We start from the raw sequence: 230,686 nt of genomic DNA on the forward strand, positions 1-230,686 counted from the left end.
TTCTGAAGCAATTCCACAAACTTCACCTCCAGATTTAAAAGCTCTAATAAAAGCTTCGTCTGCAATTACATCTAATTTTTGTTGTTCTTCTCCTTGAATATTCGTTTCACCTTTGGCTCCCAAAATATCAACAAGTCCAGCTCTATTTACATCGCGATTCACAATTTTTGAAGCAACTGCGATGTCACTTAATAGGTTGGTAAGCTCTCCGGTTGCATAAGCAAAATCCTTTTGACGCTCTAAAACAAAATCATTCAGTGTGGTAATCTTCGACATAATACTTTATTTATTTTGCAAATATCGTGATTTGTAATGACATCTCAACTAAGAATCGTAAAAAGGGTCTTGAAATCATATCAAAGATGTCTAAAATTCGCTTATTTTTGAGACATGGAAATTCTTGAAAAATTCAAACATACTTTCGAACCAAAACTTTTGGAGGAATTTAAAAGTGTCGCTAAAGAAGTATCAGTTAAAGCTGGTGATGTAATTTTAGACTATGGTCAAATTGTAAGAAGCATGCCGATTATCGCTTCAGGAACTGCAAAGGTTTCGCGAATGGATGATCAAGGGAGGGAAATCTTGCTTTATTATGTGAATGCTAAAGAAAGTTGCGCCATGACTTTCACTTGTTGTATGGAGCAATTTCCTAGTGAAATAAAAGCTGTAGCCGAAGATGATGTTGTCATGCTAACTGTTCCTATCGATGTGATGGATGAATGGCTGATGAAATATTCTTCTTGGAAAAGCTTCGTAATGGGAACAATTCGTGATCGTTTTAATGAAATGTTGAATACGATTGATCAAATTGCATTTCAGAAATTAGATGAACGCCTAAAATATTACTTGCAACAAAAAGCAAAACATACAGGATCAAAATTATTGAATTTATCACACGAAGAAATCGCGAGAGATTTGGCGACTTCGAGAGTTGTGATTTCAAGATTATTGAAGAAATTGGAAAACGATGATTTACTCTTATTGTACCGCAATCAGATTAAATTGTTGAATGCTTTTGAAATAGAGGAAAAGTAATTTTTAATGGTTAATTATTATCCGATAGAGATCGGATGGTTAACGCGAGCAGAATTCGTAATTCGTAATTTTATAATTCGTAATTAATTTATGATTAGTGTAGAAAACATATCAAAGTACTTTAATCGAGAAACGATATTGCATGATATTTCATTTTCGTTGGAAAAAGGTGAGATTTTAGGTCTTTTAGGCCCAAATGGAGCTGGAAAAACAACTTTAATGCGAATTATCAACCAAATCATCTCTGCTGACAAAGGCTATGTTTCCTATGGTGGTGATTTGATCAAAGAAAAACATTTAATCAATATCGGTTATCTTCCTGAAGAAAGAGGATTGTATCAATCTATGTCGGTTGAAAAACAAATACTTTTTCTTGGAAAGCTGAGAGGTTTATCTTCAACAGAAGCCAAAGACCAAATGGAATATTGGTTAAAAAGATTCGGGATTCAAGCATGGAGAAAAAAGAGGATTGAGGAACTTTCTAAAGGAATGGCACAAAAAGTTCAATTTATTTGCACCGTTCTTCATGAGCCTGATGTGTTAATTCTCGATGAACCTTTTAGCGGATTTGATCCAATAAATATTGAATTGATTAGAAAAGAATTACTGAATTTCAAAAAGAAAGGAAAGTCGATTATCATTTCTACGCACAACATGAATAATGTAGAAGAAATCTGTGACCGAGCAATTTTAATTAATGAAGGTCACATGGTTTTGCAAGGAACTATTCACGATTTACGTCAACAATTTAAAGAAGACTTATTCAAAATATCTTTCACTGGAAATATGATTTCTTTTGCAAATGCACTTTGGACGGGTTATGAAATTATAGACAAGGAAGTTCACAGTGAAGATTCTTTTACCATTTATTTAAAAATGCGAGAAGGAAATAAAATCAATGATTTACTGAATGCCGTTATTGGCCAAGTAAATATAACTGGCGTTGAAGAAGTTTTACCAAGTATGGAAAATGTTTTTGTAAAATCTATTAACGCTCAAAACGAAGTCCTCAGTGAATAAAATTATTTTAATAGCGCAGAGAGAAATTGCTGAACGTTTCCAAAATCGATCTTTCAAATGGTTGATGTTCCTTGGGCCGTTGGCTGTTTTGGGGTTAGTTTATTTGTTCCTTTCCACAACAACTTCCACAAATAAAGATTGGAAGATTTTGATGATGGATAAAAAGGAAGTTTTTGACGGAAAATTAGCGACCAATCCACCTTCCAATTTAGAATTCGACTTCATCAATGCTTTTATTGATTATGAAGATTTCGCATACCAAGAAAAGTATCAAGATTATGACATTTCTGTTTGGATCAATGAGAAAATTGTAAGTAACAAAAAAGTAATCATCTCCTACAGAGAAAGGCCTCCAGAAAACATTCAACGTCAAATTATTTATTTGGTTGAACGCAGAATGGAAGAAATTATGGTGGATCAATTCACTGAATTATCGGTGAGTAAATTTCGAGAAATCAAGCAATCTTTAAACTTCAGCTTTAAGGATGTTTACGATCCTAAAAACGAGAAATCTACGACAGCAAGTTGGGTTGGATTTAGCTTTGGAACGTTGATTATTCTCTTCGTCTTTATGTTTGGAATGACAATCTTGAGAAGTGTTTCAAGAGAAAAATCCAATAGAATTGTTGAAGTTTTATTGTCAAGTGTAAATCCTAGACAATTACTCACAGGAAAAATATTGGGAGTTGGATTCTCAGCATTAGTCCAGTTTACCGTTTGGGCAGTAATCGTGGGAACAGGATTGTATTTGTTCCGATTGACTTTATTCCCTGATATGTTTAGTGCTGGATTTGTTGCAGATGAAGTGGCAAAAACAGATTTTAGTTATGAATTGGCAAATCAAAGTCCATTTGTAGAATTAATTTACAATCAAATTCAATACATGAACATGCTGATTTTCTTCGGATTGTTCTTTATCGGTGGTTATTTATTCTACGGTTCATTCTTCGCTATGATTGGCTCTTCGATGGGCTCAGAATCGGATGGACAGCAATTTATTATTCCATTGACATTGCTTTTATTCTCAGCGATTTTATCAGGCTATTATGTGGTTTATTATCCATCTACAACGTTAAGCACATGGCTTGGATTCATTCCATTTACCTCGCCAATGGTGATGATGGTAGATTTGTCCAATGGTTTTGCAGATGGAAGCGCATGGAAATTAATTCTATCCATAATTATACTTTTCGGTTCCGCATTTCTAATGATGATTATTGCAGGAAGAATCTATAAAAACGGAATTCTTCGCTTTAATCACAGATTGAAATTAAGAATGTTAATTAAATGGACTAAAAAATAACCAATGAGAGGCGCAGTCATAGATTTAGGAACAAACACCTTTGGACTCATCGTCTTTGAAACGAAAGCAGACAAAACAGAGATTTTAATTACCGACAAATCATTTGTGAATTTAGGTGAAGGTGGAATAAATTCAAATATCCTTACTCCACGAGCAATGGAACGCGCCTACTTTGCAATCGATCATTTCGTTGAAACCTGTCGATCTTTTGGTGTTTATCCAGATAAAATTCATGGATTTGGAACTTCTGCTCTTCGTGACGCAACGAACGCGAAAGAATTCCTTGATAAAATTGAAAAATTACATCAATTAAAAATCAGACTCATCAACGGAAAAAAAGAAGCTGAACTTGTTTACGCAGGTGTGAGCAGCATTCATCCATTTTCGGAAGAATCTTCTTGCATTATGGATATTGGAGGAGGAAGTACAGAATTTACGGTTACAAAATCCGACATAGTTCAAGAACAAAAGAGTTTCAATATTGGAATTTCAAGAATTACACAATTATTTGAACTATCTGACCCATTGACAAAAGATGATATAAATCGAATTGAAATCTTTCTAGAATATCAAACCAAAAGTTACTTCGAAACACTTTCTGTTGATAGTTTAATTGGAGCAGCAGGAAGCTTTGAGACGTTCTTCAGCATGATTAATAAAACGGCATCTTACGACAACAATACAACCCATTTATTACCTTTCGACAAGTTAAAAACCATTTTAGATGAATTAATTCATTCGACCCGAGCAGAAAGAGATGCAAATTATTGGATCATAGATTACAGAAAAGAAATGATCAACGTAGCGGCATTAAAAACCAAATGGGTCTTAGACTTTGTTGGAGCTACAAGTTGTTATTTTTCTCCTTCGGGATTGAAAGAAGGGATTATTGCTACGGCTTTTAAGAAGAAGTGAAAGAATGACGCAAAGTTACGCGGAGGCGCAAAAATACGCAGAGAAAAAGAAGAGTTTTCTTTATGTTGCCTTCGACCGGCTAAGTCAACGATACGAGCGGATCCAATATTAAAAACTTAACCGCAAAGACGGAAAGAAATCGCAAAGTTCGCAAAGGTTTTAATTTTTTAAAGCTACCGCGAGATTACATTAATCTCCGAAACGATGCTTTCGGTAACTAGCTTGTCAAAGGTATGGATTATTCCTTCAAAAACTTTCCATTATACATCCTTCCGCTCTCGCCTTGCAATCAAACAACATAAATTCCTTTATTCAATTTTTCTACATCTATTTGATTGATAGATTGACCATTCTTTTCAATAATCAATTCCCCTAAACAATTATGAGCTAACCCAATTTTTGAATTAGAATTTTCAGTAACAAGGCGCAATTGTTTTGGAAATCCAAGGAGTTGACAATTGTCAATGACTGCTTTCCAAAACATTTGCAACGCAGGTAATGGAATTTCTAAACAAAAATCATCGTATTTCCGCTCCGACTTCCATACCTTCACCCGGTGCAATGAAACTCAAATTCCCTAACTTATCCTCTGCCATTAAAATCATTCCGTTGGAAACTACTCCACGTAATTTTCTTGGCGGTAGATTCATCAAAACAGAAACTTTCTTTCCAACGATTTCTTCTATATCAAACTGTTCTGCAATTCCAGAAACGATTGTTCTTTGGTCTAATCCGGTGTCGACAAGTAATTCCAATAATTTATCGGCTTTCTTTACTTTTTTAGCTGAAAGAATTTTTCCTACGCGAATATCGATTTTCAAAAATTCATCAAATTCGATGTCTTCTTTTTGAGGTGCTGTAGGCTTTTCTTCTTCCTCTGCTTCTGCTTCTTTTGCAGATTCATTGTCTTTTTGTGAAGCTATTAAAATTGCTTTTTCATTCTCCACAAACTCATCATCTATCTTTTGAAAAAGAATTGAAGGTGGATTCGTTTTCGTTCTAGCAGAAAGTAAATTAATTGATCCCGCTTGTGCCCAATTGAAAGTTTCCATGTTGAGGAAGTTTCTCATTTTCGCTGCAGTTGCTGGAATAAATGGATCAAAAAGTATTGCCAAATTCGCTGTAATCTGCAATGCAATGTGTAAAATCGTTTCTACACGCTTTGGATCCGTTTTAACTACTTTCCAAGGTTCAGTTTCCGCTAAGTAACGGTTACCAATTCTTGCCAAGCCCATTACTTCTCCTTGTGCTTCTCTGATTTTATAATTGTATAATAATTCTTCAACCTTCGCTGGAATCTCTTTAATCGCATCAATTACTTTTTGATCTTCTGCTGTTAATTCTCCTAAGGTTGGAACAGCTCCGTCGTAATATTTGTTGTTCAAAACCAATGCACGGTTCACAAAGTTTCCAAGCACATCCGCTAATTCGTTATTTACACGCGATTGGAAATCCAACCAAGTAAATTCACTGTCTTTGCTTTCTGGTGCAATTGATGTCAATGTATATTTCAATTCATCCACTTTTTCAGGATGTCTTTCAAGGTATTCGTGTAACCAAACCGCCCAATTTCTAGAAGTTGAAAACTTAGCACCTTCAAGGTTTAGGAATTCTGACGCTGGAACGTTATCTGGCAATATAAATTCGCCATGTTCTTTTAATAGAATTGGGAAAATAACGGCATGAAAAACGATATTGTCTTTTCCGATAAAGTGAACCAGTTTACGGTCACCTGTCCAGTAGTCTTTCCAATCTTTCCCTACTGACTTCGCCCAATCTTTGGTTGCGGAAATGTATCCAATTGGTGCATCTAGCCAAACATAGAGTACTTTTCCGTCAGCTCCTTCAACTGGAACAGGAATTCCCCAATCCAAATCTCTGGTCATTGCACGTGGATGCAAACCACCATCAATCCAAGACAAACATTGTCCGTTCACTTGGTTTCTCCATTTCTTAGGATCATGTTGTTGAACTCCGTCCAAAGTTCCTTCTTTAATCCATTCTCTCAACCAATCTTCATGGCGCTCCATTGGCAAAAACCAATGAGAAGTTTCTCTTAAAACTGGAGTTTTTCCACTTAAAGTCGAAACAGGATTAATCAAATCTGTTGGACTCAAAGCACTACCACATTTCTCACACTGATCTCCGTATGCTTCAGCATATCCACACTTTGGACATTCACCACTAATGTAGCGATCAGCTAAAAACTGCTCGTGGTCTTGATCGTAATATTGTTCGGTTGTTTTTTGTGTAAAAGCACCTTTCTTATCTAAAACCTTAAAGAAATCTTGTGCTGTTTCTTTATGTGTTTCAGCTGTTGTACGGTGAAAAATATCGAATTTAATGTCGAATTTCTTAAAAGCATTTCCAATGATGTCATGGTATTTATCCACGATCTCTTGAGGTGAAATCCCTTCTTTTTTTGCTCGTAAAGTAATTGCAGCACCGTGTTCATCGCTACCACTAATAAACGCTACATCATGTTCTTTGTGTCTTAAGAATCGCACAAAAATATCAGCAGGTAAATAAACTCCTGCAACGTGTCCAAGATGTAAAGGTCCATTTGCATAAGGTAGTGCGGCTGTTACGGTATATTGCTTTTTCTCCATCGATTCGAATTTTTTCTAAATGCAAAGATAGTTATTCAATTACGAATTGTTTAATTACGAATTACGAATTTTCACTTATCCGCCAATAGTCTAAAAACTTGAGATACGAATGATGTAATGTTGAATTAAAAACGGCTCTCTTAATACAAGGTGAATTTAGAATAAACAAACTTCTTTTAAAAAAAAAGACTCCTCATTCGTTTCCATTTTTGAATTCGTAATTCGTAATTATTTTAATTCGTAATTGTTTAGTCCGTATTTCTTCCCTTTATCCAAAGCTGGAACACCATTAATTAACCATTCTGGTGCTGGTTTTCCTTGTAAATAGTAATCAAAGAACTGACGCATTCGAATACTTAAGTCCATGCGGTTTGCGTTTTTCATTAAATTATGTTCGTCTCCGTTATAATTCAGCATCCAAACTGGTTTGTTCAATCGTTTCATTCCAGTAAACATTTCAATTCCTTGGTACCATGGAACCGCTCCGTCACCGTCATTGTGCATAATTAGTAAAGGTGTTGTGATATTCGGAATTCCAAATAAAGGGGAATTTTCAATATATAATTCTGGCGCTTCCCAAATTGTTTTACCAATTCTACTTTGAGTATGCTCATATTGAAATGCACGGCTGTAGCCACTTCCCCAACGAATTCCTCCGTAGGCAGAGAACATATTACTTACAGGCGCTCCAGCCATTGCGGCAGCATATCTTTCCGTCATTGTAATTAATTGTGCAGTTTGATAACCACCCCAAGACTGACCTTGAAGTCCCATTCTTGTGCTGTCCACATTTGGATACATTTCGAGAACTTTATCCGTTCCACTCATGATGCTATTGTATGCGCCTCTTGCTGGATAACCCGGCTCATATCTAATGTCTGGAATAAATACCAAATATCCTGCAGAAGCATATTCCGTAGCGAAAATAATAGAAGCTGTTGGCCTAGGAATATAGTGGTAGTTCTTTTTATCGCTGTACATTTCATAGAAATAAACCATCAAAGGATAAGATTTTGTTGAATCAAAGTCTTCAGGTTTGTACAATAATCCTTTTAACTTTTCTCCGTTGTAAGATTCCCATTCCATTTGCTCCACTGTTGCCCAGTTGTATTCTGATTGTTGTGGATTCGTTTTAGAAATCTTCTGTGTATTTTCAAATTTAGAATTTGTTAAATACACCTCTGGATAATCTTCAATCGACATTTGACGGAAAATCAACTTGTCTCCATTACTTGCTTTTTCTATTGAAGTAATTTTGTGATCCGTTTCAAACCATTTTACCAAATGTGGACTTAATCTATCATCAACATAAGTATAAATATATTCATTCATTGATTCTTGATCTATACCTATTATATAGGAATCGGATAAATTCATGAATGTACTATCATAATCTAATTGTTTCAAACGATAAATCATGTTTATTGGATTACCTTCTTTCTTTGTAATTGGCGTCAAAACTGATGTCACATAATTATACGTCCAAATATCAAATTCAGAATACAAAACTATTTCATCGTTACTTAAATAACCTGGCGAACCTTCTGGATTGGCCTCGAATGGCATTCCATTAATATCACTTTTCCAATTGATAGGATCTTTGATAAAGCAAGTCATGCAATTTTCAACTTTCGTTTCTACATCTAAGTAATAGTAATTGTTTTCAGCACTATTAAAGTAAGTGAAGCGAGATCCATTTGGATTTAATCCTATACTGTAATCGATATTTGCTTTAATCAATTCGTTTTTTCCAGTTTTCACATTCACTCTGTAGAAATCATCTGGCCAAGGATACCTCCAATTATTAGCATAAGCATATTGCTCATTTGATACACCCATTGCATAATCGCTATTTCCTTGATCCAAAATCCTAACCGATAAAGTATCCGATTCCAATTGTAAAAGGATATTTTCTTTCAGGTGTAAAACAGTTAATAAATTTTCATTTTGATCACGTTTTAATTCATTCAATTGCTGTGGCTGCAAACGATTATTTTTATAATGCCATACATCAAGAACAGCTTTCTCATTGTCTAGCAAAGTATCTTTTTCTTCCTTAATAGGCATAGTTCTTAATCCAAAGAAAAGTTTTGACTCATCTAAAGAGAAATATACTCTTCCTTTGGGCGCTGGCGTAAGACCATCTGGCAAATCAGAACGTCCATCTGTTACCAAAACTTCTGGTAATTCACTGTGTAATGACCATTGATAAACATCATAACTGCGCAGTGCTTTTGAAGTATCGGTTGAAGCCATAAAGACAAATTCATTTCCTCTATCACTGAATCCGTAATTCCCCAACTCTGTAAATTGAGTCGATAACTTTTTTACCTTTTGATTAACAAAATCGTATAATTGAACAGTTGAAAGCTCATCACCTCCTTTTTTAATCACTTTTACAAAAAACAAATGCGTTCCTTGGTCATTAAATTTAAAATCAGTTACATTTTCAATTTTTTTACGTTCACCAGTTTCTGTATTCAACAAGAATAATGTATTTCCTTCTTTGTTTGTTTCAATTTCTTTTTTGCTCCTAAACCAGCGTTTCTTTTTCTTTGGTTTATTCTTTTTGATATCCTTTATAGTATAAGCGAGAATATTTCCTTTTTTTGCGATTGCGTAATCTACAAGATTCGAAACTTTCACTAAACTATCTTTCTTAGTAAAATAAATCCCTAAGGTATCCTTAACCCATTTGTCTTTTTCAATATCATTAAGCTTCATATAACGCAATGTGTCGAAACCTGCATCAATTGAAAACGCAACAATTTTCTCATTATCACTAAAAACTGCGTTTTTCGCCTTAGCTATTTCAACTTTGGTTTTACTCTTTGCTGTATATACAATGAGTTTACCATCTCCACGGTGCGGATTAATTTCATAAGTCACATAACTTCCTAAAGAAGATACATTTTGATTTCTCAGAGAATTCCAGCTATTATATACTGTATGGTCAATGATTTTCTTTTGTGCAAAAACGGTTGTTACACTAACGAATAAGAGAATTAGAGAAATAAATAATTTCTGAATAGAGATCATAAAAATTTAATTTTTGTTAAAATGTAGCTATAAATACATTTTTCGACGAAAATATACATTTTTTAACTTAGTTAAGCCCCATTTCATTATTTAGATTCCTAAAAATTATGTATATTTGTTAAAAATTAAAAGATAATATTATGAAAAAGATTTACGTAATGGCAGCTTTTTTAGGGGCAACGTCATTTGCTTTTAACCAAAAAGCAATGAACAGTCCTTTACCAACAAAAGCACAAAATTCAAAAGCTATAGCTCAAACAGGTAATGTAGAGAAAGCACTTGGAGCGTCTTTATACACTAACGATTTCAGTACAGTTACTGATTGGACAGTGGGGACAGATGAAATCCAAGGTAGCTGGGTTCTTGGTGTTGCGGCTGATTTGCCAAATGCACCTCAGTACTATGCAGCAATTAATTCAACGACTAAAGCAAACGGTTTTGCATTCTTTGAAGGAGTTCAGCATTTATTAAATGATCCAAATCCACCAGTAGCGAATCAAAACGCGTGGGTAGAGATGACGACATCAATTGATTTATCAGGTGAAAGTTTCGTTACTTTTACATTCCAACAACGTTATAGATCATTCAACTCTGACATTACTTATGTTGAAGTAAGTTTAGATGGTGGTGTAACTTGGGAACAAGAAATCGATGTTAATGATGGTGTTATTGAAGCGGGAGCTCCAAACATTTCAGTTGATTTTGCTGTAAACAATTCTTCTACAGTTAAATTTAGATTTAGATGGAACAGTATGTCAGCTAATGCTGGTTATGCTTGGCAAGTTGATGATGTTGAGATTTTCGCATTGTCTGATAACGATGTTGAGATAACTGCAAATTACAAAGGAACGGACGGTATGTATTACCACCAAATTCCTTTAGCTCAAGCTTCTCCTATCGCTTTCGAAGCAGATGTAAAAGGTAAAGGTATTGCAGCACAAACTAACGTTAAACTTCAAGTTTCACAAGTTGGTGGTGCTTATGTAGGAACATCTCAAGCAGTTTCTTTAGACTATGGTATCGCAGATACATTAAAAGTAACTCCACCATTTACTCCAAATGCTATTGGAGCATATGAAATGGAATTTGAATTACTTAATGATGCTACTGATGATATGCCAACTAACAACATGATTGCTAATTATGAATTCGAAGTTGGACAAAATATCTATGCACGTGATAACGGTATCGTAAACAGTCAAGTTGATGGTTTAGGATATTCTACACCTTTAACTGTAGAGCCTGGTGTTTTATATAAAGTTTTTGCTGATGCTGAATTAACAGCTATCAATGTAACTTTTGGTGATGCATTAGACAACGGAATTCAAGTATTCGGTAAAATTTATTTAGCAACTGATGTAATCGGACCTGGTGAAATAGCTGAAACTCTTCCTTATGTTACAACTGCAGCTGATGTTGAAGGAACAGAAGTTACTTTAATATTCGAAACTCCAGTTCAGTTAACTGCTGGTCAAGAATATGTAATTAGTGCTAAAGCTTTTGAAGTGAACTTCTCTGTACTTTGTGCAGGTGAAAGCCCACTAGGAACAGCATTTAAATTTGGTGCTTTAGGAGCAGGTGGAACTGAAGGTTGGTTTGTTCAACCATTCACTCCAATGATCCGCATGAACTTTGATCCTTCATTAGGAGTAGAAAACAATGAGTTATCTAACCTTAATGTTTCTGCAAACTTCCCAAATCCTTTTGCTAACGAAACTACAGTTCAATTTAACTTGAAAGAAGCATCTACTGTTTCTTACAAAGTTATTGACATGACTGGTAAAGTTATGACAGAAGTTTCTGAAGGAAACACTATGGCTGGTGATCACCAAATCACTATCGATGGTACTTCTTTCGCTAACGGAGTTTATTACTTAAACATTACAGCTGGTGAAACATCTGTTACACGTAAAATGATCGTGAACAAATAATCATCAATTGATTACAATATAGAAAAGAGGAGCCAATTGGCTCCTCTTTTTTTTTAACTATAATTTAATAAACATACTAAAACATATTTGAAACTGGTGCGTTATATAGATGTTAGGTTTCATAAGTAGTAGTGTTAAACAAGAGAGAAGGCGCCCGCTTTCTCTCTTGTTGTTTGTACGAGAATTTAAAATATGAATCTAATCATCCCAATTAATCAATTAAGTTTCCAATTCATTAATTTGAATTAGATTCACTATTGCCCGATTGAACTATACTCCAAACTTCTAGAGTGAAGTCTACATACAAACTTGCCTTTCTTTTATTCAATTCTTATTTATTCTTATTGCCCAACAAGCTAATTCGTAATTCTATAAAAAGAGATTCCATTCAATGCGTTTCAAATGTCATGCGCTGCACTGAGCCAACCAATGCGAGCTGTTCAATGATTATGCAGTAAATAGTTCTAGTTGGTTTTACGGGAAAGAGATTGCGTTCTAAATCACAACCACTATTTGGAATATCACTCCCTTCTAGGAAAAGTAAAAAAGGGATTCCTAAATGCTATGTGTTATCGCAATAATGGCTCACTAGGTTTCATTTCTGCTAAATGTAATTCCACAAGAGAATTCATATTTCACATAAAAACCAAAAGCTTACGATATTTACATTTACGAAACCAAACCAATAGTTTCTAAATTCATCTGTAATCAATTTATGAAATAGAGATGAATTACTCAGAGAGAAAAGTTATGGACATTAGAAATTAATAAAATTAAATCAGATCAAAAATATGTTAGTTTAATCATTAACATATTTTGTCACTTTAAAAATACGAAAACAAAAAACGAGGGGTTTATACCATTGTTAGGTTTCATAAGTAGTAGTGTTAAACAAGAGAGAAAACGCCCGTTTTCTCTCTTGTTGTTTATTAGAACTTCTATCATGATAGCTTGTCCAATTAAATAATCAATAGTTCCATTCAAGAGAGTGACTTGAGCTTGAACAATAAAGAATTTTGAAGTATAAATAAGTACAGATTAGACAAAGCAGAGAATAGTATATTCATTAACATATTTTGCCAATTCAAAAATACTAAAACAAAATATAAGAGGTTTATAGCATTGTTAGGTTTCATAAGTAGTAGTGTTAAATAAGAGAGAAAGCGCCCGCTTTCTCTCTTGTTGCTTATTAGAACTTCTATCATGATGGCTTGTCCAATTAAACAATCAATAGTCCTATTCCAGAGGGTACTTTGAACTTGATCGATAAAGAATTTTGGTTCTATATGATTTTGTGTGGGTTGATTTAAAATCCATGGTTTTAATTGAAGCTAAACGATTGTTAATTTGGTTCTACTTTTATTTAAATGGAAACTTTCTATTAAAATACATTTCGCTTAATTTTATAAATTCCTGTTATTTAAGTCTTTATTATTCGAAAACCTCCAACTAGCGGACTAACCAACTGAAATACAGACAACCATATTCTTGTTTGTAAAAATAAAATGGTGACTTGGATAATTACTTTAAAATACAACTCATGTAGGTTACAGTTAAATTCGTAATAGAACTATTAATTTTTCAAAGGATTAAAATTGATTACCCACAGTATTTCATCTAGAGCCAGAATTTTGAAGTATAAATAAGTACAGATTAGACAAAGCAGAGAATAATATATTCATTAACATATTTTGCCAATTCAAAAATACTAAAACAAAAAACAAGGAGTTAATAGCACTGTTAGGTTTCATAAGTAGTAGTGTTAAACAAGAGAGAAAACGCCCGTTTTCTCTCTTGTTGTTTATTGGAATACTTATCTAATAATCATTAACATTTTTTCACGAATTTATTACAACAAAAGAAATGAATTGCAGTTATAAGGAAAGTAGTAGTTAAGTTTCATAAATAGTAGTGATAGTTTTAGAGAGGAGGGAATTAAATTTTCTTCCTCTCTTTTTGTTGATAGAGATTTAAAGACAAAAACGATTCATAAAGCAAATTACAATATCAAATAATCGAAAAATAATTTCATTGAATAGAGATAAAATATATTATAATGAGGGGTGATTATTCTAGAAGCCTACTAATAAGATAAACCGATTGCTATTTCGCTATCGTTAACGTCTATTTTATTTCCAAATGAATTTGAGCTAACAGTAAACTACTCTTCCTCCTGCTTTTTGTTTGGAATAATAATCCAAACAGCTACTAACAAAGCTCCCATTAACAAAAGGTATTTTGCATTAGGAATTCCTAAAGAACTTAATGAGAATCCGAAAATAATCGACAAAACGCTGGTGAGCAATAAAAGCGCAGAACCATTTAGAGTATCAGATTTTAATAATGAAAACAAATGAATCATTACTCCTAAGCTTCCAAAAACAAGTGCAATCAAAGGAAAAAAAGGACTACTGCTAATATCAGTAGCTTCAAAAGCGATTAGTATAAAAGGAAGTAACATTGCGAGCAATGCAACAAAAATTGAATATGTCCCCCATTTTGTCATGTTTCAAAAGTACAGTTTTAATCGAAAACAACATCTCTTCGTGAATTTAGATTCTCAAACTCAAAAAAATCACCCAATAATATAATTCAGTATCTTCTTTTTTGTCTACAGATTAGTTCTTACATTTGAGAAGTTCTTTTAATGAATGCAGTAATACTTATAAAGAAAGGTGGAGGGACAGGCCCTACGAAACCTTGGCAACCTTTTATTCGATTTATGTCGTTTATTTCCGGTGCCAATTCCTTCCCCAATAAATTGGGGATTGATAAGTTGAAAACTGAGTCGATTCTGACTTTTTTCTCCAAATTTCTTTTCTATTACGTAATACAAATACTTTCTATCAACTTTTAATGTTGCATAGTAATTTGTTGTGATCATTAATGAAATTAAAATTGAGAAGATGAAGAAAAGAGATATACGTGAATTAGTGAAGGAAAGAATCTTAGTGCTCGACGGTGCTATGGGAACAATGATTCAACAATACGACTTAGAAGAAGAAGATTTTCGTAAAGGTTGGTTTGAAGACCATGTAAAACCTTTAAAAGGAAACAATGATTTACTTTCATTGACCCGTCCAGAAATCATTAAAGAAATTCACGCTAAGTATTTCGAAGCTGGAGCAGATATTTGTGAAACCAATACATTTTCTGGAACTACAGTCGCTCAGGCAGATTATGATTTAGAAAAAGCGGTTTACGATATCAACTTTCAATCGGCTAAAATAGCCAAAGAAGTTGCAGATGAATTTTCAGCGAGAGAACCCAACAAACCAAGATATGTTGCAGGTGCAATTGGACCAACCAACAGAACATGTTCAATTTCTCCAGATGTAAATGACCCAGCTTTTAGAGCAATAACTTTCGATGAATTGGTTGAAGCATATAGTTTGCAAGTCAAAGCTCTAATTGAAGGAGGAGTTGATCTATTACTTGTCGAAACAATCTTTGATACGCTGAATGCCAAAGCTGCTCTTTATGCAATTGATGTGGTGCAAGAAGAAATGAAAACTGATTTACCGATTATGATTTCTGGAACAATTACAGATGCTTCAGGAAGAACTTTAACCGGTCAAACGACAGAAGCTTTCTTGATTTCAATTTCACATCTTCCAGTATTTAGTGTTGGATTAAATTGTGCTTTGGGTGCAAAAGAATTAAGACAATATCTTAAAATAATGGACGATAAGGCTCCGTTTTATGTTTCAGCTCATCCCAATGCAGGATTACCCAACTCATTCGGAGAATATGAAGAAACTCCGGAAATAATGGGTGAACAAATTGAAGAGTTTTTAAAAGAAGGCTTGGTAAATATAATTGGCGGTTGTTGCGGAACAACTCCAGCTCATATTAGAGTGATTGCCGATTTAGCGAAGAAACACGAAGTGAGAAAAATAAAATCACAGTAAATTTCAGAGCGTCCTCCCCCTTTATCCCTCCCGATTATTTCGGGACAAGCTCTCCAAAGGGGAAAATAAAAAACATCTTTGAAAAACTGATATAATATTTAGAAAATGAACAAAAAGAAAATACTTCCTCCATTAAAATTATCAGGATTAGAACCTTTGATTGTTACTCCAGAATCGAATTTCATCAATGTTGGAGAACGTACAAATATGACGGGTTCTAAAAAATTCTTGCGTTTAATCAAAGAAGATAAATACGAAGAAGCTTTAGAAGTTGCCTTAGACCAAGTGCAAGGCGGAGCACAAATCATCGATGTAAACATGGATGAAGGAATGCTTGACGGAAAGGTTGCTATGGTTCGTTTCTTGAATTTAATCGCTTCTGAACCAGACATTGCAAGAGTTCCTATTATGGTCGATTCTTCGAAATGGGAAATTATTGAAGCAGGTCTTAAATGTGTTCAAGGAAAAGGTGTTGTGAACTCAATTTCTTTAAAGGATGGAGAAGATTTATTTATTGAAAGAGCAAAAATTGTTCGAAGATTAGGTGCAGCTGTAATTGTCATGGCATTTGACGAAACAGGTCAGGCAGATAATTACGAACGCAGAATTGAAATTTGTAAACGTTCGTATGACATTCTAGTGGACAAAGTAAAATTCCCACCGCAAGACATCATTTTCGATCCTAATATTTTCCCTGTTGCAACGGGAATGGAAGAACACCGAAACAATGCCTTAGATTTCTTTAATGCGACAGAATGGATTCGTAAAAACCTTCCTGGAGCAAGTGTTTCTGGTGGAGTTTCTAACGTTTCTTTCTCTTTCCGTGGTAATGATTCTGTGCGAGAAGCAATGCACTCTGCATTCTTGTATCACGCGATTAAGCGAGGAATGAATATGGGAATTGTTAATCCAGCTTTATTGGGAGTTTATGATGATATCGACAAAGATTTATTAGAACGTGTTGAAGATGTTTTGTTGAACAGAAGAGATGATGCTACGGAAAGATTACTTGAATTTGCAGAGAATTTCTCAAGCGAAAGAAAAGAGAGAGTTGTTGACTTGGCTTGGAGAGAGAAACCCGTTCAAGAGAGATTAGCACATGCTTTAGTAAAAGGAATTACAGAATTCATTGATGAAGACACAGAAGAATGTCGCCACAACTATAAACGTCCAATTGAGGTGATTGAAGGCCCTTTAATGGATGGAATGAACATCGTTGGGGATTTGTTCGGAAGTGGTAAAATGTTCTTGCCGCAAGTAGTTAAATCGGCACGTGTAATGAAAAAGGCGGTTGCCTACTTATTGCCTTACATTGAGGACGACAAGCAAGAAGACGATAAACCGAATGGGAAAATCGTGATGGCAACTGTAAAAGGAGATGTTCACGATATTGGGAAAAACATTGTGGGTGTTGTGTTGGGTTGTAATAATTACGATGTTATTGATCTAGGAGTAATGGTTCCTGCCGAGAAAATCATCCAAACAGCAATTGAAGTAAATGCAGATGCAATTGGATTGAGTGGATTGATAACACCTTCCTTAGACGAAATGGTAACTGTTGCCAAAGAAATGGAACGTGCCAATATCAGTATTCCATTATTGATTGGTGGAGCAACAACTTCGCGCGTTCACACAGCGGTTAAAATCGAGCAGTTTTACACAAAAAACCAAACAGTTCATATCTTAGATGCTTCTCGATCTGTTACGGCTGTTGAGAGTTTATTAGGAAATAAACGTGATGTTTTTGTAGCGAATATTAAAGAAGAATACAAAAAACTGCGTGATCACCACGAGAAAAACAATGCAAGGAAAACTTATATATCATTAAAAGAAGCGCGAGAAAATAAATTCCCTATTGAATGGAAACAAAGCGATATCAAGGTTCCAAATCAGCTTGGTGTTTACAACTTTGAAGATTATAGTTTAGAAGAAATATTACAATACACAGACTGGACACCATTCTTCCAAGCATGGGAATTAGCAGGTAGATATCCAGCCATTTTAAAAGACGAAGTTGTTGGTGAAGCTGCAACGAAATTGTTTCAAGAAGCGCAAGAATTACTCAAAACAATCATTGAAGAAAAGTGGTTAACAGCCAAAGGAGTTTATGGATTATTTCCAGCGAACTCTATCAACGATGACGATATTGAGATCTATAAAGACGAAAGCAGAACGGAAGTTTTGTATACGCAACTTTCTATGCGTTCGCAATTAAAGAAATCAAAAAAAGCACATAATATAGCATTAGCGGACTTTATTGCACCAAAAGAAAGCGGAATCAAGGATTATATCGGAGGATTTGTGGTGACCACTGGAATTGGAATTGACGAACACCTCAAGAAATTTAGAGATGATCATGACGACTACAATGCGATTATGTTACAAGCACTAGCTGATCGTTTAGCAGAATCTTTTGCCGAATTATTACATGCGAGAGTAAGAAAAGAATTCTGGGGTTATTCACCAGATGAAGAGTTAGACAACGAATCTTTGATTAGAGAAAAATACAAAGGAATTCGTCCAGCTCCAGGTTATCCTGCGTGTCCAGACCATACAGAAAAGCCAGGTTTGTTCGAAATTTTAAACGCAACAGAACATACCACAATTAAACTGACTGAACACATGGCGATGTATCCAACGGCAGCAGTTGCAGGTTGGTACTTCGGACATCCAGAAGCGAAATACTTTGGAGTTGGAAAAATTACCAAAGAACAAGTTGAAAGCATTGCAGAACGCAAAGGGAAAAGCTTTGAAGAAATGGAAAAATGGCTGGGATCGAATTTGAGTTATTAAGAGTGGGGTTTGGTAAGTTCACAAATTGAAAACTGATTATTTGGCGCTGAATTGACGATTTTGCATATTTGGATGTGTAATATTTAACAATTACTGCACTTCTTAATGTGCAATTAGTGCGAATACTTGCACAACAAGATGTGCAATATGAAAGAATTAAGTAAACAAGTTGTGATTTATGAATTACTATGGCTTTCATACTGAAGATACATGGCACAATATGATTAATAATTATCAATTAAAGAAATAGTTAAAACCTGATTAACACTGGAAAAATCATCAATTCAAAACAGTTGTTTTCGTATTTGACAATTAACACTTGGTAAACACCCCTTACTTTAGTCAGTTTTTCATAGTATTTAACCCTTACTTTACTCTAAAATATTGTTAAATTAACCGTTACTTATAACAACATATTGAGTTAATTAACCCTTACCCGAAATAATTTCCGTATATTTGTACTATAGAATACCTAAAAAAGCACAAGACACTAAATTCAAAAGAATATGTTTTACCGAAGAATGATAAAAGAATTAGAGCGTTGGCGAACAGATAGTTTCCGCAAACCACTTGTTATTCGTGGCGCTCGACAAGTAGGTAAAACAACCTTGGTAGATGAATTTGGGAAACAATTTAAACAATATATCCATCTCAACCTCGAATCTGCACAGGACCGTTCTTTTTTCGAAAACTTTCGCGATATCCATCAATTATTTGCAAAAATTCTTCTACACCATAGAATGAAAAAAGAACTTGTAAATGATACCTTACTTTTCATTGATGAAATTCAAGAGATGCCAGAAGCAGTAAATATCTTGCGTTATTTTAAAGAAGATTTGCCAGAACTAGCAGTAATTTCAGCAGGAAGCATGTTAGAAACTTTACTAGGTAAGAACGTTACCTTTCCAGTGGGAAGAGTAGAATACAAAGTACTGCGTCCCGTTTCATTTGAAGAATATTTAACTGCAATGGGAGAAGAACAATTATTAGAAGAATATGCAAAATTACCAATTGAAAATTACGCCCATTCAAGTTTGCTCGAATCTTTCCACATTTACGCACTAATTGGCGGAATGCCAGAGATAATTCAGCATTATCGAAAAAACAAAGATATAACAGCACTTGGTCCACTATACGATAGTTTGATTCAATCATATATTCAAGATGCAGAGAAATATGCGAAATCAGATCATCAATTACAATTGATTAGATTTTGTATATACCAAACCCTTAAAAAAGCAGGAAGTAGAACATCCCTCACCGGTTTTGGAAATTCGAATTACAGTTCCAAAGAAATTGGAGAAGTACTGCGTGCATTAGAAAAAACGTATTTAATGCATATATTGTATCCAGTAACTGGCACCACATTACCATTGGAACCAGATCAAAAGAAAACACCACGAATTCAATTTCTAGACACTGGTTTAATCAACTATTTTTTAGGATTACAAAAAGACATTATTGGCACACAAGACCTGCACAATGTTTATAAAGGCACATTAATAGAACATTTAACAGGACAAGAATTACTTGCGCAAAAGACCCTCAGTTTAGATAAACTCCATTTTTGGATTCGTCAAAAAAAACAGTCTGATGCTGAAATTGATTTCTTACACGTATATCAAGGAAAAATCATTCCAATTGAGGTGAAATCTGGAGCAAAAGGCACATTAAAATCACTTCAGGTTTTTATGGACAAATCGCCACTTCATTTTGCAATACGACTTTACGCAGGTCAAATTCAATTAGATGAATTAAAAACTCAGAATGGAAAGTCTTTTCATTTATTAAGCCTCCCATATTATCTTACTGGCAAGTTAGACAAATATATAGAATGGCTTTTTGATAAATTAGGAGACATTCCAGAAACTCAATTTATAGTTGAGGAAAAAAAGGAAAGGTACGGCAAGAAAAAAAGTGTAAATAAAACATGGAAAATTGATGAATTGGGTAAAAAACACGTCCAAGTTTTAGTGTCCTGTATGAAATCACCTCAAAAAGGAAGAGTTCTTATTGAAGAGACATTGGGATTGAGCTACCAATCAGTTAATAAACGAAAATACCTTAATTCTTTGCGAGATTTAGAACTATTAGAATTTACCGATAAAGAAAATGAAAAAAGCAAAAAACAACGTTATCAATTAACTGAAAAAGGAAGAAGGTATTTAGAAGAGAAATAGTTAAGCGCTTCAGAATATTTCTTCATAAATATAAATCACAACAAACTAAAGTAAGAGAGTGAAAAAGAGAATGAGAGCGAAGGATGGGATTCGAATTTACACATAGAGCAAACCTCAATCCAACAAAATTTACTTATCTTTCTTTCATGTTTTCAGATAAAACCAGAAAATATCACTTAGCGGATACTCGAGAAGAGTTTTTAAAAAACTTTCCTGAGAGTAAAGAACTGACCAAAACTTTTCCTTTTGGTGAAGTGCTTTTTGTATTGAAAGAAGATGAAATTTATGCGTTTATTAATAATTGTCCGCACCAAGATCAAAAAATGCAAGGCTGCACTATTCATGATGGACGTGTAACTTGTCCAGTTCATAAGTATAAATTTGATGTAGAAACTGGTCGCGGACACGGCCTGTATCTGGACTTTTACCCTCTGGAAGAAGACGAAGATGGCTTTTTCCTTTTGCGTACTTATTTCAGTTGGTTTGGAGAATGATTGAAATCAATTTCTAACTAAACAATTCCTTTAAAACCTCTTCTATTCTTGTACAACCAATAATCTCAATTTTGAAATTCTCTTGCTTGATTCCTTTATTGTCTTTTGAAATTATAATTTTGTCGAAGCCTAATTTTTCTGCTTCTGAAATACGTTGATCAACGCGATTCACCGGTCGAATTTCTCCAGACAAACCAACTTCAGCCGAAAGACACACATTTTTTTCAATTGCCAAGTCAGCATTAGAAGATAATATTGATGCTACAACAGCTAAATCAATTGCTGGGTCGCTCACTTTTATTCCTCCCGCGATATTCAAAAAGACATCTTTTGCTCCAAGTTTAAATCCACATCTTTTTTCCATTACAGCTAAAAGCATATTCAATCTACGTAAGTCAAAACCTGTGGCACTTCTTTGAGGAGTTCCATAAGCTGCTGTACTCACCAAGGCTTGTACTTCAATCAACATCGGTCGCAATCCTTCTAGTGTTGCAGCAATTGCACTTCCTGAAAGCTTATCCTTGTTGTCTGAGATTAAAATTTCTGATGGATTTTCAACTTGACGTAATCCTGTTCCTAACATTTCGTAGATTCCTAACTCGTTTGTCGAACCAAATCTATTTTTGATGCTTCTCAATAATCTATAAACGTGATTTCGATCTCCTTCAAATTGTAAAACAGTATCTACCATGTGCTCCAAAACCTTTGGTCCAGCCAATGATCCTTCTTTTGTAATGTGTCCAATTAAAAATACTGGTGTATCAGTTTGTTTGGCAAAACGCAATAATTGCGCAGTACTTTCTCGAATTTGAGAAATACTTCCCGGAGAACTTTCTATGATATCTGTATGAATTGTTTGGATAGAATCAATCACCAACATGGTCGGTTGCAATTCTTCAGCATGTTTAAAAATACTTTCCAATTGCGTTTCAGTCAACAAATAACAAGTTTCATTCAACTCCCCTATTCTACTGGCGCGCATTTTAATTTGTTGCTCGCTTTCTTCTCCAGAAACGTATAATATTTTATGATTGGTTTCTTGCATTGCTACCTGCAACATCAGAGTTGATTTTCCAATTCCAGGTTCTCCTCCAAAGAGAATCAATGATCCAGGGACCAAACCTCCTCCTAAAACTCGATTCATTTCTAAATCGACCATTTGAATGCGTTGTTGTGGAATATCTTGAATTTCATGAATGGCACGTGGAACGGCAGTACGCTTCGTACTTTTAGAAAAAATAGTGACTTCATTTTTTCCTTTACTGATTACTTCTTCCACAAACGTATTCCACTCATTACAAGATGGACAACGCCCTAACCATTTAGCAGATTCGTGACCACAATTTTGACAGAAATGCGCTGTTTTTACCTTTGCCATGCTATAAATTTTTAGAAAAATACAAGTTATGATTTTACTCTATTTAAAGCGAAACCAACAAGAAATAAAAGTACGGTTTTCTAATGAATTAGTTCATTGAAAATTCAAAATACGTTAATTAATCAACATCATCTATTTCTCTTTCAAATCTAAATTGACCTATTATCAATTTAATTAGAACACTCAATATCACTAGATTTAATTACATAAAAACCAATAATATTTATATTTTTGGTTGAACAAACAAATCAAAAGTTCATGCTAAAAAGAATTTCACTTCTCGTCTTTTTACTTTTTGGATCAATGATTCATTCCCAAACTGAATTTTTCAAAGAATTTGATCAGCACTTATTGAAACTAAATTCCACTCAGCAAATTGACACTATTATTGCCATTCCATTTGAAATAATGAACAGTCAAGGTCAAAAGACTATTGAGAAATATAAACTTGCCCTTAAACTTGCAAAGGAAATAAAGGATGAAAACCGAATAGGCAATGTCTATGCGAAAATGGGGTTAGCCTTTTATTATTCAGGAGATTATGAGACTTCAGTTCTATCTATGACCAAGGCAATTCAAGCTTTCGAAAAAAGCGGAAATCAAGTAGGAATTGGTTCTACCTATGCATCAATGGGTTATCAAATGAAAAGAAGAAACTTGCCTAAAGCGATGGAGTATATGCATCAAGGTATTGAAGTTTTGAAAACCACGGATGACGAAATAGCTTTGTCTGCTGCTTATAATAATATCGGCGTTTTGTATCAGTATAATGATGAAATGGATCGGGCTCTCGAGTATTTCTATTTAGGTTATGAAATTGTAAAAGCAAACAAAGATAGTTTAGGAATTCCTTACAGCTTGAATAATATTGGACAAGCATTTTTCGCAAAAGAAAATTATGAAAAAGCATTAGATTACTATCTAAAAGCTTTTGAAATTCGGAAAATCAAGAATGATCTCAACGGTTTAGCAGAGAATTACGGATTTATTGGCTCAGTATATTTCGAGCAAAATAAAGTTGATAAAGCAATAGAAAACTACCTTGCATCTTTGGCAATAAGTGAGGAAATAAAATACACTTATCTCTGTCAAGTCAATTGTGATCAACTGGCAATTGCTTATGAGAAAATCGGCAATTATCAACAAGCATTATTCTACAGAAATAAACATCAGAATATAAAAGATCAAATAATTGATGAGCAAAACTATTGCACAATTAGAAGTTCAATTTGATACTGAAAAGAAAGAAAAAGATTTAGTGATTGAAACAGCTAATGTGCTGCTAGAAAAAACCAAAGTAAGGCGACGGACTTCTATTTTAATCGGCGTTTTACTGACGGTTGCTTTACTCTTATTTATCGCAATATTGATTTATAGACAGTTAAAAACGAAGCAACAACACCTTCAAAAAGAAAATCAACTGAAAGATATTATTGCCGAAGAAGAAACGAAAAACAAAGTCTATAAAGAAAGAATGCGAATTTCAAGAGATTTACATGACAACATTGGATCGCAATTGACCTTTTTAATTTCTTCTATGGACAATATGAAATACATCGCTAAAGAAGATAAATTAAAATATAAACTCACAGATCTTTCTACTTTTGCACGTGTTACCATTTCTCAATTACGCGATACTATATGGGCCATGAACAAGGATAAATTATCCATAGAAGATATGCAAATACGGATTTTAAGCTTTTTAGAAATAGCCAAAGAAAACACCAAGGATATTGAATTTATTTTTGAGAATCAAGTTGAAAATATTGAATTTATATTCTCACCTGCTGACGGAATAAATTTATTTAGAATCCTACAAGAATCTGTAAATAACGCACTTAAATATGCCTCTCCGACACGTATTGAGATCAACATGAAAGAGGAGCGCAATGTGATAATTTTTACGGTGAAAGACAATGGAGTTGGCTTTGATTTGTCTTCCATAAAACATGGTTTTGGTTTGCAAAATATGAAAACCAGATCTGAGGAAATCAATGCTATTTATGAATTGAAATCTGAAGTAGGAAAAGGCACACAGATTAAAATTGAATTTCTAAAAAATAGGTAATTTGACTTATTACAAACTATATTAGAAACCTCTATATTTACAAAAACTCCTGATTATGATAAGAATAGCAGTTGCAGAAGACAATTCATTTTTAGCCAAAGCCATCACTGAAAAGATTGCTCTTTTTGATGAATTAAAATTGAAATTCATTGCCCAAAATGGAACAGAATTAATTAAAATGCTAGGCGATGATCTCAATGTAGATGTTATTTTAATGGACATTCAAATGCCTCAGATGGATGGAATAGAAGCAACTGAAATTGTTCGTTCAAAATATCCTCAAATTAAAATTGTGATGCTTACGGTTTTTGACGACGATGAAAATATTTACAATGCGATTAAAGCTGGAGCAAATGGCTATTTACTTAAAGATACTGATCCTGAAACGCTTTTTAATGGACTAAAAGAAGTATTAAATGGCGGAGCGTCAATGAATCCATCAATTGCTTTAAAAGCTTTGAACTTATTAAGAAATCCTATTCAAAATCAGTCAGAAAGTGATACGGAAGAAATTATTTTAACGAAGAGAGAAAAAGAAGTATTAGAACAAATTGCCAAAGGATTAAATCACCACCAAATTGCAGAAAACTTAGTAATTAGTTCCTCAACAGTGAGAAAGCATATTGAGAATGTTTACAAAAAAATGCAAGTTCACAATAAAGTTGAAGCCATTCAAAAAGGTTTAAAGAACAATTTGATTTAGTAGATTTTGTTCGTTCGGAACTTCCTTGAATTAAAGAAAAGGTTCTACCTTCGTTTGAATGAAATGAAAAGAGGGAAATAGAAATCATTCAAAAAAGGCCCTGTGATTAGAGTTGATTTACTCAGTTTAATAGTCCAAAATTATGACTTTGGTATTCGTTTATCAATAAGACGTATATTGAAGTAGAATGAAATGCTCTAAAAAAGTCAATCTACTTTAGTAAATAACATTTCAGATAAGACCGTGAAAGAACAAAGTAAAAAAGCCTACAGCTTAAAGCTTATTGCATAAAGCATATAGCCTAATGCTCACCCAAAAACTCACCCAAAGCTTCAATTGCTCTTCCTCTGTGACTGCGTTCATTTTTCTCGGCTAAAGTCATTTCTGCAAAGGTTTTTCCGTAATTTTCTGGTTCGAAAATCGGGTCATAGCCAAAGCCTTTTTCTCCGCTGCGTTCATGTCGAATTTCACCCATTACTTTTCCTTCGAAGAGATATTCTTTTCCATCTAAGATCAATGCAATTGCTGTTCTGAATTGTGCTTTTCTAGATGATTTATCTTCTAACTTATCTAAAACTAAGTCCATGTTTTTCTCACTGTCTCTTTCTGGGCCAGCATAGCGCGCACTGTAAACTCCTGGTTCATTGTTTAACGCTTCAATTTCTAATCCTGTATCATCAGCAAAACAATTCACATTGAATTTTCCATAAACATAGCGTGCTTTCTGCAACGCATTTCCAGCTAAATCGGGTTGATCTTCAGGAATATCATCACCACATCCAATATCTTGCAAAGTTTTTACAATTATATTTGAAGGTAAAAGTCCTTGAATTTCGTAAGCTTTATTCTTATTTTGAGTTGCAAAAACGAGTTCAATTTTTTGTGATGTCATGGTGTTTAATTTTTGGTAAAGATTGATAAACTATATTTATTCAACGCTTTCAATAAAATTCCTTAAAGCCTTATTAAAGTCTTTGGGTTGTTCTGAGGGCAAACCATGTCCCGCCTTTGGAATAATTATCAATTGAGCGCCTAGCTGCTCTTGAAGTTGTTTAGCATCTTCGATTAAGAATACTTCATCGTCTTCTCCCCAAAGAATTAAAACTGGTTTTTCAATTTTTAATTCTTGAAATTGCTTGCGGTTTTCTGGCAGATTATTGAGCATTTTCCTTTGTTCAATTGGATTTTTACTCATGTAAATTCCTAAAGTTTGCTTTCTAATAAATCCTGGAAGTTTTGGCGGTTTTCTAAAAGCAAAATCCAACATTCTTTTTACCTCATCGCTATTTTGAGGAATAAAAGCATCAGAAATGCTATCCACTCCTATTTTATCACAAAATGCCTGGGATTCTGCATCTGTGAAATGTATTCCCGGAGAATCGACAATAGTAAGAGAAGCCAGTTTACCTCCGTTTTTCTGGGCAACACCTAAGCCGATGAAACCTCCATAAGAAATCCCAACCAGATGAATTTTTTCAACTTTAAGGTATTCAATTAAGTCAATAATTGCATCCACTTGAGTTTGTAGTTCTGGAGTAGCTGTACTTTTACTCTTTCCAAACCAAAGAATATCTGGAATTATAACACGGTAATCATCTTCAAAAGCTTTTGCTTGGTCTTTCCAAGAAATCTTCCCGTCCCCTCCAAAACCATGAACCAACAACAAAACGGGAGCATTCTCCCGCTTGTTGTCGTAATAAAATATATTGTGATTACCGAGTTCAACAGTTTGACTTGAAAAATCTTTTCGTTGATACGATTTGTGTACACGTGTATCGTATTTTCTAACGATGTTTTTACAACTTACTAGACTAAATAAACCAAGCAAGAGGACAGCCAAAAATCTAAACATTATAGCGTATGATTTTTATTTATTGCCCCATTTTTTTCATTTCCTCAGTCGTCTTCAAAGTAAATCCTTCTGGAATTTTTGTACTAAAAATCTCATCCGTTTTCTTTAATTTTCCTTTAAATTCAAAAGCAACCATTTTTAGGTTCATTTTTCCCCATGTAGAATACATTTCCAAAGGAGTTCCAGGAATTTCCTCAAAAAGATATTGTCCATCTCTGAAAGTTGGAAGAATTTCCTCCGTATACCAAACTATTGATTCCGCAGCATCACCAGCTGTTAAAATAGCTTTTTTACAAGTATAACCCATGATTTCTTTAGTTTCATCAGTCAAGTCGATTTCTCTATTTTCAAAAGCCAATCGTTCCTCTTCATCCATGTCATTTTTGGTCACCTTCATTGCGATTTTACCCATCATTCCATCCAAAAGAACCAACGAAGTATCTTGCCCCTTTATGCTAACCGCTGTGGTTGTCATCATTTGACCAACATACATATCAGATCTTATTTTTCCATCAACGAAAGTCAAGTCTAATGTGCTTCCTTCCATTTGATCAACATACGCTGAAATAGCTGGATCATCAGAGGAAACATATACATCGTAAGAAATCTTTCCTTTCGTAACTTGCGAAATTGCAGTAAACGATAACATCATTACTGCTAAACCTAAAATTGCTTTAATTTTCATTTGTGTGTTTTTATTGATTAGCGACTAATTGACGCTTGAATTATTAGTTACTGTCCAGACATATTACTGATTTCTTTAAAAGATTTCTCTGTATAACCAGCTGGTACATTAAGATTAAATAAACCTTTTACATCGTTTAAACTTGTTTTCAATTCCACAGCAACAAATTTCATTGTTACATCAGACTGCTCAATTCCATATTCAAGCGCTACTCCTGGAATTCCAAATTTTGAATATTCTCCTAAATAAGCTTTAGAAGTTTTCAAGTTTTCAGTGTACCAAAATGTCATTTCAACATTGTCTTCTTCCATATACATAACTGCTTTCTTACACTTATATCCTAAGATTACTCTTGTTTCGTCAGTGTACTCAATTTTTGAATCATTCTCTTTAGATTTATATTTATCAAAATCTGTTCCTCCAAAAGGTGCTGCTTGTTTTCCAAGCATTCCGTCCATGAGCATGAGTCCTTTCTTCTTTTCGACATCCAGAATAGTGGTTGTTTTCATTAGCCCTCCCATGTTCATTTCTGTCCTAGAAAGAGCGTCTTTAACAAAAACCGTTAGTGATGAACCTTCAATCATTTGCAATTGGGCTTGCATTTCAGGATCATTAGATTTCATAGAAATATCATACTTAATCTTCATTTCCTGAGCGAATGAAAAGTTAAGTAAAAGTAAGAAAGTGATAAAAAGTGCAGTAACTTTCATAATTATGGATTTAATAGAATCAAATTTACGTCTTTAAACTCATTCTTGAGGTTAAAAATTGATTTTTTTGGCTATTAAATGTGATTATTCCTATTTTATTACCTATTTATCTGAAATCTCACTTTTCTACTGAAGTGTTTTTTGAGATTGAAAATTTATAAATTAAACCTAGAGTTAAATCAAAGCTAACGACATTCTTTACGTTTTTAAAATTGATTGGTTTCGAGATCTCTATTTCTGGTTGTCTATCAAATGGATCACCTAAAAATAGCTCCTCGTCATCTATACTCCAAGATGTTTTCTGCGCCTTAAAAGCACGAAAGTATGCTCCTAATCCAAGATTAATACTCAGACTTTTGGAAACCTTAAATTCATTTTCTATCGCAAGTCTTCCTATTAATGGAGAAGAAATATAGTATATTCCTGAGTAAACAGTATAATTTTTACCATATTCATGAACCCTTTTAGTGAAATATTTTGGTCTAGGATGGTAATCTTCATTAACAAATTCCCCTCTGTAATCAGAAGCTATTTCTGTTTGAAAAGACAAAGATATCGATGGGCTATAAAACGTATTTTCATTGAACATTCTATGTTTTAAACCGAATCCTAAAAAGTGAGAAGTCATTGTGTAAGCTGGAATGTACTGACCTGTGTTCGTCATCTTTGAATTTCCATTATAAGAATAATGAATAAGAATTGAAAAGCTCTCATCTGCCTTTGGAAATGTAATTCCAGCTTTTAGGTTCGTCTCCGTAAAATTGTCTGTATGAATGGACTGAGAAACCTCAGCAAATCCTTGAAGATTGTTTTGAGAGAAGGAGGTAAAACACAATATAATTGCTAAAAATGTAATTTGAATCTTTTTCATAATAAAGCTATTTTCGAATCAATAGAAATCAATTATTTACTGCCTTTAAAACCAAATGAATATTTTAATCCAAGCTGTAACTCAAGCATATTAGGACGACTTTCAATTGTAGGGTAATTATTCAAGTCATCGAATACTTTATCAGCATTATTGCTATTCCAAGATTTGGTTCTATATAACATTTTTCTTTTCGTAAATCCAACAGCCACACCTAAGTTTAGGTTTCTGGAAAGTCTGACATCCATACCAACAAGGTATTTACCAAGGAAAGGAGTTGAATCATAAAAATTAGAGCTATAACCTCCATTATAGTTATTATAATTATTATCATAAGCTTTATCGGTGGGGGTTAATTGATAAAGTCTCAAATAACCATCTTTATAATTTGTAGCTATTTCTGTGAACAAATTGATTTCAATAAATGGTCTGAATCTTTTATCTTTATTCATGATGACGTATTTTATAGCACCTCCTAAAAAATGACTTTGAAATTGTATAAAATTATTAGGCCAATCAGCAGTAGACATTATATAACTAGCTTTAATTTCTATACTCCCCCATTGTTTTTCAAATTGTGGTCCTACTGCTAAATTAAAAGAACGATATAGCTGATCTGAATCATCAGTAAAAATCTCTTTGGATATTGACTTATTAATTTCAATTATCATCTTCGTTTGAGATTGAGCAAAACTAGAAATGCTAAATCCAAATAATAAGCTTATGCAAAGTAGTTGTTTCATAAAAGTATTTTTTTCACTATAATATTAAACCGTTAAACCAAATCAAAATTTTTAAACTTTTCATAAAATTTAAACAAACTAAGAAGTCATTCTTTTTCCGACCAGGCACTATTTAATCATGACTTGTAATGTGTCAATTTTTTGATTTAAAAAGTAATACATTTGACCGCCATTTGCTTGAACATCGTATTTCATAGAAACCGCACGAATTACCGCATTACCTCTACCAAGCGATTCTATTTCGTTTTGACTAAAAGTATGATTTGATAAATCAGCAGAAATTACTTTTGACAATTTATTTCTTTGTCCATAAATATCTAAGGCAATAGAATCGGCGGTTGGAGCTGGACTAACATCAAAAATGTAATTCTGTCCATAAAGTGGGGCGGCAGATTGAATTAAACTTCTTTCTGAAAAACCTACTGAAGTAGACAAGTTAAAAGCTGGCCATTGACTCCCTGTAGCTTCCCAAACAATCGTATCAGGAAAGAACTTTGGAAATCCAACGCCCAACCACCCATGACCGTCATAAAAATTGTTTTCATCTTGCTTTAATTTTTCCGTGAATGGAGGTAGATTAATGAAAATCATAAAAACATCGCCCGCTGAGATTAGTTGGTTTTTATTATTACCATAAAAAACGGCTTTCTTATCGCAGTCCCACTTCTCAGTCCACCCACTAGAGTGTAAAAACACTTCATAAAACCCTCTATCAATAGCTGTTAAAGTGGTTGTATTTGGTCCATGATAAGGTATGTAATCGCCTGCTATTGGAGTTTTATAAAAGCAAAAACCTTCAATTTCTTTTTTGGCTGAAGCATCATAGTTCGCTGCATACTCATCCATGCATCCTTGTTTTTTGCAACTAAAAGCAAAACAAGTTGTAATTAAAATAAGAATTAATTTTACTCTTTTTTTCATGATGTTCTAGTTAATAAAAACTTCTTTCGAAGTTCTTTTTTGGTTTAACATGAAATACGTCTTTCCTCCTACACTTTGCTTTTCATACCTCACAGAAACAACACGAAGAACTGAGTTTCCTCTTCCAACAGATTCAATTTCTTGTTGACTAAAAACATAAGAAGATAAGTTTGAAGGAATTACTTTTGTGATGTGTTTTCTTTGTCCAATTATTTCAAGAACTAATGAATCTGCTGAGCTCATTGGTTTTACTTCGAAAGTATAGGCCGTTGATGTACTTGGATCATCAGATATTACATTACTTTTTCCTGAAAAACCACTCGAATTAGTAGTATTAAATAATGGCCAATCATCTCCTGTTCCTTTCCATTCTATAGGATTAGGAAAATAAGATGGAGGTAAAAAAACCTGGTTGGTATGACTTTTTTGATAATAATTATTTAAGTTCTTGTTAAGTGGCATAAAGTATTTATTATAGGGTGTAACCGGTTCTTGCGAATAAACACTCGCCGAAACATTACCAGCTGAAACCAACTTTTCTCCATTTAAAGAAAAACCAGCGTATAAACTAAACATCCATGACGATAACTCAGGTCCGTATTTATTGTATTCATATTTAGTCCCCCTGTCAATAGCAACTAAGGTTGCAGTATTCGCTCCGTAATTTGGAAGATACTCACTAATTTCAGGTGTCTTATAAAGGCAAAATTTGTTGTCTTCTTTTTTGGCAGAAACATCATAATTCAATGCATATTCATCCATACAACCTTGTTTTTTACAACTAAAAGTCATTAAAGAAGTGACGAGTATTAATAAAGTTATTGATTTAATTTTCATCTTTCATAACATTAATTGGTCTTTATTTTATCTCTCATTTTTATATGAAAAATTGTAATTCAAACCTATCCGCAATCCCAACCTATCAACCACAACAGTTTTTAATTCTTGATCATTAATTACTTCATCTAATGTTCTGCCATCAAAATCTTCTATTGCTAAAGTGGTCGATCTCATCTTAAGAATTCTAAAATTATTTTCGATTGAAATATTCAAATGAAGCGATTTATATATTTTTACATCAGCGCCTAAATAGACACTGTTTGCAAATGGTGTAGAATGGTAAAAATTGTTTACCTCACCTAAAGTAGGATAAGATGGATAAGCTCCACGCATATAACCATTTTCAAAGTTTGAAGCTATCTCAGTCAGCAAGTTTGCACCAATAAATAAGGATACTCTTTTCGTTTTGCTTATTCGCTGTTCTACTCCTACACCAAGAAGGTGACTGGCAAATAGATAATTCGAAAATTCCTTGCTATTCACATTTCCAAACAATTGGTAGATTCCATAAGCATTTAAAGTACTTGATTCTAATTCAAATTGCATTCCTATTTGAACATCTGTTTTAGAATAAGCATCCAAGTTTCTAAATATTGATTCTTGCAGATATACTCCTTCGGTTATTCCAACATGGATTGCATTCTTATTTTGGGAAACAGCTAAAAGTGAAAAAAAGGTCAAAAAGATTAAAGATATATGTTTCATAATTTGTGTTTAAACAATTTAAAAACCTAGTAAAGAAAGGTTTAAAACCTGATCCATTTAGAATCTAATTGTAATAGTGTTCTTTAAAACTACAATTTATATTTCTAAATAAAAAGCTTTTTGGGATTATAGTTCGGTGAGTAGAAGGACAATCAATTACGAATAAGAGTAATTAAATTAATAAAAAAAAGCATTTGTACTCCATAGAATTTTACAGTGATACCATCAGAGGTCAAGTTCAAGTTGGAAGCACTGGAAACACTAAACTAATTACCCATTTTTGTTATTTGACCAAGATCCATTTGATGAAATTGTTAAAATCCCAAACCCCAATAATGGTATCTTCACTTTATATTTCAGATCCTAATTTTACAGAACAATTCACTTTACATTGCGATTCCGCTAAGATTTATTTTGATGATACTGCAATAAATCCATTAAAAACTAATAAATTAGACATGAATGACTTTACAGTTAATTTGTACCCCAACCCGGGAAGAGAGGATTTCACAATTTCATTTAGTCAATCAGAAATTGTAAATAATATTACTATCTATTCCTCAGATGGAAAAATAATAACTGAATTACCACCCAAAGGCAATACTTTAAACGTTAAAGTAAACAGTTGGGCAAAAGGAGTGTATTACATTAAATTGAATGGCGATTCTTTAAATTGAATGGCGATTCTTTTTCTAAAACTTTAAAATACTTAAAACAATGAAAAACTTATTCTACATTTTACTCATATTCGTTTCTTTTCCTTTGCATTCACAATGGATTACTATTAAAGGAGAAAACTATCATAATCACTCGGCTTTTAACCATTTTTCCATTGATCCTTACACCAATAACATCTGGTTGGTGAGTCCTTTTCTTGCTTCAGTTTTTGAACCAAATGGAACTGTTATTACCTTTGGAGAAAATGAACTAGGGGACAGAGAACCCGGTGATGAATTTAATTTTGGTTTTACCGAAGGACATACGTTCTTTACAAAAAATATTTATGGCTTGTTTTCGTTTGACAATTATCAAAAACAACTATTATATTCAAGTGTTAGTTTTAATGAAATAACAACTGATAAAGATACTCTTTTTATAACGGGCATAAGTGGTTATGTTTTGAAGTATAGATTAATTTCTGGTATCGAAAATACCAATCTAAACGCAACACAATGTGCTGCTAAAAATGGATTTTTGTACACAAATAGAGGGTCATACTTTTATGTTGATAATAATGGAATTGACAGTCCAATTTGGCAAGATTCTTTCTCGCTGGGGGCGCCAACAGATTTAATGGAATTTGATAATGAAACTGATACGGTGTTTTTAGGTTTTAATAATGGCATTACAAAGTTTTACGATGGAATTGGTTACGACACCATCACCCCAAACAACACTACCAACATGCCTTCACCCAACATTCTAGAAATAGAATTTGACAAAGACAATAATTTATGGGTTGCTTTTGGAGATGTTAATGATGATTTTATTGCGCTTGGAAAATTAGAAAATTCAGATTGGTCAGAGGTTTATACAGCTGCAAATAGTCCAATCAATTTTGATGAGTTTTATGGTTTTGAGTTTGATACTTTAGGAAATATTTGGGTGGCATCTGGCAAAGACTTGCACACATTAGAAAATAGTAATTCGCCTGCTTGGTTGTCAAATATTGAGTATGCGATGGATGAACCTCAGATAAGTGTTTATCCCAATCCTGCGAGTGATGCTTTAAATATTCAGCTTCCTGCATCTGTTCAAAAAGCAGAAGTTTTGATTGGTGATATTAATGGGAAAGTTGTTTTAAAGCAAATATTAAATTCACAGGGAATTAATTCAATAAATATTGAAAAACTAGAAAAAGGAATTTATATTTTAAATGTAATTGCTGAGGATAATCAATGGCAGGAGAAATTTATTAAAAAATAAATTTAATTAGGGATTAGGTAATTACGAATTGAAAAGAGATTGGCTTGATGAGAAGGATCAAACCCCAACCAAAGGAAACACTATAAACGTCAAAGTAAACAGTTGGTCAAAAGGAGTGTATTACATTAAATTGAATGGCGATTCTTTTTCTAAAACTTTAAAATACTTAAAACAATGAAGAATTTACTCTATATATTAATCATAGTAATTTCATTACCTCTCCATTCACAATGGATTACTATTAAAGGAGAAAACTATCATAATCACTCGGCTTTTAACCATTTTTCCATTGATCCTTACACCAATAACATCTGGTTGGTGAGTCCTTTTCTTGCTACAGTTTTTGAACCAGACGGAAATATCATCACATTTGGCGAAAATGAATTGGGAGATAGAGAACCAGGCGATGAACTTAACTTTGGCTTTACCAATGGACATACATTTTTTACAAAAAAACTCTATGGTTTGTATTCATTTGATAATTTTCAAAAGCAATTATTGTATTCAAGTACTAGTTTTAATGAAATAACAAATGATAATGACACTATTTTTGTCACAAGTAGTAATAACTATTTGATTAAATATATAATTGGAACAGGCGTTTTAAATACAAATATCACTTCTAGGCAATGTGCTGCTAAAAATGGTCAACTTTACACCAACAGAGGTCCCTATTTGTTTGTTGAAAACAATACTGATAATCCGTTATCAATTGACCCTTATTATCTTTGGGGCCCAACAGACGTAATGCAGTTTGATAAAGAATCTGATACAGTTTATCTAGGTTTCATTCACGGAATCACAAAATTCTACGATGGAATTGGCTACGACACCATCACCCCGAACAACACCACCAACATGCCATCGCCCAACGTTCTAGAAATAGAATTTGATAAAGACAACAACTTATGGGTGGCTTTTGGAGATGTTAATGATGAATTTATTGCGTTTGGAAAATTAGAAAATTCAGATTGGTCAGAGGTTTATACAGCTGCCAATAGTCCAATTAATTTTGAAGAGTTTTATGGTTTTGAGTTTGATACTTTAGGAAATATTTGGGTGGCATCAGGCAAAGATTTACATACTTTAGATAATATCAATTCTCCTGCTTGGTTGTCTAATCATGAATATGTGATGGATGAGCCTGAGATAAGTTTTTACCCTAATCCAGTAACTGATGTTTTGAATGTTCAGCTTCCAGCATCTGTTCAAAAAGCAGAAGTTTTGATTAGTGATATCAATGGAAAAGTCGTTAAAAACCAAATATTGAACTCACAGGAAATTTATCAATTAGACGTCGGGAAACTAGAAAAAGGGATTTATATTTTGAATGTAGTTGGTGAGGAGCATCGATGGCAGGAGAAATTGGTGAAGGAATAGAATTGAATAATTACGAATGTTTTAATTATGAATTGAAAAGAAATTGCCTTAATGAAATCACTCAAATCCCAACCAATGGAGCAAGTTTAAACGTTAATGTGAATAGCTGGGCAAAAGGTGTGTATTATATCAAAGTAAATGGCTCATCATTTTCTAAAACCTTAAAATATTTAAAACAATGAAAAATTTTCTCTACATATTGGTCATAGTATTTTCTCTTCCCTTGCATTCTCAATGGATTACTGTGCAAGGCGAAAATTATCACAATCATTCAGCTTACGACCAATTCACCATAGACCCTTACACAAATAGTATGTGGTGCGTGAGTCTTTATTTTACATCAGTTTTTGATTCTAATGGTACTTTTACAACTTTTGACGAAAATGAATTAGGAGATAGAGAGGCTGGAGATGAAATTAACTTTGGCTTCACTCAAGGGAATATATTTTTCACGAAAAAGCTTTTTGGCTTGTATTCTTTTAATAATTATCAAAAGCAATTATTGTATCAAAGTAATAGTTTTAATGAAATAACAAATGATATTGATACCCTATTTGTAACAAGTAGTAATGATTATTTATTAAAGTATAGATTAGGATTTGGAGCAGAAAACACAACTCTAAATGCTACACAATGCGCTGCTAAAAACGGTCAGCTTTACACGAATAGAGGCCCATATTTTCATGTTGAAAATAGTATTGATAATTGGTTGGGGAACGACTCATTTTATCTCACTGGCGCAACTGACATCATGGAATTCGACAATGAATCAGACACAATTTATCTAGGTTTCGTTTTTGGTATTTCAAAGTTCCACAACGGAATTGGTTACGACACCATCACCCCAAACAACACCACCAACATGCCTTCTCCTAACGTTCTAGAAATAGAATTCGATAAAAACAACAACTTATGGGTTGCTTTTGGAGATGTTAATGATGATTTTATTGCGCTTGGCAAGTTAGAGAATTCAGATTGGTCAGAGGTTTACACAGCTGCCAATAGTCCAATCAATTTTGATGAGTTTTATGGTTTTGAGTTTGATACTTCAGGTAATATTTGGGTGGCATCTCGCAAAGACTTGCACACTTTAGAAAATAGTAATTCTCCAGCGTGGTTGTCAAATGTTGAGTATGCGATGGATGCTCCGCAAATTAGTGTTTATCCAAATCCAGTAATTGATGTTTTGAATGTTCAGCTTCCTGCATCAGTTCAAAAAGCAGAAGTATTGATTAGTGATATTAATGGGAAAGTTGTTTTAAAGCAAATATTAAATTCACAGGAAATTAATCAATTAGACATTAGGAAATTAGAAAAAGGGATTTATATTTTGAATGTAGTTGGTGAGGAGAATCAATGGCAGGAGAAATTTATTAAAAAATAAATTTAATTACGAAAGGTGAAGCCCTCAGCGCAATGTCGAGAGCTTGTTGAACTGAAGTTAATTTCGAATTGAATAAGGAAAGATAATTATGAATTCACAGTTAAGTGACAAATTGATGAATGAAACCAAAAAAGCACCTAAGCACGTTCAGAAAACGATTGCCTAGGTGCTTAATATTTTATATGACAGCATTTAAAAACGCTATTTACTGAAAAAATGCCCGATAAACATCGTTTCCATTGGCGTACAAGAACAAGGTCATCAAGACTACAAATCCTATCAATTGAGCGTATTCTAAAACCTTTTGTGGTGCTTCTTTTCCTGTGATCATTTCATACAACAGGAACATAATGTGTCCACCATCCAATGCTGGAATTGGGAGGATATTCATAATTGCTAAAACCAAAGAAATGAATGCGGTATTTGCCCAGAAAACTTGCCAGTCCCATGCTGGAGGAAAAAGACTTCCTATCGCACCAAAACCACCAACACTTTGCGCTCCTTTTGCTGTTAAAATCAAGGGTAATTGTGCTAGATAATCGTGCATTGTCCAGCCGGCTTTCTCCATCCCTTTTGTGATTGATTCTCCGAAAGTATAATCTGTATGTGTTGCTTCTAACCATTCAGGTCGATTTGGTTGGAAACCTATAGTTTTATTTGCATCCGTGTAAACATCCAATTCCTTGTATTCACCATTTCTGTATAATCCAACAGTTGCCAAGGTAGAATCGCCTTCTTGTTTAGCTAATTGCGCTTGTAGGTCATGGAAGAAAGGTGTTGCGACTCCATTAATACTTACGATGCTGTCTCCTTTACTTAATCCTTTTTTGAAAGCATCTCTGTTTTGCATTACAGAATCAACAATTGTTGGCATTCTAGCAGTGAAAGCCATTACCGCATCATTTTCCCACATCCAGTCATTGATGTCCTTATCTAAAATAATGATTTTCTTTTCTCCAGAAGGCTTCAGTACTTCTAATTCTCTGTAACCTCGCAAGAAAACTTGCAGATTTACGAGTTGTGCGTTTTCTACAGTTTCTCCATCAACAGCAGTAATGAGATCTCCATCTTCAATTCCTAAATTTAATTCATTGAAATTTTTGTTGACTGCAATTCCATATTTTAGAGAATCATTTGTTAGAGAATCTGTTCCCCAAGCAGAAACAACTAAAATATAAATAAGGAAACCAGCTATTATGTTTACGACAACCCCTGCAACCATTACAATCAATCGTTGCCAGGCAGGTTTTGAACGAAATTCATCGTCTTTTGGAGGCAAAGCCATTTGGTCTTTGTCCATTGATTCATCAACCATTCCTGCAATTTTTACATAACCACCCAATGGAAGCCAACCAATTCCCCATTCTGTATCTCCAATTTTCTTTTTCAATAAAGAAAACCAAGGATCAAAGAATAGATAGAATTTCTCAACGCGAATTTTGAATGCACGAGCGGCCAAATAATGACCAAATTCGTGAATCGTAACAAGAATTGCAAGTGAAAGTAAAAGTTGTGCGGCTTTAATCCAAAAATCCATAATCTGCTTAAAAATTTAAAGTACAAATATGAGGATTAGTAATTGATAATTCACAATTGAAAATGGATAATTAGATCCTCTTAGTGGTTTAATTAACATTTATGGATTTTTTAACTGAATTATAAAAAATACCCCCTTTTTATTTGTTGCATTATAATCAACTTCTACTGCGCTAATCATGATATTTCATAATTATCGAACGATCAACTTTAAGGTTTCTATTTTTCCGTTTTCTTGATTCACTTTCACAAAATAGACTCCTGAGTTAAGTTCTAAATCAATGAATTTTGAATTCACTTCTCCAGGCAATAAAGTGATTTCTTTGACGAATCTTCCCATTGAACTATAAATTGATACAGCTGTATTGCCTTCGGTAGGAATCGCACTTTTCAATTTAAAAATGCCATTTGTTGGATTAGGAACTAGAACAAAAGATTGATCTTGTTTTCTATTCACTGAAATTGGCGCATAATTCGTTGTTCTTCCATCAAAATCAACTTGCGTTAATTGGTAATATGAAATACCTGAATATGGAGTTTCGTCTCTCTCTTTATAATTGGAAATAGTAGATTTTGTACCATTGGCTTTTACTTGAGCGAAATTTTCAAATGATTTTCCTTCTTTACTTTTTGAAAGAAGGAAATAATCAGCATTTAACTCAGAAGCTGTTGTCCAAAGTACATCAACATTTTTTGCATTGGACCTTAAATAAAAATCTGTGAGTTCTACAGGCAGTGGTGTTTGATTAAAATTAATAGAGCCTAAAGTGAACCTATCTTTATCTGAAAATTTGACTCCACTAAAAGTGATTGTTGTTCCGGAAACGGTTCCAGGGATAGGCACAACATCGTTATCAGAAAAGCCGTTTCCATTTCTATCAATTAATAATCTCACATCGGAAGCTGTTAAAGGATCAAAACCAGAAAGGTCAAATATCACATTTACGGTTCCCAAGTCATTGGTTTTGGTCACTGCCCAAACTCTTGACATACGTGATTCGATTATTAAACCATCAACATCTATACTATTATTCGTATCAAGTGAAGATTCGTTGTGTCCCCAAATCATGAAGTCACCATCATTTAAACTTGAAGGAGTATTTATTCGAACCATTGCTGAACCTTGCGCATCATTATGAGAATTTGAAGCATCATCTTGACCTATTCCTGCAACTTCGCCAGCATAAGCAGCTTGAAATTCATATAAGTCAGTGGCAATTGGAATGGCGTATTTAGCTCCTAAATAGTTTTCTACGATTTTTCTTTCTGCAGTGTTTAAAGAACGATTATAGTGAATGACTTCGGCATAATCTCCTCCTAAACGTTTTTGACCACCATTGTTATAGTCTTTATTTAATCCTCCAAGAACCAAAGGCTCTTTTGACGTTGGTAAAATTATTGAACTTTCAGAAGATTGCTTTATGACATTCCCTGCATTTATTATTCTAGATCTATCATTCGTTGCTCTAGCACCATCAAAATCGAATCCCAACATGTAATTAGTATTATTAAAAAAGGCGGTTGGAGATGTACTGAACCTATTATTTTGTCGATCTAAATCGAGATTCAAATAATCAGAAGAAAAGAAGAAAAAAGTATAAGCGTAATCCGAGGAAGTACCCTGATTCGTTCTTTTTCCTAAAACACCTCTTGGAGCTGAGTCTAAATTATCAGGACGAATAACAGTAAGGAAAGTTATTCCACTCGTTCCATCTAAAATGTCATCATCTGCAATAATCATTTGATCTAAAGCTCCATCAAAATAAACAGAGGGTCTCCCATTGATTGAACTACTAGATCTAAACACTGGCTGCTCAGCTATATCAGAGTTTATCGCATGATTATTATTCCCAGAGCGATCGTCCCATCTTTCCACCAAGGTTCCATGGCTCAAATTAATGTCATCCGCCTTAAGCCAAAGTCCATTATTTGAAGAATTTCCTACACCTCCTGGACCAAATTGAGAAAAAAGGACAGTAGGAATTAAAAATAGTATTAAAATAACTGAGTTTCTCATCTTTGTTCTGGGAATTTAATGAGCTCAAAAATAAACATTACTCTCGTCTAAGTCAACATTATTGTAGATAAACTTACGTTTTGTCTCGACGAATGAATTCTTTCGTTAACCATTCTAGCACGATTCGTTTATTTCACCACCAATTTTAAAGACGAGTAAAATTCAATTTCTCCAAACAATTTTATATAGTAAACTCCAGATTCTAAGCCTAAATCGATATACTTAGAATTCACTTCTCCAGGCAATAAAGTGATTTCCTTGACGAATCTTCCCATTGAACTATAAATTGATACAGTTGTACTGCCTTCGGTAGGAATCGCACTTTTCAATTTAAAAATGCCATTTGTTGGATTCGGCACCAATACAAAAGATTGGTCTTGTTGTCTGTTTACTGAGATTGGTCCGTAAACTGTTGTTCTTCCATCAAAATCAACTTGCGTTAATTGGTAATATGAAATACCTGAATATGGAGTTTCGTCTCTCTCCTTATAGTTGGAAATAGTAGATTTTGTGCCATTGGCTTTTACTTGAGCGAAATTTTCAAATGATTTCCCAGATTTACTTTTTGAAAGAAGGTAGTAATCTGCATTTAACTCCGATGCCGTTGTCCAAAGTACATCTACAGTTCTTTCTTTAGATTTCAAATGGAAGTCTGTGAGTTCTACTGGAAGTGGTGTTTGATTAAAATTAATAGAGCCTAAGGTAAATTTATCATTATCATTAAGTTTTACACCTGAAAATGTAATTCTTGGTCCCGATACTGCTCCCACAATTGGAGCCACATCATTGACTACAAAACCATTATTATTTCTGTCGATTAATAAACGAACATCAGTTGGTGTAATTGGAGAAAAACTTGAAAGATCAAAAGTAATGTCAATACTTCCTAATTCTTTAGTTGCGGTAACTGCCCAAACTCTCTCCATACGCGATTGAATAATCGCACCATCAACATCTATGATATTATTAACAGTTTGCGGCTTTTCATTATGTCCCCAGATCAAATAACTTCCATCAACTAAATTTGAAGGATTATTAATTCTAACAATCGCGGATCCTTGCGCATCATTATGAGAATTTGAATCATCATCCTGCCCTATTCCCGCAACTTCTCCTGCGTAATCAGCTTGGTGAGTGTATAAGTCGTTTGCAATGGTTATTCCATATTTAGCACCTAGATAGTTTTCTACGATTTTTCTTTCTGCGGTGTTTAATGCACGGTTATAGTGAATTACCTCAGAGAAATCGCCTCCAAGACGTGTAGTATAATTCCTATTCAATCCTCCCAATACAAGTTCCGCACTACTATTATTTAAAATATCTGAAAATTCATCAGATTGTTTTACAAGGTTCCCAGCATTAAAAATTCTTGATCTTTCACCTTCAATCAAACTTCCATTAAAATCAAATCCTAGCATGTATGCCTTATTGTTTGAATATGCACTCGGACTGGTTGTGAATCGATTATTTTGAGTGTTTATATCAAGGTTTAAAAAATTGCTTTTCCAGAAGAAAAATGTATATGAATAATCTAAATTACCAGTCTGACTATCTCTTTTTCCCAAAATTCCACGAGGGCTTCCATTCAAATTATTTGGTTTAACCACAGTATAATAAGTTATTCCAACAGAGCCATCCAGAATGGGATGATCAGCAATAATCATCTGATCATTGCTCCCATCAAATAGCAAACTTGGTCTTCCATTAATACCATTTATTTGATATTTAGGCTGTTCACTGAGAGTTGCAATTGCATGGTTCCCATTCCCAGAGTCATCACCCCATTTCACAACAGGAGCTCCATCAGCTAAACCTTTAATGGCATCAGCTTTTAGCCACAACCCATTATCAGATGAATTCCCAACACCACCTGGCCCCGTTTGAGAAAAGAGTGCAATTGGAATAAAAAAGGCGAATAAAAAGGATTTAAGGTTCATTTCAGTGATTTTGATTTCTTGGTCAGACAAAAGTAAGCATTAAATACAATTTACCAAATTATTTTGCCTATTCAATTGACACACCAACAATCAAAGCACTGATTTACAACACTAAATACAATACGACTCAGGGAATACCCTTAAAGTTTTGTTTTGAGAACAAAAAGAAACTAGTTTACTACTAATTTCAGTGAAGTACTGTATCCATTTTCTTGATTCACTTTCACAAAATAGACTCCTAATTTAAGATCTAAATCGATGAATTTATTGTTTATATCTTCTGGTATTAAAGTCAATTGGTTCATCAATTTCCCCACCGAACTAAAAATGGTTAAATTGGTATTTCCATCTGTTGAAATTGCGCTTTTCAATTGGAAAGCTCCAGTTGTTGGATTCGGTACCAATACAAAAGATTGCCCTTGTTGCCTATTCACTGAGATTGGCGCATATTCTGTTGCTCTCCCATCAAAATCTACTTGCGTTAATTGGTAATATGAAATACCTGAAAATGGAGTTTCATCTCTCTCCTTATAATTAGAAACAGTTGATTTTGTGCCATTGGCTTTTACTTGAGCGAAATTTTCAAATGATTTTCCTTCTTTACTTTTTGAAAGAAGGTAGTAATCTGCATTTAACTCCGAAGCAGTTGTCCAAAGTACATCTACAGTTCTTTCTTTAGATTTCAAATGGAAGTCTGTGAGTTCTACTGGAAGTGGTGTCTGGGCAAAATTAATTGAGCCTAAAGTAAATTTATCATTGTTTACAAAAGTAACACCTGTAAAAGTAATTGTTGAACCAGAAACAGTTCCTGCTAATGGAGCAACATCATTATCGGCAAAGCCATCACCATCACGGTCTATTAATAGTCTAACATCGGAAGCTATTATAGGATCAAAGTCCGAAAGATCAAATGTTACGTTTACAGTTCCCACATCATTTGTTTTGGTCACTGCCCAAACTCTTGACATACGTGATTCAATTATTGTTTTGTCCACATCTAGGGTGTCATAAACATCAAGTGAAGATTCATTGTGGCCCCAAATCATGAAGTCACCATCACTTAAACTTGAAGGATTATTAATTCTAACAATCGCGGATCCTTGCGCATCATTATGAGAATTTGAACCATCATCTTGTCCTATTCCAGCGACCTCGCCGGCATAAACTGCTTGATGCGTGTATAAATCATTAGCAATGGTTATTCCATATTTAGCACCTAGATAATTTTCTACGATTTTTCTTTCTGCTGTATTTAAGGCTCTGTTATAATGTATCAACTCTGACATATCACCACTATATCTTCTAGGACCACTAGGATTATAATCTAAATTCAATCCTCCTAAAATAAGATCTTGATTACTATTTAATATCGCTGTGGAAGTTTCCTTAACTTCCTTAATCACATTTCCTGCACTCAAAAACCTAGACCTTATTGCTTCGGGTCGACTTCCATCAAAATCAAAGCCTAACATATAATTTGTGTTGTTTGAAAAAGTGATTGGAGATGAACTAATTCGGTCATTCAAATTTTGAACATCAAGCCAAACATATCTACTTGTGTAAAAGAAAAAAGTATAAGCGTAATTTGCGGCATTATTGAAATCGATCCTTTTACCTATAATCGCTCTAGCCTGACCATCCATCTTATTGGGTCTAACAACAGAATAATAAGTAATACCGCTACTACCATCTAAAATATCTGCATCCGCGACAATCATTTGGTCAATATTTCCATCGAAATAAACACTTGGTCTAGAATTTATAGAGCTATTGAGATTAAAAGTAGTTTGTTCAGCAATAACAGGATTTGTTGCATGATTATTATTCCCAGAACGATCATTCCAGTTTACCACTGGAGTCCCATCGCTTAATGTTATGTCATCAGCTTTTAACCAAAGTCCGTTATTGGATGAATTACCCACGCCACCTGGTCCAAATTGAGAAAACAGTAAAGTAGGAAATAAAAATAGTATTGAAACAATTGTGTTTCTTATCATAGTTCTGGTCTTTTAGCGAATTCAAAAATAAAAATTCTCTAAGACCAATCCTACATAATTAAAGCTTAAATGCTATAATTCTTCGACTAACGATTAATTAAAGCATTCCCTCAGTTAAATAGTCATCAAATTAATGGACAAGTAAAAATGATTTTCTCTGTAAAACTTAACATTGTAAGCACCTGGTTGAAGTCTAAATCAATATACTTTTATTTTACTTCTTACTTACGAACTCAAAAGAAAACTGAACCACTATGGACTAAAAGTGCCTTAGAACCATTTGAGAATATAATTCTATAGCTATTGATATATTTAGATAGTAGACTTTTTGTCCTTTTTCTAACATTAAAAATCTAATGTTTGATATAAAAGGTATTAGAAGGCAAAGTGCTTATTTCTAACTATTTTCGAGACCAATAAAATCTATTACTCCTCCTCGAAACCAGAGAAATACACTTGCTTATCATCAACATTTACTCTTAAAAGTCGCATAAACTCTTCTTGCCTATCTTGTGGAATAGTATTGAGTTGAAAATCTAACACTAAGTCATTGTTGTATTCAAAAAAAAGTTGATCTTTTGTAATCGAGATGCGTTTTAAGCCTTTGAAATAAATAGCAACAACCTCTCTATCAACAGAAACAATTGCTTTCTTAGTCATTCCAACACGGTATTTTTTACCTAAAATTCCACGTAAACTATTAATTATTGAATCAACAATGAAAATAACGAAAATCAAAGAGATGAAAACAGCGTCTTTTGAGAATATAATAAAAACTGTTCCTATCAGAAAAAAACCAAGCACCTCAATGCTGTTATTCAAAATAACACGTTGTTTCCGTTCTGAACTAATAGTAGTATTGAACTGAAAACGATCAAGTTGGTTTACAATTTTAATTCCTGACCATTTTCTTGAAGAGCGAGTTGCTCCGAGTAAGAAAATCAAACCTGCTGAAATTCCGAAGACCAGTTCTTTATATTCGAACCGATCTCCGTGAATTTTAAGCCCAAAAATACCAAAGACCTCATTTAACCCAACTGCGAATGCAAAAGGCAGTGTTAACAGTGAGATGATGAAAATCCAAGTATTGTATATTTTATTCATTTGGTATCATTTTAAGCCTTGCTTTAAGTGCTATCAACTTATCTTGCTCTGCTTTAATATTATTCTCAACCTGATCTTTCAGTGCATTTGCACCTTTAGAGTTGGCAAAGAAACCAAGGTTATTCTCAAATTGAATAATCTCTTGTTGAATTGTATTGATGTCGTTGCGAATTGCTTGTTTTTCTTTTTCAAACAATTCCGCAGCATTTCCACTCCCTTGTAAAGTCTTGATGCGCGCTTCGAACATAACCGTTTCTTTCTCTTCACCTTTCATATCAAGAGAATCGTAATGTTTGTCTAGCGCTGCTTTATAAGCTTTAAAAATACCATCTTTTTGTTTACCTGGAACAAATCCAATTGCTGAAAAACGTTCAGAGAAACCGTGTAAAACTTCAATTGCTTCTTTTTTATCTGTTGGAAGTTCGAAAGCCGAAATTTCTACAATCAGTGCTTCTTTGTCTTTTAAGTTGTCTTCAAAAGCTTTGTCTTTCTCGTCGAAATGAGCTTGTTTAGCATCAAAAAATGAATCGCAAGCTGCACGGAATTCTTTCCATAAACTTTGTTCGTTTTTTTGACCAGCGCTCCCTGCATTCTTCCATTGTTTTTGAAGTTCAATAATGGATTTTGTTGTTGGCCCCCAATCCATATTCTCTCTGATTGCATTTACTTTATCAATCAACTTCTTTTTGCCTTCAGCAATTTTATCATACTCTTGTTGAATGTCTTTAAAGAAATCACTTTTTAGAGCAAAGAAATCGTCACATAAACCACGGAATTTCTTCCATACCTCATCGTTTTCTTTCTTAGGACCAAAACCAATAGTTTTCCATTCTTTTTGAAGTTCAAGAACATCTTTCGTTTGGTTAGACCAAGATTTTACAGAATCGCGTTCTAATCCTAGAATAGCCTCAGCTCTTTGGATTAATTCGTTTTTCTTCACGATATTCTCCTGCATTTTCTCACGTCTTTCGTCGTAAAAAGAACGAATTCGGTCATAAATTTTATTTACAGTAGACCAATATTCATTTTTTTGCTCTTCCCAATGCTCTTGTTTGGTTGGACCAACGTCTTCCCATTCATTTTGCAATTGTTTGATTGCAGCTTCCACTTCTTTGATTTTCTCAATCTTGCTCAGCTCTTTTATTTGCTCAATCAGAATTTTCTTCGCTTCATAATTCTTTTTGAAATCATAATCTTTGATCTCTTTATAGATATTCATGTTATAGAAGAACTGCTCTAACAAACGGCTGTATTCTTGTTGAATATCGTTGCGTTTTTCACGAGGAATGTCACCAACTTTTTTCCATTTCTCATTAATTTCTTTGTGAGCAGAAAAAGCAGCACCAATGTTTTCTTCATTCGTGATGACAGTTTGCAATTGTGTAATCAATGCTCTTTTCTTCTTAAGATTTTCATCCTCTTCTAAGCGTTTAGCATCAATAACAGCTTTGCGTTTTTCTTTATATGGAGAAAATATTTCATAAAACTCTTCTTTCAATGCGTTCATCCACTCTTCTTGAGTAAATTCTTCATTTCTATCTTTAGCTTCTAATTCAGCAATTTGAAATTGTCTTGTTGCTTCAATTAAATAGTCTTCGAATTGCCCACGCAGTTCATTTACTTCTCTTCCTGTACTTAAGACATTTTCTTTTTCCGTAAGCACTATAAGCGCTTCAATAAATTCTCTTTTCTCCATAATAGTAGGGTTTAAACAGATTTAACCATGTCAAAATTTGTCAATTGTACAAATTCTTGAATACGGTCTTCTATTTCACTTTTTGATAAATTTTCTAATCTTTCTGTTCCAAATTTCTCTACACAAAAAGATGCCATTGCAGATCCTGCGATAATTCCTCTTTTCATATTTTCAAAAGAAATGTCATCAGTTGAAGCTAAATAACCCATAAATCCACCTGCGAAAGTATCTCCAGCTCCTGTTGGATCGAAAACATCTTCTAATGGTAATGCTGGTGCGAAAAATGCATTTTCACCATGGAACAATAAAGCTCCGTGCTCACCCTTCTTAATGATTAAATATTTTGGTCCCATTTCACGAATTTTCTTCGCTGCCCTAACCAATGAATATTCACCTGAAAGTTGACGTGCTTCTTCGTCGTTGATAATTAAAATATCGATTGCTGCGATTGCTTTTATTAAATCATCCATTGCAATATCCATCCAGAAATTCATGGTATCCATTGCAACTAATTTAGGGCGCTTTTCCATTCTGTTGATTACTTTCAACTGAACATCTGGACTTAAGTTACCTAACATTAAATATTCACATCCTTGGTAAGACGCTGGAATAATTGGATCAAAATGCTCTAAAACATTAAGTTCAGTCACTAAAGTGTCTCTTGAATTCATGTCGTTGTGGTACTTACCTGACCAAAAGAAAGATTTCTCTCCTTTTATAATTTGAAGTCCTTCTAGGTTAACCCCTTTGTTACTTAATTTGTCAAGCATTTCTTGCGGAAAATCTTCTCCAACAACAGAAACGATGTTTTGATTTTTCATAAAATAAGAAGATGAAAAAGCGATATATGTTCCTGCTCCTCCAATTATTTTATCTGTTTTACCAAAAGGTGTTTCAATAGCATCAAACGCGACACTTCCAACTGTTACTAAACTCATAATCTATAATTTTGATGCAAATATATTGTTAAATATACAGATACGCCATTTAGTAGGCTTCTTTCGTCATCTTTTTATACACAAAGTTGAAAGTAATTTTAATTTTAGAGTTTTTCCCATACCTCTAGGGCCAATTTTTTGGCGATTAGAATATTGGTTTCGGTATCCATTTCGGTTTCAATAAAAACAGAAAAGGACAAGGTTCCGAAACGCACACCCAAAGATTTATTTTGGTGGTCATAAAAAGCTTGATCTCCCACGCCATAAACTTCTGTAAGTCTTAAACCGACTTTAGATGTAACTTGGAAATCATCACTTAAATTCTTTAATTTTTCATTTAGTACATCACGGCTTTCTTCACTATTTAAAGCAACACCTCCTTTTTTAACATTCTCATTTGAAGTAACCCAGTATGTTTTTTTGAAATCACTAGCTGCTGAAATAATATCATCGTATGTTCTAAAATTTCCGATTTTAATGTGATTGTTTTTAGATTTCCGATTGGTGTGAAAAGTATTTCCTGCATCATTTACATTTGACTTCTTCCAACTGTATCCACATTGAGCAGTGATATTACTTGATTCATTGTTGAGATCTTGAAATTTCAATTTTGTATTGGACATACCGAAATGACATACAATCATTTGTTTATCAATATAATCACATGGACTTATTGATTTACTGATGCTTTTGGAGAATTGAGAATTATCTGAATTGTTACTTTTATTACATGAAGTAAAGGATAAAACTATGACTGTAATGATTAAAATTAGGTTTTTCATATCTGATTTGACTTAGGATCGCAACAAATATAAGTCAAAAAACTGTAACAGCAATAGAAATTCACATTATAATATATTAACATACAGCTAAATAAGATCTGAAAACTCAAAGGATGAAGCACACCTAGGCATGTTAACATTTCGGAAAAATCAGTAATATTTAACTTTGATGAACGAAATTCACAATTAAAACTCATGATTTTAACAAGCTAGTTCGCAAACAACTCACTAATTCACTAATATCATCAATCCATTTTTAGATAACTGAGTCTTGCAACTGAACCACTATGGACTAAAGTGCCATAGGTTCATTTAAGAATAAAATTCAATATATAGCGCAATATTTAGATATTAGACGTTAGACATTTTTGTCTTTCTTTTAACATCAAAATCTAATGTTGGATATAAAGGTTTTTAGAAGCTAAAGCTAGATGCACTAATCCCGATGGCTTATCGGGAGCATAGTTTTAACTATTTCTGAGACCAAAAAAAACAACATTTTTCTGGAGCCAAAATTATAGATTTAAACAATTGGATTAAGTAACTATTGCTTTAATGCAGTCCAGTGTTAGCTTCAATACCAAACTTTAACATCTCCATAAATCATTCAATTCGAAGCCCTCAAAACTCACTACTAAAAACTCATTACTGCCTTCATGTACCATTATAAAACATTCCACGTTAATAAGTATAGCTGTCCGACAGATGTCTGTCCAAAATTGCTGTTATTTTTGTTTTATGAATTGGAGAAAAGCTTTTAAAATATTCAAATGGGTTGCAGGGATTGTGGTTTCCTTGATGCTCTTGATCAGTGCTTTGCTCTTGGTTTTTAAAGATGATATTAAATCCTACGCGCTAGAAGAAGCGAATAAATACCTCAATAAACGTGTGCATATTGGATTTATTGACGTTGGAATTTGGAAAAGCTTTCCAGATTTAACCCTCTCTTTTGATGATGTTCTAGTTTACAGTAAATTTGATTCAATCCAAACCAGTGACACGGCAATTTTTGCTAAGAAAATTGATTTGAGACTAAATCCTTTGGACTTTTTTGGAAGTAAATTAGATGTTCATAGAATTGATATTGAACAAGCGAAACTCAATTTGAAAATCCTAAAAAATGGAAGCGTCAATTATGATTTTCTAAAACCAAGTGAAGACAACACGGTAACTCCATTTGAATTCAACTTAAAGAAAATCAATCTTAAAACTACAGATTTTACTTACCAAAACGAATCGACAGAACAATTCTATTCAGCTTTTTTTAACACCTTAGAATTTCAAGGTTCATTCAATGAAAAACAATTTATATTAAATGCTCAAACGCAATTTGATATTAAATCAATTCAGTCAAAATCTGTTAGATTAATTGAAAATAAGAAGGCAAAATGCGATATTTCCATTCAAATGGATCAAATTAATGATGTTTTTGAAATTATTTCGGCGGATTTAACTATTAATAAACTCCCTTTCTTGATTAAAGGAAAAGTGAGCAGTAAAACTTTGGACTTTTATATTGGAGCAAAGAATCTTGACTTAGCTGATGTTGCCAAGAATTTCACTTTGGAAGAACTTAATGTTGTAGATGAAATAAATGGTCAAGGAAAAGTGAATTTTGAGTTGTTCATTAAAGGTTCCAATGAAAAAACAGCTTCTCCAGCCATTAATGCCACTTTTGACGTGAAAAACGGAAGTTTAGCTGACCAAGGATTTTCTTTGTCTCAAATTAATCTAGAAGGAAAATATTCGAATGGAGTAATTGATGGAAAAGAACAACTCTCACTTTCAACTTTAGAATTTTATACGTTAAATGAAAAATTCACAGGAAATTTATTAGTTGCTGATTTCGACAAACCTCGCTTAACAGGAAAAGCAGATGGTTTATTAGATTTGAAAGCTATTCACCGTTTATTTGGTCCTTTTTCATTGCAAGAACTCTCTGGAAGTATCGCATTGAAAGGCGATTTTGATTTGAGATTAAACAATCCAAAAACAAATCAAAAAGACATCACCATTTATGATTTAAGAGCAACTTTGGATCTTCAAAATATAAGCGCTCAATTTATTGACGATCAACGAAAATTGAATATTAGCAATGGAGCTATCACCATCAGAAATCAATATGCTGGAATTACAGATTTAGCATTGTCGTTGGACAATTCATCTTTGGTTTTGGATGGTCAATTTAATAATCTAGCAGATTACTTTAAAGGAGCTGGAAATTTGTCTGTCGATGCCAATGTGACTAGCGAAGCTTTAAACTTGGATGATCTTTCAACAACAAACGTTGAAGAAGTAAAAACTAAATCATGGATTTTACCGAATGATATCGATGGGAAAATAATTTTATCGTTGAATAAAGTTCAATACAGTGGACATCAATATACAGACATAAAGGGAAGAATGGATTTTGGGAGACGTCAATTGTCCTTCCCACTTATTGAAGGAATAAGCGCGACTTCTAAAATAAATGGGAACTTAAAAATTACGGAAGAACAACCAATGTATTTAGTGGTTGAAACATCCTTAAGCTCCGATGCTGTAAATTTCAAACCTTTATTTGAAGAGTGGAACAACTTTGATCAAACAGTAATTACTTCGGAAAACATAAGGGGGAGAGCAGCTATTCAACTTAATCTCAAAGGTCCGTTTGACATTTACGAAGAGAAAATATTGAAAGAAGAATTTGATGTAAGCGCTCGCCTTAAAATCACAGATGGAGCTTTAATAAATGTCTTGCCATTCAAAGAAATCACAAAAAGCCTGAAAGCTTCTGGTGGGAAATTAGTTATCGCAAGATCAAAAATAGATGAATTTGAAAAGCGATTATTGAACTTGCAATTTGATTCTTTTGAGAATGAATTTACAGTGAAAAATGGAATAATTACCATTCCAAAAATGACGATTAATTCCAATGCTTTGGATGTTAATCTTTCAGGAACACATTCATTCGACAATGACATTGATTACTCATTTGATTTTAGATTTAGAGAAATAAAAGGATCAGAAAGCTCAGAGTTTGGAGATGTTTTAGATGATGGAACAGGATTTAGAATCTTCTTGAGAATGTTTGGAACCATTGATGAACCAAAATTCTCGTGGGACAAAGAAGCTAAAAAAGTGGTAAAGGAAGAGCAAAGAGAACAAGCCAAAGACGACTTAAAAAGCGCCCTAAAAACAGGTTTTGGTTTCAACAAAAAAGACTCAACAATTCAAGATTTAAAAGCAAAAGATAAGCAAGAAGAAAAGATAATTATGGACTTCGGAAAAGATACAATCCAAGATGAATTCTCTCCTGAAACCAAGAAGAAGAAAAAGAATGCTTTGCAAAGAAAAATTGACGCTTGGAAGAAAGAAAACGAAGAAGAGAAATCTACATTTGAGATTGAATGAATCACGCCCTTTTAGCTCGTGATTCATTCAATTTCAAATGTAGATAATTACGAATTAGGGAAATTACGAATTACGAATTGGTGGGAAATCACAAGTAACTTAGACTAACTAAGTAAAGTTGTGATTGTAATTCGTCAATTAGAAAGTTCTTGTAATACTATTCACGAATGATTCGACTATTTATTAATCATAACCTATTTCCGAAAGTGCTTCGTAATTCGTAATTAATTTAAAATATAAATTAAAGAAAATATGGAAATGAAAACCCACAGTATTGTAGAAAACAAAATCGGTTTTATTCCCGTTTCTTTTAGGTCTTTTATTGTTAGCGTTGTTCCTACCAAAAATAAAGTAATCACCAAAAGTCTTTTAGAAATATCAACTATGGTGAGTGAAACAGTTTCAGGAACAAATCCTGTGCTATTGAGTAACATTGCTCCAATAAACCCAAGAATAAATAGTGGAAACTTGATTTTTTGACCTTTATTTTTGAAGACAAACATTGCAAAAATCGACAGAGGAATAATCCACAAAGTTCTGGCTAGTTTTACGGTTGTTGCTACTTGAAGTGCTTCGTCACCATAAACCAAAGCTGCTCCTACAACCGAACTTGTGTCATGAATGGCAATTGCCGCCCAAATTCCAAATTGATTTTGTGTTAATTCGAAGAAATGTCCGATGGATGGAAATATAAATAGCGCAACGGAATTCAGTAAAAACACAACTCCGATAGCAATACTTATGGTTTTGCTGTTGGCTTTAATTACTGGAGCGACTGCGGCAATTGCGCTTCCTCCACAAATTGCAGTTCCGGAAGTCATTAAGAAACCAAGCTTTTTGTCGATTTTCAATGCTTTAATTAGCAATAAACCGATGGAAACTGTCAGAAATATAGAAAGCATCGTGATCACAAAACCTTCTTTACTTGTTTTGATAGTTTCTGTGAGTGACATTCCAAAACCAAGGCCAATAACTGCAGCTTTCAACAAATAACTGATGGCTTTTTTGGTGAATGTAGGAAAAGGGTTTCCTAAAGTTAAGGTAAAGACAAATCCAAGAATTAAAGCTACTGGACTTGTAATTAGGTTGAATGCTCCTAAAGCTATAATCGCGACATAAGCTGCGATTTGGATGTTTCTTTTCATTGTAAATTTCTTCTTAAATAATTACAAATTAGTAATTGCTAATTGACTAATTCGGAATTGATTATTCTTCTTCTAGATAACCTTCAACAATTGAAACTATTTCTTGTTCTTCTGCCATTTCTAATAATGATCTGTTGATTTCATAAACCAAATCAGACTTAAATGGAAACGCAAATCCATATCCTTGTTTGTAATATTCTGCTTGGGCAATATGGAAATCCTCTTTTTGATTACCTGACAAATAATACAACAACTGAGGTCTATCATAAACAACTGCATCGACCTCTTTACTTTTTAATAGTTCCATTGCTTCCCCCAAAGAATTCACTCCGACTGTTTTCACTTTACTTTCTTTTAAAAATCCTGCGGAAGGTGAGGAAGAAATCGTTGCTGCTTTTTTTCCTGACAACTCTTCAATATTTGAAATTGTAGAAGATCCAAGTGAAGAAAGCGTCAATGTACTGGCAATTCCTGCGACCATGGAAGTAGCGAAAATAATGGAGATTATCATCCAAGAACCAGCTATAATTCTACCCGGCAATGTGATTGGAGCTTTGTCACCGTAACCAACAGTTGTCATGGTCACAATCGCAAGCCACATTCCATTTCCTATTCCGTTTAAAGGGTCTTGGGGAAATTGATCAGGCGATGCCTTTCGTTCTGCAAGCCATAAAAAAGTTCCTACAATAGCTAAAATGAAGACAAAAACGAAAACTGCATAGATTAAGTTTAGGCTAAAAAACGGTTTTATTTTATCCCATAAGTTCAATTTATCTGCACGAGAAACGATGGCTAAACTTGAATTATAAAACGGTTGAGAAAAGCGCAAATATTCCACTCGTTGGGAAGTAATACTAATTGGGCCAACCACCACATCAAGTCCTTCACTATCCAAAGCGTGAATGGCTTCATCAACAGTTTCAAAATATTTATAAGTGTAAATCCAATCCTTTTTATCAGCCAAAGTCTCCCAAATCTCAACTGCTATTCCTTTTTCATCGCTGTCTTCGCCATAAACAAAAGGCGCACTTCCGGCGATACCAACCAACAAAGTATCCACTTCTGGAACATTCTGTAGATCCTGAGCCTTTGAAATTGAAGTGAAAAATAAAAATGATAAAATGGTTAAGAAAGTAAAAAGGTACTTATTAGACATAAAATGATGCTTTTTTTGAATTTAAATGAATAAAACCCTAATATAATCAATTACGAATTAAAAAAAACAACAATTCGTAATTCGTAATTAAACCATTCTTAATTGTATCAATTGTTTATTTTCGCGCTGTGGAAATAATAAATGAAGTAGTTCAAGGGTTAATTGATACATCAGCATTGGAGTGGGCTGGCGTAATTATCGGTACATTTTACTTAATATTCATAGCTAAGAAAAACAGATTTGGTTGGTTTTTCGCGATGGTTAGCACCTCAATTTATATTTATCTTTGTTATCACGCCGGACTTTACATTGAATCTGCATTACAAGTTTTCTATTTTGTAATGGCAATTTATGGTTGGTTCTCATGGAATAAAGTTTCATCCAAAGAAAGATTCATTATTCGCTGGCCATTAAAATATCATTTGATTAATATTCTCGTTAGTTCGATAATTACCGTTTTATTGGGTTACATAATGGTGGTTTTTACCGACCAGAAAAACCCATATTTAGATGCTTTTAGCACCGTTTTTAGTTTGGTAGCGACATTTATGGTGACCCAGCGTGTTTTAGAAAACTGGATTTATTGGATTGTTATTGACGCAGCATTAATCTTCCTTTATAGTGCCCGCGGATTACATCTGACAGGATTCCATTATTTAGTTTATACCATTATTGCTATTTTTGCTTTTTTCTCATGGTATAAATTGTATAAAGCTCAAAAAATTGAAAATCACATTCACAGGACCTGAAAGTTCAGGTAAATCGACAATTTCTAAAGCTGTTGCCAATCATTTTGATGCGCACTGGTTTGCTGAACATGCTAGAGTTTATCTTTTGGAGCGTGACGGAAAATATGATTTCGAAGACATTGAAAAAATTGCAATTGAACAGGATCAAATTAGAATCTCTGATGAAAAAAGTGGAATTAAAATTTACGATACTGACAATACAGTACTCTATATTTGGTCGACTTTCAAATACAAAAAATGTGCTGACAGTATTCAATCCTTAATGGAAAGTCAGCGTTTTGCCCATTATTTCTTGTGTAGCCCGGAAGGTATTCCATGGGAAGAAGATCCCTTGAGAGAAAGTCCAAATCACAGAGAAGAATTATTTGAATTGTATTTGGATGAATTAAAAAAACAGAAGGTTGATTTTACCATCCTTGAAGGAGGCTTTGAAGAACGCAAAGAAAAAGCGATTGAAATTATAGAGGAGATTATGCTTTCGAAAGGTGGGTTTTGTGTTTAGGTTTTGTAAGGAAATCAGCACCGTAAACATTCAGCTACCGCGAGATTTTATTTCGCGACAACAGTTAGTCTTCAACTGATCAAAATCACTTTTTATTTTATGGTTTGACGCACTTATTCCCTATCTTTGCATTATGAAAAAATGGCTTCCTTTTATTATATTATTAGTTGCTTTTATTTTTTTCTTCACCGGAGATGTAGAAGCACAATGTTCACAATGTAAATTACTGGCTGAACAAAGTGGTGACTCAGTTGATGACAGTATTCTTGATAACACAAACGGAAACAACATCAATTCGGCGATTTTATATATCATGGCCTCCCCTTATATTCTGCTGGCTGTTCTTGCGGTTTTATTCCGTAAGAAAATTAAGTTAATGTTTAAGAAGAAATTTGGTTAGACAATTACGAATTGTAAATTACGAATTACGAATTGGGGTGACTAAGAAATTGATGCTGCTTTAATAAAATCTTTGCTCTCAAAAAAGATCCTTCCATCTGTAAAATCAATAATTTTAAAGATGTTCAGGATGACGTTCTTATATAGTGATTAAGTGAAAAAAGTGGGGTTAAAAACACCCCACTAACGACTTGTCATCCTTCGAAAATTGCTTCCAACAACTCGTTGTAAAGCAATTCTTCGGAGAATCTTTTTGGTATTAAAACCCAAATTTAAATTGTCTCTCAAGTAATGATTACATCTTCTATTGTGGTAGAATTAGTTTTGATTATTAATGTTCATCTAAGCATAATGTGCTATTGATTAGAACTAAGTCTTAAGAATTAAAAAAAAATAATCATTACTTAAGCGCTTCTTTATAAGTATCTATTGCGTTTTGCCTCGCTTTTTTATGTTCTACTATTGGTTCAGGATATTTACTGGTTCCGTATTCTGGAATCCATTTTTTGATGTATTTATCTTCTGGATCAAATTTTTCATGCTGACTTGTTGGATTGAAAACCCGGAAATACGGTTGTGCATCTACTCCAGATGAAGCTGCCCATTGCCATCCGCCAACATTGCTAGCCATTTCATAATCAAGGAGTTTTTCTGCGAAATAGGCTTCTCCTAATCGCCAATCGGTCATTAAATGCTTGGTTAAGAAACTCGCAACAACCATTCTTACTCTATTGTGCATAAATCCTGTGGCGTTGAGTTCACGCATTCCTGCATCAACAATCGGATAGCCTGTTTTCCCTTCGCGCCATGCTTCAAAATGCGCTTCATTGTTTTCCCACGGAATATTATCGTATTTTGGTTTAAATGATTTATCTGCTGTTTCTGGAAAGTGTTCTAAAATCATCTGGTAGAAATCTCTCCAAATTAATTCATTGTAATATTTTTCGTTTTTACTTCCTTGTCGGCACAATTCTCTAATGGAAACTGTTCCAAAACGAAGGTGTAAACTCATTCTTGTTGTTCCTCGAATTGAAGGAATATCTCTTGTTTTCTCGTAATCTTTTATGATTTTATCACTTGCTTCTATTGGAGGAAAATCTTGTGTTTGTTCGTCAGAAAAGCCCATTTCTTTCAATGAAATCAATTCCGAAATTTCTTTCGATTGATTCAAATTATTGAAATACTTTTCAGTTGGATAGGACTTCAAATGAAAAGGAGCCAATTCTTTTTTCCATTGATTCATATAAGGCGTAAAAACACGGTAAGGAGTTCCATCCCCTTTCAAAACTTCATTTCTTTCGAAAATCACATGGTCTTTTAAGGTGCGGAAAGAAATGTCTTGAGTTGCTAATAATTTCTCGATTTCCTCATCTCGTAATTTTGCATAAGGTTCGTAATCACGATTTGTAAAAACGGCGTTAACTTTATGCTCTTTAGTTAATTGTTGAAAAACATTTATTGGCTGATCAAAAAAGACCCATAAATCACTTCCTTGCTCATTGTAAGCTTTTTTCAGTGCTTGAATGTGCTGATAAATATATAAAACTCGTTGGTCGCCAGAATTGAGATCTTCAAGAATGTTTTTATCGAATATAAAAATTGGTTGAACATCTTTTTCCTTGCGCAAAGCCGCAAATAATCCAGCGTTATCGTTAGTGCGTAAGTCTCTTCTGTGCCAAAAAATTGTCATACTTTTTTAATTATTAATGGTAAATTATTAATGGTTAACGCGATAGGGGTGGAAATAATGGTTAATGTTTAATTATTAACGAGGTTTCTAATGACAATATTCATAATTCATAATTCATAATTCATAATTATTTCCATAATTATTGTCAAATTTTCTCCAAAGGAAGGTCTGGTTTTGCGTAGCTGTATCTTCCAATTTCGTTAGTAGATAAATAACTATCTAAGCCTGTTCCTCCTACTACTCCTTGGTCGTGTAAGGATAAGAAACCGTCAGATTTGAGAAATTCTTCATTCAATTGAATCAGCTTTACTTTTCCAATTATTAGTTGTGTATTATTGATTGGAATGGGAATCACTTCCACACATTCTAAACCGATTTTCAAAGGAGACTTCGCTACAAATGGGGCATAAAAATCATTAATATATGCTGTTTCTAAAGATGTTTCATCAAATTCACTTTCTTCTCTTTCATATCGAGCTGCAGTTTGATGTGCTTGTTTATGAATTTCCTCTGTGACAGAATTTATAGTGAAATAAGAAGTTTCCTTTATATTTTCAAAAGTATGTCTTTCCACAGATGCTGGACGTTGAATAAAACCCATTAAAGCAGGGTGAGCACCCAAATGAATCACGGAATTAAAAATTGCAAGATTGGTTTGACCTTTTTTATTTTTCGTCCCGATCAAATTCATGCTTTTTATTCCACTCAAACAATTGATTAAATTCGTTCGGTAGCGTTTATCAAGATCATTAATTTCTTCTAAGGTGAAAGTTCTCATATTTAATTACGAATTACGAATGATCAATTACGAATTATATCCAATTCAAAATTATCAATTATCAATTGTCAATTATCAATTACCCCGTGTATTCTACAATATTGTTTTGCGTTTCGTACAATCTAATCGTCAATTCGTATTGTTTCAATCTTGGTTTTAATTTTTCATAAATCACTTTAGCTATATTTTCAGCTGTTGGATTTAGATTTTTGAAAGCAGGAACATCTAAATTTAAATTTCTATGATCAAACTCATCCTCTATTTCTTCTTTGATGATTTTTTTAAGATCAGTAAGGTTAATCACAAATCCGGTATCTGGATCAATATCACCTTTCACCCAAGTTTCCATAACGTAATTGTGACCGTGGAAATTTGGAGAATTACATTTTCCAAAAACTTCATTGTTTTTATCCTCTGACCATTTTGCATTGTGCAAGCGATGGGCTGCATTAAAAGTCGTTCTACGTCCTATTTTAATCATATTCAATTAATTCTTACAATAATAATATTTTGTCCGCTACCCAATGATAGTCTACACATTCCAACCCACGTAATCTGCGACAATTTTTTTAAACCAAACTGTATAATTCTGTGGTGATTTTTCAATATCTAACTTAAGTTCATCGATTCCAATATATTTAAAATCCTCAACCTCTTCAGGGTTTGGTTTTGGCTCTCCATTAAACTTACCCATAAAAAGATGATCTAGTTCATGTTCAATCAATCCATTTTCGAATTCAGTTTTATAAATAAATTGTCCAATATATTCGATTGAAGTTGTGAAACCCATTTCTTCTTGCATTCTTCGCAAAGCTGCGTCCTTTACAGCTTCATTTAATCGTGGATGTGAGCAACAAGCATTCGTCCACAAACCTCCACAATGGTACTTATCGCTGGCTCTTTTATGAATCAGCATTTCATCGTTATCATTGAAAATAATCACAGAAAAAGCACGGTGCAGCCTACCTTCTTGGTGTGCTTGCAGCTTTTCCATCGTTCCAAGAACGTGATCGTTTTCATCAACGAGCACTACATTTTTTGTACCTGTCAACTCCATTATATCATATTGAGTTTATGTCGAACTAAAGAAGAAAAGAACAACATATATTTCTTGTTATTCGGGATTCTTACACGCTCATTTAAGATAGATTCTGCTTTAGTATTTTTGATTTTTACAAACAACTTATAGTAATAAATATACGCCATATAAGTTCCAAATCGAGCTTTTTTCGGTAGTTTTTTAATTCCTTCTAATCCTTTTTGGAAATCTATTTCAATGTCTTTTTCAATTTCCTTTTTGATCTCATCATTGAAATTAGACAAATCTACGCCCGGAAAATATGTTCTGTCTAATTCTTTAAAATCGGCTTGTAGATCTCTCAAGAAATTAATTTTTTGAAATGCTGAACCTAAGCTCATCGCATCTGGCTTTAATCTTTGAAATTCTTTTTCATTTCCATCTAAAAATATTTTCAAACACATTAGCCCAACTACTTCAGCAGAACCTAATATATATTTTTCATATTCTTTTTGACTGTATTCACATTTTTTGAGATCCATTTCCATGCTATCAAGGAAACAATCAATTAAATCTGGGGTAATATTGTAACGGTGAACGGTTTCTTGAAAAGAATTTAAAATTGGATTTAAAGAGATTTTTCTATCAATAGCCAATTTTGTGCTTACTCTAAATTCTTTTAATAATTCACTTTTTTCAAAATCGTGGAAAGAATCTACTATCTCGTCAGCTAACCTAACAAAACCATAAACATTGTAAATTGGCTGTTGAATTTCTTTACTTAAGAATCTAATTCCCATAGAAAAACTAGTGCTATAGGCGCGTGTAGTACGCTTGCTTATATCCTTCGAAAGATTGTCATAGAGTAGTTTCATTTATATTTTGTTAGCGTAAATTCGTTTATTTATTTCTTCAGCAACGACTTTCCCAGAAATTATACTCGGCGGTACACCTGGACCAGGAGTTGTCAACTGTCCTGTATAAAACAAGTTTTTTATATGTTTGTTTATAATTTTCGGTTTAAAAAATGCCGTTTGCTTTAAAGTATTTGCTAAACCGTAGGCATTTCCTTTATATGCATGATAATCTGATTTAAAATCTTTTAAACAATAACTTCTTTTATAAACAATGTGCGATTTAATTTCAGAACCAGTTTTCTCTTCCAGTCGCTTCATTATAATATCAAAATATTCTTCTCTCAATTCTTCTGTGTCCTCTAAATCTGGAGCTATTGGAATCAACAAAAACAAATTCTCTTTTCCCTCTGGAGCTACCGAATCGTCAGTTTTTGAAGGACAACAAGCGTAAAACAAAGGTTGTGATGGCCATTGAGGATCTTTGTAAATTTCCTCAGCATGAATTTTGAAATCTGTATCAAAAAACAAGTTATGATGAAGCAAATTATCGATTTTTTTATCAATACCCAAATAAAACAATAAAGAAGAAGGCGCCATTAAACGTTTGTCCCAATATTCTTCTGAATAATTAGAGCTTCCTGTGGCTAATTGACGATCGGTATGGTGATAATCTGCACCTGAAACAACAATATCGGATTGAATTGTACCGTTGTTTTCAGTATTCACTTCATAAATTAATCCGTCTTTATAGGTAAAGCTTTTTGCTTCGCAGTCAGTGATGATTCTTACACCTTGTGAAATGGCAACTTTTTCAAAAGCTTCAATTATCTTGTACATTCCTCCCATTGGATACCACGTTCCCAATTTAATGTCAGCATAGTTCATCAAAGAATATAGTGCTGGAGTATCTTTCGGCATTGCACCTAAAAACAGAATCGGGAACTCTAGTAATTCGATAATTTTAGGATGAGAAAAATAAGACCTAATATATTTCGAGAACGAAGAAAACAAATGCAATTTAATTGTGCCTTTAACAATGCGCATATCCGCAAACTCCGTAATTTTTAGACTTGGTTTGTGCACCAAATCATTCATCCCAACATCATACTTATAAGCGGCTTCTTTTAAAAATTTATCTAACTTTTTTGATGAACCAGGTTCTAAATCTTCAAACCATTTATAGAATTCATCAATATTTGCTGGAACATCATCCTGTGTATTGTCTTGCCAAAAAACACGGTAACTTGGATCTAACCTTTCCAGTTGATAAAAATCTTTTGTTGTAAATCCGAAAGCATTGTAAAATTGCTCAAAAACATCTGGCATCCAATACCAGCTTGGCCCCATATCAAAGGAGAAACCATCCACACTAAAGCTTCTGGCACGCCCACCTATGGTTGTGTTTTTTTCAATAAGTGTAACATCATGTCCTTCTTTGGCTAAATAACTAGCCGCTGATAAACCTGCTACCCCACTTCCTATCACTGTGACTTTCTTCTTTTCCATTAATTGTTGTAATGCTTATATTCTGGTAGTAAATCCATTAATTTTTTACGTGCAATAAAGATTCTACTTTTAACTGTTCCTAAAGGGATATCCAATTTCTCAGCGATTTCTTTGTACTTATAACCTTTGTAATGCATTTCAAAAGGCTCTTTGTATTCATCACTTAAAGTATCCAATTTCGCATTAACTTCGTTATCTGCAATGTAATTATAAGGAGAATCTCTGTTTTCTGTTGAATTATTCAATAAATATAAATCTGTTGAATTATCAAAGATAGTTTTTGACCTCACTTTTCTTCTGTACTGATTAATAAAAGTGTTTTTCATAATCGTAAAGATCCAAGCTTTGAAATTGGTCTTTGGCTTGTAATAATCTTTGTATCGGATTGCTTTTAACATAGTTTCCTGAGTTAAATCTTTAGCATCCTCAAGATTTTTAGTGTAATTCATCGCAAAAGCCAATAAATAGGACTCCATCGATGTTAGTGTATTATTAAATTCTATTGTAGACATTTTATTTTTGTTTAGAGTTATGTCAATATTGTTAAACAGAACTGTGCCAAAGATACGTCTTTTTTAATAATACGCAATAAAATCAAGAAAAATAGGTCATTAAAATGACTAAAGGAAGAGGTTGTGTATAACTATGGACAAATTAAAATCAATATTGTGTATAATAATCCCTAAAAACGTAGAACATATTACACGATTATAGCTGAAATTAAAAAATTAACAATTTACTTTAAACAATAAGAACATTGGGAAATTAAAGAATCGTACTGATCAAGAATGGTTAATGCTGATTTAGGTTAACAGAACCACTATAGAATAAAAGCGCCAAAGCTTCATTTGAGAATGAAATTCTATAACTAGTGCTCTAATTCATAAATTCCATCGCTCATTTCACTCCTCTTTTTACTTTATACTTCGTTAAAATTTTAAACCGTAGATATACTTCGGCAGGCTCTGCACAGGTGGCCTATGCTTGAAATTTTAGCCTTGTCCAAAGTAAAGATCTAAGCACCATTATTAATGAGTTACAGCATTAGTGTTCGCAAAAAAAACTATATAGGGGAACAATAAAAAAGTGGTATTACACCTTAAAAGCTATTGATGTTGCATTTTAGTTGCCGATCCAATCTTGAATTGGAAAAACTCTTTCAGATTTTGGCAAACCATAACTGTCAATCATTCCTCCGCCCAAGAAAATTGGAAGATTAACTTGCTCCAATAGCTGATCCATATAATCCTTGTAATAAGACTCGCTAATATTTGCAATCATTGAAACAATAAGATTCTTTGGGTTCATGGTAGGTATAGAATTTTTCAAATCACCTATTGGAAGATTTACGCCAAGATACAGAGTACGATAGTTCCTTTTCTTTAATATGTAATTGTAATAAAGTAAACTGATTTCATGAAATTCACCTTCTGGAGTAAATAGAACTGCATCAAACCTTCTTTTTTCAACATTAGGAAGCTTATCCGTTTCAACAATAATTTTTTGGCGAATAATATTAGAAACGAAATGCTCTTGAACGGGACTTATGGTTCCAACAACCCAAAGCACTCCAATTCTATTTAAAAAAGAAACCAGGTAATTTTTATAAACCACTTCCAAACCTTCTTTTTCAATTGTTTTGGTAATTACACGCTCAAAAGTATCGTAATCAATTTCTACCATTGACTGAATCAATAAGCTAACAACCGCACTAAAAGTATGGGTGGTGTCGCATATTTCTCGAACTTGTGTACGTATTTCGCCTTCTGAACATTCTGCAATTTTGGATATTTTCAATCCACTATCATAAAGAATAGCTATGTTTAAAAGCTTCACCAGGTCTTCATCCGAATAGCTTCTGATTTTAGTTTCAGTTCGGGCAGGAGACAATAACCCATAACGCTTTTCCCAAACCCGCAATGTGTGGGCCTTGATCCCTGTTAAGGTTTCTAAATCTTTAATTTTGTATTCTGCCATAAGGGATAAACATCTTGCTAGTGGTTTGGTTCAGTTTTAAGTCTATTTCTGTATTTTTTTATGCATTTAATTGAAATTTTTCCAAAGATAGCTTTTCAAATATAAGGCATCTAAATTATTCTATTTTAGTATTACAGTTTGTAAATATAAAACACCCGTTCCAGAGAAGTGAAATATGATTGACTCCACTTATAGTTGCCAGCAGCCTCAATTTACAACTGAGAAGCTTTCAAATCCATAGCTAGATCTTCTTATTGGTTAACTATCATTACAGACTTTGATTTGAGCGCTAATGAACATTTACTTTTCAGAAAACGAAAAATGGGGATTCCTCCTCCGATTATTTCATAAGGACGAGGAATGACATTCGGTTGATTTTTATAACAATGCCGAGGAATCCATTCAGAGAAGGAGAACGCACTTCTTTTCAATCAATAAAACTTATTCTTATCTGTTTTGATAATGGAAATAGGGATAATAAAAAGGGATCAAAAATATAATTAATCAAGGATACAATTCTCGATACAAAACACTGTGGACTAAAAGCATCATAGGTTCGAATGAGAATAAAATTCTACAACTATCAGAATATTTAGATACTTAATGTTAGACATTAGACAGTTAGACGTTAGACAAAAGACGAAAAGTCTAATGTCTAATATCTATTGTTTGATTTAAACTTTTTAGAAGCTAGAGTTAGATGCACTAATCCCGATGGCTTATCGGGAGCATAGTTTTAACTATTTCTGAGACCAATAAACCTTACAAATTATTCAATTCCTTATATACAGGCGAATTGATTACTTTTTCGATTCCTTCTTTTAATGGTAAAAACTCTCTATCCAATAGGCTTCTAACTTTTTCAGTACTTGGCTGTCTTCTTGTCATATCACCTTCTTTTAGTGGTGGCAAGAAAATGATTTTAGATTTTGAATTGGTTTGTTTGATAACCAATTTCGCTAACTCGAGAATAGTCGTTTCTATGTCATTCCCAACATTAATAACGTCATTAACGAATTTATCATCCTCAAATGCTGTCATACAAGCTGAAACATTATCATCAATATAACAGAAAGTACGTGTTTGAGATCCATCACCATAAATAGTAATGTCTTTATTATTTAACGCTTGTTTTATAAATTTACTCATCACGAAATCTGGACTTTGCTTTGGCCCGAACGTATTAAAGAAACGGAAAACAGTATACTTTAAGCCAAACTCGTGGAAATAAGATCTACAATATGCTTCACCAAGATTCTTTACGATTGCGTAAGGCAATTTAGAATTTAATGGTGTTGTTTGTTCGTGTTGCGGCAACTCTACCGGCTCTCCATAAACCTCAGAAGAAGAAGAAAAGAAAATACGTTTTACTTTAGAGTTTGCACTTAATTTAAAAATATGATTCATTCCATCGATGTCCTCTAACACCTGCAATGGATGATCAGTTGTTCTTTTGACACCAACAACAGCAGCATAATGAAAAACATAATCAAATTGATTGTCATCAAAAATCGCTTTCATTTGATCATAATTATTACAATCTGCTTCTATGAACTGAAAGTTATCAAATTCGCTTGTTGAAATTTTAAGTTTGTGACCTGTTAGAAAATTATCTACAGCTACAACTTTATAATTCGGGTTTTTAACCATCTCACTTGTTAAGCAGCTTGGAATAAAGCCTGCACCACCAGTAACTAGAATATTTATCATATATGTTGGATTCACGAATGATTAAAAGGTATTAAAAGACAAATTTAAAATTTTTATGTAATAAAAGGAGACATATCATAATTAATACTTTTAAATCATGCGATTTTGCGTGATTCGTAGTGTAAATAAAGCGTTTGGTCTATTTTTCGATGATTGAATATGGCTATGGAGTGTATAAAAACGCGAAACCTCTAAATGATCTTTTTGGAAGCAACATGTTTTAAATCTATCTATAGTAATGATATAATACATTCATTGAAAAATAGACTAAACGCCGGGCCCTAAATTACTCCTTAACAAATCGCTCTACAAGAACATTCCCGGAAGTTGTTGAAATTCTTACGAAATAAACACCTTTATTTAAAGTGCTTAAATCTAATTGAGTGGAAATACTTTTTTGAATTGAGGTCAATAAAGATTGTCCAAAAGTATTGTAAACTTCAACTTTATTTATCATTCCATTATCCAATTGAATATTTAATTTATTAGCAGTTGGATTTGGGAAGATTGATGCAAATAACTCCTCCTTTTCAATTGAAGCTGGATTGTTGTAAACTAGATCATAACGCTGATTCTCCAAAACGCCATGCATCAATTCAACCTGACCTTTTGTAAATGAATTTTGACATGTTTCATTTGAATAATCCATGTAGTTTTCAAGCATATCAGGCAAATAAAATCCCTGAATATTGTCTGTACAAGTGTTTGCTGTAGTGTCGCATCCTACAGATTGTTCCAATGCATTTGGCGTGTCATCAATTCCATCTTGGTTTGTACAATCTCCGTCGCCCCAGATATGACGCAATCCTAAGTAGTGTCCAACTTGGTGAGTTAAAGTTCTTCCCAAAACATCATGAGAACCACCACCTAAAAGTAAATCATTAGGATTATTTGAACCAAAAGCCTGGTATTGAATTACGACACCATCACTCATTCCAGCGGTAGCACCACCTGGCCAATTCGGCAGATTCGCAGGTGGTGTTGCATATCCCAACAAAGAAGTAAAACCAAGTATTTCCATGTTCCCAACCCAAATATTCATGTAACGAGTTTGATCATTTCTATGAAAAGCTTGATGAACTCTCACGAATGTTATTTTCTATGATTAAGCAAGGTTGATTTCAGTAGTGAGTGCCGAGTATTGAGTAAAGAGGCGAATTGAACAAGTGAATTGCTAAACTCCAAACTCTCGAAAAAACTAAAACTTGAAAATACCAGTTCATCATTAAAAGCTAACGTCAGCTCAATACTCACTACTCGAGACTGGCTACTGATTATGCTAAACATAATCCGCCATATCCCCTTCTACTTTCCTAAAGTAAAACAAGCCACTCACAAATATCACCAAGATCATAATTATTGAAACGAACATCAATGGTCCAGGAGCATCACCTCCAAACATTGACCAACGGAAACCTTGAACAACTCCAGCCATTGGATTCAAATAATAAAGTGTAGCTGCCCATTCTGGAAGTTGCTTTACGGCAAATTCTGCTGGATAAGCAACAGGAGTGATGTACAAACCAATCTGCACCATAAAAGGAACAATGTGCTGAAAATCTCTATAACGAACTGTTAAAGCACTTAACCAAATACCAACCGCTAAAGCTGCAATCACTCCGATTAAAATAAATACTGGTGCCAACCAAACATTTGCTGATGGTGGAACTTGAAAATAAATCATTAAGACTATCATGATTAATAAAGCCACTCCGAAATCAATGAAACCAACAACTGCTTTGGACAATGGTATAATTAATCGTGGAAAATAAATTTTCTTAATCATATTCTGACTCGCAATTATCGAGCTTCCCGAGTTCGTCATTACATAAGAAAAATAACTCCACACGCTTAATCCCGCAACAGTAAATAGAATATGAGGAACTTCTCCAGTTTCTACTCCAACAAAGCGTCCAAATACCAAAGAAAGAATTAACAGAGTAATTATAGGCTGTAAAATTGCCCAAAGAAAACCAATGGTGGTTTGTGCATAGCGCACTCTAAAATCTCTCCACGCTAAAGTGACAAATAAATCTTTGTATTGGTATAATTCCTTGAAATCTGGAATGATGGATTTCTTGTCGGCGTCTATTATTGTTTTGTGGACTGGTTTGCTCATAGGTGAGTTAAATTTTTAAGCCTTTTATGTATTGGAAGGCAAAAGTAAGCATTTTTAAAGTTTAAAGTTGAGTTCTTCATGAATTGGTTTTTCCTATAAATCATCTTAATAATTCAAATCATCATCAGAGAAAACGAGGCTTACCTTTTCTGGAGGAATTCCCTTGAATGGAAGATAGTAAACTCGTTTATCTACCGCTTTCTTGAAACACTTGAATCTCTTTGATATAATCTCAGAATAAATTTCCTCTAGTCCGAAAAACATAAGTGAATTAAAACCAAAGTGCTTTAATTCATTTAAAGCAGCATTTATCAAAGAGTAAGTTATTTCAGATCTATTATTAACAGTGGTTTGAATATCACTTATAATAAACCTTTTATAGTCTCTCACTTTTTTCAAAACTATACTTCCGACTATTTGATTCTCCTCATAACAACAAATGTGAATTACCTCATTTTCTTTAATATTCGTTCTATTTGCATTTAACTTATTTGAGAACTTATTTTTTAAAAGTTCTTGTGTCCAATCAACAACAAACAAATCCGAGTTCCGTGCTTTATAATCGATCTCAATTCTTGAATAATCATTATTGAAATTAATCATTAATTTTGATTTTAACTTGGACTTATTTGTAGTATTTTTATAAATCAAGTTGAATAATACAGCAATAGGTAACACCACCAACTTAAGAACTCGTCTATTTTTAAAAAGTTCTCTTGAAAAGCTCAAGTAATCCTGAACAATATAATTGTTGCTCTTAAATCGTTTTGTATCTACTTCGACAAAACCCATTTTCTCAAATGAATTAAAAATCTTCGGAACAGGAAATATTGTGAATATTGGTACGTTCTTATTTGTCTCTATAAAATGCTTGACCAGTTTCTTAAAGTTACCAGGGTATTCCTTATTCACAAAAGCGGAAGAAGTTTGAACGCAAAAATAGTTTTTAGACTTATAGCTAGCAGGTAGAGCTAGCGTACCCAAAAAACCAACTATCTTAGATTTACCGTTTAACATCACTGAACCTCTAATTTGTCCGAAATTATTGGTCTTGTTTTGATATTCTAAAATACTAGCAATAACACTATCAGCAGAACTAGCTGATTTAGGCATGAAATCATCAGTGCTCAAAAACTCAATTAACGCTTCGTTATTTTCACCAGTATAACTTTCTATTTTAACCATCTTCTGATCTTATTGTGAAAGTTATTTATTCTAAAAATATTTTTATAATGATTATTAGAATAAATAAGAATTCGGTCTAATACTTTTAATTCTTTTTTGTGCTTGAACTCTGCAATATCGTTATCTACCAATAAAAGATACTTATACCCTGCTTCTTTTGCTAATTCCAAACCTAATTCAGAATACATACCGTTTGGAAATGCAAATACCTCAACTGGTTTATTTAATATCTTTTCTAATTGGGTCTTACTTTCTGAAAGTTCCTGTTTTAAGAATTCAGATTGATTATCTTCAATCTTTAAATTTGGGTGAGATAAACTGTGACTACCAATTAAAATTCCAGCATCAGAAACTTCTTTTAGCTGTTTAGTGTTCATCATTTTAGTTCTGTTTATTTTAGTGGGAGCCTCCTCTTCTAATTTAAAAACTATTAATTCTCTTTTTTCAGTCGTTAAAGATAACAGTTTTTTAAATATTTCTAAAGCAAGCTTTTCAGCATTTTCTATATTAATATTATATTCAAAAGTGTCTTCTCCTATCTGAATTTCAAAACCTTTGCTTTCTTTAGCATAAGCGTCTAAAGTGTCATTCAATTGTTGTGTCCAGATTTGATAATCAGTCTTTATGCAATTAACGACTACATTTAATACCGCAGGAATATTATGCTTTTTTAATAGAGGAAATGCATTATAATAAAAATCTTCAAACCCATCATCAAAAGTCAGAATCAACTGTTTTTTGATTACATTTTCTTTAACATCGCTGGGCAAGCATATTTCGTAGTTTTTAGAGATAAATTTCAGTAGTTTTTCAAAAGTTTTTATTGACATTCCTGGCCATGATGGGAAATGTTCATCTGTGATTTTATGAAGACATAGAATGGTAACTTTTGACATGGTTAATTATTTTTGTTGCAAACATCTAAAATTATCTTTGAAAGCTTCTCAACTTGAAATTTACGTGAATAAATTTCTGTATTTGTAGTTTCACATTTTATTTGCCCTGTGTTTCTAAACTCTTCTGACAAAGATATAAGTGTTTCTAAAAGATGCTTTTGATTTTTAACAATAGTTCCAGAATTTGTTAAGCTTAATATTTCTTCTTGCACTTTGAAGTTTACTTTATTTACATCTTCGTCTTGATAAAGAAAATTGAAGTATTCATCTCCTTTTTCTTCACTAAAGCAAAATAATATCTTACGCTGTAATGCCATGTAGTCAAACATTTTACTACCTACTATACAATAATCATTAAACAATAACATAACATTGTGTTTCGCTAATATTTTAAATAAATCTTGGTTATTTAATTTTGGATAAATATTTACTAATGAATTTAAAGAGGGAAACTCTGAATTAATTAATCTTTGAACTTCTTTTTTCTTATTTATACCATAAAAATTCAATTCAAATGAAAAGTCGTTATATAACAAGACAAAGTCATTAAATTGGCTTAAGACTACTTTCAATGGGTGCCAAGGATATACCGTACCAACAAAAGCAAACTTTAGAACCTCATTGTTCTGTTTTAAGTTCTTTATTGCTTCTTTGTTATCAGGATTATAACCGTTTGATATAATCTCGATATTTTTGTCTAGAATTAGACTTGATATCTTATTGGAATGAAAATCAGAAACAGCAACAATTCTTAAAGCACTTTTTATATATCTTTTCTCAAAAAACTCATTCCATTTTCTAAGGAAAGTGTTTACACTGCGTGATTTGCTTTGAGACCAGGGATCTCTATAATCAGCAATCCACGGAGGATTGTTTTTTTTACTCAGCTTCGATGCATATTTAAACAAGATGTGCGGAGCACCGGTTGCAATTATTAAATCTACATCATTATCTTTCAAATACTCTTTAGCTCCAAAATACAATCCAGATTTAGTACCTACAAAACACAAAAACTGCATCATCTCATAATAAGCAGTAATTGCTTTGCGAATGATTCTAAACTTACCTTCTCCGTATTTTAACAGTAAACGATTTGATAAATTTGGTTTGTAGGGCGTACGAATAACTGTACCATATTCCGTCTCTTCAATAATTGTTTTATCTGATTCTCCTGGTGCAATATAATCTAAATGATTCCCATATTTATTCCCCCACTGACGAGTAACGACCACAGGGTGAATTCCAAATTCATTAAAGTATTTATACCAGGAATATGGACGCAGACCCCCTACAGAGACATAAGGCGGAAAATCATAGGCGAGGATAAGGACTTTTTTCATAATTGGCGTAAATATAGAAAAATGTAAAACTAATGAATTCATTATCTTTCATTAACTTTAAACTCTCAATTGAAACAATGAAAAAAAGATTAGTCTTAATAAGCTCTGGCTTTCCTTATGGGAAAAGCGAAACCTTCCTTGAAAGTGAAATCAAGTATTTGGCTAATGTTTTTGAAGAGATAAATATTCTATGCCCAGAACCAAAGGATACTCATTTGCGAAGCTTACCTTCAAACTGTTCTGTAGCATTTTATTCCAAAGAAATTTCAAATTTAGATAAACTAAAAGCTCTTCTAGGATTATTTTCTTCAACAGTTAGAAAAGAGTTAAATATCATAAAAAACACTTATCAACTTAGACTATCCAAAGGAATTCTCTCTACACTTCTAATTTCAATTTATCAAGCAAAAAAAATAGCGGAAACGTGTCGAAATAAATATTTAAAGGAACAACAAAAAGATAGTGAAACAGTTTTTTACTCCTATTGGTGCGATGATACCGCTTTGGCATTGGCACTTTTAAAACAAGAGTATCCGGAAATTAAATGTGTTTCGAGAACTCATGGGTGGGATGTCTATTTTGGGGTGCATGAACTAAACTATTTACCTTTTAGACATTTTATAGCAGATAATCTCAATTCAATATTTACTATTTCTAATAAAGGGAAAGAGGAGATTAGAGAGACTTGGAAAGTAAAAGATTTAAGCACAATACAAGTCTCGAGATTAGGTGTAGAAAGACAAGAGATACAAACGAACCAGAACTCATCAGTTTTTACTTTGGTAAGTTGCTCTAATGTAATCCCCCTAAAACGTGTGAATCTAATTGCAGAAGCAGTTTTATCATCTCAAGAACCTGTGCATTGGATTCACTTTGGTGATGGAGTAGAATTGAATAAAATTCAAAAGTATTGTGAGGAAAACAAACAAGTTCATCATGACATTTCATTTCGAGGGAGATTAGCTAATGAAGAAGTATTAGACTTTTACAAGACAAATTGGATTGATGCATTTATTAATGTGAGTTCTTCTGAAGGAGTGCCTGTTTCTATAATGGAAACAATGAGTTTTGGAATTCCATGTATTGCAACGGATGTTGGCGGGAATAGTGAAATTGTAAATGATGAAAACGGGGCTTTATTAGATTCTAATCCTAGTTTTAAAGCTATTCAAACGGCATTTAAACAGGTTTTAAACGATAGTAAGAAACGAGAAGCCGCTTATAAGACATGGGAAGAAAAGTATAATGCCGAGAAGAACTATAAAACGTTTGTTGAGAATTTGATGGAAAACTGACACTTCGATTGATGCCTTCGACAGGCTCAGTCAACTGGTTAAATTGGTGAATAGCCTGTCGAAGGCACCGTGTTACTTTGATTCCTCCCAAAACCACCTTTTCAACCAACTTATAAAATAGACTTATAAAAATTAATCAACTCTTCATTTTTTATAGAAACGTCAAATTGTTTTGCATATTCTTGTGCAAATTTAGACATAGCCGTATATTTTTCCTTATCTTGAGCGTATTCGATAATCTTATCGGCAAATTGCACTGCGTTGGATTCATCCAATAAATAGCCGTTTTTATCATTTTCTATAATATCTCGATTACCTTTTCCATCTAAAGTGATAGTAGGTAAACCCGCAGACATAGCTTCTAAAAATACCAACCCGAAAGGTTCATAAGTGGCAGCGTGAACATAAATGTCAGACTCAGCATACCACTTTTCTACATTATGTTGAATTCCTCGAACTTTTATGAATCCCTCTAGTTTCTTAGAAGAAATTTCTTCTTCTACACTTTTACGTAACCCTCCATCACCTATTAAGTTAATCTCAAAATCAATACCCCGTGATATCAATTCTTCAGCAACGTCAATAAAAAAGCGTTGATTTTTTTTCTTTTGATAAGAACCTACATTAATCATTCTTATTTTTCCATGAGAAGAAATTGACTTAGGTTTTTCTATCTTGTATTTATTATAATCAAAGCCGTATTGAATTAATTTCACGTTTCCTCTTTGTCTTCGAGGCAGTATGTTTGTATAATAATCAAAAGTATGGGTTGAATTTGCAATAAAATGCGTTGGTACTTTCTTGTATTTTTTAAAGTACAACCATTGTCGTTCAAAATAGTTTAGTGTCTTTTCCTTACTTGCAAATGTTTGAGCATCTAAACGCTTTAATTGAACCATATTATCATGCCCATGACAAACGTACTTAATTGATGGATCTACATAATAGCTACTCAAGAATTCCCCTAAAAAACGATTTGAATGGATGATGTCGGGTTGAAAGTCGGCTAATAGCTTTTTGTATTTAGGACATTCATTTTTACCTTTAAAACTAAATGATTGATAGTTGAGTTGTTCGACACGAATACGTTGATCAAGCTCTGGAAATAAATTGGCAGGGAACAAAGACCCAATACAGATTTCAAACTCAGGATTATTGATTAGATCATTGCATAAATCAACCAAAAAGCGTTCTGCTCCTCCCTTGGCTAAGTCGGTAATTAAAAATAGTATATTGATTTTTTTCATGTTATTTTAAAAATAAACTTTTACTTCTCAGTCTAGGGAGAATACGGTACATTAATTTGACAAAAATATAATTAATATTTCGGATGTTTTTTCTCCATTTCACTTCATACTTTAGAAAAATCTCTTCTCCAGTTAATTTATACATTACAGCCATCTGTGGCACATGGACATTCTTTTGGTAATAATATCGCACCAATTCTTTATATTGTAAATCGTAGTAAGACCAGTATCCCGAATCAAATTTAGGTAAGTTGTTTTTTAAGGTTTTTACACATAAATCAATGTTCTTTTTCACCTCTTCATCTTGGGTTACACGGTATAAATCATATAAACCAAATAAGGTGTAAATAAAACCATTCAATACATAAGAAGCAGGTTCAGACGGATATTCTTCATACCACAAATCGCCATTTTTATCTATTCTCTTTACACCTCCTTCGGCAACAGGAACTGAAAGAAAATGATAAGCCTTATCTGATAAATGTAAATATTTTTCTTCTCCACTGATTTGATAATAACGAAGAAACAGTGAAATGATTTCTCCTTGTGCCATTGAACAAGCCCATGGTGCTTTAATATGGTATCTTTGGTTGTCGTAATCATGCCACCAAACACAATGCTCTTTTGTAATGACAGCCATTTCTTCAAGTTTTTCAATACATTTTTTTAATGTTTGGAGCAAGGCTTTATTTTCACTTTCTAAATATTGAGCATGAATAATAAATCCGTATTGTGCAATGTTTACTGGAACATAAACTAAGCCATTTGAACCTCCGCACATCGGCACACCATTATCATCAAATTGACCTTTGTAAAAGTTTTGTGTATAATGAATCTCAGCAGGACGCATATCAATATAATAAGCTCCTAAATTTGAATCTAAATTTACTGTTCCCAGTTTTAATTCAATGGTTTTACTTTCTTCTGAATGTTTATTGATTTTACCCATTATAAATCCCTTTAGTATTAATAAAAATCTTGTTCTTTATATTATCAACTGCGTAAAAAACATCTTTCTCCTCCCAAGGCGCTTTTGTTCCATCATGTCTCCATTGACTCGATTTAAAATTCATAAAGTGAATGTACATAAACTCTCTATCATCTCTATTGTTTGTAACACTCCCATTTTTATAATACCATTCTTCTGGTTGATCGCTATTGATGGTGCCGTCTAACCATGGAATAGGAGTAAAAGGAGTGGAATATTGTTCTACAAAATAATAACGCTTCATTTTTTGTATCCGTTTCCAACTAAACAAACTGGCAATCCATGGCATTTTCAACTTCTCGCTCAATTTATCCCAAACAGTCATTGTTAAAGCATTGGTCATTCCGTGTTCATCGATTCCTACAAAGTTAGGATTGTTAACCACTGCTGCCCAATTATAAACTTTATACCCCATGTTTCTAAATTCTTCTTTATTTCTCAACAAGGCACAATGCCCAGCCAAACGAATAGCATGAGAAGAAATTACATCATGATTAGATAAAACCTCTTCAGTATAAAAACTACGTATATCTCCAAAGAGTAAATCTACATCTGTCCAACCAAAAAAGTCATAACCTTTTATGATATCAGCATGGATAATTCCAAAGAATGGTCTTAAATCACAGATCTTATAAGGGTTTGGAATATTGATGGGAACATCTAGTTTTTGTTGAGCGTTATTTACATATTCTTCAAAGGTTGATTTGTGAAAGAAAATGTTTGGAGCTTTACTTACTGTTGTATCACAATCAGTAATAAAATGAAAGTCAATGGTCTTGTTCCGTTCTATGCTGTCGATAAACAGTTCCATCCATTCAGGCCATTTGCCGAAGTAGGGGATTATGAAGGTTATTTTAAGCATGATTTATTAATCCCTATTGTTAATTCTCCTGAATAAAAAAGTGTGAAGTTATTCTTTTTTAAAATTGCCTCAATATCTTCACGACAATGAAACTCATCATGAATTTCAATTGCAAAGACTTTAACTTTATCAAGCCATTTTAATTCATCTTCATTTTGAAAAAGTTCTTTCTCTCCTCCTTCAATATCAATTTTAAAAAGATCTATAGTTTCCCATTTATGGGTCTCAATTAAACTTTCTACTGAAATTGTTTCAAAAAGCTTCTCTGCTTCATTATTAGTTTCTTCTAACCTGAAAGACCAATCTTGTTTATCTCTAAAAGAATAATCTGCTTTTAAATAAGTGTCCTTACTCCAAAGTCCTTTTTGAATACAACTAACATTTTTTTTTAATTCGTTACTATCTATATTATGAGTTAGCCGCTTAAAAGTATTTTTGTTTGGCTCTAACGCTAGGATAGTTGCATCAGGATAAAAGTGAGATAAATAAATACTTGTGTATCCAACATTTGCACCTCCGTCTATAACATTTAACACCTCAATTTTGTGCTTAAGCATCAACTCTCTAACATGTTTATATTCTTCTTCGAGGATGATCTGTTTAAAGACATCTGAATCAGAGGAAGTTTCTTCGATTGAAAAAGAATAGTTCGTTTTTTCTATTGGAAAATCGAATTGAATTAAGCCATTTTTTTTAATAAAAGAGATGTTTTGTGATTTTAGCCATCTTATAAATTCGTAGGAATGTTTAAGTCCTTTGGGAACAGAGTTGATTAATCTAGAGCCAATACTATATTTTATAATTTTAAATTTGTGTTTATAATTAAACACTTGAAATGGTTTTGCTTTCATTTGGTGGAAGAGGTTATATTCAAAAGTCGAAAGATCGTTTCTTGAAGTTATTTACGAATGTATTCAAAATATGTGTTTTAATATGTATTTGATTCATTTCAACAGTTTTCTCTAAAGTTAAAAATGGAGAAAGTAATTTAGTGTATATATTGTTATGCTATTACCTGCGAATTTAATATTTTTAGTGAAGAAGTAAACAATTCCTCTAATTTTAAAGTAAAGATCTCTTATTTTTCTGAATTTTGATAAGTTTAGAGTGAACTAAGTTATTCGAGCGGACTAGGCAACTTTCATTATTTTATCTATTTTTGACTACTTATTCAAAAATCACTTCACTTAAAAATATATACTTTCACCTCATATCAATATTAAAATGGTTAAAAAATATTCAGAAATAAAATTTGAAAAACTTGAAGACGGCTATAAACACAATTTAGACGCGGACTTCGGGTGTTTTGTTTTATGGGAAAGTACTTTTGAATACAGAAGTAGGGTTAGAAATTTATTAAATGAACAATTTGAGATCCTTTTAGAAGTTGAAATAGAATGGAGCGAAAAACATCTTTATCAGAATGCATGTAGATTATACGAAGCTCCTTTTTCCTCTAAGGAAAATTTAGACTCTAATATGGATAGTATAATGGGAAAAATAGGAGGAACCAATTTTATTTTATTTGTAATAAAAGACAATAACCCAATTTATACTTATGCTCAATCAGTCTCTAAAAAAGTAGAGCTTTCTAATCTGAATATTGTAGAAGCAAAATATAAAGTTAGAGGTTGGATAGAGAATGACTTAGGTCTTAAAAATGCTGTTCATTCAACAAATAATATCTATGAGTTTTACTTTCAAGCTCCTCTCCTTTTGAATTATGACTTATTTGAGAGATTAGTTTCAGGAGAACATCTAAAAATTGAAAAGTTAAGTAAAGATTTAGAAGGAGCAAATGGATGGAAGGATTATGACGAGTTTTTTAGAATGTTAAATCTAACAAGTAATTATCTAATTCAAAGAGGCTTTGAAGATCTTTTTAATATTGATAATGACGAAAAGGAATTAGATATACTAACTGATTCCTATCAAAGATTAGCTTCTGTTTTAGGCGCTGAACAAATATGGCTAGAAAAACCCCATAATGGCGTTGTTTCAATTGCGAACAAGGACATTATTCTAGACATTAGATATATTGGTGATTTTTATTACGACACATCTTGGCAGAGAGATATGCTCAATAATAAAGTTTTAAAAAATAAAATATTTATACCAAGAGAGGATGATTATTTCTTTAGTCTATTATATCACTGCAAGGCTCAAAAACCAAATGTGAAGAAAGAATATATTGGAGTCTTAAATGAATTAGCTAAAAAATTAAGATTTGAATGGTTCTATACGGATTTATTGACAAATGATGAAACAATAGGGAAGGCATTGGGCGGTTATTATATAGCTAATGATTACTACTTCTCTAACCCTGTTGATCAAAAAGTTTATAGAAATCTAAACATAATAAAACATCTCCCTAGCAATACACCTTTAGATATTAAAGAAAATAAATCTAATATTCAAGTATTAAAAAGCTTTACAAAGAAGTTTATACCTCAAAAAATAAAAACAGTTATCAAAAAAATGTTTCCTAAGAGGTACGGCGAAATCGCTTAGATTAGATGTTTGAAAATTACTTTAAAGATGAGCTAAACGTGTCATTAAATATTTCCAATGCTTGTTCTTTTGAATAGACTTTTGATAATACTTGAGGCCAATTTTCAACATCTTTACTATTAATTATATTCGTGTTGGTGTTTAAAACAGTTGGAATTGAATCCGTCTCAATAGCGAATAATATAGCTGATCTGTGCCAAGCTCCTTCAAGCGTTACTTTATACTCATTATCTTTTATATAAATTTCAATAAAAGGAAAACCGAATTTCTCAATATATCCATGTTTTAGAATTGATTCATAAATATTTATTATTCGATTATATTCCATTTCAATTAATCTATTAGATGCAGGACCAAATCCTTTCCATCCGTCTTCAGCAATATATGCTTTACCATGGTGTTCTTCAAACTCCTTTTTCATAAAACCTAAATACATATTATACTCTTCATCAGGCGATTGATCAACCCACGGAAATGTGGTGTAAAGGGGAGGTTTAGAAAAATATTCTTTTTGATGCTCATTTAATGATTTTATTTCAAGCTCTAATCTTTCCATTACTGTTTTAGGCTGATAGGTATCAAAATAGTTTTTAAAAAACAAAAAAGATGGTCTTTCTTCTATTTTTAAATCAATGTTCTCATTAGCCCTTATCTCTAACATTTCAATCCAAACTTCCATTATTTTCCTAAGAATAATCTTGTCTTTAGGAATATTCAAAATATAATTTATGTCACGCTGCTTAGACTTAAATTCTAAAACATTTGTTGGGGTTAAAGAGGAACCAGAAAATCTTAAATCTATTTCTATAGGAATTGTAAATAAACTTTCTTTTTTCATTACCGTTAAATGAAAAATATCAAATAATCTTTTTATCAATTTAGTTAAAAAATCCTTCATCGTAAATACTTATATTTCTTGTAATTCGACCATTTTCTCAAATCGTTTCGAGCTTTTTATTAACTCACTAAAACTACCTTCTGCGGCAATTTCTCCTTTTTCCATTAAATATATTTTGTCTGCATTTTTAATGGTAGAAAGTCGATGTGCAATGATAATAATAGTGTATTCTCCTTTAAGAAGGTCAATGTTTTTTTGAATTTCAGTCTCGGTTTCAGAGTCTAAGGCTGAGGTTGCTTCGTCTAAGATGAGGATATCTATATCCTTATACAATTCTCTGGCGATTGAGATGCGTTGTTTTTGTCCACCAGATAGATTGACACCATTATTACCCAAAACCGTTTGTTCCCTTTCAAATAATTCCTCAATATAATTTTTGATAGAAGCTTGTTCAACAGCTTTTTCAAAACGAATAATATTTTCGGGAGTTGGGTCTGCCCAAAAACTAATATTATTAAAAATGGTATCATTGAAAATAATTGGCTCTTGTGCTATATACCCAATCCTCTGTTGATAATCACTTCTCTTCAAACTCGTTATGTCATTATTGTCAATTAATATATTTCCTTCATTGGTATCCAAGAGTCCACAAATGAGATTAACAATTGTCGTTTTTCCACTACCACTCTCTCCAGCAAATGCAATTGTTTTATTCTTTGGTATATTTAAATTAATATTATTAATAACTTGTTTTTCTCCAAAACTAAAATGAATGCTTTTTAAAGATATGTCGCTCCTAAATCTAGGAAAAGGAATAGTACCATCTTTTTCAGCTACGTCATAAAGTTCTTTTTCAAAGGATGAAATGTTTTTCAAAGAGCCGGAATTTCCTAAAAAAGTATTGTAACTTGTTTGGAAATTAAATAACTGAGTTAAAGCTCTATAAAAAAGTATTAAACTTATTAAAATAGTCGCTAATTCCCCATCAAATAAATTTACTTGAATTAAAATAACAGAACAAACTACCAAGATGAGAAGAGGCTCTCTTGAGCCTAATAATTGCGCATTTAATTTGCCCATAATCTTATTGGTGCTTTCAATACTTTTAACTCTATGGATTAATTTTTCAGAATATATATTTATTGTTCCTGTAGCTTTTAAATATTTATAATTATTGATGTACTGAATTATATAGTTTTGATAATAACTATTTTTTTGTGATAAGTCATCCGACTCTTGTTTGGTCTTTTTGTAAATAGCACCAAAAACTAAATTAGTTAGCAAACCTCCTACACAAACCAAAATTGCGAACTTCCAATCAATCATGAATACAAAAATTATATAGACGAGTGCCATCAGTAATTGTTGAATCCCATTAATATAATTCTGATAAGCACTTGACACTCTCGAAGCTTCTAATGTGAAAGTATTTTGAATATGCCCTACATCTGCACTTACAAAATTTTTAAATGGATACAATCCCAATAAACTGATTAGACGAATTCGAATTTTGGAAATAAAAGACTGATTTACGTTTACTTTATAAACTTCTGAAAAATAAACAGATACACCTTTAAAAATAAAAAAAATGAAGAGTATACTTACAGCAACAATTAGATTAAGTTGTATACCAATCGCGCTGAGCCCATCTATGACAATAGACATACCACCAAGGCTTTCACCAGTAATTTCGTTATTATTACTAGTGAGTTCTAGAATAGGTAGAAACATAGTTAACCCAAAAGCGTCTAAAACACCCACCAAAACCCCAAAACCAATAACAATAAAAAGCCTGTATTTTAAGTATTTATAAAAATAAATAAAATTGGTGAAGTGTTTTTTTAAAAGGTTTTTGATTGAATTCATTCTTAAGTAAATAAATTGAGGAACAATATTAATGAATTTTTAAAAAGAATAGGTTCATTTATGGAAATAGTATTGATAATGATTTTATTGTTGAGCTTATGTAATGAAAGTTGTAAATGAAAAACCAATTTTTAAACTACGCACATTTTTTTTCTCAAAACTTATCTTTTTCCCTACTTTAGCCTTAAAAATATTTTGGATTATTATGTTAAACATAAAATATATAATTCTTGCACTTTTACTTTGTTTAATAAATGGAGCTATTCTTGGGCAAGAGCAACCCATATTCCCTAAGAATGATCATGTATTTGAAAATGAGGAAATACAGTTTGAGTGGAACAGTAGTTTAGGAGCGATTGATTATCATATACAAATAGCGGATGATCTAAATTTCACTGCAATTACTACAGATGTTAACAACATAAACTCTCTCTCCTATTTATCCCAAAGCTTAGTAGGTAATAACATCTATTATTGGCGTGTAAAAGCTGATAATGGCAATTGGTCTGCTCCTAGAAGCTTTACAATTGTAGACTATAGTTCTTGGACAGACTTAAAAGTGTGGTTGAAGGCAGACAGCGTAGAGGTAGAGCCTAATAATTATATTTCTGCTTGGTATGATTATTTAGGCAATCATGATTTTACTATGCCCACCGCTTCAAGACAACCCCTAATTAAGGATAATGTAAAAAGATTAAACAGCCATAGTGTTATTGAGTTTCCGAGTGAAGAAAAAGCCTTTTTTAGTTCTTCAGGCTTTGCTTTTTTTTCTGAGGGGGATATTTTTTCTTTATTGAAAATTGATAAGGCAGTACCAATTAACTCATTATATTCAGGTCTATGGTCCTTTGGGAAATCCTTTCAAGAAGATTATTATCCTTTTACTGATGGCCTTATTTATTCTGATTGGGGAAGGACGGAATCATTTGCTATAAACAACAATACCGTTAATCTAGATAGTTTTCATATCTTAAACATCAGCACTGGTACTGATTTTGATTTGCGAATTAATAATAGTTCATTATTCAACTCAAGCAATGGATCTGCGTTATTTAAAAATGGGGTTTCTATAGGGAAGTCTAGAGGAAACTCTTATTTCAATGGTTTAATGGCCGAAGTTTTGATTTTTGACATTGTACTGAATGATTCATTGAGAGAACTAACTCATGAGTATTTACGTTATAAGTTTGCTCCCCCTGTTAATTTAGGGCGGAATATATCTTATTCATTGTGTGACTCAGTTCTATTTGCTGGGGCTCATTTTGATTCTTACCTCTGGTCGGATGGCTCAATAGCTGATAGCTTAATCGTAAATACATCTGGTACATATTGGGTGGAAGTCGAAGATATTTTTGGACTTATTTCTCGAGATACAATTGAAGTACTAACCAAAAAATTTGAATATCCGAATCAGCAAAACTTCTGTTCAGGAGATTCTATAATTTGGCAAACTAATTTAGGATCAAACTACACCTACTCATGGAAAGATGGCTCAACCGCAGATACGCTGATTATAGATTCCCCTGGAAATGTACATGTTTCAGTAACTGACATTTATGGTTGTGTTTTTGAATCAGATACATTAAGTTTTATAATTGATGAATTTGCTTTAAATGCAACTTTAGGCGCAGACACTAATTTATGTTCTGGGAATAATATAGGTTTAACAATAGGCGCTAATGATGCTGTCAACTATATATGGAGTACAGGAGAAAATACTCCAGAAATCGTTATCAACACAACAGGAACATATAGTGTAATTACTGAAAGTTCTATTGGATGTGTTCTTAAAGACACCATCAACGTCACCATCCTCGGCGACGCCCCAACAATAAACACACAGCTCCCAACCACCATCTGCGTAAACGAAACTTTCAATTTCCAAGACCTCTCCACAACAACAGACGGCTCAACAATCATAGGATGGGATTGGGATTTAGGAGACGGGACAACTTCACTACTCAACCAAGGAAACCATTCTTATTCCACAGGAGGAATCTATACCATAGATCTAACAATAGAAACTTCCGTAGGCTGTTTTAACAACCAAACAGCAACAATAGAAGTTAAGGAAAATCCAATTCTTACTTACGCTGCATCGAACCAATGTCAAGATGAAAGCATACAGTTCAACGGAGGACAAATGAGTCCACAAACCATCACCAATTGGGAGTGGAATTTTGATGATCCAACGAGTGGAATTGATAATATTGCCAATGGTCAAAACGTAGCACATACCTATACTGCATACGGAGATTATGATGTTATGCTCATTGGAACCGACATTTTCGGATGTGTTGATACATTGATCCAGACCAAAACAATTGAACCTACTCCAGTTGCAGATTTTACATTTATTGAAGTTTGTGCAGGAAATATAGTGAGCTATCAAAACACTTCAACAGTGGCTACTCCTTCAGTAATTAGCAATAATCAATGGAGCTTTGGTGACGGTACAAATTCGAATCAAGCTAATCCACAAAAACCTTATAGTTCGCATGGTATATATACAGTGGAATTAATTACAACGGCAAATAATGGATGCAGTAATAGTATCAGTAAGGACATTAAAATTCATGCAATACCTCAAGTAGAAAGCACTATCGATCAAGATTGTGCTGGACTTGAAACTTCATTTACAGATGCTTCTTTTGTGCCCGATGGAAGTGTTGCGCAAGTGGAATGGATCTTTAACAATCAAAATCCTCTGAATGGATTTAATGTCACAAAGAATTTTGCAAACAGTGGAATTTATACTTTAGAACAAAAAGTAAGTTCTGGTTTTGGATGTGAGAATTCTAAAATCTCAAGTGTTACGATCAATTCCTATTTAAATGCAGATTTCATTTTTACTCCAAGTGCTTTTATCGCTGAATACCCGATTGCATTTGAAAGTACAAGTTCAGGTGAAAATGAATATTTATGGTCTTTTGGGAATTTCGCTACTACTCAACAAGCAGATACCAGTGTTGTATTTGAGGAAAGTCAAATAGGAACAGAACAAACGGTTGAATTAAGAGTGAAAAATGAATGGGATTGTTTGGACAGTATAAGCGTGAAGTTACCTGTTATGGATCAACGTACAGATTTAGAAATTTCTCAATTATTTAGTCAAGACATCAACGGATTTTTAACGATTGGTGTGCGATTGAAGAATATCGGGAGTACACCAATCTCGGAAGTAGATTTGGTTTTAAATAGTCCAAGCACGGGATTCATCAAAGAAACTTGGTCTGGAATGTTACAAGCCGATGAAGAAGAAATTTATATTTTCTCAGCCAATCCAAGTGCGAAGATTTCAGCGGAAGATACTTTACAGAATTTCTTATGTATTGAAGGAATTATCATTCAACCAGCGCAATTCATGGAAGAAGAAATCAGCAATAACGAGGTTTGTAAAACAATGACGGATAATCAAACGGTAATCGTATTTCCCTATCCAAATCCAGTAAAAGATGAATTAACAATAAAAGTAGTAATGCCGAAAAAAGGTGTGATTGCTTTAAGTGTTTATGATGATAGAGGGAAGTTGATTTATATGATCACTGAAAAGCAAGAGTTAGAGAAAGGATTGAATGAATTTGTGATTGAAACGAGTACTTGGAGCAGTGGAAGGTATAGTATTGTTTTTGAAGGGGAAGGGCAAGTTCCGACGGTTGGGTTTGTTAAGATTTAGATGCGGTAGGCTATAGGCTTTATGCTGTTGGCTTTTATCTACTTTATGGAATGGGGGTTTTCTTTTCAATTTTTACATTTAGAAAGAATGTAAACCCTCACCTCTAATCATCAAAATAAGAAAAAAAAGATCCTTCAATCGGAAAACCATAGATTTTCTCGATTTTCAGGATGACAGATACAGGGAGGGACATTGTCAAAAAAAGGGGTAAAAATAGTGGCGCGTTGCGTCACTATTTTTACCCCTTTTTTTGAACCCATAAACCCACAAACCCAACAACATGTCATCCTGAAGTAAAGCAATAAAAACTTGTTTTTATGCTTTGCGAAGGATCTTTTACGAAGTCTTTTAGTAACTTTAAAACAAAAATAAAAGGTGATGTCAAACTCAGTCAGCTGACGGAGAGATAAAGAAGGAGAACTTTACCAAGAATACTAACATAAAATCAATTCTTAATTACCTTACTCTGTTTCCCCGCAAAATTCAAAATATAAATTCCTTTTTCAACATTCAGATGAATTTGGTTTTGTCCTTTAGTCAACTCACCTTTCCAAACTTGTTTTCCGTTGAGATCATAAATTATGGCAGTTCCGTTATTCTTTACTTCATCAATTATTAAGTGGTCATTAAATGGGTTTGGATAAACAACAAGCTTCTCTAGATCTTGATTTATCGTATTGGCAACATCTGTGATTTTCACTGGAATATAGTTCGTATAGTACAAGTTTTCATTTCGTAAATCGTAATAATTTACAGTGATGCTATCGTCTATAATACTTTGTGGATAACCAACAACACCGAAGCGTTCACCGGGGAACATTTGTAAGGTATCTGTGAAGAAACTATTGACTTCTCTACCATCACTTCCGAAAACTTTCACCTCGAGATTTTCTGGGAAAACAGTTTCTATTCTTCCATATCCGGTATTTGCCAAACGAATTCCAATTGAATCTGCTGTATTTCCGATTATTGATTGATTTTTAAGTTGAATTTCTGAACCTGCCCAGCCATTTACCATTCCATAATCTGCTTCGTATAAATAAAATGGACCAGGTGAAAGAGGATTCAAATTCCAATTTGTATTCATTTCAGAAAGTAAATAATTGTAGTCTTTTGTGTATTTTCCTGCGTTATTGTAAATCTGATTTTCTACTTCAGAATCAATAATGAAGAGTCCATACATTCCCATTGACAAATGCAAAGTTGTTAAAACATGGCAATGATAAATGAACGACCCAGGTTCTTTACAAACAAAAGTATAGGAAAATTCAGCTCCACCTCCATTCACTGGAGCACTTGTATGAGGCACGCCGTCATTGGCTTGATCAACATCTAAACCATGCCAGTGAATGGTATGATCTTCGGGAGAATCATTTTTCAAATTTATAATTACAGTATCGCCAACATCAAACCTTAGCAATGGTCCAGGCAAAAATATTTTATCATTTTGCGATAGTGTATCATCGTATCCATAGCCCCAAAAAATAATATCTTGACCATCGAGGAGTGTTTTCTGTCCATCCATTCTTGAAACAAGTGAAACTTCTTTTACTTGTCCATAAAGTGAAAAGATACAGCATATAAAAGTGACTATTAATGTATATTTCTTCATCATGGATTAATTTTTAACATGGTCATCATCCCCGAAGGATAATTATTATTGAATATTATGGCTACCAAATTATGATTGTGAACTGGATAAGTGCCCGGCTGGTCTGGAACAAGTCGTAAGGTCATTGTTTCGCCTTCATAAATTGGAAAACTGTCTTTTGACCAACCTATTCGATTGGTTTGCATAGAAGCTCCGATTATTGTAATATGATAACCGTGAAAGTGAATATTATGGGTCATATTCCCAGAATTGAGTACAGAAATAATAATCGTATCACCCACATTTCCATAAATAATGGCGTTGCTGGTGTCCATTGGTGCCAAAGGATTTGCGTTAATTGAAAATACATCCGGCCTATAATTAGCAGGAATACTTGTTGCATTTGCCGCTGCAATATCTTGAGATAAACCAGTATTCATTTCCCAAAAATCCCAACTGTAAAGATAATCACCTTGTAAATCGACTCTCAAAATACAAGCGGTTCCCAATAATTCTCCCTCGGTTGTCGAGGACAAAATTGCATGTGTACCCGAAGATAAAACAGGAATATTTACAGTAATTGTATCTTCAGCTCCTATTGTCCAAGTCAAAGATGAGTTTGTGTTTAGATAAAAATCATAAGAAATGGTATCTGTGTTGATCAGTAAAAATGTATTTGTGTTTCCACCAGTCAAATCTAAAACCGCATTATCAAATTGAACAGGACTCAGGCTATCAGAGATTACCCCTTTTTGAAAATTCGTTCCGTTGAAAGTAACATTTACCTTCAGCACATACAAAGTATCGACATTTGCCGCATAAGAAGAAATACTGAATACAATTAAAGAAATGGCAACTAAGAACTTTATTTTCATTGCGTTGAATGAGTTTTGTGTATTTGTAAGTTTATAGATGTGAAATTACGGAAAAAAATTAATTCATAATTATCGGGATTTAGAAAAAAGAAAAATAAGATCCCTCGCAAATTTATAAAAGAAAATTTACTTCAGGATGACGATGGCTGGAGGGAATAGTTCAAAAACGAGGATGAGAAAATAATCACAAATATTTCCACCCTTATCGCGTTAACCAACTTGCCCAACCAATGGCGGATTTATCCTTAAACAATTAAACATTGATTTTAAGGTTTAATTATTAACGGGGTTTGTGCTGTACACCAATTTCAAAGCTCGTTAAACCTTAATAATTAAACATTAAAAAATCTATTTCATCATCCTCTCCGTAACAACTTCATTTTTATTTGCCAATTGTCCACATGCCGCGTCGATATCTTTACCTCTGCTTCGGCGAACATTCACAATTATATTTTTTTCTTCTAGGAAAGCCGCAAAACGATCTACTTTACTAGCATCAGCTTGTTGGAAAATCCCATCATCAATGGTGTTGTATTCAATAATATTCACTTTACACGGAACAATTTTACAGAATTCAGCAAGTTCTTGCGCGTCTTCTAATTCATCATTAAAATCTTTAAAGATGATGTATTCGTAAGTAACACGCGTTCCTGTTTTACCATAAAAATAGCCTATAGCTTCTGCCAATGCCGCAAGATTATTTGTCTCGTTGATGGCCATAATTTTATCTCGCTTTTTATCATTAGCGGCGTGCAAGGAAACAGCAAGGTTGAATTTCACTTCATCATCACCTAATTTCTTGATCATTTTAGCAATTCCTGCCGTTGATACAGTGATTCGCTTTGGAGACATTCCTAAACCATCTTCAGAAGTGATTTTTTCAATGCTGTCCATCATATTTTTATAGTTCAAAAGCGGTTCGCCCATTCCCATATAAACAATATTACTTAAGTTTTGTGAGTATTTTTCTTCAGCAAGATTTTTAAGATGGACTACTTGGTCAACAATTTCACCAGCAGATAAATTCTTTAATAGTTTCAACTTTCCAGTAGCGCAGAACTCACAGGCTAAACTACAACCAACTTGGGATGATATGCATGCGGTCATTCTCGTCTTACTAGGAATCAAAACTCCTTCAACAACTTTTCCTACGCCAACATTAAATGCACATTTAATAGTACGGTCTTTAGAAATCTGTTGTTCGTCCAAAGAAATGTGGTCAATAAAAAACTGGTCTTTTAACTGATCACGTAATTTTACACTCAAATTTGTCATTTCATCGAATGAAGCAGCGTTTTTTTGCCACAACCATTCATAAACCTGTGTTGCACGAAATGATTTCTCACCTAACTCAGTGAATTCTGCCTTTAATTCTGCTTTTGATAAAGCACGTATGTTTTTCTTGTCTTCCATATTTTGAGGTGCAAAGTTCGATGATATTTTTAGAATAGACAAGTAAGGAATGACTTATGTCTAAAATTGGTTGTAGAAACACAGTTTTCAACCCTGAATTGTGATAAAAGTCACTATTTTATCACTGCTTTTCTTTGTATCTTTGCAATATGGGTTGGAACGAAAGTAGAGTTAAAAGTGTGTTAACGAATACCTGTCCTAGTTGTCATAAAGGGAAAGTATTTAAGTACAATACTATATTCAATTTAAGGAAGTTCGACAAAATGTATGAGCGTTGCAGTGAGTGTGGCCACAAATACGAAAGAGAAACTGCCTTTTTCATCGGTGCAATGTATGCATCTTATGGAATTACTGTAGCGATATCAGTAGCTACATTTGTTTTGACCTACTTAATTTATCAAGAAACTCCGTATTGGGTTTATATGATAAACATCTTAATTGTGCTTATAATTTTTGCACCATTAAGTTTCCGATTGGGTCGTTTGGCTTGGATAAACATCTTTACTGGTTATGATCCAAAAGCAATAGAAAAGCACCAACAACAGACCAACGAGAGTTCAACGGCTGTCCCGAAAAATCGGGAAACACAAATAAATGAACAAGAGTAAATAAAAAAGATCATGAGTAGTTTTAATGATATAATTAAAGGAAAAACACCTGTTTTAGTAGATTTCCATGCAGATTGGTGTGGACCTTGTCAAACGATGAATCCAATTATTGACGAAATCAAAAATTTGTATGGAGAAAAAATCCGTGTGATTAAAATCAATGTGGATAAGAACCAAGCAGCTGCTCAGAAATATAAAGTGCGTGGAGTTCCAACATTTTTATTGTTTAAAGAAGGTGAAATCAATTGGCGTTCAGCAGGGATTCATTCTCGAGCAGATTTGAAAGGAGTGATTGATAAGGCGTTGTAATTGATAATTGATAATTTTTCTAAGAGTAAACCTTTGAATGTAGTGCCTTCGACAGTCACCGAGGAGCAATCCGTTGACTTAGCCTGTCGAAGGCAACATCGAAGTCTTTATCGTCAAAACGAATTCACCAAATCAACGAATTCACAGATTAACGAATTCACAGATCAATAAATTTACATTTTAACAAATCAACGAAAAACAATTACTTTTACGCCATGGACGAAAGTTTCGGTAAGGAATATAAACTGTGCAGTAAAAAAGTGATGACTTCCATCTTTGAAGACGGAAAACAAGAAAAAGTTTATCCTTTTTTATTGCGTTATCTTGCTGTAGATTTAAAAACAAATACCCGTTTCCAAATTGTAATTGCCGTACCTAAACGAAAGTTCAAAAGAGCCGTAGACCGCAATAGAATCAAGCGATTAATCCGTGAGGCAGTGCGCAAGAAAAAGCACATTATTGAACAATCAATGACTGCTGAGGAACCACAATTAGCACTCTTTTTGATCTACACTTCAAATGAAGAAGAGACCTATCAACGAATCATTAATAAAATAGAAGCGCTTTTTCTGCGTTTAGTGGAGAGTAAGGCTTAATTTTGCCCTTTTTCATTACATTAGAAGATTAAAATCAGAATTTATATGCGATATATTTATGGAATCGTCTTTTTATTTCTTTTTGGAATAAATAACAATAGTTTTTCACAATCAAACGGTTTTGAGGTCATCAAAAACCTTGAGCTTATTGATTTGATTTACATGAATTTAGATAAATATTATGTAGATGAACCAAAAACGGGTGAGATTTCTAAAGCTGCAATTGACGCAATGTTGCAGGAATTGGATCCTTACACTGTTTATTATCACGAATCAAATATTGAAGATTATCGTTTAATGACAACTGGTCAATACGGTGGAATTGGTGCTTTAATTAGAAAATCTGGCGAATATGTTTTTATTGCTGAACCGTATGAAAATATGCCAGCTCAAAAAGCAGGTTTAAAGGCGGGAGATAAAATTATATCAATCGACGGAAGAACTATGAAAAGTGTAGCTTCTGATGTTGTTTCAGATGCTTTAAAGGGATCGAAAGGTTCTTCTTTTATGCTGGAATATGAACGTCCGAATCAAGGCGTAAAAAAAATAAAAGTAGATCGTGACGAAATTAAAGTACCAGATGTTCCGTATTTTGGAATGGTGGATGATAAAGGAAAAATCGGCTATATCAAATTGAGTTCTTTTACCCAAACAGCTTCCAAAAATGTAAAAAGTGCTTTTGAAGATTTGAGTAGTCAAGGAATGGAAAAAATCATTTTGGATTTACGTGGAAATGGAGGTGGATTATTAATTGAATCTATTGACATCGTAAACTTTTTCGTTGCACAAAATGAAGAAATTGTAAAGACGAAAGGAAGAATCTCAGATGAGAACAGAAGTTATAAAACCAGAAATAATCCGCTAGATTTAGAAATTCCAATTGTTGTTTTAGTAGATGGATTTTCAGCTTCAGCATCTGAAATTGTTTCCGGATCGCTTCAAGATTTAGACAGAGGAGTTATAATTGGAAGCACCACTTTTGGGAAAGGATTGGTGCAAAGAACAATCGATTTGAAGTATGGCGCAAAAATGAAATTAACGATTGCTAAATACTATACGCCATCGGGAAGATGTGTTCAGAAATTGGATTATTATCACAAGAATGACGGAAAAGTAGATGAGATTCCTGATTCATTAATTAAGATTTTCCATACCAAAAATGGAAGAGAAGTGATTGACGGTAGAGGAATAGAGCCAGATATTAGCATCGAAGAAGAAAATTTGGCAAGAATTACGGCTGTTTTAATGGTTGAAAATATCGTTTTTGATTTCGCAACTGAATTCGCACAGAATAATCCTGAAATTGCCCCAGCAAAAGAATTTAGAATTACAGATAAAATATACAAGGATTTCAAAGGCTATGTTTTAAAAAAGGAATTTGAATACAAAACAGCAACTCAAGAATACTTGGAAAGAGTTTTAGAAGCTGCAAAACATGAAGGATACGACAAGAAAATTGATGGAGAATTTAAAGCACTTCAAAAAGTAGTGAGCGCTTCAAAAGAAGATGATTTAGATTTATTCGAAAGTCAAATTAAAGAATTACTATCCAATGAAATTGTTTCTCGTTATTACTATCAAGAAGGCCGAGTTTTAAACGCTTTTCAAGATGATCAGCCACTAAAAAAAGCCATTGAAGTGTTAAATAACAAGTCAGAATACGAGTCACTTTTAAAACCTTAAAATAACTGCATGCTTAACCGTTTCTTCGGTCCTAAAACACACGACAACATTAATATGTTTGCCGTTTTTGCTCTTGCTGTTGGAATTCCAGTGAGCAAAGTTGTGATGTCTTTAGCGACGCTGATTTTGGCGGTAAACTTTTTGCTTAATGCGGATTTTAAAGGAGCTTGGGAAAGATGTAAAAAGAATTTCGTTTTCTGGTTTGTAATCCTTGTTTTAGCGTTTCATCTTTTGGGCTTGCTGTACACAACAGATATGTCCTACGCCTTACGAGATTTGAATACCAAGCTTCCATTTTTAGCGATTCCAATCGTTTTGATCGCTTATCCAATTAAAGAGCGGTTTTTAAACTACGTTTTTTATGGTTTCTTAATCGCTTTATTGATTACCTCATTTGTGAATATCAAGTTCATGTTGGGCAATGAAGCAGAAGACTATAGAGATTTCTCTCTTTTCGGCTCACATATCCGATATGGTTTGCTCATTGTAACAGGTACATTACTGTCGATTTATTTGCTTTTACAAAACAGGAAAATGTGGATTATTTATGTGATTCTAATTTCTTGGTTTTCCTACTACACTATTACAAGTCAGGTTTTTAGTGGTTACGTAGCGCTTTTATTTCTTCTCTTGGGTTGCTTTATTTATTTTATCAAAACAGTTAAATCCAATTCTATAAAAGTGATTACTGCCGTTTGCTTTCTAAGTATTTTAGGAATTGGAGTATTCAAATTGTATGATTATTTAGTTCCTGATGAACCTTTCGCAGCGTTTAAAAACCTTCCGGAATATAGTGAAAATGGAGAAAAATATTTTAACGATACAACTTCTTTGTGGTTTGAAAATGGACATCATGTTTTATCTTTAATTGCTGGAAATGAATTAGAAAAAGCATGGAATAAGCGTTCAGAAATAGATTTTCGCGAAAAGTTAGATACCGGATATGATTTAAAAGGAATTTTACTCCGCTACATGACGTCAAAAGGACTAACCAAAGACAAAGCAGGAATGGCATCTATGTCGGATCAAGACATCAAGAATGTAGAACAAAGTATGTCATCGATTCGCCATACTTACGGCACTTTTGAATCTAGATTAGCAGGATTAAGAAATGAAGTTTTTCATTATTCAATAGGTGGAGATCCCGACGGAAATTCATTATTACAAAGGTTTGAACATTGGAAAACAGGGAAATTAATCATCAAAAACAATTGGTTAATTGGAGTTGGAACTGGCGATTTACAAGAAGAATTTAATCAAGCTTACATTCTGTCTAACTCGCAATTGGATGAAGTACATTGGAACCGAGCACACAATCAATTCATGACTTTTTGGATCAGCTTTGGAATCTTTGGATTTGTTGTCTTTACCGGATTTTGGCTTTGGTTTTTATGGAGAAATATCAAGCTAAACAACCTTATTGGTATATGTTTTACTTTAATAGCAATTGGTTCATTCTTATCCGAAGACACCATCGAAACGCAACAAGGAGTAACTTATATTGCTTTTTTCTTAGGTATTTCGGCTTTGATGAATTTTTGGAAAAAGAACAAAGAACAAATAATTAAAAATGAATAATTAAAAATGAAAAATGCGTGGTCAACGTAATTTTTCACTTTTCATTTAAAATTATCATTTTCCAATTCACTTTAGTTTGACTATAATTAGATTTTAAAAACAAATCAGATTTTTAAAGTGAAAAAATAATTAAAAATGCTTATCCTCTTCTTTACCCCAAAACATTTACAAACTGAACAATTGGTAATACATAAGAGATCCTTCATCCGATGGATATCGGATCGAAAAATTAAAGATTTGTGATTAGCACAGTTTTCCATTTTTCATTTATCATTTTTCACTTTTCATTTAAAAACTTTCATTTTTCATTTAAAAACTATCATTTGTCAATTCCTCCCTGATTAACTATATTTAGATTTTAAAAACAACTCAGACTTATAAAAATTCAAAAAGAAAAACACAAACATGGCAACGGTATTTGAGACAAGATTAATAGGTAATTTAGGTAAAGACGCAACAGTTAGAAAAATGGACAGAGGAGTGGTTGCAATTAACTTTCCAGTAGCTCATAATAAAAATTGGAGGGACAAAAGAACTGGAGAATCGCGCACAAAAACTACTTGGGTGAATTGCACCATCTGGAAGAAAGAAGGCTCTAATATGAGAATTCTAGATTTTCTAAAAAGTGGAGCTTTAGTCGAAATCGTTGGGACACCTTATGCTAAAGCATTTCAACAAGAAGATGGAACAATCAAAACTGAAATTCGATTAAATATTGCCAGAACTAATATTCTAAGATCAAGTAAAAATACCACCGCTTCATCGGATGATGATTTCAATGAGGAAAATGATAATAATGACGATTTGTATGGTGGAATGGATGAGTTTACGCTTAATGAAGATGATTTTTAGGCTTTTATAAAAGGAACCAAACCATTTATGGAACGGAAATTGATTATTTGAAATTAGTTTAAAAAAATTCTATATTTACTTAAAAAATAAGACGATGAAAAAATCAATGATATTATTAGGAGCTTTTGCATTATTGTTAGCTGCTCCATCTTTTGCTCAAGAAAAAAAACGAGAATTGTCTAGAACTGTGAAAGCAGAACCTATGAAAGAAGAGACGGTTAAGTTAAAGAAAGCACGATCTTCAAACGAAGAACTTATTGCGAAACCTCAAGCTGAAACTAAAGAGGTTACTGAGCCAAAAGTTGTAAAGAAAAAAGCAAGAAACATTGAGCCTGTAAAAAGCGAAAAATTGAAAAAAGCTGAACCAATACGAAAAGAAGAGAGTAATTAATTCTCACTAAAATATTTAATTTATAAAGAGCAGTTCCCGAAAAGGACTGCTTTTTTTATATCTTCAAACCCATTTTCAGAAATTGGTATCACACAGAATTGCATTATTGATATGAGAACAAGGTTTTATTATTTAATGGAAATTCAATACTTGGGATTTCGTTATCATGGTTGGCAAAAACAACCCAACGTAATCACAGTACAAGAAATGATCACTAAAACCCTTAATTGGGTGCTGCCAGACACAGCAAGCAAAGTTTTAGCTTCCGGAAGAACAGATGCAAAAGTTTCCGTTAATCATACATTTATTGAGGTTTTTACTGATCAAAAAATTGAGGATTTAGATTTTTTTTTAAAGGATTTTAATAACAATTTGCCTGCCGATGTAAAAGCGCTTTCCGTTGAACCAACGAATGCAGAATTCAATATTATTCAATCAGAAAAAGTAAAGGAATATCATTATTATTTCGCTTACGGAGAAAAGTTCCATCCGTATTGTGCGGCTTTTATGTGTAATATCTTAAGTGATTTAGATATAGAAATAATGCAAAAAGCAGCAGTGTTATTTGTGGGTAAACGAGATTTCTATTCCTATACGTTTCGACCTAATCCTGAAACAAAAACAATTGGTGAAGTACTTTCTTGCGAACTCATAGAAAATACAGAACTCACAGCATCATTTTTCCCAGAGAAAAGTTTCGTAGTAAAAGTCCGAGGAATAGGGTTTAAGAGAAATCAAATAAGATTAATGATGGGAATGCTCTTCGAACTAGGTCAGCATGAAAAGACTTGGGAAGAGTTTTTGGAGACGCTTGACGGAGAGAATCGAGTTAAATTGTCTTATAATGCTCCGGCTTCGGGCTTGCAGTTGCATGAAGTTGAGTTCCTAAAGTAAGGTGAAAAGGTGACGCGGAGTTACGCAAAGTTTTCGCAGAGGCTCGCAAAGGTAGAGGAGTTATGAAGGTAAGGTAGCGCAGAGTTTAGCAAAGAAAAAAGGAGAACGTTTGTAAAATATAAATTTATAGTTTTAAAAAGAGATCCCTCAATCATCAAAATCGAAGATTTTAAATGCTTTTCGGGATGACAAGTTACATAGTTTTAAAGTCAAAAAAGAGGAGGAAGACATTGAAGCATAGCTTCAATGTCTTCCTCCTCTTTTTTGATACCCCACCTCCTAACCTGTCCTTCCGGATGAAGTGAAACGACTGAGGAATCTCTTTAACTTTCTTTCTCTGTGCCTTCTTTGCGAAAACTCACAGTAACGCTGCGTAATTCTTTTCTTTCTTTGCGAATCTCTGCACCTTTGCGAATCTCCGCGTAATTCTTCTAATCCTTAAATCAACGCTTTCACTTCCGCAATAGCATCTTTCAGTCCCTCCGGCTTCTTTCCACCCGCAGTTGCAAAGAATGGTTGTCCACCACCTCCACCTTGGATATGTTTCGCTGCTGAACGAATAATATTTCCGGCATGTAAATCTTTGGCTTTCACTAATGCTTCATCAATAATGACAGTCAAAGTGCATTTTCCGTCACTTTCCCCACCAATTACAGCAAATAAGTTCGCAACTTCTCCTTTTAATTGGAACAGCACATCTTTAATCGCTCCACCATCCAATGGAACAATTGCTTCTATGAAATTCATTCCGTCTTTCTCAACGATGCTTTTCTTTAAATCTGCTTTAATGTCTTTTGCACGCTCTTTTTCAATTTTTTCTAATTGCTTTTGCATGCGGTTATTGCTTTCCAAGATCTCTTCCACCGATTGAACAACGTTCTTTGTGTTCTTAAATAATGCATTCACATTACTCAATTGCTCCAATTTATTATTGATGTATTGCTCCGCAGTTTGACTTGAAATCGCTTCAATTCTTCTAATTCCAGATGCAACAGAACCTTCAGAAATGATTTTAAACCATCCAATATTTCCTGTTCCTTGAACGTGAGTTCCTCCACATAATTCCATGGAATCACCAAATTGAATTACACGAACTGTATCGCCATATTTTTCACCAAATAACATAGTCGCTCCAAGCTCTTGTGCTTCTTTTATTGGTGTGTCACGCATTTCATTTAATGGCGCGTTCTGACGAATTAAATCATTTACGATTTGCTCAATTTGAATCAATTCCTCCTCTGAAACTCTTGAAAAGTGTGAGAAGTCAAAACGTAAATATTCTGGATTCACCAAAGAACCTTTTTGAACTACGTGATCTCCTAAAACAGTGCGCAATGCATGATGCAAAAGGTGAGTAGCACTGTGATTTGCTGCTGAAAGTGCTCTATTTCCAGAATTCACAACTGCTTTAAATGTCGCGCTTGGATTTTTTGGTAAGCCTTTTACTAAATGAACGATCAGATTGTTTTCTTTTTTAGTGTCGAAAACTGAAATCTTTTCTCCATCAAATTCAATGTGTCCTTTATCTCCAACTTGTCCACCTCCTTCCGGATAAAATGGAGTCAAGTTAAATACCAATTGATAAAAAGTTTTCTTGTTTTGTTCTACTTTTCTGTAACGCGTAATTTTCACATCCGCTTCCAAATGGTCGTACCCAATAAACTCTTCTTTATCGTCTTTTTGAACTTCTGTCCAATCATCAGTTTTTAGAGAAGTCGCCGAACGAGAACGGTCTTTCTGAACTTTTAAAGCTTTATCAAATCCTGCTTGATCTAATGTCATTCCAGCTTCTCTAGCCATCAATTCTGTTAAATCATAAGGGAATCCGAAAGTGTCATACAATTCAAAAACTTGTTCTCCAGGAATTTGTTTGATCCCTTCAGCTTTTTGATTTTCTAAGATTATTTCAATGCGTTTAATTCCTTGTTCTAAAGTCTTGAAAAAACTCAATTCTTCTTCACGAATTACATTTTCAATCAATGTTTTATTGTCAACCAATTCTGGGAAAGCTTCACCCATTTCTTGAATTAAAACTTTACTTAAAGGAGCCAAGAATGGTTCATTCATTTTCAAAGTTTGATATCCGTAACGCACAGCTCTTCTCAAAATACGACGAATTACATATCCAGCTCCAGTATTTGACGGCAATTGTCCATCAGAAATAGAGAATGCAATCGCCCGCACGTGATCTGCAATTACGCGTAAAGCGATGTCTGTTGTTTCGGTTTTTCCGTATTCAAAACCAGACTGTTTCACGATTTGCCCAATCAATTTTTGAAATAAATCAATATCATAATTCGATTGAACTCCTTGCAGAACCATAGCTAAACGCTCTAATCCCATTCCAGTATCAATGTGCGTCTCTGGTAATTTCTCTAAACTAGCATCTGCTTTTCTATTGAATTGAATAAATACTAAATTCCATACTTCAATTACTTGAGGATGATCTTTATTCACCAATGTTTTACCATCAACTTTTTTCTTTTCTTCATCGGAACGAATATCTACGTGAATTTCAGAACAAGGTCCACAAGGTCCCATTTCGCCCATTTCCCAGAAGTTATCGTCTTTATTTGCTTCAATAATTCTATCCTCAGCAATCCATTTTTTCCAGAAATCATAAGATTCAGTATCTCTTGGAACACCGTCTTTTTCGTCTCCTTCAAAGATGGTAACGTAAAGATTGTTCTTGTCAATTCCGTAGACTTCTGTCAGTAATTCCCAAGCCCAAGCAATAGATTCTTCTTTGAAATAATCTCCGAAAGACCAGTTTCCTAGCATTTCGAACATGGTGTGGTGATAAGTATCGACACCCACTTCATCCAAGTCATTGTGCTTTCCTGAAACACGCAAACATTTTTGAGTATCAGTCACACGTTTGTCCTTGGCAATGGCATTTCCCAAGAAAAATTCTTTAAATGGAACCATACCTGCGTTCGTAAACATCAAGGTCGGATCATCTTTTATTACCATCGGTGCGGAAGGCACAATTGTGTGTCCTTTCTCTTCAAAAAAAGAGAGGAATTTATTTCTGATTTCTTCGAGTATCATTGGGATTCCTTTAAAAAATTATGGTCTTAAATGTGTTAATCAAAGTTAACGATTTTGCAAAGTTAGATTATTTACATAATTTTGCGATGTTTTACAAGTTAAATAATGTCAAAGACAAAGTTCAGGTACAATCAAAAAACGCTTTCTTACGAAAAAGTTAAGCGATCAATAGGGGAACGTGTCCTACGTGGGTTTATATTTATTGCTCCAACAATCGTTTTGAGTTTAATATTTGCTTTCTTCATTGCTTACAGAATAGATTCTCCAAAAGAAAAAGCACTTCAAAAAGAAATCCTTGAATTAAAAGGAGAATTTGAAAACGTTCAAAAAAGATTAGAATTAGTTGATCGCGTTACGGAAGTAATTAAAAAACGTGACGAAGAATTATACAGAACTGCTTTGGGAGCAAGTGAATTTCCTGAAGAATTGAGATTGATGGGAGTTGGAGGGAGTGATGCCTACAATTCATACAAGAAAATGTCAAACAGTGAACTGCTCATCGAATCCATTTCTAAATTAGATGAGGTAGAAAGAAAATTACACGCACAAAGTTTATCCTTCAAAGAATTGGTTTCATTGGCAAAAGAACGCGAAAGTAGATTAGCGTCTTTACCAGCGATTCAACCAGTTAACAATAAAGAATTAAAGAAAATGGCATCTGGTTATGGCTGGAGAATTGACCCCGTTTATGGAACACGTAAAATGCATTGGGGTGTTGATTTCTCTGCGCCCGTAGGAACAGATGTTTATGCAACAGGAAAAGGTGTGGTTGAAGAAACCCGCGTTAACAGCTGGGGTTATGGTAAGGAAATCGTGATCAATCATGGATTTGGATACAAAACGCGTTATGCGCATTTAAGTTCTTTTCTAGTGAAGGAAGGTGATGCTGTAAAGCGTGGTGACCTTATTGGATTGGTTGGAAGTACTGGTAAATCTACTGGGTCTCACTTGCATTATGAAGTTGAAAAAGATGGACATAAAGTAAGTCCTATCGATTATTTCCACTCTGATTTAACACCAGAGCAGTATGAGAAAATCGTTGAGATTTCTAAGAATGCGATGAAGTCGATGGACTAGATTAATTACGAATTGTTAATTACGAATTATCAATTACCGTAGTATAGCTTTTGGAATATCAGTTTCCGAATCTTCATGCGAACGCAATTGTAAAATTATTTATCTAAAGTTGTAGATTACTAACTAAACTTTCTCATTAGATTGCTTTATTTTCATTAATTTAGCCTGAACTATCTTAAGCTATGATTAAAGCGTCTGAATTAACGAAATTGTATTATTCCATTGGTGAAGTGGCTGAAATGTTTGATGTAAACACTTCATTGATACGTTTCTGGGAAAAAGAATTTCCATCAATTAAACCTAAGAAAAACAACAAAGGAAATCGCTTGTTCTCTCCAAAAAGTGTCTTAGAACTTCAGAATATTTATCAATTGGTTAAAGTTGATGGACATACACTTGAAGGTGCTAAAAAAGCATTGAAAAGTGGAGAAGTAATCCTTACCCAGCCAGAATTGAATAAAGAAGAATTGATTGGGAGATTGGAAGGGATCAGGGAGAAACTGAGGGCTTTGAGGTAAATAAGAGTAAGAAGAAGAATAACGCAGAGATTCGCAGAGGAGCAGAGATTCGCAAAGAAGAAAAAAGGGAGAGGTCGGAATGGTTCAACCTTATTATTATAATTGTGTCCTTTTAATCTTCTGACTTGATCCATCATTAGTTTGTTCAAACAAATCAGTTCCAATTTTGTTAAATTTATAAGAGAAACGCTCATCCAAAATTTGACATCGTTCGCTTTAAACATGCGACAACTTTCGGATAACAGTTCACCAATATCAATTAAAAGAAAAAAAATGAAATCTATAGAAGCAGGAGATAAATGTCCATTGTTCACATTGAAGAACCAAGACGGAAAAGCATTCAACATTGAAGATGCTATCGGGAAAGATAATTTAGTGATTTATTTTTATCCAAAAGATGAAACTGCTGGCTGTACTAAGCAAGCCTGTTCTTTTAGGGATGCTTATGAAGATTTTATTTCTGCTGGTGCTAAAGTGATTGGTATTTCAAGTGATGATGAAAAAAGTCACAAGAAATTCGCTGAGAAACACAAATTACCGTTTACTTTATTGGCCGATTCTGATAAGCAAGTAAGAAAGGCATTTGGTGTACCAACGAATTTATTAGGATTGATTCCTGGTAGAGTGACCTACGTGATTGATAAAAAAGGTGTTGTGAAAGGTGTTTTTAATTCACAATTGAAATTTGATCAGCACGTGAGTGAGGCTTTGGCAATTTTAGGTGAACTAAAATAACCAAAGCCTCACAGTAAGGAGTATTGAGTAGGGAGAGAAATCCACTTCTTTCTTAATCTAATTTCTTACTTTTATAAACATACAAAATAGCGAACTTTGGGACGAACTAAAAGCCTCAAGACTCCCTACTAAATACTGAATTATGATTTTTGTAGAAAACCAAGGCATCACAGATCCTCATTTAAATCTTGCGTTAGAAGAATATATCGTTCGAAATTTTAGTGCAGAAAACGATTATTTATTGTTTTACATCAACGAACCTTCAATTATAATTGGGAAAAATCAAATCACAATTGAAGAGGTCAATCAAGATTATATCGACAACAATAATATCCATGTTGTGAGAAGAGTAAGCGGAGGTGGTGCAGTTTATCATGATTTTGGGAACTTGAATTTTAGTTTTATCACCAATCATGATATTACGCAAATGCACAATTTTAAAAAATTCACCGAACCTGTTATTAAGGTGTTGAACGATTTAGGATTGGATGCAGAACTTAAAGGTCGAAATGATATTTTGGTTGGAGAAAAGAAAATTTCTGGAACAGCTCAATTTTCTACAGGAAAAAGAATGATTAGCCACGGAACATTATTGTACAATACCGATCTTGGAGAAGTAGCGAATGCATTGAATGTGAAGCCAAGTAAGTTAGAATCCAAAGGACATAAATCGGTGCGAAGTCGTGTGGCTAACATCAGTGAGTTTCTAAAAGAACCACTGTCAATTGAAGAATTCAGAGCTTTATTACTCAAAGGATTATTTTCAGAATCAGAAGATTTTGAAACTTATCGCCTTACAGATGAAGAGTGGAAAGCGGTTCACAAACTCAAAGAAGAAAAATACGATACTTGGAAATGGAATTACGGCAGAGCTCCAAAGTTCAATATCCAGAATAATAAGCGCTTTTCGGTAGGAGAAATTGATGTCCGAATTTTCGTTGAAAAAGGCTTGATCAAAGAGGTTAATATTTTCGGAGATTTCTTTGGGAGAGATTCTGTTGAGGAATTAGAGAAATTATTGATTGGAATTCCTTATGATAAGCCCTCAATTGAAAAAGCATTGAAAGATGTTGATGTGAACAATTATTTTGGCGCTTTCGAGAAAGAGGAACTTGTAGACTTAATTATTAATTTTTAAGGATTGATTTAATATTTAATTCCCAATATCTAACAGATTGATAATAACTCAATAACACATAGAAACTAAGGTTATTTCTTCCAGTAAACGCTCCAGAAAAAACAGCCTTTATCATTAAAAACTAATGGTTAATGGCTGGTTATTAATCCTCCATGGGTCGGAGAAGTTCTTTAACGAATTGATATTGTGTCGCTAATGCGTAGAAATTGAGGCTGTCTTTTCCACAAAGAAGTAAAACGCAAACCACAATAGTCACAACACCTTAAACAACTAACTAATCATGAAAAAAGTCTGTCCAGCGCAAACACACGTTAATCATTCAACCTTAAAAAATAATGTTTAATGGTTAATTCTTAATGTTTAACGAGCGTTGAAATTGGTATCCAGCGCAAACCCCGTTAATCATTAAACCTTAAACTTTAATAATTAATCACTATCTTTTTGCCATGCAAATCAATATAAACGCGGATTTAGGAGAAATGGCTGGACAAGACGAAGAGATCATGCCTTATTTGAGTTCATGTAATATTGCAACTGGTGGACACGTTGGAGATATTGATTCGATGCAAAGGGCCATTTCATTAGCGAAAAAGCACAATGTTAAAATTGGTGCACATCCCTCCTATCCAGACTTAGAAAACTTTGGAAGAATTCGACCTAAAATTAGTGATGAAGATTTAAAGGAAAGCTTAACTCATCAATTGTCTACTTTTTATGAAATCGCAGTAAAAAACAATGTTGATGTTCATCATATAAAACCTCATGGCGCTTTGTATCATGATGTGATAAATGACAGAAATAAAGCCGAGCTATTTTTAAACGTTTTGGATGATTTAGGCCTGAAAACATCTATTTACACCATGAAAAATGAATTTTTAGACCAATTAGGAAAGAAAAATCATATAATTCATAACGAAGCTTTTATTGATCGACGATACACTATAGACTTGCGTTTGGTGAGTCGAAAACATCCAAATGCACTTATCGAAAATCCCGAAGAAGTTTGGGAACAACTTTATTCAATATTGTATTTAAATAAAATTAATGTAATTTCGGGAGAGGTGATGGACATAAAAGCAGATACATTTTGTATTCATGGAGACCATCCGAATGCGGTAAAAATTTTAAAATACATTAAATTTAAACTAGAAAAATTGAAGCCATGAAGAAGAAACCCACAATTTCACAATTTGGAGACCATGGGATTCTCTTGCGCTATCCTGAAAAAATTGATCATAAAATTCATAAGGCTTTAACACAATACACTCATTTTTTATCTAATTCATTTTCAGAAATTATAGATGGATTTACAATTGCCTATCATGAAAGTGCATTTTACTTGAAACCAGATGTTTCTGTTGACATCGCTATTGAATTATTTGTGAGAAAATTTAATGAGGCGAATCTTCTAGAGGAATTTAAAGAAAGTTCTACCCTATATACTGTACCCGTTTGTTACGAAGCTCCTTTCGCACTAGATATTGATGAAATTGCTCAAAGTAAGAACATAAGCGTTTCAAAAATTATAAAAATTCACACTAAGCCTATTTATCCCGTTTATTTTATCGGTTTTTTACCTGGCTTTCCATACTTAGGTGGAATGAGCAAGAAAATATCTCACCCTAGAAAAGCCAGCCCAAGAGTTAAGGTTAGTTCTGGTTCAGTAGGAATTGCTGGAACACAAACAGGAATTTATTCCAGTGAATCGCCAGGAGGTTGGAATATTATTGGCAGAAGTCCTTTGAACTTTTTTAATACTGAAATTGAAAATCCATCTTTGTTTAAAGCTGGAGATCATATTCGTTTTGAATCTATTGATTATGCTACCTATAAAAATATAGAAGAAGAAGTAAAATCTGGAAGTTATTCCATTCAAAAAAAGACTTACAAATGATTGAAGTTATACATCCGGGAATACACAGCACCATTCAAGATGCAGGTCGACTAAGTTACCGCGAACAAGGTGTTCCTGTAAGTGGAGCGATGGATCAACACGCTTATATTTTGGCCAATCATTTATTGCAGCATGAGGAATTGGCGCCTGTAATCGAGTTTACTATTAATGGACCAACATTGTATTTCTATGCAGAAACTTTTATTGTATTAACTGGTGCAGAATTCCATTGTAAATTGAATGGGAAAATAATTTCTCATGCCTCACCAATTTATGTTCCAGCAGAAAGTACTTTAGAAATTGGACATGTTTTTAAAGGAAATTATGGGTATTTGGGCATATTAGGAGGGTTTTCGACCGAAAAAATACTCAATAGTTCTAGTTTTCATCCAATTTTACTTCCTCAAGCAAAGTTGTTTAAAGGAATGCATTTAGTTTATGTAAAGACGAAATTTAAAGACACAAATTTCAATGCACGAGTGATTCCTGTTCACGATAAATTTTGCAGAACAAAAATGGATGTTTATCCAGGACCAGATTTCAATTTATTAAGCAAGGAGCAAAAAGAAAAGCTATTGAATCAAAAATACTTTGTAGATCCAAGTAGTAACAGAATGGCTATTCAAATGGGAAATACACCCGAAATCAGCGCCCCAGAAATTATTACAGCACCCGTTCAGCCTGGAACAGTTCAACTCACGCCTTCTGGACAATTGATTGTTTTAATGCGCGATGCCCAAACGACAGGTGGATATTCTCGTGTGCTTCAACTTACAGATTATGCAATGAATAGCTTATCTCAATGTGAAATTGGAGAGGGTTATGAAGCGACTTTTCACTTGATATAACAGCTAATAATTATTAATGTTTAATTATTAATTGTTAACGCGGGTTTGTATTGAATTTCTACTTCGTCGAAATTGTGGTTGGCTCTTTAGGGAAACGTCGGTACGCATGCCAACTAATGGCGGATAAATAACTATCCAATAAGTGTATTCCCGACTAGCGCTAATGGCGTTAACAATTAAACATTGACAATTAACCATTAATAATTATTTCCTACCTTTGCAACTGGAAAAAATACGATAATCGAGCGTTTGCTCACAAAACAAAATAAGGTATGGCACCGATTAAATCAAACATCATTTACACGCTGACGGATGAAGCTCCAATGTTGGCTACACATTCTTTATTGCCGGTAATTCGTGCATTTGGAAGTCAGGCTGGAATTGAATTTGAAACAAGAGATATTTCCTTAGCGGGAAGAATCCTTTCTAAATTCCCAGAATTATTAACAAAAGAACAGCAAGTAGCTGATGATTTGGCGGAGCTTGGGGAATTGGTAAAAAGGCCTGAGGCAAATATTATCAAATTACCAAACGTTTCAGCTTCTGTAACGCAAATCAAGAAAGCAATTAGCGAATTACAATCTCACGGATATCCTTTACCAGATTATCCTGAGGAGCCTAAAAACGACGACGAAAAAGCGATTAAGGCCAAATACGATACGGCAAAAGGTAGTGCGGTGAATCCTGTTTTACGTGAAGGTAACTCAGACAGACGTGCACCAAGAGCAGTGAAGGAATTTGCTAAGCAGAATCCACACAGAATGGGTGCTTGGAGTTCAGATTCTAAAACACATGTTTCTACAATGACGGAAGGTGACTTCATGTCTAACGAGAAATCTGTAACTTTAAATGATGCTACAAAAGTGCGTATCGAACTAGATGCAAACGGAAGCAAAACGGTTTTAAAAGACAATTTAGATTTACTTAAAGGGGAAGTGATTGACGCTACCATAATGAGTAAAAAAGCTTTGATTAAATTCTTAGATGAACAAATTAAAGACGCAAAAGCTAAGGGAGTTCTGTTCTCATTGCACATGAAAGCAACAATGATGAAGGTTTCAGACCCTATCATTTTTGGTCATGCAGTGCGTACTTTCTTCAAGCCTGTTTTTGATAAACATGCGGCAACATTTGAAAAAATTGGTGTAGATGTTACCAACGGTTTAGGAGATTTATTGAGTAGAATCGAAGATTTACCAGATTACGAAAAAGCAGATATTCAAAAAGATTTGAATGCAGCAATGGAGAACGGTCCAGCTATCGCAATGGTAAATTCTGACAAAGGAATTACAAATTTACACGTTCCTAGTGACGTAATTATTGATGCTTCAATGCCAGCAATGATTCGTACATCAGGACAAATGTGGAACAAAGACGGAAATCCGCAAGATACAAAAGCGGTTATTCCAGACAGTTCTTATGCTAGTATTTACCAAGCAACAATCGATTTCTGTATCGAGCATGGAGCTTTTGACCCAGCAAAAATGGGAAGTGTTTCAAACATTGGTTTAATGGCACAAAAAGCGGAAGAATATGGTTCTCACGATAAAACATTCGAAATCCCTTCAAACGGAACAGTTCGTGTAATCGATGCAAACGACAAAGTTTTGTTAGAGCACACGGTTGAAGAAGGAGATATTTGGAGAATGTGTCAAGCCAAAGACGAACCAATTAAGGATTGGGTAAAATTGGCTATTAATCGTGCAAAAGCAAGTGGACTTCCAGCAGTATTTTGGTTGGATGAAAACCGTGCGCATGACCGCGAGTTAATCAAGAAAGTAAACTTGTATTTGAAAGATTACGACACATCAAAATTAGCTATTCAAATCATGTCGCCATTTGACGCTACAATGTTCTCATTGAAACGCGTTAAAGAAGGAAAAGACACAATTTCTGTAACAGGAAACGTATTGCGTGACTATTTAACAGACTTATTCCCAATTTTAGAAGTTGGAACAAGTGCGAAAATGTTATCTATCGTTCCATTAATGAACGGAGGTGGTCTTTTCGAAACTGGAGCTGGAGGATCTGCACCGAAACACGTTGAACAATTACTAGAAGAAAACCATTTACGTTGGGATTCATTAGGTGAATTCTTAGCATTGGCTGTTTCTTTAGAGCATTATTCTGAATTTACTGACAATCCAAAAGCGAAAGTTTTAGCGACTTGTTTAGATGACGCAACTGTGAAATTGTTAATGTCAGGAAAATCTCCTTCACGTAAAGTGAATGAATTGGACAACAGAGGAAGTCACTTCTACTTGGCAATGTATTGGGCACAAGAATTAGCGAATCAATCAGAAGATGCTGAATTGAAAGCGAAATTTGAACCAATCGCAGCGAAATTGGCTGTAAACGAAGATAAAATCGTTAAAGAATTGAACGCAGTTCAAGGAAGTCCAGCACCAATTGGAGGTTATTATAACGCACCAGAAGCGAACATTAACAAAGTTATGCGTCCAAGTGCTACTTTCAATGAAGTGTTGAAGTTTTAGGAAATAGGTATAGAAATATGTTGGTTTGTGCATATGTAGGCATGCTCTAGAGCAAACATACAAGGCAAACCACAACATACCATAACATTTAAAACACCTCGTGGATTCAGTTCTGCGGGGTGTTTTTTTTTGGTAGGAAGCTTTTTTAATCGTTAAAAACGGCTATTCATGAACTCTTGAGTTTACTAAGTTGAAGAGGTGATAAAGAATCCTTGAACTACTAAAATCTCTGACAATTCAGAAGCTCTTATTCTCACGCTTTCACTAACGGTTAAAAACGACTAGCGTTAAAACCTTAATTCCACAGAGATACAGAGGATGATATCACTAGAAAACCGCTAAAAATCATAACCGATAGTGGTGAATTTTCATTAACCGTTAAAAACGGCTATTCATGAACCGTTGATTTCGTTGAGTTGAACAAGAGATAAAAAACCCTTGAATGACGGAAATCTCTGACAAATCACAAACGACTATTCTCTAATTTCTGCTAACGGTTAAAAACGACTAGCGTTAAAACCTTAATTCCACAGAGATACAGAGGATGATATCACTAGAAAACCGCTAAAAATCATAACCGATAGTGGTGAATTTTCATTAACCGTTAAAAACGGCTATTCAAGAACCGTTGATTTCATTGAGTTGATCAAGAGATAAAAAACCCCTGAATGACGGAAATTTCTAACAAATCACAAACGGCTATTCTTTAATCTCTGCTAACGGTTAAAAACGACTAGCGCTCAAACCCTAATTCTACAGAGATACAGAGGATAATATCACTCGAAAACCGCTAAAAATTATAACCGATAGTGGTGAGTTTTCATTAACCGTTAAAAACGGCTATTCAAGAACCGTTGATTTCATTGAGTTGATCAAGAGATAAAAAACCCCTGAATGACGGAAATTTCTGACAAATAACAAACGACTATTCTTTAATCTCTGCTAACGGTTAAAAACGACTAGCGTTAAAACCCAAATTCTACAGAGATACAGAGGATGATATCACTAGAAAACCGCTAAAAATCATAACCGATAGTGGTGAATTTTCATTATCCATTAAAAACGGATATTCATGAACCGTTGATTTCATTGAGTTGAACAAGAGAAAAAAAACCCTGAATGACGGAAATTTCTAACAAATCACAAACGGCTATTCTCTAAATTCTGTTAACGGTTAAAAACGACTAATTTGAGAAGAATAAATACCAATCTTTAAGCAAATAATTCGCGCACACAGCCTACTGCTTGCAGCTTAAAACCCTCTAGAACAAAGAAATACTAACCCCCATAGAAATAGGAGTTAAATCAGCACTTCCACTATCAGTAAACAATGGTGAGAAATAATATGCACCATAAATTGCCCAATTACGAATTCCAATTCTCACTGTTGCACCATACCTTAATGGATTGGAGTCAGCGAAATTGTATTGTTTTGTCGAGTAGTTTTTTCCATCAACACGATTAGTTTCTTTTGAGTAAGCGTTTAATTGATAACCGATTTTACCTCCAATCATAAACTTGAAATGACTGTGTCCTTTGGTTCTAAATCTTAATTCTAACGGGATTTCGATGTAATTAGCTCCAAACTTTGAACTTTTTGGTTCTAAACCCACTGGGAAATCAGAAGTTAAAGTGGTTTTATTCACTAAATCTCTAAAAAATTGTAAGTTACTTTTATTACTGTAATGACTATAGCCAACTCCCCAACCAAAGCTCATTGTGTTTCCTTTGGTCAAAACGACATCAAACATTAAGGCAGCATTGAAGCCAATTGAAGTTGGTGGACTTGCAAAATAATCTTTGTCACCATACCAATCATTATAAACTACATCCAATATTAGGCGATCGTATTTATGGAGTTTCCCTTCTTCAAAAGGTTTTAATCCACTGTAGAACCATCCAATTCCAGGACGAAATCTAGAATACAATCCTTCATTTTCTACCTCATATTGAGCAGAAAGTGAAGAAGAATATATAAAAAGTACAAGTATTAAACTAAATCTTATCATTCATTTTTTCTTAATTCTCGGATGTATTTTTCAAAAGTCCAAGCGGAGGAAATAGCATCTGTGATGGTCTTTTTAGACTTCCAGTTCAACTCCTTATTGACTTTATCAGTATTAGCAAAAATCTCCTTGATGTCTCCATCTCTTCGCGGACCGATTGTATATGGCAATTTTATTCCTGTAATGTTTTCAAATGTTTGAATCATTTCAAGAACACTAGTTCCTGTTCCTGTTCCAACATTATAAACCATTGGATTAACGTCACTATTATCTGTGTTTTCTAAAGCTGCAACGTGTGCCTCAGCCAAATCAACTACATGAATATAATCACGAATACACGTTCCATCTGGTGTATCATAATCATCTCCAAAAACAGTTAATTCTTTCCTTACGCCAGCTGCTGTTTGCGTGATAAAAGGCAGTAAATTATTTGGTTTCCCATCTGGTTCTTCACCAATAATTCCGCTTTCATGAGCTCCAACCGGATTAAAATAACGCAATAAAGTTGATCTTACAAAAGGAGAACTTGCAACAAATTGTTGAATCATTTCTTCACAAACCTTCTTTGTAAATCCATAAGGAGAACTATAAGAAACAGGACTTTGCTCATTTACAGGAATATTTTCTGGTTCTCCATAAACAGTGCAGCTAGAAGAAAATACGAATCGTTTTATTTCAAACTCTTTCGCTAATTCAAGCATACTGATTAAACTTCCGAAATTATTATTGAAGTATTTTAATGGTTCTTCCATAGATTCCCCCACCGCTTTATCAGCAGCAAAATGAATAATTCCATACACTGGAAACTGACTAAAAATCCCTTTGAGTCGCATAGCATCCTGACATGCGGCATCAAAGAAAATGATTTCTTCTTTTGTAATTTTTTCCAGACGGTAAATCACATCTCTATTGGAATTTCTAAAATCGTCGATAATGATAGGGGTATATCCTTTTTCAACTAATGCAACAACGGTATGTGAACCAATATAACCCGCTCCGCCAGTAACTAAAATGTATTTCTTATTAGAATCCATATTTGATTTTAAGTTAGATATAAAGTCGCTAAAATAAGAATTTGAATCGAGTAAACTACCTTATTTTACTCAACATCTTCCATTTCTACAATATGAATTTGATTGTCAAAAGACGTCTTATATCCAACTTCATAAACCATTGTATATCTATCTCCTGATGGAGCATTAAACAAATGGGTGTGAAAACGTGAATTAAAACCATGCGCTTCAAGAATTGTTAGTGGAATCGCTGAACTTCTGTAGACTTTAAAAAGGTCTTTTAAAATTACGCGGTTCTTTTGAAGCGTTTTATTCAAATTAATAACTGTGTGGTTAGCGTTACGGTATTCTTCGTTGTGAAATTGATTTTTACAAGCGACTGAACAAAATTTCTTGTTCCTTCTTCCTTCAAATTCTTCCTGACAACTAGGACAGTTTTTTAAACTCATAATTATAGCTTTGTAGTGTATAATAAAGAAATACGTTAATTTTGACGTAAGGTTACTAAAAATTACCATAAAAGTGATGAAAACTCCTGAATTCGACTTTAAAAAGCATCAAAACTTTTCTAGAAATAGGAAAATGATTGTTCGTTTTCTAATTTATTCAGTCGTTATATCAATGCTCATGTATTTGATTTATGATAGTGAAGACACAAAAGAAAACACCGAAAACGAAGAGAAAATAGACCAGATTGATGTGGAAAGGGATGAAATAATCAATTACGAATTAGAGAATTAACAATTACGCATTTAGAAATGATGAAATTATTGGGTTATTCAACAAAGATTTTCTAAGGAATGTTTTGGTAGTCTTCATGGTTTGTTAATCCACATATAAAATTTACTTTTGAGGACAATATTTTTATCCAAAAACTAAGAACTAGACATGATTACTCCCTTCGACGATACTTATTTTATGCGAAAAGCTTTGGACGAAGCTAAACGTGCATTTGATTTAGATGAAGTTCCTGTTGGAGCGGTAATTGTCGCAAATAATCAGATTATTGCTAAAGGTCATAATTTAACAGAGCAACTCAACGATGTAACGGCTCATGCGGAAATGCAAAGTATAACATCAGCGGCAGAATATTTAGGAGGGAAATACTTAAAGAAATGCACTCTTTATGTTACGCTGGAACCTTGTGTAATGTGTGCTGGAGCATTAAATTGGTCGCAAATTAGTAAAGTGGTTTACGGTGCCAAAGACGAAAGACGTGGCGCATTGCGTTATGATAATATTCTCCATCCTACAACAGAAATTGTTGGAGGAATTTTAGCAGATGAATGCAGTGAACTAATGAAAGTTTTCTTTAAAAGTAAGCGTTAGAGTCAGTTTAAAACCTACTTGTTCTTCTGTTCTTCCATATAGCGTTTGTCAATAATATTAACATCTACAGGAGGGCATCTGTCAGGGTCTCGGTTGAATAACCAAACAAACTTCAGCCTTAACATTGCTGGATAATATTTACTAGAAAACCAGTGAATTGCTGGCGAACCTCCATTCCATTCCTGAACTCCCAGAAAAGGTATTTCAATACTGGGAACAAAGAAAAATCCTTTGTCTGCTCTAGGCTTTATTCCCAACCCAAGAGAATAGTGCAATTGACCTATTAAATCTCCTTGAAATTTTTCTTCTGTTGGAACACGAAAACCATCGTAGACCATATTGCCATTCATTAGGGCGTAATCTACATTAAATCCAAGTGCATTGTCTAGGAAGAAATTAGGATTGATTTGAAATACATTGTGCGCACTAAATCTTCCGTATAAATATCCATTATAGAACTTACCTTCGCCATCTAGTTTACCAATTAGTGTGTCTCTGTTGTCATAAAATTTTGATTCTGTAATTTCTCTTCCACCATATAATTTAAAGCCTATTCCCCAATCATAATAATGAATAATCTTTCTTGGTTTTCTGGTGATGTGAACCATTCCTAATTCAGCAAAAATTCCAATTCGACTTTTCGCTTCTTGTGAATATCGAATAAGTGAATCTGCTCCAAAATTGTCTGATTTTATTGTAAACTCCCCTTCTTTAGCTTTGGCATTTGTAAAAGTATAGGTTGGTCCAAAAGAAAATTGAATTCCATGTTTCGCATAATCGCCAGTTACCCATCTAAAAAGTGGTTGCTGCAACCTTTGATTACCATAAAATTGATTTTTTTTCTTTTTCGGCTTATATTGTGCATTAAGTCCCGAACTAAAGAAAAAACCAATAAAAATTAGGAACACTAAATTTTTCATTTAATTAAAGATAAAATTTTGTCAATTACTTTTTGATCATCCCAATTCTCATGGATATTATTCATTCCCATGACCTCATCCATAATTTTTCTTTGTCTATTTCCTGCTGCTAATGCTTCAGAATAGCGAATATGACTAAAAGTTACTTGTGAATATAATGGCATCCAGTTATCTGGGTACATGTCACTGAATTTACGTTCAATTTTCTTTCTCAATAAAAAGTCTTTATCGCCAGCCAAATCACGCATTTCAATATAGTTATACAATGCTAAATCTGCAATTGCATTTCCATCTGGTACACGTTGTTTACTGAAAGCTTCAAACAATGCATTAACATCATCTTTGTGTTCATCATACATTTCAAAGAATACAGAACAGTCTTCAAGACCAGAGTTCATTCCTTGTCCATAAAATGGAACTATTGCATGAGATGCGTCTCCTAACAACATTACTTTGTCTTCATAATTCCAAGGACTACAACGAATTGTGACTAAGGTTGATGTTGGATTTGAGAAATAATCATCAACCAAAGTTGGCATGTGCGGAACTGCATCTGCAAAAGTACTATTGAAGAAATCAACTACTTTTTCTTCTGTATCTATACTTTCAAAAGAAACTTCTCCTTTCATAGGGAAAAACAAAGTCACTGTGAAACTACCATCTAAATTTGGAAGGGCAATCATCATGAATTCTCCTCGCGGCCAAATGTGCAAGCAGTTTTTGTCCATGCAATGCGTTCCATCAGGATTTGCAGGAAAATTTAATTCCTTATAGCCATGTGGTAAATAATCTTGTGAATAATTGAACATTGGCGTCTTTTGCAAAACTCCTCGCACTGAAGAAAAAGCGCCGTCCGTACCAAAGATTTGATCATATGAATAATGGTTTTTTTCTTTGGACTCACCATTGGCAAAAGTGATTTTGTTACTCGGTAAATCAATATCTTCACAAGCGTGATCAAAGCGATACTTAACGTTTTCAAAATCATCCGCTAAATTCATTAACTTTTGATTCAATTGTCCACGAGAAACTGAATAAATCGCTTCATTGTCCTTTCCGTAAGCTTGATATGTAAGATTTCCTTTTAAATCGTGCATTTTACGACCATACATTGGAATTGAAATATCTCTAATTTCTTGATCGAATCCAGCCAGTGAAAGCGCTTTAAATCCACGGTTAGAAAGTGCTAAATTGATAGATCTTCCACCAATAGCTTTTGCTTTTCTCAAATCTGGTCGACGTTCAAAAACATCTACTTGCATTCCTTTTTTCGCCAATAGAACAGCCAATAAACTTCCTACTAATCCTGCTCCTACAACTGCAACTTTCTTTTCTTCCATGATTTTTCTTCCTCTTAAATGATCTTGATGGATATACCGTTTACTATTTCTAGTGAATGTAACAACATCCGCTTACTTTGGTTTAATGTGAATTTATTTTCTCCAACTTTTAGAGAAAGTATTATCAAAATATGCACTTGGCTTACGTTTGGCTTTTTTCTTTCGATGAAAAACAACCATTATTCTCCAGAGCAATAGCCCTAAAATAAGAACAGCAAAAACTTGTACCAAAAGCTCAATATATTCAGCTTCATTGTTGAGTTCCCCCGTAAATCTGCGTTGAATTAACTCTTGTATATCCATTGTTCAAAAATACAAATTATTGAAGAATAAGAAGTGATTTAGAACTTTGGTTATAAGATAATGCCAATTAGACGATAATATTGATGTTTTGAGTCCAATTCTAAGTTAATATCTCAACTGATGCAACAACATCGATTCATTCCACAGTTATTGGATATGAACTTATCTTAAATTTAAGTACTTTTATATCATCAGTTGGTAAAATATGAAAAAACAAATCGATAAATCTTTATCATTTCGAGAGAAGGAATTCAAACTAAGACCGTGGCAATTAAAAATACAGGAAGTAATTTACGGAACGTATACGCGACCAGGTAAGGTTTTCGATATCCTATTATTGATTATCATTTTACTTTCTGTTGTAGTAATAATGCTGGAAAGCGTTTCTTACTTAAATCTAAAATATAATTTCGCTTTTCTTACAATTGAATGGATTGTAACAGGTTTATTTACCATTGAATATATTTTAAGAATTGTCAGTCTTAGAAAACCGTTTTCTTACATATTTTCTTTCATGGGACTGGTCGATTTGTTCTCACTCCTTCCATCTTATTTAAGTCTCTTCATCGACGGAGCAGCTTCTTTAATGATTGTACGCTCAATTCGTTTCTTAAGAATTTTCAGAATATTGAGACTCAGCAGATACATGATAGGCGCCGATGTTTTGGGTGATGCCTTAAAAAACAGTCGCCACAAAATCGCTGTCTTCTTAATTTCAATGTTAACAATTGTAATTATTCTAGGTGGTTTAATGTATGTGATTGAACCCAAAGAAGCTGGTTTTACGAGTATTCCCCGAAGTGTTTATTGGGCAATTATCACAATAACAACGGTTGGTTATGGAGACATAGCACCCGTCACACCGCTAGGGCAAGCTTTGGCATCTTTCATAATGCTTTTTGGATATGCAATTATTGCCGTCCCCACAGGAATTGTATCATCTGAATTTACTTCATTAAAATCAAATGAAATCAAACCATTTGAATGTCAGAATTGCGGAGAAGTAGGCCATGAGAAGTCAGCTCATTTCTGTAAAAGTTGTGGTTATGAATTTTGAAAATAAAGGATAATTAATGATTAATTGTAAATGGTTAATTGTTAACGCGATTGGCGTGGATTTGAAATAATTCCTAATTCGTAATTGAAAATTCGTAATTCTTTTAATGGCTTACCCTATATTATTTTAGTAAAAGAATTTAAGCACATTCAAAGCGATCAACAGATAGAACAAGGTATTAGGAATCCATTTTCGTTTTACGTTTAGAAAAGCATAAGGCAGAATAAAGGGTAAGATTACAAGTACAACTGTAAAGTAAAAATAAGTATCATATATCAGCAGAATTAAAGTACTTATACCCGCACCGAATAAAAGCGAAACCAATGTCACTGAAATAATTCTTTTGTAACGAATAGAGCTTTTTATTCTGCGTTCTAATATTTTTTTATTGGCCAATAAAGCCATTATTACAACAATCAAATAAGCTACATAAATCACAAAATCACCAACATGTGTATGACTGAGGTAGGAATTAAAGGAAAACATTTCTTCAAAAAAGAATGGATTAACCAATACTACCCAAAGAAATGGGAAAATAAATCCAAAAAGAGGTAAAATATATTCCCTAAAAACAAATGGTCGAATAGTATATAATCCAAACCAAATAATAAGGAAAAATATACTGTACATAGGCAGGAATGTGGCTGCAGCACCTAAAAACAATGCACTCAAAAAAGCATTATTACGTGCGTCTTCATTTTGTTGAATGCTCAATAATTGATAAAAGGAAAGTATAAAAAACAAATGTCCAACTAAATCCTCCCCAAAACGCAAACTGATTGGAAATAAGAAAACCATGAGTACATACAATATACTTGGGAGATAAATAAATTTATCAAAAAATGATAAACTGTTAAACACGAAATTGAGCAAAATAGCATTAACACAGATAAAAATAACTGCCAATATCCTTGAATTCATAGTTCCTATGGCGTAAAAATCTAAATTCCATAGATTTTCCTGACCAATGATTGACGTAGTGAAAGTAGGGAAATAATAATCCAACATCATGTGAAGAACTACAAATACAGGGATCAGTAGAACTATGAACGAATTATTATTTGAAAAATATTTTATCATGTATTTTACAAGGTTTTTATAAACTGACAACAAATGTATCTATTCATTAAGATAAATATAGAGTTTTTAAAGATTCAATTGGAAAAATATTATATTTGTGTTTTAAATATTTGTTATGACTTATACAGAACTTGTTGTTGAATTAGGAGATTGGACTTTGTGGACAACAGAATTGTTATTCGAAACTGTAGGTAATGTTTTTAACTATGCAGTTATCGTACTTGGTTTTGTTGGTTTGTTTATCTGGTTGCGTTTGCAAGCAAAATATAACAGACAAGCTGCAAATGATCCAAACAAGCTTAAGTAAATCTGATCTCGTTTGATTATAATCTCTCTTTTAAATTGGGAGTATTACTATAATAGTTGCTTTTTTAAAAGGTAACTATTTTCTTTTTACAGCTAACTCTCAATAATTTGCACTATGCGATCGACTACAATACTATAAATATCTTCAAGTTTTGGATCTCCACTACTGTTGGCAGTAATTGCAATACTCTTCGCTCCAATTGGTGCCCATCTTCCAGGATGCATCGGACGTAAATCGGTATATAATCCAATTGCTTTCTTCCCTAAAACAGCTGCCAAATGTAAAGGTCCAGTGCTACAAGCGACTAGTACATCACACTTATCAATAAAGGTTATTAGTTCTGCCAAACTGCTTTTTCCCGAAATATCAATAATCTGCGGATGATTTGGTAAAGCACCACGAAATTGTAATCCTTCTTTTTCTGTTCCTGAAAAATAGACTGTATAATTTTTCGCTGCTAATTCAATTGCGAGTTGCACATATTTCTCCATTGGCCATTCTACTGCCGAACCTTGAGATTTTGTATGTAGAATTACTCGTTTTCCACTCTTTAACACTTCCTTCAGTTGATTTGGTAATTCAACCTGTGGTTTAAATTTGCCAATATATTCTACTAACTCTTCTATTTTGGGTAACGATTTAACACCAAAGCTTCTCAGTAATTCAAAATTCAATTGTGCTTCATGGAAATTAGAATTCTTACGGGTGAAATTTGGTCGGAAATTACATGTAAATAAATGAAACATTCTGTGAGATGTTCCAATTCTCATCGGGATTTTAGCAGCTCTGCCCAGTTTCGCTAAGTGTTTATTAGGGAAAACATGAACGAAAGCATAAATATCTAGTGTTTTCACTATTTCGATTTGTTCATTAAAGGAAACTTTATCCCAATCTTCTAATCGAATAATTTCATCAATATAAGGCGAGCATTTTAGCACATCAACAGTATAAGACTTTCCAAGAAAAATGATTTTAACAGTCGGAAACTGCTTTTTAAGCCAACCACATAATGGCAGCGTTAAAATTACATCACCGATACTGTCTGTTCGACTGATTACAATCGTTTTTCCAGATAAATCAACTATTTTCATGCTGTAATCTTCTTAGTTCTTTGTATTTATAAATGTTAGACAAAGCGGAAATTCTTGCAATTGTAAATCCTGCTTTTCCATCTAAAAATCCTTTTTTGATGAAAAACATAGCTACAAATCGTCCAACTGCACTAATATATGGTTTTAGCGGTCCAACACGTTTTCCTTTTTCATGCATTTTTATTGCTGTCAATTCAGAATATTTATCTGCCCGTTGCCTATGGTCTTTTTGAGAATAATAGGAATAATGCAATAAATGTCCAGCTAGGTTTTTCGCAACAGGATTTCCTTCAACAACCAATTCTTCATGCACATAAGCACCTTCCCATTGACTTGTAGACTTTGGGAATATTCGGATTTTCACATCAGGATACCAGCCCGAATGCTTAATCCATTTCCCACAATAATTGGTTAAGCGATTCACTTCATAAACACCAATTAATCCTTCTTTTTTAATGAAAAAAATAGCGTTTTGTAAAATCTCATCAGGAGCTTCGTCGGCATCTACAGAAAAAATATATTCGTGTGTTGCCAATTGGTTCAAATGATTTTTAGCATTAGAATATCCTTTCCATTCTCGTTGTTCAATGCGAACGTTTTTACTTCTGCAAATTTCAATTGTTCGGTCAGTTGAAAAAGAATCAAGCACAATTATCTCATCAGAAATTGGAGCCAAAGCATCAATACAGCGGGCTATATTCCGCTCCTCATTAAAAGTGATAATTGTAGATGTAATTTTGTGTTCCATTTATTTTCTTCAAAAACAAATATAATGGTTATTGCTGTATAGGGAAGATTATTCAGATTATAGTGAAAAGAAAAAACCACATCCCGGTGGATGTGGTTTTAAATAAGTTTCACAAATTGCAAGCTGTGAGGTTTTAAATTAGTTAATAATTAAATTCTACCCTAAATATATAAAATAAAAGGAGAGTTTCAATAAAAAAGATAAACTTTAGAGTATTCACTGTGAGAAAAAAATCTTCCGAAATTGCAGATGGTTGCAAAACAGCCCCTCACCACCCCGTTAAACAAATTGTCCGACCACTGACGGATTAACAATTACTTTTCAATAACCCAATTCTCTCCTAACTCTATACAACGTTTGATGCGCAACTTTCCTTGCTTTCTCCGCTCCTTCGCTCAAAATGCTATCAATTTCATCTTTATTTTCAATGAAATAATTGAATTTTTCACGTTCAACTTTAAATTTTTCAATAATTAATTCGAAAAGTGCTTGTTTTGCATGACCATATCCGAAATTACCAGCACGGTATTGATCTCCCAATGCTTTTATTTGCTCCTCTGAACCTAATAATTTATAGAGCGTATAAACATTACACGTTTCTGGATCTTTTGGATCTTCCATCGGTGTGCTGTCTGTTTCAATTTTCATCACTTGTTTTCTTAATGCTTTTTCTGGCAAAAATATATTGATGAAATTATTTCTTGATTTACTCATTTTCCCACCATCCGTTCCAGGAATAAGTGTTGTGTTTTCTTCAATTTTTGATTCTGGAAGGACTAAAACATCTTTTCCAACGCTAGCATTTAATTTTTGAGCAACATCGCGTGTCATTTCAATGTGTTGCAATTGGTCTTTCCCTACTGGTACTTCCGTTGCATCGTACAATAAAATATCAGCAGCCATCAACATCGGATAATTAAATAATCCAGCATTAATATCGCTTGTTCTTCCTGCTTTATCTTTAAAGGAGTGTGCTAATGTTAACCTTTGATATTGAAAATGACACATTAAATACCAAGCCAATTCCGTCACTTCTGGAACATCACTTTGACGATAAAACACCATTTTCTCAGGATTCAAACCAAAAGCAAGCCAAGCAGCAGCAACACCATAAGTGTTATTTCTTAAAGTTTCTCCATCTCTAACGGTCGTTAATGAATGTAAATCAGCAATAAATAAAAATGATTCTTCCTCATTGCTATCTGCCATTTTAATTGCTGGCATAATTGCTCCCAAAAGATTTCCTAAATGAGGAACTCCCGTACTTTGTATTCCTGTTAAAACACGTGTCATAATAAAACTGATTTTTGTGTATAAAAAATAGTTGATTACAAAAATAATCTTTTGTTGAAGACCTAAGCAAATTATTTACCTTTGGTGGACATTAATAATTAAAATGAAATATATTCTTGGATTAATTTACTATTCATGGAAACTTTATATTGGATTGGTGTTTGGACTTACCTTGCTCCTTTTTTATCCTGCGTTGTTATTCGTCCTTTCATTTGAAAGGCTAAAACCATACAGTTTTGATATTAATGTCGCTTGGTCAAGATGTGTTCGTATTTTTTGTTTTTATGCTGTAGAAAGCAATAGAAAAGTAGAATCAAGTGATGAACCTTATGTCATTATCGCTAATCATACTTCTTACTTAGACATTTTTATTTTGTACAGTGTTTTGCCCAAACAAAGATTCATTTTTATGGGGAAAAGCGAAATTCTAAAATATCCATTAGTCAAAACTTTCTTTAAAAAATTAAATATCCCTGTGGACAGGAGCAGCAGTATTCGTTCTGCAAAAGCCTTTATTCAAGCAAAAAACGCTTTAAAAAATGGATGGAGCATTGTTATTTTTCCGGAAGGAGGTATTCCAGATTGCGCGCCACAATTGGCGCCATTTAAAGACGGTGCTTTTCAATTGGCAAAATCAACCTCTTGCGCTATTCTTCCCATTACTTTTATTAATCATTTTAAACTCTTTTCTGATCCAGAAAATTTTTGTGCTCCAGCAATGCCCGGAATAGCAAAATTACACTTTCATGAAATGATTGATAAAGAAGAAATCAAACGAGAAGAGCTCAATACAATTAAAGAAAAAACATATCAAGTCATTCATTCTTATATACCGCAAAAAAATGATTAATTTTGCAGATATAATTTTGATTCAATATGGAAATTAAGGACGAATTAATCGATCACATTGCACATTTGGCAAGACTTTCTTTTACAGGAGAAGACAAAGAAGCTATTAAAAATGACATGAATAATATTATTGATTTCATGGGGAAACTCAACGAAATCGATACTGATCATGTTGAACCGCTTGTTTTTATGTCTGAAGGTGTAAATGTTTTGCGTGAAGATATTCCTCAACAATCAATTACACATGAAGAAGCATTGAGAAATGCTCCTAAAAAAGATTCTGATTACTTTAGAATTCCAAAAGTATTGGACAAAACTGCAGAATAATGAAAACATTTAGTCTATTACTTCTCCTCACGTTACTTGTATCATGCAACAATAGTCAGTCACTTTGTGATTGCGTTGAAGCAGGCGATGAAGTAAATAAAATTTCAGCTACATTTTTTAACCGTGCTCCAACACAAGCAGGTGAAGATAGTTTGAATGTAGCAAAAGACAAACGTGATGAATTGTGTGAACCATTTCAAGAAATGATGCCAAAAGAGTTGCATGAGCGAGCTGCAGATTGCAAATCTTTAGAGAATACTCCAGAAATGTAATTTTGATTTTATTATTTACTTTTAATCACTAATCATCATGAAAATCTTTAAAAAAACAGGATTAGCGTTTATATTTCTACTTATTTTCTGGATTCTTGTTTTTGATTTTCAAAGAATACTGTTCTCCATACACAATTTACCGAAACTCTCCGACAGCTCATTTTGGGACTGGATTCAGGTTTTCTTCCATTCAATTCGTTTAGATATTGCTATGGGAAGTTACTTAAGTGCTGTTCCTATTATTTTCATTTTGAGTTACATTGTCTTTAAGAAGAAATTCCTTTTTATCATTTTTAAAGTTGTTTTAATTACCGAATTGCTTCTTGTTGCTATGATTCATGCAGGTGAAATTAATGCCTATGGCGAATGGAATCATAAATTGACTTCACGTGTTTTTATGCACTTAGGAAATCCTGATGAAGTTTTTAGAACGGCAGATTACAGCATGACTTTTTGGTTTATTTTCTACCTTATTTTAGAAGTTGCTTTTGGATGGAAAATAATGAAATGGCTTTTCAAAAAAGATCGATTTACTGTATTAAAGAGTCAACTTTGGGTGAAAATCGTGCTGTTTATTCCTGTTCTACCACTTTTAATAGGATTTTACTTCATTTTTGCTCGTGGTGGACTACAACAAATTCCGATCAATATCGATGCAGCCTATTTCTCAAAAAAGTATATTGTTAATGACATCTCTGTGAATTCCCCTTACTTTTTTGGAAAAAGTTACCTTCTGTTTAAACGCTCTAATATTGGAGAATTCCTGAGTAACTATGAAGAGGAAGAAATCGAAGAGTTACTAAGTGATTTCTTGACATACGAAAAAAAACACGATAATTATATCCTAGAAAATACTTCTCCGAATTTAGTTTTTGTCATTTTGGAAAGTTGGACTTCTACAATAAGTAATCGTCTTTCGGGAAAACCTGGAGGAACACCAGAATTCGATAAACTCTCAAAAGAAGGGGTTTTATTTACCAATATATATTCTACAGGAAGTACATCAGAGATTGGGAATTCAAGCATTTTCTCAGGATATCCAGCATTACCGGAGATTTCAATTTCAATGCAACCATTCAAACACCGTAAACTGAAGTCACTCAACCAAAGTTTAAAACCAAGGGGCTATACGGCTGGTTATTTGTTTAGTGGAGATTTGAAATACGGAAATATCGATAGCTATTTTACAGATCATGGATTCGAGCGCATTCAAGATGAATCTGATTTCCCGAAAAATCTTCAAAAAGGTAAACTCAATTACTATGACGAAGATTTATTCCAAATATTTCTAGAAAAAATCAATCGTCAAGAACAGCCATTTATAGAGTGTGCATTTACTGGAAGTACGCATTCTCCGTATGATTTCCCTGGACATGAAAAATCAAATTGGAAAGGGGAAGAAAAGAGTTTTATGAATTCTGTTATTTATGCAGATCAATGTTTAAGTGATTTTATTGAATCAACTAAAAAGCAAGATTGGCATAAAAACACTTTGTTTGTGATTGTTGCTGATCATGGTCATGCTTCTCCCTACGTTTCTAATCCAAATGATTCAGAATTTTACCGTATTCCGTTGTTGTTATATGGCCCAGCATTAAAAGATTCTGCCAGAGGAATGGTAATTGATAAAGTAGGATCTCAAGCCGATATTGCACAAACTTTAATGTATCAAATGAAAGTAGATACAGGAAATGATTATCCTTGGAGTAAAGACCTTTTAAATCCAAATGTGCCAGAATTTGCATTGCATACAACGACTAGAGGTTTTGGTTGGGTAACTCCAAAAGGGCAATTTACTTTTCACTTGGACTATCAAAGATACGTTGAAAACACATTTGATCCAGACGTGTTAAGCGTGGAAAGAAAAAGATGTAATGCGTTTATGCAGCTGTTGTATGAGCAGTATGAAGAGCTTTGATTCAATTACGAATTAGGAAATTACGAATTACGAATTTCTTTAGATTTTGACTTCGTTTGGATGGATTGCCCAATCTTAAATCGAATACAAAGAAAACCAATTCATTAAAGAGAAATCTCAATTTTGTAAACCCAATTCGTAATCATTTAATCTTTCCTCAATTTCCGAGGTGGATTCGCCTGAAAAGCAATTTTAGGATCAACTAATCTTTGTTCTCCCTTAATATCGCGCATAGCTTCAGAAACGCTTGGGAAGAAATTATCTTCTCCAATGATTTTAAACATATTTGTTTTCTCGAATTTATCACGAACAGGCCCTTTGAGACAAGCAATCATCATTCGAATATCTTTTTCCTTGTATTCTTCTGCAATCTCCTTTATTGAATCCAATGACGTTGTATCAATTGAATCTATTGAAGTCGCATTGATCACAACGAATTTCAGGTTCTTTTTTTGTGATTCAAACCTTCTTAATTTTTTAATAAAATGAGGGATATTTGCAAATGATAAAGCGGCATCAAAGCGATAAATTAGAATTTCATCTTGAACATCTGTCTCAGAATAACGATCAACGTTTCTAAATGTATGTAAAGAACCCCTTACCAATCCAACTTCGGCTGTATGTGGAAATGAAACTGCATAGACCAAAGACATGATCGACAAAACGACTCCTGTGATAATTCCTTCTTGAACTCCAATTAGGAAAGTAACTAAAGTTGTTACTGCAAGCATCAAGAAATCACGCTTATCTATCCTCCATAAAGTCTTATAGTATTGGAAGTCCATTAAACCTATAATAGCAACAATAATGATTGCAGCAAGAGCTGCTTTAGGTAAGAAATAAAAATACGGGGTCAAGAACAACAATGTCATAACTACTAAACCAACGGTGAAAATCGTTGCAACATTCGTTTTTGTTCCACCTTGTTTATTAACGGCTGAACGAGAGAAACTAGAGGAAGTTGGATAAGCCATAAAAAAGGAACCAATAAATTTAGACAATCCCAACGCGATTAATTCTTGATTTGGCTTTAGATTCCCATGATCTTCTTTGTCTTCCAAAGAAACACCAATTGCATATACTTCAACAAAAGAAATAAAGGCAATTGTTATACTTGCTGGAAGGATTAACTTAATCAAATCCCAATCCATATAAGGTATAGAAAAACTTGGTAAACCTTCAGGAATCGTCCCTAAAATAGAAACTCCAGAATCATCTGTATTGAAGAAGAAGATGATCAATAATGAAACCAACATCACTATTAATTGATTTGGAATTCGCTTACTGAAACGTTTCATGTAGAACAGGAAAGCGATTGATATTCCTGAAATCAAAATAGTATAAAAACTAAACGTAGAAATATTTGAAATTAATGCGACAAGTGTTTCTATAGAACCGTGGGCGTCTACATTAATTCCTGTAGCGCTCTTCAATTGACTCAAAAATATGGTCAAAGCAGCTCCAAATATGAAACCTTTAAGCACTGGTTTAGAAATGAAATTTACAATCAGTCCTAATTTTAAAATCCCCATTAAAAACTGAATTAAACCGGATAAGAGCGCGATTAATATAACAGCATTAAGGAATTTATCAGGATCAGTAATCCCAGCGTGATTTAAGCCTGAAAACGCCAATAGAGAAGTCAATGCCGCAGGTCCAATTGCCGCATAGATTGAGGTTCCCATTAACATATACACAAGCAAAGGAACGATAGAAGCATACAATCCGTAAACAGGTGGAATTTCAGCTAAATAAGCATAAGCCATCCCTTGTGGAATAAGCATTACTCCTACTGTGAGCCCACCTATTAAATCTTGCGTAAATGTTTTTCCGTTATAAGTTTTTAGCTGTTGAAAAAAAGGAAGTTTAAACTGCATCTATGATTTTTTGTCTGTGTTGTAAAATTAACAATCTACAAAGATAAGAAGTATATTAAAAATTCAATGTGATAAAAATCACACAAATCAATTACGAATTATGAATTAACAATTACGAATTAGTGATACGTTGTTGCTTTTTTGCAAGCAAAAAAGTGGTGAAAAGCTTTTAAAATTCAAAAATGGGGTAGAAAAATTAATGACGCAATGCACCATTAATTTTTCTACCCCATTTTTGAATGAGTTCTTGAAGTGACCGTATGCTTGCCCTAGTAGGGCAAGCATACTTGGCACGAAAACAATACCAAAAAAAAAGAGGTCCTTCTTTCGAAAAACCTCCTTTTTAAAATCTTATGTTTTCACGTACTACAAAAATTCGTAATTCGTAATTTTTAATTCTTAATTGACTACCCGTTCAATGCTTCAGCACCACCAACGATCTCTAAAATCTCGTTCGTAATTGCAGCTTGACGTGCTTTATTGTAAACCAATTTCAAGTCACGTTGTAAGTCAGATGCGTTATCTGTTGCTTTGTGCATCGCTGTCATTCTAGCTCCTTGTTCTGATGCCCAAGAATCTAAAACAGCTTTAAACAATTGCAATTTCAATGACTTAGGAATTAAGTCTCCGATGATTTCTAATTTAGAAGGTTCGAAGATGTAATCACCAATTTCACTTCCACTGTCTTCAACTGCTGATGGAATAATCGGCAACAATTGTTGGTCACGAATAATTTGAACTGCTGCGTTCTTAAATTCGTTATATACAACTATTACTTTGTCATATTTTCCATCGATGAAGCTATCCATTGCGTATTGAGCGTACTCAGAAGCATGATCAAAAGTTAAATCATCAAATAAAGCCGTTTCGTCACTTAAATTTTCAGGACGTTTAATTAAACCTCCGTTTTTAAAAGCGTCATTAACTTTCTTACCGATTGTTAGCAATTCAACGTTTTTACCTTGTAAATCATTTGCTAAAAGCTCATTGATTTTCTTAGTAATATTATTGTTAAATCCACCACACAAACCTCTGTTTGATGATACCCCTATGATCAATACGTTTTCAACATCACGTTGTTCTGCGTATCTATTTTCAGAAAGATCAAGCGTAGCACTTACGTTTCCAAGAATCTCTTGAATCTTTTCAGCATAAGGGCGCAATTGTGTAATTGCATCCAATGCTCTCTTTAATTTTGCAGCAGAAACCAATTTCATGGCTTGTGTAATCTGCATCGTTGAAGAGATAGAAGTAATACGGTTTTTAATTTCCTTTAAATTCGCCATTCCTTACAATTCACTTTCTAAAAGAAAGATTAATATTTTGAAGCAATCTCTTTAGCTACTTTAGTTAAAGTATCTGTAATTTCTTCAGTTAATTTACCTGATTTAAGGTTGTTCATTAAATCTTTGTGCTTAGCATCTAAGAAATCTAAATATTCAATCTCGAAAGCTTTAACTTTGTCAACTGGAACATTTTGAATCAATCCTTTTGTACCCACGTAAATAATTGCTACTTGTCTTTCTACTGTAAATGGATCTCCCTCATTTTGTTTAAGGATTTCCACGTTACGGATACCTTTATCCAAAACGTTTTTAGTTACTGCATCAAGGTCAGAACCAAACTTAGAGAAAGCTTCAAGCTCTCTGTATTGTGCTTGGTCTAATTTCAATGTTCCTGCAACTTTCTTCATTGATTTAATCTGTGCGTTACCTCCAACACGTGATACAGAAATACCTACGTTAATTGCTGGACGGATACCTGCGTTAAATAAATCAGACTCTAAGAAAATCTGTCCATCCGTAATCGAAATTACGTTTGTTGGAATATATGCAGAAACGTCACCTGCTTGTGTTTCAATAATTGGAAGCGCAGTTAAAGAACCACCACCTTTTACCATTGGTCTTAAAACATCTGGCAAATCGTTCATTTGTGCAGCAATTGAATCATCATTAATGATTTTTGCAGCACGCTCTAACAATCTTGAGTGAAGGTAGAAAACGTCACCTGGATACGCCTCACGTCCTGGAGGACGACGTAACAACAATGAAACCTCACGGTAAGCAACAGCTTGTTTTGATAAATCATCAAAAACGATTAGAGCAGGACGTCCAGTATCACGGAAGAACTCTCCAATAGTTGCTCCTGTCATCGGTGCAAAATATTGCATCGGTGCAGGGTCAGAAGCGTTTGAAGCAACAACAGTCGTATAGGCCATTGCACCTGCTTCTTCTAATTTCTGAACGATTCCTGCAACAGTTGATCCTTTTTGACCAATTGCTACATATATACAGTACACAGGTTTTCCTGCGTCATAAAATTCTTTTTGGTTGATGATCGCATCAATAGCAACAGTTGTTTTACCTGTTTGACGGTCACCAATAATCAACTCACGTTGTCCACGACCAATTGGAATCATCGAGTCAATTGACTTAATTCCAGTTTGCATTGGCTCAGTAACTGGCTCACGGAAAATTACACCGGGTGCTTTACGTTCAATTGGCAATTCGAACAATTCACCTTCAATTTTTCCTTTACCATCGATAGGTTGACCAAGTGTGTTAACAACACGTCCAATAATGCCTTCACCTACTTTTACAGAGGCAATTCTCCCTAAACGTTTAACAGTATCACCTTCTTTAACCTTAGTTGAAGTACCCAAAAGTACAGCTCCTACGTTGTCTTCCTCTAAGTTAAGAGCAATTCCTTGAAGTCCACCGTCGAACTCAATAAGTTCTCCATATTGAACACCACCTAATCCGTAAATACGTGCGATACCATCTCCTACTGTAAGAACGGTACCCACTTCTTGAAGTTCAGCTTCAGTTTTAAATCCTGATAACTCTTCTCTTAAGATTGCAGAAACCTCTGCTGGTTTTATATTTGCCATATTTTCAAACTTTATATTAACGACGGGCGTTAAAATTATCGTATTAAACGTTGTTTCATTTCATTCAATTGATGAGCAATACTCGCATCAATACGTGTATCTCCCATCCTTACTACAAATCCTCCAATGAGTGATTCGTCAACTTTTTCTGTTAGTTCAATCGAACCTTTAATGCTTTTATTCAATCTTTCAAGAATTGTTGCTTTAACAGTTTCATCTAACTTTACAGCAGATGTTAATGTCATAGGAACAATTCCACGAATTACATTCAATTTAGCAACAAACTCTTCTGCAATAATAGGCAAAATCATTTCACGCTTATTCTTTGTCAATAAATGAATAAACTTTTTACTAATTTCTTGAAATTCACCGAATAATTTATCAAATACATTATTCTTTTTATCCGCATTAATTAACGGACTATTCAAAAACACGTGGAAGTCTCTGTTATCATTTGTAGTCGCTAGTAAATACTCCATGTCTTTCAACACAGCATCTGTTACTTGCTTTTCATCTGCCAACTCAATAAGAGACTGCGCATAACGACTTGCTACCTTCAATCCTTCCATTGTTCTTAATTTAAATTGATGTCTTTAGCAAAACTCTCTGCCAGTTGCTTTTGTTTTTCATCAGTTGAAAGTTCTTGACGAAGAATTTTTTCAGCAATTTCTAAAGCGATTGTAGCCACTTGATTTTTCAATTCAGCAACTGCTGCATTTTTCTCAGCTTGAATAGATACTCTTGCATTTTCAACAATTTTATCCGCTTCAATTTGTGCTTTGCTTTTTGCAGAATCAATCATACTATCGCTAGTAATCTTCGCTTCTTTGATCATCTCATCACGTTCGATTCTCGCTTCTTTTAACAAGTTAGCATTTTGAGTCTGTAACTTCTCCATTTCTGCTTTGGTCTTTTTAGCCATGTCCAAAGCTTCCTGAATGTTATTCTCACGGTTGTTTACAGCCGCCATAATTGGCTTCCAAATAAACTTCGTCAAAATGAACATCAGAATGATAAAAGTCAATCCTGTCCAAAATACTAATCCTAAATCTGGTGTAATTAAATCCATTTCTTAATAATTTCTCTTTAAAATAATCTTTTTAAATAATTTCCGCACAACCAACCGTTGCGCGGAAATTAAGCTTCTTAATACTATCCTTGAAGCAAACCAACAACAACACCAAACAAAGCAACACCCTCAATAAGGGCAGCAGAGATGATCATTCCAGTTTGAATCTTAGAAGCAGCTTCAGGTTGGCGAGCCATAGCGTCCATTGCTGAACTTCCGATTCTTCCAATTCCTAATCCTGCACCTAGTACAGCGATTCCAGCTCCAATAGCAGCTATTCCAGTGATACCCATAACTATTTGTTTTATATAAAGATTACTAAATTAATGTTCCTCAGCAACTGCTTCTCCGATGAAGAGCGCTGATAACATGGTAAAAATGAAGGCTTGTAAAAAAGCAACCAACAACTCAAGTACGCCAATAAATAGCGACATTGGAATTGATAGTCCTGCCCACGCCACACTTCCGAACGTGAAAATTATTCCTGTTAATGCTAATACGATAATATGTCCAGCAGTAATATTTGCAAACAAACGTACCATTAAGGCAAAAGGTTTAGCAATAATTCCAACAAGCTCAACAGGAATCATGATTGGCAATAAAGCAACCGGAACTCCTGGTGTGGAGAAAATATGTTTCCAATAATTTTTATTTCCAGAGAATACTGTAACAAGCATTGTCATTGCAGCTAGTGTTAAAGTAAAACTAATGTTACCTGTCAAGTTAGCTCCGCCAGGAATAATTGGAATTAATCCCAACATGTTGTTGATCCAAATAAAGAAAAATGCTGTTAACAAGAAAGGCATGAATTTTTTATATTTTGCTTCTCCAATGTTTGCTTTAGCGATATCATCACGTACAAAGACAACGATTGGTTCAACAAATCTTGCGATTCCTCTTGGTGGATGCAATCCATCACTCTTATATGACTTCACTGCCGCCTTCAACAAAACAAACAGTAATAATGATGAAAAGAACAATGTAAATACGTTCTTAGTAATTGAGAAATCGTAAGGCTTTGCATTAGTTACGTGACCTTCGACATCAAAATCTAATAAACCAGCTTCATTAAGCTTGTAGATTTCTTCATGGAAAATTCCGTATCCTAATTCTTGATTTACTAGGTAGTGATCTGTTTCACCTTCTGGAGTTAGGATTTCAATCGCTTCCTCTTCATGGTAAAATCTTTTAGATGAGAAAACTTTTATTCCTCCGTCAATCAAAATGATTGGTAAATGAACAGAAACGTGTTGCTTCCCATCATTATCATCAGTGTACGTTAAAACGTGCCACTCATGTGCATCCTTAATGTGATGCATAATCATTTCTGCAACATCTACTGGCTCACCCTCTGCAGATGAACTTGAAAAAACTGGTGCTGATAGTAAGAGTACTACCATCCAAACAAATGCTTTAAGCGTCGTATTCAACATTATAATCACTTTAAAAATGAATCGTTCTGTTCAAATTTGGGTGCAAAGGTATATATTCTTTTCCAAAAGTCAATGGCTTTTTTTAGCTTTTGAAAAAAAATTGAATAATGTGACCGAATAATTCGATGGGCGCGCCGAATGGCGCATAGGTTGTTGGGGTGAACGATCTGATCGGATGTTGGGTGAATGTGGTGTATCGGTTGTTGGGCGATTTACTAATCGCCCCTACAACCGATCACACCGAATAAATGTTATCTATTTTAATAATTCCGGGAATTTTGCTTTGAATTTATTTAATCTTGGAACGGATACTGCTTTCACATATCCATTGTCCGGATTTTTATGCTCATAATTTTGGTGATAATCTTCGGCGGCATAAAATGCTTCAAAGGGAACTATCTCTGTTGTGATTTTTGAGAATGTTCCTTGCTTTAATAATTCTGCGACATATTGTTCAGACAAATCTTTTTCTTTTGCATTGCGGTAAAAAATTGAACTGCGGTATTGCTTTCCTCTGTCTGGACCTTGTTGATTTAATGTTGTTGGATCTTGAGAACCAAAAAACACCTTTAATAAGGTAGTGTAATCGATTTTTGTACTATCATAATGAACAGCAACTGCTTCTGCATGATTTGTTCTACCAGCACTCACCAATTCATATTTTGCGTCAGAGGCTTTTCCACCACTGTATCCTGAAATAACATCCCCTACTCCTATTACAGATTCAAATACTGCTTCGACGCACCAGAAACAACCCGATGCGAAATAGGCGATGGAGTTTGATTGGATTGCAGGGTCGGTTTGATTGGCGTCTATACGGACGGTTTGCAAACCGTCCGTACTACCGCCATTTGAAACTGGATTATCGTTTGCAGCATTTGAACAGCTTGATAATGTAAATATAAAGGACAGAAATAATATTGTTGTTTTCATTGGTTTTGTTTTTTATATAACGTTTTGGAATACGTTTTTGTTTGGTAAGGGCGATTTGCAAATCGCCCTTACCAAATCGCCCTTACCAAATCACCCCTACCAAAATCCCACAAAAACCAAAAGCGTAGCCGTTAAGTTCAATCTTCTTTCTATTTTTGCAGCTATAAATTGAATATTATGTATAGAACGCACACCTGTGGTGAATTACGCCTGTCTGATGTTGGAAATCAAGTTACTTTGAGTGGTTGGGTACAACGAACTCGTGAAATGGGAGGAATGACTTTCGTTGATCTTCGTGATCGATATGGAATTACGCAATTGGCTTTCAGTACAGAGGATAATGAAGAATTAAATCAAAAAGCACGTAAATTAGGTCGTGAGTTTGTAATTCAAGTTAAGGGTAAAGTTATTGAGCGTTCTAGCAAAAACAATATTATTCCTACTGGTGAAGTGGAAATTATTGTTTCTGAATTGAATATTTTGAATTCTGCTAAAACTCCTCCGTTTACGATTGAAAATGAAACAGACGGTGGTGATGAGCTAAGAATGAAATACCGTTATTTAGACATTCGCCGTAAAGCGATTCTAGATAAATTGCGTTTACGTAATAAGGTATCATTGGAAACAAGAAAATACTTAGACGGTGTTGATTTTATGGATATCGAAACTCCATATTTAATTAAATCAACTCCTGAAGGGGCGAGAGATTTCGTTGTGCCGAGTAGAATGAATCAAGGTGAATTTTATGCTTTGCCGCAATCTCCTCAAACTTTCAAACAATTGTTGATGGTTTCGGGAATTGATAAATATTACCAAATCGTTCGTTGTTTTAGAGACGAAGATTTGCGTGCCGATCGTCAACCTGAGTTTACACAAATTGACTGTGAAATGTCTTTTGTTGAACAAGAAGATATCTTGAATACTTTTGAAGGAATGATCAAACACCTTTTCAAATCTTGCAGAGATGTTGAGTTTAAAGGTGACTTCCCAAGAATGACTTATGCTGATGCAATGGAAATGTATGGTTCTGATAAGCCAGATATCCGTTTTGGAATGGAATTCAAGGATATGAACTCTGTAACGAAAGACAAAGGTTTTAAAATCTTTGATGATGCAGAATTGGTTTTAGGAATTGTAGCTGAAGATTGTGCAATTTACACACGTAAACAATTAGATGCATTAACGAAATGGGTTCAACGTCCACAAGTTGGTGCGAAAGGTTTGGTTTATGCGAAATATAACGATGACGGAACTTTCAAAAGTTCAGTTGATAAGTTTTATAGTCAAGAAGATTTACAAGAATGGGCAGATTTAACAGGAGCAAAACCTGGAGACTTAATGTTCATTATGAGTGGAGATACTGACAAAGTACGCAGTCAAATGAGTGACTTGCGTTTGCACATGGGAGATGAATTGGGATTAAGAAATCCGAATGTATTCAAACCATTGTGGGTAATGGACTTTCCGTTATTGGAATGGGATGAAGAGGCGAATCGTTTCCATGCAATGCATCACCCGTTTACTTCGCCAAAAGCAGAAGATATTGCTTTATTGGAAACTGATCCAGGAAAAGTACGTGCAAATGCTTATGATTTAGCGATGAATGGTGTTGAATTAGGTGGAGGTTCAATCCGAATCCATGACAAAACACTTCAGGCAACGATGTTAAAGCTCCTTGGATTTACTGAAGAAGAAGCAAACAAACAATTTGGATTCTTAATGGATGCCTTTGAATTTGGAGCGCCACCACACGGAGGTATTGCTTTCGGATTAGACCGTTTGGTAGCAACAATGGGTGGTTCAGATTCGATACGTGATTATATTGCATTCCCAAAAAACAATTCTGGTCGTGATGTTATGATTGATGCTCCGGCAACAATTGATAATGAACAGCTGAAGGAATTGGGATTATTGGTTAATTTGCAGTAAAGACGTTTTGCAAAACTTCCGTACATCAAATCATTTAAGAAAATATATTTTAAACAAAAAAGAAGCGCTAATGGCGCTTCTTTTTTGTTGTACAGATTTCCATAGGCGATTATTCAACTCAACGAACAGTTCCTTATATTAAAATTTTTTAAAAGATCTCTTTATTAGAAACCAGCAATCCAATTGAAAGTTAGGTATGAATAATAAAACACAATTATTCGTATATCAATTGTGAAAACAAATATTCTATAACTTCCAATGTGCATCAATTTCTTTGTTTTTTACCATTTCTTGTAAAAGTCTGGCATTCCAATTGCTTAACTTGCCACAAATTCTTTGAAATGAAGTGAATTTCAAAATCGAATAAACAATACTAATTTGAACATATTATTATTTACTTTTGCATAAAATATTTATCTCATGAAATTAATTGTTGTACTTTTTTTGATGGCCATGACGCCAATTGCTATTTCTCAAAATGAATGGTGGAAAACTGGAAAGAATTCTGAATCAAAGAACAAAACTGAAGAGGCAAAAGAGAAAGAGACCATAAAAGCAGTAGAAAAAGTTTCGCCGGAAATTTCACCAAAAGTGTCTGATGATGTTTGGATAAATGACAGTATCATCGAACCTAAGACCATTAAGCCGGGGAAAATTAATGTGGTTAAAAGTGGATCGGTAGATAAAATAATTAAATTCAAATCTGCAACTATTCCGCCGAATATGGGACCATTGATGGATGGATTCCGAATTCAATTATTTTTTGATCAAAACAGAACTGCAGTTGACAAAGCAAGAGCTACAATTCTTCAAATGGATGATGAATCTCCAACTTACGTTAAATATAAAGCTCCGAACTACTTCTTAATGCAAGGTGACTATAGAACACAATTAGAGGCTGAGAAAACACGTGCAGCCTTAATTTCTGAATTTCCAGAAGCAATTGTTGTTGAGGATAAAATTTATTTGCCAAAAATAAAAGAAGAGATTATTGAAGAAGATTAATTAAGTTGATGAGTTATCAAGTTTTCAAGTTAAAGAGTTGTCAAGTTATCAAGTTATGCTGTGGGTTGTTGTAAGGCAACTTATTTCACCACCATAACTTGAAAACTACCCAACTTGATAACTTGATAACTACCTAACTTGATAACTACCCAACTTAATAACTCGCTACCTCCTTCAAATAAAATCAAAACCTGTAATATAAGTCGGACTATTAAACACAGTTTTCGGTTGTCCTTTCGGCGTTCGAATAACCAAGTCAACATCCTGAACACCATTTACTTTATTCAAAAGTCCCCAATTGACTTTATCCTTATTCGATTTATAAAGCGGTTCCTTTTCATCGACCCACCAAATTATAGTATTCGTTTTTTCTTGAAATAGAATTCCTTCAAATAGTTTTTCGAGATAATCTGATTTACCTTCCTTACACCAAATTGAATCTACAACTGTGAAAACATGCGAATTGGGACGAATAACTTTTCTTAATCCAGGAACAAAAGGAATAATATTTCTCATTAAAGTACCATTTCTGCCTGGCAGTCTAGTAATTTTCCATTCTGCACTGTGCGTTTTTGCTAAAGCAACTACTTCCCCATTTATAGTTAATGTATAAAATGGATCGTCATTAAAAGTGTGCTTTGTGAAAAACAATGGATGCTTTCCATAAGTTTCTTCAATTTTTTCACGAATAAAATCATTGACTTTAGTTGGCGCTACTTCTGCGATGTTTTTTGGTTTTACGCGACTAAAGCTTTGCGTAGCAATTTTAGCAACGGTGTAAAAATCAAAATTTTGACTCATCCAAAGTGATCGCTCATTTCTAGGATCTATATAAGCATAAAATAAATCTGGATTATCATCTTCCAGTTCAAAAGCACTTTCAAAAAAGCCACCAATTCGAGATTTAAGTCCCGAATTAGTGGCTTTGGATTTTGGTTGTTTATTTGTCGCCTGCATTCCTAAATCGAAAGCAAAGTAACGAACATACCAATTTTTTGGTCTTCTACAAAAAGTAATGTTACCTAAAACTTTTCCATTCCGTTCCAAATTTAGAAACAACGGACGATAAACTTGCTTGATGCGTTTCTCTAATCTTTGGTGTTGATAACGTGCTCCATTTGATCCCAATGTAACGGATTTCAACAACTCTAATACGTCGTCGTTATAGCTTTCACGCAATACAAATGGAGGATTTATTTTCATTTTTGTAAAATTATAAAATAATTAGAAACTCATTTCAATTATTTTTTCTGCTTCACTCGGTGTCAAATCTTTACGCTCACCTAATGCTTCCCAACCACGCTCTTCAAAACGTTTTCTAATCGTTTTAGGTGTAGATTTGTAGTCGTCTGTATAATCAGAAAGCTTTGTTTGAACTCCTAAAGACTCAAAGAAAGTTTTTGTTCTGTGAATTGCTTCTTCACCGCAAGATCCTTCTAGTCCAAAAATTCTTTGACCGTATTGAATCAGTTTTTCTTTCTTATTTTCAAATTTAACTTTGTACAAATTCGGAGCAATAATCGCCAACGTTCTTGCATGATCTATCCCGTGCAAAGCTGTTAATTCGTGACCAATCATGTGCGTTGCCCAATCATAAGCTACACCTGCTCTCAAAGTTCCATTTAATGCCATTGTAGCGCACCACATTAAATTACTTGCTGCTTTATAATCTGCTGGATTATCCATTACTTTTGGCCCAACTTCAATTAAAGTAGAAAGGATTCCTTCTGCGATTCTTTCCTGCAATAAATTATCAGATGGATACGTCATGTATTGCTCCAAAGTGTGCATGTAGGCATCAACAATTCCGTTAGCGATTTGCTTTTTCGGTAATGTTTTAACGACAGTTGGATCTAAAAATGAGAATTTAGGAAAACCTTGTGGCCCGCCCATTGTTCTCTTTTCTTTTAATCTGCTGTTTGAAATCACAGCACCAGAATTCATTTCTGAACCTGTTGCAGGTAAGGTTAAAACTGTTCCAAAAGGAATTGCATATTCAAACTTACATCCTTCTTTCATCGTTAAAACGTCCCAAGGATTACCATCGTATTTTGCTGCTGAAACGATAAATTTTGTTCCATCAATAACAGAACCTCCACCAATTGCTAAAACAAAATCAACGGGATTTTCTTTTATTTGTTCAACTGCCTTCATTAAGGTATCATATTCTGGGTTTGCTTCGATTCCTGAGAATTCAACAACTTCATAGTCTTTTAAAGATTCCATTACTGAATCATAAACACCATTTTTCTTGATGCTTCCACCGCCATAAGTAATCATAATTCGATTTCCTGCAGTTGCATCTTTTATTCTAGCCGGAATTTGATCATAAGTATCTTTTCCGAAGATAATTTTTGTAGGGTTGTAATATTCAAAATTGTTCATTTGGTATATTTTTATTGTGTTTTATTCTGCATCATTAAGCAGACTTATAATACAAGTTAAAGTGATATTAGTTTTGTACAGCTACTAAAATAAGAATATTGAAGGTAGTATAGTGTTAAAATATACGAAGAGTTGGGAGGGGATGTTTGCGCTGTAATGGAACGCGGATGACGCGGATCTTCGAACGCGGATTATTGCGGATTTTTTTGGTATGGATAGTTGATTGGTTGCTCTTTGTTAACTGGTATTTTCGAAACCTCACAATGCCTTCGACAGGCTCAGTCAACGGGATAACTCTCCGGCGCTAGCTTGTCGAAGGTGACGGAATCCTAAAAGCAACCCTAAACCCAGCAAGTAGACAAAAACCTACCGCATATTGCTTACAGCCTCCTGGCCTAAAAACTCAGATCGTCTCAAACAAATCATCCATCGGCCTACGCACTTTTTTGAATTGCAAACGGTAATCTTCTTCTGATCTGTAACCTAATGCAAAAATAACTACGGCATCAAGATTTTGAGCTGTAAAACCTAAATCTTCGTTCAGTTTTTTGCGGTTAAATCCTTCCATCGGACAGGCATCAACTCCTTCGATAGCACAAACTGTCATTAGGTTTCCTAAAGCGATATACACTTGATTGTCCATCCAAATTTTTTGTTGTTCTTCTGGAATCGATAAACTAACACGTAATGATTTATCATAATCTTGCATGGCCTTGTGAGTAACTTCCAATTCATTGGTTTGTGCAGCCGTTTCAATAAAAGAATCAATATCCTCTGGCTTGACATCCGTTTTACGGCACATAATCATTAAGTGCGAGGCATCCTCGATTTGAGGTTGATTATAGGCTATTGGTGTAATCTTCTTTTTCACCTCGTCGGATTCCACCATTACGAACTTCATCAATTGCAATCCCATTGAAGTTGGCGTTAATTGCAAGGCCTTTTTTATTCTATTAATTTTTTGTTCTGACAATTTCTTTGAGGAGTCGAATTTTTTAACTGCATACCTCCATTTTAAAGCTTCAATTACATCCATATTTTGTTGCATTTCCTGATTATTTACAAAAATACTTTTTCACAATCGATAAAAGCACTTGATTGAAAACGAAATTCGATTATATTTGTTCATTCACATTTTTAATATCTAAACTATTATAAGAAATGGCAAACGAAAAGACAAGATTCTCAGATGAAGAATTAAAAGAGTTTAAAGACATAATTGACAATAAACTGATTGAAGCAGACGAAGATTTACAAATCTTAAAAAACTCACTTTCACACAAAGACGACCACGGGACTGATGATACAGGACGTTCATTCAACATGATGGAGGACGGATCTGATACATTATCACGCGAAGAAATGTCTCAATTGGCTTTACGTCAAGAGAAGTTTATTACAGCTTTGAGAAATGCTTTGATCAGAATTGAAAATAAAACTTATGGTATTTGTAGAGCAACTGGAAAATTAATTCGCAAGGAAAGATTGAAATTAGTTCCACATGCTACTTTAAGTATTGAAGCTAAAAATGCACAAGACTCCTAAAAGAATTAAGGTTTGAGAAAACGGTATTTAATTACATTTGGTATAGTTCTATTCATTTTGGTTATTGACCAGGTTATCAAATTCTGGATCAAAACAAGTTTTGCGTTCGATGACCCGAGTGTTCCACTTATTGGTGAATGGTTACAATTGAACTTTGTAGAAAACCAAGGAATGGCTTTTGGAACTCAGTTGGGTGGTGGAATGTGGGGTAAACTCACACTTTCTATCTTTCGGGTTGTGATGATTGGTGCAATTATTTATTACATTCTCAAACAAATTAAAAAACCAGATGTAAAACTAGAATTTCTGATCGTCTCAGCTATGGTGCTCGCGGGTGCTGCTGGAAATCTATTTGATTCAATGTTTTACGATTTCATTTTTAGGGATTATTTTGATCCTTGTATTTCTTATAACCAAGTGGAGGGATCTGGAATTTTTTCAGAATGCTCCTATTTTGGCTATACAGAAATGGTTGAAGTGCGTCACCGTGGATTCCTCTTTGGTAATGTGGTTGACATGTTTCAATTCAATGTAATATGGCCTTCTTGGGTTCCATGGCTTGGAGGCGGACAAGTGTTTCCAGCAATTTGGAACGTGGCAGATTTTGCAATTTCTTGTGGGATGATTTTGGTGTTATTACGCCAAAAGATTTATTTCCCAAAGGAAAAAACAAGTAAAGAGTAAGTTGAGGTTCATTTTAAATCTCTCAATAGTTAGAGGTTAACTCAAAATTGAGAGATTTAAATATAAGATTCACAAAAATGGTGAGTAACTATTTTCTTGATTTAACTTTACTTTCATATTACAGAAAATTTAAATAATGAAACAAATATTTTTATACCTTAGTCTAATTTCTTTAAGTCTAATTTTTACAAACTGTAAAAGTGATGATTATTTAGACTCTAATAATGAGTCTTCCGAAAATGGCACTTCTCCAGAGAATACAGATGATTACGTAGAATTCGATTTGCGTCCCTACGAAATCAATGCATCCTTACTCGTCCCAAAAAACGAAAGAGCGACAATAAAACATCAGCTGGATACTTATGTTTGGGATCTTAAAATGGGAAAACAAACTTACATTACCATCCTAGATTGGGGAACAGTTAATGGTTTTGAGAAATACCTTGAAAAATTAGAAAACCACTCTGAAACTGTCGATTTTATAGAAAAAGAAAAGAATTTTGCTATCTATAAACTTACTACAGGAACGAGTAAAGTAACTTACCATACTGTTGCACAACACGAAATTGATGGAATAAACTATCTTTTTGAATCAAGCAGTAATGGACTTTCACAAGATGGTGTTGAACATGCTGTTTTTTCTGTGAAAAGCGTTGAGTAAATAATTATTAAGGTTTAATTATTAATGGTTAACGCTAAGTGGTTTGAGATAGTTATTAATGGTTAATTTTTAATTATTAACGCTCAGTAGTTGGGTACAATTATAATGATTAATGATGTAGTAACTTGAAATTCAGTTTATTAACCACCAAACCCCACCCCATTAGACTTCTTGTCCGACAACTGGCGGATTAATCATTAGGTTTTTCCACCTCATTTTCTTTAAAAGCAGAAGGAATTAAATCTGGAATTATTTTTAAAATCAGAGGCAATAAAATCAATCCACCAGGCAGCATAAAAATTGCTAAGGCAGGTAAAGATTTCGCTAAATCCTTAAATTGGGCTTTCACTTTCTCTTTTTCTTCTGCATCTAGCTCATGGTTGAAAGACTTATTTACCAAAAAGATTAATTCTTTACTTTCTCTTAATTCTTCAATGAATTTATCTTTATTTCTTCCTAAAATCTTTATCCAGCGTTTAGAAAAATTTCCATAGAGTTGTTCATACGAAGAGCGTTCTTGCAGAAACGTAATTTGATGATTATTCTCCATCACAAATCTCTCAATCATTATAATTGAACGTTCCTTTTGCTCGTTATTTACGTTTAAATGCTTGCATAATCTATTGAGATAAACAATCTCTTCTCTCATTTCAGATAAGTCAGAATGAACAGTCAAAACTGCCATATCAACCAGGTAAAACTTATACAAATCATCATTTTCATCAGGTAAAACAATGTCCTCAATGTATAATTCCTCGTCTTCTAATTTTTGTTTAAATTCTTTTCTGCTCTTGTCGTCCATGTTTGCCGAAGCAAGGTAAACGGTTAAAATTTGATCTTCAATTTCTTGAATCTTATGATCCACTCTAGACATTATACCAATCGTATTTAAAGCGCCTAAGACAAAAGAATCATAACTCTCTTTAAGTTCTTTTTTGTTGATTATAAATGAACGAAACGCCAACACATCTAAGTAAACCAGACTATTGTTTAAGTAATTAACCCACAATTGATTTCCAATAGTTTTCTTTAGGTGAACGCGTCTTTTGAGAATACTTTCCAACTTGATCCCATCGTTTTCCTTAAATAAAAGTTTAAGTACGTTCAAGGAAGCTTTGTTGTTATATTGCTCATAAAACTCCAATAAAGAAGTGACAAATTCTTCTTTAATTACAGTTTCCTTCTCAGAAAGGTAAACCAAGAGTAAACATTCAAACAGTAGGAAAGTGGTTTTTTCATCGGTTGTCCATTTCTTTGAAATGTCGCTTTTAAAAAACAAGAACTCGCTTGGAAAGCCAAAAACAATTCCGGAATTAAAAAACACACTGTGCAGAAAGTTTTCTTTTGACACATAATCAGGCCTAGCAATCGACTCAAAATCAATCACGCCATCATTAATCAATGAAAAATACTTATCAATCCAATTTTTGGAACCCGGTTGCATCATTTTTGAGCTATTCTGTAAATTAAAAGATAAAGATAGATAATTCTCCACTTTAATTTAAAAGTTTGACAAAATAAAAAATGTTGTCTAAACCTCTATCTTTTCTTATAATTGCAGTAATTCACTAAATTCCAAACAAACTAAGATGTATAGATTCTGGATTATCATTGTTTTCTTACTTTTTACAATAAATGGACATTCACAGAAGAAAATTGCTTCTTTACCTCCTGCTTTAGTAGAAAGTTCTGCTCTAATTAAATACAAATGCTCATTTCTTACTTTAAATGATTCTGGAAATAAGGCAAAAATATTCGTTTTCAATAATAAAGGAAAAATCAAACACTCTTGCGTAATTAATAACGCTACAAATATAGATTGGGAAGCTTTGGCTTATGATGGTGAAACTTTTCTGTATATCGGAGACATTGGAAACAACGAAAACAAACGAAAAGACCTGGTTATTTATAAAGTTAAAATGAAAGATGTTCTTGAGAAAAACAGTGTCGAAGCCGTTAAAATTTCATTTAGTTATCCAGAACAAAATAGATTTCCACCTAATCAACCTGCGTTGTATTACGATGCAGAAGCGCTGATTGTAAAAGATAATCAATTAATGATTTTCACTAAAAACAGAACAGTTCCTTTTGATGGGATTTCTAAGGTTTATACGCTCCCAACAAAAGCGGGGACTTATGAAGCTTATTTAAATGACGATTTAAAACTTTTACCAACCAATTGGAAAGAGGAGAGTATTACTGATGCGACATATTTTGAGGGGGAATTATTTATTCTTACTTATTCTAAAATCTATAAGTTAGTTTGGAAAAATGGCAATTGGATTCAGAAAAAGGAATATCTCCACGATTCTTGGACGCAAAAAGAGGGAATTGCGGTTGATAAGAAATTTATCTATTTGACAGATGAAAATGAATCTGGCATATTTACAGGGAATTACCTCTACAAATTAAAGAAATGATAGATTTCAAGAATATCGACACAGTAATTTTTGATATGGATGGAGTTTTAATTGACTCTGAACCGATGTGGAAAGCTGCTGAAATTAAAGTCTTTGCTACCATTGGAATTGATTTCATCAAAGTAGGAGGAGAAAAAACTGTCGGATTACGCATCGACGAAGTTATAGATTATTGGTATTCTAAATATCCATGGAAAAACAAATCCAAAGCACAAGTCGTTGATGAAATCATGGAGGAAATGGTTAATGGAATTAAAGCCACTGGTCAACCCATGAAAGGTGTTGTTGAAATTCTTGAATACTTTAAATCGAAAGGGTTAAAGATAGGATTAGCGAGTTCATCCCTACAGATTCTTATCGACACCAGCTTAGAAAAATTGGGAATAACTCATTACTTCGACAAAACATTTTCTGCTCAATATTGCACTTATGGCAAACCACATCCTGAAGTTTACATTAAAGCAGCCAATGAACTTGGAAGCGAACCACAAAACTGTTTGGTGATTGAAGATTCTTTGAATGGAGTAATCGCAGGAAAAGCAGCGAAAATGAATGTTGTGGCGGTTCCAGATGGATCACATACCATTTCTGAGCAATTAAAAGTGGCGGATTTACGGGTGGATAGTCTGGAGGAATTGTTGGTTATATTTTTATAACACCGTAGCGGCGCAATGCATTGCGCCGCTACGGTGTTATAAAAATAATTTATCGATAAATTTTACCCAAAAACCTCATCCAAAGCATTCTTAAACTGCTGTGCTGCATTTTCAAGAATCTCTTTTGTATGCACGTAAGAAATAAATCCTACTTCATATCCACTTGGTCCAACGTAAACATTACGCTCTAAAAGTGCTTTGTGTAATTTTTTAAATGGCGTCATATCAGTATCAATCTGAGAAGCACTTCTGATGGTTGTTTTATCAGAAAAAGCGATCCAGAAAATTGAACCAATGGTAACCAATGCAAAGTTATATCCTTTCTCTTTGGCGTGAGAGTTTATGCTATTCACCATAGTTTGTGTGCGCTGTTCTTGGTCTTCGTAAAAACCAGGACGACTACAAACTGTAAGTTGTGCTATTCCTGCTGACATTGCAACTGGATTTCCGCTTAATGTTCCCGCTTGATAAACTGGACCATCTGGAGACACACTTTTCATGATGTGATTTTTTGCACCATACGCTCCAACTGGTAAACCACCACCGATGATTTTTCCGTAAGAAACGATATCTGGAGCAATATCATAATATTCCGCAGCACCAGAAAATGCTACACGGAATCCAGAAATTACCTCATCAAAAAATAAGAGAACATTGTGTGCTGTACAAATTTCGCGAAGTTTCAACAAGAAAGATCTTTCTTGTAATAAAAGCCCGTTGTTGGCTGGAATTGGCTCTATAATAACACAAGCTAATTCATGAGCATACGTTGCAAAAGCGGTTTCTAATGCTTCAACATCATTCAATGGAATTACAATTGTATCTGCAACTACATTTTCAGGTACACCTGCGCTTGAACTCAATCCTGTTGTTACCAAGCCAGAACCTGCATTCACCAATAATGAATCTACGTGTCCATGGTAACATCCTTCAAATTTCAATATTTTGTTTCTTCCTGTATACCCACGTGCCAGACGAATTCCTGACATTACCGCTTCAGTTCCAGAACTTACGAAACGAATTTTATCGATATAAGGATTACGAGATATAATAATTTCAGCAAGATCATTTTCTAATCTTGTTGGTGCACCAAAACTGGTTCCATTGGCTAAATTATCAACGATGTTTTGGTGTACGTCTGGATAATTATGTCCTAAAATATGCGGACCAAAACTACAACAGAAATCTATGAATTGATTTTCATCTTCATCCCATATATAAGGGCCTTTTCCTTTTTTTATAAATAAAGGAGCACCTTCTACCGCCTTAAAAGCACGAACTGGAGAGTTTACTCCACCAGGGAAATAGTTAAGCGCTTTTTCGTATAATTTTTCAGAATTCGAACGTTTCATTGACAACAATTTTTATTTACTACAAATTTAGTGATTACTTAGGAGATTTGTGAGATTTTTCAATGAATAATACCAGATTGAATACTTAAATTAAAGTTTAGATAAATACAATTATAACTTTCTTTAATTGTATTTATCTCTGTTTTAAAGATAGATAAATACAGATATAGTTTTTCCTATTTGTATTTATCTCCGTTTCAAAGACGATAAATACAGATATAAAATTGTATATTTGTATTTATGTGGTAAATTCTCTTGATAAATACAGATATGATAGGAAGAAAAGAACAGAAAAAACTGATGAATGGATTTCTTGATAAAAAGAAATCTGCTTTTTTAGCTGTAACAGGCAGACGAAGGGTTGGAAAAACATATCTTATAGATGAAGTATATGACAATCATTTATGTCTGAGAATAACAGGGATACAAGACGCCGACATACAAACGCAAATATATAATTTTACACAAAAAATAGCAGAATACTCAAAGCTGCCCATTGTGACTCCTCCTAACAACTGGCAAGAAGTATTTTCACTGTTGAAAATTTATTTAGGGTCACTGCCAAAAACTAAAAAGCAGGTAATTTTCATTGACGAATTACCTTGGATAGCCACAAAGCGTTCTGGATTCATACAATTGTTAGCGCACTTATGGAATGATTATTTATCCAAAGAGAAACATTTTATCTTGGTGGTTTGTGGTTCTGCAACTTCTTGGATTACGGAAAAAATAGTAAATGATAAAGGTGGTTTTCACAACCGATTAGACCAAGCGATCCAACTAAAGCCATTTACTTTAAAAGAAACTAAAGATTTCTTGATGAAAAAAGAAATTAAGCTTACAGATCAAGCCATAACAGAAATATATATGGTCATGGGTGGTATTCCGTATTATTTAGATCAAATAAAAAAAGGAGAATCAGTAAGACAAATAATAGCGAGACTTTGTTTTGCTGAAAATGGAATTTTAAAAAATGAATACGTAAATCTATATAAAGCCCTGTTTGAAAACTCGGACAATCATGAAGCTATAGTAGCAGCATTGGCAACTTCTCAAAGTGGTTTAACAAGAATACAAATCATTAGCAAATCCAAGGTGAAAGAAGGTGGCCCCTATACAAGAGCAATAAACGACTTATTGGTTTCGGGCTTTGTGGAAGAAGTGCTGCCTTATGGAAGAAGTAAGAGAGGAGCTTTATACCGATTGATAGACGAGTACTCAGTCTTTTACCATAAATTTATTACCAAAAACAAGAAAAAAGGAAAAGAGATCTGGGCAACCTTGCACCAATCTCAGCAATATAAAATTTGGACAGGCTATGCTTTTGAAAACTTATGCCAACGCCATATTGATGAAATAAAAAATGTCTTGGGAATTTCAAGTGTTTACACCGAGCATTATTCTTTTAACAGTAAAACAGATGGAAGCACACAATCCAATTACCAAATTGATTTGATAATTGATCGAAAAGACGACTGCATCAATTTGTGTGAATGTAAGTTTCACAATGGCGAATTCACAATAACTAAAGAATATGCCGCAAAACTTAGAAACAGAAAACAAGCATTTATAGAAAGTACAAAAACAAAAAAGACAGTTTTCAATACCTTAATTACTAATCACGGGGTTAAGGAAAACGAACATTTCTTGGATGTGATAGATGTGAGTTTCACAGTGAGTGATTTGATGAAGGGATAAAAGGGATAAATTTACTCGCTAGTTTTCCGCTAATACTCAACTCTCGTCCACATTTTCATAACTTTTATATCTATGACTACTAATATTTTTCCTATTTTCGGATTCTTTAATTAAAACACTCCAATAATGTCAGAATATAAAAACACACTTGCTTTTGCACAAGAAAAAGACCAAAATGATCCATTAAGAAAATGGCGTGATGAATTCTTTATTCCTGACTTTCATGAAAAGCCTGTGGTTTACCTTACCGGAAACTCCTTAGGATTACAACCTAAAAGAACGCAAAAATACATTCAACAAGAATTAAATGATTGGGCGAAATATGGAGTTGAAGGGCATTTTGATGCTAAGAACCCATGGTTTTCTTACCATGAATTACTCACAGAAAAAGCAGCGAAAGTTGTTGGAGCAACTAGTAAAGAAGTTGTCATCACACATTCTTTAACTACGAACTTGCATTTATTGATGGTTTCATTTTATAAACCAGAAGGAAAACGCATCAAGATATTATGTGAAGGAAAAGCATTTCCATCTGATCAATATGCATTACAATCGCAAGTAAAATTCCACGGTTATTCAATTGATGAGTCAATCGTTGAAATCTTCCCAAGAGAAGGAGAACATTTAATCAGAAATGAGGATGTTATTGCCAAAATAAATGAAATAGGTGATGAATTAGCAATGGTCATGATTGGTGGAATGAACTATTACACTGGTCAACTTTTCGACATGAAATCCATCACTGAAGCAGGACATCAAGTCGGTGCAAAAGTTGGTTTTGATTTAGCACACGCAGCAGGAAATGTTGAACTTTCGCTTCACGATTGGAATGTCGATTTCGCAGCTTGGTGTACTTATAAATATATGAATTCTAGCCCAGGTGGAGTTGCCGGATTATTCGTTCACGAAAAACACGTAACCAACGACGACTTACCTCGTTTTGCAGGTTGGTGGGGACACGACAAAGAAACACGATTCAAAATGCAACCTGAATTTCAACCCATTCAAAGTGCAGAATCTTGGCAATTGAGTAACGCTCCAATTTTAGGAATGGCGGCTCACATGGCTTCTTTGGATATTTTTGAAGAAGTTGGAATGGAAGCCATCAGCAAAAAACGTGATGATTTAACCGCGTATTTAGAGTTTGTTATTCATGAAGTTTCAAAAGAATCAGAAAATGCAGATTTCGAAATAATTACGCCTAAGAATCCTGCAGAAAGAGGTTCTCAGCTGAGTATTTTAGCACACGGACAAGGAAAAGATTTATTTGACGCAATGGCAAAAGAAGGAGTCGTAGCAGATTGGCGAGAGCCAAACGTGATTAGAATCGCTCCAGTTCCATTGTATAATTCTTATGAAGATGTTTATCGTTTTGGAGAAATCTTGAAGAATTCAATCAAGAATTAATTAGGCGCTGTAATGGAACGCGGATGAAGCGGATCTCCGAACGCGGATTAACACGGATTTTTATTTTATTCGAAACAGTAAGTGTATTTATTCACCTGTGGTGAATCAGATACAAAAAGATCTGTGAAAACCCATGCTGCTTTAGCATCCGTGTCATTCGTGTTCCATTGCGCAAACCATACCTTGCAATAGAAAATAAATATTTTTTAACTTCGATATTTAATATCAATTTTTACTATTACTTTTCATCTTTACTTGAATGAAACATAATACGTTCTACACGTTAATAATTAAACATTTATAATTAACAATTAAAAGAACCATGATAAAGAAAATTGGTGTTTTAGGCTTAGGAAAAGTGGGTAGTTTAGTTGCTACTTTATTGAGTTCAAAGTATGAAGTAGAAGGAATGGATCAGGCGAAATCTGATGAGGAATTTTCTTTTGAAGTTAAAATTGGCGATGTTTCTAAAGACGAGACTATTCGTGAATTTTTGAAAGACAAGCAAGCAATCGTTTCCTGTTTGCCTTACTTTTTGAATATTAAAATTGCTCAAACGGCTGCAAATATGGGCGTTCATTACTTCGATTTAACGGAAGATGTGCCGACACTGAATGCTATTCAAGAAATGGCGAAAGACAGTAAAGCAGTTATGGCGCCACAATGCGGACTAGCTCCTGGATTTATTGGAATTTTAGGTGCTGGATTGTACAATCAATTCTCTGAAATTCGTTCTGTTAAACTGAGAGTTGGTGCTTTGCCTCTTCATCCTATGGGACAATTGGGGTACAGTTTTACTTGGAGTGCGGATGGAGTTATCAATGAATACCTCAACGATGCTGAAGTAATTCACAATGGTGATCGAAAAATGGTGAGTTCACTTGACGATGTGGAATCTATCAACATCAACGGACGCCAATATGAAGCATTTTCTACTTCTGGTGGTTTAGGAACAATGTGCGCAACTTTAGACGGAAAAGTAGACACTTTGAACTACAAAACCATGAGGTACCCTGGTCACCGCGATGGAATGAAATTATTCCTTTATGATCTTGGAATGAAAAACGACAGAAAAATAGCCAAAGAAATCTTGATGAACGCTTTGCCATTAGTAGACGATGATATCGTTTTGGTTTACGCCGCTGTAGAAGGAAAAATCGATGGTCAGTTAAGAAGAAAAGAATTCAGCGAATCATACAGAAACATCGAGATAGAAGGTAAAGACTGGCGAGCAATTAGCTGGACTACAGCTTGTAGTATTTCTGCGGTAGTTGATTTAGTTTCAGAAGGAAAATTGAAAAATCAAGGTTTTATTAAGCAAGAAGAAATTCCTTTGGAATTATTTTTGGAATCGCATTTTGGATCTATGTATGAAAAACATAAGGACAAAAATAATTAATTACGAAAAGAACATTTGCTGAAATGTAACGAGGATATCGCATATCAACTAACCCGGATTTTAGGGATCTTTTTTCTTGAGAATAGATAACTCGGGATTAATTTTAAAAAAGAGATCCGATAGCTATCGGATCCTCAGTCGTTGCACTTCATCGGAATGACAGATATCGATTGTTGTAGGATGAAAAAAAAGTTACTCAAGCTTCGCTTGAGTAACTTTTTTTTCAATAAACTGTCTGTCCAATTGTCATCCCGAACAGAATTTAAAATTTTTGATTTTAATGATGGAGGGATCTCTTTTTGAAAGGCTAAATTAATTCATAACTAACCGATTTATGAACTTAGAGAGATTCTCAGACACTGAGAAACACTTAAAATTAAGTATTCAAAATTATCAATTGTCCATTATCAATTGTTAATTGTCATCCGGTTTCAACAATCTCTCCGCCTTCCTCATTCCTAAGATTTTCTCTAAATCATTTATATCCGCAACTTCTTTGTCCAATAATAAACTTGCCAGTTTTTTAAGTTCTACTTCATGTTGGGATAGAATTTCCTTTGCTCTTTTGTATTGCGTGATGATGAGTTTGTGGACTTGTTTGTCGATTTCTTTTCCCATTTCTTCGCTATATGGTTTACCCATCATGCTTTGATATTGTCCAGAGGAATCATAATAACTAATTGGACCAATATTTATATCCAAACCATAAAATGCGACCATACTGTACGCTTGTTTGGTTACTTTTTCAAGATCGTCCAAAGCTCCTGAAGATATTTCATTGAATATAATTTCTTCCGCTGCTCTACCACCTAACATTGCACAAATTTGATCCGTAAATTGTGCTTTGGTAATTATATTTCGTTCTTCAGGTAAATACCATGCAGCGCCTAATGATTGTCCTCTTGGAATGATAGAAACTTTTACCAGAGAATCGACATTTTCCAAATACCAACTTGCTACCGCATGTCCTGCTTCATGGTGTGCAACAATCATTTTCTCGTTTGGAGAAATTATTTTACTGCTCCTTTCTAAACCACCAACCACTCGGTCACGCGCTTCTGTGAAATCAATTTGACTCACAACTTCTTTCTTTTTACGAGCTGCTAATAATGCCGCTTCATTACAAATATTTGCGATATCCGCTCCTGAAAAACCAGGCGTTAAAGAAGCCAATAAATCAACATCTATTGTATCGTCCTTTTTAATACGTTTTAAATGGACATTGAAAATTTCTTCTCTTTCAATTTTTGTTGGTAATTCTAGATAGATATGACGGTCAAATCTTCCCGCTCTTAACAATGCCTTATCTAGAATATCTACTCTGTTGGTTGCTGCCAAAACAATTACCCCCGTATTGGTACCAAAACCATCTAATTCAGATAGCAATTGGTTTAATGTGTTTTCTCTTTCGTCATTGGATTGAAAAGATTTTGCTTTATCACGGCTTCGTCCTACAGCATCTATTTCATCAATAAAAATGATACTCGGCGCCTTTTCTTTTGCTTGTTTAAACAAATCTCTGACCCTTGAAGCTCCTACTCCCACAAACATTTCTACGAACTCTGAACCCGACATAGAAAAGAAAGGAACTTGCGCCTCTCCAGCAACCGCTCTTGCCAACAATGTTTTACCTGTTCCCGGAGGTCCTGTCAATAAAATACCTTTTGGGATTTTTGCTCCAAGATTAGTATATTCTTCAGGGTTTTTAAGAAAATCAACAAGCTCCATTATTTCAACTTTGGCTTCTTTCAAACCAGCAACATCTTCAAATGTCACCTTACTTTCGATATCTATGTCTACAGGTTTTGCAGTGGTCTTTCCAAAATTACTCATTGCGCCACCTATTCCACCGGATGATTTCATTCTGCGCATTATGAATAACCAAAAAACCAGGATTAAAAAGATAGGAAAAAGCCATGAAATGATGCTTGTCCATTCAAATCGATCTTCATATAAAACTCCAACTTTATCTTCTGGAAGAAAGCTATCCTGAACTTTTTCCAGTTTGTTTTCGAAGCTTTCTACAGAACCAATCTCCATAATAAAATGTGGTCCTACTTCATTCGTAACATCCTTATATTTATCTTCAGAAAGTAGGTCCTTCTTTATATAAATCTCTGCTGTTTCTCTGTTTATAACTACGATTTTCTCAACCTCAGTTTGACTCAGCATTTCCTGCTCAAATTTTAACCAACTAATTTCATTCTTCTCGGTGAAAGGATTGAAAAAGAAGCTGAAGATTAGAATTAAAAACAATCCATATATAAAATATTGATTATACCTTTTTAGGGATTTATTTTGGTCACCATTTTTCTTTGTACTCACAAATAATATTTTTATAAATCATGTAAACAATTAGGCTTATACCCATTGCATTTAAATAAAAACAACTGGATTCTTATTTAGTTGATAGGAAAGCCTATCGTCAACACAATATACCATATTTAAAAATGCAAAAGCAATTCTACTTCCTAATGTAATGCTTAAAATGACGAATATCATTTACTTAAATGATATTATAAAATAATCTGAGAATTAATCAATTTGAATAGGTACTGAATAGAAATTAGGAGCTATATTGATAATATCTGGAAATTATTCATTACCAAGTTTTTTTTACCACCCCTAGCGCGTTAACCATTTACAACTAATAATTAATCATTAAAAACCCTATCTTTGAATTCAATTCAAAATCTCACGTTATGTTGACTCCAAAAACGGAAAAAAAACTTTTTTTACTTGATGCATTTGCCTTAATTTATAGGTCTTATTTTGCATTTTTCAAGAATCCACGTATAAATTCTAGAGGAGAAAATACTTCCGCTGCTTTTGGATTCACCAATGCGATGTTGGATGTAATTAAGAAAGAAGAGCCAACACATATAGCAGTGGTTTTTGATCCTCCGGGTGGAGCAACAAATCGAATTGAGGAATATTCTGAATACAAAGCACAACGTGAGCAAATGCCTGAGGATATTCGCAGTATGATTGAGCCAATTAAACGTATTATTGAAGCTTTCAAGATTCCTATTCTGATGAAAATGGGTTTTGAAGCAGATGATGTGATTGGAACTTTGGCTAAAATGGCTGAAAAAGAAGGTTTCACCACTTATATGATGACTCCAGACAAGGATTTTGGTCAATTGGTTTCGGAGAATATCTTTATGTACAAACCTGGTCGTGGTAAAAAGCCAGCGGAGGTTTGGGGTGTTCCAGAAATTCAAGAAAAGTTTGAAGTTGAGGATCCTTTGCAAGTGATTGATATTCTCGGAATGTGGGGTGACGCTTCAGATAACATCCCGGGAATTCCTGGAATTGGAGAAAAGACAGCAAAGAAACTCGTAAAAGAATACGGTTCGATGGAAGGTCTTTTTGAAAATGTTGACAAACTAAAAGGAAAACAAAAAGAGAATGTCATCAACTTTAAAGAGCAAGGAATTCTTTCGAAAAAACTAGCTACAATTATTTTAGATGTTGATGTAGTTTTCGATGCGGATGACCTAATCATTTGTCCACCAGATGAAGATAAAATACGTGAGATTTTTACCGAACTAGAATTTAGAGGAATTGCTAAACGTGTTTTGGATGAAGAATTGGTAATTACTGCTCCAACTAGCCCTTCGACTGACGGGCAATTAGATTTATTTGGCACGACAACTGTTTCGACTTCTCAAGAACCGGCTCAAGTTGAAGTTACAGAAATGAAAACCTTAGATACTGAAAAAGCGACTTATCATTTTGTAGAATCAGAAAAAGAACAACAAGATTTAATCGAATTATTATTAAAACAGAAGTCAGTTTGTTTTGATACTGAAACGAACAGTTTAGAAGCAAGAAATGCAGATTTAGTTGGAATAGCATTTTCCTTTAAAGCGAAGGAAGCTTATTATGTTCCATTCCCAGAAGATTTTGATGAAGCAAAAACGTTATTAGATGTCTTCGCTCCTTTCTTTACTTCAGAGAAAGTCGAGAAAGTAGCACACAATATAAAGTATGACGAACAAGTAATTAACCGTTACGGTATTAAATTACGTGGCCCGAGATTCGATACGATGATTGCGCATTATTTGCTATCACCGGACAGTCGACACAGTATGGATTCTTTGGCGGAGTATTATTTAAAATACACGACTTTCCCTATTGAAGATTTGATTGGTAAGAAAGGAAAGAATCAAAAAACAATGCGTGATATTGAGCAAAAAGATATCGTGAATTACGCTTGTGAAGATGCAGACATCACCTGGCAATTGAAAGAGATTTTCGAACCTGAAATTCAGAAAGATCATTTGAAAGATTTGTTCTATGATATGGAAATGCCTTTGACTTCTGTGCTGAAAGCAATGGAGCAAGAAGGAATTCAGCTGGACATTGAGAGTTTGAAGACGTTCTCAGCCGAATTAGAAATTACTTTAAATGAGATTTCAGAAAAAGTACTAGAATTAGCTGGAGTTGAATTCAATTTAGATTCACCAAAGCAATTGGGTGAGGTTCTATTCGAAAAATTAGAGATTTCTAAAAAACCAAAGAAAACCAAAACAGGACAATATTCTACATCAGAGGATACGCTTCAAAAACACGTAAATGACCATGAAATTATTCCTTTGATTTTGGATTACCGTTCATTGCGTAAATTAAAAAGCACTTATGTTGATCCTTTGCCAACGCTTGTTGATGAACAAGATGGTAGATTACATACGCATTACATGCAAACCGTTGCAGCAACAGGAAGATTAAGCTCTACGAATCCAAACTTGCAGAACATTCCGATTCGTACACCAAAAGGACGAGAAATTAGAAAAGCATTTGTTGCAAAGAATGATGATTACTTCTTGATGGCTGCCGATTATTCTCAAATAGAATTGCGTATTATCGCGGCATTGAGCGGTGATGAAAACATGATTAATGCATTCCAAAACGGTTTAGATATTCACGCAGCAACAGCAGCAAAAGTTTACGGAATTGAAATAGATGAAGTAACCAGAGACCAAAGGAGTAATGCAAAAGCAGTCAACTTTGGAATAATCTATGGTCAATCAGCATTTGGATTATCTCAAAATTTAGGAATTTCTCGAAAAGAAGCAAAATCAATCATCGACAGTTATTTTGAGCAATATCCTACAATTAAATCCTACATGGAAAAAGCGAAGGAAGAAGCCAAAGAAAAAGGATATGTTGAAACCATAATGAAACGCCGTCGTTATTTGCCAGACATTCATTCTTCGAATGCAATTGTAAGAGGTTTCGCAGAAAGAAATGCCATTAACGCTCCAATTCAAGGAAGCGCTGCTGACATTATCAAAGTTGCAATGATCAATATTTACAACAAGATGAAAGAGCAAAATCTAACCTCAAGAATGTTACTTCAAGTACATGATGAGTTGGTTTTTGATGTTTTAAAATCAGAAAAAGACATTGTAGCGAAAATCGTAAAAGAGGAAATGGAGGGCGCTGTTAAATTGGTTGTTCCGTTGGATATTGAAATGGAATTTGCTACGAATTGGTTGGAAGCTCACTAGGCATGTTTTGTGGGTGATTTGTAGGGGCGATTTGCAAATCGCCCCTACAAATCACCCACAAAACGCCTATGCAAAGCGTAGTTTTAATCAAAAGGAAACATTTCTAAATTTCTTCCGACATCAATCGGTCATCGTTGGACATCGTTCAGTCACCTCTCCGGCTTTCTTCCGTCATCGTTTGGTTATTCTCTTTTAAAATTAAACAACCAAATGAGATTTACAAGTCAAGTAAATGAAACAAAATACTTGACCATTAGGTTGTCAATTATCTTGTTATTGATACTCAAAATCATTGTTTAATCACCCAGTAACCAGCTTTAGTTGATCCTTTTCGCTCAATAATATTAGCGTTTTTAAGCTTTTCAATATAGTTCTCAACCGTTCTAGCTGTCTTGCCAATCTGTTCTGCAATCTCTTTAGCTGTAGTGTATGGTTCCTCAACAATAATTAAGAAAGTATCTTCTGTCGCCTTTCCAAAATCATTCCGAATTCGTTCCGAAATCATTCCAAATTTCTTCCGAATTTCTTCCGAAATATCCCTGTCAGATTCAACATCTATTTCTTCAACAATCTCGGTTATCAATTTCACAATAGTTGAATCGAAAGTAATATCATAAATAGGATCAGAATTATTGTACTCTTTCCATTTAGAATCAATTTTATCGAATCCAAAACCAGCATTTTCAGCCAAGCGAACCATTCTAAATAATTTAGAAATGATTGGGTTACGCGGGATAGATAAATCTTTCTCTTTTAACTCTTCGATAGGTTTGGGCAGTCCACCAGGATTATAAAATTCAATGCTGTCTTCAAAAATTCGGATACGAGAATATGCAGGCGAAAAATAATCGGCATGCATTAATAAATTCACTAATGCTTCTCTCATGGCCAAAAGACCAGGTGAAAGTTCTTCTCCAAATCCTTCGCTATTGACTATGAATTCAACATCAATGTTTTTTTTAAGTCTCGTGAAACACTCAAAGTAGCATTCCCATAAATTTTGATAATCATCTTCATTTAAGCGAAATGTATAGCGAGATCTAGCGTCCTCGTATGAAGTACCTGGAATCTCTAATAAATCAATTCTAAAATCGGGGAAATGAGTTTCAATAGAATCCCGCTTACCAAAAAATAGCAAACCTCCATAAGTACATTGTCCACTTGCTTTATCAATCACTCGCATTTTTGAAAGTAGCTCGCCTTCATCGTAACGATTGTAACTAATCCCTGGATTGAAACGCGACATGTAATCACGGTATTGACGAATGGACCTGTCATCTAAATCTGCTCTTGAACTATCTTTAGCCACTTCAGACGTTTTAGTTCCAAAAGTTTGATCACGGTACATAGCGTCTCTTTCTTCAGGAGTAGCTTTTTGATCCGCACTTCCTCTCCTTATGAATGTATTCGTTTGACTATTGAAGTAAATGGGCTTCTTATCAGACGCAGGAATATAAAAAGCTATAATGTTTTTGTCATCAATTTTATACTTTGCAGCTTGTGGATTAAGGGTCTGTGAAGAAATAAGTAGTGCATAGTTGACATAGATATTTTTTTCTTTATCAAGACAAAATTTTCAAACATAGCCTTAGCTACGTTTTAAAATTTTAACGCAGAGAAAGGAAAAAAGAACAAGTCAAAATGGATTAGTTATTTCCTCATAGACCCTAGGTATCGCATTAAACTTCTGACCATTTCGAAGAGTTGCAAGAAAATCTTGCTCTATCTTTTCGGGATTTGTAACTCCTTGAATTTCGAATCTTTTTCCAATTTCCTTAACGCCGAAAACAAGCCAACCTCCAACTGAATTTGAAAAAGCACTTACAGTTTCCCAAGAAGATTTAGGTATTTCAGCTTTCGCCTCTTTGACCTCAAAGTCTTCCCATTCTAAGTCATTTAATTTATCTATTAACTCCTCTTTATTCATGCTAAGGTAATTCTTCGGTTTTCTTTATAAGCTTTAAGGTATTCTAAACTGATATACTCTCAAATATAATAATTTATTGTTGTTGGAAAATTATTGTTGAAATAGGGTTTCGATTTTTATCCTCTTCCTTAACCACAAACATTTTTATCTTCAATCCACCCTCAAAATCCCCAAAAGAAACTTATATTTAGTTCCCAAAAGATAAAATACAATTATGCAACAAATAAAAAGCTACATCTGTGGTGAGTGGAAAAGTGGAGAAGGTTCTGAAACCGAATTACACAACGCTATTACGGGTGAGAAAATAGGAAGTGTTTCCAGTAAAGGATTTGATTTTGCTGAGATTTTAAACTATGGTCGCACAACCGGAGGAAAGAAATTAAGAAAAATGACTTTCCATGAGCGTGGTCGAATGTTGAAAGCACTTGCACTCTATCTTTTAGATAATAAAAAGAAATATTACGAAGTGAGTGCTTGGACAGGAGCAACAAAATCAGATTCATGGGTAGATATCGAGGGTGGAATTGGGAACTTATTTGCCAATGCCTCATTGAGAAGACAATTCCCAGATTTACCTTATTATGTTGATGGAGACCCAGCAATGTTATCAAAAAACGGAACTTTCATTGGTCACCACATTATGGTACCAAAAGAAGGAGTTGCTATTCACATTAACGCATTCAACTTTCCTGTTTGGGGAATGTTAGAAAAAGTTGCGGTGAATTTAATGGCTGGAGTTCCTGCTGTGGTTAAACCTTCAAGTGTGACAAGCTATTTAACGCAAGTTGTAGTTGAAGATATTATTGCTTCTAAAATATTACCAGAAGGTTCTTTACAACTGGTTTTAGGTTCTGCAAGAGAACTTATTGACAGTGTAACATCTTCTGATATCGTAACATTCACAGGAAGTGCAAGCACAGGATTGAAATTAAAATCTAATCCAGTAATTACACAAAATAACGTTCCTTTTAACTTAGAGGCAGATTCGCTAAACGCTATCGTTTTAGGTAAAAAAGCAACTCCAGACACACCAGAATTCGCAATCTTCGTAAAAGAAGTTGTACGTGAAATGACAACAAAAGCAGGTCAAAAATGTACCGCAATTCGTAGAATTTTCGTTCCAGAAGAATTAATGGATGAAGTGCAAGCAGCTATTTCTGCTCGTTTAGCTACAACAACAATTGGTGATCCATCTGTGGAAGGAGTTAGAATGGGATCTTTGGCTTCTCCAGACCAAGTAAAAGAAGTACGTGAGAAAGTTGAGGAACTTATGAAATCACAGAAAATCGTTTATGGTGATATGGATGAATTTGATGTTACTGGAGCAGAAAAACACATTGGAGCATTTTTCCCACCGATACTTTTCAGAAATGATAGTCCGTTCGAAAAACTAGATGTGCATTCTATTGAAGCATTTGGACCAGTTTCGACAATGATGCCTTATAAAACAATAGAAGACGCAATCGAATTAACCAAATTAGGGAAAGGTTCATTGGTTTCGTCAATCGTTACGCCTTGCAATGACGAAGCGACTCAATATGTACTCGGAGCAGCGTGTATGAATGGACGAATTTTGGTACTGAACGAAGAATGTGCTAGAGAAAGTACAGGACATGGTTCTCCACTTCCTTTATTGGCTCACGGTGGTCCAGGAAGAGCTGGAGGTGGTGAAGAAATGGGTGGAATGCGTGGAGTTATGCATTATCTACAGAGAACAGCAATCCAAGGTCACCCAACGACAATAACAGCGATAACGCAAGTTTATCAACAAGGAGCAAAAGGAACTGAATTGGATGAACATCCTTTCAAAAAGTACTACGAAGAATTAAATGTAGGTGATCAATTGATTACAGAAGCACGTGAAATTACGGCTGATGACATAGATCAATTTGCCGCTTTATCAGGAGATAACTTCTACGCTCACAAAAGAGATACAGATTTTACAGGAACAATGTTCGACGAACAAGTTGCGCATGGTTATTTCTTAATGAGTGCTTCTGCAGGATTGTTTGTAGACAGTTACGAAATGAATCCAGTTTTATTGAACTACGGAATCGATAATTTACGCTTTACAAAACCAGTTTATGCAGGTTCAAAAATGCACATTCGATTCACTTGTAAAGAAATGGTTCCAAATGATACAACACCAAAAGAAGATGATCCAAAAACGCTAATCAAACGAGGTATCGTTAAATGGCTCGTTGAAATGTTGGATGAAGATACAGAAGAACCATTGGTTGGATTCGCTACGATTTTGACGATGGTGAAATTGAAAGATCAATCGGAGAAATAAAAGGTGGCTTCGGCTCCGCTCAGCCAACTTTTATTCCCTCGGCCAAGTTTTATTCGCTCAGTCTGATTTAAATCTACATATTTCGAATAAGGGATTTGTATTTTAAGGTTGAGTAAATTGAAACTAAAGAAATACATAATATGCAAAAAGCGACTTTCTTTCGAGAGTCGCTTTTTTATTATCGTTTATTTAATTCTGTAAATCTAATTCTAGTATGAAATTTATTATTAAAAACTCCCTACTCAATACTGATTTATGACATTATCCGCGCATAGACCGAAGTACCAGGGAATTTCTCCATGATTTTTTTGATTAATGCTGTAAGTGGGATAGACAGAATAAGTCCCGGAATTCCCCAAATGAAGCCCCAAAGCGCTAACATTATTAGAACGGTGACTGTATTTATTGAGAATGATTTTCCCATTAAAATTGGTTCTATAATTCCTCCAAATAATGCCTGAACACCTGTAATGATGATAATGAAGAACAAGAGCGTTCCTGTTACATTTAATTCTACAAGCGCGAAAATTGTTAATACAACTACTGAAATCACAGATCCAATCATCTGGATGAAGTTGATTAAGAAAGCGAAAACACCCCAGAATATTGGGAAACTCACATCGAATGCGTAACAAGCCAAACTGAATCCTAATCCGGTGAAGAAGCTCAAAATGAATTTCACTACGATAAACTTAAATATGTCTTTTTCAATTTGTCGGAACGTCTTGACAGAGGCGTGTTTTTGCCTAAAAATCAGTAATTCCATGACTTTTTGCATATTCATGGAGCCTGCTAACAGCAAAACCATAAAAAACAAGGTCATTAATAGCATGGTTATGAAGTTCTTCGCCATGTTTAAACCATTTCCAACATTCCCAAAAATGTTAGCACTGATTTTTTCGTCATTCATTAAAGCTTGAAATTTTGTTTCATCTTCGGCAGGATGAATACCCATGAAATCAACTACAGGAGACACTACATCATTGATCCTATCTTCGAATTTATTTACAAAATCATCATCGGCACTCGTTAATTCTTTACCCGTAAGTTGAACCATTTCATAAGCTCCTTTAAAACCTGTTGAAACGATTAAAAGAACAATGATTACTCCAATAAAATTTGGAACACCCTTTTTTCTAAACCATCTCATTAATGGAGAAAAAAGTAAGGCAGCAAAAAGCGCAAATGTAAATGGGATAAAAATTACTGAAAGTAAATTTAACAAATACAAAATCAACGGAACTACTATGATTAATAGTAGCTTTCTGATGGCTAATAATTCTTTTCGCATTTCTATTCTTTAGAGAGGTCAATATTAAGAAATAAAAACATAAGATTCCTTATTTATAAAGTAGCAAATTTACAATTATTGATAAAAAACAGAAAAGTTATTTAGTACTAAAATGGTAAACGGCTTTCAAAGTTTTAACTTGGAGTAATAGAATTGAATATTTTCGAAATCTTTACTCGGGGATTTACGAATGAAAAAAACTAAGTGCGAATTAAAAAAATATTAGCAAATACTATTTCATTAAAATACTTATCTTTAAAATCTTAAATTAGACAACTTGAACCACAAAGTATTATACCTTTCTTACGATGGAATGACCGACTCTCTTGGTCAATCTCAAGTTCTACCTTATCTTTTTGGTTTGGCAGATAAAGGTATTTGTGTTCATTTAGTAAGTTTTGAGAAGAAAGAATTCTCCAAAGATATTCCGCGGATTAAGGAACTTTGTGCAGAAAATGGAATTCTTTGGTATCCGCAACAATACACTAAAAAACCACCATTAATTTCTACTGTTAAGGACATCAGGCGAATGAAAAAAGTTGCCCTTAATCTTCATAAGGCAGTAGATTTTGATTTGGTACATTGCCGAAGTTACATTCCAGCAATTATTGGGCGATTTCTCCAGAGAAAGAAGAACCTAAAATTGGTTTTTGATATGCGAGGGTTCTGGGCAGATGAACGTATTGAAGGTGGAATTTGGGACGTTAAAAGTCCTGTTTTTAAGACTGCTTATCAATTTTTCAAACGCAAAGAAATAGAATTCTTTAATGAAGCTGATGCTGTTGTTTCGCTGACTAACAATGGTAAAAAAGAAATAGAATCCTGGGACAATATTCCTAAGTTACCCAAAATAGAAGTGATTCCATGTTGCGTAGATTTAGATCATTTTCGTTCTGAAAAAGTGGATAAAAATGCTTTGGAAGAGAAACGTATTCAACTTGGGATTTCAAAAGACGACTTTGTTTTAGGTTATGTTGGTTCAATTGGAACTTGGTACATGTTGCCAGAAATGCTAGACTATTATGCTGTTTTACGTCATCAAAAGCAAAAGAGTAAATTTCTATTCATTTCAAGAGAACCAAAAGAGAATATCGTCAATCTTGCTAAAGAAAAAGGCATTCCAGAAGATGAAATTATCGTTACAGGAACGACTCATAATGAAGTTCCATTGCATGTATCTTTATTTGATTTTTCAATCTTCTTTATTCGTCCTACTTTCTCTAAAAGAGCATCTTCTCCTACAAAACAAGGTGAATTAATGGCATTAGGAATTCCAATTATTTGCAATGCAGGTGTTGGAGACACGGATATGATTATTAAAGATGCAAATGCTGGAATTGTTTTAGAAAAACTAGATTCAGAAAGTTACCAAGCTTGTAATTTAGATCCATCTGATTATAATGTAGCGGAAATTAGGGCCGGAGCGGAGAAATGGTACAGTTTGAAAAATGGTGTAGAAAAGTATTTTGGAATTTATGAGTCGCTTCTTGGTTCAAAAAAGGACTGAATTAAGTGAAATTAGATTGAATAACTTACTCTCTAATTTCAATTCTAGTATACTCAGACTCATCTAAATTGAAATAATTAGCATTCAAATTTGAAAGATCATAGATTTCCCATCTTCTAAACATATATTCCGTTGGCTTTATTATATTATTGTTATTTGAGAAATAATAATCGTCATCTATAACTATTGAAACACACTTTTCGTTATGAATAGAACTAAAAATGAGCGATTCAACCGGATAAGACCAATTGGCATCATACATCAACTTTTCTTGATTAACAATGAATTTAGTTCCATCTCTCTCCTGTGAAATATCGATTATATTTTTCATTTCATCTAAACGATAAGTGAACTGTTTTCCAGTATCCCAAATTGAATAAAACCTAAACATAAATACCACAGAAATTAATCCGAGGAGAGTGTATTTATAAAAGTTTGTAGAAAAAAGAGAAATGCAATAGACAAAAGTAAATCCGGAAATAAACATAAGTGAGAAATTCACTTGTTCTTTATAACGAGACAAACCAAATCCATAGGACGAAACATTCACCATTATAATAAGTCCAATAAGGAAAAGTGTATAGCCTAATAAAAGCATATATTTCCTTTTTAAAATCATTACGGTGATTGTAGAAAAAACCAGAAGCGCCCAATCCCAATAGTTGATTGCAATGTATGATAACCAAGATTTTAAATATTTGAAATCATAAACATTGTTGCTCAAACTGCTTAGAAAGTCTGCAGATTTTGCTTTTTCATAATCACTTATTACGAAAGGTTTGAGAACGATAAACAATACAATCATGATGATGTAAGGTAAATATTTTTTAATCTTAAAATCCTTCTTTTCAAATGCGTAAATCAATAGCGTATAGACAAGTAAGATAATCGCATAGAAGTGAGCTGTTATAATAAAGAAAGCTAAAATGATTAATATAAAATGTCTGAATTTATGCTTGGAATTATTGAAAATCACATAAAACAGCACCAATAGTCCCATTGCATAATAGAATTCGAAAATCGGAACGAAAAACCCTGACGAGATGCCTAAGAACTGAATAGAAAGCAGGATGAGACCGGCATAAACATCATTAAAAACATAGCGTGTTATGAGATACAAACTATAAAAAAACAAGACATGTCCGATGGAAGAAATCAAAACTACGGTTTCCATTTTAAGTCCAAGATTACTTCCAATCCAAGGAGCGACTTGGGATAGAATTAAAATATATCGATCATGTTCAACCCAAAAAGATTCATTGTTTACAACCCTAAAGAAATAGTAGGAAGCATCTGCCATCAATCTTTCTTCTCTATAAAAGACGGCCAAAATGATCAATAAGAAGAAGAATAAATGAGTGATGATATCAATGACCTCAACATCAGTACTTTTATTTTGTATAGATTTCAACATGACTTTCCGTAAGGATTTATAAGGTGGTAAAACTATGAAATTAAATCATATTAAATTTTAGGTTGATAAAGGGAAGAGAAGGTTTTATAAAGCAAGAGAAATAATCACTTTTCACAAAAACACCTTGAAAATAACTATTTTTCACAGGAAATAATCGTTTTTCACAGAATTGATTAATTTATGACTATCTTTGAATAATCGTTTTTCATAAAAACCACCGTAAAATAACTGTTTTTCACAAGTAATAATCATTTTTCACAAAAACACATGAATTATAATCACATTTCACAAAAGGTGAAAATTTTCCATGGTAGAACTGCTCCAGAAGAAGGGGTTTTAGTTGGTTATGGAGCCTTAATGGAGCGTTTTAATTTAAGCGTCCCTTTACCTGATATATTATCATTAATTAGTTTCAAAAACAGGAAGTACAACGAAAGGAATTGGCAAGTTTTTACCGCGCGACACCAACCTGAAGACACATTATTTAAGCACCTTGTATTTGCACTAAAATATGAAGGAGTGAATTTGTTATTATTAAAAATATTATTCGAAAATCTAAGTGAAAAAGATGCCATAAAATTATTCCAAGAAGAGCCTACAGGCCAATACAGTAAAAGATTGTGGTTTTTATATGAATGGTTACTTAATAAAGAATTACCAATTGAAGATTTGACAATTGGAAACTATGTCAACGCAGTAGATTCGTCTTTACAATACTCCATTCCAAAAGGAGAAAAAACGAGCCGGTTTAGAGTTATGAACAACCTACCAGGTACTATTGATTTTTGTCCATTAATTAGAAAAACTGAAAAATTAGAAAACTATTTTTCCGCTGATTTCTCTAGTCAGAATAGTAAATATCTAAAAGAAATAAGAAAGGACGTTCTTCAGAGAGCTTCTGCATTTATGTTATTAAAAGATTCAAAAGCTTCTTTTTCAATTGAAGGAGAAAGTCCTAAAAGTAAAAGAGCCGCTCGTTGGGGTCAAGCCATAGGTCAAGCTGGTGTAAACGAACTCACAAAGGAAGAGTTGGTCAGATTACAGCAGGTTGTTATTGAAAGTTCCAGATTTACTAAAATGGGATTTAGAGAAAAAGGAGGTTTTATAGGCGATCATGATAGACTTACCGGAGAACCATTACCAGATCATATTTCTGCAAAATGGAGTGATTTAAATCAATTAATGAATGGTTTAACTGATACAAACAAATTATTTATAAATAATAAGTTTGATGCTGTATTGGCTGCTGCATCCGTAGCTTTTGGTTTCGTGTTTATTCATCCATTTTTCGATGGAAACGGCAGAATTCATCGGTATTTGATTCATCATTTGTTGGCCACAAAAAAGTTTACTCCCCAGGGTATTGTTTTCCCCGTATCAGCAGCTATTTTAAACAATATAGTTGACTACAGAAATGTGCTTGAATCTTATTCACATCCAGTATTAGGATTTATTAAATGGGAAATCACAAAAGATAACAATGTTGAAGTTATTAATGATACGATTGACTATTATAGATATTTCGATGCAACACAAGTAGCTGAATTTCTATATAAATGCGTTGAAGAAACAATTGAAATCATTATTCCAAATGAGGTTTCTTACCTCACAAAATATGACGAATTTAAAAGAATACTGGATGATGAGTTTGAGATGCCTGATAAAATTGTGGCCTTACTCGTAAGGTTTTTAGAACAAAATGAAGGTAGGTTATCAAATCGAGCGAAAGAAAATGACTTTGACAATTTAACCGATTCAGAAGTTAAGCAAATAGAAGAATTATTTCTATCGATAATGCAAACGAATTAAATCCTTATTAAATCAAAGGTTTAACCCTTCAAAAAAGTCTCAATCTGTGCTTTTATCCCCACAATATCTTGGTCTACCATACATTTAAAATGTTTTTTCGGACATTTTGAAAATCCAATTTTCGAACACGGTCGGCAAGACAATCCTTTTACTTCATGAATTGAATAAGAATTTGGTGATTGAGGTCTGTAAGGATACATTCCAAAGTCTGGAACTGTATTTCCCCAAATACTCACAATTGGCAATTCAAAAGCAGATGCAATGTGCATCATTCCTGTGTCGTTGGTGATCAACAATTGCGCGTCTTTTACCACTTGTGCTGATTCATGAATTGAAAGTCCACCACAAGTATTGTTGATATTTTGATTCGGTAATAATTGCTTGATTTTTTCTGCTTCTTCACGATCTCCTGGACCTCCTACTATTACAATTGGAAGAGAAATATCGCGTAAAACTTCACTCATTTGTTCAGCAGGCATTCTTTTGGTCGCAAACTGAGCACCAATAGCTACTGCAAGGTATTTTCCTTTCGTTGGAAAGCGTTTAGAAAACGAAATAAAGTCGATTTTTATACGGAAATCTAAACCTTTGTTATCATTCTTTACTCCTATTGGTTTGACCGCTTCAAAATAACGATCTACAATGTGAATATCGGGCATTAAATTCCATTTGAAATTCACATATAGCCATTTTTGCACATTCAGTTTTGGGAAAGAAAAACTCTCTTTTCGTAAATTACTCTTGATTTTTGAAGTCCGTAAGTTTTTATGTAAATCGATTACGTAATCAAACCCAGCAACTTTCAAATCTGCTAAAACAAGATGATTATCCTCTCCCCATTCGTGCACAAAATCAACATGTGGATTGGTAGAATAAAGATCTGAGAATTGTTTTTTTGTTAAAACATGCAATTCCACATTCGGAAGCTGTTCCTTAATGCAACGCAAAACTGGACTTGTTAGAACAATGTCGCCAATAGAACTGAAACGAATGACAAGAATTTTGGTCATGTGCAAATGTAATTAGAAATTACGAATGGATGAATTACGAATTACGAATTGTTTGACTTAGTAAAGTTCGGATTCAATAAAACAAAATGTATGGATTTGGACGGTTTGCAATTTATAGGGGCGGTTACAAACCGCCCCTACGTACAAACTGCTTTGCGTACCATATTCGACAAGCTCAATGCAGCGCTCTGTTCCTCTGCGAATCTTTGCGTCTTTCTTCCAATCATCTCCACGTCATTCTTCCTCCCAAAAAACTTTTATTTTCAAAAACACTTGCATTCTAATTAACTTTTTCACTATCTTAATTTAGAATAGTCAGAATTAGACAGAGTTAATCTTGCTGTATCTCTGACCAACCACTAACTTAGCATTCTCAAATTACGAGGGCAGAAATTTTAAGATCATGAAGCAAATTACAATCGACATTCAGTCACCGGCAGATTTTACAGAAAGGTTCATTAACCAAACCAATCATTCTGTGTTTCTTACAGGAAAAGCGGGGACAGGAAAAACTACCTTACTCAAGAAAATTATTGATTCTACACACAAAAACACTGTAGTCGTTGCACCTACGGGAATTGCTGCTCTAAATGCTGGTGGTGTTACAATTCACTCGTTTTTTCAATTGCCTTTTGCTGCTTTTATTCCAGATTTTGGTCAGCCTCCATTTGTTGGACAACGAACGCAATTCAATACCAAAACGACTTTGCAACAGCATTTCAATATGAACAAAAAGAAGAAAGTTATCTTTCTGAAATTGGAATTATTGATTATCGATGAAGTAAGTATGTTGCGTTCAGATCTATTGGATGCTATGGATTTTATGTTGCGTAAAGTCAGAAGAAATGACACACCATTTGGAGGAGTTCAAGTTTTATTCATTGGAGACTTAATGCAACTTCCACCAATTGTAAAAAGAGAAGAAAAACCAACTTTAGATAAATACTATAGAGGAAGTTTCTTTTTTAATGCTCAAGTTATTCAAGAACAACCACCACTTTACATTGAATTAGAGAAGATTTACCGTCAAAATGATCCAGAATTCATCGAATTATTGAATAATTTGCGAAATAATCACATTTCTGATGAAAATGTAGCTTTATTAAACAATTACGTAAAACCAGATTTCGATTCAACAAAGCATGAAGGATTTATTACTTTGACGACGCACAATGCAAAAGCGGATGAAATAAATGACAAAGCTTTAAGAGCATTAAGCGGTAAAACGAGAGATTATGATGCTAAGGTAGCTAAGAAGTTTCCAGATCACATGTTCCCTATTCCAAAGACAATGGAATTAAAAATTGGTGCTCAAGTGATGTTCATCAAAAATGACATGTCTCATGAAAAGCGCTACTATAATGGTAAAATTGGACGCGTAACAGAACTTTCAGCAGACGAAATTCGGGTAACTTTCCCAGAAGAAAAACTGACTATTACTGTTGAACCTTATGAATGGGAAAATGTAAAATTCACATTAGATGAAGCATCTGGAGAAATAAAAGAAGAGGTGATTGGAACTTTTGTTCATTTCCCACTAAAATTAGCTTGGGCAATTACGGTTCATAAAAGTCAAGGTTTAACTTTTGAAAAAGCTGTTCTGGATTTGTCTAATGTTTTTGCATCAGGTCAAGCTTATGTTGGACTATCGCGTTTAGTTTCATTAAAAGGATTGGTATTGATGAGTCCAATTCGTTTAAATGGATTGCGAAATGACCAAAACGTAGTCGATTATGCTAAAAACAAAGCGGATGAAAAACTTTTAACGCGAAAACTAGAATTAGGAACGGTTTTATATTTGCAAAAACGATTACAAAAAACCTTCAATTGGGATGCTATGGTGAGTCGTTGGTTGGCACATGAGGTAGCTCATAAAACTGCTGGTCCAAGAAGTGAAATGGCAAAAAACAAAGTTTGGTTTGAAGATCAAATCAATGCATTGATGAGTACTTTGGAGCCTTCTCGAAAATTCAGGTCTCAATTGATTAAGATTTGTCAGCCAGATCAAATGGATATTGAAGTTTTATATGAGCGTTATGAAGCGGCATATAATTATTTTATGAAGACATTAGAGCCAATATTTAGAGGAAATATCAAACAACTTTTGTTGCTAGGTAAAAAATCAAGTGTAAAACAATATTCAGAGGATTTAGGAGAATTAGACGATTTATTGACGGATGTGATCATCGATTTAAAGAAATCAAGAAAACTGGTTCAAAACCTCTACAACGGAAAAGAATTGTCGAAAGAAAACATTTGGGACGATCAGATTCGTAACTTTAAGATTGCAAAAATTCAAGTAGTAAAAGAAGAAATTCGCCGTGAAAATCCAACTTTGGGAGAATTAGAAGATTTCTTTGAAGAAAAAGTTGAAGCCAAGAAAAAGACAAAATCTAAAACACCTAAAGAAAGTACATTTGACAAAACCTTAGTAATGTTCGAAAAAGGTTGGGCAGTTAAAGAAATTGCGGACAAAAGAGTGCTAACAGAGCAAACAATTTACAATCATTTGGCTAGACTTGTAAAAGATGAGAAGATCGAAATAGACGCCGTCATTGATCAAGAGAAAATTGAAATTTTGAAAGACAAACTGGGAACAGAAATTGAAACTACATTATCAGAAGCTAAAGAACTTGTCGGGGAAAGTATTTCATGGGAGGAATTGAGAATTTATTATGGTGGAAACTTGAAGTAGTAAAGCTTTATAACTACTTTAGGCGATTTAAGAATTGAATTTTATAGATTAAGTAAATTAAAGGACTAACCAGCTAAATAGCAATTATTTGAAAGGGCTACCTGTTTAATTCACAGGATTTACCACAACTTTAATGTAAATATCTTAACCCATATAATCACTTGTTATTAAGTGTATTAAAATAAATTCTTCAATCCAAAAATCAAAAATTTTATAGGTTTTTAGAATGACGATTTCATGGATTTATACGTTCAAAAAGGGGGAGTTTAGCAAGAGGAATCACTTCTTCTATTTTAAAAGCATCAATGTAGCAGTGTTATTCGATAAAAAAAACCGTGAGACCTCGGAGAGAATAACCCCTCCAAAATCTCACGGAAACTACACTACTACTATGCACCTTTAATATTTTATCTTGTCACATGAATATATCCATGCCCCTCTATGTTTTCACCGTTTTTGCCTTTGGCAGAATATTTTATGAAGTAAACTCCATCGCTAACATTGTCACCATTCCATTTAAAATCTATTGAATCGAAAGTATATACCTCAACTCCCCAACGGTTGAGTATAAATCCTTCAATTGAAACAACATTTTCAGAAGTTACCTTATAGAAGTCGTTGTCTCCATCTCCATTTGGAGTAAATATATTTGGAAGAACAACATAAATATCTCCTGATTCTAAATTAATGATTCGTGAAACGGTGTCAGTACAAATTCCATTTTGCACAACCAATGTTACCGGATAAACGCCTCCATTTTCATACGTTTGATTTTCATCACCTGGGAAATCTGAAGTGTTTCCATTTCCAAAATCCCAAAAATAATCTATCGCATTGCTGCTATTGTCTTCAAAATTAATTGTCATGGGAGCAACTCCTGAAGTTGTATCTGGTATAAAATCAGCTATTGGTGAAGGATAAACAAAAATTGAAGTCGTTAATGTATCTTTACAACCATTAACATCTGTTCCAATTACCTGAAAATTGATAGTTCCTTCGGTAGCTGGAAATGGCACTCCATTAGTGACAATTGGTGACCATTCATAAGTTGCTGCCCCATCAGCAGTAAAAGCAATCATATCTCCAACACAAGCTTCATTTACCTCATCAATTAAAGAAATTGTAGGATTTGGATTCACTTCAATTAAGGTATCTAAAGTGTTTTCACAACCAAATGCAGAAATAACAGTTACTTGATAAGTTGCAGTTGTATTTATCATAAATGGAACTCCATTCGTCACACCATTATCCCAAGAATAAGTATCTCCGCCACTTGCCGTCAAAGTGATTGAATCTCCTTCACATGGTGTATTGTCAAAAGCATCCAATGTTATTGATGGTAAAGGATTCACCACTTGATTGAATACTTGTGGATTGTTTGCACCACAACAATTTATGATATTCGAGAAAGGAGTAAATGAGTAATTCGTTGTTGTATTTGGCGAGAAAAACAAAGTATCACCTGTGGAAATATTTGTTGCGGTAAATTGATTTGCACCCTCGGTATAATTTATATCCACTGGATTTGTTGCATTTAAAACTTCGAAAATTACCCAAGCATCTTCTCCTTCACATACAGGACCACTAGATTCAATAATTTGATAGCTTTCGTCTAAGTAACCAATCGTTATATAACGTGTACTGTTCATCGGAATCTGAGCTGTAGAAATCCCCGAAACACTTAATCTTCCATTGTTTTCACTAAATACAATTCCACTGGCTTGAGAATAAAGATCAGCGTCAGAAAAATCTCCATCTAAATCAACCATTAATCTGATTTTTGACAAATCTATGTTGGCAATGGGAGTACAAGGTTCTAAAAGAATATCTACATTAAAATTTTGATTAAAATCAGAGTTTGTTACTTTATATTCACGTGCTAAACGTGAAGAAATTGGACTTGGAGCCTCTGTATTTGATGCAACGGAACCACATAAATTAGCAGCATTATGCCCTACAGTCACATAAGAAATATCAGTATTAATAACACCAATGTTACCTTCATTTGATATCGCAAGTGCATCAACATAAATTCTAAATTTATCATCAAAACTATGAGATTGTTTTTGGTATAAATCTTCAATATCATCTCTTCCGATTCCTACAACATCATTATGATAAACTGGGTTAACGCTGGCATCCCAAATCAAAGTTCCATCAGTGGCAACATAATCTCCATTTGTTCCTCCACCTTGATTTTTTAAAGTAACTCCATATATTATCGCCAAATAAGTATGAACTTTACTCATTTCTAAATCTGTAAGATCTCTATTAAAAAATAAAACTTCATGCATATATCCGTTGTAGGCAGAAGTTCCTTCTCCAGGGTTATATCCTAAATACAAACCTGTTGCTCCAGTAGATTGAGATGCCACATTATTAGTAATTAGCCCTCCTTTATTATATGCTTTCAAACTTGATGCATTTGAGCGATTTCCTTTGTATGAAATAATATTAGGCGTATTGGTTTCAGTCCAGTCTCTTGCTGCATTTAATGAATTAAACGAACCTAATCCAATTGCTATTCTTCCATTGGCATTAAGATTTCTACACTGTATTCCTGTGGTTCCAGAATTATAAAGTGTAAAATGACCATTAGCTGATAGAGGTGCTGGCATATAATAAGAACAAAAATAAGTTCCTTGATCATTGGCATTTATATTCGCTAATAAAGTTGGTGGGTTGGGGTTATTTAATCCTTGAACCGTTCCAATATTTTGACCTGCATAAGAATTTCCTAAAAAAGCGATTGTTCTATTATAATTAGAAATATTTCCCGTTGGTGTAATTTCTAATTGTGGATATGGTGCTTGTGCATCCGTTACGGAAACAGCTCCTGCTCCAGTTGGAAATTGTGTTGTCCAAGTGGTTACATTTCCAGCGGCCAAATCATCTGCCCTAAACCAAGATGTTAGTCCAACTGTTCCAACACCTCCTGGAGAGATTTGTGCTTCTAAAAAGGAGGAAGAAGCAATCAACAATAAACAAAGTAATTTATTCATAGCTTTCATAGTAATTTTGTTTCACCAAAGTTGAACAAATATATAACCTCTACTATTATTAGTGAAATTAATTAGGACTACAAATGGACTACAGCATTAGACATACTATTGATTAACATTGAGATATGTAGGACAATAAGGGTACAAAAAGTAATAAAAACTCCTTATTAGGATTTGCTTATTTTGGTTTAAAATGCATAAGGAAGGATAAAAACTCGATCTTTGGATTAGAAAAACCTTTATTAAACATTAAAGATGCTCAACAAAATCTACAAGTAGTTTCACAATATTATTATAAGCAGCAAAAGTCAATTCTTCATAAGTATCATGAACATCATGATAGTTTATATTAGGACCCATCGTATAAATAAAAAACGAAGGAACTCCTTTAACATGGAAATGATAATGATCACTATTGGCTGTTTCAGCTCTGGATTTTACTTGACTTAAATAATTTTTCTCCTCATTAATGGCTTTCAATTGATCGAACTCTTTTTTATGAATTCGTCCATTTACGGCAGTAATCCCATCCTCACCGCTTCCCATAATATCGAGGTTTAGCAGGAATTTAATCTTGGAGAAGTTCATAGATTTACTATCCACGAAATATTTTGAACCAACAAGACCAGCTTCTTCACCTGCAAATGCAATGAACACGATGTTATATTGACTTGGATTCTCAACAAAATAATCTGCCATAGAAATCAACATCGCTGTTCCACTGGCATTGTCATTTGCACCGGGAAAATACGTTTCAGGAGAAGTTCCCATTCCACCTAAATGATCATAATGTGCAGTGAAAACAATTGTTTCTGCTTTTCTCGATTTCTTTTTTGCTGGAAGATATCCAACCACATTTTTACTTTCGAAATTTTTGATGAATTCAGCTTCTATTTTGACATTTAATACCGTTTTAGCATCAATTTTGCCCGACTTAACATGTAAAACAGGATTTTTCAACTGAGTTCTTCCTACCGACCAAGTAAATTTCTGATCCGTTGAATAAACAACAGCTCCCAAAACAGCTAAAGAATTAAATTGATGAACAGCAGAGTAAGTTGCTTGAGGTGACATTCCCGTGAGGTCAATATAAAATCCGTTTTTTTCACCGTTTCTTACTTGCTCAACCAAAGGATCTAGTAAATGAGATTGTGATAAAACACTCGTATCCACCTCAACTAAATTTAATTCACCTTCAAAAGACCCTGATGCATCATCAACTAAATAATCGATTCCTGGCTTTAAAATTTCACCATCTGCTTTTACTTCTACATTTCCTGGAAAAGTATTGACATCAAGTTGGAAAGATTGGAAATAAGAATCATTCCTAAAATAAGGTTGTAGTCCCGCTTTTTGAAATTCAGCTGAAAGAAAATCGGCTGCTTTATTGACTCCGTTATTTACATAACCTCTTCCATAGAGTGAATCGCTGCACAGCACTTCTGTAATCCGTCTTGCTTTTTCTTCTTGACCAAATGTCAAAAATGAAATTAAAATCCCCAGAAAAAGCAAAACCGTTTTAGTCAACATATCTTCTTGTTATAAAATGTCCAAATTCATCAACCGAAGAGTCTTCTTTATTCCAGTTGTTATGCGCTGCAATTTCACTCAGTTTTTTTAATGATGCTTCGTTACTTTCAAGTCGATCTAATTGATCAATTGTATCGTTGTATAAATTGGAGTCACCATCAAAAAGCTCATTGATAAACTGCAAACGGTCATTTAAACCAATAGCCCCTTTTAAAGAGCTTATTTTTGAAGTTCCTAATCTATCACCTCTTGCTTCTTTATTTGCTTTTGAAAAACGTGCATAAAAAGAAGCTGTTTTATCATCACCTCCTTGCAACACTTCATGCAAAGAAGTACTTGGCTTTTCTTGAATTAAGGTCTCTTCTTTTTGAGCTATCGACTCATTAATCTTTTCTTCTTTTGGCGCTTCCTTTTCAGTTATTGGTTCAGAAATTTCAGCTTTTTTTACTTCAACCTTTGGTTCTACTTCCTGAATATCTTCAACGATCTCATTAATTGACTCTTCCTTCTTGTTATTCAGGTTCTCAGCAACTGTTTCTGATTCATGAGCAGACTTCTCTGCTACTTTCGCAGTATCAAATCCTCCAGAAAAATCAAATTGAACTCTACCATCATCTTTAACCACCGCCTTTTCAGGTGTTGATTCCTCGTGAATATCAGAATCTACTTCCTCAGATTTATATTCTTCTATGATCTCCTCCTCTTCTTCAACTATTTCATGCTGCTCCACTATTGCTTCCATATAATTTTCAGCAAGAGGTTGTTTGGTTTCAATAGGCTCGACCTCTTCTTCTTTATTTAAAAAAGGTAAAATCGGATTCGCTACTTTATCCGTCGATTTTCCGTAAACACTTTCTTCCTTTGCTTTGTAATTCAAAATAACAGCTCTTTCATAGAGTTTTCTGGAAAGTGTTTCAAATTCTACTAATTCTTCCTTAGATAACTTAGAAGTTGAAAGTTGACTTGTTAGCTCATTTAATCGAGAACTAATGGACTGAAGGGTATCGAATGAAGTCATATAATGATAAAATAAATTGTGTCTCAAAAATAGTCATACCGATTATTATTTTAGTACGATTTAGACTAAAAAGTCTTAAATCTTCAAAATATATGTCGGCTTTATATCAAAACCATTCCCAATTAAGAATAAGGTCTTTGAATGGTATAAAAATAAACACCTCCTTCCAAAACATGAAAGAAGGTGTTTAAAACATTAAATAACAAGGATTATAAAGTTCCTCTCAATTCTTGTTCACGCTCGATAGATTCGAACAATGCTTTAAAGTTACCAGCTCCAAATCCTTTCGCTCCCATTCTCTGAATTACTTCAAAGAATAAAGTTGGACGATCTTCAATTGGCTTAGTAAATATCTGTAATAAATAACCCTCTTCGTCAGCATCAATCATAATTCCAAGACTTCTCAATTGATCGATATCTTCCTGTAATTTGTGATCGTGTTTGTCCAAACGAACTGGCACATCATCATAATATGATTTTGGAGGCGTACTCAAAAACTCAATTCCTCTTGCACGCATTTCACTAACCGTTTTCAAAATATCATCAGTTGCAACAGCAATATGTTGAACTCCTGATCCTTCATAGAAATCTAAATACTCTTCAATTTGAGATTTTTTCTTTCCTTCAGCTGGCTCGTTAATTGGGAATTTAATTCGACCATTACCATTTGACATTACTTTAGACATCAAAGCAGAATATTCAGTGGTAATTTGCTTGTCATCAAACGAAAGGAAGTTAACAAACCCCATTACATCTTCATACCATTTTACCCAAACGTTCATTTCATTCCAACCAACGTTACCCACCATGTGGTCAATAAATTTCAATCCAACAGGCTCTGGGTTATAATCAGATTCCCATTTTCTAAATCCAGGAAGGAAGTCACCTTTGTAGTTTTTACGCTCAACAAACATGTGAACAGTTTCTCCGTAAGTATAAATACCAGCACGAACAACTTCACCATGCTCATCAGATTCCACTTTTGGCTCCATGAAAGATTTAGCACCTCTTTTTATCGTTTCTTCGTATGATTTACGTGCATCTTCAACCCATAAAGCAACGATTTTAACTCCGTCACCATGCTTTTTTACATGCTCTCCAATTTCTGAATCGCTTTTCAAAGCTGTTGTCAATACAATTCTAATTTTGTCTTGCTTCAAAACATAAGATGCTCTGTCTTTTACTCCAGTTTCTAATCCTGCATAAGCATGTGATTGAAATCCGAAAGCTGTTTTATAAAAATGAGCTGCTTGCTTTGCATTCCCTACATAAAACTCAACATAATCAGTCCCTAATAAAGGTAGGAAATCTTGTGCTCCTTCAAATATTTTCTCTAATCCGTACTCTACATTTTTAATATCTTTTGCCATTGCAATATTTTTATGATTGTTTATATTTTTCCTTATTTATTAATCTTCTAACCAACTGTAAGCATAATCTTTGTCACTAATATCCAATGCTGTTTGCGTCAATTTAAGTGGTTTAAAAGTATCCACCATAACTGCTGTTTCGCCCGTTTCTTTTTTACCAATACTTCTTTCCATCGCTCCAGGGTGCGGCCCATGAGGAATCCCCATCGGGTGTAAAGAAATAAATCCTCTTTCCACATGATTTCTTGACATAAAATCACCGTCAACATAGTAAAGCAATTCATCTGAATCGATATTACTGTGGTTGTACGGAGCTGGAACTGCCTCTGGATGGTAATCGTACATACGCGGAACGAATGAACAAATTACAAAATTATGCGCTTCAAATTGTTGATGAATTGGTGGCGGCAAATGAACTCGACCTGTGATGGGTTCGAAATCTTTTATATTGATTGCATAAGGGAAATTATAACCATCCCAACCAACGACATCAAACGGATGAGAGGCATAAGTTAAATGATGAAGAACGTTTTGCTTTTTGATTTTCATCAAGAATTCACCCTTCTCATCATTGGTTTCTAGTTCGCTTGGCGCTCTAAAATCACGCTCACAATATGGAGAATGTTCTAGTAATTGACCAAACTCATTTCTGTATCTTTTAGGCGTGTACATTGGAGAAAAAGATTCCACTATAAATAAGCGGTTTTCTTTTCCGTCAAAGTGAATTTGATAAATAATTCCTCTAGGCACAATTAAATAATCTCCAGGTCCAAAAGGAATATTTCCGAGCATTGTTTTCAATGTTCCTGTTCCTTCATGCACAAAAATCATTTCATCTGCATCTGCATTTTTATAGAAATAATTTTTCATTGACTCTTGAGGAGAAGCTAATGCAATGTTTAAGTCATCGTTAAACATTACTATTTTTCTACTGTCCAAGAAGTCTTCTTCTGATCTTACATTAAAACCATTTAGCATTTGACTTCTTACAGACTTTTCTACTGCTGCATAAGGCGTAAGATCTATGGTTTCACCTATTTCTTTCACCATTGTTGGACGGTGAACGTGATAAATTAGTGATGCTGTTCCGCTGAAACCTTCTGTTCCAAAAAGCTGCTCATAATAATATCCACCCTCTTCTTTTTTGAAAGTGGTGTGTCTTTTATGAGGAATTTTACCAAGTTTTGAATAAAACGGCATAAAATTGAAATTTAAAATGAATTGATATGATTTTTAGGTAGACAAGTAATTAAGAACGAAATCATTCTGGATTGCGCTTCAACAATGCTTTTCTTTTGTTACTTAAACTTCCGAATACATTCATAAAAGTAAAATTCTTAATTCACACAAATATATAAAAATCAAACGGCTTAAAAAAGTATTCTTTTGATGTTCTTAGAATTCACATTTTAAACATTTCTTGCGACTAGACAAAAAAGAGAATTCTCCGACTCTAACACATCATGTGATGAAAGAATTCCTTGAGTGTCTCAAATAGCACAAAAGGGTTTCCTCATGAGTTACTATCGAATTAAACAGTCACATTAGCTACTAGTATGAAAAATATTTAAATGACTGATATTCAAAAGTAAAGCACGGAATTATTTAGTTTTTAAATTAATAAGAAAGAAAAAGTCAGTAATAGTGTGATTGAAACCGGCATCATTTGCTGAAATAATAAATCAATATTATCTCAAAGGAGGATTACACTTTTTATAAGCAATATTAAAGTGTTTTTTTGTATATTTATACGAAAGGTATAACAAACGTGCCCAACAATCTATTGTCTGGTTCAATAAATACGCATTTGACAAAAATGCTATAGATTAACGCTTAACAGCAATAAATTAAAATAAAGTTTCAACTTTCTGGGTTGAAATATTATGAATAATAAACACTATACTGCAAAAGAAGATGAAGATACTCATTATCGAAGACAATAGGAATGCACGCGAAAACATTACCGAAATTCTAGAACTTGCCAACTTCAAAGTTTATACGGCCGAAAACGGTGAAATTGGTCTTGAAAAAGCAAAAAAAATACATCCTGATGTTATAATATGTGATATTATGATGCCTGGAATAGATGGTTATGAAGTTCTGAGCCAATTAGGTAAAAAGAGTGATACGGCAAGTATTCCTTTTATTTTTCTCACGGCAAAAGCAGAAAAAACCGACAGGCGTAAAGGAATGCGTTTGGGCGCAGATGATTATTTGACGAAGCCTTTTAGTGACACCGATTTAATTGAAGCTATAGAAAGTAGATTTAAAAAGCATGACTTTTTAAAAAAGGAGTATTCTCAAACCATTGAAGGAGTTTCGCAATTTATAGAAGCTGCCTCCAACTATTTAGATTTAGATCACTTGACTAAAAACTATTCACTGAAAGAATATAAGAAGAGAGATGTAATCTATATGGAAGGCAACTCTGCCAATTTCATGTATTTTATAAAAAGTGGTGCACTAAAAACATATAAGACAACAGAAAAAGGAAAAGAATTTGTAACAGGATTGTACAGTATTGGGAATTTTGTAGGTCAACTTTCGTTATTATCAAATAATGGAAGCTATATTGAGTCTGCGGCAGTTTTAGAAGATGTTGAACTTTACGAAATTCCTAAATTAAATTTCACAACACTGATTCATGCAAATAAAGATATTGCCAATAAATTTGTGAGTTTAGTTTCTAATAATTTAGTGGACGTTCAAGAACAACTTCTTCATGTAGCTTATTCAACAGTTAGACAGCGTTTAGCAAAAATAATATTAAAGATACATAGCAAACGTATTTTAACCATGAACGAAGGAAATGACATTAGTATAACCAGAGAAGATCTTGCAGGACTTATTGGTACCGCAACTGAAACTGCCATACGAAGACTAACGGATTTTAAGGAAGAAGGTTTAATAACTATTGACCACAGCAGTAAAATAAGAGTAGAAGATAAAAAATCACTTAAACACATTGCGTTATATGGATAAAGTGTGAATAATCTGTTTTTAACTCAAGATATTTACAAATGGAATTCCACTGAGTCGCGTTTTGCTTGACGCTCCATTATGGCTGGGAGAAATTCTTGTGTAACTGCAATCAGTTCAGATGTTGTAATAGTTAATGCTATGTTGTTTTCAGACTGCAACAACCATGGTTTTCGTTGATCAAAGGGATATTTACCAAATATAACTACAGGAGTTCCATAAACTAAGATATTGGACTGATCGAGAATCCATTCATCAGCCCAATTATAGAGCCAGTATGCATCTTCATTGTACAAACGAATGCATGCATGTGAAGCAGGATAACCCGGAAGTGCATATTGGTGCATTGAAACTCCTTGAAAATTGGCTATGTTAAAATACCAATCCATCACCCATGATTTGTTTACTGTTGAGATTGTCCTCTTGGATTTCCAATTTGTGGAAAACAGACCTGTTGGTGTAGGGGTAGCTTGCTTACCAAGACTTGCTGGTCCCCACTTTATTCGACTACCGTTTTCATAAACAGCAAATGCCTGGGCATAATAGGAAATGAAGAGGATTTTATGAATAGTGCTAAGTTCAGCCACATTTTTTGGAAAGGGAGAATATAATGCAATTCCAACTCCAACTGTATCTGGAAAAACAAGCGTATCAAGTTTTAGCAAACTCTTTCGGTCAATTCTATTAAGTACAAGTAGTGCTTGAAGTGTATCTCCAGGTGGCAAAGACATAAGCCAATCGTTTGAATCTTTTGTAGAAATCAGGTGATAATTTACCTGAGGCAACAACGGAATTTTCACGGCTGTGGTATCCGATTGTGTTTCTAATTTTTTCTTCTCTAATAAATGAATTGCTTTTGGGGACTCCGAAGTACATTGTATTAAAATAAATAGACTCAATACAACGAATATTTTATATCGTAGGTGATTAAAAAATTGTTTTCTAGTCTTTATCATTTTCTGATTTATGTACTTTGTGTTTCTCTCGTAAACTTATGGATTATTCACAACAATAATGATAGAAACCTATAAGGTAGCTAAAAAAGAGATTCCTCTTCGTTCCAATTAATTCATTGGTACGAAGAGGAAATCTGTCTTGTTTTATTTTCAGAACATCGGCAGAAACAACTTTTACAAATAGGATGTTTTGACTTTATCTAACTGAACTATTCTAAAAACTGAATAAATCAACAGAAAATCTTATTTCTTTATGATTCTAAAGGTTTTAAAGGATTGTTCATTATTATTTTTTACAACCAATAGATAAGTTCCATTATTATAATTCTCTAAATTCAACCGTTGCGTATTTGTTTGATCTGTTTTAATTGTGAAAACTTGTTTTCCGTTAATATTGTATAAGCTGATTTCGTATATATCTGATTTTTTAAAATCTATATTTACAAAATTAGTTGTTGGATTAGGGTAAATGTTCAATCCTTCCAATGGCGAATAATTATCTAAATCTGAGGTTCCAATTATATTTGGGCCTAAAAACCCTTCGGAAATGTGAATGTTTCCAATAGTTGTTTCCTGCACTGCAACCTCTCCTAAGGTATAAATTACAGTTTTAGTTCCGTTGATTACCGAGGCGCCACCACTGTCTAAACTACTTTTAATTATAGTGGTTTGACTAAAACCTACTGTTACAACGAACGATGTTATTATTGTGACTAATTTTTTCATAATTTATTTTTTAAATACTACAAAATCAAACGCTCTGTTTTCGACTGCACCAGAAATGTTATACGTTGTTATACGAAACTCATGTGCAAATTTATCAACAGTAATAAACCCAATAAATCCATCTCTCATGGTCGCTATTACTGTGTAGGATACTAAACCCGTTGAAGAGACTTTGAAATCTCCTGTACCCATTAGCATTGAAGTAAACCCATCTGAAGAAGATGCCGCAAAAGTAACACCATTAGTTCCCACTGAACCAAATAAATAGGCTTTCATATCTGCAGTTCCTGAATGTGTTGCCGTTATGTTTCCATCAACATTACCAATAACATCACCTGTTAAATCACCTGTTACATCACCCGCAACATTTCCTGTAACATTTCCTGTAACATTAAGTGCTCCGTTAATAGTTACTTGGTTCGCACTAAAATCTCCTCCTATTAAAGGGATTCCACTATCTGAATTTTCGATGTATAATTTGTTGCTTCCTAATTCGTTATAACCCGATCTGTGACCAATAAAAATATTTCCATTGCCTAAAGTTTCAAAACCCGCTTTGTGACCAATGCTAATGTTTTCATTTCCATTGACATTAAAACGTAGCGCTTCGTTGCCTATGGCCACGTTACTATTTCCATTTTGGTTCTGCAATAAAGTTTGAGTACCAATTGCTACATTACTTAAACCTGCAGTATTATAATACAAAGCACCATAACCTATGGCAGAGTTTCCTATACCTGAAGTATTAGATGTTAATGTACTATTTCCTACTGCTGTATTCCAATTATCACCATCGTCTGCATCACCAGATTGATTTCCTAAAAACACTGAATAGGTATCTGTTTTACCGTTAGACAAATCGTTAATTTGACCAACTGAACTTGTACTTAACACTTCCCATGTTGCTTTTCCGTTAGCATCAGAAGTTAAAACTTTAGCAGCTCCTTCTGTTCCATCTATAATGGCAATAGAACCGTTAATAGTTACTTCGTTTGTGTTAAAATCTCCTCCTATTAGAGGCGTGTTGCTATCTGTGTTTTCAATGTAAAGTTTGCTGCTTCCTGTTTCGTTGTATCCTGATCTGTAGCCAATAAAAACATTGCTATCACCTATGCTATTATGGCCCGAATAGGCACCTAAAGAGGTGTTTCTAGTACCAGATATATTATTATAAAGAGTCCCTGCTCCATTTGCTGTGTTATAACTTCCTGTTGTATTGTTTTGTAGCGAAAATACGCCTATAGCATTATTACCACTTCCATTAAGATTTTCTTTAAGTGAGTAATTACCAAGAGCTGAATTATCTAAATTACCACCAATTTCTGATGTTCCGGAATAATTACCTAAATACAAAGATGTGAGATCGCCGTTAACATCTGCTAGTTGATTTAGTTTTTTCGCACCATTACCGTTTTCGGCATATATAGCATAGGGAACAGTCTTAAATGCAGTAGTTCCAAAATCTTCATATCCACTCCCTGTATCTATTTCTACTTTTAAGAACAGTTCATTATACCAACCGATGTCGTCATATAATCCGCTTACAGGAGTACCTTCACCAATACTTAAAATGATAATTCCATTGGCATCTGTTGTTGCGCTTTGCGTTTCTTTGTATTCTAGGATTGTACCGTTTTCAAGAACACTAAACTGTACTTGAACCACTTGGTTTTGCAATACAGTGCCGTTGTCCAGAATAATGGCTTTATAGTTTATACCTTGCTGAGCAAATAAACTACTTGTAACTAAAAATAAGGCTAAATAAAATAATATATTTTTCATGGTATTTGTTTTAATTGTTAATCATCTGAATTGTTCTTTGCGTTAAAAATCAAGCTAGTGCTGTAATTCATAAATAGCGATGCTTAAATTTTGCTTCATTTTTTCTTTAGACAAGGCAAAATTTTCAATCATAGCATTAGTTATGGTTTAAAATTTTAACGAAGTATAAAGGGAAAAAGGAGTGAAATAAGCGATGGAATTTATGAATTACAGCACTAGTATGTTCCTATTATTTTTTAATAATCTTTTTAATACTGTTCCCTTTATTGGTTTCAACTTCTAAAAAATAAATACCAGATCGTAAATCACTTACGTCTATAGTTTTAGCATCACTTTGTAATATCAATTGTCCAAAACAATTATAGATAACCGCTTTTTTATATTCTAAATTATCTGTGAATTGCATTTGCAAAAGGTTATCTACTGGATTGGGAAATACGGTGAAGTTTTCGGATAAATAGTGATCCGAAACATTTAAATAAAGTTCGGTTAAATCATAGACAGCTAGCCTACCTCTATTGCTACTATTAGAAGGTGTGCCAATCGCTATTGTATTTGCGTTGGATGACAAACTAACACTATATCCAAAACCACCAACGTTACTTCCAGCGACATAAATATCAACACCTATTTGTGTCCAAACATTTGAAATATTCATATACACATTCACATAACCTGGCTCATATCCTATGGTTTGAATTGCTCCAATAGCAACTATTTTTCCATCCGACGATAAACTTACACTATGTCCTGATTTATCACCTGCTGCTTTTCCATTAATATCATCACCCACTTGAGCCCATACTCCTGAACCGAATTCATAAACACGGACATGACCAGAACTATTTCCATTCTCGTCATTTAAAGTTGCTCCGATTGCAACTGTTGCTCCATCTGATGATAAACTAACACTCCATCCTGAATAATCACCTGCGGCTTCGCCATCAATGTCATCGCCCATTTGAATCCATACTCCTGAAATATTTTTATAAACGCGAACATGCCCAGCGTTAATTCCATTTTCGCCATTACCTCTTGCTCCGATAGCTACTATAGATCCGTCGGATGATAAACTAACACTCCATCCTGAATAATCGCTGCCCGCTTCGCCATCAATGTCATCCCCCATTTGAATCCATACTCCTGAAACATTTTTATAAACACGCACATGTCCCGACCAAAAAACACTCCCGCTTTTATGATTGTTAGGAGCTCCAACAGCGAGAATGCTGCCATCAGCAGACAAACTTACACTCCATCCGAAATCATTAGCTATTGCTTCTGCATTAATATCTGCGCCAATTTGAACCCAATCTCCTAATTCAAATTTATAAATTCTCACTTGACCTGCCGAATTACCATTTTCATCATTTCCAGGTGCTCCGATAGCTAATGTTGTTCCGTCAGATGATAAACTAACACTACTTCCAAACCTATCAATTTCTGCTTCACCTATAATATCATTTCCCATTTGAACCCAATCTCCTGCACTTTTTTTGTAAACACGTGTAAGACCTGTATCTGAATTGTAACCAGTTGCTCCAACTGCAACTGTTTCTCCGTCAGACGACAAACTTACACTTCCTCCTAAACCATCTCCAATTTCTCCATTGATATCAGCACCAATTTGAGTTTGTGAATGAATTGTGATTGAGCTTAATAGCACTAAATAAATTATTATTGTTTTCATAATATCTTGTTTTATATATGTTGTTTTATATGTGTTGTTTAATCTAACTTTTAGATTATTTTATCTCTACTAATTCAATTATTGAATATTCTAACTCATCAAAATGGCCTATTTCCTCGCGAATTATTTTTGCGTAAATACCCGGTTTGTCAAGAATCATCCAATATTTAACTTTAGCTTCTCCATCGAAACCTTCAAAAACTTTACAGTTAAATTCGCCAGCAGGAACAGTTATGCTTTCAGTTGTTGCCATTCTATAAGGGTCAGGTTCTTCTTGTGGAAAAAAGTCGTTGTACATATTATACATTTCGTCTTTATAGCTTTCAGAAAATTGAACAGTATCATTTTGAGAAATGCTTAAATTGACTAAACTGATGCTTCTCTCTTCTAAATTTATGTCGATTTTAGACAACAAGGTAGTGTATCTAAAAGATGAAGTATTCGGTATTAACTCACTTTGTTTATACTTTAAATAAGTAGTGTTTTCTAGTTCATTTAACAAAGCATCTAAGTTTGTCCAGGGTGAATTTTCGTTAGATTCTTCTGTGAAATCTTCAAAACTGAAAGATAATTTTTCAATATCCATTGTTGAAGTTTCTTTTTGGCCAATTATTTCTTCTCCATTTTTAACTAGGATAAATCCATTTTCTGAAAGCTCTTTTATTGTACTTTTCCCTTTCAATAATCTTGATTTACCAATGAATAACACTGATTTTTCTTCTGAATTATAAACCCAAGTTCCTTTAGTTGTTGTTAAAGCATCACTAATAGGAGAAACCTCAGTTAATGTAAAGACGTCTGGAAGTTCAATTTTCAGTAATTGTGTTTCATCAAATTCATTTTCTAATTTCCATGATCCTGCTAATTTTGAAACTTTATTTTGCTCAACTATTTTTTTAAAATCTAGTTTTAGATAGGTTACTTTTACACCCTCTTTTTCAACAATCAGCTCTTTATCCGTAAGAATTAAAATTTTATCGTTTCCATTAAAATCTTTGTCAATATCAGATTTCATTTCAATTTCATTGCTTTTTTTGTTGTAATTCCAGGTTCCTATTTCCATTCCCATCATTAGCATTTTTCCGTCTTTGTTGTATTCTTTAATCACGAATGGATTTTGAGTCTCATCAGCAGTTTCAACTTTGGTTACAAGCCAACTTCCAATAATTTTAGCTTCTTGCGCTTTTGAAGAAAAGCTACAAAGAATAATAATAACTGTGATTGCCAATGTTTTCATAATAATCTATTTAGTACAACTGTTAAATTCTTTTATCGTTAATGTTTTGTTCTGCTTGGTTTTAATAAAATAATGGTGCTGGTCATCAATCCATAACTGCCTAGCTATTTTAACTTTAATAAGAAGGCGTTTCCCTCATCATTACTTTTAAAGTCTTGCAGATACCCAAGGGTTTTGCAGAAAAAAATGATGCGATTATCCAATTTTTCAGAGCAGTTTTTTTATTATTCCTTTTGTTGCATTTTTATCATTTTTTGAATCATATCATAAGTTTGTCGTAGTTCTTCTTCGCTCATTTCGCTCATTTCCTCATCATTGGCGATGGCCCCTTTTTTCCATTCCTCATAACTCATTTTTGATAACTTTTCCATTTCTTTATCCATCTCACCATTCATTTCATCGTCCATCATACTCCCATTGAAATCATCATTATTCATTTGATTGGCAGATTCTTGAATTTTATAATTTGGTAATTTGAAATTGTCTTCTGGCACAGATACATTGAACTTAATAGAAACTGCTTCTGTTAAAGTTTTTATCCCTAAAAGATTAGATTCAAGTTTTAAAAGCACACCTTTATGCAACCATTGTTTTGCACCTAGGAGTGTCCAAACTTCGCAGTCATACCCCATAAAGGTTTCGTCAGCAATTTTTTCTCCGCCCATTGCTATCATCATTTCTTTTCCTGTTTGTTGGGCATCGGCATTGTCCTCCATTGACATCATTGCCGCACTTTCAGTTGATATTATAAGCTCATTTTTAAAGTCAACAGTGTAAATTAGACCATTCTCAATTTTGGTCATATTGTGTGTTTCTGTTGTTTCATTTTGTTCTTTGTCGAAAAGTTTAATGTATGTCGTTTGCGAAGATTTCAGTTCTTTTAATTCAATGGATCCATATTCTTTAAAATACAGTTCTTCAACTCCACTTCCTGATATTTTGCTCCCCATAATTTCACCATTAACGGTTGTTTTATAGTTTACTATTCCTGATTTTACATCATATCGTTTTATGGTGTTTTGACTGGTTCCGTTGCAACTAATTAAAATAATTGCTAAAGAAATTATGATGCTTAATTTTTTCATGATTAAAAGACTTAAAATTTTATTTATTCTTTTTAAAATTTAGAAACACTTCATTTATTTAAAGAGCAGAAGTGCATACTATTTTATGCTTTAAATATGCTTTAAATATGCACTCCTGTATTGTTCTGCTCAATAAACGTCTTGTACTATTCACTCCAAAAGAGAGATTGGTTTATTACTTTATCACCTCCCAAGCTTTAGATTCTACAAATCCTGTTATCGCATAATCTTGTGAGCTCATGAAATTGGTGCAGGTACCTTCAAATGAAATTTTTCTTACTGATGTACGCGTCATTGTCCCTGAAATTGTTCCGTAATAATCTGTTCCTGATGTAATACTAACCCCTGGATCGCTATCGGAATCATTATTTTCTACACCATTAACTGCTCTTGGAAAACCAGAAACAACGATACTGAAATTACTGCCCATACCAATATTGACGGTATTTACATAATTACCTTGGGCATCTTTAATTAACCCAACCTCCGCATTTGTTGCTTCTTTAAACAACACCCCATCCAAATAAACTTCATAGCTTCCTTTTACTTCTACTGTTGGAGGAAGTACAGCTTCAACTTCATCCTTTTTGCAAGAACTAGTGGCGAAAACAAAAACTCCTAATAAAACTGTGAGTACTAAAATTGACTTTTTCATAATTTATTTTTTATTAATTTAAAATTTTACGAATTCGACACGTCTGTTATTCGCTTTTCCTTCTGGAGTGTTATTATTATCAATAGGCTTGCTTTCTCCAAAACCATCAGATTTAAGTCTTTTTTTATCAATTCCCATTTCAATTAATTTATCCATAACAGCTTTTCCTCGGGCTTTAGATAATGTCATATTGAGTTCATCTCCTCCATCACTGTCGGTATGTCCTTCAACACTAAAATTTAGGTCTGATTCTTTTTGCATTAACTGATGAATTTCATTGATTGGCCCCATACTTTCGGCTTTTAAAGTCGCTTTGTTTACATCGAATTTTATTCCGTTTACAATGATTTTTCCTTCTGATAAAACCCTGTCGTAATATTTTACACCTCCTTTGGCAATGCGAATGTTTTTAAAATAAAAAGGCTTATCCTCTTCCAATTCTGCCCAATATGCTTGCAAGCTAAGACCAGTTGGATTTCCTTGATAGTGAGGAACATTTATTACTCGCGTATCATCCATATACACTTTGAATTTACCTTTTGTAAAAGCAATGGAAACGTGAATCCAACGGGCATCTTTAACGTTTTTGTAATCTATCTCTGGAACTTCACCTTTTACCTTACTTAATTTTTCATCCACACCACCCGAACTGACATCCATATACATATCATATTGATCTCTCTTTTGATTTTTCGTGTCATACAAGTAAACTGTTATTCTATTTCCATTAAAAGGTTTGTAAAAATCAAATTCTATGGTAAAGATTTCAGGTAAGTAATCTTCTTTGGAATTTTTTATATAGGGCACAATTTCAGGAGACCCATCAATAAACATTATTACATTTTCGCCATCAATGCTTGCGATTTCAACTTGTCCTTTTACTAAATCCCACCTACTCGGAAATTCACCATTTTCTTCATCCTTACTTGGTCCGTCTTCAAAAATTACAGTTTCGCCAGGAATAAAATCAAACTTGCTCCAAACAACGTTTGGTTTTTTTAAGGTATCCTCAAATTCTTCTGAAGTTTCTTCACCTTTTTTAACTTCTTTTTTATTGGTTTGCTTCTTGCCATCTAATACATCTTCTGCCTTATTAAATTGTTCATCAATTTTTTCATTTATTCGGCGTTCGCTGCGTTTTTCGGCTTCACTTTCAACTTTCTTTTCGGCTTTCTTTTTTAAATTATTTAAAATTTGACCTTCAGAATAGTTAGGTGTTAAAAAAAATAATCCAAAAAATAAAAGGACTTTAGGAAATAATAGTTTCATGTTTAGTGATTTTTAAAAAAAATGTTTTTTGAATTCTTATCAAAGTAACCGCTACTTTTTCGCCTTTGAAATGACATAGGTCAGTCCACTGAATTTTATTTATGAAAATATAGACTCTAGGATATTCTGATTTAATGATTAAACCAAATATTAAAACCGCTTAAAAAAACACCCATTTATTCAATAATCAATTCTTGAAACCCCAATTCTCAATTCCATAAAAAAAACACATGGTTTAATTCTATAGTCGTGCCAAGTCATTATATTCGCACTTATAAATAAAGTAAGCTATGAAAAAGATTTTAGTTATCGGTGCGGGAGGTCAAATTGGGACAGAGCTTGTGCTATTATTGGAAGAGAAATTTGGTAAAGATGCTGTTTGGGCTTCTGACATCAAAGACGATTGCCCGAAAGCATTAAAACACTCCAATTATGTTGCCCTGAATGTGCTTGATAACGATAAATTATCTTCTATTGTAAAAGACAAAGAAATCACTGATGTTTATTTATTAGCTGCTTTATTGTCTGCAACAGCTGAAAAAGATCCGAAATTTGCATGGAAATTAAACATGGATGGACTTTTCAATGTTTTGGATTTAGCAAAAGACGGTCATATCAAGAAAGTATTTTGGCCAAGTTCTATCGCTGTTTTTGGTCCAACGACTCCGAAGAGAAACACACCGCAACATACGATCATGGAGCCAAGTACGGTTTACGGAATCTCTAAACAAGCGGGCGAACAATGGTGTGCTTGGTACCACGAAAAATATGGTGTTGATGTACGCAGTATTCGTTACCCAGGATTAATTTCCTACAGCACGCTTCCTGGAGGTGGAACTACAGACTACGCAGTTGACATTTTCTATCATGCTAAACAAAATTCAGAATACACATGTTTTGTGAATGAAGAAACAACTCTTCCAATGATGTATATGGACGATGCAGTTCGTGCAACGGTTGAATTAATGGAAGCGCCTGCAAGTAAAATCAAAATTCGCAGTTCTTATAACTTAGGAGGAGTAAGTTTTACGCCAGAAGATTTGAAGGAAGAAATCAAAAAGCAAATTCCAGATTTTAAAATTGGATACGAACCAGATTTTAGACAAAAAATTGCTGATTCTTGGCCAGAATCTATCAATGATGAAAGTGCTCAAAAAGACTGGGGATGGAAACATGAGTATGACTTAAAAAAATTGGTTGGTGTGATGTTGGAAAATGTCGACACAGAACTCATGTTCAATAAGTAGTCTTTGCAAGAAAACTTCAAAGACATGGCTTGTGAAGTTTTCTTATAAAAGACTTGAAAATGATTAGTTTTCTTGCGGACACTAAGTAATATTATATTGAACATTTATTTTTCACTTCAGTATCTTTTTTAATTTATTGAAGAATTTCAAGCATCGAATCACGCACTTTTATTATGCTAATTTTCGTATTTTAGCATTTGTATTTTTCAAACAAATATTTCATGAATTATAAAACAAACGAACTCAAAATAAGCAACACTTTAACGGGTGAAAAAGAAATCTTTAATTCCATTTTAGATGGTTTTGTTGGACTCTATGTTTGTGGACCAACTGTATACAGTGACGTTCATTTGGGGAACTGTCGTACGTTTATTTCCTTTGATGTAATCTATCGTTATCTATTGCATTTAGGTTACAAAGTTCGTTACGTTAGAAATATTACTGATGCTGGTCACCTTGAAAATGACGCGGAAGAAGGAGAAGATAAAATTGCTAAAAAAGCGAGATTAGAACAGTTGGAACCGATGGAAATCGTTCAACGTTATACTTTAGATTTTCATAAAGTATTGAATCAATTTAATAATCTTCCGCCAAGTATTGAACCAACAGCAACTGGTCATATTATCGAGCAAATCGAAATGATTCTCGATATTATAGAAAATGGATTTGCTTATGAAGTGAATGGATCTGTTTATTTTGATGTTGAAAAATACAATGAAACAAATAATTACGGTGAACTTTCAAAACGAAAAATTGAAGATCTAGTTGCTGGAACACGCTCATTAGATGGTCAAGAAGAGAAAAAATCTCCACTTGATTTTGCTTTATGGAAAGATGCAAAACCAGAACACATCATGAAATGGCCTTCACCTTGGGGATTAGGTTTTCCAGGATGGCACTTGGAATGTTCTGCAATGAGCACAAAATATTTAGGAGAACAATTTGATATTCATGGAGGTGGAATGGACTTAAAATTCCCACATCACGAATGTGAAATCGCACAAGGAACAGCCGCAAATGGGAGTAAACCAGTAAATTACTGGATGCACGCCAACATGCTGACTTTGAACGGTAAAAAAATGAGTAAATCGACAGGAAACACTTTGCTTCCTGAGGAATTATTCTCTGGAGATAACGAAACTTTAGGTCGTGCTTATCATCCGATAGTTGTGCGCTTCTTTATGATGCAAGCGCATTATGCAAGTGTTTTAGATTTCAGTGCAGAAGCTTTAAATTCCTCTGAAAAAGGATTCCTTCGTTTAATGGAAGCGATGAAAGTATTGGAGGAAATCGGAACCAGCGAAAAATCATCTATTGATGTTGAAGGTTTAATTCAGAAATTCTACAACGCAATGAATGATGACTTTAACACACCAGTTTTAGTTGCTCATTTATTTGATGCGGCTAAATTCATTCAGTCTGTAAATTCAGGAAAAGAAACTATTTCTGCTCCAGATAAAAAGATTTTGACTTTTGCAATGAATGAATTCGTATTCGACGTGCTAGGTTTAACAGTTGTTTCAGAAGAGAAAGGAGCAAACAATGAGAGTCTTGACACTGTTATGGAATTAGTACTTCAAATGCGTCAACAAGCAAGAGAAAATAAAGATTGGACAACTGCTGATGCGATTAGAGACAAACTGAATGAAGCAAAAATCGTTGTAAAAGACGATAAAGAAGGTGCAACATGGAAAATTCAATAGAATCAATAACAGAACAGCTTAAAAAATTAGAAGAACAAGTCAAAGAGATTTCTCCGGATGCTGAAAAAAGAAAAGAAATTTTTAGTTCTTATCACGCATTAACGGAAAGGCATTTAGAAAGTCTCGAAGATCAAAAAGCGTATGACGGAAGTCCATCTGATCTTGATTTATATACCTTAAAAGACACGCCGGAAGATACTTCAAAAACCATAGCTACAATTGAAAATGACATGCTTCCGAAAGGAATCGTTGCAGCTTCAGGTGGACACATGGGATATATTCCAGGCGGAGGAATTTACACTTCTGCGATTGGCGATTATTTAGCAGCAATCAGCAATGCATATAGCGGAGTAAATTATGCTTCTCCCGGAGCCGTGGCAATGGAACACGCATGTTTAGATTGGTTGAAATCTGTTTATGGTTTTCCAAAATCTGCTGTTGGAAATCTAACTTCTGGCGGCTCAATTGCTAATTTAATTGCATTGGGAGCAGCGAGAGATCACAAAGAAATTCTCGATAATATAAAACATTCGGTAGTTTACATGTCCGCCCAAACACATCATTCTGCTCACAAAGCGCTAAGAATTTTGGGTTTACATCAAATGGTTTTAAGAGCAATTCCGACTGATGAATTTCATAGAATGAATCTTTCGGAATTGAAGCTTCAAATTGAGAAAGATAAAGCAGAAGGATTAACGCCTTCAATTTTAATTGGAAGCGCTGGAACAACAGATACTGGAGCAGTTGATCCCTTAGATGAAATGGCTGGAATTGCCAAAAGAAATAAGCTGTGGTTTCATGTCGATGCGGCTTATGGCGGATTTTTCATTTTAACAGATACTGCAAAAGTTAAATTCAAAGGCATCGAAAAAGCAGATTCTATTATTACTGATCCGCACAAAGGAATGTTTTTGCCTTATGGAATTGGAGCAGTCTTGGTGAAAAATGCTGAAGCTGTTTTTGAATCCAATAGAATTACAGCAAACTATATGCAAGACAGTTTAGCCGAGGAATCACCTTTAGATCCGTCCGATGTTTCTCCAGAGTTAACAAAGCATTTCAGGGCTTTAAGAATGTGGCTTCCACTAAAAACGCATGGAGTTGCTCCATTTAAAGCCGCACTTGAAGAAAAACTTTTATTGACGACTTATTTCAGAACCGAAGTAGAGAAGCTAGGTTTCAAAACTGGACCAACTCCCGATTTATCGGTGAGTTATTTCTGGTATCCATTTGGCGAAAATGAAAACGAACTCAATCGAAAACTGATGTCGCTTTGTCACAATGATGGTAGAGTATTCATGTCTTCCACTAAAATTGAAAATAAATTCGTAATCCGTATGGCGATTCTCTCTTTCAGAACGCATAAAGCCGAAATTGACAAAGCCTTGGACATGTTATTAGAAAATTTATCAAAGATAAGAAGCTAACAATCTTTAATTTACAATTTATTTTGAAATTATTATTTTAAAATGTTTTGAAATCAATTAAATCTAAGTATCTTTGCAACCCGTTTGGATACGGAAAGCGTTACGCAATAGCGCTCAAAATTAGATAATAAGTTACATAAAGATATATTGCGGGGTGGAGCAGTTGGTAGCTCGTCGGGCTCATAACCCGAAGGTCATAGGTTCGAGTCCTGTCCCCGCTACCATTAAAACGGCAATTGAGAAATCAATTGCCGTTTTTGGTTTTGTTAGGTTTGCTTGTCGGACTCTTTATCCGTCAGCTGACTGACATAGGTTATCCTGTCCACCGTTACTTCGAGCAGAATGAGAAACAAAGCGAAAGCCAAGTTTTGGACTATACCTTATTCTTGGCCTGACTACTCTTTTTCAATCTCTTAAACCAATACAGAAACCCGTTGCCATTTTTGATCTTACAGTTTTTTTTTCGAATAACACTAGATGAGAAGTTTATCGATGTGAAACAGTTGCGTATTAGTTGAATTTTGAAAAATCAGAATGCAGTCCCCCCTTATTTACAAAACGGAAGTCAACCAAAAAATATATTATAGTAAATTACCACTAGCTATTAAAATAACTAGAGCACTTACTCCAAACACAGAGGACTGACTGTAAATGTATTGACACGAATCCACCCCTCAAAAGGGCAGAAACACTATACAATACAGAAAATACCAGACCAACAAAACTTGTCAATTAAGACAACTAATGTAACTTTACAGCGTTAACTAAATATTAATATAAAATTAATATACTAATTGACTCGAAATTATATGAACAAGCTTTATAAAGCAAGAACAGTAATTCTAATTCCACATTATAATAACTTAAAAGGTCTTGAAAAATCAATTGAATCAGTCAATCATTCCCAAGCTATTGATATTCTTATAATAGATGATGGTAGTACATCATCTCAGGTTCCAGACCTGTTAAAATTACAAAAAATTTCAACAAAAAACTCTAAAATAATTCTTTTTTTATCAAAAAAAAATGAAGGGATCTCATCTGCTCTAAATCGAGGTCTAGATATTATTCTAGAATTAAACCAATATGAATTCATAGCACGTCTTGATTGCGGCGATACCTGCGTGGTAAATAGATTTTTTCTACAAGAAAAATACTTTGATAAGAACGATACAACAATGTTAGTTGGTTCGTGGGCAAAATGGATCGATCAAGCTTCAAATAATGAAGTGTTTAAGTTTAAACCCGCAGTAGATCATAAAAAAATCATGAAGATGATGTCTGTCCGTTGTAACTTTATACATCCAACTGTTATGTTCAGAACTTCTGTAGTTAAAGAATTAGGAAAGTATCCTGACCAATATACGGATGCTGAGGATTATGCCTACTTCTTTAATATTTCCAAAAACTATAAAACCGCAAACATTCCAAAGTATTTAACTAATGTAGATTATAATATTGAGGGAATTTCTGTAAAAAATAGAAAAAGTCAAAATAGAAGTAAAATAAAAGTCATCAATGCATATGGTAAAAAGGATATTTACCAGCTTTACGGCTTCTTATACAACTTCCTGCTACTTGTAGCTCCTGCTAAACTTGTTTTTTTATTAAAGAAAAAAGTTTTTTCATAGATGACTATAATTCACGTCGTAGAACCATTTGCTACAGGAATAAATACATTCATTCGTGAATTAGTAACAGGCATGCCCAATGATCAGCATATAATAATTCATGGTGAAAGAGATGACAATCGAAAACTGAAATCTATTATTGATGAGTACGGTAGCAATGTGAAATTTGTTCGTTGGGAACATGCACAAAGAGAAATAAGGATTTTTAAGGACTTAAAAAGTTATTTTAGTTTAAAAAAGCTATTAAAACAGTATTCATTTGACATTTTACATTTGCACTCATCTAAAGCCGGAACGATTGGAAGTTTTTGGAGTTTTATCAATGGGAAATCAAATGTTGTATATACCCCAAATGCCGTTTCTTTCTTAAGAACCGACGTGTCAAAAATAAAAATTAAACTATTCAAAATAATTGAGAAGTGCATCTATCGATCTGGAGTAAACATTGTAAGTTGTTCTCCATCAGAATACGATGCGTACAAAGATATTTCTGTAAACACCGGAGTGATAAGAAATGGGATAACCATTGACGCAAGTGTGAAGAAAAATTTACCTAGGGAAAAGAGACAATTAAGCGTAGTTATAAATGGAAAAATTACAACACAAAAAAATCCGGAAGTAATTAATAGAATCGCCAAACACTTTGTAGGTGATTCGTCTATCGAATTTAACTGGATAGGCGACGGGGAATTGAAAAACGTTTTAAAAGCTAACAATATTAACATATTAGGTTGGCGCACAAAAGAAGAGGTATTCGAGCATTTACAAAGTGCAGACCTCTATTTATCCGCTTCCTTATGGGAGGGACTGCCTTTGTCTGGTATTGAAGCAATGTCTTTCAAACTACCTTTAATTTTAAGCGATTGCTCTGGAAATGTGGATCTAGTGGAAGACGGAACGAATGGTTACACTTTTCATTCTGAAAAACAAGCGATTAAATACATAGAAGAGCTCAAGAATAATCCACAAAAGATTAAAAGAATGTCTGATAATTCTCAAAAAATGTACGAAAACTACAACAATTACATTTGTGCTAAGAATTATAGAGAATTATATAAGAAATTGACAAAAATTAAAGCAAAATAATGTCAAAGTCTAGATTAGTCACTCTTTTATTAATTGCCCTATTGGCAATACATCTTTCAAATGCGATGTATTTCACTGGAATATTTACGTTAATTATTTTTGTCGTTGTATTATTCTTGGGGAACTTGGCTTCTCGTCTAAAAGTACTTTTAAGTAATAAACTATTCTGGATTCTTATCATCCCTTTTCTCGTTTACACTGTATCAATTATATATTCAGAGGATCTACATTTTGCTTGGAAAAAACTGGAAATCGGATTATCAATTCTAATTTTCCCGATAATGATTGGCTTAACTAACATTGAGCGAAAGGACATAATCCTTTTCCTAAAATGTATGATTCTGCTTGTTGCCTTCTTACCTGTTATTGGGTTTGTAAACCAATACTCAAGCTACCTAGTGTTTAATGATACTGGAGCTTTTTATAATGATAACTTAGTCTCCATTTTAGGCAAACAGGCGGTATACTATGGATTCTTTATAAATGTAGCACTGTTAACACTGTTTGCACTCTTGAAAAAAGGTGAAATTAAGAGCAATACAGCACGTATTATAGGTTCAGTATCATTTATACTTCTCATTTGCACACAGTACTTATTAGCCAGTAGAATTGCTATTGCTCTTACTGCATTAATGATTGTAACTTTCGCAATAGCGTATATGGCCAAACACCTTCGAAGGAGTCAGCTTATATTATTTTCAACAGGGTTTGTTCTAATGGGTGTAGTACTGTTATTTTCATTTCCTAAAGTTCTCAAAAGGTTTCAAAGTATTAAGCATATCGAATACAAATTCGATAACCCAAACCCGATAAATCATTTTAACGGAGAAATTAAAAAAGAAAACTGGAACGGTTTAAATACTCGGCTTGCCATTTGGGAATGTACCCTTGACGCAATCAAAATAAAGCCGCTGTTTGGTTATGGAATTGGTGACGGACAAAAGGAATTACAAGAAATATATAAAGAAAAAAACTTCATTCTCGCTAAATCAAACTATTATAATACACACAACCAATACCTCCACTTTACTTTAATAGGAGGGGTTTTAGGACTTCTTGCTTACACCTTACACTTGCTCTATTTTGTACGTTATTCCATTCAAAAAAAGCATTGGTTGCTATTTGGATTTTTATTGATTTATATGACCACAAGCCTAACGGAAAATATACTCGGGCGTAATCAAGGAGTGGTTTTTATCAGTCTATTATTGAGTATATTGGTGTATTTCAGCGGTAAAATAAAAAATAACACATTCAGTTTATGAAAATATTCTATCAACATACAAGATTAATAATACTGACTCTATCAGTCTTAAACATAATAGTACACATCACTGGTTTCTATTATGGAATAGATTTATTTAATCTCTTTTCTACTCTAGTTATTTCTGAGTTACTATTAATAATACTATACTTAATCATAACAGTTTACAAATGGATTAATGATGGCTTCATAAAAACAGAAACAGAGCAAATAAACTTTTCGAAACAAGTGTCAAGATCAATTTCTAAAAATCTTGAAAGGATTGAGAAATTTGAAAATACCATTATTGATGAAATAAAAAACTCACATAAGAAAAATATAGCCCCTCTTTTCAGTCAAAGTGAAGCAATTTTAGATTCAGTTAACTTACTCAGGGAGCAGACAAATCACAATAATGATGAGAATTTAAGAAAGCACAAAATAATAGGATCTGCTCTTGAAAAAACCGAGAAGCTATCAGAAAATTCCATCGAAAAAATGGATGAAAATAATGATTATCTTAAAAATTTAGAGGAAGTAGTTAATGAAAAGACAAGTAAGCTTTTTACTAGATTTACTCAAATCGATACAAATAATAATTCAATGATTCTAAAGCTAGAGCAAATAGGTCAGGCAATAGCTAAGAACAATGAAAAACTAAACACGATAAAGGCAACGGTTAGCGAAGAGGTAAATAAAAGTAATGAAAAAATTTCACAGCTGATAACAACTAAAAATCTCGATTTAAACAATATTGTAAATGAAATATTTACAACGATAGCTCAAGAGAGCACGAAAACCTCAAGTGAAATCAAAGATTTAGAAGAAGTAATTCTACCAAAAATAGATACGGTACTGAGTAAAATAGATACTTCAAGGCTTGAAAGTAGTACAGCGCTGGTTGAAATAGGTGCCAAAATGAAACAAAGTAAATCTGAACTGAATAGTTTTATTCAGGAAGAAATGGGGAACTTTTTAGACAAACAAAGAAAGAATATTTCTTCCATTGAAATAATTTTGAAAAATGAAATTTTAAGGACCTCAAACGATCAATATTATGCAATAAGAAAGGAATTAAATAATACATATATCCGATTGGATGCGTTGCACTCTATTTACCATTTGTTAAAGTTTGAGGGCCGTTTACCCATCATGCATGATTGGACCGTAAGTTCAGATTATGCGTCGGAAGTCGTGAACAGCATACTTTTAAATAATGGTGGAACCATTCTGGATATTGGTTCAGGTATATCTACAGTGCTCTACGGAGCAGCAATTAAAAAGTGCGGTAAAGGAAGAGTAATTTCACTTGAACACTCTAAAGAATATTATGATAAAACGATAAGTTTAATTCGTGAACATAAGTTAGAGGATATTTGTGAAATACACTACTGTCCTTTAAAAGAGTACGTTATAGCTGGGAAAAAATGGCTTTGGTATGACATTGAGAAGGTTAAACTCCCGAAGGAATTAGCAATCATATCAGTTGACGGCCCTCCAGGTGATACTCAGCATCTTGCCCGTTATCCTGTATTACCAATACTAATATCAACAGTTTCTTTAAACACTATTATTTATTTAGATGATGCTAATAGAGATGAAGAACAAGAAATTGCAAAACAATGGAAGAATCAATTTAACTTGAATCTTGATTATAATAATTCAAACAAAGGGTTTGTAAAATTTACAAAAAAAAATAAAACGTTACGGTAATGCAAATAAGTGTCATAATTCCAATTTATAATGTAGAGCAGTATTTATCCGAATGTCTTGAGTCATTGTTATTACATAATGACGCAGCATTCTTAAACGAAATTGAAATCATTGGCATTGATGACTGTTCGCCAGATAATTCCGCTTCAATATTTAATAACTTCATAGAAAACTTCCCCGATTACAATATCAAGTTAATTAGGCATAAAAAAAATAAAGGCTTAGGTGGTGCAAGAAATACAGGAATACGAGCTTCTAAAGGAAAATATATCCTGTTCTTAGACTCTGATGATACCTTAACTGAGAAATCACTTGATTATTTAATTCCCCACACAAGGAAAAATAATAGAATTCTTGTATTTGGTTTAGCAGCAAAAAAGAACGGATCAACGGTATGGAATTATACACCATCAAAAAATGAAATAATCCAAAAAGACAAAGCTCTTGAAATGTTTGCCAAAGATGAAATTATTCCTTCAGCTTGCAATAAGCTTTTTCCGCGTGAAATGCTGCGTAACCTAAAGTTTAAAGAAGATTTATATTATGAGGATTTGGAATTTACTCCTCAGGCAATTAACTATTTTTCCGAAATAGAATTTACAACTAAAACACTTTACAATTACAGACTTGACGGAGCCTCAATCACAAGACAAACTACAACTTCTAAACATATAAAGGACTTAACAAAAGTACTTGTTAGTTTGAGTGAAAAAATAAGTAATCCAAAAATATTTTCAACGCTTTTGTTGAATAGATGGGGACATATGTTGAGATCATGGAATCTTAGTAATAATCTTAAGTCAGTTGCCCTAAAAGAATTTTTACATTTTTTACAGGCTGAAGAATTCAAACTAGATTTTACTGAAGGTAAAAAAGCAGCGACATTTATTAATGAAAACCTGGAATCCTTTGAATACGATCTTCATTTTGCTGAACTAAAAAAGAAAGTTCTTAAACTATTAAAATTTGATTTTGCCAATCATACTCACATCGCTAACCTTAAATTTGATAAAATATATGTTATTAATCTTCCTTTTTATGAAAAGCGGAAGTACACAATTTCAAAAAAACTCATTGATGAAAACATAAATTTTCAAGTTTGGGAAGCTACAAATGGGTATTCAGAATCAAATAAAAAGAAATATAATGATTACTTAAAACGTGGTATAGGTTCGTTTAAACATTTCCATGAATATGATAACATAGAAAAAAATAGAGGAAGTAAGTTCATCGAGTCACCCGGGGCTTTAGGTGTTATACAGTCCTATATTTCGATTCTGTTAGACGCAAAAAGTAAGGGATATGAATCTATACTTGTTTTTGAGGACGACGCTATTTTAGTTGATAATTTTGAATCAAAACTTAAAGATTTCTTTGAGGCTATTGATTCTAATTGGAAATTACTCCTTTTAGGAGCATCCCAATATAGTTGGGATAAAATCCCTGAAAATTCCGAAAGAAAAGGATATTATCACCCTATAAATCTTGAGACCTGTGGTGCTTTTGCATTAGGTATTCATAAAAGTGTTTACGACGAACTGATTGAAGTTCAAAGTTATTTTGATGCACCTTTTGACCATATACCAATAGGTAGTCTCTATAAAAAATATCAAAAACAATGCTTTGTTTCATTTCCAAATATTTGCGTGCCTAATGTAACCAGCAGTACAATTCGTGAAGAGCGTGATCAATTTAAGCACAGTTTGAAAATGAAATGGAATTTATCTGATTACGAATTTCCACCCCAGAAATTCTCGGTATCAATAATCATCAATTCAAAACGAAATCTCAAATACATCAATGTTACAACTTCTAAATTAAATGAAGTATTTGATGTGCGTTGGTTCATAAATTCAAGTTCTGGACTCAGACCTATTCATCAAAACTTATATTTAGACGAAAACAAAATAGCGTTTACGAAGGAAGTTAATTCTAATACAGGTTTAACCAGTGATTTTGTTTTTTCTCTTTCTAATGATTTAGTGCTAACAGATGAGCTTATATACGACAAAATATCTTCTTTCCTTCATACGGACTCTTTTCAGATTGAAAATGAAAGTTTAGAAACAAACGGTTTAAAAAAAATAACTAGTCTTTACAGCAATGTCGAAAGAAGTAGGGTTGAAAACAATGGATTAGTCACTGTAATCATTCCAACCCACGGTAGGAGCACCAACTTATCGAATGCCTTAAACTCAATAGTTTCTCAATCATACGAGAAAATTGAAATAATAGTAGTGGATGATAACCCTGCAAATTCTTTAATAAAAAAAGAGACGGCGAAAATTGTTCAAGAATTTCAAAGTAAGCATTTGATTAAATACATTTCTCATGAAAAGAACTTAAACGGGGCAGCCGCAAGAAATACTGGATTTTTGCATTCTTCAGGTGAGTATATATGCTTCTTAGATGATGATGACATCTACTTAACCGAGAAAATTAAAAAATCTTTGGAAAACCTTAAATCCTTAGAGAAAAAATTTGGTGGAGTCTATTGTGGTTATTTTGGTTGGAATGCAAAAGAAGCTGATTTAACAAGGTTCAAACCCGGCAAACTTACCTTTGAACTTCTTTCTTTGGACTTTAAATCTCATTACCTACATACAAATACAGCATTATATCGCAGATCAGCATTAGAAAAAATAAATGGATTTGATGAGACGTTTAACAGACATCAAGATTTAGAATTCAATATTCGATTTTTCCGACATTTTGAAATTGGCGTTGTTGAAGAAGTTTTAGTGCACTTAAATCCCGTTACATCTGAAACAACCAATAGAGTGTTTAATGAAGATATTGCAAAATTAAAAGAAAAATTTCTGTCAAGGTTTGTGCCAGACATTAAAAAATTCTCGTTTCAAGAACAAAAATTGATTTATTCCCGCAACTGGCATGAAGCTAAAAATCTATTTGATAGTGATGAGAATTTCTTAAACTATTTTGAATCAAAAGCCGATTTTAAGTACTCAGTAGTAGAAGTTATTGATAAACTTGACGTCGAGAAAAAAACACAAAACAAAAAGAATTATAGCCCGGACTTATCAAAAATTAATGAAATTGGAAAAACTTCACCTATTGCTGCACATTCTAAAAAGAATGACGAGGATTTAGAAATAAATAAATGTAAAGCGGAGTTAGCAAGATTAGATGGCCTATTTCATCTAGAGAGCTTAGCCCTTAGGGAGATGAAAGAAAAAGCAGAGGAACTTAAAGAAGTCATTAAAGACCTAGAACAACAGAAATCATGGTACTCTAGAACTTACGACCATCTTCCAAATTTGTATTTAAAAGTTGGTGGTATCTTTAGAAGAATCAAAATTAAAAAAAGTTTTTAGTGAAGCATTTTATACTAGCCATAACAACTTTCAACCGTATTGAGTACCTCATTGAGTGCCTGAACACATGGAACAGAACAAAGTCAAACGACGTTGCTTGGCAACTTGTTATTGCCGATGATGGTTCAGACGATGGTACACTAGAATACCTTGATCAGCTAGAATTTGAGAATTGTGAAATCATTATCCTGAAAAACAATCGCATAGGTGTGCATCAACAAATGAACACTATTTTGAGTCACTTAAAGAACGTCGATTTTAACTTTTGCTTTAAAGTAGATGATGATGTTACTTTTTTGAAATCTGGCTGGGATCATTTATACCATGATGCTGCCTTGAATTTAGGAAATGATCATCTGGTTTTCTGTGATGAAAAATGGAGCACCGAGCAATTTTTAGAAAAACCTATTTTAGAAAAAGGTAGTGCGCTTATCGGCAGAGTACCAACGATGCATGCACATGGTTTCTTTTACACGCTAAGCCCTCAGATAATTGAAAAAGTAGGCTTTATGGATGTTCATTCCTTTGGTTTTAGAGGTATGGGACATGTAGATTTCACTACCCGATGTGCAAGAGCTGGATTTACAAACGAAGAAACTCCTTGGGATGTAGTTGATAGTAATGCTTATATTTCGGCTACAAAAGACGAATATCACAGTGTTCTTCCTAACACTACAACGGGTGTTTACGACTCCTTTAACAGGGATAAAAAAGAAAAGGTTATTCTTCAAAGAAATCGTATCTATGTCAAAAATCAAGATATTGATTTAGATCTTTACTCAAAATTTAAAGAAGAACTAATTATTGCACTTTCTAATAAAGTAACTCATTTTGATAACGAAAAAAGAGAACTTGTTACATGGTACGATTCTGAAATGAAGAAAACTTCCATGTGGTATTCATCTCAATATAAAAACTTACCAAATTGGTATTTGAAACTTGGTAAAGTATTCAAAATATTAAAATTAAAATAATGAGTCCTAAAAATCTAAAACCAGTTGTTAGACTAAAAGAAAAACATGTTCAAAACTGTAGAGTTTTAACAGATAGATATCATCTTTTAAAACATCTTCCAAAAAACAGCAAAGGTGTTGAAGTTGGAGTTTTAGGAGGAGATTGGTCTGAACATCTTTTAGCGGTTACAGAGCCTTCTGAACTGGTTTTAATTGACACCTTTTACTCTAATGACTATGATCATATGAAGCGATTTACTAAAAAGAATCATGAATCATATATCAAAGATAAATTCAGCTCCCACGGAGAAAAAGTAAAGGTCATGAAAGGGCTTTCTTGGAACATGTTAAATACATTTGATGAAAATTATTTCGATTGGATCTATATTGACGCTGCTCATGATTATAATTCTGTGGTAAAAGACCTCCAAGAAGCTTATAGAGTACTAAAATCTGGCGGGATTATTATCATGAATGATTATATTGAATATGATCATTTCACGAAAGAAGATTACGGTGTAGTTCAAGCGACTAATGAGTTTATGACAAATAATAATTTTGAAATGCTCTTTTTTGCACTCCACCCAAATATGTTTTGCGATGTAATGTTGCAACAAATTAAAGACTGAATATGAAGTATTGGTTAATTACTACTGAGTTCCCTCCTATTCATGGCGGAGGAATTAGCACTTATTGTTGGCACACAGCAAAAATGTTTAGTGAAAAGAAGCACGAAGTAACCGTGTTTGTTAATGATTACTCAGTAAATAAAGTTTCGAAAGAAAAAGTTGAAGAGAATATTACGCTCATTCGTTTTAACCCTAATCAGGTGAAGATTGGAAGCGCTCTTGGTCATGATGCCAGGTTAGGACTTGAGTTCGCCAATATTGTAGAATTAGAAATGCAACAGTCTGGAGTTCCTGACATTCTAGAAACGCAAGATTATTTGGGTATTGGATACTATATTCTTCAAAAAAAAGCACTGTTCTACCCTTTATTTAAAGCCCTAAAGGTGGTATTAACCATGCATGCGCCAAGCTTTTTGTATTTAGACTATAACCAGGTTCCCTATTACAATTTCCCTGAGTATTGGACGGGCGAGTTTGAAAAGGCATCTATTCGAATGGCAGATTTGGTACTGTCCCCTTCACAATACCTGATTGACCAACTTGATTCACGAATGAATCTTAAGGAAAAAAATCCTATACGCGTTTTTAATCCATACAGAAACAACTGGTCTTCTGGTGAAATCCCAACATATGATGAAGGAGATTTAGTCTTCTTTGGAAAGCTAACTCCTCAAAAAGGATGTCTCGAAATGCTTTCTTATCTAAAAGAAATGTGGGATAATGGTTTCAATAAGCCATTGACGATTATAGGAGGAGGACTCCATTTCTTCTATCCTTTTCAAGAGGATATGATTGATTATGTGAAAAAACGATATTCAACCTATATCAAAAAGGATCTAATTAAATTTGAGGGGAATATGCCACCAGAAAAATTAAAGGAGAGACTCAAAAAAGCACATGTCATAATAACACCGAGTATCGTAGATAATTTACCTTATGCCGTATTAGAATCGATGGCATTAGGGAAAATAATTTTAGCTTCTGAGAATGGTGGTCATACTGAAATTATCAATCATGATAAAAATGGTTTCATTTTCCAACATGGTTTAAATGGTGACTTTACTAAAACACTTGAAAAAATATTACAACTCCCTAAGGAACAAGTTCAGGAAATAGGTGTTCAAGCACAAAATGCTATTGAGGTGAACACTAATTATGAAACAGTATACATTGAAAAATTAGAATTACTTTCTGAATTAATGAGTAACGATAAGCAGGAGGATAGTTTCTATTTTATTGAAACAGTTCAACGATCACAACATAATCAAGAACTCTTCGAAAACTCAAAAATGAGTATTGTTATTCCATATTATAATTTGGGAGAGTTTATAATGGACACTATACATTCACTCAAGAAAATTACAGTTGAAGACGTTGAAATAATCATCGTTAATGATGGTTCTACAGATCCCAACAGCATTAAAGTTCTTGAAAAATTAAAGGAAGATAAATCAATAACAATATACAACAAACCAAATCAAGGTTTGTCGCTTGCTCGTAATTTTGGAGCGAAGAAGTCTACAGGTGATTATTTAGCATTTTTAGACGCTGATGATACAGTCAGTCCAGAATACTATGAAAGAGCTATTGAGGTACTAAAGCACTATAATAATGTCAGTTTCATAGGTTGTTGGGCTCAGTATTTTGGAGAAAGTACCGATATCTGGCCAACATTTAATCCTGAACCACCCTATTTACTGACTCACAACATGATTAATAGCAGTGCCTTAGTGTATAAGAAAGAAGATTTCCTTTCCTTTGGTCAAAACGATCCAAATCTTGTGTATGGTATGGAAGATTATGACAGTGTAATTTCAATGGTGAAAAATGGAGCTCGAGGACTTTCATTTCCTGAATTATGGTGGCAATATCGCATTAGAAAAAACTCAATGGCCCAGTCATTTACAAAAAATAAAGAATTGTATCTTTACCGAAAAATAAGCGAAAAGCACAAAGATTTATTCGGGAGATACGGAACTGAAATATCCAACCTGCTGAATCACAATGGTACTGGTATACATTTCAACAATCCAACATGGCCATTGAATTTATCGAAAGGATCAAAACTTTCTTCTTTGAGATTAGCACAAATAGTTAAGAAAAATCCTACAATGCGATTTTTGGCAAAGAAAATTTATAACAAATTAAACAAATAATATATAGTTTATTATGGGAAGCAATGCAGCTAATGCACAATTGACAAAGAAAAATCGTTGGGAACGAATTTGGCTTCTGGCAAAAATTGAATTTAAACTCAGGTATTATGAAAATAGACTGGGACTATTGTGGGCCTTACTCAAACCACTAATGCAATTGGCAATATATTTTATTGCCTTTAAAATAGTCATGCGAAATAATATCGAAAATTTCGCTATTTATTTGTTTGCAGGTATCATTGTATGGCAGTTTTTTGTTGAAACTACTGGAGGGTTAATCAATATTCTTAAGACGAAAAAGTATTTATACGAATACTCCAATATGTCTAAAATAGAAATTTATCTAGCGAGTTTAATTAGTGCTTCTTTAGGGTTTGCTTTTAATTTCTTCATACTAATCCTTTTCTTAATTATTGGAGGAATTGATTTAGGTTGGAACTTAATTTACTTTCCTTTAATATTCATATCCTTATTTATTTTTTGCTTTGGTGTAGCCTTAATTCTCTCAAATCTTTACTTAAAGGTTAAAGACATCAATCAGTTCTGGCCATTAATTTCACAGTTTTTAATGTGGCTTTCCCCTATCTTTTTAAGCTTCGAGGCTTTGAAAAACAACATCCCATACATCAGCTACTTAAATCCTTTGTTTGGCTATATATCAACCTTCAGAGATGTAGTAATGTATAATATCAAACCTGATTTTACACTGGTATTAATAAACTTTGCACATGCAATTATCGCATTATTTTTAGGTTTAATTTTATTAAGAGTTTTTGGTAAACGAGCGTCTGAATTATTATAATAATATGAATAAAGAAATATCTATACAACTATCAAACGTTAGTAAAACATTTAGAACTTCTAGCAAATCGTTCTCAACTTTAAGAGATCGATTAATCAATTTTTACAAAAAGAATGAGGTAAAAACAATAAAGGCATTAAAGGAAATCAATTTAGAAATACACGCTGGTGAAACCATTGGTGTAATCGGTAGAAACGGAAGTGGAAAATCAACACTAACAAAAATAATGTCAGGGACTTTTATTCCTGATCGAGGAGGTCAAGTCATTAAAAACGGTACATCCTTATTATTGAATTTGGGTGTTGGATTTAGCCACGAATTAACGGCACGCGAAAATATTTATGTCAATGGTTCAACTCTAGGATTGCGAATCAGTGAAATTGATGAACTTTTTTATGAAATACTAGAGTTTTCAGAATTAGAAGATTTTAAGGACACTAAAATCAAATACTTTTCAAGTGGTATGATTCAGCGTTTATCTTTTTCTATTGCAATTTTTGCTAAAGCTGATATCATCTTTTTAGATGAGGTTTTTGCTGTAGGTGATAATAAATTTAGAAAGAAAGCAACAGAAGCGTTAAAACAAAACTGGCTAAAAAATAGAACCTCAATTATCGTTTCACACAGTACAGGTGTCATTAAGGAACATTGTGATCGTACAATTTTATTACACAAAGGAGAATTGATATTTTTCGGTGAAACAGAAAAAGCCTTAGCAATGTATGAAGAACTAGAATGACTAAAGATGAATGAATTTCATTCAATGACCCTCTCCTAACTCGTCCCCATCGCAGTCAACACTAGTCTTCTTGTTCCTCCATGATTTCTGTGTTCACGAAAATAAATGTCTTGCCAGGTTCCTAAGTTTAAAGCGCCATTCCTAGTTGGTATTTGAACAGAACGCACCTATAAAGATGATTTTATATGCGCTTACAAATCGCCACTCCATTCATAATCACGTTTATTTGACAGGTGCATTTTATGGAACAAATTTGTTAAAGTGTCTCACAAAGTCCACACGAACTGTTGGATCTGCATTTTCATTAATTGCTAATCCTGCTGACGTATGCTTAATGAACACCTGTAAAGCTCTAGTTTTGTATTTGCGCAAAACCCATGCATTAGCATGTATGCTTTGCAAAGCGTCCCTAACAACTCTCAATGAAGTACTTTCTTTAAACTACATCCAACAATCCCAAATCGAGTAGGAAGCTAGGGATTATTTCCCTAGCTGTCCTCTCACACCACCGTGCATACCGTTCGGTACACGGCGGTTCTTCAATTTACAATCCTCACTTTTAGGTAATAATCAGAGAGAAAGACATAACCCGATACTTTCAGACGCTCTCTTGTAATCGTAGTTGACAAGATAAAACTCTTGGACGTATGCCAATAACTTTTCCTTGTGTTTGCCCACTCATACGCTTTCGATTTCTTAACTCCGAGCTTGATGAGATTGGCTATTTTGGTTCTTATTCGTTTCCATTGTTTCCAAATTACCATCCGCAGTCGCCTGCGATACCATTCATCTATACGAAGTAGAATACTCTTCATATCAGCCCACTTAAAATAATTAATCCAACCCTTAATATATTGGGATAAAGACTCCTTACGTCTCTCATTTCCCCATCCGTTACTCCTTGATGTTAGCTCTTTTAACTTGGCTTTCATCTTGGCGATACTTTTAGGATGAACTCTTAATCTACACTCACCTCTAAATTTATAAAAGGAATACCCAAGAAATTTAACCCCTCGGATTGATGTAGTTTGGCTCTTTTCACGATTGACTTTCAAGAATAGCTTGTTTTCTATGAAGTTTGTAATGCTTTCCATTACTCGATTACTACTTCGCTTACTCTTACATAAAATCAGAAAATCATCTGCATATCGAACAAATTTATGTCCTCTATGCTCTAACTCTTTGTCCAATTCATTGAGCATAATATTGCTCAACAATGGACTCAATGGTCCGCCCTGTCGTACTCCCTCTTTAGTTGGCTCAAAAGTTTGACCTACTCGAACACCACCATTTAGATAATGATGTATCAACGACACAACTCGATTATCTTTAACTGCTCGTGAAAGCAGTTCTATCAGCTTGCTATGATTTACTGTGTCAAAGAACTTTTCTAAGTCCATATCTACAACGTAATTATAACCTTTTGATATGTACTTCTTACACTTTTCCAGTGCTTGATGAGCATTGCGTTTTGGTCTAAACCCAAAACTATGAGCCGAAAATTGGGGTTCGTAAAGTTTACTTAGTTCTTGAGATATGGCCTGCTGGATTACTCTGTCCACTACCGTGGGAATACCCAGATTTCGCTTCTTACCTCCATCTTTCGGTATCTCTACTCTGCGTACCGCATCGGGGCGGTATTTACCGTTCAGTATACTTTCTATTAGACTATCTTTATGTTGGACAAGATAATCGCTAAGCGATTCGACTTTCATCTCGTCAACTCCTGAGGCTCCATTATTTTGCTTTACCTTTTTGTAAGCTAAATTAAGATTCGTAGGAGATAGTATCATTTCTAATAAATCATATCCTGTTTCATTTGGATTGTTGATGCGGTTGTTTTCGGTTATCCACATGAAAGTCTGCCCTCCAACATAGCCTTCGGATTCCGTCCTATTCTTTTGTTTAGAGGTCTTTGATTTTTCAAAGATTTTCTGCTTTCTTCCTTTCATTAAGTAACTGTCATTTACTACACATCTAATCGAGTTCTACCCTTCCTAAATGTAGTCGACACTTAGTACTATGGCTTCTGCTGACTCCTGACAGCAACTGTTGTCCGTGCTTCATACTTTGTTTTCACACGTCTATCAGACCTCCCGTGGTAAGGTAATTCACTTTCACTCCATGTCCCCGCCATATTTACATCCCGTTGTCTGTGCAATCTTTGGACTTTGACATGTGTTGGAGTCTCATCCCAACGGTTATGCCTAATATGATTCGTATTCCTCGGGGCAGAGTTTTGCTTCCAACTTCCTTCAGATTCCACCTCGCGATGGACACCCTTGTCTTCAGCTAATGGTTGGCGATCACAAACCCCCATAGTGAACTTTCATCACCTAGTTAATTACCATGCACGGCACACAACAAAAAAGCCTGCATTGATTTACAACACAGGCTCATTCATTACCTCTCTAAATTCCAAAATCTTACTTCTGTAATTTTGCGTTTTTCTTTTTTAATTCTTCAAGTTTTATTTCTAACGAAGTAATCAGATCTTCAATGATTTATACGAAAAGAATAAAACCATAACAGCACAATTTGATAGGCAATCATCAAGGTTTAAACACAGATGGATGGACAAACGTTGGGGAAGTTGTGATAAAAAATGGCGGAATACATCTTAATCTAGAGCTCATTAAAGCACCGAAAAAGTGTATCGAATATGTTTTGGTGCATGAACTATGTCACTTGGTGCATCATGACCATAGTAAAGCATTTTATGAGTTGTTGGAGAAGCTTTATCCTGATTGGAGAAAGACGAAGATTAGGTTAGAGAAATTGATGGTGTGATTGGACTTTAACTCCACCTCTTTCTCACTCTGAAATAATATATTCCTCAAAAAACAAAAAAAACATTTTATCTCTTTGAATAACATTAATGATGTCAGTTACATCCATCATTAACACCCCGTAAGTAAGCTGATGATAGATAAAAATATCATATATTCTACTCTGGTTTTTTTCTTCTGCTCTCCTCTCTTTTTCTCACTTTGAAAAACCTTCACCTCTTTTGTGTTTGCAAAACGTCCCTACCCGTACTCATGAGAAATTAATTAAAACCATTTTCCTAAAAAGCAAAAAAGGCACGTTATTTCTAACGTGCCTTTTACAATTAGTAAAAATATTCTAATGCTCTACCACAGTATTCCCTTCTAGGCTCACAGCTGCTATTCTTGCCAATAATCTACCATCAACTGTTGCTCCAGTCTTTAATGATATAGATTGATCTGCTAGAATACTACCTTTAAAAACAGATGTTGTTCCTAAAGTTGCTGAAGTACCTACTTGCCAAAAAATATTAGAAGCCAATGCTCCTCCACTCAAAATAACTTGTCTACCTGATGTTACGTTAAGCGCAGATGCTATCTGTATAATAAACACCGCATTTGGATTACCTAATGCGTCTATAGTTAAGTCACCTGAGGAAATTTCAAGAGAACCACTAGATTTATAAAGACCTGGTGTAAGTGTTAATCCACCAATATTTCCTGCTAAAAGCACCATATCTGTAGCTGTTCTTCCCGCTGCGTCATTATAAGCTGTCGTTAAATCTCCTTTTGCTGATGTTAAAACAGATGGCGTTGGACTTGTATAATTTGATGCGTACAAAGAACCTGTTACCTCAGCAGCTGTTGACGATGTTCCATCAGTAGATAAAACCAAAGAGAACCCTGTAAGAAATGAACCCGCTGCTGGACTTAATCCTATGTCTCCTGTAATAGCCGATGTTGGTACATTTGAAACTTGAGATCCTGCTAGTATTACATAGTTCCCTGCCGATGCAAGATTCACAGGAAGATGCTCTGTCGTTTGTGCTGTAATTACATTCGTGTTAGACCCACCTCCTGAAGGTTCGGAAGGATTTGGTTTATTGTCATCTTTTGAACAACCTGCAATAACAACAGCCGTTAAAGCAATTGTTGTCAATATTGTTTTCATTTTCATATCTGTAAAAATTTAACTTGCGCTACTGGCGTTCAGTTGTGAATCATTTCACATAGTAAAGTTGAATCTTTTTAAATTAGCAAACACTAATAGTAAAATCTATTTATACTTTAATAACATTAAAATCTATAATCTAGTTTACTAAAAATCAAAAGCACAAACCATTAGTTTGTGCTTCTGCAATAATATAAACAATTACTTATTTCCCCACCGGCGGTTCCAGTAGCTTAAAGAACTGATCTAACTTCGGTAAAATAATTATTTCTGTTCTTCTATTCGTAGCTTTTCCTTTGGCTGTTTCGTTTGTTGTTTTTGGCACGAACTCAGAACGTCCTCCTGCTGTCATTCTCGCTGGGTCAACTGCAAATCTAGTTTGCATTAGTCTCACAATTGAAGTCGCTCTTTTTGCACTTAAATCCCAGTTGTCAGTCATACAGTCTGTAGCAATTGGAACATTATCAGTATGTCCTTCCACAAGAATATCTAATTCTTTGTGATCATTGATAATTTTAGCAATTTTTCCCAATACTTCTTCAGCTTGTGTACTTACTTTATAACTTCCAGATTTGAAAAGCATTTTATCTGAAATAGAAACATAAACGACTCCTTTTTTCACTTCGATAGAAATATCTTCATCATCAAAATTATCTAAAGAACGTTTAAGATTCATCACCAACGCCAAGTTGATGGAATCTTTTCTTTGCATAGAACTCGTTAAATCTTTAATGTACTTATTCTGTTCATTTAAAGCCTCTAAAGATTTTTTGATACTTTCAGCTCCAGATTTACTTACCACCGAAAGCACAGACAATTGATCTAATAGATTGGTGTTTGTACTTTTAAAGTACTCCATTTGCTGGTTGAGATTTTGGCTTTTGTTTCGTTCATTGGATAAATCAGATTCCAACACCAACCGCTGATTGTTACTCTCTTTTAACTCATCATTACAATTGTTTAATTTAGTTTCGAGAGATTCTGTTTGGTTCAAAGCTGCAGTGTATTTCTTCTGACTTACACAAGAGGAAAGCAACACGCCAAATAGTAGAAAAGATACAAATTTTAGTTTTTTCATAGTTTTAAATTTTAATACCAATCTAGACATATTAAACCGATATTAGTGTTAATAATTACTAATCAAATGTCGAGACAAAATAGTTATCTCAAAAACTAAAAGTTACAATTTAAAATTCATAAAAGCAATACTATTTACTGAACCTGAACAATGTAGACCAGTTCTAAATTATTGAGGCAATAATACAAACGATAAAACAACTATCTGAAGCAGATTGCAGAAAAATCTAAAAACATAAAGTTCACATAATGACATCTATCATTTTTTAATCTAGCATAAAGTTGTAAGTTTAAAGAATAGGATTAAACATTTTAAAATCAAATCAGATGAATTCAGAACTTTCACATACTCAAAATCAGAAAATCTTACGCTCACGTGTTGAGATAACTTTTCGTCAACTTGTTAAACTAAAAAAGGAAAACAACAAGGAATCTTTCAATGAAGAATTACTAAAAATTCTTCCAGAAGTTAAGAATTACATCAATGGAAGAATCACTTCTGCGATGAAAAAAGGGAATCTTCCGAAAGGTAAATATAAGGCGGGTGACTTCTATAATCAGCTTTTCATTGAAGTTTATGACCATATTGAAGAGCTCAAAGATGACAAGGATTTCTATTTATGGATCTTTAAAAAAACCAATGAATTACTCGAAGACGTAATAGTTGAAGAAGAATTTAATGACTTTTTCTTTAAGAATATCGACGACTACTCAAAGCCTGAATGGGACGCCATGGAGGAAGAGTTTAGTACTGACGGTGATGGAGATTTAATGATGATTGAAGAATTGGACGACATCTCCTACAAGAAAAATGACTACACCTTAAACCATGTGTTTATTGAAGGTGGTAAGAATGAATTTGTTGAGAAAATTGATAGAAATTTAAATCAAGAGTCCATTGATAAACATATACAAATGGTGTTGCATAATTTGACTTTACCAATGCAAACTGTATTTGAGCTTTCAACGCAACAGATGTTAAGTTTACATGAAATTGCGCAAGTAAGAAGTTGCACAGAGAAAGAGGTTGCCAACCTTTTAAATGATGCTAGAGAAACATTGCAAAAGAGTTTATTGAACAGGTATTCATTAAGTTAAATAGTGAACATTCATTAAGGATCAGAACAAATGTAATCCGCCAAAACTCAATTTAAAATTGAGTTTTGGCGGATTTTAAATATCGTTAAAAACCGACTAATTCATCTGTTTAAAACTATTTATCACTTCCAAAAGCAAGTAATAAGAGAAATAGTAGCTGTTTCAGTAAGCTGAAAAACAAAATTATTATTCACGTCAAGAGTTCAGTTATAATTTATTCGAAAAGAGGATTAAAAACAACCCTTTTACCCTAAATTTAAAGCTCCGGAAAGAGAGATTTTAGGTCTATACTTTTAAGTGCTTTAATCATATCATTGTATCCTATTTCAAAAATTTCATCAATATTATTTTTATCAAATAACCCAAATTGAGTCAATTTTTTTGGAGCAATTACAATATCACAATCTGCAAACTTTGCTTCATCACTTTTGGCGATGTTAATATTTATAGCGCGTTCTATAACATTGTAAAAGTGCTTGAAATCGTTAGTAGATGCCGAACCATAAAGATTTACGTAAACACCGATTACCACATCACAATCTTCTTTTATAAGATCAACAGGGAAATTATTGAGTACGCCACCATCAATATATAACGCTTCATTGAAATTTATTGGTGAGATTAATCCAGGAAAAGCGGAGGAAGCCAACACAGGTTTTATGAGCTCGCCCTTACTAAAAACTTCAAGTTTTCCTTCAGTAATATTGGTGGCGGTAATGAATAACTTTTTTTTAAGTGCACTAAAGTTATCATCAGGTAGTTTTTCCTTGAAAACATCATAAAACTTTTCAGCATCTATAAATCCAGGCTTATTTAATGCATACTTTTTGTAATCCAATAATTTTACCGATTTAAAAAGTTCTAACATTTCATCAAAAGCGTATCCGTGAGCATATAATGCACCTACAATTGCACCAGCACTTGCGCCAGCGATATGAGTGGGGTAAATATTGTGCTCCTCAAGGGCCTTAATTGCGCCTAAATGTGCAACACCTCTCATTCCACCTCCAGAGAGAACTAATCCAATATTCATTTTATGCTATTTTTTAATGAAAACGAATTTAACATTAAAAGTTTAAAAATCATAAAACTACGATTTCAGGATTAATCTTAAAATGACTGTGGTCATTTAACAGTTGAATGATTCGAAACAACTCCTGTACTTTCATTCTTACCACTTTTCGATTGTTGAAAATAAGGAAAGTTTCTTTCCAAAATTCAAGAAAAACAATAGACATTAAACAGCTTTTTAAACCTTAAAAGTTGTTCTATATTAATTCTTAGTTTTGTTGTTTGAAAGAGCGGACTGTTGATTCGCCCATTATGACTATTTTAGTTTACCTTAATAGAAAATAAATTATAATGACTTTAGATTTATCTCGCTTAATTATAGATTTTGGTTTATTCATTCTAATATGGATAGTTCAATTGATTATTTACCCAAGTTTTGGCTATTATTCTAAAGAAAACTTATACAAATGGCACAGAAAATACACGAAGCGATTCTCCATAGTTGTGATGCCTTTGATGTGTTCGCAAATCATTATCGCAATTATTCAACTTTTCCAAGCACAAAACTGGTACACCATTTTAAGCATGCTAATTATTGTTTCACTTTGGATAATGACTTTTAAAATATTTGTTCCCTTGCATTTTAGTATCGATAATAATAAACCAATTGAAAATGCATGTTCCAAATTAGTGACTAAAAATTGGATGAGAACAGCTTTATGGTCGATACTCTTAATTTCATCAGTAATTTATTACATCTATTAACGAGGTACTAATATTAGAACGAATGGACAAAAAGAAAAAAGTAAATTATAGACAAAAGACCTCTTTAATTATATTGATTTGTGCGTCTTTACTCTACTTATATTGGTACAATCAGGATTTTTCGAAAGAAATTATCAAGAAACAGGATGTTAAATCACTTAGCTTAGAAGGCAAGCTTTTAATTGCCGCATCAAATAGTCCTTTTAAGGATTCGATTAAAGGACTAATCATAGATCATTATAAATCGACTTCTGTTATAGTTGAGGTAATTCCTATTAAGAATTTAACGACAAAAGACATTACTGACTTTGATGCAATCCTTATTCTGCACAGATGGGAAGCTGGCAAACCAACAGAAATTGTTCAATCGTTTATTGAGAATAATATAAGTTTAAAAGACAGAATGGTGATGCTAACTACATCGTGGAATGGACTAGAGAAAATGAAAAACGCAGACGCAATCACTGGAGCTTCAATAATAGAAAATGTACCGAGTTTTTCCGATAGGATTATTAAGAAATTAAACCCGTTGTTACGTTAAACAAAAAGTCGTCATTAACTTATTATAACCCGCCAAAACTCATTTTAAAACGTAGTTTTGGCGGGTTATAAACGACAATCATACTTCAGAAACAAATAAATATCAACCATCACCACGTTAATCATTAAAAATTAATATTGGGCCACCAATATAGGTCCTTAATCCCTAATTTTAACGATGTGTTTTTTCAATAATACAGCCGATAATTGCATTGATTAATTTTATCTAGAGTTAAACTTTAGCAAAAAGGAAGAAGGGATTCCTCAGTTGTTAAAATCTAAGATTTTCTCAACTATCGGAATGACAGTTCGTAGAGAAGTCTTTGGGGTAAAATTTGCTCAAGCTTCGCTTGAGCAAATTTTACCCCACCCAAGCCAACGAAAACCTGTCATTCCGATGGAGTGAAACGACGAGGAATCTCTTTTTAAATAATTAGGAGTTAGCTTGATAACCCAAAATTAATAATTAACCATTATCCACCAGTTCTATCAAAGTAATCTCAGGTCGCATTCCAATTCTAGCTGGAAATCCTAACCAACCTAAACCTCTATTCACATACAAATATTGCTCGTTGTGTTTGTACAATCCAGCCCAATGTTTAAACTTATATTTTATCGGACTCCATTTCAAATTTTTATATTGAAAGCCAGCTTGCATTCCGTGCGTATGTCCTGCTAGCATTAAAGAAATGTCCGTTTTATCAATCACTTCTTCTGTCCAATGTGTGGGATCGTGAGACAACAAGATTTTGAACGGAATATCTTTTACTTTGAGTAAAGCCCTTCTTAGATTTCCGTATTGTTTAAAAGGTGGTTTCCCCCAATTTTCAACACCAATTAATGCTATTTCTTCACCATTTTTGGAAATAACTTCTGCTTCATTCATCAATAATTTGAAATCAATCTTTTTATAAAAGTGCTGAATTAACTCAAAGTTTTTCTGCTTTGCTTTGGGAGTTTTCCATTCACTATAATCTCCATAATCATGATTTCCTAAAATGGCATATTTACCTTCTTTAGATTTTAAACGATTAAAAACGTTATCCCAACCCCTTAATTCTACAGCGTAATTATTAACTAAATCTCCGGTCATAACGATATAATCTGGTTGTAAAGCATTTATTTTTTCAATTGCGGAATCTAGTTTTTTGTATTTATAATTAAAACTACCAAGATGTAAATCAGAGATTTGAACAATTCTTAATCCATCAAAAGATTTCGGCAATAATTTGGAGGATATAATCTCATGATAAACTTTAAACCTATAAAGCGCTTTAAGAATTCCATAAAGAATAACGAAAAATGGAAGGAATCCTGAAAGTAGTCCAACAATCGCTATAAAAAGAAAAGATTCACTTTTTGAAAATAGAAAATTAGTGAAATAAAGAATTGAGATCACGATTACGAAAATTAATTTTGGAGCAAAGGACAAAATACCCAAGCCATAAAATCTTGAAATAAGCTTTTGTTTTCGTATTGGATTAATATTATCCAAAGTGATTTTCAACACAAGAATCGAGGTAATTAGACCAAAAGTAAAAAGCCAAAACAGAACATTAATGACTGTCCTTAAAATTGGTGAATCTATAAGTCGCGTTATCGATTGCAACCAATAAAAAGCTGTAATGTCAATCAATAAAATTGCCAAACACAACAAGATAATCTGGAAAAGAGAAACTTTTTTCATTGCGCTTAGTTTTTTTACCCCAAATACAAACCCTACCAAAATGTTAATTTAAAAAAGACCTCCACTTTGCGACCTCCGTGATTCATCCCAAGCCTTTGCGGTTAAAACCACATCAAACCTTCAAGTCAAACTCGTTAATAATTAAACCTTAAAAATTAATCATTAATCAACGTTTTTTCCAACCAATTCTCATAGCATTTTGTCAAGAAATCCGCTCCATCTTTCTTATACTCTTCTGTGAAAATGGTAAAATGGTCACCTGGATAATATTCAAATTCCATTTTGGCATCCAATTCTTTCATTTCTTTTTCTAATAACCTCACCGAATGGTGCAAATGAAAGTTATCACTTGTTCCAATTGAAATTCTAATTTTTCCATTCACAGCGTCTTTATATTCACTCCAATTTTCTCTCAATAGAAGTGAAATATCATATCTTTTCCATAATGGTAGCGCCGCTTTATTGATTTCACCCGTTGGGTTTTTCAATAGTCTAATTCTATCTCCATTCTCATCATATCCACCAAAAACTGCATCGAAAGAACGCATTTGAGAACCTCTGTAAATTACATTTTCGGTGAGATAAAAGTCTTTTGCGCTGATCACAGGGAATCTTCCCGCTAGGGTTACATCAGCTAATAACCTGCCTGTTTCATCATAAAATAGATTCTTAGCTTCATAAATATTTTTGTTTTGATAATTTCTAAAATCTACCTGATCTGGAGCACTTGCCCAAGCACCCGAAAAGACATCAGGATAATTGATTTGAAGCCATAAACTTGTCCAACCTCCACTGCTGTGACCAAATAAAAAATTAGCTTTATTGGTTCTGTAATTCTTATTGAGCGCCGGGATAAATTCTTTCACAAGTGCGTCTCCCCAAGGACCATTAACATCGCTGTTGGCATAAGTTGAATGTCCTTCAGAACAAACACCATCTAATTTTACAACGATGGCAGACTGATCACCGAATTGGTATTTTTCTTTACCATTAGCATATTTGTAACTCCCTCCAAATCCAGAAGTAGAAAAAACAACAGGGTATTTTGCTTTCGGATTTTCGTAATAATCGGCAGGCAATGTGACCGCAGCATTTACGTAAATATCCTTACCGTGAAACTTGCTGAGTAATTTTGATTTTACACTTAACTCCTTTATAAACTCTGTCTCCATGAGTTTTGTAGGTTGAATAACTTGGTCAGCTTTAATAGTAAAAACCTTATCAAAATCCTTTGTCAAATTGACTTTAATAGGATTAGAATAGATATTTCCTGAGCTTGAACCAATATTTGCTTCACCAATAGCTAAGTCAAAAACTGCTTGAACATAATATTCACCTCTTTCGATATTGGATAATTCAACAGGATAAGAAACAGCATTATCATTAAATATTGCGTTTTCATTCGCTTTTAAACTCTTAACGTCAACCCTAAAAATTGGCGTTAATTCAAGTCCAACAAAAATATCTTTTGGAGATTTGTTTTCTTTAGAAAGATAAAGCAAAATACTCCCTGAAAAATCTTTCTCAATTAATTCAGAAGCATAGCTCACTTCAAAAACTTGTGATTTCGATTGCAAGCCAAAAATTAGAAATAGAATGCTGAAAAAATATTTAATCTTCATAAGTATAAATTTTAAAAATAAACAATCAAAAACAACCTCACAACCATACCATTAACCTCAACCAAATAATCAATTCAACCCACGTTAACCAACTTGTCCGACAACTGGCGGATTAATAATTAACTGTAAAAAAATACCTATCGCAATATCCACTTACAATTAACCAATTCTCAAAACCCCAACCAAATAATCAATTCAACCCACGTTAACCATTAATAATTAACAATTAAAAAATACGCTTGTTTAGTAATTTCAATCTCTTCATTAGTTGGAACAACCAACACCTTCACTTTAGAATCTTCACTATTAATTTCTCTTATTGCATTTGATTTAATTTGGTTTTTAGAATCATCAAAGTTAATTCCAAAGAAATCCAACTCTTCACAAACCATTTTTCTAATCAGATTTGCGTTTTCACCAATTCCTGCAGTAAAAACAATAGCATCTACTCCGTTCATGGCTGAAATGTATGAACCAATATATTTCTTAATGCGATACGTATTCATTTCCAACGCTAAAATACAATCTTTATCCCCTTTTTCAGCTTCTGCAATAATGTCTCTTAAATCGCTGAAACCTGTTAAGCCTAACATACCGCTCTTTTTGGTGAGTAAAGTGTTGACCTCATCCAAACTGTACCCTAAATAATTTACTAAATAAAAGATAATGGAATGATCAATATCTCCACTTCGGGTTCCCATTATTAGTCCATTTGCAGGAGCAAAACCGAGACTATGATCAATACTGATTCCGTCTTTAATTGCTGTCATACTGCATCCATTTCCTAAGTGAATGCTGATAATTTTAGAAGTTTTAAGTTTTAAAAACTCAATTGCTTTTTCAGAAACATATTTGTGACTTATTCCATGAAAACCATATAATTGAATTTCTGCTTTTTCAGTTAACTCTTTTGGAATAGCGTATTTTTTTGATTTCTCAGGGATAGTTTGATGAAAAGCAGTGTCGAAAACCGCAACTTGTTTTGCCAACGGAAAGAGTTCTTCCGATACAATAATCCCTTCTAAATTCGCAGGATTATGCAAAGGCGCTAAAGGACAAAACTCTTTGATTTTCTCTTTAACTTCTGCTGTAATTAAAGTGGTATCAGAAAATGAATTTCCTCCATGCACCACACGGTGTCCCACTATTTTAATTTCATCAGTGCTTGTAATTACTCCTTTTTCACTGTCCAATAATAAATCTACAATCTTTTGAAGGCCTTGGTTATAAGTTTCTATTGCTAGAATCTTTTTAAAATCAATATCCTTTGATTTATAATTGATAATCGCATCTTCTGAACCAATTTTCTCTAACAATCCACTGCACAATAATGCTTCGGAAGGCATTTCTATCAACTGAAATTTTATAGAAGAACTTCCTGAGTTAAGTACTAAAATCTTCATCCTTATCTTTTAAATATCTTGTGCTTGAATAGCCGTTACGACAACCGTATTGAAAATATCATCCACCGTACAACCTCTACTTAAATCATTTACTGGTTTATTCAATCCTTGAATTATTGGACCAATTGCCAAAGCTTTTGTTTCTCTTTGAACAGCTTTGTAAGTGTTGTTTCCAGTGTTCAAATCTGGGAAAATAAACACATTGGCTTGACCCGCAACTTCAGATTCTGGAAGCTTCAATTTCCCTACTCGCATATCTACTGCAGCATCATATTGAATTGGTCCTTCTACTTTTAAATCGGGTCTTTTCAGCTTCACAATTTCTGTAGCTTTTCTCACTCTCTCCACATCTTCACCTACTCCAGAAGTTCCTGAAGAATAAGAAAGCATTGCAATTTTTGGATCAATATCAAACGCTACACTTGTGGCAGCGGATGAAATAGCTATTTCCGCCAATTCCTCTGAATTTGGATTTGGGTTAATTGCACAATCTCCATAAACTGAAACGCGGTCTTCTAAACACATAAAAAATACCGAAGAAACTATGGAAGCTTCAGGCTTTGTTTTAATGAACTGAAGTGCTGGTCGAATTGTATGCTGAGTGGTATGAATTGCACCCGAAACCATTCCGTCGGCATCGCCCATGTAAACCATCATTGATCCAAAATAAGAAACATCTTCCATCAAGTCTTTCGCCATTACGAGATTGACATTCTTATGTTTACGCAATTCATAAAGCGTTGTGGCATACTTTTCAAAATGAATAGATTCAACGGGGTCAATAATATTTACCTTGTTAAGATCTAATGCAATATCAAGCGCTATTAATTTTTCTTCAATCGCTTTTTTGTCTCCAAGCAAAGTTATTTCTGCTGCGTCTACTTCAATTAATTGTTTAGTTGCTCTTAAAATACGTTCATCTAATCCTTCCGGTAAAACAATATGTTTTTTATTAGATTTTGCTTTTTTCAATAAATTATATTGAAACATTCTTGGAGTAATTCCTTTAGTTTCAAAAGTGATCAATCGTTCAATTAATTCATCAACTTTGACATATTTCTCAAAATCTTTAATCGAAGTGCTAATTTTCTGTGTGTTTTCAGCATAAATTTGAGATTTTATTGCTCCAATCGCATTTACCACAGCAAAAGTTCCTCCATCCACTGCAATAATTGGAACGACATCTGAAAGTCCTTCAATCAATTTATTTATAGATTCTTCTGGAACTAATCCTCCCGTTAAAACAATACCAGAAACACTTGGATAATTATCAGAAACGTTAGCTTGTAAAGCACCTAAGATAAGATCGGCTCTATCTCCGGGAGTTATCACTAGACTATCTTCCACCAATAAATGATTCAAATAATTAGGCAATTGCATCGCTCCAACACTAAAATATCCAGCTTGATTATTGATGAAAGCTTCACCAAATAGAACTTTCGCATTCAATACTTTTACAATTTCTTTAATCGATGGATTTGCTAATAAAGGATTCAAAGGAATAGCATTCACAATTACATCAGAAGGAAAGTGTTTTTCTAATTCAGAAACCACTAATTCAATGTTTTGCTGTTCTACTTTATTTCCAATAATTGATAAAACTTCAACGCCTTTATCTCTAAAAGTATCGTAAGCCATGTGTAAATTACTTACTAATTCATTTAGAGTTTTGCCCACACCACTTTCTAAAATAATGGCTGGAACACCAAGATTTTTGGCAATTAAAACATTGATATCAAATTCACCAATCGATCCTTCGCCAGAAAAGCTAGTTCCTTCAATTAAAATGAAATCGAAACGCTCTTCAACGGCTTTATATTTATCAATAATTTTACTGATAATTTCATCGTCTTTGTTCTCGTTTTTCTTTCTAATCACTTCACTCCGTGTAAATGCATAAGCATCTTCGAACTTCAAGTCTAAGTTGAAATAACTAATAACTGTATTGATATGGTTATCGATTTTCCCTTCTTTTGGATCGTCAATTATTGGTCTGAAATATCCTACTTTTGAGGCTCTTCCTAACAACAATTGCATCAATCCCAAAGAGACAATTGATTTCCCGCTATTTGGTTCTGTTGTTGCAATATAAATTGCTTTATTGGCTGCTTTCTTCATCTTTAGCTTACCTAGCTTTAATTTTAATAATCACCTTAAATTGGTTAACAAATTTAACAATTAAGCTGCGTAAAGCAAAGTGGAAAAAATTATAAATGGTAGAACCTGACATCAATCATTTAATGCTAAATAGTCATTACAAGCAGGCTCAAAATCGGAGGTTTTTATCGAAAACTAAATAGCTTAATCTTTTAGCTTTCACCCCTTAATTAAGAAGGAATCACTAAAAATGGAATTGCTAACTGAAAACCAATTTCGTTAATCTTATTCTTAAAGAACAAATTTTCAAAGAAAGTGTGCTTATTATTAATCATCACCAATAGATCAATATTATTTTCTGACTGAAATTTTTCAACTGCTTCAGGAATTTTCTGGTCTTCAACGTTATGAATTTCAAATGCGATGTCCTCTAAGATTTCTTCAAGGAGATTTCTGTTGTCTAGTTGTTCTTCTGATAATCTCCTCTCGTTATAGACATGCAAACTATGGATTGTTGATTGATATTCTTTCGCAATTTCAAGAATTGGCTTTACATGTTTTTCGTCAAAAGCAATGCTATAATCTGATGGAAATAATATTTCGCGAGGCACTTCGAACTTAAATTCATCTGGAATAGCCAAAACCGGACATTTTGAATTATTCAAAACATCAACCGTGTTTGATCCAAACAAAACCTTCATTGCTCCGGTTGCTCCTTTTGTTCCCATTACAATTAAATCCATACCATGTTCCTTGTCCAAATCTTCCATCGCTCCAGTTAATGTCCCGAAAGATGAAACTGATTTAATTTTATGTTTTGGATTACTAAGCTCTTTTTCAAAGCGCTGACTTATTTTCTCTAAACCATTCTTAGACGCATTCTTGATTGTTTCCGTTAGCTCAATTCTAGAGGGATTTGGAACGGCATATTCTGTCCCATAAACTACTAACTTGTATGTGTTCAACAAATAGAAAGTGCAATTTTCATTTTTGACCAATTGTGATGCATAGGAAATAGCATTCCAAGAATTCTCAGAAAAATCTGTAGGTAATAATATATTCTTCATAATGACTTTTTATTCAAAAATAACTCATATTGAATGCATCAGCAAATAATATAACAGTGATTATTGTCAGTTTTCGAATGATAATTGATAATTGATAATTGATAATTGATAATTGATAATTGATAATTGATAATTGATAATTGATAATTGATAATTGAAGAGACGGAAAGTTTTTTTCAGGCCAAAGAAAAGCGGAATTATTTTATCATTTTTAATCAACAACCACAGTCGCTACCGAGAGTTTCCAATTCGTGGTAGCGTTAATAATTAAACGATTGATAATTAACCATTAAGAAGGTTACCATTGTTACACACATTTATACTACTATTAGTTAACTTGCGCTGTTGACCAAGTCATAAAATAATTTCACTCACAGCAAAGTAATGAAACAAGATATCACGATACCACATGAAGTAAGTTCAAGAGCAGAATTCAAACGTAAATTTAGCTTTGGACAAATGTATTTCTCCTTTATTTATGCGGCTAGGGCATTTTCTGTATTGTCCAAAAACAAAAAGAGAGGCTTACTTCATCCAGATTTTGTAGAGCGTTTACAGCTAGCAGTAACCGAAGTAAATGGTTGTGCTGCATGTTCATACCAGCACACTAAAATGGCGCTAAAACAAGGAATGAGTAATGAAGAAATTAGCAGTTTTTTGAGTGGTGGAGACAGTTTTATTCTTCCAGAAGAAGCAAAAGCAATAGTTTTTGCGCAACACTTCGCTGATGAAACTGGTCGTCCAAAAAAATACGCCTTCGATTCAATTGTAAAAGAATATGGAGAAGAGAAAGCAGAGATTATCTTGGCCGCTTGTCAAGTTATGATTGCTGGAAACATGTATGGAATTCCTTTCAGTGCTTTTCAATCAAGATTAAAAGGAAAACCGTTTAAAGACAGTTCGCTTTTCTATGAATTAGGAATGATGATTTCAGGATTGCTAGCGCTTCCATTTGTTATTATTCACCACCTTATTCGAAAATTGTTTGGATTTTCGAATAAGAAATTTGCGAAAGACTAGCTGATAATTGATAATTGATAATTGATAATTGATAATTGATAATTGATAATTGATAATTGAAGAGACGCAAAGCTTTTGTCAGCCCAAAGAAAAATGGAATGATTTTATCATTATTAATCAACATTCTAATCCAACAACGTCGCTTATTAACGACAAAATCACTATTTTTGGTGGAAATAAGCGACAAATGAGTTCTAAAAAAGTAAATCTTCTTCCCAAGTATCAACAAATTTTTGATGAAATAGGGGAAAACATCAAACTTGCACGAAAACGACGAAAGCTAACTACTGAACAAGTTTCAGAACGTGCTGGAGTTCACCGTTCTACTTTAAATCGCATCGAAAAGGGAGATCCTTCTGTCGCTATTGGAATATATTTCAATGTGCTAAAAGTCCTTAGCTTAGAAGGAGACTTTAAGAACATAGCAAAAGATGATGTCTTTGGCAGAAAACTTCAAGATCTTGATTTATTATAGAATATGGGAAAAGGAAAATTTGATATTTATGTTTATGCGGATTGGGAAGAATTAAATGGCCCTGCTGAAATAGGAATACTCTCTGCTCATTTTGCAAAAGGAAAAAAGACATTCAGTTTCGAGTACAATAAAGAATGGTTGAAGAGAGGCGTATTTCAATTATTAGACCCAGAAATTTCATTCTTTACTGGGCCACAATATCCAGATAATAAAGAAAATTTTGGTATATTCTTGGATAGCATGCCAGACACTTGGGGTAAAACTTTAATGAAACGACGTGAAGCACAAAAAGCAAGACTTGAAAATAAAAAAAGTAAAACGCTATACGAAATTGATTATTTATTAGGCGTTTACGATGAAAGTCGTATGGGAGCGATTCGATTTAAAACTAATCGAAAAGAAGATTTTCTAGATAATGATAATTCGAACCCAACTCCACCATGGTCATCAATTGGTGATTTACAGAATGCTGTTAAACATCTTGAAGAAGATTCTAATAATGAAAATATAAATCATTGGCTCTCTATTCTTATAGCGCCTGGATCATCACTTGGTGGCGCTAGGCCAAAAGCCAATATTCTTGGAATAGATAAAAGTCTATGGATTGCTAAATTCCCTTCAAAAACAGATATTGTAGATAAAGCGGCATGGGAATTTCTAACTTACGAACTAGCGATTGCTTGTGGTATAGAAATGTCAGAATCGAAAATAGAAAAGATTTCAGGATTACATCACACATTTTTAACTAAAAGATTCGACCGAAAAAACAAAAATAGAATTCACTTTGCATCAGCCATGACAATGACAGGAAACACGGAAGAAACTCTTAAAACCAAACATCCAAGCTATTTAGACATAGTTGATGTTATTGAGAACTATGGAGCAAATGTCAATATGAATTTAAAAAAGCTCTGGCGCAGAATTGTTTTTAACATTGCAGTTTCAAATACTGATGATCATCTAAGAAATCACGGTTTTATATTGACCGAAAAGGGATGGGAACTTTCTCCTGCATATGACATAAATCCTTCAACTGATAAGAATGGACTTTCTTTAAATATTGATATGGATGACAATGCACTAAGTTTTGAACTTGCAAAAAGCGTTGGAGAATTTTTCCGATTAAATGAAAAAGAAATGAACGAAATAATCGAAGAAATTATTAAAGTAGTGAAAAATTGGAAAAATATTGCTAAGAAAATTGGTATTTCAAACAAGGAACAAAGTATCATGGAATCAGCATTCAAATTGATAATTGATAATTGATAATTGATAATTGATAATTGATAATTGATAATTGATAATTGAAGAGACGGAAAGCTTTTGTCAGCCCAAAGAAAAATGGAATGATTTCATCATTTTTAATCAACACTTATCCAACTGTTACCTGCTGAAAATCAAATATTAAAACCAACTCTATCGCGTTAACAATTACCCATTAATAATTAATCATTAAAAAAACACTACCTTTGCAACTTATATATAATACATGACATTTAAACAACTCGGCTTAGCCGAACCCATATTAAAAGCCCTCGAAGAAGAAGGCTACGAAAATCCAACCCCAATTCAAGAACAATCTATTCCAATCTTATTGAAAGGAAAAGACCTTTTGGGTGTTGCACAAACAGGTACTGGTAAAACAGCTGCTTTTGGAATTCCAATCTTACATCATTTGTACAATTCGAATAATAATTCGAACGGTAGACGCAGAATTCGTGCTTTGGTGGTAACGCCAACACGTGAATTAGCTATTCAAATTGATGAGAGTTTTACTGCTTACGGTAGACACACTGGTTTAAGAACTACTGTTATTTACGGTGGTGTAAAACAAACCAAACAAGTAGCGCGCCTTAAACAAGGTGTTGATATTTTAGTTGCAACTCCAGGTCGTTTACTCGATTTAGTGAACCAAGGTTATATTACTTTCCGTGATTTGGAATTTGTAGTTTTGGATGAAGCGGATCAAATGCTCGACATGGGCTTTATTCACGATATCAAAAAGATTATCGCTCAGCTTCCACCAAAAAGACAATCCCTTTTCTTTTCTGCTACCATGCCGAAATCAATTGTTGAATTGTCTAAAAAGATTTTAGGTGAATTTGAACAAGTAACAATTAAACCACAACAAGCAACTGCTGAAAAAGTAGAGCAAGGGGTTTATTTTGTAAGTAAAGGAAACAAAGTTGATCTATTAGCAAACCTCATTAAAGACCGTCCAGGAGAATCTGTTTTAGTATTTTCTCGCACGAAACACGGAGCTAATAAAATCGTTAAGAAATTAGATCAAGTAGATATTAAATCTGCTGCTATTCACGGAAATAAATCTCAACCACAGCGTGAAGCTGCTTTGGGAGGATTTAAAGAAGGAAGGATTCAAGTTTTAATTGCTACTGATATTGCAGCGCGAGGAATCGATGTTGACCAATTGTCTTTAGTAGTAAACTACGATTTACCAAATGTTGCTGAAACTTATGTTCACCGAATTGGTAGAACTGGTCGTGCACATGCAAGTGGAATCGCTTTGTCTTTTTGTGAAAACGAAGAACGTGCTTATTTAAGAGACATTGAAAAACTCATCAAGCAGAAAATTCCAGTAATGGATCCACATCCTGAAGTTGAGGAAGAAATTGAAGATAAAAACGCAAAACCACCAAAACAGCAACAAAGAGGTAGAGGCGGCGGAGGCGGTGGTCAAAGAAAACCACAAAACAAAAAAGGTAATAATAACAACAGAAGTCGCGCTCCAAGGAGAGACTGATTTCTAGATTTTTCAAAACATAAACTTAAAGCAGTGAATAGAACAATGAAAATTGGGAATTCGCTGCTTTTTTGCTTCTACAACAATGGAGAAACCAACCTCACGGTTTTTTCAATTAACTTGGATCTCTTAGAGCGATTAAACCATTGCTCTGGATTAATTTGATCAGCTTCTTGAATATCTTGATAAAATGCCGCGCTTAATTCGGCAGCGGTTTCTTCATCATAAACAATGGCATTGACCTCAAAATTGAGGTCGAAACTTCTATAATCCATGTTTGCTGTTCCTACAATTGCAATTCTACCATCGACAACCATTGTTTTGGCGTGCACAAACCCTTTTTGATAAACATAAATCTCAACTCCAGCTCTCAATATTTCAGCGTAATAAGAACGTGATGCAGCATTTACGATGTTCGAATCAGATACTCCAGGAACAAGCAATTTAATTTTCACCCCTCCTAAAGCTGCTACGACAAGGGCTTCTATCATACTTTCTCCAGGAATAAAATAGGGTGTTGTGATCAATACTTCTTCTTTTGCTAAGTTAATAGCTTGCAATAAAGAATATAAAATAGTGGGTACTGGAGAATCCGGTCCACTGGCAACAATTTGTACAATCTTATTGTCTTTGATCTCGAAACTTTCTGGTGGTGGAAAATAATCATCAGTTGGAACAAGGTTGTCTTGGGCACAAAAATTCCAGTCACACATAAAGGTATGTTGCAAGAAAAAAACTGCATGACCTTTAATTTGGATATGTGTATCTCTCCAATACATGTGAGGAGCATCGGGATAATTAATGTATTTATCACTCACATTTATTCCGCCAACAAAAGCTTCTTGGCCATCAATAATTATAATTTTCCTGTGATTTCTATAATTTAATCGGTTGGCGAAATAAATGAATATTACTCTATGAAAAGGAAACACCTTTACTCCGGCTGCTGCCAATCGTTTGTGCATTTTACCTCTTACGGCCTTACTACCAAAATCATCATAAATAAACCTCACTTTAACTCCTTCTCGTGCTTTTTCTATTAAAATGTCTACAATTTGATTTCCAATTACATCATTTTCGAAAATGTAAAATTGAATATGAATGTGATGTTTTGCACGTTTTAAAGCTTTAATTGCTTCAGGAAACATTTTTTCACCATTAAACAATAATTTCACTTCATTATTGGCCGAAATACTGCTCAATGAATCACTCGTTATCATGTTAATAAGCTTCTTGTAATCCTTTAAAATCGCCTTCGCTCCCATGTAAGTCGTTTGTGAATACGCTAAAACCTGTTTTCTTAATTGCTTTGAAAGCTCTTCATCTTTGACTAATTTTTTGGTGTACATTTTCCTTTTTCTATAATTGATTCCAAAGGACAAATAGAAAATGACTCCAACAACTGGAACCATCACCACAAACAGCAGATAAGCCAAGGTTTTGGAAAAGCTCTGTGTATCATAAATAATTCGCAAGCAAACTAATATTACCAAAAGCGCGTAAAGAATTTGCAAAATCCACCAGCTAATTACCATACTATTTTCGTTTTAAATTCGTTATAGTGTTTGTATGCCTTATTTATACAACGCTTGAAATTAATCAAAAAATCAAGTCTATTGAAGGATTAAAACGATAATTTAAAGACTTGAATTCGATGTTCTTGATACAATGGCAAGTTTTTTGTATTCTCAATACCAAACAAAATTATAAAGCTATGAAAACAATCATTTCAATATTTATCATAACTGCTGTACTAGTTGGAATGACTAGTTCAACAAATATATCTTACCCAAAAATCCAAAGTAAAAGCTTTACAAGTGGAGAGAAATTAACTTACCGTATCAGTTACGGAATAATGGATGCTGGGGAAGCAGTTTTAACTGTAAAGGAAACCAAGAAAAAAGGAGCAAACGGAAGACCACTTTATCACGTGAAAGGAGAAGGTAAAACACTTGGAGCATTTAATTGGTTCTATAAAGTTGAAGATGTTTATGAATCTTATGTCGACAAAACAGGTGTTTTTCCTTGGTTATTCTTACGTGATATTAACGAAGGTGGTTATGAAAAAGAACAAGAATATGTTTTTGCTCAGGACAAACAAAAAGTTGTATCAAAAGGAAAAGAATACAAAGTTCCTTTAGGAGTTCAAGACATGATTTCATCTTTCTATTATGCAAGAACATTGGATTTCAAGAACATGAAAGTGGGTGATGTATCTGAGTTTAAAGTTTTCATGGATGAAGATGTTTGGCCTTTAAAAGTTAGATATGTTGGAAAAGAAGATATTAAAATTCGTAAAGGAACATTCGAATGTCTTAAATTTCAACCTGTTGTTCAACAAGGAAGATACTTTGAAAAAGAAGACGATGTTGAATTTTGGGTAACCAATGATGCCAACAGAATTCCAGTTCTAGTGAAAGCCAAAATTCCAGTAGGAAGCATTAAAATGCACCTTGTAGATTGGGAAGGTTTAGTTGGTGACATTGCAATAAAGTAAAATAAGATAGTTCTAATTTAGGAAACGCACTGTAGAAATACTGTGCGTTTTTTTGGTTAATATGGTTTTAATGGCGCAGTTCTAACTATCATCGCAAAATTGATAATTCAATTTAAAGAAACAAAAGGGCTTCGCTCTCCGAGAAGATCCTTCAATCACTAAAATCTCAGATTTTTTTGATTAAAGGATGACAGCGCTAAGTTGGGTGGGGTTAAAAAACGTGGAATAATGCTCAAAAATTCGAACAATCTATATTGAAGTATATAATAACAATATGTGGTGATGATTAGAACTAAGCCGTTTTAACTTATTAGAAGAAGGAAGAGAAAAAGAGGTTAAAACACCATCCGTTTTTCCATTTACACACTGTTTTGTCTCCAAAAGCTTAACTATTGAATACACTTTCGTAAATTTGTAACATGGTAGTATATAATGTAACAATTAGTCTTGATGTAAACGTGGCCGAAGATTGGCTAACATGGATGCGCGACACCCACGTTCCTGATGTAATGGCAACTGGACATTTTAGAGACAGTAAAATTTGTCGTGTTCACGGCGAAGAAGAAGGTGGAATTACTTATGCAATTATGTACACCGCTATTTCTCAAGAAGATTTAGATACTTATCATGAGCAACATTCTCCGCGTTTACAACAAGAACATACAGAAAAGTTCTCAGGAAAATTCGCTTCATTTAGAACACTACTTTCTGTAGTTCAAGAATACAAATAACCATGAGCGTACAACCAAAAAAACATTTAGGTCAACATTTTTTGACTGACGAAAATACGTGCAGAAAAATTGTTCAGCAATACACGAATTTTCAAGGCGCTAATAACATTTTAGAGATTGGTCCAGGAATGGGTGCAATCACGAAATACCTTTTGGATATTGAAGGAACAGATTTACATGTGATGGAAATCGATAGAGATTCTGTAGCATTTTTGAATGAAGCCTATCCTGCTCTTCATGATAAAATTCATTCAAATGATTTTCTAAAAACAGATCTTTCACAATTCTTTGATGGAAAACCTTATGCTGTAGTTGGAAATTTCCCATATAATATCTCTTCCCAAATTCTTTTTCATTGTATAGAATACAGAAACCAAATTCCTGAAATAATGGGAATGTTTCAAAAAGAAGTAGCGGAAAGAATTGCTGAGCCTCCAGGATCTAAGAAATATGGAATTCTAAGCGTTTTAATGCAAACCTATTACGATATTTCGTATTGTTTTACGGTACATGAAAACGTTTTTAATCCTCCACCAAAAGTAAAATCGGGTGTAATTAGCTGTTTGAGAAATCAACGCACACATTTACCGGTTGACGAGGATTTGTATAAAAGAATTATAAAATCT

The 230,686-nt window shown here is 33.7% G+C and carries 192 protein-coding genes, 1 tRNA gene and 1 riboswitch (2 of these 194 only partly in view); of the genes, 89 read left to right on the forward strand and 104 right to left on the reverse strand.

Annotated elements, in window-relative coordinates; all coding sequences use genetic code 11:
- Positions 1-276, reverse strand: partial view of a class 1 fructose-bisphosphatase gene (gene fbp / locus ERX46_RS07775; RefSeq protein ID WP_130093295.1) — the start only. Its footprint begins 744 nt before the window's first position; only the first 276 of its 1,020 coding nucleotides appear in the window; the start codon lies at positions 274-276; the stop codon falls past the left edge of the window.
- A gap of 114 nt (positions 277-390) precedes the next feature.
- Here fbp and ERX46_RS07780 point away from each other — a divergent pair, with 114 nt between their 5' ends.
- The 4 genes from ERX46_RS07780 (at position 391) to ERX46_RS07795 (ending at position 4,273) form a co-directional block, all read left to right on the forward strand.
- Entirely contained in the window at positions 391-1,035 is a 645-nt protein-coding gene (locus ERX46_RS07780) for a Crp/Fnr family transcriptional regulator (protein ID WP_130093296.1), read from the forward strand.
- 90 nt (positions 1,036-1,125) lie between these two features.
- Positions 1,126-2,055, forward strand: coding sequence for an ABC transporter ATP-binding protein (locus tag ERX46_RS07785; protein ID WP_130093297.1), 930 nt, complete (start codon positions 1,126-1,128; stop codon positions 2,053-2,055).
- Positions 2,048-3,358, forward strand: coding sequence for an ABC transporter permease (locus tag ERX46_RS07790; protein WP_130093298.1), 1,311 nt, complete (start codon positions 2,048-2,050; stop codon positions 3,356-3,358). Before ERX46_RS07785 ends, ERX46_RS07790 begins: the two co-directional genes overlap by 8 nt.
- Before the next feature lie 3 nt (positions 3,359-3,361).
- Entirely contained in the window at positions 3,362-4,273 is a 912-nt protein-coding gene (locus tag ERX46_RS07795; protein WP_130093299.1) for a Ppx/GppA phosphatase family protein, read from the forward strand.
- 289 nt (positions 4,274-4,562) lie between these two features.
- Here ERX46_RS07795 and ERX46_RS07800 read toward each other — a convergent pair whose 3' ends face one another.
- The 3 genes from ERX46_RS07800 to ERX46_RS07810 all read right to left on the reverse strand — a co-directional run bounded on the left by ERX46_RS07800 (position 4,563) and on the right by ERX46_RS07810 (position 9,921).
- Positions 4,563-4,757 (reverse strand): hypothetical protein, encoded by a 195-nt coding sequence (locus ERX46_RS07800; protein WP_130093300.1) that lies wholly within the window; start codon positions 4,755-4,757, stop codon positions 4,563-4,565.
- A gap of 34 nt (positions 4,758-4,791) precedes the next feature.
- Positions 4,792-6,882, reverse strand: coding sequence for a methionine--tRNA ligase (gene metG / locus ERX46_RS07805; RefSeq protein ID WP_130093301.1), 2,091 nt, complete (start codon positions 6,880-6,882; stop codon positions 4,792-4,794).
- A 228-nt stretch (positions 6,883-7,110) separates the two neighbouring features.
- A complete protein-coding gene (locus tag ERX46_RS07810; RefSeq protein WP_130093302.1) occupies positions 7,111-9,921 on the reverse strand; it encodes an alpha/beta hydrolase family protein in 2,811 nt (936 codons plus the stop codon).
- Positions 9,922-10,061: 140 nt separating this feature from the next.
- Between ERX46_RS07810 and ERX46_RS07815 the strand changes: the two genes are divergently transcribed.
- Complete coding sequence (locus ERX46_RS07815) at positions 10,062-11,852, forward strand: T9SS type A sorting domain-containing protein (protein ID WP_130093303.1); 1,791 nt, start codon at positions 10,062-10,064, stop codon at positions 11,850-11,852.
- Positions 11,853-14,013: 2,161 nt separating this feature from the next.
- Here the strand turns inward: ERX46_RS07815 and ERX46_RS07820 are convergent.
- On the reverse strand, positions 14,014-14,358 hold the full coding sequence (locus tag ERX46_RS07820; RefSeq protein ID WP_130093304.1) for a hypothetical protein: 345 nt from the start codon (positions 14,356-14,358) through the stop codon (positions 14,014-14,016).
- Positions 14,359-14,512: 154 nt separating this feature from the next.
- A riboswitch (SAM riboswitch) is annotated at positions 14,513-14,630 on the forward strand.
- A 128-nt stretch (positions 14,631-14,758) separates the two neighbouring features.
- Here ERX46_RS07820 and ERX46_RS07825 point away from each other — a divergent pair.
- The 4 genes from ERX46_RS07825 (at position 14,759) to ERX46_RS07840 (ending at position 21,230) form a co-directional block, all read left to right on the forward strand.
- A complete protein-coding gene (locus ERX46_RS07825) occupies positions 14,759-15,763 on the forward strand; it encodes a homocysteine S-methyltransferase family protein (protein WP_207214142.1) in 1,005 nt (334 codons plus the stop codon).
- A gap of 105 nt (positions 15,764-15,868) precedes the next feature.
- Positions 15,869-18,556: a methionine synthase gene (metH, locus tag ERX46_RS07830; protein WP_130093305.1), complete on the forward strand. Its 2,688-nt coding sequence runs from the start codon at positions 15,869-15,871 to the stop codon at positions 18,554-18,556.
- A gap of 521 nt (positions 18,557-19,077) precedes the next feature.
- On the forward strand, positions 19,078-20,736 hold the full coding sequence (locus ERX46_RS07835; RefSeq protein WP_207214143.1) for an AAA family ATPase: 1,659 nt from the start codon (positions 19,078-19,080) through the stop codon (positions 20,734-20,736).
- Between the two features lie 83 nt (positions 20,737-20,819).
- Positions 20,820-21,230 carry a Rieske (2Fe-2S) protein gene (locus ERX46_RS07840; RefSeq protein WP_130093307.1) on the forward strand — a complete coding sequence of 137 codons (411 nt, stop codon included), beginning with the start codon at positions 20,820-20,822 and terminating at the stop codon, positions 21,228-21,230.
- Between the two features lie 13 nt (positions 21,231-21,243).
- Here ERX46_RS07840 and radA read toward each other — a convergent pair whose 3' ends face one another.
- Positions 21,244-22,608: a DNA repair protein RadA gene (gene radA, locus ERX46_RS07845; protein ID WP_130093308.1), complete on the reverse strand. Its 1,365-nt coding sequence runs from the start codon at positions 22,606-22,608 to the stop codon at positions 21,244-21,246.
- Between the two features lie 258 nt (positions 22,609-22,866).
- Between radA and ERX46_RS07850 the strand changes: the two genes are divergently transcribed.
- Genes ERX46_RS07850 through ERX46_RS07860 form a run of 3 tightly spaced genes read left to right on the forward strand, consistent with a single transcriptional unit; the run spans position 22,867 to position 25,379 of the window.
- Complete coding sequence (locus ERX46_RS07850) at positions 22,867-23,841, forward strand: tetratricopeptide repeat protein (protein ID WP_130093309.1); 975 nt, start codon at positions 22,867-22,869, stop codon at positions 23,839-23,841.
- Entirely contained in the window at positions 23,804-24,676 is an 873-nt protein-coding gene (locus tag ERX46_RS07855; RefSeq protein WP_130093310.1) for a sensor histidine kinase, read from the forward strand. Before ERX46_RS07850 ends, ERX46_RS07855 begins: the two co-directional genes overlap by 38 nt.
- 55 nt (positions 24,677-24,731) lie before the next feature.
- Positions 24,732-25,379: a response regulator transcription factor gene (locus tag ERX46_RS07860; RefSeq protein ID WP_317127183.1), complete on the forward strand. Its 648-nt coding sequence runs from the start codon at positions 24,732-24,734 to the stop codon at positions 25,377-25,379.
- Between the two features lie 301 nt (positions 25,380-25,680).
- Here ERX46_RS07860 and rdgB read toward each other — a convergent pair whose 3' ends face one another.
- The 9 genes from rdgB to ERX46_RS07905 form a co-directional block, all read right to left on the reverse strand.
- Entirely contained in the window at positions 25,681-26,271 is a 591-nt protein-coding gene (gene rdgB, locus ERX46_RS07865) for an RdgB/HAM1 family non-canonical purine NTP pyrophosphatase (protein WP_317127184.1), read from the reverse strand.
- Between the two features lie 36 nt (positions 26,272-26,307).
- A complete protein-coding gene (locus ERX46_RS07870; RefSeq protein WP_130093312.1) occupies positions 26,308-27,231 on the reverse strand; it encodes an alpha/beta fold hydrolase in 924 nt (307 codons plus the stop codon).
- 19 nt (positions 27,232-27,250) lie between these two features.
- Positions 27,251-27,916 carry a hypothetical protein gene (locus ERX46_RS07875; protein WP_130093313.1) on the reverse strand — a complete coding sequence of 222 codons (666 nt, stop codon included), beginning with the start codon at positions 27,914-27,916 and terminating at the stop codon, positions 27,251-27,253.
- Between the two features lie 47 nt (positions 27,917-27,963).
- Positions 27,964-28,626 (reverse strand): hypothetical protein, encoded by a 663-nt coding sequence (locus tag ERX46_RS07880; protein ID WP_130093314.1) that lies wholly within the window; start codon positions 28,624-28,626, stop codon positions 27,964-27,966.
- Between the two features lie 118 nt (positions 28,627-28,744).
- On the reverse strand, positions 28,745-29,497 hold the full coding sequence (locus ERX46_RS07885; protein ID WP_130093315.1) for a hypothetical protein: 753 nt from the start codon (positions 29,495-29,497) through the stop codon (positions 28,745-28,747).
- A 32-nt stretch (positions 29,498-29,529) separates the two neighbouring features.
- Positions 29,530-30,237 (reverse strand): hypothetical protein, encoded by a 708-nt coding sequence (locus tag ERX46_RS07890; RefSeq protein ID WP_130093316.1) that lies wholly within the window; start codon positions 30,235-30,237, stop codon positions 29,530-29,532.
- Between the two features lie 108 nt (positions 30,238-30,345).
- The gene (locus tag ERX46_RS07895) at positions 30,346-31,158 is read right to left on the reverse strand and encodes a hypothetical protein (protein ID WP_130093317.1); all 813 of its coding nucleotides are present in this window, start codon (positions 31,156-31,158) and stop codon (positions 30,346-30,348) included.
- Positions 31,159-31,164: 6 nt separating this feature from the next.
- Positions 31,165-31,995 carry a hypothetical protein gene (locus tag ERX46_RS07900; protein ID WP_130093318.1) on the reverse strand — a complete coding sequence of 277 codons (831 nt, stop codon included), beginning with the start codon at positions 31,993-31,995 and terminating at the stop codon, positions 31,165-31,167.
- 27 nt (positions 31,996-32,022) lie between these two features.
- Positions 32,023-32,703: a hypothetical protein gene (locus ERX46_RS07905; RefSeq protein ID WP_130093319.1), complete on the reverse strand. Its 681-nt coding sequence runs from the start codon at positions 32,701-32,703 to the stop codon at positions 32,023-32,025.
- 335 nt (positions 32,704-33,038) lie between these two features.
- Between ERX46_RS07905 and ERX46_RS07910 the strand changes: the two genes are divergently transcribed.
- The 5 genes from ERX46_RS07910 to ERX46_RS07930 all read left to right on the forward strand — a co-directional run bounded on the left by ERX46_RS07910 (position 33,039) and on the right by ERX46_RS07930 (position 37,393).
- Positions 33,039-33,380 carry a T9SS type A sorting domain-containing protein gene (locus tag ERX46_RS07910; protein WP_165366183.1) on the forward strand — a complete coding sequence of 114 codons (342 nt, stop codon included), beginning with the start codon at positions 33,039-33,041 and terminating at the stop codon, positions 33,378-33,380.
- A 40-nt stretch (positions 33,381-33,420) separates the two neighbouring features.
- On the forward strand, positions 33,421-34,629 hold the full coding sequence (locus tag ERX46_RS07915; protein ID WP_130093321.1) for a T9SS type A sorting domain-containing protein: 1,209 nt from the start codon (positions 33,421-33,423) through the stop codon (positions 34,627-34,629).
- A gap of 174 nt (positions 34,630-34,803) precedes the next feature.
- Positions 34,804-36,009, forward strand: coding sequence for a T9SS type A sorting domain-containing protein (locus ERX46_RS07920; protein WP_130093322.1), 1,206 nt, complete (start codon positions 34,804-34,806; stop codon positions 36,007-36,009).
- Positions 35,982-36,191, forward strand: coding sequence for a T9SS type A sorting domain-containing protein (locus ERX46_RS07925; RefSeq protein WP_130093323.1), 210 nt, complete (start codon positions 35,982-35,984; stop codon positions 36,189-36,191). Before ERX46_RS07920 ends, ERX46_RS07925 begins: the two co-directional genes overlap by 28 nt.
- A complete protein-coding gene (locus ERX46_RS07930) occupies positions 36,188-37,393 on the forward strand; it encodes a T9SS type A sorting domain-containing protein (protein WP_130093324.1) in 1,206 nt (401 codons plus the stop codon). The genes ERX46_RS07925 and ERX46_RS07930 overlap by 4 nt, the downstream gene beginning before the upstream one ends.
- Positions 37,394-37,598: 205 nt before the next feature.
- On the opposite strand, the gene rseP is transcribed toward ERX46_RS07930, so the two are convergent.
- From rseP to ERX46_RS07970, 8 genes are all read right to left on the reverse strand, one after another.
- Entirely contained in the window at positions 37,599-38,930 is a 1,332-nt protein-coding gene (gene rseP / locus ERX46_RS07935; protein ID WP_207214144.1) for an RIP metalloprotease RseP, read from the reverse strand.
- A gap of 192 nt (positions 38,931-39,122) precedes the next feature.
- Positions 39,123-40,946 carry a T9SS type A sorting domain-containing protein gene (locus tag ERX46_RS07940; protein ID WP_130093326.1) on the reverse strand — a complete coding sequence of 608 codons (1,824 nt, stop codon included), beginning with the start codon at positions 40,944-40,946 and terminating at the stop codon, positions 39,123-39,125.
- A gap of 128 nt (positions 40,947-41,074) precedes the next feature.
- A complete protein-coding gene (locus ERX46_RS07945; RefSeq protein WP_130093327.1) occupies positions 41,075-42,883 on the reverse strand; it encodes a LamG-like jellyroll fold domain-containing protein in 1,809 nt (602 codons plus the stop codon).
- A 170-nt stretch (positions 42,884-43,053) separates the two neighbouring features.
- The gene (locus ERX46_RS07950; protein ID WP_130093328.1) at positions 43,054-44,880 is read right to left on the reverse strand and encodes a T9SS type A sorting domain-containing protein; all 1,827 of its coding nucleotides are present in this window, start codon (positions 44,878-44,880) and stop codon (positions 43,054-43,056) included.
- A 426-nt stretch (positions 44,881-45,306) separates the two neighbouring features.
- Entirely contained in the window at positions 45,307-45,984 is a 678-nt protein-coding gene (locus ERX46_RS07955) for a hypothetical protein (RefSeq protein WP_130093329.1), read from the reverse strand.
- Entirely contained in the window at positions 45,977-47,680 is a 1,704-nt protein-coding gene (locus ERX46_RS07960; RefSeq protein ID WP_130093330.1) for a DUF349 domain-containing protein, read from the reverse strand. Before ERX46_RS07960 ends, ERX46_RS07955 begins: the two co-directional genes overlap by 8 nt.
- Positions 47,681-47,691: 11 nt before the next feature.
- Positions 47,692-48,618, reverse strand: a complete 927-nt coding sequence (locus ERX46_RS07965) for a PfkB family carbohydrate kinase (protein ID WP_130093331.1) — start codon at positions 48,616-48,618, stop codon at positions 47,692-47,694.
- A gap of 104 nt (positions 48,619-48,722) precedes the next feature.
- Positions 48,723-49,400, reverse strand: coding sequence for a hypothetical protein (locus tag ERX46_RS07970; protein ID WP_130093332.1), 678 nt, complete (start codon positions 49,398-49,400; stop codon positions 48,723-48,725).
- Positions 49,401-50,138: 738 nt separating this feature from the next.
- Between ERX46_RS07970 and ERX46_RS07975 the strand changes: the two genes are divergently transcribed.
- A complete protein-coding gene (locus ERX46_RS07975; RefSeq protein WP_165366184.1) occupies positions 50,139-52,793 on the forward strand; it encodes an AsmA family protein in 2,655 nt (884 codons plus the stop codon).
- Positions 52,794-53,017: 224 nt separating this feature from the next.
- On the opposite strand, the gene ERX46_RS07980 is transcribed toward ERX46_RS07975, so the two are convergent.
- Both ERX46_RS07980 and ERX46_RS07985 read right to left on the reverse strand, forming a co-directional pair.
- Positions 53,018-53,938, reverse strand: coding sequence for a YeiH family protein (locus ERX46_RS07980; RefSeq protein ID WP_130093334.1), 921 nt, complete (start codon positions 53,936-53,938; stop codon positions 53,018-53,020).
- A gap of 61 nt (positions 53,939-53,999) precedes the next feature.
- Positions 54,000-55,094: a transporter substrate-binding domain-containing protein gene (locus ERX46_RS07985; RefSeq protein ID WP_130093335.1), complete on the reverse strand. Its 1,095-nt coding sequence runs from the start codon at positions 55,092-55,094 to the stop codon at positions 54,000-54,002.
- A 128-nt stretch (positions 55,095-55,222) separates the two neighbouring features.
- On the opposite strand from ERX46_RS07985, the gene pnuC reads away from it, so the two are divergent.
- From pnuC to ERX46_RS08000, 3 genes are all read left to right on the forward strand, one after another.
- Complete coding sequence (gene pnuC / locus ERX46_RS07990; protein WP_165366185.1) at positions 55,223-55,843, forward strand: nicotinamide riboside transporter PnuC; 621 nt, start codon at positions 55,223-55,225, stop codon at positions 55,841-55,843.
- A complete protein-coding gene (locus ERX46_RS07995; RefSeq protein WP_165366186.1) occupies positions 55,818-56,345 on the forward strand; it encodes an AAA family ATPase in 528 nt (175 codons plus the stop codon). The genes pnuC and ERX46_RS07995 overlap by 26 nt, the downstream gene beginning before the upstream one ends.
- A 133-nt stretch (positions 56,346-56,478) precedes the next feature.
- Positions 56,479-56,745 carry a hypothetical protein gene (locus ERX46_RS08000; RefSeq protein WP_130093338.1) on the forward strand — a complete coding sequence of 89 codons (267 nt, stop codon included), beginning with the start codon at positions 56,479-56,481 and terminating at the stop codon, positions 56,743-56,745.
- Between the two features lie 399 nt (positions 56,746-57,144).
- Here ERX46_RS08000 and ERX46_RS08005 read toward each other — a convergent pair whose 3' ends face one another.
- The 14 genes from ERX46_RS08005 to ERX46_RS08070 all read right to left on the reverse strand — a co-directional run bounded on the left by ERX46_RS08005 (position 57,145) and on the right by ERX46_RS08070 (position 71,820).
- Positions 57,145-58,434, reverse strand: coding sequence for a cryptochrome/photolyase family protein (locus tag ERX46_RS08005; RefSeq protein ID WP_130093339.1), 1,290 nt, complete (start codon positions 58,432-58,434; stop codon positions 57,145-57,147).
- 145 nt (positions 58,435-58,579) lie between these two features.
- Entirely contained in the window at positions 58,580-59,212 is a 633-nt protein-coding gene (locus tag ERX46_RS08010) for a flavin reductase family protein (protein WP_130093340.1), read from the reverse strand.
- Positions 59,213-59,291: 79 nt separating this feature from the next.
- Positions 59,292-59,693 (reverse strand): 6-pyruvoyl trahydropterin synthase family protein, encoded by a 402-nt coding sequence (locus tag ERX46_RS08015; protein ID WP_130093341.1) that lies wholly within the window; start codon positions 59,691-59,693, stop codon positions 59,292-59,294.
- Positions 59,694-59,744: 51 nt separating this feature from the next.
- Positions 59,745-60,269: an isopentenyl-diphosphate Delta-isomerase gene (idi, locus tag ERX46_RS08020; protein WP_130093342.1), complete on the reverse strand. Its 525-nt coding sequence runs from the start codon at positions 60,267-60,269 to the stop codon at positions 59,745-59,747.
- Positions 60,269-61,105, reverse strand: coding sequence for a phytoene/squalene synthase family protein (locus tag ERX46_RS08025; protein ID WP_130093343.1), 837 nt, complete (start codon positions 61,103-61,105; stop codon positions 60,269-60,271). Before ERX46_RS08025 ends, idi begins: the two co-directional genes overlap by 1 nt.
- A complete protein-coding gene (locus tag ERX46_RS08030) occupies positions 61,106-62,593 on the reverse strand; it encodes a phytoene desaturase family protein (protein ID WP_130093344.1) in 1,488 nt (495 codons plus the stop codon). It abuts the gene before it with no gap.
- Complete coding sequence (locus ERX46_RS08035) at positions 62,593-63,105, reverse strand: RNA polymerase sigma factor (RefSeq protein WP_130093345.1); 513 nt, start codon at positions 63,103-63,105, stop codon at positions 62,593-62,595. Before ERX46_RS08035 ends, ERX46_RS08030 begins: the two co-directional genes overlap by 1 nt.
- 610 nt (positions 63,106-63,715) lie before the next feature.
- The gene (locus tag ERX46_RS08040; protein ID WP_130093346.1) at positions 63,716-64,570 is read right to left on the reverse strand and encodes a MerR family transcriptional regulator; all 855 of its coding nucleotides are present in this window, start codon (positions 64,568-64,570) and stop codon (positions 63,716-63,718) included.
- Positions 64,571-65,332: 762 nt separating this feature from the next.
- Complete coding sequence (locus ERX46_RS08045; protein WP_130093347.1) at positions 65,333-66,280, reverse strand: NAD-dependent epimerase/dehydratase family protein; 948 nt, start codon at positions 66,278-66,280, stop codon at positions 65,333-65,335.
- Between the two features lie 286 nt (positions 66,281-66,566).
- Positions 66,567-67,367, reverse strand: a complete 801-nt coding sequence (locus tag ERX46_RS08050; protein ID WP_165366187.1) for a zinc-dependent metalloprotease — start codon at positions 67,365-67,367, stop codon at positions 66,567-66,569.
- 192 nt (positions 67,368-67,559) lie between these two features.
- A complete protein-coding gene (locus ERX46_RS08055; RefSeq protein WP_130093349.1) occupies positions 67,560-68,399 on the reverse strand; it encodes an ABC transporter permease in 840 nt (279 codons plus the stop codon).
- 105 nt (positions 68,400-68,504) lie between these two features.
- Positions 68,505-69,584: a hypothetical protein gene (locus ERX46_RS08060; RefSeq protein ID WP_130093350.1), complete on the reverse strand. Its 1,080-nt coding sequence runs from the start codon at positions 69,582-69,584 to the stop codon at positions 68,505-68,507.
- Positions 69,572-70,414: a polysaccharide deacetylase family protein gene (locus tag ERX46_RS08065; protein ID WP_165366188.1), complete on the reverse strand. Its 843-nt coding sequence runs from the start codon at positions 70,412-70,414 to the stop codon at positions 69,572-69,574. Before ERX46_RS08065 ends, ERX46_RS08060 begins: the two co-directional genes overlap by 13 nt.
- Positions 70,415-70,482: 68 nt before the next feature.
- Positions 70,483-71,820, reverse strand: a complete 1,338-nt coding sequence (locus ERX46_RS08070; RefSeq protein ID WP_165366189.1) for a glycosyltransferase — start codon at positions 71,818-71,820, stop codon at positions 70,483-70,485.
- Between the two features lie 77 nt (positions 71,821-71,897).
- Between ERX46_RS08070 and ERX46_RS08075 the strand changes: the two genes are divergently transcribed.
- A complete protein-coding gene (locus ERX46_RS08075) occupies positions 71,898-73,115 on the forward strand; it encodes a glycosyltransferase (protein WP_165366190.1) in 1,218 nt (405 codons plus the stop codon).
- Between the two features lie 110 nt (positions 73,116-73,225).
- Here ERX46_RS08075 and ERX46_RS08080 read toward each other — a convergent pair whose 3' ends face one another.
- The 4 genes from ERX46_RS08080 to ERX46_RS08095 are packed head-to-tail and all read right to left on the reverse strand — an operon-like array spanning position 73,226 to position 77,063.
- Positions 73,226-74,362, reverse strand: coding sequence for a glycosyltransferase (locus tag ERX46_RS08080; protein WP_130093354.1), 1,137 nt, complete (start codon positions 74,360-74,362; stop codon positions 73,226-73,228).
- A gap of 1 nt (position 74,363) precedes the next feature.
- On the reverse strand, positions 74,364-75,311 hold the full coding sequence (locus tag ERX46_RS08085; protein ID WP_130093355.1) for a D-glucuronyl C5-epimerase family protein: 948 nt from the start codon (positions 75,309-75,311) through the stop codon (positions 74,364-74,366).
- Complete coding sequence (locus ERX46_RS08090) at positions 75,304-76,212, reverse strand: DUF6625 family protein (protein ID WP_130093356.1); 909 nt, start codon at positions 76,210-76,212, stop codon at positions 75,304-75,306. Before ERX46_RS08090 ends, ERX46_RS08085 begins: the two co-directional genes overlap by 8 nt.
- A complete protein-coding gene (locus ERX46_RS08095; RefSeq protein WP_130093357.1) occupies positions 76,200-77,063 on the reverse strand; it encodes an FkbM family methyltransferase in 864 nt (287 codons plus the stop codon). The genes ERX46_RS08090 and ERX46_RS08095 overlap by 13 nt, the downstream gene beginning before the upstream one ends.
- Positions 77,064-77,436: 373 nt before the next feature.
- On the opposite strand from ERX46_RS08095, the gene ERX46_RS08100 reads away from it, so the two are divergent.
- Positions 77,437-78,723 carry a hypothetical protein gene (locus tag ERX46_RS08100; protein ID WP_130093358.1) on the forward strand — a complete coding sequence of 429 codons (1,287 nt, stop codon included), beginning with the start codon at positions 77,437-77,439 and terminating at the stop codon, positions 78,721-78,723.
- A gap of 16 nt (positions 78,724-78,739) precedes the next feature.
- Here the strand turns inward: ERX46_RS08100 and ERX46_RS08105 are convergent, their stop codons facing one another.
- On the reverse strand, positions 78,740-79,561 hold the full coding sequence (locus ERX46_RS08105; protein WP_130093359.1) for a hypothetical protein: 822 nt from the start codon (positions 79,559-79,561) through the stop codon (positions 78,740-78,742).
- Between the two features lie 69 nt (positions 79,562-79,630).
- Positions 79,631-81,427 (reverse strand): ABC transporter ATP-binding protein, encoded by a 1,797-nt coding sequence (locus ERX46_RS08110; protein WP_130093360.1) that lies wholly within the window; start codon positions 81,425-81,427, stop codon positions 79,631-79,633.
- 205 nt (positions 81,428-81,632) lie between these two features.
- Here ERX46_RS08110 and ERX46_RS08115 point away from each other — a divergent pair, with 205 nt between their 5' ends.
- Entirely contained in the window at positions 81,633-85,103 is a 3,471-nt protein-coding gene (locus ERX46_RS08115) for a PKD domain-containing protein (RefSeq protein WP_165366192.1), read from the forward strand.
- 445 nt (positions 85,104-85,548) lie between these two features.
- Here ERX46_RS08115 and ERX46_RS08120 read toward each other — a convergent pair whose 3' ends face one another.
- The 3 genes from ERX46_RS08120 to rlmN form a co-directional block, all read right to left on the reverse strand.
- The gene (locus tag ERX46_RS08120; protein WP_130093362.1) at positions 85,549-86,718 is read right to left on the reverse strand and encodes a multicopper oxidase domain-containing protein; all 1,170 of its coding nucleotides are present in this window, start codon (positions 86,716-86,718) and stop codon (positions 85,549-85,551) included.
- Positions 86,715-87,569: a multicopper oxidase domain-containing protein gene (locus tag ERX46_RS08125; protein WP_130093363.1), complete on the reverse strand. Its 855-nt coding sequence runs from the start codon at positions 87,567-87,569 to the stop codon at positions 86,715-86,717. Before ERX46_RS08125 ends, ERX46_RS08120 begins: the two co-directional genes overlap by 4 nt.
- Positions 87,570-87,917: 348 nt before the next feature.
- A complete protein-coding gene (gene rlmN / locus ERX46_RS08130; protein ID WP_130093364.1) occupies positions 87,918-88,982 on the reverse strand; it encodes a 23S rRNA (adenine(2503)-C(2))-methyltransferase RlmN in 1,065 nt (354 codons plus the stop codon).
- 149 nt (positions 88,983-89,131) lie between these two features.
- Here rlmN and ERX46_RS08135 point away from each other — a divergent pair, with 149 nt between their 5' ends.
- The 8 genes from ERX46_RS08135 (at position 89,132) to ERX46_RS08170 (ending at position 95,893) form a co-directional block, all read left to right on the forward strand.
- Complete coding sequence (locus ERX46_RS08135; RefSeq protein WP_130093365.1) at positions 89,132-89,590, forward strand: DUF983 domain-containing protein; 459 nt, start codon at positions 89,132-89,134, stop codon at positions 89,588-89,590.
- Positions 89,591-89,602: 12 nt separating this feature from the next.
- Positions 89,603-89,899 (forward strand): thioredoxin, encoded by a 297-nt coding sequence (trxA, locus tag ERX46_RS08140; protein WP_130093366.1) that lies wholly within the window; start codon positions 89,603-89,605, stop codon positions 89,897-89,899.
- Between the two features lie 215 nt (positions 89,900-90,114).
- A complete protein-coding gene (gene rnpA, locus ERX46_RS08145) occupies positions 90,115-90,495 on the forward strand; it encodes a ribonuclease P protein component (protein WP_130093367.1) in 381 nt (126 codons plus the stop codon).
- A gap of 45 nt (positions 90,496-90,540) precedes the next feature.
- On the forward strand, positions 90,541-92,178 hold the full coding sequence (locus ERX46_RS08150; protein ID WP_130093368.1) for a S41 family peptidase: 1,638 nt from the start codon (positions 90,541-90,543) through the stop codon (positions 92,176-92,178).
- Between the two features lie 9 nt (positions 92,179-92,187).
- Positions 92,188-93,756 carry an O-antigen ligase family protein gene (locus tag ERX46_RS08155; protein ID WP_130093369.1) on the forward strand — a complete coding sequence of 523 codons (1,569 nt, stop codon included), beginning with the start codon at positions 92,188-92,190 and terminating at the stop codon, positions 93,754-93,756.
- A gap of 405 nt (positions 93,757-94,161) precedes the next feature.
- The gene (locus ERX46_RS08160) at positions 94,162-94,608 is read left to right on the forward strand and encodes a single-stranded DNA-binding protein (RefSeq protein ID WP_130093370.1); all 447 of its coding nucleotides are present in this window, start codon (positions 94,162-94,164) and stop codon (positions 94,606-94,608) included.
- Positions 94,609-94,702: 94 nt separating this feature from the next.
- On the forward strand, positions 94,703-94,999 hold the full coding sequence (locus ERX46_RS08165) for a hypothetical protein (RefSeq protein ID WP_130093371.1): 297 nt from the start codon (positions 94,703-94,705) through the stop codon (positions 94,997-94,999).
- A 111-nt stretch (positions 95,000-95,110) separates the two neighbouring features.
- Complete coding sequence (locus tag ERX46_RS08170) at positions 95,111-95,893, forward strand: tRNA pseudouridine synthase A (RefSeq protein WP_130093372.1); 783 nt, start codon at positions 95,111-95,113, stop codon at positions 95,891-95,893.
- A gap of 438 nt (positions 95,894-96,331) precedes the next feature.
- Here the strand turns inward: ERX46_RS08170 and alaS are convergent, their stop codons facing one another.
- On the reverse strand, positions 96,332-98,944 hold the full coding sequence (gene alaS, locus ERX46_RS08175; RefSeq protein WP_130093373.1) for an alanine--tRNA ligase: 2,613 nt from the start codon (positions 98,942-98,944) through the stop codon (positions 96,332-96,334).
- 105 nt (positions 98,945-99,049) lie between these two features.
- Here alaS and ERX46_RS08180 point away from each other — a divergent pair, with 105 nt between their 5' ends.
- The 8 genes from ERX46_RS08180 (at position 99,050) to ERX46_RS08215 (ending at position 107,649) form a co-directional block, all read left to right on the forward strand.
- Entirely contained in the window at positions 99,050-100,021 is a 972-nt protein-coding gene (locus ERX46_RS08180) for a M23 family metallopeptidase (protein ID WP_130093374.1), read from the forward strand.
- 185 nt (positions 100,022-100,206) lie between these two features.
- Complete coding sequence (locus ERX46_RS08185) at positions 100,207-100,539, forward strand: MerR family transcriptional regulator (protein WP_394345117.1); 333 nt, start codon at positions 100,207-100,209, stop codon at positions 100,537-100,539.
- Between the two features lie 273 nt (positions 100,540-100,812).
- Entirely contained in the window at positions 100,813-101,274 is a 462-nt protein-coding gene (locus tag ERX46_RS08190) for a peroxiredoxin (protein ID WP_130093376.1), read from the forward strand.
- A 142-nt stretch (positions 101,275-101,416) separates the two neighbouring features.
- Positions 101,417-102,412, forward strand: coding sequence for a lipoate--protein ligase (locus ERX46_RS08195; protein WP_130093377.1), 996 nt, complete (start codon positions 101,417-101,419; stop codon positions 102,410-102,412).
- 446 nt (positions 102,413-102,858) lie between these two features.
- Entirely contained in the window at positions 102,859-103,578 is a 720-nt protein-coding gene (locus ERX46_RS08200; protein ID WP_130093378.1) for a LamB/YcsF family protein, read from the forward strand.
- Entirely contained in the window at positions 103,575-104,306 is a 732-nt protein-coding gene (pxpB, locus tag ERX46_RS08205; protein ID WP_130093379.1) for a 5-oxoprolinase subunit PxpB, read from the forward strand. Before ERX46_RS08200 ends, pxpB begins: the two co-directional genes overlap by 4 nt.
- A complete protein-coding gene (locus ERX46_RS08210) occupies positions 104,303-105,154 on the forward strand; it encodes a 5-oxoprolinase subunit C family protein (protein WP_130093380.1) in 852 nt (283 codons plus the stop codon). The genes pxpB and ERX46_RS08210 overlap by 4 nt, the downstream gene beginning before the upstream one ends.
- A 272-nt stretch (positions 105,155-105,426) precedes the next feature.
- Positions 105,427-107,649, forward strand: a complete 2,223-nt coding sequence (locus ERX46_RS08215) for an NADP-dependent isocitrate dehydrogenase (protein WP_130093381.1) — start codon at positions 105,427-105,429, stop codon at positions 107,647-107,649.
- Between the two features lie 1,262 nt (positions 107,650-108,911).
- Here ERX46_RS08215 and ERX46_RS08220 read toward each other — a convergent pair.
- The 3 genes from ERX46_RS08220 to ERX46_RS08230 form a co-directional block, all read right to left on the reverse strand.
- Positions 108,912-109,658: an outer membrane beta-barrel protein gene (locus ERX46_RS08220; protein ID WP_130093382.1), complete on the reverse strand. Its 747-nt coding sequence runs from the start codon at positions 109,656-109,658 to the stop codon at positions 108,912-108,914.
- The gene (galE, locus tag ERX46_RS08225; protein ID WP_130093383.1) at positions 109,655-110,689 is read right to left on the reverse strand and encodes a UDP-glucose 4-epimerase GalE; all 1,035 of its coding nucleotides are present in this window, start codon (positions 110,687-110,689) and stop codon (positions 109,655-109,657) included. The genes ERX46_RS08220 and galE overlap by 4 nt, the downstream gene beginning before the upstream one ends.
- 65 nt (positions 110,690-110,754) lie before the next feature.
- The gene (locus ERX46_RS08230; protein ID WP_130093384.1) at positions 110,755-111,117 is read right to left on the reverse strand and encodes a hypothetical protein; all 363 of its coding nucleotides are present in this window, start codon (positions 111,115-111,117) and stop codon (positions 110,755-110,757) included.
- 76 nt (positions 111,118-111,193) lie between these two features.
- Here ERX46_RS08230 and ERX46_RS08235 point away from each other — a divergent pair, with 76 nt between their 5' ends.
- A complete protein-coding gene (locus ERX46_RS08235; protein WP_130093385.1) occupies positions 111,194-111,409 on the forward strand; it encodes a hypothetical protein in 216 nt (71 codons plus the stop codon).
- Between the two features lie 147 nt (positions 111,410-111,556).
- Entirely contained in the window at positions 111,557-111,997 is a 441-nt protein-coding gene (locus ERX46_RS08240; RefSeq protein WP_130093386.1) for a nucleoside deaminase, read from the forward strand.
- A 14-nt stretch (positions 111,998-112,011) separates the two neighbouring features.
- Here ERX46_RS08240 and ERX46_RS08245 read toward each other — a convergent pair whose 3' ends face one another.
- The 3 genes from ERX46_RS08245 to ERX46_RS08255 form a co-directional block, all read right to left on the reverse strand.
- Positions 112,012-112,917, reverse strand: coding sequence for a hypothetical protein (locus ERX46_RS08245; protein WP_130093387.1), 906 nt, complete (start codon positions 112,915-112,917; stop codon positions 112,012-112,014).
- Positions 112,914-114,257 carry an FAD-dependent oxidoreductase gene (locus tag ERX46_RS08250; RefSeq protein ID WP_130093388.1) on the reverse strand — a complete coding sequence of 448 codons (1,344 nt, stop codon included), beginning with the start codon at positions 114,255-114,257 and terminating at the stop codon, positions 112,914-112,916. Before ERX46_RS08250 ends, ERX46_RS08245 begins: the two co-directional genes overlap by 4 nt.
- A gap of 93 nt (positions 114,258-114,350) precedes the next feature.
- Complete coding sequence (locus tag ERX46_RS08255; protein ID WP_130093389.1) at positions 114,351-114,560, reverse strand: hypothetical protein; 210 nt, start codon at positions 114,558-114,560, stop codon at positions 114,351-114,353.
- Between the two features lie 205 nt (positions 114,561-114,765).
- Between ERX46_RS08255 and ERX46_RS08260 the strand changes: the two genes are divergently transcribed.
- Positions 114,766-115,617, forward strand: a complete 852-nt coding sequence (locus ERX46_RS08260; RefSeq protein WP_130093390.1) for an ion transporter — start codon at positions 114,766-114,768, stop codon at positions 115,615-115,617.
- Between the two features lie 126 nt (positions 115,618-115,743).
- Here ERX46_RS08260 and ERX46_RS08265 read toward each other — a convergent pair whose 3' ends face one another.
- The gene (locus ERX46_RS08265; protein WP_130093391.1) at positions 115,744-116,697 is read right to left on the reverse strand and encodes a hypothetical protein; all 954 of its coding nucleotides are present in this window, start codon (positions 116,695-116,697) and stop codon (positions 115,744-115,746) included.
- Between the two features lie 115 nt (positions 116,698-116,812).
- Here ERX46_RS08265 and ERX46_RS08270 point away from each other — a divergent pair, with 115 nt between their 5' ends.
- Positions 116,813-117,004: a hypothetical protein gene (locus ERX46_RS08270; protein WP_130093392.1), complete on the forward strand. Its 192-nt coding sequence runs from the start codon at positions 116,813-116,815 to the stop codon at positions 117,002-117,004.
- Between the two features lie 92 nt (positions 117,005-117,096).
- Here the strand turns inward: ERX46_RS08270 and ERX46_RS08275 are convergent, their stop codons facing one another.
- The 3 genes from ERX46_RS08275 to trpS form a co-directional block, all read right to left on the reverse strand.
- Complete coding sequence (locus ERX46_RS08275; RefSeq protein ID WP_130093393.1) at positions 117,097-118,095, reverse strand: glycosyltransferase family 9 protein; 999 nt, start codon at positions 118,093-118,095, stop codon at positions 117,097-117,099.
- Positions 118,082-118,843, reverse strand: a complete 762-nt coding sequence (locus tag ERX46_RS08280; protein WP_130093394.1) for a glycosyltransferase family 2 protein — start codon at positions 118,841-118,843, stop codon at positions 118,082-118,084. The genes ERX46_RS08275 and ERX46_RS08280 overlap by 14 nt, the downstream gene beginning before the upstream one ends.
- A gap of 321 nt (positions 118,844-119,164) precedes the next feature.
- Positions 119,165-120,136 carry a tryptophan--tRNA ligase gene (gene trpS, locus ERX46_RS08285; RefSeq protein WP_130093395.1) on the reverse strand — a complete coding sequence of 324 codons (972 nt, stop codon included), beginning with the start codon at positions 120,134-120,136 and terminating at the stop codon, positions 119,165-119,167.
- Positions 120,137-120,239: 103 nt separating this feature from the next.
- On the opposite strand from trpS, the gene ERX46_RS08290 reads away from it, so the two are divergent.
- The 4 genes from ERX46_RS08290 to ERX46_RS08305 are packed head-to-tail and all read left to right on the forward strand — an operon-like array spanning position 120,240 to position 123,502.
- Complete coding sequence (locus tag ERX46_RS08290) at positions 120,240-120,986, forward strand: lysophospholipid acyltransferase family protein (RefSeq protein WP_130093396.1); 747 nt, start codon at positions 120,240-120,242, stop codon at positions 120,984-120,986.
- Between the two features lie 26 nt (positions 120,987-121,012).
- On the forward strand, positions 121,013-121,312 hold the full coding sequence (gene gatC, locus ERX46_RS08295; RefSeq protein WP_130093397.1) for an Asp-tRNA(Asn)/Glu-tRNA(Gln) amidotransferase subunit GatC: 300 nt from the start codon (positions 121,013-121,015) through the stop codon (positions 121,310-121,312).
- Entirely contained in the window at positions 121,312-121,584 is a 273-nt protein-coding gene (locus tag ERX46_RS08300; RefSeq protein ID WP_130093398.1) for a hypothetical protein, read from the forward strand. The genes gatC and ERX46_RS08300 overlap by 1 nt, the downstream gene beginning before the upstream one ends.
- 37 nt (positions 121,585-121,621) lie before the next feature.
- On the forward strand, positions 121,622-123,502 hold the full coding sequence (locus ERX46_RS08305) for an LTA synthase family protein (protein ID WP_130093399.1): 1,881 nt from the start codon (positions 121,622-121,624) through the stop codon (positions 123,500-123,502).
- Positions 123,503-123,648: 146 nt separating this feature from the next.
- Here ERX46_RS08305 and ERX46_RS08310 read toward each other — a convergent pair whose 3' ends face one another.
- The 8 genes from ERX46_RS08310 to msrA all read right to left on the reverse strand — a co-directional run bounded on the left by ERX46_RS08310 (position 123,649) and on the right by msrA (position 131,704).
- Positions 123,649-125,379, reverse strand: coding sequence for a SulP family inorganic anion transporter (locus ERX46_RS08310; protein WP_130093400.1), 1,731 nt, complete (start codon positions 125,377-125,379; stop codon positions 123,649-123,651).
- Between the two features lie 407 nt (positions 125,380-125,786).
- Entirely contained in the window at positions 125,787-126,665 is an 879-nt protein-coding gene (gene atpG / locus ERX46_RS08315) for an ATP synthase F1 subunit gamma (protein ID WP_130093401.1), read from the reverse strand.
- 29 nt (positions 126,666-126,694) lie between these two features.
- Positions 126,695-128,269: a F0F1 ATP synthase subunit alpha gene (atpA, locus tag ERX46_RS08320; protein ID WP_130093402.1), complete on the reverse strand. Its 1,575-nt coding sequence runs from the start codon at positions 128,267-128,269 to the stop codon at positions 126,695-126,697.
- A 35-nt stretch (positions 128,270-128,304) separates the two neighbouring features.
- Complete coding sequence (atpH, locus tag ERX46_RS08325; RefSeq protein ID WP_130093403.1) at positions 128,305-128,838, reverse strand: ATP synthase F1 subunit delta; 534 nt, start codon at positions 128,836-128,838, stop codon at positions 128,305-128,307.
- A 5-nt stretch (positions 128,839-128,843) separates the two neighbouring features.
- Positions 128,844-129,338, reverse strand: a complete 495-nt coding sequence (locus tag ERX46_RS08330) for a F0F1 ATP synthase subunit B (protein ID WP_130093404.1) — start codon at positions 129,336-129,338, stop codon at positions 128,844-128,846.
- 83 nt (positions 129,339-129,421) lie between these two features.
- On the reverse strand, positions 129,422-129,631 hold the full coding sequence (gene atpE, locus ERX46_RS08335) for an ATP synthase F0 subunit C (RefSeq protein ID WP_130093405.1): 210 nt from the start codon (positions 129,629-129,631) through the stop codon (positions 129,422-129,424).
- Positions 129,632-129,661: 30 nt separating this feature from the next.
- On the reverse strand, positions 129,662-130,771 hold the full coding sequence (atpB, locus tag ERX46_RS08340) for a F0F1 ATP synthase subunit A (RefSeq protein WP_130093406.1): 1,110 nt from the start codon (positions 130,769-130,771) through the stop codon (positions 129,662-129,664).
- A 255-nt stretch (positions 130,772-131,026) separates the two neighbouring features.
- Positions 131,027-131,704 carry a peptide-methionine (S)-S-oxide reductase MsrA gene (gene msrA, locus ERX46_RS08345; RefSeq protein WP_130093407.1) on the reverse strand — a complete coding sequence of 226 codons (678 nt, stop codon included), beginning with the start codon at positions 131,702-131,704 and terminating at the stop codon, positions 131,027-131,029.
- A 177-nt stretch (positions 131,705-131,881) separates the two neighbouring features.
- On the opposite strand from msrA, the gene aspS reads away from it, so the two are divergent.
- A complete protein-coding gene (gene aspS / locus ERX46_RS08350; RefSeq protein WP_130093408.1) occupies positions 131,882-133,633 on the forward strand; it encodes an aspartate--tRNA ligase in 1,752 nt (583 codons plus the stop codon).
- A gap of 420 nt (positions 133,634-134,053) precedes the next feature.
- On the forward strand, positions 134,054-134,638 hold the full coding sequence (locus tag ERX46_RS08355) for a hypothetical protein (RefSeq protein ID WP_130093409.1): 585 nt from the start codon (positions 134,054-134,056) through the stop codon (positions 134,636-134,638).
- 174 nt (positions 134,639-134,812) lie between these two features.
- Here ERX46_RS08355 and ERX46_RS08360 read toward each other — a convergent pair whose 3' ends face one another.
- The 3 genes from ERX46_RS08360 to ERX46_RS08370 form a co-directional block, all read right to left on the reverse strand.
- The gene (locus tag ERX46_RS08360; RefSeq protein WP_130093410.1) at positions 134,813-135,841 is read right to left on the reverse strand and encodes a hypothetical protein; all 1,029 of its coding nucleotides are present in this window, start codon (positions 135,839-135,841) and stop codon (positions 134,813-134,815) included.
- A 21-nt stretch (positions 135,842-135,862) separates the two neighbouring features.
- Positions 135,863-137,023, reverse strand: coding sequence for an iron-containing alcohol dehydrogenase (locus ERX46_RS08365; RefSeq protein ID WP_130093411.1), 1,161 nt, complete (start codon positions 137,021-137,023; stop codon positions 135,863-135,865).
- A 403-nt stretch (positions 137,024-137,426) separates the two neighbouring features.
- Positions 137,427-138,071 carry a nitroreductase family protein gene (locus tag ERX46_RS08370; RefSeq protein WP_130093412.1) on the reverse strand — a complete coding sequence of 215 codons (645 nt, stop codon included), beginning with the start codon at positions 138,069-138,071 and terminating at the stop codon, positions 137,427-137,429.
- Between the two features lie 113 nt (positions 138,072-138,184).
- Here ERX46_RS08370 and ERX46_RS08375 point away from each other — a divergent pair, with 113 nt between their 5' ends.
- The 3 genes from ERX46_RS08375 to ERX46_RS08385 all read left to right on the forward strand — a co-directional run bounded on the left by ERX46_RS08375 (position 138,185) and on the right by ERX46_RS08385 (position 139,913).
- Positions 138,185-138,568, forward strand: a complete 384-nt coding sequence (locus ERX46_RS08375; protein ID WP_130093413.1) for a TraR/DksA family transcriptional regulator — start codon at positions 138,185-138,187, stop codon at positions 138,566-138,568.
- A gap of 12 nt (positions 138,569-138,580) precedes the next feature.
- The gene (locus tag ERX46_RS08380; RefSeq protein WP_130093414.1) at positions 138,581-139,252 is read left to right on the forward strand and encodes a signal peptidase II; all 672 of its coding nucleotides are present in this window, start codon (positions 138,581-138,583) and stop codon (positions 139,250-139,252) included.
- Positions 139,253-139,388: 136 nt separating this feature from the next.
- Positions 139,389-139,913 carry a hypothetical protein gene (locus ERX46_RS08385; RefSeq protein ID WP_130093415.1) on the forward strand — a complete coding sequence of 175 codons (525 nt, stop codon included), beginning with the start codon at positions 139,389-139,391 and terminating at the stop codon, positions 139,911-139,913.
- Positions 139,914-140,103: 190 nt separating this feature from the next.
- Here ERX46_RS08385 and ERX46_RS08390 read toward each other — a convergent pair whose 3' ends face one another.
- The gene (locus tag ERX46_RS08390; protein WP_130093416.1) at positions 140,104-141,360 is read right to left on the reverse strand and encodes an LETM1-related biofilm-associated protein; all 1,257 of its coding nucleotides are present in this window, start codon (positions 141,358-141,360) and stop codon (positions 140,104-140,106) included.
- A 142-nt stretch (positions 141,361-141,502) separates the two neighbouring features.
- Here ERX46_RS08390 and ERX46_RS08395 point away from each other — a divergent pair, with 142 nt between their 5' ends.
- On the forward strand, positions 141,503-142,333 hold the full coding sequence (locus ERX46_RS08395; protein ID WP_130093417.1) for a hypothetical protein: 831 nt from the start codon (positions 141,503-141,505) through the stop codon (positions 142,331-142,333).
- Positions 142,330-142,989 carry a hexitol phosphatase HxpB gene (hxpB, locus tag ERX46_RS08400; protein ID WP_130093418.1) on the forward strand — a complete coding sequence of 220 codons (660 nt, stop codon included), beginning with the start codon at positions 142,330-142,332 and terminating at the stop codon, positions 142,987-142,989. Before ERX46_RS08395 ends, hxpB begins: the two co-directional genes overlap by 4 nt.
- A 62-nt stretch (positions 142,990-143,051) precedes the next feature.
- On the opposite strand, the gene hemL is transcribed toward hxpB, so the two are convergent.
- The gene (gene hemL, locus ERX46_RS08405; RefSeq protein ID WP_130093419.1) at positions 143,052-144,341 is read right to left on the reverse strand and encodes a glutamate-1-semialdehyde 2,1-aminomutase; all 1,290 of its coding nucleotides are present in this window, start codon (positions 144,339-144,341) and stop codon (positions 143,052-143,054) included.
- 270 nt (positions 144,342-144,611) lie between these two features.
- On the opposite strand from hemL, the gene ERX46_RS08410 reads away from it, so the two are divergent.
- The 3 genes from ERX46_RS08410 (at position 144,612) to ERX46_RS08420 (ending at position 148,845) form a co-directional block, all read left to right on the forward strand.
- On the forward strand, positions 144,612-146,039 hold the full coding sequence (locus tag ERX46_RS08410) for an AAA family ATPase (RefSeq protein ID WP_130093420.1): 1,428 nt from the start codon (positions 144,612-144,614) through the stop codon (positions 146,037-146,039).
- Positions 146,040-146,165: 126 nt separating this feature from the next.
- Positions 146,166-147,446: a kynureninase gene (gene kynU, locus ERX46_RS08415; RefSeq protein ID WP_130093421.1), complete on the forward strand. Its 1,281-nt coding sequence runs from the start codon at positions 146,166-146,168 to the stop codon at positions 147,444-147,446.
- 322 nt (positions 147,447-147,768) lie between these two features.
- Positions 147,769-148,845, forward strand: coding sequence for a saccharopine dehydrogenase family protein (locus tag ERX46_RS08420; RefSeq protein WP_242494554.1), 1,077 nt, complete (start codon positions 147,769-147,771; stop codon positions 148,843-148,845).
- Positions 148,846-149,259: 414 nt separating this feature from the next.
- On the opposite strand, the gene ftsH is transcribed toward ERX46_RS08420, so the two are convergent.
- Positions 149,260-151,170 carry an ATP-dependent zinc metalloprotease FtsH gene (gene ftsH / locus ERX46_RS08425; protein WP_130093422.1) on the reverse strand — a complete coding sequence of 637 codons (1,911 nt, stop codon included), beginning with the start codon at positions 151,168-151,170 and terminating at the stop codon, positions 149,260-149,262.
- A 377-nt stretch (positions 151,171-151,547) separates the two neighbouring features.
- On the opposite strand from ftsH, the gene polA reads away from it, so the two are divergent.
- The gene (gene polA / locus ERX46_RS08430) at positions 151,548-154,361 is read left to right on the forward strand and encodes a DNA polymerase I (RefSeq protein ID WP_130093423.1); all 2,814 of its coding nucleotides are present in this window, start codon (positions 151,548-151,550) and stop codon (positions 154,359-154,361) included.
- 289 nt (positions 154,362-154,650) lie between these two features.
- Here the strand turns inward: polA and ERX46_RS08435 are convergent, their stop codons facing one another.
- Together ERX46_RS08435 and ERX46_RS08440 are read right to left on the reverse strand one after the other, a co-directional pair.
- Complete coding sequence (locus tag ERX46_RS08435; RefSeq protein ID WP_130093424.1) at positions 154,651-155,709, reverse strand: ATP-binding protein; 1,059 nt, start codon at positions 155,707-155,709, stop codon at positions 154,651-154,653.
- A 288-nt stretch (positions 155,710-155,997) separates the two neighbouring features.
- Complete coding sequence (locus ERX46_RS08440; RefSeq protein ID WP_130093425.1) at positions 155,998-156,288, reverse strand: AlbA family DNA-binding domain-containing protein; 291 nt, start codon at positions 156,286-156,288, stop codon at positions 155,998-156,000.
- Positions 156,289-156,502: 214 nt separating this feature from the next.
- On the opposite strand from ERX46_RS08440, the gene paaZ reads away from it, so the two are divergent.
- On the forward strand, positions 156,503-158,581 hold the full coding sequence (gene paaZ / locus ERX46_RS08445) for a phenylacetic acid degradation bifunctional protein PaaZ (protein ID WP_130093426.1): 2,079 nt from the start codon (positions 156,503-156,505) through the stop codon (positions 158,579-158,581).
- 253 nt (positions 158,582-158,834) lie between these two features.
- On the opposite strand, the gene ERX46_RS08450 is transcribed toward paaZ, so the two are convergent.
- Positions 158,835-159,872, reverse strand: coding sequence for an AI-2E family transporter (locus ERX46_RS08450; RefSeq protein WP_130093427.1), 1,038 nt, complete (start codon positions 159,870-159,872; stop codon positions 158,835-158,837).
- 277 nt (positions 159,873-160,149) lie between these two features.
- On the opposite strand from ERX46_RS08450, the gene ERX46_RS08455 reads away from it, so the two are divergent.
- Complete coding sequence (locus tag ERX46_RS08455; protein ID WP_130093428.1) at positions 160,150-161,379, forward strand: glycosyltransferase; 1,230 nt, start codon at positions 160,150-160,152, stop codon at positions 161,377-161,379.
- A gap of 25 nt (positions 161,380-161,404) precedes the next feature.
- On the opposite strand, the gene ERX46_RS08460 is transcribed toward ERX46_RS08455, so the two are convergent.
- Complete coding sequence (locus ERX46_RS08460) at positions 161,405-162,793, reverse strand: hypothetical protein (RefSeq protein ID WP_130093429.1); 1,389 nt, start codon at positions 162,791-162,793, stop codon at positions 161,405-161,407.
- A gap of 267 nt (positions 162,794-163,060) precedes the next feature.
- On the opposite strand from ERX46_RS08460, the gene ERX46_RS08465 reads away from it, so the two are divergent.
- Entirely contained in the window at positions 163,061-164,602 is a 1,542-nt protein-coding gene (locus ERX46_RS08465; protein ID WP_130093430.1) for a Fic family protein, read from the forward strand.
- Between the two features lie 20 nt (positions 164,603-164,622).
- Here ERX46_RS08465 and ERX46_RS08470 read toward each other — a convergent pair whose 3' ends face one another.
- Complete coding sequence (locus tag ERX46_RS08470; protein ID WP_130093431.1) at positions 164,623-165,612, reverse strand: glycosyltransferase family 9 protein; 990 nt, start codon at positions 165,610-165,612, stop codon at positions 164,623-164,625.
- A 403-nt stretch (positions 165,613-166,015) separates the two neighbouring features.
- On the opposite strand from ERX46_RS08470, the gene ERX46_RS08475 reads away from it, so the two are divergent.
- Positions 166,016-168,307: a helix-turn-helix domain-containing protein gene (locus ERX46_RS08475; protein WP_130093432.1), complete on the forward strand. Its 2,292-nt coding sequence runs from the start codon at positions 166,016-166,018 to the stop codon at positions 168,305-168,307.
- Between the two features lie 407 nt (positions 168,308-168,714).
- Here the strand turns inward: ERX46_RS08475 and ERX46_RS08480 are convergent, their stop codons facing one another.
- The 5 genes from ERX46_RS08480 to ERX46_RS08500 form a co-directional block, all read right to left on the reverse strand.
- Complete coding sequence (locus tag ERX46_RS08480) at positions 168,715-171,309, reverse strand: T9SS type B sorting domain-containing protein (protein ID WP_165366193.1); 2,595 nt, start codon at positions 171,307-171,309, stop codon at positions 168,715-168,717.
- 249 nt (positions 171,310-171,558) lie between these two features.
- A complete protein-coding gene (locus tag ERX46_RS08485; protein WP_130093434.1) occupies positions 171,559-172,839 on the reverse strand; it encodes a M28 family metallopeptidase in 1,281 nt (426 codons plus the stop codon).
- The gene (locus ERX46_RS08490) at positions 172,829-173,857 is read right to left on the reverse strand and encodes a hypothetical protein (RefSeq protein ID WP_130093435.1); all 1,029 of its coding nucleotides are present in this window, start codon (positions 173,855-173,857) and stop codon (positions 172,829-172,831) included. The genes ERX46_RS08485 and ERX46_RS08490 overlap by 11 nt, the downstream gene beginning before the upstream one ends.
- A gap of 209 nt (positions 173,858-174,066) precedes the next feature.
- The gene (hppD, locus tag ERX46_RS08495) at positions 174,067-175,227 is read right to left on the reverse strand and encodes a 4-hydroxyphenylpyruvate dioxygenase (RefSeq protein WP_130093436.1); all 1,161 of its coding nucleotides are present in this window, start codon (positions 175,225-175,227) and stop codon (positions 174,067-174,069) included.
- Between the two features lie 39 nt (positions 175,228-175,266).
- Positions 175,267-176,427 (reverse strand): homogentisate 1,2-dioxygenase, encoded by a 1,161-nt coding sequence (locus tag ERX46_RS08500; protein ID WP_130093437.1) that lies wholly within the window; start codon positions 176,425-176,427, stop codon positions 175,267-175,269.
- 714 nt (positions 176,428-177,141) lie between these two features.
- Between ERX46_RS08500 and ERX46_RS08505 the strand changes: the two genes are divergently transcribed.
- A complete protein-coding gene (locus tag ERX46_RS08505; protein ID WP_130093438.1) occupies positions 177,142-178,209 on the forward strand; it encodes a response regulator in 1,068 nt (355 codons plus the stop codon).
- 32 nt (positions 178,210-178,241) lie between these two features.
- On the opposite strand, the gene ERX46_RS08510 is transcribed toward ERX46_RS08505, so the two are convergent.
- The 8 genes from ERX46_RS08510 to ERX46_RS08545 form a co-directional block, all read right to left on the reverse strand.
- Entirely contained in the window at positions 178,242-179,105 is an 864-nt protein-coding gene (locus tag ERX46_RS08510; protein ID WP_165366194.1) for a L,D-transpeptidase, read from the reverse strand.
- A 300-nt stretch (positions 179,106-179,405) separates the two neighbouring features.
- A complete protein-coding gene (locus ERX46_RS08515) occupies positions 179,406-179,888 on the reverse strand; it encodes a T9SS type A sorting domain-containing protein (protein ID WP_130093440.1) in 483 nt (160 codons plus the stop codon).
- Between the two features lie 3 nt (positions 179,889-179,891).
- Positions 179,892-181,670: an autotransporter outer membrane beta-barrel domain-containing protein gene (locus ERX46_RS08520; protein WP_130093441.1), complete on the reverse strand. Its 1,779-nt coding sequence runs from the start codon at positions 181,668-181,670 to the stop codon at positions 179,892-179,894.
- 229 nt (positions 181,671-181,899) lie between these two features.
- Positions 181,900-183,360: a T9SS type A sorting domain-containing protein gene (locus ERX46_RS08525; RefSeq protein WP_130093442.1), complete on the reverse strand. Its 1,461-nt coding sequence runs from the start codon at positions 183,358-183,360 to the stop codon at positions 181,900-181,902.
- 55 nt (positions 183,361-183,415) lie between these two features.
- Positions 183,416-184,597: a hypothetical protein gene (locus ERX46_RS08530; RefSeq protein WP_130093443.1), complete on the reverse strand. Its 1,182-nt coding sequence runs from the start codon at positions 184,595-184,597 to the stop codon at positions 183,416-183,418.
- 224 nt (positions 184,598-184,821) lie between these two features.
- Positions 184,822-185,682 carry a hypothetical protein gene (locus ERX46_RS08535; protein WP_130093444.1) on the reverse strand — a complete coding sequence of 287 codons (861 nt, stop codon included), beginning with the start codon at positions 185,680-185,682 and terminating at the stop codon, positions 184,822-184,824.
- A gap of 175 nt (positions 185,683-185,857) precedes the next feature.
- Positions 185,858-186,337, reverse strand: coding sequence for a hypothetical protein (locus tag ERX46_RS08540; RefSeq protein ID WP_130093445.1), 480 nt, complete (start codon positions 186,335-186,337; stop codon positions 185,858-185,860).
- An 18-nt stretch (positions 186,338-186,355) separates the two neighbouring features.
- Entirely contained in the window at positions 186,356-187,606 is a 1,251-nt protein-coding gene (locus ERX46_RS08545; RefSeq protein ID WP_130093446.1) for an OmpA family protein, read from the reverse strand.
- Positions 187,607-187,896: 290 nt separating this feature from the next.
- Between ERX46_RS08545 and ERX46_RS08550 the strand changes: the two genes are divergently transcribed.
- From ERX46_RS08550 to ERX46_RS08615, 14 genes are all read left to right on the forward strand, one after another.
- Positions 187,897-188,853 (forward strand): NAD-dependent epimerase/dehydratase family protein, encoded by a 957-nt coding sequence (locus tag ERX46_RS08550; protein WP_130093447.1) that lies wholly within the window; start codon positions 187,897-187,899, stop codon positions 188,851-188,853.
- A 221-nt stretch (positions 188,854-189,074) separates the two neighbouring features.
- Positions 189,075-190,556 (forward strand): cysteine--tRNA ligase, encoded by a 1,482-nt coding sequence (gene cysS / locus ERX46_RS08555; RefSeq protein WP_130093448.1) that lies wholly within the window; start codon positions 189,075-189,077, stop codon positions 190,554-190,556.
- Positions 190,541-191,983, forward strand: coding sequence for a pyridoxal phosphate-dependent decarboxylase family protein (locus tag ERX46_RS08560; RefSeq protein ID WP_130093449.1), 1,443 nt, complete (start codon positions 190,541-190,543; stop codon positions 191,981-191,983). Before cysS ends, ERX46_RS08560 begins: the two co-directional genes overlap by 16 nt.
- A 148-nt stretch (positions 191,984-192,131) precedes the next feature.
- A tRNA-Met gene (locus tag ERX46_RS08565) sits at positions 192,132-192,207 on the forward strand.
- Positions 192,208-192,792: 585 nt separating this feature from the next.
- Entirely contained in the window at positions 192,793-193,614 is an 822-nt protein-coding gene (locus ERX46_RS08570; protein WP_130093450.1) for a glycosyltransferase, read from the forward strand.
- Positions 193,615-194,700 (forward strand): glycosyltransferase, encoded by a 1,086-nt coding sequence (locus tag ERX46_RS08575; protein WP_130093451.1) that lies wholly within the window; start codon positions 193,615-193,617, stop codon positions 194,698-194,700.
- Positions 194,700-195,965 carry an O-antigen ligase family protein gene (locus ERX46_RS08580; RefSeq protein ID WP_130093452.1) on the forward strand — a complete coding sequence of 422 codons (1,266 nt, stop codon included), beginning with the start codon at positions 194,700-194,702 and terminating at the stop codon, positions 195,963-195,965. The genes ERX46_RS08575 and ERX46_RS08580 overlap by 1 nt, the downstream gene beginning before the upstream one ends.
- Positions 195,962-197,656 (forward strand): class I SAM-dependent methyltransferase, encoded by a 1,695-nt coding sequence (locus tag ERX46_RS08585; RefSeq protein WP_130093453.1) that lies wholly within the window; start codon positions 195,962-195,964, stop codon positions 197,654-197,656. Before ERX46_RS08580 ends, ERX46_RS08585 begins: the two co-directional genes overlap by 4 nt.
- Positions 197,656-200,991, forward strand: a complete 3,336-nt coding sequence (locus ERX46_RS08590) for a glycosyltransferase (RefSeq protein WP_130093454.1) — start codon at positions 197,656-197,658, stop codon at positions 200,989-200,991. Before ERX46_RS08585 ends, ERX46_RS08590 begins: the two co-directional genes overlap by 1 nt.
- Positions 200,991-201,965, forward strand: coding sequence for a glycosyltransferase family 2 protein (locus ERX46_RS08595; protein WP_130093455.1), 975 nt, complete (start codon positions 200,991-200,993; stop codon positions 201,963-201,965). Before ERX46_RS08590 ends, ERX46_RS08595 begins: the two co-directional genes overlap by 1 nt.
- Positions 201,965-202,573 (forward strand): class I SAM-dependent methyltransferase, encoded by a 609-nt coding sequence (locus ERX46_RS08600; RefSeq protein WP_130093456.1) that lies wholly within the window; start codon positions 201,965-201,967, stop codon positions 202,571-202,573. Before ERX46_RS08595 ends, ERX46_RS08600 begins: the two co-directional genes overlap by 1 nt.
- A gap of 2 nt (positions 202,574-202,575) precedes the next feature.
- The gene (locus tag ERX46_RS08605; protein ID WP_130093457.1) at positions 202,576-204,729 is read left to right on the forward strand and encodes a glycosyltransferase; all 2,154 of its coding nucleotides are present in this window, start codon (positions 202,576-202,578) and stop codon (positions 204,727-204,729) included.
- 13 nt (positions 204,730-204,742) lie between these two features.
- Entirely contained in the window at positions 204,743-205,531 is a 789-nt protein-coding gene (locus tag ERX46_RS08610; protein ID WP_130093458.1) for an ABC transporter permease, read from the forward strand.
- Between the two features lie 4 nt (positions 205,532-205,535).
- On the forward strand, positions 205,536-206,270 hold the full coding sequence (locus tag ERX46_RS08615) for an ABC transporter ATP-binding protein (RefSeq protein WP_130093459.1): 735 nt from the start codon (positions 205,536-205,538) through the stop codon (positions 206,268-206,270).
- A 35-nt stretch (positions 206,271-206,305) separates the two neighbouring features.
- On the opposite strand, the gene ERX46_RS17825 is transcribed toward ERX46_RS08615, so the two are convergent.
- The 4 genes from ERX46_RS17825 to ERX46_RS17590 form a co-directional block, all read right to left on the reverse strand.
- Positions 206,306-206,437, reverse strand: coding sequence for a YjbQ family protein (locus tag ERX46_RS17825; RefSeq protein WP_317127186.1), 132 nt, complete (start codon positions 206,435-206,437; stop codon positions 206,306-206,308).
- A gap of 73 nt (positions 206,438-206,510) precedes the next feature.
- Positions 206,511-206,612: a YjbQ family protein gene (locus ERX46_RS17830; RefSeq protein WP_317127191.1), complete on the reverse strand. Its 102-nt coding sequence runs from the start codon at positions 206,610-206,612 to the stop codon at positions 206,511-206,513.
- Positions 206,613-206,809: 197 nt separating this feature from the next.
- Positions 206,810-208,222 (reverse strand): group II intron reverse transcriptase/maturase, encoded by a 1,413-nt coding sequence (ltrA, locus tag ERX46_RS08625; RefSeq protein ID WP_130093460.1) that lies wholly within the window; start codon positions 208,220-208,222, stop codon positions 206,810-206,812.
- A gap of 68 nt (positions 208,223-208,290) precedes the next feature.
- A complete protein-coding gene (locus ERX46_RS17590) occupies positions 208,291-208,431 on the reverse strand; it encodes a hypothetical protein (RefSeq protein WP_207214145.1) in 141 nt (46 codons plus the stop codon).
- A gap of 377 nt (positions 208,432-208,808) precedes the next feature.
- Here ERX46_RS17590 and ERX46_RS08635 point away from each other — a divergent pair, with 377 nt between their 5' ends.
- On the forward strand, positions 208,809-209,060 hold the full coding sequence (locus ERX46_RS08635) for a M48 metallopeptidase family protein (protein WP_242494555.1): 252 nt from the start codon (positions 208,809-208,811) through the stop codon (positions 209,058-209,060).
- Positions 209,061-209,396: 336 nt separating this feature from the next.
- On the opposite strand, the gene ERX46_RS08640 is transcribed toward ERX46_RS08635, so the two are convergent.
- Both ERX46_RS08640 and ERX46_RS08645 read right to left on the reverse strand, forming a co-directional pair.
- Positions 209,397-210,209, reverse strand: a complete 813-nt coding sequence (locus ERX46_RS08640) for an ice-binding family protein (protein ID WP_207214146.1) — start codon at positions 210,207-210,209, stop codon at positions 209,397-209,399.
- A gap of 205 nt (positions 210,210-210,414) precedes the next feature.
- Positions 210,415-211,287: an OmpA/MotB family protein gene (locus tag ERX46_RS08645; RefSeq protein WP_130093462.1), complete on the reverse strand. Its 873-nt coding sequence runs from the start codon at positions 211,285-211,287 to the stop codon at positions 210,415-210,417.
- 326 nt (positions 211,288-211,613) lie between these two features.
- Between ERX46_RS08645 and ERX46_RS08650 the strand changes: the two genes are divergently transcribed.
- Positions 211,614-212,384: an RNA polymerase sigma factor gene (locus ERX46_RS08650; protein ID WP_130093463.1), complete on the forward strand. Its 771-nt coding sequence runs from the start codon at positions 211,614-211,616 to the stop codon at positions 212,382-212,384.
- Between the two features lie 256 nt (positions 212,385-212,640).
- On the opposite strand, the gene ERX46_RS08655 is transcribed toward ERX46_RS08650, so the two are convergent.
- Positions 212,641-213,417 carry a patatin-like phospholipase family protein gene (locus ERX46_RS08655; protein WP_130093464.1) on the reverse strand — a complete coding sequence of 259 codons (777 nt, stop codon included), beginning with the start codon at positions 213,415-213,417 and terminating at the stop codon, positions 212,641-212,643.
- A gap of 329 nt (positions 213,418-213,746) precedes the next feature.
- Between ERX46_RS08655 and ERX46_RS08660 the strand changes: the two genes are divergently transcribed.
- Both ERX46_RS08660 and ERX46_RS08665 read left to right on the forward strand, forming a co-directional pair.
- Positions 213,747-214,160: a hypothetical protein gene (locus ERX46_RS08660; RefSeq protein ID WP_130093465.1), complete on the forward strand. Its 414-nt coding sequence runs from the start codon at positions 213,747-213,749 to the stop codon at positions 214,158-214,160.
- Between the two features lie 22 nt (positions 214,161-214,182).
- On the forward strand, positions 214,183-214,701 hold the full coding sequence (locus ERX46_RS08665; protein WP_130093466.1) for a hypothetical protein: 519 nt from the start codon (positions 214,183-214,185) through the stop codon (positions 214,699-214,701).
- Between the two features lie 465 nt (positions 214,702-215,166).
- Here ERX46_RS08665 and ERX46_RS08670 read toward each other — a convergent pair whose 3' ends face one another.
- The 5 genes from ERX46_RS08670 to ERX46_RS08690 all read right to left on the reverse strand — a co-directional run bounded on the left by ERX46_RS08670 (position 215,167) and on the right by ERX46_RS08690 (position 222,576).
- Positions 215,167-216,387 carry a metallophosphoesterase gene (locus ERX46_RS08670; RefSeq protein ID WP_130093467.1) on the reverse strand — a complete coding sequence of 407 codons (1,221 nt, stop codon included), beginning with the start codon at positions 216,385-216,387 and terminating at the stop codon, positions 215,167-215,169.
- 155 nt (positions 216,388-216,542) lie between these two features.
- Positions 216,543-218,009 carry an alpha/beta hydrolase-fold protein gene (locus tag ERX46_RS08675; protein WP_130093468.1) on the reverse strand — a complete coding sequence of 489 codons (1,467 nt, stop codon included), beginning with the start codon at positions 218,007-218,009 and terminating at the stop codon, positions 216,543-216,545.
- 212 nt (positions 218,010-218,221) lie between these two features.
- Entirely contained in the window at positions 218,222-219,412 is a 1,191-nt protein-coding gene (locus tag ERX46_RS08680) for an acetate/propionate family kinase (protein ID WP_130093469.1), read from the reverse strand.
- A gap of 9 nt (positions 219,413-219,421) precedes the next feature.
- Positions 219,422-221,530: a phosphate acetyltransferase gene (gene pta, locus ERX46_RS08685; RefSeq protein WP_130093470.1), complete on the reverse strand. Its 2,109-nt coding sequence runs from the start codon at positions 221,528-221,530 to the stop codon at positions 219,422-219,424.
- 209 nt (positions 221,531-221,739) lie between these two features.
- Positions 221,740-222,576, reverse strand: a complete 837-nt coding sequence (locus tag ERX46_RS08690; protein ID WP_130093471.1) for a universal stress protein — start codon at positions 222,574-222,576, stop codon at positions 221,740-221,742.
- A gap of 384 nt (positions 222,577-222,960) precedes the next feature.
- Here ERX46_RS08690 and ERX46_RS08695 point away from each other — a divergent pair, with 384 nt between their 5' ends.
- The 4 genes from ERX46_RS08695 (at position 222,961) to ERX46_RS08710 (ending at position 226,832) form a co-directional block, all read left to right on the forward strand.
- Positions 222,961-223,596: a carboxymuconolactone decarboxylase family protein gene (locus ERX46_RS08695; protein ID WP_130093472.1), complete on the forward strand. Its 636-nt coding sequence runs from the start codon at positions 222,961-222,963 to the stop codon at positions 223,594-223,596.
- A 49-nt stretch (positions 223,597-223,645) separates the two neighbouring features.
- Positions 223,646-224,071 carry a helix-turn-helix domain-containing protein gene (locus ERX46_RS08700; protein ID WP_242494556.1) on the forward strand — a complete coding sequence of 142 codons (426 nt, stop codon included), beginning with the start codon at positions 223,646-223,648 and terminating at the stop codon, positions 224,069-224,071.
- Positions 224,072-224,074: 3 nt separating this feature from the next.
- Positions 224,075-225,337 carry a type II toxin-antitoxin system HipA family toxin gene (locus ERX46_RS08705; RefSeq protein ID WP_130093474.1) on the forward strand — a complete coding sequence of 421 codons (1,263 nt, stop codon included), beginning with the start codon at positions 224,075-224,077 and terminating at the stop codon, positions 225,335-225,337.
- Positions 225,338-225,560: 223 nt separating this feature from the next.
- Entirely contained in the window at positions 225,561-226,832 is a 1,272-nt protein-coding gene (locus ERX46_RS08710; protein ID WP_130093475.1) for a DEAD/DEAH box helicase, read from the forward strand.
- Between the two features lie 77 nt (positions 226,833-226,909).
- On the opposite strand, the gene cls is transcribed toward ERX46_RS08710, so the two are convergent.
- Positions 226,910-228,367, reverse strand: a complete 1,458-nt coding sequence (cls, locus tag ERX46_RS08715; RefSeq protein ID WP_394345107.1) for a cardiolipin synthase — start codon at positions 228,365-228,367, stop codon at positions 226,910-226,912.
- 179 nt (positions 228,368-228,546) lie between these two features.
- Here cls and ERX46_RS08720 point away from each other — a divergent pair, with 179 nt between their 5' ends.
- The 3 genes from ERX46_RS08720 to rsmA form a co-directional block, all read left to right on the forward strand.
- Positions 228,547-229,329: a DUF3108 domain-containing protein gene (locus ERX46_RS08720; RefSeq protein ID WP_165366195.1), complete on the forward strand. Its 783-nt coding sequence runs from the start codon at positions 228,547-228,549 to the stop codon at positions 229,327-229,329.
- 419 nt (positions 229,330-229,748) lie between these two features.
- Positions 229,749-230,060 carry a DUF4286 family protein gene (locus ERX46_RS08725; protein ID WP_130093477.1) on the forward strand — a complete coding sequence of 104 codons (312 nt, stop codon included), beginning with the start codon at positions 229,749-229,751 and terminating at the stop codon, positions 230,058-230,060.
- Between the two features lie 2 nt (positions 230,061-230,062).
- Positions 230,063-230,686, forward strand: partial view of a 16S rRNA (adenine(1518)-N(6)/adenine(1519)-N(6))-dimethyltransferase RsmA gene (gene rsmA / locus ERX46_RS08730; RefSeq protein ID WP_130093478.1) — the 5' portion only. The gene runs 159 nt beyond the window's last position; 624 of the gene's 783 nt are visible here — the first part of the coding sequence; the start codon lies at positions 230,063-230,065; its stop codon lies off the right edge, out of view.

Source organism: Brumimicrobium glaciale, from assembly GCF_004152935.1.
Taxonomy (GTDB): Bacteria; Bacteroidota; Bacteroidia; order Flavobacteriales_D; family Crocinitomicaceae; genus Brumimicrobium; species Brumimicrobium glaciale.

Coding starts and splice junctions, on each gene's coding strand:
- ERX46_RS07880 (WP_130093314.1), bottom strand. CDS start 28,626: ATGAAAGTTACTGCACTTTTTATCACTTTCTTACTTTTACTTAACTTT.
- ERX46_RS08300 (WP_130093398.1), top strand. CDS start 121,312: ATGAAAACATTTAGTCTATTACTTCTCCTCACGTTACTTGTATCATGC.
- ERX46_RS08520 (WP_130093441.1), bottom strand. CDS start 181,670: ATGAAAAATATATTATTTTATTTAGCCTTATTTTTAGTTACAAGTAGT.
- ERX46_RS08290 (WP_130093396.1), top strand. CDS start 120,240: ATGAAATATATTCTTGGATTAATTTACTATTCATGGAAACTTTATATT.
- ERX46_RS08545 (WP_130093446.1), bottom strand. CDS start 187,606: ATGAAACTATTATTTCCTAAAGTCCTTTTATTTTTTGGATTATTTTTT.
- ERX46_RS08000 (WP_130093338.1), top strand. CDS start 56,479: ATGAAAAAATGGCTTCCTTTTATTATATTATTAGTTGCTTTTATTTTT.
- pxpB (WP_130093379.1), top strand. CDS start 103,575: ATGAAGAAGAAACCCACAATTTCACAATTTGGAGACCATGGGATTCTC.
- ERX46_RS07850 (WP_130093309.1), top strand. CDS start 22,867: ATGCTAAAAAGAATTTCACTTCTCGTCTTTTTACTTTTTGGATCAATG.
- hemL (WP_130093419.1), bottom strand. CDS start 144,341: ATGAAACGTTCGAATTCTGAAAAATTATACGAAAAAGCGCTTAACTAT.
- ERX46_RS08490 (WP_130093435.1), bottom strand. CDS start 173,857: ATGACTTCATTCGATACCCTTCAGTCCATTAGTTCTCGATTAAATGAG.
- ERX46_RS08720 (WP_165366195.1), top strand. CDS start 228,547: ATGAAAACAATCATTTCAATATTTATCATAACTGCTGTACTAGTTGGA.
- ERX46_RS08535 (WP_130093444.1), bottom strand. CDS start 185,682: ATGAAAAAATTAAGCATCATAATTTCTTTAGCAATTATTTTAATTAGT.
- ERX46_RS08280 (WP_130093394.1), bottom strand. CDS start 118,843: ATGGAACACAAAATTACATCTACAATTATCACTTTTAATGAGGAGCGG.
- atpB (WP_130093406.1), bottom strand. CDS start 130,771: ATGTTGAATACGACGCTTAAAGCATTTGTTTGGATGGTAGTACTCTTA.
- ERX46_RS08255 (WP_130093389.1), bottom strand. CDS start 114,560: ATGGATATACAAGAGTTAATTCAACGCAGATTTACGGGGGAACTCAAC.
- ERX46_RS07975 (WP_165366184.1), top strand. CDS start 50,139: ATGAATTGGAGAAAAGCTTTTAAAATATTCAAATGGGTTGCAGGGATT.
- ERX46_RS08615 (WP_130093459.1), top strand. CDS start 205,536: ATGAATAAAGAAATATCTATACAACTATCAAACGTTAGTAAAACATTT.
- ERX46_RS08420 (WP_242494554.1), top strand. CDS start 147,769: ATGATAAAGAAAATTGGTGTTTTAGGCTTAGGAAAAGTGGGTAGTTTA.
- ERX46_RS08525 (WP_130093442.1), bottom strand. CDS start 183,360: ATGAAAACAATAATAATTTATTTAGTGCTATTAAGCTCAATCACAATT.
- ERX46_RS08010 (WP_130093340.1), bottom strand. CDS start 59,212: ATGAGAACTTTCACCTTAGAAGAAATTAATGATCTTGATAAACGCTAC.
- ERX46_RS07855 (WP_130093310.1), top strand. CDS start 23,804: ATGAGCAAAACTATTGCACAATTAGAAGTTCAATTTGATACTGAAAAG.
- ERX46_RS08680 (WP_130093469.1), bottom strand. CDS start 219,412: ATGAAGATTTTAGTACTTAACTCAGGAAGTTCTTCTATAAAATTTCAG.
- ERX46_RS08725 (WP_130093477.1), top strand. CDS start 229,749: ATGGTAGTATATAATGTAACAATTAGTCTTGATGTAAACGTGGCCGAA.
- ERX46_RS07910 (WP_165366183.1), top strand. CDS start 33,039: ATGGTATCTTCACTTTATATTTCAGATCCTAATTTTACAGAACAATTC.
- ERX46_RS07940 (WP_130093326.1), bottom strand. CDS start 40,946: ATGAGAAACTCAGTTATTTTAATACTATTTTTAATTCCTACTGTCCTT.
- ERX46_RS07780 (WP_130093296.1), top strand. CDS start 391: ATGGAAATTCTTGAAAAATTCAAACATACTTTCGAACCAAAACTTTTG.
- rlmN (WP_130093364.1), bottom strand. CDS start 88,982: ATGGAAGACAAGAAAAACATACGTGCTTTATCAAAAGCAGAATTAAAG.
- ERX46_RS08305 (WP_130093399.1), top strand. CDS start 121,622: ATGAAAATCTTTAAAAAAACAGGATTAGCGTTTATATTTCTACTTATT.
- ERX46_RS08120 (WP_130093362.1), bottom strand. CDS start 86,718: ATGATGAAGAAATATACATTAATAGTCACTTTTATATGCTGTATCTTT.
- ERX46_RS08385 (WP_130093415.1), top strand. CDS start 139,389: ATGAAACAAATATTTTTATACCTTAGTCTAATTTCTTTAAGTCTAATT.
- ERX46_RS08090 (WP_130093356.1), bottom strand. CDS start 76,212: ATGCTTAAAATAACCTTCATAATCCCCTACTTCGGCAAATGGCCTGAA.
- ERX46_RS08245 (WP_130093387.1), bottom strand. CDS start 112,917: ATGAAAAATTTAGTGTTCCTAATTTTTATTGGTTTTTTCTTTAGTTCG.
- ERX46_RS07925 (WP_130093323.1), top strand. CDS start 35,982: ATGGCAGGAGAAATTGGTGAAGGAATAGAATTGAATAATTACGAATGT.
- ERX46_RS08165 (WP_130093371.1), top strand. CDS start 94,703: ATGAAAAAATCAATGATATTATTAGGAGCTTTTGCATTATTGTTAGCT.
- galE (WP_130093383.1), bottom strand. CDS start 110,689: ATGGATTCTAATAAGAAATACATTTTAGTTACTGGCGGAGCGGGTTAT.
- ERX46_RS08710 (WP_130093475.1), top strand. CDS start 225,561: ATGACATTTAAACAACTCGGCTTAGCCGAACCCATATTAAAAGCCCTC.
- ERX46_RS07785 (WP_130093297.1), top strand. CDS start 1,126: ATGATTAGTGTAGAAAACATATCAAAGTACTTTAATCGAGAAACGATA.
- ERX46_RS08610 (WP_130093458.1), top strand. CDS start 204,743: ATGGGAAGCAATGCAGCTAATGCACAATTGACAAAGAAAAATCGTTGG.
- ERX46_RS08150 (WP_130093368.1), top strand. CDS start 90,541: ATGCGATATATTTATGGAATCGTCTTTTTATTTCTTTTTGGAATAAAT.
- ERX46_RS08155 (WP_130093369.1), top strand. CDS start 92,188: ATGCTTAACCGTTTCTTCGGTCCTAAAACACACGACAACATTAATATG.
- ERX46_RS08665 (WP_130093466.1), top strand. CDS start 214,183: ATGGACAAAAAGAAAAAAGTAAATTATAGACAAAAGACCTCTTTAATT.
- polA (WP_130093423.1), top strand. CDS start 151,548: ATGTTGACTCCAAAAACGGAAAAAAAACTTTTTTTACTTGATGCATTT.
- ERX46_RS08410 (WP_130093420.1), top strand. CDS start 144,612: ATGATAGGAAGAAAAGAACAGAAAAAACTGATGAATGGATTTCTTGAT.
- hppD (WP_130093436.1), bottom strand. CDS start 175,227: ATGGCAAAAGATATTAAAAATGTAGAGTACGGATTAGAGAAAATATTT.
- metG (WP_130093301.1), bottom strand. CDS start 6,882: ATGGAGAAAAAGCAATATACCGTAACAGCCGCACTACCTTATGCAAAT.
- ERX46_RS08690 (WP_130093471.1), bottom strand. CDS start 222,576: ATGAAGAATATATTATTACCTACAGATTTTTCTGAGAATTCTTGGAAT.
- cysS (WP_130093448.1), top strand. CDS start 189,075: ATGAATTATAAAACAAACGAACTCAAAATAAGCAACACTTTAACGGGT.
- ERX46_RS07895 (WP_130093317.1), bottom strand. CDS start 31,158: ATGAAAAAAAGAGTAAAATTAATTCTTATTTTAATTACAACTTGTTTT.
- ERX46_RS08035 (WP_130093345.1), bottom strand. CDS start 63,105: ATGTCTACAATAGAATTTAATAATACACTAACATCGATGGAGTCCTAT.
- ERX46_RS08055 (WP_130093349.1), bottom strand. CDS start 68,399: ATGAGCAAACCAGTCCACAAAACAATAATAGACGCCGACAAGAAATCC.
- ERX46_RS08515 (WP_130093440.1), bottom strand. CDS start 179,888: ATGAAAAAATTAGTCACAATAATAACATCGTTCGTTGTAACAGTAGGT.
- ERX46_RS08650 (WP_130093463.1), top strand. CDS start 211,614: ATGAATTCAGAACTTTCACATACTCAAAATCAGAAAATCTTACGCTCA.
- ERX46_RS08590 (WP_130093454.1), top strand. CDS start 197,656: ATGCAAATAAGTGTCATAATTCCAATTTATAATGTAGAGCAGTATTTA.
- ERX46_RS08670 (WP_130093467.1), bottom strand. CDS start 216,387: ATGAAAAAAGTTTCTCTTTTCCAGATTATCTTGTTGTGTTTGGCAATT.
- ERX46_RS08440 (WP_130093425.1), bottom strand. CDS start 156,288: ATGAATAAAGAGGAGTTAATAGATAAATTAAATGACTTAGAATGGGAA.
- ERX46_RS08550 (WP_130093447.1), top strand. CDS start 187,897: ATGAAAAAGATTTTAGTTATCGGTGCGGGAGGTCAAATTGGGACAGAG.
- ERX46_RS08135 (WP_130093365.1), top strand. CDS start 89,132: ATGGGTTGGAACGAAAGTAGAGTTAAAAGTGTGTTAACGAATACCTGT.
- ERX46_RS07795 (WP_130093299.1), top strand. CDS start 3,362: ATGAGAGGCGCAGTCATAGATTTAGGAACAAACACCTTTGGACTCATC.
- msrA (WP_130093407.1), bottom strand. CDS start 131,704: ATGAAAACAACAATATTATTTCTGTCCTTTATATTTACATTATCAAGC.
- ERX46_RS08560 (WP_130093449.1), top strand. CDS start 190,541: ATGGAAAATTCAATAGAATCAATAACAGAACAGCTTAAAAAATTAGAA.
- ERX46_RS07870 (WP_130093312.1), bottom strand. CDS start 27,231: ATGTTTAGATTTTTGGCTGTCCTCTTGCTTGGTTTATTTAGTCTAGTA.
- ERX46_RS07820 (WP_130093304.1), bottom strand. CDS start 14,358: ATGACAAAATGGGGGACATATTCAATTTTTGTTGCATTGCTCGCAATG.
- ERX46_RS08240 (WP_130093386.1), top strand. CDS start 111,557: ATGATTACTCCCTTCGACGATACTTATTTTATGCGAAAAGCTTTGGAC.
- ERX46_RS07815 (WP_130093303.1), top strand. CDS start 10,062: ATGAAAAAGATTTACGTAATGGCAGCTTTTTTAGGGGCAACGTCATTT.
- ERX46_RS08360 (WP_130093410.1), bottom strand. CDS start 135,841: ATGAAAATAAATCCTCCATTTGTATTGCGTGAAAGCTATAACGACGAC.
- ERX46_RS08375 (WP_130093413.1), top strand. CDS start 138,185: ATGGCAAACGAAAAGACAAGATTCTCAGATGAAGAATTAAAAGAGTTT.
- kynU (WP_130093421.1), top strand. CDS start 146,166: ATGTCAGAATATAAAAACACACTTGCTTTTGCACAAGAAAAAGACCAA.
- ERX46_RS08235 (WP_130093385.1), top strand. CDS start 111,194: ATGAAAACTCCTGAATTCGACTTTAAAAAGCATCAAAACTTTTCTAGA.
- ERX46_RS08190 (WP_130093376.1), top strand. CDS start 100,813: ATGAAATCTATAGAAGCAGGAGATAAATGTCCATTGTTCACATTGAAG.
- ERX46_RS07905 (WP_130093319.1), bottom strand. CDS start 32,703: ATGAAACATATATCTTTAATCTTTTTGACCTTTTTTTCACTTTTAGCT.
- ERX46_RS08030 (WP_130093344.1), bottom strand. CDS start 62,593: ATGGAAAAGAAGAAAGTCACAGTGATAGGAAGTGGGGTAGCAGGTTTA.
- ERX46_RS08465 (WP_130093430.1), top strand. CDS start 163,061: ATGAATTATAATCACATTTCACAAAAGGTGAAAATTTTCCATGGTAGA.
- metH (WP_130093305.1), top strand. CDS start 15,869: ATGAACAAAAAGAAAATACTTCCTCCATTAAAATTATCAGGATTAGAA.
- ERX46_RS08180 (WP_130093374.1), top strand. CDS start 99,050: ATGTCAAAGACAAAGTTCAGGTACAATCAAAAAACGCTTTCTTACGAA.
- ERX46_RS08075 (WP_165366190.1), top strand. CDS start 71,898: ATGAAAAAAAGATTAGTCTTAATAAGCTCTGGCTTTCCTTATGGGAAA.
- paaZ (WP_130093426.1), top strand. CDS start 156,503: ATGCAACAAATAAAAAGCTACATCTGTGGTGAGTGGAAAAGTGGAGAA.
- ERX46_RS08025 (WP_130093343.1), bottom strand. CDS start 61,105: ATGAAACTACTCTATGACAATCTTTCGAAGGATATAAGCAAGCGTACT.
- ERX46_RS07970 (WP_130093332.1), bottom strand. CDS start 49,400: ATGAAAAACCTAATTTTAATCATTACAGTCATAGTTTTATCCTTTACT.
- ERX46_RS08485 (WP_130093434.1), bottom strand. CDS start 172,839: ATGTTGACTAAAACGGTTTTGCTTTTTCTGGGGATTTTAATTTCATTT.
- ERX46_RS08125 (WP_130093363.1), bottom strand. CDS start 87,569: ATGAAAATAAAGTTCTTAGTTGCCATTTCTTTAATTGTATTCAGTATT.
- ERX46_RS07980 (WP_130093334.1), bottom strand. CDS start 53,938: ATGAAAAGAAACATCCAAATCGCAGCTTATGTCGCGATTATAGCTTTA.
- ERX46_RS08640 (WP_207214146.1), bottom strand. CDS start 210,209: ATGAAAACAATATTGACAACAATTGCTTTAACGGCTGTTGTTATTGCA.
- ltrA (WP_130093460.1), bottom strand. CDS start 208,222: ATGAAAGGAAGAAAGCAGAAAATCTTTGAAAAATCAAAGACCTCTAAA.
- ERX46_RS08200 (WP_130093378.1), top strand. CDS start 102,859: ATGCAAATCAATATAAACGCGGATTTAGGAGAAATGGCTGGACAAGAC.
- ERX46_RS08095 (WP_130093357.1), bottom strand. CDS start 77,063: ATGAAAGCAAAACCATTTCAAGTGTTTAATTATAAACACAAATTTAAA.
- rseP (WP_207214144.1), bottom strand. CDS start 38,930: ATGGATTTTTGGATTAAAGCCGCACAACTTTTACTTTCACTTGCAATT.
- ERX46_RS08115 (WP_165366192.1), top strand. CDS start 81,633: ATGTTAAACATAAAATATATAATTCTTGCACTTTTACTTTGTTTAATA.
- ERX46_RS08265 (WP_130093391.1), bottom strand. CDS start 116,697: ATGATAAAATATTTTTCAAATAATAATTCGTTCATAGTTCTACTGATC.
- ERX46_RS07860 (WP_317127183.1), top strand. CDS start 24,732: ATGATAAGAATAGCAGTTGCAGAAGACAATTCATTTTTAGCCAAAGCC.
- ERX46_RS08470 (WP_130093431.1), bottom strand. CDS start 165,612: ATGACCAAAATTCTTGTCATTCGTTTCAGTTCTATTGGCGACATTGTT.
- atpE (WP_130093405.1), bottom strand. CDS start 129,631: ATGGGTATCACTGGAATAGCTGCTATTGGAGCTGGAATCGCTGTACTA.
- ERX46_RS07955 (WP_130093329.1), bottom strand. CDS start 45,984: ATGAATAAAATATACAATACTTGGATTTTCATCATCTCACTGTTAACA.
- ERX46_RS08660 (WP_130093465.1), top strand. CDS start 213,747: ATGACTTTAGATTTATCTCGCTTAATTATAGATTTTGGTTTATTCATT.
- ERX46_RS07985 (WP_130093335.1), bottom strand. CDS start 55,094: ATGTCTAATAAGTACCTTTTTACTTTCTTAACCATTTTATCATTTTTA.
- ERX46_RS08580 (WP_130093452.1), top strand. CDS start 194,700: ATGTCAAAGTCTAGATTAGTCACTCTTTTATTAATTGCCCTATTGGCA.
- ERX46_RS08330 (WP_130093404.1), bottom strand. CDS start 129,338: ATGGATTTAATTACACCAGATTTAGGATTAGTATTTTGGACAGGATTG.
- aspS (WP_130093408.1), top strand. CDS start 131,882: ATGTATAGAACGCACACCTGTGGTGAATTACGCCTGTCTGATGTTGGA.
- ERX46_RS08645 (WP_130093462.1), bottom strand. CDS start 211,287: ATGAAAAAACTAAAATTTGTATCTTTTCTACTATTTGGCGTGTTGCTT.
- ERX46_RS08365 (WP_130093411.1), bottom strand. CDS start 137,023: ATGAACAATTTTGAATATTACAACCCTACAAAAATTATCTTCGGAAAA.
- ERX46_RS08250 (WP_130093388.1), bottom strand. CDS start 114,257: ATGGAAGAAAAGAAAGTTGCAGTTGTAGGAGCAGGATTAGTAGGAAGT.
- atpG (WP_130093401.1), bottom strand. CDS start 126,665: ATGGCGAATTTAAAGGAAATTAAAAACCGTATTACTTCTATCTCTTCA.
- ERX46_RS08570 (WP_130093450.1), top strand. CDS start 192,793: ATGAACAAGCTTTATAAAGCAAGAACAGTAATTCTAATTCCACATTAT.
- ERX46_RS08065 (WP_165366188.1), bottom strand. CDS start 70,414: ATGTCAATAAAAACTTTTGAAAAACTACTGAAATTTATCTCTAAAAAC.
- atpA (WP_130093402.1), bottom strand. CDS start 128,269: ATGGCAAATATAAAACCAGCAGAGGTTTCTGCAATCTTAAGAGAAGAG.
- ERX46_RS08080 (WP_130093354.1), bottom strand. CDS start 74,362: ATGAAAAAAATCAATATACTATTTTTAATTACCGACTTAGCCAAGGGA.
- ERX46_RS08100 (WP_130093358.1), top strand. CDS start 77,437: ATGGTTAAAAAATATTCAGAAATAAAATTTGAAAAACTTGAAGACGGC.
- ERX46_RS08390 (WP_130093416.1), bottom strand. CDS start 141,360: ATGATGCAACCGGGTTCCAAAAATTGGATTGATAAGTATTTTTCATTG.
- ERX46_RS07920 (WP_130093322.1), top strand. CDS start 34,804: ATGAAGAATTTACTCTATATATTAATCATAGTAATTTCATTACCTCTC.
- hxpB (WP_130093418.1), top strand. CDS start 142,330: ATGATAGATTTCAAGAATATCGACACAGTAATTTTTGATATGGATGGA.
- ERX46_RS08675 (WP_130093468.1), bottom strand. CDS start 218,009: ATGAAGATTAAATATTTTTTCAGCATTCTATTTCTAATTTTTGGCTTG.
- ERX46_RS08195 (WP_130093377.1), top strand. CDS start 101,417: ATGATTTTTGTAGAAAACCAAGGCATCACAGATCCTCATTTAAATCTT.
- ERX46_RS08540 (WP_130093445.1), bottom strand. CDS start 186,337: ATGAAAAAGTCAATTTTAGTACTCACAGTTTTATTAGGAGTTTTTGTT.
- ERX46_RS07890 (WP_130093316.1), bottom strand. CDS start 30,237: ATGAAACAACTACTTTGCATAAGCTTATTATTTGGATTTAGCATTTCT.
- rdgB (WP_317127184.1), bottom strand. CDS start 26,271: ATGACATCACAAAAAATTGAACTCGTTTTTGCAACTCAAAATAAGAAT.
- ERX46_RS08530 (WP_130093443.1), bottom strand. CDS start 184,597: ATGAAAACATTGGCAATCACAGTTATTATTATTCTTTGTAGCTTTTCT.
- ERX46_RS08275 (WP_130093393.1), bottom strand. CDS start 118,095: ATGAAAATAGTTGATTTATCTGGAAAAACGATTGTAATCAGTCGAACA.
- ERX46_RS08600 (WP_130093456.1), top strand. CDS start 201,965: ATGAGTCCTAAAAATCTAAAACCAGTTGTTAGACTAAAAGAAAAACAT.
- alaS (WP_130093373.1), bottom strand. CDS start 98,944: ATGATACTCGAAGAAATCAGAAATAAATTCCTCTCTTTTTTTGAAGAG.
- ERX46_RS08370 (WP_130093412.1), bottom strand. CDS start 138,071: ATGCAACAAAATATGGATGTAATTGAAGCTTTAAAATGGAGGTATGCA.
- ERX46_RS08310 (WP_130093400.1), bottom strand. CDS start 125,379: ATGCAGTTTAAACTTCCTTTTTTTCAACAGCTAAAAACTTATAACGGA.
- ERX46_RS08655 (WP_130093464.1), bottom strand. CDS start 213,417: ATGAATATTGGATTAGTTCTCTCTGGAGGTGGAATGAGAGGTGTTGCA.
- pta (WP_130093470.1), bottom strand. CDS start 221,530: ATGAAGAAAGCAGCCAATAAAGCAATTTATATTGCAACAACAGAACCA.
- ERX46_RS08210 (WP_130093380.1), top strand. CDS start 104,303: ATGATTGAAGTTATACATCCGGGAATACACAGCACCATTCAAGATGCA.
- ERX46_RS07900 (WP_130093318.1), bottom strand. CDS start 31,995: ATGAAAATTAAATCAATAACTTTATTAATACTCGTCACTTCTTTAATG.
- ERX46_RS08160 (WP_130093370.1), top strand. CDS start 94,162: ATGGCAACGGTATTTGAGACAAGATTAATAGGTAATTTAGGTAAAGAC.
- ERX46_RS08260 (WP_130093390.1), top strand. CDS start 114,766: ATGAAAAAACAAATCGATAAATCTTTATCATTTCGAGAGAAGGAATTC.
- ERX46_RS07825 (WP_207214142.1), top strand. CDS start 14,759: ATGAAGAAAAGAGATATACGTGAATTAGTGAAGGAAAGAATCTTAGTG.
- ERX46_RS07965 (WP_130093331.1), bottom strand. CDS start 48,618: ATGAGTTTAGTAACAGTTGGAAGTGTCGCGTTTGATGCTATTGAAACA.
- trpS (WP_130093395.1), bottom strand. CDS start 120,136: ATGACACGTGTTTTAACAGGAATACAAAGTACGGGAGTTCCTCATTTA.
- rnpA (WP_130093367.1), top strand. CDS start 90,115: ATGGACGAAAGTTTCGGTAAGGAATATAAACTGTGCAGTAAAAAAGTG.
- ERX46_RS07950 (WP_130093328.1), bottom strand. CDS start 44,880: ATGATAAGAAACACAATTGTTTCAATACTATTTTTATTTCCTACTTTA.
- trxA (WP_130093366.1), top strand. CDS start 89,603: ATGAGTAGTTTTAATGATATAATTAAAGGAAAAACACCTGTTTTAGTA.
- ERX46_RS07810 (WP_130093302.1), bottom strand. CDS start 9,921: ATGATCTCTATTCAGAAATTATTTATTTCTCTAATTCTCTTATTCGTT.
- ERX46_RS08040 (WP_130093346.1), bottom strand. CDS start 64,570: ATGGCAGAATACAAAATTAAAGATTTAGAAACCTTAACAGGGATCAAG.
- ERX46_RS08170 (WP_130093372.1), top strand. CDS start 95,111: ATGAGAACAAGGTTTTATTATTTAATGGAAATTCAATACTTGGGATTT.
- ERX46_RS07915 (WP_130093321.1), top strand. CDS start 33,421: ATGAAAAACTTATTCTACATTTTACTCATATTCGTTTCTTTTCCTTTG.
- ERX46_RS08705 (WP_130093474.1), top strand. CDS start 224,075: ATGGGAAAAGGAAAATTTGATATTTATGTTTATGCGGATTGGGAAGAA.
- ERX46_RS08070 (WP_165366189.1), bottom strand. CDS start 71,820: ATGAAAAAAGTCCTTATCCTCGCCTATGATTTTCCGCCTTATGTCTCT.
- ERX46_RS07930 (WP_130093324.1), top strand. CDS start 36,188: ATGAAAAATTTTCTCTACATATTGGTCATAGTATTTTCTCTTCCCTTG.
- ERX46_RS08450 (WP_130093427.1), bottom strand. CDS start 159,872: ATGCGAAAAGAATTATTAGCCATCAGAAAGCTACTATTAATCATAGTA.
- ERX46_RS08395 (WP_130093417.1), top strand. CDS start 141,503: ATGTATAGATTCTGGATTATCATTGTTTTCTTACTTTTTACAATAAAT.
- ERX46_RS07840 (WP_130093307.1), top strand. CDS start 20,820: ATGGGATTCGAATTTACACATAGAGCAAACCTCAATCCAACAAAATTT.
- ERX46_RS08215 (WP_130093381.1), top strand. CDS start 105,427: ATGGCACCGATTAAATCAAACATCATTTACACGCTGACGGATGAAGCT.
- ERX46_RS08695 (WP_130093472.1), top strand. CDS start 222,961: ATGAAACAAGATATCACGATACCACATGAAGTAAGTTCAAGAGCAGAA.
- ERX46_RS08005 (WP_130093339.1), bottom strand. CDS start 58,434: ATGACAATTTTTTGGCACAGAAGAGACTTACGCACTAACGATAACGCT.
- ERX46_RS08500 (WP_130093437.1), bottom strand. CDS start 176,427: ATGCCGTTTTATTCAAAACTTGGTAAAATTCCTCATAAAAGACACACC.
- ERX46_RS08270 (WP_130093392.1), top strand. CDS start 116,813: ATGACTTATACAGAACTTGTTGTTGAATTAGGAGATTGGACTTTGTGG.
- ERX46_RS08460 (WP_130093429.1), bottom strand. CDS start 162,793: ATGTTGAAATCTATACAAAATAAAAGTACTGATGTTGAGGTCATTGAT.
- ERX46_RS08475 (WP_130093432.1), top strand. CDS start 166,016: ATGAAGCAAATTACAATCGACATTCAGTCACCGGCAGATTTTACAGAA.
- ERX46_RS08045 (WP_130093347.1), bottom strand. CDS start 66,280: ATGATAAATATTCTAGTTACTGGTGGTGCAGGCTTTATTCCAAGCTGC.
- ERX46_RS08480 (WP_165366193.1), bottom strand. CDS start 171,309: ATGAATAAATTACTTTGTTTATTGTTGATTGCTTCTTCCTCCTTTTTA.
- ERX46_RS08505 (WP_130093438.1), top strand. CDS start 177,142: ATGAAGATACTCATTATCGAAGACAATAGGAATGCACGCGAAAACATT.
- atpH (WP_130093403.1), bottom strand. CDS start 128,838: ATGGAAGGATTGAAGGTAGCAAGTCGTTATGCGCAGTCTCTTATTGAG.
- ERX46_RS08015 (WP_130093341.1), bottom strand. CDS start 59,693: ATGATTAAAATAGGACGTAGAACGACTTTTAATGCAGCCCATCGCTTG.
- ERX46_RS07800 (WP_130093300.1), bottom strand. CDS start 4,757: ATGTTTTGGAAAGCAGTCATTGACAATTGTCAACTCCTTGGATTTCCA.
- radA (WP_130093308.1), bottom strand. CDS start 22,608: ATGGCAAAGGTAAAAACAGCGCATTTCTGTCAAAATTGTGGTCACGAA.
- ERX46_RS07945 (WP_130093327.1), bottom strand. CDS start 42,883: ATGAACCTTAAATCCTTTTTATTCGCCTTTTTTATTCCAATTGCACTC.
- ERX46_RS08230 (WP_130093384.1), bottom strand. CDS start 111,117: ATGAGTTTAAAAAACTGTCCTAGTTGTCAGGAAGAATTTGAAGGAAGA.
- ERX46_RS08110 (WP_130093360.1), bottom strand. CDS start 81,427: ATGAATTCAATCAAAAACCTTTTAAAAAAACACTTCACCAATTTTATT.
- idi (WP_130093342.1), bottom strand. CDS start 60,269: ATGGAGTTGACAGGTACAAAAAATGTAGTGCTCGTTGATGAAAACGAT.
- ERX46_RS07885 (WP_130093315.1), bottom strand. CDS start 29,497: ATGAAAAAGATTCAAATTACATTTTTAGCAATTATATTGTGTTTTACC.
- ERX46_RS07835 (WP_207214143.1), top strand. CDS start 19,078: ATGATAAAAGAATTAGAGCGTTGGCGAACAGATAGTTTCCGCAAACCA.
- gatC (WP_130093397.1), top strand. CDS start 121,013: ATGGAAATTAAGGACGAATTAATCGATCACATTGCACATTTGGCAAGA.
- ERX46_RS08605 (WP_130093457.1), top strand. CDS start 202,576: ATGAAGTATTGGTTAATTACTACTGAGTTCCCTCCTATTCATGGCGGA.
- ERX46_RS08105 (WP_130093359.1), bottom strand. CDS start 79,561: ATGAAAAAAGAAAGTTTATTTACAATTCCTATAGAAATAGATTTAAGA.
- ERX46_RS07875 (WP_130093313.1), bottom strand. CDS start 27,916: ATGAAAATTAAAGCAATTTTAGGTTTAGCAGTAATGATGTTATCGTTT.
- ERX46_RS07960 (WP_130093330.1), bottom strand. CDS start 47,680: ATGGAGAAAAGAGAATTTATTGAAGCGCTTATAGTGCTTACGGAAAAA.
- ERX46_RS08355 (WP_130093409.1), top strand. CDS start 134,054: ATGAAATTAATTGTTGTACTTTTTTTGATGGCCATGACGCCAATTGCT.
- ERX46_RS08220 (WP_130093382.1), bottom strand. CDS start 109,658: ATGATAAGATTTAGTTTAATACTTGTACTTTTTATATATTCTTCTTCA.
- ERX46_RS08085 (WP_130093355.1), bottom strand. CDS start 75,311: ATGGGTAAAATCAATAAACATTCAGAAGAAAGTAAAACCATTGAATTA.
- ERX46_RS08060 (WP_130093350.1), bottom strand. CDS start 69,584: ATGGTTAAAATAGAAAGTTATACTGGTGAAAATAACGAAGCGTTAATT.
- ERX46_RS08435 (WP_130093424.1), bottom strand. CDS start 155,709: ATGTACCGTGATCAAACTTTTGGAACTAAAACGTCTGAAGTGGCTAAA.
- cls (WP_394345107.1), bottom strand. CDS start 228,367: ATGGTAATTAGCTGGTGGATTTTGCAAATTCTTTACGCGCTTTTGGTA.
- ERX46_RS08585 (WP_130093453.1), top strand. CDS start 195,962: ATGAAAATATTCTATCAACATACAAGATTAATAATACTGACTCTATCA.
- ERX46_RS08575 (WP_130093451.1), top strand. CDS start 193,615: ATGACTATAATTCACGTCGTAGAACCATTTGCTACAGGAATAAATACA.